The sequence below is a fragment of the Larsenimonas salina genome, assembly GCF_023736155.1.
GTDB lineage: Bacteria > Pseudomonadota > Gammaproteobacteria > Pseudomonadales > Halomonadaceae > Larsenimonas > Larsenimonas salina.
In genome coordinates this window covers 573628-798297 of sequence record NZ_JAMLJJ010000001.1, presented here as the reverse complement: position 1 = coordinate 798297, position 224670 = coordinate 573628, and the positions used below count along the sequence as shown (strand labels likewise).

The window sequence follows — 224670 nt, the reverse complement described above, 5'->3', positions numbered from 1 at the left end:
GCCAGCTCAAGTTTCGGCTCGACAGCCTGATCCAGCAGGATCCGGCGCTCAGGGCGCTCCAAGAGCAGCTCAAGATCGAAATGACCCCGGACGGGCTTCGCATACAAATCATCGACAGCAACAACCGGCCCATGTTCAAGATCGGAAGCGCCGATATCGTGCCCTATATGCGAAAGGTTCTGCGAACGATTGCCCCTGTGCTCAACGAGCTTCCAAATCACATTACGATTTCAGGCCACACCGACGACTTGCCTTATGCCGCCGGGGATGCCGCGTACAGCAACTGGGAGCTATCGAGTGACCGAGCGAATGCGGCGCGTCGCGAGCTTGTGGCGGGTGGTCTCGACAGTCAGAAGCTGTTCCGTGTGATCGGGCTTGCCGCAACGATGAGTCTTGATCCAGACACGCCGGATGCACCGATCAATCGGCGGATCAGTATCTTGATGCTCAATCAGGACAGCGAGCGGCGGATGCTGGATGAAATGAGTGACGCCGGTGGTATTCCGGTGTTTAAAAGCCCATTGATGCCATCTAAAGAATCGGGCGGCGTCGAACGATAATAGGGAATAAGCGGGGGGTGCTCTGTGTTGGCGTGCACCGTGTCCATGACGTTCAAAGAAAAGTAAAAACTATGTATTCAATACTTTTGGCAGATGATTCGGCGCTTATCAGAAAGATCATGGTCGCGGCCCTTGAAGCAGAAGGCTGGCATGTCGTAAGCGCCGTCGATGGAGAAGATGCACTCGAGAAGGCACGAAGTGGCGAGACCTTTGATCTGGTCATTACCGACTGGCATATGCCGAAAATGGATGGGGACAAGCTCATTGCCGAACTGAGAGCCATGTCTGAGTTCGATGCCACCCCCATCCTGGTGCTGACGTCCGAGTCCCAGGATCACTTCAAGCAGGTTGCACGCGATGCAGGGGCCAATGGTTGGCTGTCCAAGCCGTTCGACCCTGAAAGTCTGGTCGAGCTTGCTGCTCAGTTGATGAGCTAGGTCGCGACTGGCCCTTATCCCTATCACGGCATCGAGAGATCACTATGAGCATGGATATTACCGAGTTTTATCAAACGTTCTTTGAGGAAGCGGAAGAGCTTCTCAATGAAATGGAGCACCTGCTGCTCGATATCGATATCGATGAGCCAGACAGCGAACAGCTCAACGCCATTTTTCGTGCAGCCCATTCGATCAAGGGAGGTGCGGGGACGTTCGGTTTCACCGTGCTTCAGGAAACGACCCATATTTTCGAAAACCTTCTGGATCGTGCTCGTCATCACGAGCTTACGCTCGATCGTGAAATCATCGATATCTTCTTGGAAACAAAAGATATGCTTACAGATCAGTTGAATGCCTACCGCAATCAGGAAGAGCCCGATCCCGAAGCGTTCGAGCGTATTTGTAATACCCTAAAGCGCATCGCCGAAGAGCGTGTCGAAGGCGGTGCGCCCAAGGTGGCGGCGCCCAAGCCAACCGCGCAGCCCGAAGCCGGTGCAGCCAGCGCAAACGGTGCGGACCGGGTATTGACGCTTACGCTTACCAAGATCGAAGAAGACGAAAAGGACACTTTGACCGAGGAGCTGGCGCTGTTTGGAGCCATCAAGCACTCAGAGTTTTCCGAAGGCACGCTGACCGTGTCGATCGAAACCCAGGAGCCTATCGATGATATCGAGGCGGTTCTTTGTTTCGTGCTGGATGCCGGCCAGATTTCGATCAAGGAAACAAGTGGTACCGAGGTGGGCGAGCCGGCTCAACCGGCCCCGGCCCCGGCACCTGTAGCGGAGCAGCCGTCCTCAAGTGCTGCCCAGCCCGCTGCCAAGAAACCCGAAGACGACAAGAAGGCCACCGCCAAGCCGGCTGCGCCCAAGAAACCTGCCAAGGCCGGTAACGGCAGCGATGCCTCGCTTCGTGTATCCACCGAGAAAGTCGATCAGATCATCAACCTAGTGGGCGAGCTTGTCATTACCCAGTCGATGCTCGAGCAAACCACCCAAGGGCTTGATCCGGTGGCCTATGGTCAGCTTCTGAACGGGATGACCCAGCTTCAGCGAAACGCTCGCGACCTGCAGGAAGCGGTCATGTCAGTGCGTATGATGCCGATGGACTACGTATTCAATCGTTTCCCGCGGCTTGTTCGTGATCTGGCCGGCAAGCTCGGCAAGGAGATCGAGCTGGTCACGGTGGGCAAATCGACCGAGCTCGACAAGGGGCTTATAGAGCGCATCATCGACCCGCTGACGCACTTGGTTCGTAACTGCCTTGATCACGGTATCGAATTGCCCGACAAACGCGAAGCGGCTGGCAAACACCGTGTCGGTAAACTGACGCTCTCTGCCCAGCATCAGGGGGGCAATATCCTGATTGAGGTTTCAGACGACGGCGCCGGACTCAATCGTGAAAAGATTCTCTCCAAGGCACAGTCCTCTGGTATCCAGATTTCCGACACCATGAGTGATGAAGACGTCTGGCAGCTTATTTTTGCACCGGGCTTCTCAACGGCCGATGAAATCACGGACGTTTCCGGGCGGGGCGTCGGCATGGATGTAGTCAAGCGAAACATTCAACAAATGGGCGGTCACGTCGATATTCTTTCCCAGGCAGGCAAGGGGTCGACGACCCGCATTGTCCTGCCGCTGACGCTTGCCATTCTTGACGGCATGTCGGTCAAGGTGGGCGATGAGGTCTTCATCCTGCCGCTCGGGGCCATTATGGAGTCGATCCAGGTCAAGACAGATGAGATCAACAAGGTCGCGGGCCAGGATCAGGTGATTTATGTCCGAGGGGAATATCTGCCGCTGGTCGAACTGCACAAGGTATTCAACGTGCCCAGCGCCCAAACGGATGTGACGCAAGGCATTGTCATGATCGTTCAGAGTGAGGGGCGACACTGTGCACTGCTTGTCGATCAACTGATTGGCCAGCACCAGGTCGTGGTCAAGAACCTTGAAACCAATTATCGCAAGGTGCCGGGTATATCCGCGGCCACCATCATGGGAGATGGCAGTGTGGCGCTGATTCTCGATGTGCCAGCACTACAGCGCATCAGCCGAGATCGCCGAGGCGAGTCATCCCGCTCTTCGGCAACCGTTCACTAATTTTGGGGCAATACCATGGAAAATCACATGACGGATCAGCAGCACGACGTGGAAGGCAACGAGTTTCTTATCTTCCGGATCGGTGAGGAAGAATACGGCATCGATATCCTGAAAGTGCAGGAGATTCGAGGGTATGACGGCGTGACGCGCATTGCCAATGCCCCCGAGTTCATCAAGGGCGTCACCAACCTGCGTGGTGTCATCGTTCCGATCCTTGATCTGCGCATCAAGTTTGCGGTCGGCGAGGCTCAGTACAATCAGCAGACCGTTGTGATCGTACTCAATATCGGGCATCGCGTTGTGGGTGTGGTGGTCGATGGCGTCTCGGACGTGCTGACGCTTTCGCCCGAACAGATCAAGGATTCTCCTGACTTCGGCACGGCGCTTTCTTCGGAATTCATCATGGGCCTTGGCAGCATCGAAGACCGCATGCTGATCCTGATGGATATCGAAAAAATGATGAGCAGTACCGAAATGGCGCTGGTTGATGAAGTTGCAGCGTGACCAAGCACTGAACTTTTAATCCAAACTTTATTTAGAGCCACCGCCTGCGGTGGCTTTTTTTGTTGCTAATAAAGAAAAAAAACCGTGCGCCGTTAATTTTTTTGAACGAAGTAAATACTAATTTTGAAAGGCGCACATGACATGTCGACTCACGTTACCGGTAGAGAATACACGCTTGATACCGAAGACTACCTCATCTCCAAAACCGATCTAAAAGGCTACATCACCTTTGCCAACCCGGCGTTTATCAAGGTCAGTGGGTATAGTAGAGAAGAGTTGATTGGCTCACCGCACAATCTGGTGCGTCACCCGGATATGCCACCGGTGGCGTTCGGTAACTTGTGGAAAACCGTCAAGGCAGGAAGAACCTGGCGGGGTTATGTCAAAAACCGATGCAAGAATGGGGATCATTACTGGGTCGAAGCCACTGTCTCGCCCATCAGGGTCGAGGGCAAGGTTGTGGGGTATGCCTCGGTCCGCGTCAAAATCAGTGATACAGATAAGCAGCTTGCCGCCAAGACCTATGCGGCCTTGAACGCCGGGCAGGGCAAGCGTGTTTACCTGAAAGACGGACAGATCAAGACGCGAGGACCTGCCCGCTGGGTCGCTCTTTTCACGAAGCCCTCGATTGCCATGCGGCTTGGCGGCGTCTGCGCGGCGGCCGGTGCCGGCATGGTTGCCTCCGGTGCAATCGCCTACCAAAGCCTCGGTGCCCTTGATCAAGTGAAGGCCCTAGTTGGTCAGTCCGATGTTCTGCGCCAAAGCCCTGAACTGGCTGCCCAAATCAATGCGCTTGCCTCGCAGAGCATGTGGCCGGGGCTTCTATGTGCGTTGGGTGCTGCTGGTCTATCGGCCTGGCTTGCCTGGCGGCTGTATCAGAAAACCGTCCAGCCGCTTCATGAGGCTCTGGCGCTTTCCGAGCAGATCGGGCTGGGCAACCTGACCACCGACATCACCGCCAAGAGCAGTGACGAGGTCGGCCAGCTTCAGCAGTCGCTCAGCCGCATGCGTAAGGGGCTGGTCAGCATATTGAACGATGTTCAGGCCAACAGCGCTCTGATGGCGCCGGCGTCTCAGGAAATAACGACTGCAAGCCAGCATTTCTCCTCTCGCACGGAAGCGCAGGCCGCCTCACTCGAGCAGACGTCAGCAGGTATGGAAGAGCTGATGTCGACGGTACAACAAAACAGCGGCAACGCAGGCCATGCCAAGACGCTCTCGGAATCATCGAGCAAGCTGGTGGACCAGGGAGGCAAGGAAGTCGGCGATGTCGTTCGAACGATGCAGGCCATCAACGAAAGCTCCCAGAAGATCGCCGACATCATCGGGATTATCGATTCGATCGCATTTCAGACCAATCTTCTTGCCTTGAACGCATCCGTTGAAGCGGCGCGAGCCGGCGAACAGGGCCGCGGGTTTGCAGTAGTGGCCAATGAAGTGCGAAATCTTGCAAGTCGAAGTGCCAGTGCGTCAAAGGACATTCGCGCGCTGATCGACACCTCCTCTGATCGGGTCAAGGTGGGTACGGATATGGTCGAAAAAGCCGGCAAGACCATGGGTGAGATCACTGAGTCGATCAGACAGGTCAACCAGCTGATTACCGATATTTCTCAAGCCTCTCGGGAACAGAGTGATGGGCTCGAGCAGATGCGCCAGGCGGTGGTCTCGATCGATCAGGCCACTCAGCAAAATGCGGCCATGGCGGAAGAAACGGTAGCGGCATCTTCATCGATGTCCGAGCAGGTGGATGAACTCAATTACGCAATGTCCATTTTTCATATCAAAGGTTTGCAATCCTCGCCGATAACAAAACAAAGCAGCAAAAGTAATGCAGGTGCAGCGAAGGCGATGGCCAAGACCTCAGCGTCTTCACCCAAACAGTCGGGGCGCCCCGCCAAGGGCATGCATCCAAAAGAAGACCATAGCTGGGAAGCGTTCTAATCCCCGGGGCCGGTCGATGGTGGAGGAGATCCAACCGTGCAAGCCGTTAAAGAGACTCGTGACTTGATGCTGACCGATGGGGATTTCGATCGCATCAGAAAGCTCATTTATGAAAGGGCCGGTATCGCACTGGCCGATCACAAGCGTGAAATGGTCTATAGCCGTCTTGCAAAGCGGCTGAGAGGGCTTGGCCTGCAGCGCTTCAGTGATTATTTGTCGCATCTGGAAAGTGATGAAGACTCTGCGGAGTGGGAACAGTTCGTTAACTCGCTGACCACAAACCTGACTTCCTTCTTTCGCGAAATGCATCATTTTCCGCTGCTGTCCGAGCATGCGCTCAAGAAAAAGTCTCAAGGCCAGTTCAAGGTCTGGTGCAGTGCGGCCTCGACCGGCGAGGAGCCCTATTCGATCGCGATCACGCTTCGAGACGCCCTAGGCATGAATGCCTCGGCGAGCCTGGTTGCTACCGACATTGATACCAGTGCCCTTGCCAAGGCGCGCGCGGGCGTTTATTCGGACAATCAGGTCAGCAAGATCAGCCAGGAGCAGTTGAGAAAGTACTTTCAAAAAGGCAAGGGCGCTCGTGCAGGCATGGTACGTGCGCAGGACAATCTGCGCAGCCTGATCCAGTTCGAGCAGCTCAACCTGTTGGCGCCTCGCTGGGAGCTTGATGGCCCCTTCGATGTGATCTTTTGCCGTAACGTCATGATCTATTTCGACAAGCCCACCCAAGCCAAGATTCTCGAGCGCTTTGCGACGTACCTGAAGCCCGATGGCCTCTTGTTTGCCGGACACTCTGAAAACTTCAGCTACATCACCAAGGCGTTCAGGCTACGGGGGCATACCGTATACGAACTGGCTCAGAAAGGGCGGGGTTGATTTCGATGACACGAACCAGCCATCACAAAGACAAGGCGGCAGCTGATATCGAAAGCCTTGCCACGCATCACTACTTCGACCGTGAATTCAGCGTGAAGGCCGTCAAGCTGCTGCCTAACGAGTACTACGTAAGCGATGACGACATGCTTTTGACCACCGTACTTGGGTCGTGCATCGCAGCCTGTATACGTGACCCGGTATTAGGGGTGGGAGGCATGAACCACTTCATGCTGCCAGATGACAGCGGGCCGTCGGTTCAGACGGGGTCGGCCTCGATGCGCTATGGCGCCTACGCAATGGAAGTCTTGATCAATGCCTTGCTGAGTGCCGGGGCCAAACGCGAGCGCCTGGAGGCCAAGGTGTTTGGAGGTGCGACGGTTCTAAGCGACATGAGTGTCTCCCGAATCGGTGAGCGCAACTCGGAATTCATTTTGAGGTATCTCGAGCTTGAGCGCATTCGTGTTGTGGCGCAGGACCTCAAGGACAAGTTTCCCCGCCGGGTCAATTATCTGCCCCGAAGCGGGCAGGCCATGGTTCGGCGTCTCAAATCCAGGGACGCACAGATCGAGAGCCGCGAGAAATCGCTTGCGAAAACACTGGCCTCCTCTGGCAAGAAGAAAGCGCCTTCGATCGAGCTGTTTGACAATATAAACCAGATAAAAAGTAAAAAGCTGGGGGGAGTGCAATCTTGAACAAGATAAAGGTTTTGTGTGTCGATGACTCTGCACTCATTCGCAGTCTGATGTCTGAAATCATTAACAGTCAGCCAGACATGGAGATGGTCACCACCGCACCGGATCCATTGATTGCCCGTGAGCTCATCAAGAAACATAACCCCGATGTATTAACGCTCGATGTCGAGATGCCGCGCATGGACGGGCTCGATTTTCTCGAGAAGCTGATGCGGTTAAGGCCGATGCCTGTAGTGATGGTGTCGTCGCTGACAGCCCGAGGGTCGGAAGTCACCATGCGCGCGCTGGAGCTTGGAGCCGTTGATTTCGTGACCAAGCCAGAGCTTGGCATTCGAAACGGCATGCTCGAATACACAACGCTCATTTCCGATAAGATTCGCGCGGCGTCCAAGGCACGGCTAAAGCGCCTCACACCACAGCACAAGCAAAATACCGCGCCGCCGACCTCGGTCAAAACGCCGTTTTTGTCCAGTGAGAAGCTGTTCATCGTGGGCTCGTCGACCGGCGGTACCGAGGCCATTCGCGAATTTCTGATGCCGTTGCCTTCTGATAGCCCGGCTGTCGTGATTACACAGCATATGCCTGGGGGCTTCACTCGCTCGTTTGCTGAGCGCATGGACTCTCTGTGCGCCATGACCGTCAAGGAAGCCGAGCATGGTGAACGTGTCCTTCCAGGCCACGTCTACATTGCCCCGGGCGGTGACGCGCATCTCAAACTCGGCCGCAGCGGGGCGAACTATGTGATCGAGCTTGAATACAGCGAGCCGGTTAACCGTCATCGCCCCTCGGTTGATGTTTTATTTGATTCTGCGGCTAAAAATGCGGGCAAAAATGCCGTTGGTATCATCCTGACGGGGATGGGAAAAGACGGCGCTGCCGGCCTTTTGAACATGAAAAATGCCGGGGCGCGGACTCTGGCCCAGGACGAAGCGACCTGCGTGGTCTTTGGTATGCCACGTGAGGCGATCGCTCTTGGAGCCGCCGATGAAATTGTACCCATAACCTCGATGAGCGAGCGGGCGATGGCCTGTCTCAATGGGAGCAATCGGCAGGGGTTACGCGTTTAAAGCGCGATGAATCTGGAAACACTAGCTAATTAGGATGCCAAAATGAGCGATAAAAACATCAAAATCCTGGTTGTGGACGACTTCCCGACAATGCGTCGAATTGTCCGTAACCTTTTGAAGGAACTTGGCTATACCAACGTTGAAGAAGCGGAAGATGGCGCACAGGGGCTTGAAAAGCTGAAGTCCGGCGAATTCGAGTTCGTGGTATCTGACTGGAACATGCCTAACCTCGATGGTCTCGAGATGCTCAAGAGCATCCGAGCGGATGATTCACTGTCCCATCTGCCGGTATTGATGGTTACGGCCGAGGCGAAGAAGGAAAACATCATTGCGGCGGCTCAGGCGGGTGCTAATGGCTATGTCGTCAAACCTTTCACTGCTGCGACGCTCGAGGAGAAACTGAACAAGATCTTCGAGAAGCTCGGCAAGTAACCACCATAGCTGAAAGGGGGATGGGGTGATGACTGACACTCAGCGTAGCGCCTCAAGTGATGATGATGTGATTTCGCAGATCGGGCGACTGACGCGCGTCTTGCATGAAAGTATGCGCGATCTGGGCCTTGACCGCGAAGTCGAAAAAGCGGCTCAGGCGATTCCCGATGCACGCGATCGACTGAACTATATCGCGACCATGACCGAGCAGGCGGCTGAGCGGTCACTCAATGCCATCGATGTGGCTCAGCCGCTTCAGGACAAGGTCGAGGAAGTAGCACTTGAGCTCGATGAGCGTTGGGCCAAGTGGTTCGAATCGCCCCTTGAACTCGACGATGCCAAGGAGCTGGTACAGGATACCCGGGCGTATCTTAAATGGGTCCCGGATCAGACCAAGGCGACCAATGCCCAGCTCATGGATATCATGATGGCTCAGGATTTTCAGGACCTGACCGGGCAGGTGATCAAGCGGATGGTCGATGTGATCCGTGAGATTGAACAGCAGCTCGTTCAAGTGCTCCTGAACAACATCCCCGAAGAAACTCGGGTCAAGCTGAGCTCTGAAAACGAGGAAAAGACCAAGAACTCTTTGCTCAACGGTCCTCAGGTCAACCCACAGGAAAAATCCGATGTGGTGGCCGACCAGTCTCAGGTCGACGACCTGCTCGACAGCCTCGGCTTTTAACCTTCTGGCGCCTTGCGCCACACGTTGCCTTCCTTGCCGCGAATCGAGAAATAACCTCTCGATTCGCGCGCTATTTTATCTATCGTGCCGACAAAGACCCGCGACAATACATTCACGACCAAAGCGGTACGTGAATGAGGCGCGTAAATGTCAGACGACAGCGATCAGGAAAAGACAGAAGACCCCACACCGAGGCGCCTTGAAAAGGCGCGCGAGGACGGTCAGGTCGCGCGCTCGCGTGAGCTTTCGACCTTCATGATGCTTTTGGCCGGTGTGGCGAGCTTCTGGATCATGTCCGGCTATCTCGGGGATTATATGACCGATGTCATGAGCATCGGGTTCGATTTTGGCCGTGAAGAGGCCTTCGATACGTCTCGTCTATTCATTCATATCGCCATGGTACTGGAGGCTGCGGTGCTTGGCGTGGCGCCCTTGATGGTGGTGCTGACCATCATGGCGATGATCGCGCCGGCGCTTCTTGGTGGGTGGTTGTTTGCAACAAAATCACTGACCCCTGACCTTAAAAAACTCGACCCCATCAAGGGGATCAAGCGCATCTTCTCGACCCAGGCGCTGATCGAGCTCACCAAGGGCATTGCCAAGGCGCTTTTGATCGGCGTGACCGCTGCCGGCTTCATTTATCTGTTTCTGGGTGAACTGCTCGGGCTTGCCAATGAGTCGACCCGTCAGGGCATTTCTCATTCACTCACGCTGATACTTCTGTGTTGCACCGTGATCGTTGCCGGTTTCGTGGTGGTGGTAGGGATCGATGTGCCGTACCAGATCTGGTCGCACAATAAAAAGCTTCGCATGAGCCTTGATGAAATCAAGAAAGAGCACAAGGAATCCGAGGGCGATCCACAGATCAAGGCGCGCATTCGTCAACAGCAACAGGCGATGGCGCGAAACCGCATGATGAGCAAGGTGCCGGAGGCCGATGTGATCGTGACCAACCCGACGCATTTTGCAGTGGCGCTCAAATACACCGACGACATGGGCGCACCCAGAGTGATTGCAAAGGGCACCGATCACATCGCGCAGAAGATCAAGGCGCTCGGTAACGAACATCATGTGCCTCAGCTCGAGGCGCCGCCGCTTGCCCGTGCGCTTCACGCGCACGTGGATCTCGATCAGGAAATCCCGGGGCCGCTTTATTCAGCGGTCGCCGAGGTTCTGGCGTGGGTCTATCAGCTGAAACGGTATCACCAGGAGGGTGGCGATCACCCCGATACACCGACCGAACTTCCTGTTCCCGCCGAGATGGATATTTCTCCGGCCACTGTGAGTACTGACCGATGAACAACGTCTTCAATACGTTCTTGAGCCGCACGGGCCTGCAGAATTCCTCTCAGCTCAAGTTCCTGGCTGGGCCGGTTCTGATCATCATGATTCTGTCGATGATGATTCTGCCCCTGCCGCCATTCATCCTGGATCTGCTGTTCACGTTCAACATTGCGCTGGCGATCATGGTACTTCTGGTCAGCATGTTCACCACCAAACCGCTTGAGTTCGCGGCGTTTCCGGCGGTGCTGCTGTTTTCGACGCTCTTGCGACTGTCTCTGAACGTGGCCTCGACACGGGTGGTTCTGATGAACGGCCACGAGGGTGGCGACGCGGCTGGTGAAGTCATTCAGGCATTCGGTGAGTTCCTGATCGGAGGCAACTTCGCGGTCGGCTTGGTCGTCTTCGTGATTTTGGTCGTGATCAATTTCATGGTTATTACCAAGGGGGCGGGGCGAATTGCCGAGGTCGGCGCGCGCTTCACACTCGACGCCATGCCGGGCAAGCAGATGGCCATCGACGCTGATCTAAACGCTGGCCTGATCGATGAAGAAACGGCCAAGGCCCGACGCTCCGAGATTTCTCAGGAATCCGATTTCTTCGGGTCCATGGACGGTGCGAGCAAGTTTGTCCGAGGTGACGCCGTTGCCGGCATTCTGATCATGGTCATCAATATCATCGGCGGACTGGTTGTCGGGGTGGCCCAGCACGGGCTTGACATGAGTACGGCTGCACGGACCTATACGCTCTTGACCATCGGTGATGGTCTGGTCGCCCAAATCCCCGCACTGGTCATTTCAACCGCCGCCGGTGTTACGGTCTCACGGGTCAATACCGAACAGGATGTGGGCCAGCAGCTCATCAGCCAGCTGTTTGCAAATCCGCGCGTCATGTTTCTGGCCGCGGGCGTTATGGGGCTACTTGGACTCGTCCCCGGTATGCCGAATCTGGTATTTCTGCTGTTCACAGTGCTGCTCGGTGGGATTGGCTGGTGGCTTACGCAGCAGGAAAAAACCGCCAAGGCCAGCGAAGTGATCAAAGAGCGCAAGGCGCAAAGCGCGGCCTCGGCCGGAATCGATGCCAATGAAGCCAGTTGGGATGACGTTCAAATGGTTGATCCGCTCGGGCTTGAGGTTGGTCACCGATTGATCTCGCTGGTGGATTCCCAGCAGGACGGAGAGCTTCTCAAACGCATCAAGAGTGTGCGCAAGAAGTACGCCCAGGAAATCGGCTTTCTGCCGCCGGTGGTGCACATTCGTGACAACCTCAAGTTTCAGCCGCAGGCCTATCAGATCACCATGAAGGGGGTCGAGATCGGTCGCGGAGAATCCTATCCGGGGCAGTGGCTTGCCATCAATCCCGGTGAAGCAACCGGTCAGCTCGAGGGGCGCAAGACCACTGACCCTGCCTTTGGCCTGCCGGCCACCTGGATCAACGAGGGGCAACGCGATCAGGCGCAAATGCTTGGCTATACGGTGGTGGATGCCAGTACCGTCATCGCCACTCATCTGAATCATCTGATGAGCGAACACGCAAGCGAGATGCTGGGGCGTCAGGAAGTCCAGAAACTGGTCGACCGACTCAAGCAGGACGATGCATCGTTGGTCGAGGACGTGATTCCCAAGGCCATCACCGTCAGTACGTTCCAGCGTATTCTTCAAATGCTTCTGGATGAAAACGTCCCGATTCGCGATCTTCGAACCATCATGGATACGCTTGCAGAGCATACGGCGCATACCAAGGATCCGGGCGAGCTCGTAGCCGCGATCCGTGTCGCGCTTGGGCGTGCAATCACTCAGCACTACTTTGAAAGCGATAACCCGATTCGAGTCATCGGGCTTGATGGTCAGCTTGAACAAATGATGACCCAGGCCCTTGGCAATAACGGCGGGCTCGAGCCGGGCCTTGCCGACACGCTGATCACTCAGGTAACCGACGCCGTCAACCGCTTCGAGGCGCAAGGGCTGCCCCCGGTTCTGGTGGTTCAACACAACCTGAGATCACTCATGTCACGTTTCTTGCGCCGCCAGGTCAAGCAGCTCATCGTGCTGTCTCAGGCGGAGATTCCCGATGACCGTACCGTGCGTATCGAGATCATGATTGGAGGCCGCGCTCAATGAACACACGCCAGTTCTTTGCACCGACCCATCGAGAGGCCATGAAACGGCTGAGGGCGGAGCTTGGTAATGAAGCCATGATTCTTTCCAGTCGCAATATCGATGGCGGGGTCGAAGTGGTGGCGCTGCTCGATTATGACGACATCGATACGGCCTCCAAGCCAAAGACCGTGGCCGCAGACGTTTCGCCATCATCGCCCGCGCCGACACTGGAGACCGGCGCACCGGACAGTACCCAGGCGATGATGGCGTCGCTGCTCAGTGAGATGCAGTCGATGAAAGCCGTGCTCTCCAGCACAGAGCCTTCGGCCCGCGTAGGGCGCACTGCCAAGGCTGTCATTTCACCGGAGGATACGTTCGTTCGTGCCGGTATCCAGCACGGCTTGAGCGAAACGCTGTGTCGAACGCTTTGGCAGCAGACCGCCAATCAAGCCTTCGAAAGTGTCGATGCGCGCCTCGAGGATGGGCTTTCACAGCTTCTGTCGGTCAGTGAGCACGATGAATGGCTGACGCGGGGAGGCATCTTTGCCCTGGTTGGTCCGACCGGGGTCGGCAAGACCACGACGGTCGCCAAACTTGCCGCACGGTTTTCGATGCGAGGCAGCAAGGAAAGTATCGCGTTGATCACAACCGACACGCACCGTGTAGGGGGGCGTGAACAGCTTCTGACTTACGGCAAGCTGTTCGGGGTCGAGGCGTACGCCGCCCGCTCTCGTGAAGAGCTCGCCGAGATGGTAGGGCGTCTTTCGAACAAGCGGCTCATCCTGATCGATACCGTGGGCGTGGGTCAGCGCGATGAGCGTGTCAGCGAACAGCTTGCCATGCTGCCGTTGAACGACCAGCGGCTCCGGCCGGTGCTGGTCCTTGATAGTACCCGTCACGGCGACACGCTCGACGACGTGGCTCAAATCTATCACAAGGCCATTACCGAACTGCTGGGCGGGCGCGTGGCGGACTGTATACTTTCAAAGACTGATGAGGCCCTCCACATCAGCAGCGCCATCGATGTCGCTGCCCGTCACCATTTGAATGTGTTGTGCCTGACCAATGGCCAGAACATCACCGAGCATTTGACCTGGCAGCGCGCCCAGGGGCTTGCAAAGCTTGTGATGACGCCGCGGCCGGAAACCGCGTTCAGCATGCCAAGTGAACTCTTTCAGGCCCAGGTGGGTGCAACCGAGGTGTCGGTGCCTGACCAATGGGCGGGGCAGGTACTAAGAGAAGGGCGCCGACTCAATGCCTGCGTGCATTATCTGCGCGATGAGGTCGGCGGGTTTCGAACTCTTGAGCGCCTTTGGGGCTCGAGGGATGGGGCACAGGCATTGACCGACCCGGGACAGCAGATCGGTGCGCTCAAGCACTCGGAGGCGGGTTTTGGCCGGCTTGATGTGTTCTGGCAGAAAAAGGCCAATGGCAGTGCAAAACCTGCCCTGTTGTTCTCTGAATTCGATGCGCTGCCTGTGGCGACCTTTCTTCCCGTCAAGGGGCTCCCGGTGTCCATGATCGGCCGAGCGGTCTGGCTGTCGGAACAGGTGCCCGAGGCGGCACTTCGACATCACTTTACCCAGTTGCCGGATCACACCACCCGTGAGGCCCTGGCCCAGTTCGGAGTCAGCTGGCGTGCCATGGTGCGCGGCAACATGAAAATCGAACACGGCGGTGAGCGCATGACCATGGCAGCACTTGCCAATGAAATGCTGTTCGACGATGCCGGTATGGTGCTGCACAAGGATCGGGAGCTTCGCCTTCAGCTCGGGTGGCTTGACGCCGCGGTGGAGGAAGGCGGCGTGGATCAGTCGGTACGTTTTGTGGCCGCGCGGCTGGTCGACCCGGTAACCCAGGAGCGGGTCACCAGTCGCTACGGCCTTGATCAGGGGCTTCTTGATCAACGCAATTATCTGGAAGACATGGCGCTTTGGATCTCGCGTACATTGACCGTCGAAGCTCATGGGCCACTGTCACGCCGTGCCGAAAACGAACTGGCGAGCGAAGCCTTTGCAAGTGATGCATTAGTGCGCGCCTTTGCAGCAGCGCAAGCCTCCATGGTGGCCTGGCGATTGAAGCATGACCGCAGTGATAACGGGCGCATCATGCGTGATCAAGTACTGAAAATGACTCGAACCGGTCGCCAGCCCAGCGCCAACGCCATGCTCAAGGCAACCCTCAAGCTTTGTGCAATGGTTAATGCGCTGGGGCAGTGCGCTCTGGCCGAGGCGGGATAATACCGTGGCGCGTACTCAGTGCCTGTGGCGATTGGGCATGCTGGCAGGGGCCCTTTTCTGCGCCAGCAGTGTAAGTGCAGGCTCCGGCGCATGGGTGGCCCAAAGCCGTGGGCTTAACGTGACCCAGTCGCAGTGGCATTTTTTCAGCGAGGCGCTGGCATCTGGCCCGAGTTCTGTACCCGGGGATGCCACGGTGACTTCTGTCCACTGGCGCTATCATGCGCGCCCATCGACGACGGCGCTCAAGGTGGAGCTGTGTAGCGCCAGTCGGGTGCGTTGTGAGCGACTTAAACAAGAGGCGGGCAAGACCAAAGCATTCGAGGGGGAGCGTGCCGCGCAGGCATTTCAACTTCGCTTTTCGATGCCGGGCAATGGTCGTTTGAGGCGTGACGTACACATCGATGACATTCAGGTCATCGTGAATTATCGGCGGCGATGACCTGAGCGTCTGCAGGAATCAGGCTTTACTGTAAAGATTGGAGCCTCCTCGAGCATGTGATTGACCATTCGCGCCATAAAGTGACATGCCTGCAGCCTCATGCAGTACACGCAGTGCGCGCTGGTTGTGATCGGCACGTATCTGCAACTTGAGGCCATTGAGTCGATTGATCTGCTCTGCCTTTGCAACCTGCTTCAGAAAATCCTGCCACTGCCGGGTCAGTCCGCACGCGCTCATGAAGCGGGCAATGCTCTGACGTCCCGTGTTACCGACATGCTCTCCTACCAGTGTCAAACGAGCGGCACTGAAGCGCTCCAGGCGCTCGGAGAGGGCGGACTTGCGCTCCACGACCTGATTGAACGTGTCTACATCGACCGAGTCGGTGTTCTGGAGCAGGGCCTGCTCTCGTTCAAGCAGCTCAATGAAGGCATGAAGAGCCTTGTATTCGCCAACCAGGGCGTCCAATACCTTTTGGCGAAGCGTGGCATCAGGTGCAAATACAGTCGCGGTCATGGCTTATTTTTCCGATAAGAGCTCTTGGGCGCTAGAGATCAGGCCGTCAGCGATTTTCGAGGCATCGACCTCGAAGCGGCCGTCACGAATAGCTTCCTTGATGGCATCGACTCGAGCGGTATCGATGTCATGTGAGGTGTCTGCTGCACTTGAGGGCTGCCACCGTGCAGAAGACTCCGGTGCGCCGGTTTTTACAGTTTCCGGCTCGGCGGCCTTGCGAACGTTGGCTTTCGCGTCGGCGGCTTGAGTGTTTGCGGTGTAGTTCGTAGTAATTTTCACGTTGATTAGCCTCTATTCAGTAATGTTCAAAAGTCGTTGTGACCGTGCTGTAGGCATTATCGACGTGAATAGGGGGCACTTTATTGGTTTGAGGTGTATTTTCGTATCAAAGTGTTACCAATTTAAGGCGTTGCGTAGTTCAAGTATGAGGCTATCTCAGAAACGGACGACCGCGCGCTGCGGTGCCGTCGCCTGCCCACGGATAATTGTTCCACGCTCGGTTTTGATGCGTACCGAATCACCCTTGCCTGCCGAGTTCAAGGCAATCCCGGAACTGGTCAGATAGAACCCCTTACCTTGAGCGATAACGCTGATCTCATCACCGCGGGCGATGAGATCCGGTGATTTCACCATGTTCTCGAGAATCGGAAGCCTGGAACCGATACGACGCGTCGTGATCTGGCCGACAAGCGCTGAGCGTGTAGTTACCAGCTGTTTCGACAGCGCAGTTAAATCGCCTCGACGCACGATCAAATCGCTTGCCTGGATCACATGTCCGGTAGCGAACGGCGCCCTTGCCACGTAATAGTTTCCTTCCAGACGGATTCGCGCCTGAAAGTAGCGGGTGACCGGCCGGTTATCCGGACAGCGTAGTCCGACCGTAATCGTACTTCGAAGCCGCCCCCCCGCATTGGGCATGAATGGCTGCGGGTTGTGACACGCTCCGAGTGTGCCGTGGGGCATCAGAACGTCCACGTGCAGAGTTTGGTCGGGCGTCACTGGCGTGCGCTGCTCGATAAAGCGGGCAAGCGTTGTCTTCAGCGCGTCGATACTGGCGCCATCGGGCCGCTCTGTATTGGCGTGGCTACTTATGCTTGTGAGCAGGACCACAAGCATAAGACCCATGAGCAGGGCTGTGCGGCGCGTACCGAGCGATACGAACCTGGTTATCAGAGTTTTCTTCATGCCGGAATACCCATCTTGGCAGATGAAAGCATTCTAGAAAGGTTTCAAAGTGTAACATAGCGTGAAATGACGTACTAAATATTGCCTTTTTTAAGCATTGGTGTAACCGGAGTCCTGTAGCTTACGTCTGGAAAACCAAACTTTCGCATTGCTCGATGGGTAAATCGCGATGATCGATAAGCTGAATCAGTCGCTGAATTACTTCCAGCAAGCGCTCAATCTGCGCGCTGAACGTCAGGAAGTTTTATCGGCCAACATTGCCAACGCAGACACCCCCGGTTACAAGGCCCGCGATTTCGATTTCAAGGACGCGCTCAATCAGGCCGTGTCCCAAAAGGGGGTTGGCGGCTCGGGTGGGCTCGAGATGGCTCGCACCGCGCAGGGGCATATCGCCGGCCAGGGGGATGCCTTCTCTGCCACGTCTTCGCTCAAGTATCGGATACCCGCACAGCCAAGTCTGGATGGGAATACGGTGGATATGGATATGGAGCGCGTGAACTTTGCAGAAAACTCGGTTCATTACCAATCCGACCTCCAGATACTTTCAAGCAAGATCAAGGGGCTGAAATCAGCCATGCAACCGGAGCGATAACCGATGAGCATGTTTAACGTCTTTAACATCGCGGGGTCGGCGCTGACAGCGCAGTCGCAGCGAATGAACGTCACCGCCAGTAACCTTGCCAACGCCGACAGCGTCGCAGGCCCGGACGGCGAGCCGTACCGAGCCAAGCACGTGAAGTTTCAGCTCGACGCGGCGCCCGGGCAGGGCACCGGCGGCGTTCGTGTGTCGGAGGTCATCGAGGATGATTCCCCGTTTCGAATGATGTTCGACCCCAAGAATCCGATGGCCGACGACCAGGGCTATGTCCGCATGCCCAACGTCGACCCGGCAGCAGAGATGGTCAATATGATTTCGGCATCGAAGTCCTATCAGGCCAACGTGGAAGTTCTCAACACCAACAAATCCCTCATGTTGAAAACGCTCACCATGGGTGAGTAACGGAGCGTCGCCATGGCCATCAGCAATTCCGTAATGAGTTCGATCAATGGGGCGCCAAGCGTCAATCCGGCAGCAGGCGGGGCGATGTCCTCGGCCTCAAGTGCCCAGGAGATGACCGATCAGTTTTTAACGCTCTTGATCACGCAGATGCAGAACCAGGATCCGCTCAATCCGATGGAAAACTCGGAAATGACCTCACAGATCGCCCAGATCAATACGGTCAGCGGGATTCAGGATCTCAACAATACGCTGAGTTCGATTACCGGTCAGATCAGCAAGACCCAGCAGCTGCAAGCCTCAGCGCTTGCAGGCAAGGGGGTCATGGTCGAGGGCAATGACATTAAGGTGGGCAAGGAGGGCGTGATCACGCCGTTCGGTGTGGCACTTGATAAGTCCGCAAGCGATGTGACCGTCACCATCAAGGACAACGTGGGCAACGTGGTTCGAACCTACGATATGGGCGCAATCAGTGCCGGTACTCAGTCCTTCTATTGGGATGGGAAAAAGGATGATGGCACCCAAGCCGCTGCCGGTGAGAACTACCGCGTGTCCATCGCTGCAGAAAACAGCGAAGGCCAGCTTCCGGCCAAGACCTTGAATTACGCCTACGTGCAGGGCGTCAACACGATCGGGGACGACACCCGGTTGGATATCGGCACCAAGGCCATCGCGCTTGGTGATGTCTATCAGATTCTTTAAACCGCGTGACGTGACCCCGGTGCCTTCTGGCCCGGTCATCGAAACACCGTCAACGAAACACTGAGGAACGCATCATGTCATTTTCTCAAGGGGTAAGCGGGATCAATGCCGCCAGCAGCAACCTGGACGTCATTGGTAACAACATCGCCAACTCGGCGACCGTCGGCTACAAGTCAAGCCGGGCGGAATTTGCCGACATCTATGCCGGCGCCAAGGGGCTTGGTACGAAGGTTGCCGCCATTACCCAGAGCTTCAGCTCCGGTTCGATCGAAACTACTGACCGCGACCTCGACCTCGCGATCAATGGCGACGGCTTCTTCCGTTTCAACGACGGCGCTCAGACCACTTATTCGCGCAACGGCCAGCTTACCCTGACCAAGGACGGCTTTTTGGCCAACGCCTCGGGTGGGCGTCTGACCGGGTATCAAGCGCAGGCTGATGATGGTTCTACCGGGGTTGTACTGACTGCGGAAAATGCACAAACAGCTCGCCAAGCTCTGGCAGGGCAACCTGTTAATTTGGAAGTTCCAACTGGGAATATGGCTTCTAAGGCCACCGGTGGTGCGGGGATTGTAATGAACTTGGATGCGAATTCTGAGGCTCCGGCCAATGCGATCGATCCGGAAAGTGATAATACCTACAACTTTACTACCACAATGACAGCCTACGACTCATTGGGTAATGCAAGGCCGATCAACCTCTACTTTGCAAAAGCTGGAGCAGGCAATGACTGGAATGTGGAAGCATTTCGCAATATTCCTAATCCCAGCGATCCGACTCAAACAATCCCGCAATCACTAGGCTCAGAAACCGTTAGCTTTAATCCAAATGGCACCCTTATTGAGCAGACGCCTGAACAGAGTTTGAATATTAATTACCCTGCTACAGGTGGCGCTAATCAAATCAATTTTGATCTTGGATTCGAAGGCACCACCCAGTTCGGTGACGATTTCGCGGTCAACGACATCAACCAGGACGGCTACACCTCCGGCGCGCTGACCGGTATTTCCATCGATGATGACGGCTCGCTGATTGCAAGCTACTCCAACGACCAGACTAAGCTGCTTGGTCAGGTGGCGCTTGCCAACTTCCGTAACACCCAGGGGCTTCAGCCGGTCGGTGACAACGGCTGGGTCGAGACCTCCGACTCCGGTCAGCCGCTGCTTGGCAAGGCGGGCACCGGTCAGTTGGGTGGCCTGGTGGCCGGCGCGGTGGAAAACTCCAACGTCGACCTGTCTTCGCAGCTGGTCAACATGATCGTTGCCCAGCGTAACTATCAGGCCAATGCCCAGACCATCAAGACTCAGGATCAGGTGCTTCAGACCCTGGTCACTCTGCGCTAATCGTTGATTCGGGAGTAAGACAATGGATCGGATGATTTACACCGCGCTGTCTGGCGCACAGCAATCGCTCGAGCGTCAGAGTGTGGTCACCAACAATCTGGCCAATGTCTCGACGACCGGGTTCAAGGCGCAGCTTTCGGCCTTCCGCGCCGTCCCCATTCAGGGGGACGGCCTGGCGACCCGAGCGGTCGTGGCCGACACCACGCCGGGTTTCGATGCAAGCCCGGGCATGATCAATGAAACGGGTCGGTCACTTGATGTCGCGATCGACGGTGACGGCTGGCTGGCCGTTGATGATGGCGGCGGCAGTGAAGCCTATACCCGCGACGGCCGGCTTCGCATGGACTCGACCGGCCTTCTGATGGCCGATGGCAAGCCGGTGCTGGGTGAGGGTGGACCGATTGTCTTGCCGTTGAACGCCAAGGTGTCGGTGGCCTCGGATGGCACCATTTCGGCACTGGGTCTTGGGGATCAGCCCAACACATTGGCTGAAGTAGGGCGTTTGAAGCTGGTTAATCCGGGCAATGATTCCATGCAAAGAGGCGATGATGGTCTCTATCGCGCCAAGGCAGGCATTGCCGACAACAACGGTAATAACGTCAACGGTGGTGAAGACGACGCGCCGGCTCGGCTGCCGCGTAACGACGCGGTGCGGCTTGTGTCCGGGGCACTCGAAGGCAGCAACGTCAGCGCCACCGAGGCCATGGTATCGATGATCGACAACGCGCGCCGGTTCGAGATGAACATGAAGATGATTCAAACCGCCGATGACAACGAACAGCGCGCCAATCAGCTGCTCTCGCTGACTTGAACGAGGTAATGGCATGATTCGCTCTCTCTGGATTGCAAAGACCGGGCTCGACGCCCAGCAAACCAAACTCGATGTGGTCTCAAACAACCTGGCCAACGTCAGCACCACTGGCTTCAAGGCGTCTCGGGTGGCGTTCGAGGACCTGCTTTATCAAAACGCGCGTCAGCCTGGCGCCATGTCATCGGTTCAGACCAACCTGCCGAGCGGGCTTCAGGTCGGTACCGGTGTTCAGGAAGTGGCGACCGAGCGCCTGCACACTCAGGGCAACCTCGAGGAAACCGGCAACGCCAAGGACATGGCCATCAATGGCGATGGCTTCTTTTCTGTACAAATGCCCGATGGCACCACGGCCTATACGCGCGATGGCTCCTTCCAGCTTGACCAGAACGGACAGCTGGTAACGTCCAGTGGCTTCCCGGTCCAGCCGGCGATCGTCATTCCGCCGAACGCGCTGTCGATTTCTGTCAGTCAGGACGGGATTGTCTCCGTCACTCAACCAGGCGATGGCCAGAGCAACCAGGTCGGTCAGCTACAGCTGTCCACATTCGTCAATAACGCGGGCCTTCAGAGCATGGGGAACAACCTGTACGCTGAAACCACCGCCTCTGGTGCACCGAACGACAATATTCCCGGCAATAACGGCGCGGGTCTGATCAACCAGAAATATCTGGAGACCTCCAACGTCAATGTGGTCGAGGAAATGGTCAATATGATCGCGACCCAGCGTGCCTATGAGATCAACTCCAAGGCCGTCTCCACCTCCGATCAGATGCTTCAGCGTCTGACTCAGCTTTAATAAGACGGGGAGTCGAACATGACGGCCACACGGCGGTTTCGAGGCGCATCGGTCAAGACATTGAGCGCCGTCGCACTGATGATCGGGCTGTCTGCCTGTGCGTATGTGCCCAGACAGAACATCGTTCAGGGACCGACGACCTCACCGCCGCAGCCTGCGCCGGTGCCGGTGGCCAACGGCTCGATCTATCAGGCCAATTACGTGCGGCCGCTGTTTGAAGATCGGCGTCCGCGTGGGGTGGGCGACATCCTGACGATCGAGCTCAACGAAGACGTCAGCGCCACCAAGAGCTCGGCCGCCAACGCAAGCCGAAGTGGCTCAGCGACGCTTGGCATCACGGCAGTGCCCCGTATAACCGGTGGGCTTGTCACCGCCGATCAGAACACGGATATGAGTGGTGGCAGCGATTTCGAAGGCTCCGGTGGGGCGAGTGCAGCCAACTCGTTTGTGGGTGTGATCACCGTGACCGTCATGGATGTGTTGCCCAACGGCAATTTGAAGGTGGCCGGTGAAAAGCAGATCGGCATCAATCAGGGCGCCGAATACATTCGCTTTTCCGGAGTGGTCAACCCGGCCTTTATTTCGACCGCCAACACCGTGGAATCGACCCAGGTCGCCGATGCGCGTCTTGAGTACTACGGCGATGGCTACATCGACGAAGCGCAGCGCATGGGCTGGTTGCAGCGTTTCTTCCTGAACATATCGCCTTTCTAAACCAGGTACAGCGCCATGATATCAAAGATAAAATTCGCTTTCGTATCGCTAATGGTCGCGGCCATACCCTTGGTAGCACCCACGGTTCACGCTGCACCGCTCAAGGAGATCGCGACCATTGCAGGCGTTCGCGATAACCCGGTCGTGGGCTATGGGCTGGTGGTGGGGCTTGATAATTCAGGCGACCAGACTACTCAGGCCCCGTTTACCGGCCAATCGCTTCGTAACATGATGTCGCAGCTCGGTATTACCGTACCAAGCGGGACCAACATGCAGCTCAAGAACGTGGCCGCCGTCATGGTGACCGCGGAGCTTCCGCCGTTTGCAAGCCCGGGCCAGAAAATGGACATCGTGGTGTCCTCGGTCGGGAACGCCAAGAGCCTTCGTGGCGGAACACTGCTCATGACGCCGCTGAAAGGCGCCGATGGCCAGGTCTACGCACTGGCGCAAGGCAATGTGCTGATCGGTGGCGCCGGGGCGTCGGCTGCTGGCTCAAGTGTAACGGTCAACCAGCTGGCGGCAGGGCGTGTGGTCGATGGCGCGACCATCGAGCGCAGCGTGCCACTCGATCTTGGCAGCAACGGTCGCATCACCATGGAGCTCAAGCAGGCCGATTTCAGTACCGCCCTCGATGCGATGAACGCGATCAACCGCAACTTTGGGCGCCCCGTTGCTCGGGCGCTCAATTCACGCACCATCGAACTGAATTCGCCCGTCGAAAAATCCGCCCAGGTGGCGTTTATCGCTCAGGTCCAAAACATCAATGTTGCCCAAGGAGCGCCGTCGCCCAAGGTGGTCATCAACCAGCGGACCGGCTCGGTGGTCATGAACGGCACAGTCACGCTTAGCCAGGCGGCGGTTGCGCACGGCAATCTCTCGGTGGTGATCGACAACAACCCGATCGTTGCCCAGCCCAACGCGCTGGCCGGTGGCGATACGGCGGTCGTGCCCAACGCCGACGTCACACTTCAGGAAGAAGACGGCGCGCTTCAGGTCATCAATGCAAGCGCCCAACTGTCGGAAGTCGTGAACGCGCTCAATGCACTCGGGGCGACACCGACCGATCTCATGTCGATTCTTCAGGCGCTGAAGACCTCCGGGGCGCTTCACGCTGAACTGGATGTCATTTGAGGTGATGCATGGATCTTTCTTCTCAGTTCGCACTTGATGTTCAAGGGGTTTCAAAGCTCAAGTTCTCGGCGCGTCAGAATCAGCAGGAAGGGCTCACCCAGGCCGCCCAGCAGTTCGAAGCCATGCTCCTGAACATCATGGTCAAGGGCATGCGAGACACGGTGCCGGACAGCGGCCTGCTCAGCAGTCACCAAGGCGATCTGTATCAGTCGATGATGGATCAGCAGTGGGCCCAGACCATGTCCAACGAGGGCATCGGTATTGCGGACATGCTGGTCAAGCAGCTCGGGGGTAACCCGGGGCCAGTCGCGTCTTCCGAGCCCGATGCCAAGCGGTCGATGATGGCGGGGGTACCCACCGGGACACCGGTGGCGCTCAAGGACGAATGGCTTCGCCGCGGCAGTGTCGATGAGTCTACCAAGGCGGCAGGCGACAATGCCGACTGGTACAAGGCGCAGCTACTGGTCACTGAGCAGGCGGAAAAGCGTCTCGAGCAAACATCTTCGACATCAGCGGTTGCGGCATCTGATCTGCCGGCCCATGTGCAGCGATTTCTCGATAAGGTGGGCAGCGCCGCCGAACGGGCAAGCCAGGTGGTCGGTATCTCGAGTCGCCTGATTGTCGCTCAGGCGGCACTCGAAACCGGCTGGGGCAAGCACGAGATCAAGACCGCCGATGGCGGTCAGAGCCATAACCTTTTTAACATCAAGGCAACCCCTGGCTGGAAAGGGGATGCGTCAAATGTCATGACCACCGAGTACATCGATGGCCAGGCACAGAAGCTTCGCGATGGGTTCCGCGTGTATGGCTCTTATGAAGAATCATTCAACGACTATGCCCGTCTTCTAACGCAGAACAGCCGTTATGACGGCGTGGTTGAAGCGCAAAGCGACGAAGCCGCCGCCTGGCAACTTCAAAACAGTGGCTACGCGACCGATCCTCAGTATGCGACCAAACTGATTTCGATCATGCGCCAGCTTCCAGAGCGCTTTGATGCGGGTGAGCAACTTGCTCGGGCGCCTTTGGCCGAATCGGTCAAGTCGGCCTACGGGATCGATGACGTGCCAAGCCGCATTTTTTGAGTCAATAAAGCCCTGCGGGGCTTTATTTCTTTAGTAGCTGGCCGATATCAGACAGCAACAAAGACCTTTGCGGCAGCGCATTTCGGGGAATAGACATGGCGAATCTCATCAACATTGGTCTGTCGGGGCTTAAAGCGACACAAGCAGCGCTCAGCACGACCAGCAACAACATCAGTAATGCCGATACCGAAGGCTATAACCGGCGCGTTGCGCAGTTTGGCCAGTCGCCGGGCACCTCAACTGCGGCGGGTTATTTTGGTAACGGGGTAAACCTTGAAGGCATTTCAAGGCAGTACGAAGGCTTTTTGAGCAACCAGCTCAACAAGGCCAAGAGCGAGCAATCGGCGTTATCGACTGAGCTGACCGAGATGACCCAGATCGACAATGTGCTTGCCAATGAAGACTCCGGCCTTGATTCGCTGATGTCGTCGTTTTTTTCAAGCATTCAGAAGCTTGCCGATACGCCAGCTGATCCGGCCGTACGCGAAACAGTGCTCGGCGATGCGCGCAGCATGGTGGCTCAGTTCAAGTCCGTGTCCGGCTATCTTGGTGACATGGAACAGGGCGTCGAGAGCCAGCTCAATGATGCAGTCGGCCAGATCAACAGCTACACCAGCCAGATCGCAAATCTTAACAAGCAGATCACGATTACACAGTCCAAGACCGGCAATGAGCCGAGCGATCTCATGGATCAACGTGATCTGTTCGTGTCGAAGCTCAGTGAGCTGACCTCGATCAACGTGGTCGAGCAGGATGGCAAGTACAACATTTCTGCCTCAGGCGGGCAGTCGCTTGTGCAGGGCAATGACAATTACCGTATGTCGCTTGTTGATGATTCAAGCGATCCTACTCGCAAGACGGTCGCGATCGCCAATGGCTCCGGCGGTAACTTCGAAATCAGTGAAGACCGGCTGACCGGCGGTAAAGTGGGGGGGCTATTGGCGTTTCGTAACGGCGGGCTTGAATCCGCTCAGCAGCGACTGGGTCAACTGGCGGTCAGCCTTTCCGGCAGCATTAATCAGCAGCATGTGCAGGGCCAGGATCTTGGCGGTAATGCGGGTGAGCCCATGTTCGCGCTTGGTAGTCCGGATAGCTTTGCTCACGCCGACAATACCAGTACGGCAACGGTTTCAACCACGTTCAATGATAGCGTCGACCAACTGCGCCCAAGTAATTACACGGTTGAGTTCGAGGCTGGCACGTACACCGTGACCCGTGAAAGCGATGGAACAACGTCAAGCTTTGCCTCAGGCGGCCTGCCGACTGACAGCAACGGCGCATCCGTTATCTCGGTCGATGGGTTGGATATCGCGGTATCGGGTACGCCCGCCGACGGCGATGCGTTTCTGGTCAAACCGTTCGAGTCCGCCACGCGTGAAATAGATTTGATGATTTCTGATCCGGCCAAGCTTGCAGCCGCCGGGGCGGGTAACGGCATCGGTGACAACACCAATGCCCAGGCGATGGCCGATCTTCAAGGCGCCAAGCGCATTGGGGGGGACACCTCGTTCAGCGGTGCGTATGCCCAGTTGGTCAGTGATGTCGGAACGCGCACTGCGACTCTTAAGGTCAAAAGCGACGCACAAAACAGTGTGGTCGAGCAGGTGTCGACCGCTCAACAGTCGGTGTCCGGGGTCAATCTGGAAGAAGAGGCAGCCAATCTTCTGAAATTCCAGCAGATGTACACGGCCAACGCGAAAGTTATTTCCACTGCTCAGAACATGTTCAATGAGCTGATCGGGATCATGAGGTAATCGCCATGCGTTTAAGTTCCGCCTCCATATTCAATAACAGCCTGTCGGCACTTCTGGATCAACAGGCCAAGCGCAGCGACATCGGCATGCAGATGGCGACCGGCAGACGGGTCGTGACCGCTGCAGATGACCCGAGTGCGGCGTCGCAGGCGTTGACGACGCGTCAGGCGATGTCCACGACCGAGCAGCACGCGGCCTCGCGTACGACCGCCGAGCGTAACCTGTCGCTTGAAGAGACCGTGCTGGACAACGTCACGGTCTCGATCCAGTCCGCGCAGAATCTGATCGTGCAGGCCGGTAACGGGTCTCTGTCGGATGCCGATCGCAACTCGATCGCAACCCAGCTTGAGAGTGTCTATCAGCAGTTAGTGGGGCTTTCGAATTCTACCGACGGTAACGGCAACTATATCTTTGCAGGTGCGCAGTCCGGCACCAAGCCGTTCGAGGTCGATGGCACTGGCCGAGTAAGCTACCAGGGTGATAGCAACCAGCAGTCAATCAAGGTCGATGCATCACGGCAGATGAAATCCTTCGATACCGGCAATGCGATTTTTGAATCGGTTACCGCGGGCTCCAAATACATTACCCAGGAAACAGCGGGTAATACGGGTACGGCGACCTTTACCGGCCCGACTGTCAGCGATTCCAGTAACGCTGAATACGGCGATGATTTTCAGATCGCGTTCGCCGATGATGGGACAGGCAACTTGTCCTATACAGTGACTAACACAACTCAAGGCACTACAAGTGCACCTCAGCCTTACACCGAGAGTAACAACAACATAACCTTCGGTGGTTTGAAGCTTGAATTCGACGGTACACCGGCCGATGGTGACGGGTTTACTGTTGCCAAGGGACGTAGTGAAGACAACAGCTTCATCAATGCCATTAAAAACGCGGTCGATGCACTTAATACCGAGCAGTCCACTGGCCGGGCCAAGGCGTCGCTTGAGAATGCGCTGTCAGCGACAAGCCGCCAGCTGAGTAATGGTCTGGATAATGTGTTGACGGTGCGTTCGACGGTCGGTTCGCGACTCAATGAGATCGACGTTCTTAACGCGGTTGGTGATGACCGGGCGCTGGCTTATGAAAATAGGCTGTCATCGCTGGTCGATCTGGATTACGCCAAGGCCATTTCAGACTTTTCATTGAAACAGGTGTCTTTGGAAGCAGCCCAGAAAACATTCAGCCAGACCCAGCAGATGTCGCTGTTCGATCTTATTTGACTAGATGCTTTTGTGCTCAGGAAAACGCCTCGCGGTATCGACCGCGAGGCGTTTTTTTAGGTGCTGAATATCACCATGCGATGCATGTTTGGACGCGTGACAGAAGGTATAAGTCATCACCGGTGAGCGAGTGTCAGGGCGCGCCGAGCGTTCGGGCAAGCTCCGCCATCATGTCCAGCCCCTGCTTGAAGAGTTGCTCGAAGATACCGCCCATTTCAGGGAGTAGGAAGGTGATGAGCACCACACCGAACAGCAGGGTCATGGGAAAGCCAATCGAAAAGATGGTCAGCTGAGGGGCGGCGCGGTTCAGGATGCCCATGGCCAGGTTGGTAATCAAAAGCGCGGTAATCAGTGGCAGTGCCAGTAAAAGACCCGCGCTGAACAGAAGGCTTCCCCACATCGCAATAGTGTTCCAGGCGCTGGCATTCAGGGCGGTTGCCCCGATTGGCAGCAGGGTGAACGTATTGGCCAGGACTTCGAGCATGTAAAGATGGCCATTCAGGGCGAGAAACAGCATCAAGGCGATCAGGTCGAAAAACCGGGCCAACACCATGGTTGATCCGCCGGAGTCGGGGGAGAAAAAGGTCGCGAATGAAAGTCCCATCTGAAAGCTTATGAAGCTTGCCGCCATCTGTATGGCCGAGAACACCAGTCGAACCACGAACCCCAGTGACACGCCGATCAGGATCTGTTGCACGACCAGCCAAATGCCCTCGTAGGAAATGAAGGGCACGTTTGGTAGAGGCGGTAGGCTGGGGACGATCGCAATGGTAAAAAGCGCCGCAATGCCAATCTGGGGAATGCGGGGCATGCTGCTGTGGCGAAAGACCGGTGTTGCCGCAATAAACGCCAATACGCGAATGAACGGCCACATGAAGGCCGTCAGCCAGTAATTGAGCTGGGCCGTGGTGATCTCGAGCATGGCGTCAGGTGCCGAGCAACTGCGGCAGGCTATAAAAGAGTGTCCGAGTGAAGTCGACAAGTGTTGCGATCATCCAGGAGCCTGCAACGACAAGCGTTGTGAAAACGGCAAGGATCTTTGGAATGAAGGACAGGGTCATTTCGTTGATCTGGGTCGCGGCCTGAAAAAGGCTGACGAGAAGGCCTACGATCAAGGCTACGCTCAGAAGGGGCGCTGCGAGCATCAGCATCAGTTTCATGGCTTGATAGGCCAGGCTCATTACCGTTTCGGGAGTCATGGTGTATTCCTTATCCGCCGAGATAGAAACTTTGAGCCAGCGAGCCCATCAATAGCTGCCAGCCATCGACCAGAACGAACAGCATCAATTTGAACGGAAGCGAAATCGTGGCTGGAGGCACCATCATCATACCAAGCGCCATCAGCACGCTGGCCACGACCAGGTCGATGACCAGAAACGGGATGAAGACAGTAAAGCCGATCTGAAACGCGGTCTTGAGCTCGCTGGTCACGAAAGCGGGCATCAATAGACGCATGGGCACGTCTTCAGGGCCTTGCCAGGCCGGGGCATCGGCCAGGCGTGCAAACAGGGCAAGATCGGCCTCGCGCGTTTGATTCATCATGAAGGTCCTGATGGGCTGTGCGCCTTGCTCGATGGCCTGCTGAAAGGTCATTTCGTTGTTCGATAGTGGCACATAGGCTTCGTCGTAGATCTGACTGAACACCGGTGACATCACGAAAAAGGTCAGAAACAAGGCCAGACCGACCAGAATTTGATTCGACGGCGCCGACTGCGTACCGAGTGCGGTTCTAAGCAGACTCAAAACGATGATAATGCGAGTGAATCCAGTCATCATCAAAAGTACAGCGGGCAAAAACGCCAGCGACGTCAGCAGTACCAGCAGCTGAACATTCAGGCCCCACTCCTGGCCGCCATCGGCCATTGGCTGGCTTGTCAGTGCGGGTAGCGCTGCAAGGGCTGAGGGGGATATCAGCCCGAGCGCCGAGAGTTTAAATAAGAAACGCGTCATGAGTTATCCCGTTGAGAGGATGTGCGGGCCATCTTTTTTTTAAGATTGTGGGCCAGAGCTTCCCTGAAGGTAGGAAGCGTCTTTGTTTCATGGTCTTTAGTAGATACTTCGTCTTCAGGCAGGGGAGGCAGCGTGTGCAGGTGCGTGATGCTTTGGCTCGTCACGCCCAATACAAGTCGTGCATCCTCGGTTTGAATGACGACAACGCGTTCCCGTTGTCCGACAGCCTGCGAGCCGAGCACCCTGAGCTGTTTATTGGCTCCAGAGAGCTGGCGCATCGGTCCCATGCGTTTGACAAGCGCCGCGCAAGCAAAGATCAGAGCAACCACGACCAGAAGGCCCAGCACCATCTTGCCAAGGCTTTCCATGCCACCAAAGCCTGAACCGCTCTGAAATACCGGAGCGGCCTGGGCGGTAACATGACTTCCTAGTGTGATTGCGGTCTGAACCGAGCTTTCGCTGAGCGCTGTCATTAACGATTGAGCCTTTGTATACGTTCGGTGGGCGTGACGATGTCGGTAATACGAATACCATATTTATCATCGACGACCACTACCTCGCCCTGGGCGATCAGATAGCCATTGACCAGAATGTCCATCGGTTCGCCCGCAAGGCCATCAAGCTCAACCACTGAACCCTTGGCCAGATCGAGAAGCTGGCGAATGGTCAAACGCGTACGCCCCAGCTCGACAGACATGGTGACCGGAATTTCCATGATGACGTCGAGTTCACGCGGCAGTCCGCCGCTCGAATCGCCGGTATCCAGGGGCTTGAAGATATCCTCGCTGGCACTGGCATGTGTGCTTTCGGTCGCCTCTGGTGCGGTCGCCGCCTCTTCGGCAAAGGCGTCGCCCCAAATGTCTTCGGCGCTGGCCTCGCTCAGGCTGCCCTCGACCGCTTCCTGTTCGGCAAACGCATCGCCCCAGATGTCTTCGGCACTGGGCCCTTCATCCTTGGGGGTATCGCTTGAGGCATTGTCGGTCGACTCGGACTGCGTTTGAGTCTCTTTTGGATCTTCAGGAGTATTTGGATCAGACATTTTTCAAGTCCCGATAAGTTTCTTGAACGACATGGTCGATTACGCGTTTGACACGCAGCCCTTTTTGCCCGTTTGAGGAGCCGTAATCGCATTCGAGGACAGGAACCCCATCGATGCGGGCAATCACGTTTTGAGGAAGTTCAAAGGGAAATACATCCCCCACTTTCATTTTCGAAACCTGAGCCAGATGGGTTTGAATCTCGCCGAAGGTGGCCACCAGATTGACACTCGACTGCTTCACTTCGGCGGCGAGCTTAGAGCGTCTGAAGGCTTCTTCTTCCTTTTCCATGTTCTGCTGAGTGCCCGAAAGCTCTTCCTTGATCGGCTCGAGCATCGAGTAGGGCATGCAGATGTGGAAGTCACTGCCGAATGAGCCGACTTCCAGGTGAAACGTCGTGTTAATGACCAGTTCGTTTGGTGTGTTGACGATGTTGGTGAATTTCACCTGCATTTCAGAGCGTTGATATTCAAGGTCCACCGGGAAGATGCTCTGCCAGCCTTCGCCATAGCTTTCAAGTGCTAGGTTCAGAAGGCGCTGGATCAGGCGCTGTTCGGTATGAGTGAACTCGCGACCCTCGGACTTGGTTAGAAACCGGCCGTCCCCCCCGAACAGATTATCGACCACGAGAAAGACTACGTTCGGCGGAAAGACGATCAAGGCGTTCCCTCGCAGTGGCTTGATCGCGATCATGTTGATATTGGCCGGAACCGGAAGGTTACGGGTGAAATCGATATAGCGCTGATACTTGACCTGGCCGACTGTGATGTCGGCGGAGCGACGAATCAGGTTGAACAGGGCCATTCGAAACCGGCGGGCAAAACGCTCGTTGATGATGTCGAGCCCGTGCAGCCGGCGTCGGATCATGCGCTGTTGCGTGGCCGGATCGTATGGGCGAATTTTCTTGCCCGAACTTTCCTCTGCGCTGGACTGCTCTTCTTCATCGCCGCTTACCCCCTTCAAGAGGGCATCGATTTCATCCTGCGACAACATATCGTCTGCCATGGCCCTGATCCTTGTCGGTTACTGAACGATGAAGTCGGTGAACAGGACGTCAGACACGGTAATTGGCTGTCCTGCGCCTTCAAAGGGCTGATCGAATGCCTGGCTGATGGTGCTGGCCAGTTGGCGTTTACCCTCAAGCGTTGCCAGCTCCTTCGAGTCCTGGCTTGTCAGCACCAGCAGGATGCGATTGCGCACCTCTGGCATGTGCTCGAGCATGTGTGTCTGTGCCTCGGCACTTTCAACACGCAGGGAAATGCCGACATAAAGCATGCGCCCGCTGTTGTCGCCCAGATTGACCGTGAACGGTTTCAACTCGACAAAGACCGGTGTGGGCGGAGGGGGCGGTGGCGCCTGCTCGGTGACTTCCTCACTCGGCGCATCATCTGCCAGAAGGAAGTAATACACTCCCGCAGCGGCACCTGCTGTTACGAGCACGCTGAGTAACACGATCAACCAGAGCTTGGATTTTTTATTGGGCGCATCGTCTGATGACGCTGTTTTTACTTTTGCTTTTGCCATGAGATTTTCCATTACTCCGGACTTTTCGATAGCACCGATAGTACCGGTGGCGGAGGCGAATGAAGGTTCAAAAAGACGTGTTACATCAGGTTACCTTTTCGTTTTAGAGCCCTTGCCGAGCTTTCAATCACTTATCCTGAAAAATGGCCTTGCCCCAAATAAAAAAGCCCCCGATATACGGAGGCATTGAAAGCTTACGACTGCGAGCATGTGGTCAAGCGAACAGATCAATTCCTCCCGGGCGCGAATTGCCAGGAGTACGGGCGAGAATTTCATCGGCAGTGCCGGAGATCGAAAGTGCATCGTCCGCTCCCTGAGCGGAGCCGGTAGCATCACCACGGCCTTCCTTCCCAGTTTCTGCGCCTGACTGATCAAACGCGAAATGCTGAGGCTGTTGTTGGTCGCTCACGCTTGTCTGACCAAGTTGGATGCCGCTGTCGGCCATGGCTTCTTTAAGGTGAGGCAGTGCAGTCTCAAGTGCAGATCGCACGTGGGCGTTGGCCGAGAAAAAATGGGCCTGTGCACCTTGATCATCCATTTTCAGCGAAATGGACAGTGGGCCCATATCCCGTGGGTTCAGGTGAAGCTCGGCCTGGCCCTGACCCTGAGCGCTCATTCGGATCATGTGTTGACCGAGCGCGCCGTTCCAATTGTCACTGCCTACCTGTGCGTTCATCACACCGGTATAAAGCCCTGCCTGTGCTGGTTGGCCCAGCTGTGTCTGCCCAGGCACGGCTGCGGGTTGAGCGGTAGAAATCGAGGCGGCGGTCACAGTGGTAGTGCTGATGCTTGAACTCGCGTCACCACCATTAAGGGCAGTGACCTTAAGTGAGAACGGCGCGCTGTCACCCTTGTGGCCATCACGCTGTGTCACGCGGCTTGCAACGTCATCGAGCGCCTTATCGGAAAATGCATTTTGCTGCTGGGCCTGGAGCTGCGCTGTTTTGCTCATGCCCTTGCCACTGGTACCGAATTGAGCGGATTCGGAGCCCGGTTTAGAAGCCTGCGAGGATAGAGCCTGGGCTGGATTGAACGCGGCAATGAGACCACTGGATGCGGGCTCGTCCTCAAAAGAATCACCGGCCGATTCATCGCCAGGATGTTTTCCACCCAATGAAGGCAGTGTCTTGTCCGAGCCTGTCTTGGTCAGGGCAACGGTCGAGGAAGTTACGCCACTGAGGGATTCCTTGAGCGCTGCGTTTGCCTCGGAAGCCGACAAGGACTCGGAGGTCATTTGTGATGTCAGCGACCGCGCTGCAGTTAGGCGTGTCATCCAGTGTTCTTGAGTCGAGGTGGCAGACGCCAGCTCTTTCGGTGCTTTATCAAACGCCGACGCAAGAGTCTGTTCGGTGGCGGGCGCCTGTTCACCGAGCGGTGCTCGTAGGTTATCTGCCTTGTGTGAAAGCGCATTGAATTGTTTCGCACAAGGCGCATCATCCTGTGCCGGATTTTGAGACGCAGATGCCCTATCGCCGCGCGCCTGAGCACCGGAGGGCGAACCGGTTTTAGTCTGCTCGCTCGACCCGGTACGAGCTCCGGCGGCGGCCTTTAGCGTACCCTCAAACCCCTGTCCCGAGTCAGTCTCGGATCCGGCAGTGGTTCGGCCTGAGGGAGAGGGCGCTGCTGGAGAAAGGCCTGGCAGGGAAACGGATGTGCTCATTGAAGGGGTCCTTTTGCTTAGCCGAAGCTCGAAACAGCTCGACTGGCGAATTCATCCGACAGACGCTGTTCGTATTTTTTGGCAACGAGTTCGCGTTCTTCGTTTCGTCGTGTCGCCAGTGCATCGAAGGAGTTGAGGCGCTGCTGTTGCTGCTGCCAGTGCTTAACGCCCTGGTTGACGCGTTGGTCACAATTTTCGAGCGCGTTTTCCTGTTGGGCGATGGCTTGGTCGAGCGAGGCGATAAAGCGCTGATAGTTTTGAAGTTCGTTCATGCTCATTCCGCGTTTCATGGCATCATCAAGTTTCTGCCGATACTCATCGCGGTATTGAAGCAGCGTATCGAGCTGCTCCTGAGAGCTCTGTTTGGTTTGGCGAAGTTTGCCCAGATGCTGTGCCGCGCTGTCCCGATTATTGGTCGCAAGGTCAATCAGCGTATCCAGTGCAGAGGAATGGCTACCCATTACAATCTCCTTTGGCCTTCATCAAAACAGATGATTGAGCTTCATCACCGCTTCACCATACGTCGTGCTTTCCGTCATGCGCTGTTGCAAAAACTCTTCAAGTTTCGGGTAAAGCTGTATGGCTCTATCAAGCAACGGATCGCTGCCGTGTGCGTAAGCTCCGACACTGATCAAATCCCGATTGCGCTGATAGCGTGACATCATCTGTTTAAAGTACTTGATGCGTTCAAAGTGTGTTTCATCGATAAGGGCCGTCATTGCGCGACTTATCGATGCTTCGATGTCGATGGCTGGATAGTGGCCGGCCTCGGCAAGCTTGCGCGACAGCACGATATGGCCATCGAGAATGGCGCGCGCCGCATCGGCGATGGGATCCTGCTGATCGTCGCCTTCGGTCAGTACGGTATAGAAGGCGGTAATCGAGCCTTTATCCGGTGCATCGTTGCCAGCGCGTTCGACCAATGCTGGAAGTTTTGCAAAGACCGAGGGCGGATAGCCCTTGGTGGCCGGCGGCTCGCCAATAGCAAGCGCGATTTCGCGTTGCGCCATGGCGTAGCGTGTCAGCGAATCCATGATCAGCAGAACGTTCAGCCCTTTTTCACGGAAATCCTCGGCCAACCGTGTTGCGTAGGCCGCACCTTGTAGACGAAGCAGCGGCGAGTTGTCTGCAGGCGCTGCAACGACCACGGAGCGTTTGATGCCTTCATCGCCCAGGATATTTTCGATGAAATCTTTGACCTCTCGGCCGCGTTCTCCGATCAGTCCGACGACGATGACATCGGCGCGGGTGTAGCGCGCCATCATGCCAAGCAACACACTCTTGCCCACGCCTGAACCCGCAAAAAGGCCCAGGCGTTGACCGCGACCGATGGTCAGCAGCGAGTTGATGCTTCGAACACCCACATCCAGCACTTCCTTTATCGGCTCACGTTCGAGTGGGTTGAGCATCGGGGCCGAAAGCGCTGCATATTCGGCGTCCTTGGGTGCTGGCTTACCATCGAGCGGCCGCCCGCGGGCATCGACGATGCGGCCAAGTAGCGCCTTGCCCACTGGAAAGCGTTTGCCCTTGGCGTGGTTACTGACCTTGGGTGCCCAGACACGCGCACCGGGCACAAGCCCGGAGGTTTCGACGTAAGGCATCAGATAAAGCTTGTCACCAGTAAAACCCACGACCTCGGCTTCTGTCGTGCGTCCTTCATCCTCAAGCTCGATCAGGCAGCTGCTTTCGAGCGGCAATTTAAGGCCGGTGGCTTCAAGCACCAATCCGGTGGCGCGCGTTAGGCGGCCAAACTGCTGGGTCGGCGCGATGTTCGATGCGGCCTTGCGAGCGTCTTCGAGCGTTCGCTGCCAGTGACTTGTAAACAGGGCGGTTTCTACACTCATCAGTGTTCACCATGGCCGACGGCCTGAAGAAGTCGCTCCCAGCGTCCGGCCCGGGTGGCGTCGATTTCCCGGGTGTCGGTTTCAATTCGACAGTCGCCGCGTTGGATATCGTGATCGGAAAGCAGCTGCCAGCCGGCCTGTTTCAATACCTCGCCCAGCTGGGATTGCACCAGTTCCAGATCATCCGGATGGATGAACAGGCGAGGGCGCCCGGTAAGGGTGGGTTCACTGGCAAGCAAAGACTCGATGTCATCGAGGATATGCTCGGGGTTAAGCTCGAGTGACCGGTTGGCGAGCCGCCGGCCGGCTTCGAGCGCAAGCTCGGCAAGCTGCCGGCTGACGTCCTGATTGAGGCTTGCCATGCTTTCCGAGAACTGTTCGGCCAGTACCGCGATGGGCGAAATGGTATTTTCGAGTCGTACGCCGAGCATTTCTTCGTATTCGGCGTGGGCTTTCAGCTCACCTTCCTCGCGGCCCTTGTTGAAGCCGTCCTCAAACCCTTTTTTGAGACCCGCCTCATAGCCTTCTTTCTTCGCCTGCTCGAAGATGGCCTGCCGCTTGGCATCCTCCCGGCGACGCTGTTGCTGCTGGGCATCTGGCTTCGGTGGCTTGGCCGTCTGGGTGGGGTGTTGCCGGCGCCGTTCGAGCGACCCCATCTCCCAGCGCTGCCAGTCATTCGAAGAATCAGACATACGCTTCGTCTCCGCCGGAGATCTGGATCTCTCCGGAATCGGCCAGTTTGCGAATCAACTGCAGGATGTTTTTCTGCTCGGTCTCGACCACGGACACGCGAAGCGGCCCGCGCATCTGCATGTCTTCACGCAGCATTTCTGCCGCACGGTTGGACATGTTGGACAGCACCCGGTTGATAAGCTCTTCCGGCGAGCCCTTGAGCGCGACCACCAGCGAGTTGGTGTCGACGTCCTGCAGGATGCGCTGAATGGTGCGATCGTCGAGATCGGCAATGTTTTCGAACACGAACATTTCGTCGATGATCTGCTGCGCCAGCGAATCGCTGTAATTGCGCACGGTATCGATGACGCTCTCTTCCTGAGTCGAATTCATCAGGTTGAGAATCTCGGCCGCCGTTCTTACGCCACCCATCTTGCTGCGTTTGAGGTTCTGGCCATCAAGCAGTCCGCCGAGTACTTCGGTGAGCTCCTGAAGGGCCGCCGGCTGTACGCCGCTGAAGGTCGCGATACGAAGCACAATGTCGTTTCGAAGTGCGTCGTCAAAGAGCGCCAGAATATCGGCGGCCTGGTGGCGTTCGAGGTGAACGATAACGGTCGCGATGATCTGTGGGTGCTCGTCCCGAATCATCTCGGCCACGACCGTCGGCTCCATCAGGTTGAGTGCATCGATGCCCGAGCCATGATTGGCCTCGAAGATATCTTCGAGAATGCTTGCGGCGCGGTCTTCCCCGAGTGCCTTGATCAACACTGTCCGGATATGGTCGCCGGAGTTGATGTCGACTGCGCTCAGTTGATCCAGCTCACTGTCGAACTGTCTAAGCACTTCAGCAATGCGCTCTTTCGGCACCTGGCGAAGGCCGGCCATGGCGAGCCCTAGCTGCTGAATTTCCTTGGGCGACATGTATTTGAAAACGTCGGCCGCGGTATCTTCATCCAGCGTCATCATCAAAATGGCGCTGCGCTCAAGCCCTTCTTCGTTAAACGGGGAATTATTGGCCATCGTGATGCATCCACCCTTTGATTATGACTGCGACCAGTTTCGGATCCTGTTTGGCGACCGTGCGTGTGTTTTCGAGCTTGCGTTTGTACTCTTCGCGTTTCTGGTTGCGTTTCTGTTCTTCCTGCTTGAGGCGTTTGTTTTCCATTTCCTGGTCGATGTCGTCTTCGTCGTCATCGTCGCCGACCATGACAGAGATGCCATCTTCGTCGCGCTCCTGACGCGGCATGTAGCGTCCGGCGTACGGCTTGACCAGTTTCTTCCAGAGGAAGAGGGCGATAAGTGCGATCAGCAGGTACTTGCCAATGGTCATCGCCAGCGCGATTAGCTCGGAATTCTGCCACCAGGGCGGCGTCGGCATCCGTTCGGGCTCGGTGAACTGCGAGTTGACGACTTCGAGCGAATCGCCTCGAGCATCACTAAAGCCCATGGCTTCACGAACCAGGCGATTGATGCGCTGCATTTCCTCATCGCTCAGCGCCGCCTGGGTAACGTTACCTTCCTCATCGACCTGCGGACGGAAGTTGACAACGACCGCGACGGATAAACGTTCGACCTGGCCGGTGTCTTCTTTCACATGACGGATCGTGCGATCGACTTCGTAATTGACCGTAGTGTTTCGCTGGCTCGACTGGGGGGCCGTGACTTGTTGCTCGCCGTCTTCACCTTCTTGTTGAGCATTGATCGGAGACGCCGCGGTGCCCGGTGGCTGATTGCTCAGCGCGCCCGGCACACCGCCGACCGTACCTTCTCCAACCTGCTTGGCTTCACTGGTCTGCTGGCTACGAACCGCTGCCTCGTTCGGGGGCTGGTTGGGGCCGTATTTTTCCTGAGTGTGTTCACCCACCGAGAAGTCGACATCGGCCGTTACCATGGCCTTGACGTTATTCTTGCCAACCAGTGGCGCAATGATCGATTCGATTCGGCTTCGGATCTTGTCTTCGATTTTGGTGGTGTATTTAAGCTGGGTGTCATTCATTTCACCTAGGCCATCGCTTGCAGAGTTGGATAAAAGGTTGCCGCTTTCATCCACCACAGTGACCTGGCTTGCAGGCATGTCGGTCACACTGCTTGAGACCAGATGGGTAATCGCATTGACCTGGCCGGCATCAAGCACGCGGCCGGCATAAAGTGACACCACGATTGAGGCGCGTGGTGATTTCTTGTCTCGAACAAAGACGGTCGGTTTTGGAATGGCGAGGTGGACTCGGGCGGTGCGAACACTCCCAAGCGATTCGATGGAGCGGGCCAGTTCGCCTTCGAGTGAGCGCTGGTAGTTGACGTGTTCAGCAAACTGGCTGACGCCGAACGACTGGTTGTCCATCAGCTCAAAGCCTACATTGCCGCCGCGCGGCAGCCCTTGGCCCGCCAGATTCAGACGCGTTTGGGCGACCTGGTCTACCGGGACGGAGATCGTTTCGCCGTTGGGGGAGAGCTTGTAAGGGATTTGCATCTGCTCGAGCTGCGTCACGATCTCGCCACCATCCCGGCCGCTGAGGTTCGAGAACAGGACGCGGTAGTCGGGGCTTCGTGCCCAGAGCAGAAGCGTAACGACAATGGCAAGTGCCGCCGCGGCCACAATGATCGCCGGGATCTTCGGGTTTGCCTTGATCTGCTCAATCAACGACGGTTTTTTATCCCCACCCATCGTCGTTGAAGTCGCTTCATTGGTCATAGGTGCGCCTCGTTACGCCTGAATCATGCTGTGCGGTGTTATGCCCGAAATGGTTGTCATGCCCTAAATACATGCCGATGTTGTATCAACGATGCGCTTTTGCTCGTTGCGGCTTGGGTCGAGGGTATTATTGCGAAAGGCGGGCGAGGCTATGGACTGAAAAGGTGTGTTTTTGATCGTTAATTATTGTAATCGGGCCGGACGCTTGATTGGTAAGCTTGTTCCAGATCGATACATAACGACTTAATCTTTGGGAGGGCTCATGGCGATCGAGTCTGCAGGTAGCTTACAGTCTGTGGTTCAGCAGTTGCAATCGACTGCAACTCAGGCGCAGGGAACATCGTTTGGACTCAACAATGATCAAGGCAGTGATAGCAATGTAAGTTTTGCCGGGATGCTGAAATCATCCATTGATCGCATTGATGGCATGAAGCAAGCCGCCAACGCCAAGGCGGAAGCATTCGAGCGAGGCGACCCGGGCATTGGTATCAACGATGTCATGATTGATATGCAAAAATCGAGCGTGTCCTTTGAAATGGGCGTTCAGGTTCGAAACCGGTTGATGAGCGCCTATAAAGAGATCATGAGCATGCAGGTGTGATGGCTGTGCTGTTGCGCTATAAAGCCCACCTTATGGTGGGCTTTTTTATGAGCGTTACAGACTAGGCCCGAGTGTCAATCATTTGAAGCGACCCCTCCTGCAGGCGCGTGATGATGCCGACCATTTCTTCGGACGGGATCTGTCGGATCAGTTCGCCGTTTGCCTTATCGATCAGGTGCACCACCATGCGGTCGATGTCCTGATCGAGCTTGAAGCGCACGCCGTATTCCTGCATGTAGCTGTCCAGCTCGGTTTGATCGAGCGGGGGACGTTCCGGGGAAGCGGTTGTTTGGGGTAACTCTAAATCAGAGGGGGAAGCGCGAGCCAGGACGCCTTCGCTCGAGGCCTGCGGCACCGGAAGCTGGCTTTCTGTGGAAAGTGGGGTTGCGTGTGCGTGTGTAATCGGTAGAGACATGACATCACCATGCGTGGTTCGTTAAACCGCCTGAGTGGGTGACACTGTCGCGTTAGTTATTATGGTTTTTTTTGTACGCATGCGCTGAAGGGGCATGCAAAAAGGCCGGCAGAGCCGGCCTCGTTGGTACAATCTTTCTAGATTAACCCAGCAGAGACAGCACGCCCTGGGTGGTCTGGTTGGCCTGGGCAAGCACCGAGGTGCCGGCCTGCTGCAGGATCTGCGCCTTGGACATGTTGGACACTTCGGTCGCGTAGTCCGCGTCCTCGATGCGTGAGCGCGCTGAACTCAGGTTGGTAGACGTAGTGTTGATGTTTTCGATCGCGGAATCGAAGCGGTTCTGGACCGCACCGAGGTCGGAGCGAAGGTTATCAACGGTGCTGAGCGCATCGTCTAGAGCGCCAAGAGCATTCATGCCCGCTGCTTTTTGAGCGTTAGCATCGAGTGGACTAGCGCTGTCAAAAGCGACAACTACGTCTTCGAGCGTACCTGTCGTGGTATCAGCATCAGCATCATCGTTATCGGTGTCAGTAGGCGTGACAGTGGCAGAATAAACATTTCCATCGTCGGCCTGAAGATAGAAGCTGCCATCTTTAGCCTCAAATACAGTTCCACCAGTTACTGAGCTACTGGTGTCATCAAAGCTAAACTTGGCATCTTCGGATGCGCCCGCAACGTTAGTGGCTTCTACTGTTTTTGCGAAATTGGTAGCGTCGAAGCCCGTAAGCCCAAGTGTCTGAGAGTTGATTTCCTTCAGGTTGACACTGATGGTCTCGCCGTCGTTGGCACCCACCTGAATCGAAAGCCCTTGATCGGAATCCAGTACCTTGGTGCCGTTGAAATTGGTTTGACCTGAGACCCGGTCAATTTCAGACAGACGCTGGGTAATTTCATCCTGGATGGAATCAAGGTCTTCGGCTGAGTTGGTGCCGTTTGAGGCTTGAACAGACAGCTCACGAATGCGCTGAAGGTTGTCGTTGACCTGGTCAAGCGCGCCTTCGGCGGTCTGAGCCAGCGAGATGCCGTCGTTGGCGTTGCGTGACGCCTGGTTCAAGCCGGTAATCTGGGAGGACATGCGGTTGGCGATGGCCTGACCGGCGGCGTCGTCCTTGGCGCTGTTGATGCGTGAGCCAGAAGAGAGCTTCTCGATCGCGCTGTTCAACTGAGACTGTGACTTGTTCAGGTTTTGTTGAGTCTGAAGAGACAGAGTATTGGTGTTGATGACCATTGCCATGATGTCGATTCCTTAACGCTGTGTTATGGAGATGGCGGTGGTGGCGCCATTTTGTACGGCGTTTCTCGCCGCTGAAGTAACTATCGGCACAGAAGAGCATTGCTTAAGTATGAAAGGCGCTTAAAAGCAGAGTCAGGGAATAATTATCTGCGTATCTTGTGGTTTAACTGGGACGTGTGCATAAAAAAGGCCGGCAAAGCCGGCCTCGTCTCACCACGCGTTCAGGATTAACCCAGCAGAGACAGTACGCCCTGAGTGGTCTGGTTGGCCTGGGCAAGTACCGAGGTGCCGGCCTGCTGAAGGATCTGCGCCTTGGACATATTGGATACTTCGGTCGCGTAGTCCGCGTCCTCGATGCGTGAGCGGGCAGAGCTCAGGTTGGTGGACGTGGTATTGATATTTTCGATCGCGGAATCGAAGCGGTTCTGGACCGCACCAAGATCGGAGCGAAGGTTATCAACGGTGCTTAGGGCGTTGTCCAATGATGCCAGCGGGTTCATACCTGCAGCTGCTTGCGCTGCAAGATCCAAAGGGGCACTGCTGTCAAAAGTAACCTCAACATCTTCGTTTCCGTTAGCGGCATTTCCATCTGTATCGGCAGCTGCCGCTACGGTGGCAGCGTAAACGTTTCCATCACTATCTTGTAGATAGTTATTACCATCTTTTCCTTCAAAGACAGTTCCGGTAGTTACTGCGCCACTGTTTGAATCGGTAAAACTGTATGTCGCACTGGGATCCGCACCTGTAGCATCAGCAGCTTCTACTTTCTTTGCAAGATCTGTGACATCAAACCCTGTAAGGCCAAGTGTCTGAGAGTTGATTTCTTTCAGATTGACACTGATGGTTTCGCCGTCGTTGGCACCAACCTGAATTGAAAGCCCCTGGTCGGAATCCAGTACCTTGGTGCCGTTGAAATTGGTTTGGCCCGAGACACGGTCAACTTCGGACAAACGTTGGTTGATTTCATCCTGGATGGAGTCCAGATCTTCTGCTGAGTTGGTGCCGTTTGAGGCTTGAACAGACAGCTCACGAATGCGCTGAAGGTTGTCGTTAACCTGGTCAAGCGCGCCTTCGGCAGTCTGGGCCAGCGAGATGCCGTCGTTGGCGTTGCGCGAGGCCTGGTTCAAGCCAGTGATCTGGGACGACATGCGGTTGGCAATCGCCTGACCGGCGGCGTCGTCCTTGGCGCTGTTGATGCGTGAGCCAGAAGAGAGCTTCTCGATCGCGCTGTTCAGCTGAGACTGTGACTTGTTCAGGTTTTGCTGAGTCTGGAGAGACAGGGTATTGGTGTTGATGACCATTGCCATGATATCGATTCCTTAACGCTGTGTTATGGAGATGGCGGTGGTGGCGCCATTCTTGTGCGGCTGTTTTCGCCGCTGGTGAAGTTATCGACGCACGCCGTTTTTGCTTTAGACGGATTCTCAAAAAAGTTTGTGTGAAAAGGTATCCAGTGTTACCGGAGGTGTCCAAAAAGCGAATCAAGCCACGTACATTAGGGCTTATTGGCGGTTAGAGGAGGGGCGTGCGCGCGTAGTATGGCCTGCATGGTGAGCGTATTAGATGTTACTTCTGCGCTCGAATTTCGGCTGAGCAGGCTTTCAGAGACCCCGACTATGTATACCGCCGAAGGCAAGTTGAATCCGTCGAACCTGGTTGATCAATATATGCCCCTCGTTCGGCGTCAGGCCCTGCAGCTTCAGGTCAGGCTGCCTGCAAGCGTCGAGCTGGATGATCTTATCCAGGCTGGCATGGTCGGACTGCTCGATGCGTACAATCGTTTCGACTCCGGCCAGGGCGCTACTTTTTCTACCTACGCGTCCCAGCGCATTCGTGGGGCAATGATCGATGAGCTTCGAAGCCGTGACTGGCTGCCACGAAGTGTGCGCCGTACCAGCCGCGATATCGATCGCGCCATTCATAAACTCGAGCAGGAAAACGCGCGGCCTGCGACCGAGCGCGAAATTTCCGAGGAACTTGGTATCACACTTGAGGAGTACCGCAAGGTCCTCAATGACACCAACAACGGGTATTTGCTGCCGTTCGAGGATACGAGCTCCGATGAAAGTGAGGCATCGCATGTGTCGTCCGACGTGGCGTCGATGGCAACCCCTCAGGAATCCTTCTTTGCCTTTGCCGATCGTCAGCAGTTGGCATCGGCCATTGATAATCTGCCCGAGCGTGAAAAGCTGTTGCTTGGCCTCTATTACCAGGAAGAGCTCAATCTGAAGGAAATCGGTTCCATTCTGGGTGTCAGCGAGTCACGAGTATGTCAGCTTCACAGCCAGGCGGTATCGCGTCTTCGCGCCAGTATGGTAAATGAGCCGGCGTAATGTTTATGAAGCCCGTGTACAACGCGGGTTTTGATGACGCTTCTTTTATAAGAAGAAGTAAAAAAGCAATTCTTGTAAATGCGCTTTTTAATACCTTGATTGGTCATTTTGATATAAAAAGTGTGTTGAAGTGATTTTTGGTATTTTTATGTGACTATGTAGCGGTTTGCTTACCTTCCCCGCTTTTTTATCTAACCTTCTGTTTATAAAGGAATTTATTTTTTTGTTTTAAAGTCTGGTATTACTTTTCTAATCCTTTGTTTTTGAGGTATTAGTTATAAGAATAATATCGGCTTAATCTTCTGATTTTTTGTTCCCGCCCCCAAGCGCCATTTTTATAAGCATCTCCAGATTCATTCTTCCTTTACTTATGCCCCCCCTTTAGGCTTTGCCCAAGCTTGAGGCAGATAGCCACGAGCCATACAGCGTGCGGGATGCGGCGTATGGCTGGTGAAAAGAAGACGAAGAACTTCGTGCTGCTGCCCTGAAAGGCCACAGGCCTTCGACAAGCATTCTAAAAAAATATCGTTAAAGGGATGGAACACGATATGAATGGCAAAGAATTCGATGTAGCGGCAACAGAAGTAATCCTTCACGAGCACACCAATGAACTGCTGCCCATGACGGCAGTCGCGAAGCAGGTCGGTCTGTCCACCTCTCATCTGCGTCGCAAGTTCAAGCAGTCGTTCGGAATTACCCCGACCGATTATCATGCAGCGATCCGGCTTGACCGTGCGGCACTGCTGCTTGTGTATACTCGCAAAAGCATCATGGAAGTTGCTTTGGAGTGTGGATATCAGGATCACGCCGCGTTTAGCCGAGTATTTCGTCGTCACTTTGACATGTCACCACGCACCTACCGCGATACGCTTCGTGTGACCATGGGGGCTACCAAGGTTGCCGCCAAGGACGCCCGCCCGGTTCAGGTCGTCGAAAAAGAAGAAGCGTCTTACTTCCTGGTCATGCGCGCCTTCGGTGAAGAGCAGGGCAGTGAGGAGAGCATCCGTCGCCACCTGCTGGATCTGTGCCCGCGTGGCACCAAAGAGTGCATTCTTGAGCCGGTCTGCTTTGTCTATGACGATCCGCGCATTACGCCCGAGCACCGTATTCGCAAGGATATCGGCTACCGCATGGCCAAGCGTGAAACCTGGAATCCGCCGCTGCCACTTCGCTGGCTTTGCGTTGAACCGGGCCGCGAGATCCAGACGACATTGAACTGCTGGGACGAGTTCGAAAGTGTTTTTCAGCACATGGCGCTGGGCTGGGCATTGACCCACGGTGAGCAGATCAAGGTGGATCACTCGCGCATCCTTTATAATGATGGCAAGCGCGACGCCAACGGCGAGCCAGTCATGACCTTGTCGATTCCGCTCGAATAATGACGTTTTGAATATATGAAAAAGCAGCCAACCGGCTGCTTTTTTTATGTGTGCTCTTTTGGCTTGCGCGGTCAGGCTTTCAACATCGAAAGTAAAAGACGAATCATGTGACGGCCCTCGACCTTGATGTCGAATACGGACGTATCGCGTAACCAATCATTGACGAGCCCTTGAAGCGATACATGAATCAGCCTCGAGGCGCACGCAGGATCTATACTTTCCTTAATCAGATTGTCACGTTGCGCTTGAGTCAAAAGCTTTACCATGTGCTCATAGCTCTCGTGCACCATGGCATTGTGATTTTTCAGCGGATCGATGTCCTTGGTGTGCTCGCACCGAAACAGGAGAATGGTATAGGTGCGCATGTATCGTGGCTGAGTGATGCGCTCGAAGGCCAGATTGATTGCGCGTTCCAGGTCGATAAGCGGGTGACCGGAATGCTCGGATTCCTCGAGGTCTTCGATCAACTGCTTAAGAGGCATCTTGACTCGGTCAAGCAAGGCATTGAATAGCGCATTCTTGTTTTCGAAGTGCCAGTAGACGGCGCCCCGAGTCATTCCTGCGTGTTTGGCAATGTGTTCAAGCGATGTACGCGAAACGCCTTTTTCATAAAATAGCGTTTCTGCCGAGTCCAAAAGCACCTGACGCGTGGATTCCGCCTCGGATTTTGTTCGTCGCGCCATCGTTTGAGTCCTCCGCCAAGTATCGAATGCTGATTGTAAAGCAAATACGTCAGTTTACATACATACATGAATGCATCTAAACTGACCAGTATCCCCATCTTATTTACCGGAGTAAGCCCCATGAGCTTTCATGACGTCAGAAATCTGGCCAAAAGCCCACTATGGCTGATGCTTGCAGCCAGCTTACTGATCAGTGGTTGCAGTGACGGCAAGGACGACCAAGATCAGCAGGGCGCCCAGCAGAAAACGGCCAAGAAGGCGCAGGTTGAAACCGTTCAGCCAGGCGATCTGACGCTTGATCGAGAATATCCCGCCAAGATTCGAAGTGATCTGTCGGCGGATATCGTTGCTCGTGTCAACGGCGTACTCGAAAAGCAGCTCTATTCGCCGGGAGAGACTGTCGAAAAGGGGCAAACCCTGTTTGTGATCGAGCAGGCGCAGTATCAGGCGGCAGTCGATCAGGCCAAGGCCGATGTCGAAAGCGCCAAGGCGACGCTTGAAAATGAGCGCAGTGATTACCGCCGTTACGAACGCCTTTATAAGCAGAACTCTGTCAGTCAGCAGCAGCGCGATGCAGCGCTGAGCAGTTACCGTACGGCGCAGGCCTCGCTCGAACAGGCTAAGGCAGCGCTCGATGACGCTCAGATTGATTTGGGCTATACCACGGTAAAGGCCACGACCAACGGCAAGGTGGCACTCAATGACGTCAACGTCGGTAATTACGTCACCAGTGGTACAACGCTTACGGAAGTGACGCCACTGAATCCGCTCGAAGTCCGTTTTTCTATTCCGCAGGATGAGGCATTTTCGCTGCGGCGCCAGCAAGGGCGCGATAACAGCGAGCCAATCAAGGCCCAGCTCGCGTTTCCCTATGCCAATGAAAGCGACAGTACTGATGTCTCGTTGGTCGGAAACGTCGATTTTCTAGGCTCTCGCGTGGATGAGGGCACAAGTACTGTTCAGGCTCGCGCTGTGTTCGATAATCCCGATCAACTGTTTCTTCCTGGGCTGTTCGTGCGGGTCAAGCTTATGAACGTCAAGCACTTCAATGCGCTGGCCGTTCCCCAAAGCGCGGTAACTGAGGGGCTCAAGGGCCCACAGCTTTATATACTTGATGAGAAAAATGTCATTCAGAGTCGGTTCGTGACGCTTGGTGAGCAGGCTGGCAGCTGGATGATCATCAAGAAAGGGCTCAAGGCCGGTGATCGCGTAGTAGTTTCGTCTATCGGCAGCGTGTCTCCCGGTGACAAGATCGACCCGCAAGCGTTCGACGGTGACCCGTCGGATACGCCGACCGACCCGTCCGGCAAGAACGGCGCGGCCACGACCCAGCCTGAAAACAACACAAGCGTAAGTGGTAAAGATACTTCCAGTGGCGCTTCCGAACACAAAAACAGTCAGTAGACGGGTGCCTACGTGAACATTTCAAGCTTCTTTATAAATAGGCCGATCTTCGCAACGGTTCTGTCGATCATCATTACGCTGGTCGGCTTCATGGCCATGCGAAGTCTTCCTATCGAGCAGTACCCGCAAGTCGTGCCGGTCACGGTGTCGGTCACGGCGTCCTTCCCGGGTGCCGATGCTGAAACCGTATCGGAAACCGTGGCCGCACCGCTTGCCGAGGAGATCAATGGCGTCAAGAACATGATCTACTTAAGCTCATCGAGCGCGGACAGCGGCCAGATGCGCATGAAGGTCTATTTCAATATCGGGACTGATCCTGATATCGCGACCATCAACGTCAATAACCGCGTACAGAGGGCGCTGTCGCGTCTGCCGTCGGCCGTGCAGAATCAGGGTGTGACCGTCGAGCTGCAATCAAGCAGCATTTTGATGTTTGCCGCACTCTATTCGCCCAACGGTCAATACGACTCGCTCTATCTCAATAACTACGCCAACATCAATATTGTCGATGAGATCAAGCAGCTCAACGGGGTCGGGCAGGCCGAGGTTCTGGGCAATCAGCAGTTCGCCATGCGTATCTGGCTCAACCCGGACAAGCTTTCCCAGTATGATCTGACGCCTGCCGAAGTATCCCAGGCCATCCAGGCCCAGAACACGGTTGTCTCGGCCGGCAAGCTTGGCGCCGAGCCTCAGCGAAGCGCCACATCAAACACCTACACCATCACGACCCAGGGTCGCTTGAAGTCGGTCAAGCAGTTCGAGGATATTCTTCTCAAGACTAAGGCCGATGGCGGCGCGCTTCGCTTGAGCGATGTTGCGCGCGTCGAGCTTGGCTCGACCTCCTACGGCATTCAGGGCCGGGTCAACAATAACCCCATCGCGCCAATCGCAATTTATCAGCAGCCAGGGGCCAATGCCCTTCAGGTGGCTGGCGAGGTCAAACAGACACTGAGTGATCTGAAGAAGCGTTTCCCGGCAGGCCTTGATTACGTAGTGCCCTATGACACGACCTTGTTCATCAATGCGTCGATTGAATCGGTGCTGCATACCTTTGTTGAAGCTCTGATTCTGGTCGCGTTGATCGTCTTCATTTTCCTGCAAAACTGGCGATCGACACTCGTTGCCATGTCGGTGGTGCCGGTCTCGGTCATCGGGACGTTCGCCGGCATGTACATGCTCGACTTCTCGATCAACCTGCTGTCGCTGTTCGGGATGATTCTTGCCATCGGGATCGTGGTGGACGATGCGATCGTCGTGATCGAGAACGTCGAGCGTATTCTCGAGGACAATCCGGAGGTGTCGTCCAAGGAAGCTGCCTTCGAGGCGATGAGGGAGGTGACCGGGCCCGTGCTCGCGACGGCCCTGATCATGGCGTCCGTGTTCGTGCCTGTCGGTTTCTTGACGGGACTCACCGGCAAGATGTATCAGCAGTTCGCCATCACGATTGCCATTTCGGTCAGCATCTCGGCGCTGGTTGCCCTGTCGTTTACGCCGGCGATGTCCGCCATCTTCATCAAGCACAAGGAAAACCTGAAGCAGTCCAAGCTAAGTCGCGCGGTTAACAAGCCCTTCGAGTGGTTTAACAAGGGCTTCGATAAGCTGACCGACTGGTTCATGAGCGCCGTAAACTTCCTGATTCGCCACGTGCTGGTGTCGCTGGCGCTGGTGCTTGGCACCTGTGCGCTGTCGTTTTTCATCTACTCGAAACTGCCAGGCGGGCTGATTCCCGCGACCGACCAGGGCCTGATGATCGCCTCGGTGTCGCTGCCGGCCGGGTCGTCGGTCGCACGTACCGATGAGTACGTTCAGGAACTGATCGACAAGATCGAGGAAGTGCCCGCCGTTGAGTACGCCACCTCGATCACCGGCTTCGATATTCTGAGTAGCTCGGCAAATACCGCGAAAGCCACGGTGTTCGTGTCGATGAAGCCCTGGTCCGAGCGCGATATCACCGCCGACCAGATGATCCAGAAAACGATGCAGATCGGTGGGTCGCTGCCTGGTGGCAAGGTGATGGCGTTCAACCTGCCGCCGATCATCGGGCTTTCAACCACCGGTGGTTTCAACGGGTATCTCGAGTCGCTCGGCGGGGATTCGCCGGAGGAGCTTTATCAGGCGTCGCTCAAGATCATGCAGGCGGCCCAGAAACGGCCAGAGCTTGCACAGGTTTTCACCACGCTTGATGTCTCGGTGCCAACCTACAGCGCGACAGTGGATGAGAACAAGGCGCAGAGCCTCGGGGTCGATCTCACTGATCTCAATACGACGCTTTCAAGCACCTTTGGCCAGTCGTTCGTGAACTACTTCACGCGCAACAGCCGTAACTTCCAGGTGTATCTGCAGTCGGATGACAAATTCAGACGCTCGCCAAGCGATCTGAACAAGGTCTTTGTGCGTGGCGGAAACGGCGAGCGAATTCCGCTATCGACCCTTGTTACCCTCAAGCGGACCAACGCGCCGACGATTGTCGACCGGTTCAGTGTTTATCCAGCAGCGCAGTTCCAGGGCCAGCCCGCGCCGGGGTACAGTTCCGGCCAGGCGATTGCCGCGATGAACGACGTTGTGCGCGAAACGCTTGGTGATCAGTACAGCATGGGCTGGACCGGGGAAGCCTATCAGCAGGAAAACGCCGGTAACGCATCGACGCTTGCGATCGTGTTCGGCTTGATCATGGTCTTTTTGATCCTGGCGGCGCAGTATGAGCGTTGGACGCTGCCGATCGCAGTGGTGTCGGCGGTGCCGTTCGCGTTCATCGGTTCGGTGTTGGCGGTCTGGATGCGTGGGCTCGACACCAGTGTGTACTTGCAGATCGGCTTGCTGGTGGTCGTGGGGCTTGCTGCCAAGAACGCAATTCTGATCGTCGAGTTCGCCCAGCAGCAGCGCGATGAAGGCAAGAGCATCGTTGATGCAGCCCTGACTGCGGCCCGGCTTCGTTTCCGTCCGATCGTCATGACGTCGCTGGCCTTCATCGGCGGCACACTGCCGCTGGCACTGGCCTCAGGTGCAAGCGCCGCGAGCCGACATCACATCGGTACGCCCGTGGTCGGTGGCATGATTTCGATCACGATTCTTGCAAGCGTGTTCGTACCAGCGGCCTATGTCTTCATCATGCGCGGTCAGGAGCGTTTGATGCGCCGCTTCAACAAGCAGCCTGATTCAGACACTCATGAGGGTCGCACGAGCGAGAAGTGAGTCAGAAAAGGCGCCGGCGTATTCGTCGGCGCCCGTTTTGATCAATGTCTCAGTAGTCAAGAAGTTCAATCGTTCAACAAAAAAGCCGCCCGTGAGGGCGGCTTTTTTGTTGTGCGGAAAACGAACGGCTTAAAGGTCGTCGTCGGTCACGTCATCGGCGGCAAGTCGAAGGCCCGACGCCGGCAGGGCGTGACCATCCAGAGTCAGTCCTGAATCTCCCAATTGCAGCCGGCCGTCAAGAAACCAGCGTACTGCCATGGGGTAGATCAGATGCTCACGACTGAGTACCCGCTCGGCCAGCGTGTCCTTGGTATCGTCCGGCAACACATGAACCGCGGCCTGAACGATGATTGGGCCGCCGTCGAGTTCCTCGGTGACGAAGTGCACACTGGCGCCGTGCTCGGTACCTGAGTCGGCCAAAAGGCGCGCATGCGTATCGAGGCCTTTATACGCTGGCAATAATGACGGATGAATGTTCATCAGCCGGCCGTGGTAGCGAAGCACGAAGCTCTTGGTGAGGATGCGCATGAAGCCGGCCAGCACGACCAAGTCGGGCTGATGGTGGTCGATCACGCGAATCAGTTCAGCGTCATAAAGCTCGCGGTCGCGTTCGTCGTGAAAATGCCGGAACTTGCTCGGCTCCACAACCTCGGTCAGCACACCCGCCTCCTTGGCACGTTCAAGGCCATAGGCGTCGGGCTTGTTGCTGATGACGGCGACAACATTTCCCCCGAGCTCGTCATGCTCCATCGCATCAAGGAGTGCCTGAAGGTTGCTCCCGCTGCCGGAGATCAATACGACGATCCTGCGTGCGTCGGCGGTTTCGGCTTCAAACGTCATGCATCAAGCCCCGAGAGCTGTACCTGCTCTTCCCCGGCCGCTCGCGACTGGATGTGGCCGAGGGTGTAGACGGTCTCGCCCTGTGCCTTGAGGTGAGCGGCCGCGCGCTCGGCGTCGGCGTGATCCACGACCACGACCATGCCGATACCGCAGTTAAGCACGCGGTACATTTCATGGTCATCAACGTTGCCCTGGCGCTGGAGCCAATCGAACACGGCCGGACGCGACCAGCGTGTTGTATCGATATGGATGGTGGCGTCGTCCGGCAGAACGCGGGGCAGGTTCTCGAGCAGACCGCCGCCGGTAATGTGTGACAGCGCATGGACGCTTACGTCGCTTTCATTGATCAAGGACAGCAGCGGCTTGACGTAGATGCGTGTCGGCGCCATCAGTGCGTCGCTCAAGGGAACGCCATCGATGAGCTGATCCAGTGACTCGCCGCTGCGCTCGATGATCTTTCGAATCAGCGAGTAGCCGTTGGAGTGCGGGCCGCTCGAGGCAAGGCCCAGCACCACATCGCCTTCCTTGACCTTTTGACCATCAAGAATCTTGCGTTTTTCGACTACCCCGACGCAGAACCCCGCCAGATCATAGTCATTGCCTTCGTACATACCCGGCATTTCTGCCGTTTCACCGCCAACCAGGGCGCAGCCCGCCTGCAGGCAGCCTTCGCCGATGCCGGTCACGACCTGAGAGGCGATGTCGATATCGAGCTTGCCGGTCGCGTAGTAGTCGAGAAACTGAAGCGGTTCGGCGCCGGCAACGACCAGGTCGTTGACGCACATGGCCACCAGATCGATACCGATGGTGTCGTGCTTGCCAAGATCCATGGCCAGTCGCAGCTTGGTGCCGACGCCGTCGGTGCCGGTGACCAGAACCGGCTCGTCATATCCCTTGGGCAGTTCGCACAAGGCGCCAAAGCCGCCCAGACCACCCATGACTTCGGGGCGGTGGGTCCGCTTGGCAACGCCTTTGATGCGATCGACCAGTGCATTACCGGCGTCGATATCCACGCCAGCATCTTTGTAGCTTAAGGGAGCATCGGAGTGTGAAGTCATGTATGTTCCTGTGCTGTACGGTGACCTGGGCCCTGCGGCCAAAAATAAAGCGCGAGTATAACATCGCCTCGGCCCGCGGGCACGAAGCTCGGGCCGTGATGGCAGGAATCGATAAAGCCATTAAACTGCCTGCATCAGGTAGGCAAGACCAACAAGGATGACAGCATGTCGATGCGATTTTGGTGGGGGATTGGCGGGGCACTTGCCGGACTGTGGTTGTTTTCACATTTGACGCCGATCTTGATGCCGTTTTTTGTCGGCACGATCCTTGCGTATTTGGGCGACCCGCTGGCGGATCGGCTCGAGGCGCGTGGGCTATCCCGGCGTTTGGCGGTGACGGTGGTGTTTTCTCTCTTGTCGATCACGGTCATCGGGTTGACCATTATCGTATTGCCGGTGCTCTGGCGGCAGTTGATTCAGTTCGTTGAGGCGCTTCCGGCTATTTTGAACTGGGTGCAGCAGGTGGTCATGCCCACGATCCAGTCCTGGACGGGGTCGGATTTTTCCGCCGATTTCGATCAGCTCAGAAATATCGTGACCGGGCACTGGAAGGAAACCGGCTCCATTGCCACCCAGTTTTTGACTCAGCTGTCGCGTTCGGGGCTCGCGCTGGCGTTTTTGATCGGCAACCTTGCGATCATTCCGGTCGTGACCTTCTATCTGCTGCTGGACTGGGATCGCATGAAGGCCAAGATCAAGGATGCGATTCCCCGCGATTGGGTATCTACCGTCACCCGGCTTGCGCGTGAGTGCGATGAGGTGCTTGGGGCGTTCATGCGCGGCCAGCTTCTGGTGATGCTTGGGCTCGGCATTGTTTACGCCATCGGGCTGACGCTTTTGGGGGTCAAGTTCGGTTTTCTCATCGGGATCATTGCCGGTATGGCAAGTATTGTGCCGTATCTTGGCGTGATCGTTGGGGTGGCGATTGCCGAGCTGGTAGCGTTTTTCCAGTTTCAGGACTGGCTGCCGCTTCTCGGTGTCGGGGGGGTGTTCGTGGTTGGGCAGCTGCTTGAAGGCATGGTGTTCCAGCCGCTTTTGCTTGGTGATCGCATCGGGCTGCATCCGGTGGTGGTGATCTTTGCGGTCATGGCCGGTGGGCAGTTGTTCGGGTTTGTCGGCGTCCTGCTGGCGTTGCCGGTCGCGGCGGTGCTCATGGTAGTATTGCGCTACCTGTTTACTCAGTATAAAGAAAGCCCCATGTACTCCTCTTCCTCCAAGATCGATCAGGATGCGCGCTGACATGATGTCCGGGCCGGCTCAGCTCCCGCTGGGAGTTGGATTGCGAGACGATGCAACCTTCGCCAACTTCATGGCCGGGGGCAACCAGACACTGGTCGATCAGCTCGTGCGCCAACCTACGCCGACGGGCGAGCAGTTTCTGTATCTGTGGGGTGCGCCTGAATCCGGCAAAAGTCATCTGCTTCAAGCCGCCTGTCATGAGGCCAGTCAGCAGGGTATTTCCACGCTGTATCTCCCGCTCTCAGACATTGGTCATTTCCCCCCCTTGATGCTTGAGGACATCGAGCATCTCGAGCTGATCGCGATCGATGATCTGGACACGGTGATCGGCCGCAAGCGCTGGGAAGAAGGGCTTTTTCACTGCTTCAACCGATTGAGAGACGCGGGTCGGCGACTGATTATCGCGGCAGAAAAGCCGCCACGTCAGTTGCCGGTCAAGCTGGCTGATCTCGGCTCGCGGCTGAGTTGGGGGACCACGTTTCATCTCAAGCCGCTCAACGATGATGAGCGGCTTGAGGCGTTGAAGCTCAGAGCGCGGAGTCGAGGAATGATGCTTCCCGATGAAGTCGGGCGTTATCTCTGCCACCGAGGTCCGCGCCAACTGACAACGCTGTTCGATACATTGGCGCGTCTTGATGAGGCCTCGCTGTCGGCACAGCGCAAATTGACCATTCCCTTCGTCAAGCAAGCGCTTGGGTGGTAACGCGTTTTTATCTGATTGCTTGCATGTCCCCTGATAATTTTTTCCTTCCCGCCGCCCCTTTTAAGGGTGGCCTGTGCGTTGTGTGCCGCTGATGGCGGCGGACTTTCGCGAAAGTCGAAGACAACTTTAGTTCATGGCGTTTTACTCACGGGCGGGCGACAACGCCCGTACTGTATGGCTCTGCGCTTTATTGATACCAGATAAGGTATCGGTTTGGCGTCCAACCGTTATTACTCTGGAATCGGTTCGGCCTCTACTATCGGCTCAAAGCAGGAGACAGTGTCCAACAACAATTGAGCCTTTAGGCCGGAGAACGTCAATGATCCGCTTTGTGAAACCTTCCTTACTGACGCTTGGGCTGAGTCTTGGAGTGTGCATGGGCAGTGCGCAGGCCCAGGACGACGTCAAGATCGGATTTATCGTTAAAAAGCCCGAACAAGCCTGGTTCATCAACGAACAAAAGGCGGCGACCCAACTTGGCGAGGAGAAGGGGTTCTCGGTGGTGCGCCTTGCAGGCGAAGATGGCCAGCAGGTCTTGAGTGCGATCGATAACCTTCACTCCCAGGGTGCTCAGGGGTTCGTGATCTGCCCGCCGGATGTCCGGCTTGGGCCGGCCATCGTCAACCGCGCCGAACGTTACGGCATGAAGGTCATTACCGTTGACGACCGGTTTTTAGGGCCGGGCGGTGAGCCCATCGAGTCGGTGCCGCACCTTGGCATGTCGGGCTACAAGATCGGCCAGCAGGTCGGCAAGGCGATCGCGGCCGAGATGAAGGCCCGTGGCTGGGATCCAAAGTCCGTGGCCGCGCTTCGTATTACCAACTATGAGTTGCCGACCGCGAAGGAGCGCACTGACGGTGCGACCCAGGCACTGCTTGAGTCCGGGTTCGTCAAGGCCAACATTTTTGACGCGCCCCAACAGAACACCGACACCAGCAGCGCATTTGCTGCGGCCTCACCGGTCTTTTCAAAACACGGCAACTTCGATCACTGGGTTATCTACGCCCTGAATGAAGAAAGCGTACTGGGCGGCGTGCGCGCAAGTGAGCAGTACGGGCTGTCACCCGATCAGGTCATCGGCGTTGGCATCAACGGCTCCGGTGCCGCCTTTGCCGAATTCTCGCGCAAGAACCCCACAGGCTTTTACGGCACCATGGCGGTCAGCTCGACCATGCATGGCCGTCAAACCGCGGACAACCTCTACACCTGGATCACCACCGGGGATAAGCCCAAGGCCAATACTGAAACCACCGGCACGCTCATGACCCGTGAGAACTGGCAAGAGGTACGCGACGATCTCGGCCTGTAAGCCCGCTATCGGTCAGAACGTGTACTCATGTCGGACAGGAGCAGGGCCATGAACGAACCATATCTTCGCGTGGAAAACGTGACCGTTGAGTTCCCGGGGGTCAAGGCGCTCGACGGCGTCAGTTTCGCCGCACATCAGGGGCAGGTGCACGCCCTGATGGGGGAAAACGGCGCGGGGAAATCGACTCTTTTGAAGGTGCTGAGTGGTGTCAACACGCCAACCCAGGGGCATCTGGTGATCCAGGGCACGTCGCATGTGTTCGCCAACGCCCGCGAGGCGCTCAAAAGCGGCATCGCCATCATTTATCAGGAGCTGACACTGGCACCGAATCTGTCGGTGGCGGAAAACCTTCTGATGGGGCAGCTGCCGGCTCACCACGGCTTCGTGGACCGTCGGCGCCTGCGCGAGCGCGCCCTCGCTATATTGGATGATCTGGGCGAAGGGGCGCTCGACCCGGCAACCAAGGTGCGTGAGCTGTCGGTCGGCCAGCAGCAGATGATCGAGATCGGGCGGGCGCTGTTACGGGATGCGCGCATCATTGCCTTCGATGAGCCGACCAGCTCGCTCTCGGTTCAGGAAACCCGGCACCTGAAGCGGATCGTTGCACGCCTTCGTGATGAAGGGCGGGTCGTTTTGTACGTTACCCACCGCATGGAAGAGGTGTTTGAGATGTGCGATGCGATCACCGTCTTTCGAGATGGGCGTCACATCTGCACTCACGAGACGCTTGAGGGGGTCGACAACGACACGCTGGTCAGCGAAATGGTCGGCCGTGACATCGAGGACGTGTATGGCTACCGGCCGCGTGACATTGGCGAGGTGCTGCTGGCGCTGGACGGTCTGAAGGGGCGAGGTGTTCGCGCGCCGGTCTCGCTTGAGGTGCGTCGTGGCGAGGTGCTGGGGCTTTTTGGTCTGGTCGGCGCCGGGCGCAGTGAACTGATGCGTCTGGTCTGTGGCGCCGAGCGCGCAAGCGAAGGCGCCGTAATGTTCAAGGGGCAGCGCAGTCGCTACACCAGCGCTCAGGCCGCGATTCGAGCCGGCATCGCCATGTGCCCGGAAGACCGTAAATCCCAGGGCATCTTTCCGGTCGCGAGTGTGTCGGACAACCTCAACATCAGCTGCCGTCGTTTTTTCAAACGACTTGGTCTGTTTCGACACACGGCCCACGAAATGGAGACCACGCAGCACTACATTCGTGCGCTCAGCATCAAGACGCCGGGGCCGCGCACGCCGATCGCGAACTTGTCCGGTGGCAACCAGCAAAAGGTCATTCTGGCGCGCTGGCTGGCCGAGGAAATCGATCTGTTCATCATGGATGAGCCGACCCGAGGGATCGATGTCGGCGCCCGCCGTGACATCTATAGCCTGCTTTATGACCTGGCCGAACAGGGCAAGAGCGTGCTGGTGATCTCGAGCGATCTGGCGGAGGTCAGTTCGATCTGCGATCGCATCGGTGTCATGCGAGACGGCGAACTGCTGGACATCGTCTCGCGGGAGAAAGCCACGCCCGAACGTCTGCTCGGGCTGGCGCTGCCGGCCTGAGCGCGTCATCTCGTCTGCTCTCGATGCGCTTGTTGTGCTCTTAACAATGATAAGGAAAACGCCATGTCTCAACACGATACCGCCGCGCCCTCGATGAGCGAGCCGACGCGGCGTCGGTTGCCAAAGCCGCTTCGCACATTACTGGATACGTCCGGTCTGATTGCGGTGTTCATTCTGCTGTTCGCCGGGCTCTCGATTTTAGTGCCGGACTTTCTGACCGGGCGTAACATCGTGGGGCTGTTGCTGTCGGTCACTTTGATCGGTTCGATCGCGACCACCATGATGATGGTGCTGGCGCTTGGGGAGGTGGATCTCTCGGTTGCCTCGATCGTTGCCTTCGCCGGGGTGGTAGCTGCCGTGATCACATCGACCAGCGGCAGCGTTTTCATCGGCGTGGTGGCGGGCATTGCCGCCGGCGCGGCGGTTGGGGCGTTCAATGGGTTTGTGGTGGCGCGCTTTGGCATCAATTCGCTGATTGCGACCCTTGCCGCGATGGAGTTCGTGCGCGGGCTTGCCTACATCACCTCTGGCGGTGACGCCGTCATGATCACGGTGCCGGGCTTTTTCGATCTCGGCAGCGCGGCCTTTCTGGGGCTGACGCTTCCGGTGTGGACGATGATCGCGTGCTTTGTGGTGTTCGGGGTCATCCTCAACATGACAAGCTTCGGTCGAAATACGCTGGCCACCGGCGGCAACGCCGAAGCGGCGGCTCTGGCCGGGGTCAACGTACGAAAGCTCAAGATCACCGTGTTTGCGCTGCAGGGGCTGGTGGCCGGTATTGCTGGCGTGCTCTTGACCTCGCGCATGGGCCTCGGCGACCCGAACACCTCACAGGGGCTCGAGCTTGCCGTGATCTCTGCCTGTGTGCTGGGTGGGGTGTCACTGTCGGGCGGTGTGGCTTCGATCACCGGCGTACTGGTCGGGGTGCTGATCATGGGCTGCGTGCAAAACGCCATGGGGCTATTGAATGTGCCGACCTTTTATCAGTATCTCGTTCGAGGGGCGATCCTGCTGCTGGCGGTCATGTTCGACCGCTGGAAGCAGTCCCGACGGGCAGGGGAGCGTTAGCCACATAGACGTCACACGAAAAACGCCGGAGCAGATCTGCCCCGGCGTTTTTTATGGTCATGTGCGGGCAGGGGTTACTCGCCGAACGCGGTGATCACGACCCGCCGGCTGCCGCCGTGATTGCGATGCTCGCAGAGATAGATGCCCTGCCAGGTGCCTAGATTGAGCCGTCCGTCCGTGATCGGGATCTGAACGCTCGGCCCCAGCAGGCTGCTTTTCAAGTGGGCTGGCATGTCGTCGCTGCCTTCAAAGACATGTTCGAAATACGGCTCGTCTTCGGGTACGGCGCGGTCGAAGAAGCTTTCGAAGTCAGTGCGTACGGTCGGGTCGGCATTTTCGTTAATGGTCAGCGAAGCCGAGGTGTGTTTGATGAACACGCTCAAAAGCCCGGTTTTGAGCGTGCCGAGGTCCTTGAGGGCGCGTTCGATGTCGTCGGTGATGATGTGGAATCCGCGCGAGCGCGCATTCAGGGTGATCTCTTTTTGCATCCACATGGCGTTGACTCCATCGGTGATAAGGGCGCGTCGCGCATAGGTTTGTAGTCTAGAAGACGCGCCAGCGGGTGTAGAGCCTTCGGCCCACATTCTGGTCAGGTGCTCAATCATTTATGGTAATGAGTCGCATTGCTTTTTTCGACGAAGGCCTTGTGCGGGGTCTATCCTAAACGCACCAACGCAGTTTTAATCTCAAGTGGGAGAACACAGGCATGGCCAATACGCGCATTGAACGTGACAGCATGGGTGAGCTCGAGGTACCGGAATCGGCGCTTTATGGCGCGCAGACGCAGCGCGCGATCAATAACTTTCCGGTCAGCGGTCAGCCCCTGCCGTTCGAGTTCATCAAGGCAGTGGTGCACGTCAAACGGGCTGCCGCCCAGGTTAATCTCGATCTTGAACTGCTGGATAAGCCCCGCGCCGAGGCCATCATTGCGGCTGCGGATACGCTGCTTTCAGGCAAGCACCAGGATCAGTTCCCGGTCGATGTGTTCCAGACGGGCTCGGGCACCTCGACCAACATGAACGTCAACGAGGTTATCGCTCACCTGGCGTCAAGCGATGAGCTCGAGGTCAACCCCAATGACCACGTCAATATGGGGCAGAGCAGCAACGACACGATCCCCACGGCGCTTCATGTGTCTGCATCGATTGCCCTGCATGAAACGCTGTTGCCGACGCTCAGGCACCTGAACGACGTAATCGAGACCAAGGCCTCTGACGTCGAAGACGTCGTCAAAACAGGGCGCACCCATTTGATGGACGCCATGCCGATCAAGATGAGCCAGGAGCTTGGCGGGTGGTCGTCTCAGGTGGCGCAGTCGGTTGAGCGCCTTGAAGACGTACAGCGTCGCCTTCTTCGTATTGCACAAGGCGGCACGGCGGTAGGCACCGGCATCAATGCGCATCCGGAATTTGCCGAGCGGTTTGCCAGGGTGCTGGGTGAGCACACCGGGCTTTCGTACGCGCCCAGTGACAGCTTCTTTGCAAGCCTTGGTTCACAGGACGCTACCGTCGAGCTTTCCGGGCACCTCAAGGCGTTCGCGTGCGCGTTGATGAAGATCAGCAATGACCTTCGCTGGATGAATTCCGGGCCGCTTGCGGGGCTTGGCGAGATTGAGCTCGAGGCGCTTCAGCCCGGAAGTTCGATCATGCCCGGCAAGGTCAATCCGGTCATTCCCGAGTCGGCGGCGCAGGTGGCGGCGCAGGTTATCGGTAATGACGCAGCCGTCACCGTGGCCGGTCAGTCAGGTAATTTTCAGCTCAATGTGATGCTGCCGTTGATGGCGAGTAATGTTCTTTCCTCGATAACGCTGTTGACCAACGTGTCGCGCCTTCTGGCCGATAACGCGATCGCAACCTTTAGTGTCAGAAAGGACAGCATTGAAGCGCCGCTTTCGAAAAACCCAGTGCTGGTCACGGCCTTGAATCCGGTCATTGGCTACAATGCGGCGGCGAAAGTAGCTAAGAAGGCGTATCAGGAAGGGCGGCCGATTCTGGAGGTGGCCGAAGAAGAGACCGAGCTTTCGAAAGAGGAGCTCAAGCGCTATCTTGACCCGGCCAAGCTGACCGAGGGCGGCATTCAGTAATCGTCAGGCAAGGCCCCATCAAACCGACAACGCCCCGCTTATTCAAGCGGGGCGTTTTTCATGCAGAGCGCACTAGAGATGTTCAGGCCTGGGCGCTTTCCGTCGTGGGCGTGCCTGGGTAAATACCAGCAATCCGTTCTGCGATGTAGTCGCTCATGCGATTCTTTTGAGCGCCATCGAGGCGCAGGTCCATCTTGGTTCGGCGCCAAATGACGTCGTCAAGCTCCCGCGCCCATTCCTGCTCAATCAGATAGTTGATCTCGGCGGCGCTCATGCCGCTGCCGAATTGCTCGCCAAGATCATCAAGCGTGCTGCAGCCGTCAAGGAACTGCTCGCAGAGCGTGCCGTAACTCGAGGCAAAACGTTCGGCTGTCTTGGTCTCCAAAAAGGGATAGTTGGCTTTCAAGGTCTTGGCGTACTCGAGCCGGTCGGTGATGTCGCCGCCGGGCATGGTGGCTTCTGCCGTCCAGTCGCCACGCATGGTCGGGTAATAGGCTTTCAGTTCGTGCAATGCGGCTTCCGAGAGCTTGCGGAAGGTGGTGATCTTGCCGCCGAACACGGAAAGCATCGGCGCCTTCTCGGCATCGAGGTTCAAGGTGTAGTCCCGCGTCATGGCTGATGGGTCGTCGGACTCGTCATCGCAGAGCGGGCGCACGCCTGAGTAGCTGGTGACGATGTCATCTTCGGTGATGCGTGCGTCAAAATGGTCGTTGAGCACGTCCAATAGATACGTGGTTTCTTCCTGGCTGATGGCCAGCTTGGACGGGTCCCCGTCGTAGGCGACGTCGGTGGTACCGATGAGACTGAAGTCGTTCTGATAGGGCAGCACGAACACGATGCGCTTGTCCTTGTTTTGAAGGATATAAGCGCGATCGTCGGTATTGATGCGTTTGGTGACCAGGTGGCTGCCCTTGATCATCTTGATGCCGTAGCGCGGCTTTCGCTGGGTTTCGTTTCGGATGAAGGATTCCACCCACGGGCCGGCAGCGTTGATCAGAACTCGGGCTCGACGGACAAGCGTTTCACCGGTCAGCATATCCTTGAGCGTAAGTTCCCAGTGGCCATTTTCATCGGCGCGGGCCTGCTCGCAGCGGGTTCTGACCAGAACCTCGGCCCCATTTTGCTTGGCCTGCAAGGCGTTGAGTACCACCATGCGGGCATCATCAACCCAGCAGTCTGAGTACTCAAAACCTTTCTTGATGTCTGAGGACAGCGGTGAATCCGAACCGAACGTCAGCTTCTTGGCCTTGGGCAGGCTATCCCGATGGCTTAGATGGTCGTAAAGGAAAAGTCCCGTTCGAATCATCCAGCCCGGTCTCAAGTGCGGCTGATGGGGCAGGATAAAGCGCATCGGCCAGACAATGTGCGGCGCTTTCTTGAGCAGAACCTCCCGCTCGTGAAGCGCTTCTCTGACCAGACGAAATTCATAATGCTCGAGATAGCGCAAACCGCCATGAATCAGCTTGCTGGACGCCGAGGATGTGGCGCTTGCAAGGTCAGCCTGCTCGCAGAGCCCGACGCTCAGACCCCGGCCGGCAGCGTCGCAGGCAATACCAGTGCCGTTAATGCCTCCACCAATGACATACATGTCCAATAGGGGCGTTTGCTGATGTGCCATGCTGTTCTCCGCCGAAGTCGTCTTCGATGTGTCATTTATGTTCGAAAAAGAAAATAATACAAGTTCGAACGAACATCAATCCATTACCTCGTCGAGTCCGACTCCGGAAGGTAGAGCCGAACATCGGACTCATCGAGCAGTGCGCAAAACGCATCGGGCGGGCGAACGTCGGTAAAAAGAGCGTCGACCTGGTTGATGTGGGCTTGGCGAACCACTGCCCGACGCATGAATTTTGAATGATCCGCAGCCAGAAACACGTGCCTGGAATTGCCGATAATGGCCTGGGCGACGCGGACCTCCTGATAGTCGAACTCCAACAGCGAGCCGTCTTCGTCGATGCCGCTGATGCCGATGATGCCGAAATCAACCTTGAACTGGTTTATGAAATCGATCGCGGCCTCGCCGATAATGCCCCCGTCACGGGAGCGCACCACGCCGCCGGCCACAATGACGTTGAAATCATCCTTGGCGTGCATCATGGCGGCCACGTTCAAATTGTTGGTGATGACCTCAAGCCCCTTGTGGTCGAGCAGGGCTTCGGCCACCAGTTCGGTGCTGGTGCCAATATTGATGAAAATGGAGCTGTGGTCGGGAATATGCGACGCAAGGGTGGCCGCGATCGCTTTCTTTTCCTCGTAATTCAGCGTTTTACGCGTGTTGTAGGACGTGTTGACGGTGCTGGATTCGATGCTTCCCGCCCCGCCATGAACCCGCCGGATCATGCCCTTTTCCGCAAGTACGTTAAGGTCTCTGCGAACGGTCTGGGGCGTTACGTTAAAATGCGCGGTCAGCTGTTCGATATTTATGTACTTCTGCTGTTGTATCAGCGACACCATTTCGTCCTGGCGTTTATGTTGGGACATCAAGCCACGTTCCTTCATCAAGAATGGTCGGTTTGCGCGCCGTTGGTGAATGCTGCTCTACCAATGTCTAAGGACGTTCACGCAATTTTAGTTTGTTTGTATGTGCGACATGCCAGTACTGTACCCAATGTTCGAAAGTGAAAATAAATGAACATGACATCCGAGACACAAAGGACTTCGCCATGACCTCTCTCATGCTCGCCATTGATCAGGGTACAACCAGCTCCAGAGCCATCTTGTTCGACAAGACCGGCAATATTGTTTCATTGGCTCAGGAAGAATTTCCACAGCATTTCCCTGAGGGCGGCTGGGTTGAGCATCATCCGGATGATATTTGGGGGTCAACGCTTAGAACCATCAAGCAGGCCATCACCAATAGCGGCAAGACCGTGCATTCGATCGCAGGCATCGGCATTACCAATCAGCGCGAAACCACCCTGGTCTGGGACAAGAACACCGGCGAGCCGGTCTACAACGCCATCGTCTGGCAGGATCGTCGCACGGGTGATTATTGCCGCTCCCTGAAATCCCAGGGGCATGACGAAAAGATCCAAAGCAAGACCGGGCTTTTGATCGATCCGTACTTTTCAGCCACCAAGCTTCGCTGGATTCTTGAAAACGTAGATGGCGCTCGAGAGCGTGCCGAGCGAGGCGAGCTCTTGTTCGGAACGGTCGACAGCTATCTGATCTGGAAGCTTACGGGGGGGCGTGAGCATCGAACCGATGCGACCAATGCCTCTCGCACCTGCCTGTTCAACATTCATGAGCAGTGCTGGGACCGTGATCTTCTTGAGCTGTTTGGTATTCCGGAGTCCATGCTGCCGGAGGTTATGGATTCAAGCGATGAGTTCGGGCGAACCGATGCTCAGCTTCTGGGGGCGAGCCTGATGATTGCAGGCGTTGCCGGCGATCAACAGGCTGCCTTGATCGGTCAAACCTGCTTCGAGCCGGGCATGGTCAAAAGCACTTACGGCACCGGCTGTTTCATGATCATGAACACCGGCGAGCGAGCAGAGGTATCCAATAACAAGCTGTTGACCACTGTTGGTTATCGTCTGAATGGTAAGGTCACCTACGCGATGGAGGGCAGTATTTTCATTGCGGGCGCGACAGTTCAGTGGCTGCGCGATGGGTTGAAGCTCTTCTCCAACGCCTCGGAAACAGAACACCTTGCGCGCGAGACCAACGATGGCCATGGCGTGTATCTAGTGCCGGCCTTTACCGGACTGGGGGCGCCACACTGGGATCCGCAAGCGCGGGGCGCGATTTTCGGACTGACCCGAAATACCGGCATTGCCGAACTGGTGGCGGCCGGATTGCAGTCGGTCTGCTATCAGACGCGTGACCTTCAGGAGTGCATGAATCGTGATGTGACGGCGTCCACTGCGGCACTGCGAGTCGATGGTGGCATGGTCAGCAACAACTGGGTCATGCAGTTTTTGGCTGACATTCTCGATGTTCAGGTCGATCGTCCGACGGTGCTTGAAACCACCGCGCTCGGGGTCTCCTATCTGGCAGGTCTGAAGCTTGGCTGGTATGAGTCGCTTTCAGACATCACCTCGCTTTGGCATAAAGAGCGCTCATTTTATCCGCAGTTCTCCGATGACAAACGTCAATCACTCTATGCCGGCTGGCTCGACGCCGTGTCCCGGGTTAAATCCGACAATCAGGATTAAGCCCTTAAACACGACGAAAAGGAGTGTGTCATGCACGCGTATATCGGGGAATTCTTTGGGTCGCTGACTCTGATTTTGTTCGGGGATGGGGTGGTGGCTAACGTGCTGCTGCAGCGAACGAAAGGCAAGGACAGCGGGTGGATGGTCATTGCCACCGGATGGGGGCTTGCGGTCATGATGGGTGTGTTCGTTGCCAACGCAATGGGCTCGCCTGGGGCCGATATCAATCCGGCGGTGACCATCGCCAAGTGGGTCATGGGCATGTACGTCGAGGCGAATGTGGTTTTCGGGATGATCGCGGCCCAGATGCTTGGGTGTTTTGTCGGGGCGATTTGTGTCTGGCTTGCGTATCTGCCGCACTGGAAATTGACGGAATCGAAAGAAAGCAAACTAGGCATCTTTTGTACGGCGCCGGCGATCCGGCACCCATTTGGTAACGTTCTGAGTGAGGTAATTGGTACGGTCACATTGATCGTTGGAATCGGGGCGATCGTTCATTCAAGTTCTATCGCCGGCGGGTTACTGCCGTTTCTGGTGGGTGGGCTGGTTTGGGCCATTGGGTTGTCGCTTGGAGGCCCCACTGGTTATGCGATCAATCCGGCGCGGGACCTTGGGCCGAGATTGGCTCATGCACTGCTGCCGATCGCCGGCAAGGGCGGCTCGGATTGGTCCTACGCATGGATTCCGATTCTGGGGCCGATCATTGGTGCGTCCGTTGGTGCACTTATGTGGACTAGCCTGATCCCTGCGGCTTAAAAAAAGTCATTTAAATGCTTGCATTCAAAAGGCAAATCCGTAAAATTGCGCAGCGTTGATCAGGCAAGACCCCTAGCAGGACCGTAGCTCAGTTGGTTAGAGCGCCACGTTGACATCGTGGAGGTCAGCGGTTCAAATCCGCTCGGTCCTACCAATGAATGCCCATCAACGACATCGCTAGTACAGGACCGTAGCTCAGTTGGTTAGAGCGCCACGTTGACATCGTGGAGGTCAGCGGTTCAAATCCGCTCGGTCCTACCAGATCCCGAAAGCCCAACTTTTTGAAAGTTGGGCTTTTTTTGTGTTGGTCATGTGTAAGCTTTGCGCTTACTCGGAGTATCGTTAGATTCTTTTTTAGGCGTCTCTTACAAATAGGGCTGTGGAGTCGAGAAGCGGTGCACGCTTCGGACTGCGCTACACAGGGACCTAAGGAGAAGCCTAATGACTGAACTAACAACCGCCAATGCCGTGATCACTGTTGAAAACGTCGAAAAGCTGCGGGCCTATGAGCCTGAAGCGGAAAAGCAAGTCGTCCAGGTTCTTTATCACACCTACCCCTACTGTGGAGGTGGTCGGTTCGTTGCCTCGGGCGATACTAAAAGCGCTGATGACAACGGCATGATTATCGTCACGAAGGGTGGACGCCGCTGGAAGCGTGTCATAGAAGGCGAGGAGCGAGGCAATATCCTGCTGTGGGGCGCTGATCCCTCTGGTAAAAATGACAGCTCTACTGCGATCAAGGCCGCAATCGCCGATGGCAAGACGAGAACGGTGGTCATCCCACACGAGGGTAAATTTGTCATCAATGAAACGATCGAGCTGGGGCGCGTCAGTCTGATCGGTGGCAGTAAGGACCACTTTGGCCAAAAAGCGGCCTACTCAAGCTTGATTACGGGTTCTGACCTTGACGGCGCGATGTTTACCAAGGTCGGCAAGAATGTAATTGGGATTGCCTTTCATGATCGCAATCAAACACACACCGCACTTGAAATGACGTCTTACGTCAACCTGGTCCAGAACTGCTCGTTCCACAATTTCAAAAACGCGATTGAAACACCGGGCGGGGTGGATCTGTCGCTACTGGACAATACCTTCACCTCGATCGAAACGGCGATCCATTTTCAGGATGCTCCGCTGTGTACGACCAGCCGGTTTATCCGAAACCATTTCCATTACGTTCATGACTGCATTCTGGTTGACGGCGAGCTCTATGGCGCAAGCTTTGTCGATAACATTTTCGAGCGCGTTACGGGTCGAGCCATTCATGGCAAGGTGATCTATCACTCCCATTTTCAAGGCAATTGGTGGGAAAATCGCAACGGCGCTGAAGAGGCGCGCTGTGTGACCACCGAACTTTATCAGCAGCTTTTCTGCAATACGGCCAGTGCCAACTACGCAGTATTTGGCTGGATCAATGTGTTCAATAGTGACACGCACGATAATCGCGTTGGCGGTGTCATGACGGGTGAGGGCAACGTGGTTATTCGAACGCCCACCGGTCAGGCGCTTCGAATCGATCACGAATCAATCAAGTCCGAATGCGACCAATGGACGGGCAAGGGCGATCTAACGTTTGAAACCGGCTACGACAAGGTCTATTCGAACGTCGGTGACTTTTACATCATGGCCGGCAATAACACCGGCTATCGTAATCGCGACATGAAAAATGGCAGCCTGGTGTTCACCTCGCGCGGTAACGATGGCAGTTGGAAAGGCAAGCTCCACTTTCTTCAGGGCAAGGATGATGACGGGAATGACCTCAAGGAAAGTTACAGCTTCCCGTCTTGGAGCATTGGAGGTTTAGTGGGCGAGGCTGACTTCCAGTGTGACAGCAAGGTTCGAAAAACCACCGTCGCGATTCCGCAGCAGGTACTTTGGGATGGCGGCCCGTCAACAGGGACGGGATGCTTTACGGAAATCGATGACAGTCAACCTGGTCGAGTGCGTTTTCTATTGGAAGACGGGGCGCCTCAGCTGCGTAATTACTTGATTCATTGCACGGTGCATACACGCGGTGTCATTTGTGACGGCATCGGTCACATCAATGTCTATGGTGGCTCGTGGCGCGCCTACCGTCGTGCCAAGGGTTTTGATGTTTTCTTCATTGATCGTGAGACGGGAGAGGCCAAAACGCCCGATCGGTTCTGCTTGATGCTTGCGCACGTTGAAGGTAACAAGTTGGAAGGGTAAGCCCTATTCGACGTTTCTAAATGCGGGATACAAAAACGGGCGCCGATGGCGCCCGTTTTTTATACGAGATCAGTGCGCTCCATGAATAGAGCGCACAAACGTTCTATTAACCGGGCATCATCTTCGCTAAATCGATTCGGGCGCGGACTATCGATATCCAGCACTCCCCAGAGCGTATCGCCTACCACCAGTGGAACGACCAATTCGGCGCGCGATGCTTCATCGCAGGCAATGTGGCCGGGGAAGCTGTGAACATCATCAACGCGTTGAGTCTGGCGCGTGGTGGCGGCCTTGCCGCAAACGCCTTTTGAAAAGGGAATCGGATTGCAGGCGGGCTTGCCTTGAAAGGGGCCAAGACTCAGAACCGATGACGTGTGATGTAGATAAAAGCCGACCCAATTGACGTCTGAAAGTGTATTGAACAGGAAGGCGCTCATTTGAGCGGTATTGGTAACCCAGTCTCGGGTGTCCAAAAGCGCATCCAGCTGGCGTTCTAAAAGCGTATATGTCATCGAATCAAGACTCACAACGAGAGATGGCGTCGAGGCTCGCCGCGCATGGTGCCCGGCGAGCTTCCTTTATTATTTCCAGCCGGGAACGGCGGCGCCCTTAAACAGCTCTTCCGCTTTCTCAGCGACTTCATCTGTCTGATAGGCCTCGACCAGATGCTTGATCTTTTCCTTATCCTGGTCACCGGCGCGCACTACGATCAGGTTCACGTAGGGCGAATCCGGACCTTCCGTGATAAGCGCATCGTCCTGGAGGCTTAAGCCGGCGGGTTGGGCGTATGTGTTATTGATAAAGGCAAGGTCAACATCCTGAAGCGTGCGTGGCAGTTGCGCTGCATCGATTTCATTGAACTTGAAGTTGTGCGGGTTCTTTGAAATGTCCATCGGCGTGGCATTCAAATCAGTATTGTCCTTGAGCGTGATCAACCCATTCTTGTCCATCAGGATCAGCGAGCGGCCCTCATTGGAGGGGTCGTTGGGAATGGCGATCGTGGCGCCGTCTGGAAGATCCTCGAGGCTGTCGTAGCGCTCGGAATAGGCACCGATCGGATAGACAAACGTGGCGCCAGCTACCGCAAACTTGTAGCCGCGGTCGTTAACCATGCTTTCAAGGTAGGGTTTGTGCTGATAGGCGTTGGCGTCGAGACTGCCGTCAGCAAGCGCCGCATTCGGAGAGTTGTAGTCAGTGAATTCGACGATCTGAACGTCCAGCCCGTACTTCTCCTTGGCGATTTTCTTGGCCGTTTCCATAACCGTGGTTTCAGGGCCTGACATCGTGCCGACCTTGACCGTGGCGTCATCCGTTTCCGAGCTGCCACAGCCGGCCAGTGCGACTGAACCAAGGGTAAGGGCGGCCATAGCCAGTGAACGAAGAGGTAGTTGCATTGGGAAGCTCCCTGCTTTGAGTAATGTGGTGTCTTATTTGTGGTTGGCGCGTTTGACCATCGAGTCGCCAAGCATCTGCACGCCTTGAACCATGATCACCAAAATGGCGACCGTCACCAGCATGATCAACGGCTCGAACCTGTTATACCCGTAGCGAATGCCGACGTCACCCAGACCGCCACCGCCAACGGCACCGGCCATGGCCGAGTAGCTTATGAGTGTAACAATCGTGATGGTAATGCTCGTAATGATGCCGCCTCGCGCTTCCGGGATCAGTACTTTGGTAACGATCTGCTTCGGTGTCGCCCCCATGGCTTGAGCCGCCTCGATCAGTCCGGGCGAAATCTCGTTCAATGCTCCTTCGATCAGCCGGGCCACAAAGGGAATGGCTGCAATCGTTAGTGGCACCATGGCTGCATTGGTACCGATAGAGGTGCCTACCACAAGACGAGTGAAAGGAACGATGGCCACCATCAGGATGATAAAGGGGATCGAGCGTCCGACGTTCACGACCGCACTTGTGACCAGAAACGCCGGACGACACGCAAGAATCTGGCCTGGCCGTGTTACGTAAAGCGCCAGACCCAGTGCCAGGCCCAACACGCCTGAAATAACGCCACTGATCAAGACCATGTAAATGGTTTGCAATGTGGCGTGGCCGATAAGGGCCATCATGTCAGTCGACATACCCTAAAACCTCCGTGGACAGTTGCATATCAGACAGTTTGGCAAGTGCCTTCTCTACATGGGCGGAATCGCCACGGAATTCGGCGATCATCAGGCCAAGGGTGTATCCCTGAATGTCTTCGATCTTGGCCTGAAGAATGCTGATGTCTAGTTCGAACGAGCGGGCCAGCTGAGAGATCAGCGGTGAGGCGACGTTGTCATCATTGAAAATGATACGGATCACCGGATAGGGTTTATCGCGTCCATCGCTGGAGAGCCGGTCAAGCAGCGATTTTGGAGGGTCGATGCGAAGGAATTCCTCCAGAAACTCTCGCCCCAGCTTTGTGCTTGGGGCGGTAAAAAATGGCCCGACTTTTGATGTCTCGACCAGTTCTCCGCCGCTGATCAGTGCCACACTGTCACAGATCGATTTGACCACTTCCATTTCATGCGTGATCAACAGGATGGTTAACCCAAGCTCCTGATTGATCTCACGCAAAAGCTCCAAGATCGATGCGGTGGTCTGAGGGTCGAGGGCGGAGGTTGCCTCATCGCACAGAAGAACTTTCGGTCGGCTGGCCAAGGCTCGCGCAATAGCGACGCGCTGTTTCTGGCCGCCTGAAAGTGCAGAAGGGTAGCGGTCTTTTTTGTCGCTGAGGCCCGTCAATTCCAGAAGAGGCGTAATACGCTCTTTCATCGCGTTCTTGTCAAAGCCCATTAGTTCCAGGGGAAACGCGATATTCTGATAGACCGTGCGAGAATCGAGCAGGTTAAAATGCTGAAAAATCATGCCGATGTCGTGGCGCGCTTTGCGAAGCGCTGGCGCATCGAGCTGAGTCAGGTCCTGGCCATCGACCAGTACCCGCCCGCTGCTCGGGCGCTCGAGCATGTTGACGCAGCGAATGAGCGTGCTTTTTCCCGCCCCCGAGACACCGATAACGCCTGTGATGCTGCCCTTGGGGACCGTCAGGTCAACGTTGTTTAGTGCGCAGATCGCATCGTGATCCGAGCCGTAGAATTTACTGAGTTGCTCAAGTTGAATCATGGTACCTGGTAAGGTGTCGGCAATGTGAGAGATGCAAGTGTACTACAGACATAAAAAAAGCCACCCCGAAGGGTGGCTCAACGCTGGACACACCCGTTTAGCGGCATTTATAAGCGCCCCGCAAGCTGGGTTCAAATCGGCGCGAAAAAACGGAGCGCAATCTTAGATAGCTCGCCTCATCGTGTCAACGCGTGGCAAAATGGCCCCACCAATTTCATTTACTGTTGAAAGGCGGGCATTCAGGGCCGGGGGGACTCGGTGACGATGTGCTTCCGCCTTATCGGAGGTCGCGTGTTTACCGGAATCGTCCAGGCCAAAGCGCCGGTCATTGCCCATCTACGGCAGCAAGCGCTGTCCCAGATTGAAGTCGAGCTTCCTGAGCCCATGATCGATGGCCTGGCGCTTGGCGCCTCGGTCGCCCTCGATGGCTGCTGCTTGAGCGTAACCTCTATTGAAGGTACGCGTGTCACCTTCGATATGATGCGCGCAACGCTTCGCCTGACAACACTTGGGCAACGTGAAGCCGGCGATGTGGTCAATGTCGAGCGCGCCGCACGCGTCGGTGACGATATCGGCGGACATCTAATGTCTGGTCACATCGCCTGCATGGCGTCCATTGTCGAGTTGGATACGGCGCCCAATAACCTTCGAATCTGGTTCGATTTACCAATGGATTTCACGCGGTTTGTTCTGGACAAGGGCTACATTGGTATCGATGGCATCAGTTTGACGGTTGGGGCAGTCGATCACGGACGTTTCTGTGTCAACTTGATCCCTGAGACCATGGCGCGCACGACCCTTGCCGACAAGGGCATTGGCGATTCGGTCAATATAGAGATCGATCCTCAAACCCAGGCCATCGTTGAAACGGTCGAGCGTGTGCTGGCCGCACGGTGATAAATTGACTCGATTCACTGCCGCGCTTTCGCTAAGATGCGCGGTTTTGTGTTTTGCGTGATTCAACAAAGGACAGCGCCCAAGCCATGAGCATCTACGGCGATTACATCAAGTCGGTCATTCGTACGGTACCTGACTGGCCGCAGGCCGGCGTCAATTTCCGCGACATAACCCCGCTTTTGCAAAACAGTGCGGCGTTTCGAAAACTGATCGACAGTTTCGTTCATCGCTACCAAGAACTTGAGGTCGATGCCGTTGCCGCGATCGATGCTCGCGGGTTCATTATCGGTGCACCGCTGGCCTATGAGTTGGGCTGCAGTTTCGTGCCGGTGCGAAAGAAGGGCAAGCTCCCGTTCAAGACCATCAGCGAAACGTATTCCTTGGAATACGGCGAGTCATCGGTTGAACTCCACTCCGATGCATTCCAAAAAGGGGATCGGATCGTTGTGATGGATGACTTGATCGCGACGGGGGGCACTATGCTTGCGGCCGCCAAGCTCATTCAGCGAAGCGGTGGCCATGTCGTTGAAACCGCGACCATTGTGGACCTTCCTGAGCTGGGTGGCTCAGAAAAAATCCGTCAGTCGGGTCACAATGTCTTTGCGGTATGTAGCTTTCTGGAAAACGAGTAAGGGCGTTATCGCCAAGGTTGAATGTAATGAGTGAAGCACGTTATCAAGCTCACCTGACGATTTCATGGGATCGTTTGCACCGCGATGTTCGTACTCTGTGCCATCGGTTGCTCGAAACGCATGAAGAGCCGTTCAAAGGGATTGTTGCCATTACGCGCGGTGGGTTGATTCCAGCTGCGCTGGTGGCCCGGGAGCTGAACATTCGGTTGATCGATACCGTATGCATCAAAAGCTATGATCACATGGATCAGGGCGGTCTGGACGTGCTCAAGGGCGTCGATCACGACGGTCAGGGCTGGCTCCTGATCGACGATCTGGTTGATACTGGCAATACGGCACGCGCCGTTCGCGACATGCTCCCCAATGCCTTGTTTACCACTGTGTATGCCAAGCCCGAGGGCAAGGCGTTGGTGGATTTAAGTGTGGTCGATGTCGAGCAGGCGACCTGGATTCAGTTTCCCTGGGATATGGCGCTGTCCTACATTGAGCCGCTTGCCGCTCAGCGCGGCAGCTCCGAATCGTCATGACGACGCCGCTTCCCGAAAGCTGGGCCAATGAGATCGGTCAGGAATTCGAGACGCCTTACATGCAGGCGTTGCGCGCATTTCTGGCCAATGAAAAAGCCGCGCACAAGGTGATCTATCCGCACTCATCGAACTGGTTCAAGGCCTTTGAGCTTACGCCATTGGATCGAGTCAAGGTCGTTATCCTTGGTCAGGACCCCTATCATGGTCCCGGACAGGCGCATGGCCTGTGCTTTTCGGTGCGACCGGATGTCAAGACGCCCCCGTCTCTTGTGAATATCTACAAGGAGCTGGCCGCGGATACGGTCGACTTCGAGCCGGTCAACCACGGCTATCTCAAATCCTGGGCCGAACAGGGTGTGTTGTTGTTGAACAGCGTGTTGACGGTTGAGCAGAGCCAGGCCGCATCTCACCGTGGACAGGGGTGGGAGCAGTTCACCGACCGGGCCACCGAGGCGATCAATCGATCCTGTGATCATGTCGTGTTTTTGCTCTGGGGAAGTTATGCCCAGAAGAAGGCCGCGTTTGTTGATCGCAAGAAGCATCTGGTGCTTCACGCCCCGCACCCGTCGCCGCTGTCTGCGCACCGCGGTTTTCTGGGGTGCCGTCATTTTTCCCAAACGAATCAGTTTCTCCTCGAGCACGGTCTCGAGCCGATCGATTGGCGCTTGCCAGCACGCGTCAGCGAGTGATCGCACAGCCCATTTGTGGCGACGAGAACAGTTAAAACCGAACGATTTTAGAAAAGGATGATTGCATGAGTGTGCATGAAATTGACCACCCGCTGATCAAACACAAGATCGGCTTGATGCGCACCGCTCGTGTCAGCACGAAAAACTTCCGGGAGCTTGCTTCTGAGGTGGCTGAGCTGCTGACGTACGAGGCGACCAAGGGGTTTGAGGTCGAAAAGACGTATGTTGATGGCTGGAACGGCGAGAAGATCGAAGTCGAGCACATCAAGGGCAAGAAGGTAACGATTGTTCCGATTCTGCGTGCGGGTCTTGGCATGATGGACGGTGTCATGGCGCTTCTGCCGAGCGCGCGTATCAGCGTGGTTGGGCTATACCGCAACGAAGAAACCCTTGAACCGGTGCCGTATTTCGAGAAGTTCGTCAGCGACCTGGATGAGCGTCTGGCCATCGTGATTGACCCAATGCTTGCAACAGGCGGTTCGATGGTGGCCACTATCGATATGCTGAAGGCAAAAGGATGCTCTCAGGTCAAGGTGATCGTGCTGGTTGCCGCGCCAGAAGGCATTGAAAAGGTCGAGCAGGCGCATCCCGATGTCGAGATCTATACGGCCTCCGTTGATGAGTGCCTTGATGAGTCAGGCTACATCGTCCCCGGCCTGGGCGACGCCGGAGACAAGATTTTCGGTACGCGCTGAGTACCCGGTCAGGAGTGAGCCTTATCACTTCTGAACTGGCCCTCTGAGAACGTGGGAGGCGTATTGGCGCTTACGATGACACAGGGTGCGTCGCCCACGTTCCGAAATCGATGGGGCAGGCTGGAATCAAAGTAATACCCATCGCCTGCTTTCAGTACCTGTGTTTCACCGTCGACCGTCAATTCGATTTCTCCTTCGACGATGATGCCACCTTCTTCACCGTCGTGACTCAGCATATCTGCGCCCGTATCGGCCTCGCTTGGGTAGCGTTCATGCAATATGGTCATTGCGCGGTGCTTGCCGTGATTGCCTATCATTCGAAATGACAGGTGGCCGTCTCCAAGCTCAACCAGTTCATCTGCCCTGTAGAAAAACTTGGTCTGACTAGTGGCTTCTTCGGCGAAAAACTCGCTGAGCGATACTGGAATGGCGTTCAGAATCTTTCGAAGTGAGCTGACAGACGGGCTGACCGTATTGAGTTCGATCAGGGACACCGTGCTATTGGTGACGCCGGCGCGCTTTGCAAGCTCTCGCTGAGACAGTTGGTGCTGCTGTCGGAGGTCTTTGAGTCTTTGGCCCACGTTATGCGTTGTTTGGATATCGGTCATGACTTGGTCCTATCGACACCTGTCCGGCGTCTTTTCTTATGGCAACAGCTGGGATAACGTTTTGATTTTACGCAATGCGGTGCAATAGAGCGATACGATACTCATGAATGAATCGGTGGACGGGTTGATTCTTGCTGGCGGTCAAGGCACCCGAATGGGTGGCGTCGATAAGGGGTTGCAGTTGGTCAATGGCGCTCCGATGGTCATGCATGTCGCGAACGCGATGACGACTCAGGTCGAGACGCTTTATGTTAGCGCCAATCGATCGGTTGATGAGTACGCGGCATTCGGGTGGCATGTCATAGCAGATCGTGTTCCCGGATTTATCGGACCGTTAGGCGGTATTCACGCAGCCCTTTGCGCATCCAATGCCGCGTGGCTGATGATCGCGCCCTGCGATGTGCCTGCCATTGCGCCGAGTGTTTTTGAAGCGTTGGTTGATCGAGCCCGTAGGGGGGCAATGGATATAGTGTATGCCGCTGATGAGCAACGAGCGCATCCTGTGGTTGCGGTCGTGAAAACGTCTCTGGCGCAAGATCTTGAATCATACCTTCTCAAGGGTGAGCGCAAGATTCTACCCTGGTATGAGTGCCATGACGCGGAGCGTATGGTGTTTTCACGGGCCGAATGCTTTCAGAATGTGAATACGCCAGAAGATAAGGCGCTGGTGGAGCGGATCATGTCTACGGAGCTTAAAAAGACGCATTGAACGTTAGCAGGCTTGTCATGCGTGTGCTAAAAAATGGGTAGGATATGATTGCATCCGTCTTGATGAGAACGGCCTTGCCAGTGTTGGCGGTTTCAGGTTACAGCGGCCAAGGCAAGACGACTTTGCTTGAACATTTGGTGCAGAGGTTGTCCGCGCTTGGGGTCAGTGTGTGTGTGTTCAAACACAGTCATCACGCTCTTACGCTGGATAAGCCGGGATCAGACAGCGAGCGCTATCGGCGCGCCGGGGCCGTGGCCTCGATCATATCGGGGCAAAATGGCTTTTCGCTGGTTCAGGAAACATCGGGTGAGCCTGCGTTGGACGATGTGATCCGCTACGCTGAGACCTTGTCACCCGATCTATTGCTGCTTGAAGGTTTTAAATCACACCCAGTGCCCAAGCTTTGGGTAGCTCGTAAAGCGGTTGATGATTCGGATGCGATCAAGGTCATGAATGATCCGAATATCGAGGCGGTATTCAGCCCGGACCTTTCCAAACAAAATATACCCTTTTCGCCGAATATGGCAGTGCTCGACACTCACGAACAGACGTTCGAATGGGTCGTTCGCTGGTTGTACTCGAGACGGTCTGCAACTCACAATGGATTTGATGGGCACCAAATGTCTCTCACGCATCTTAATGAGCGCGGTGACGCGCACATGGTCGATATCGCCGATAAGGCCATTACCAAACGCACTGCAGAAGCCGAAAGCTTTTTATCCATGGCGCCGGAAACGCTGGAGTTACTGCTTGATGAGCGCCTGCCCAAAGGGGACGTTCTGGCAAGCGCGCGCATTGCGGGGATTCAAGCTGCCAAGCGCACATCGGAACTGATCCCGCTTTGTCATCCGCTGTCGCTGACGCAAGTGAGCATTGAATGTACGCCGGATAAGGACCGCGGTGGCGTACACGTGCTGGCGACCTGCAAAACCGATGGCAAGACAGGCGTTGAAATGGAGGCGTTGACGGCTGCAAGCGTAGCGAGTCTGACGCTTTACGACATGTGCAAGGCCGTCGATAAGCGCATGAGTATCGACTACACCCGAGTACGGGCAAAACAAGGTGGTAAAAGTGGCGACTGGTCGTTGATTCAAAACGATGTCGAGCAGGTGTCACAGGAGAATGAGGGTGATGCGACCTCATCACAATCCTCTGCGTTATTGGTGCGTTTTTTTGGCGAAATTGGCGAGCTTGCAGGTCATAAAGAAATGCGGCTTGATCTTGATGCGCTGGCGGATACGACACCGGCTGCCTTGTTAATGTATCTCGAGCGTCAACATGGTATCGACTTATCTTCCGTTGGGGCTTCGCGTTTGATGGTCGCCGTCAATCAAAGAATGGCGCGTATGGACGATGTGTTGGCTCAAAATGATGAAGTTGCATTTTTCCCGCCAGTCACGGGGGGGTGATATGACCGTTCGCATCCAGCCAGACGCCTTTGATGTCAACGCCGAGTACCTTGAATTTACCGAAAATAATCGAGAGATGGGCGGTGTAGTCATGTTTGTCGGTCGGGTCCGGGACATGATTGATGCCTCGGTCGAGGCCCTCACACTCGAGCATTACCCGGCCATGACCGAGCGAGTTCTGGATGATCTTTTAAAGGACGCGAAGGCACGCTGGGACATCGATCAGGCGCGCATTGTTCACCGAGTCGGACGCCTTTCTCTCGGAGAAGACATCGTATTGGTGATCGTGGGGGCCCGCCATCGTCAGTCTGCGTTTGAAGCATGTGCCTATCTCATGGACATACTCAAGACCGATGCTCCCTTCTGGAAGCAGGAACACACCAGCCACGGTTCCTATTGGGTGCGTGAACGCGAAAGCGATCAACACGCCAAGGATCGTTGGAGAAACGAATGACGGCTTTGGTCGATAACTTTCAACGTCGAATCAAATATGTACGTATCTCGATTACGGATCGATGCGATTTTCGATGCGTCTACTGCATGAGCGAGGACATGGAGTTCCTGCCTCGAAATCAGGTGCTTTCGATCGATGAACTGGCATTTGTTGCCGAGGCATTTGAGTCCCTTGGCGTCGAAAAGGTGCGCTTGACGGGCGGTGAACCCTTGGTGCGACGTGGGGTAGATGACCTCGTTGATAAAATTGGTGCGCTTTCAGGCATCAAGGATTTTGCCATGACAACCAATGGCGCACAGCTCGATAAATACGCCAAGCGCTTGTTCGATGGGGGGCTTCGTCGACTCAATATCAGCCTTGATTCTCTCGACCCGGAACGTTTCAAGGCGCTTACACGTACGGGGCGGCTGGACCGGGTTATACAAGGTATTCGAGCGGCCAAGTCCGCGGGTTTTGAGCGCATCAAGCTCAATGCCGTGATTCTTAAAAATCGTAACGACGACGAAATTCTCGATCTCGTCGAGTTTGCCTATCAGGAAGGCGTGGATATTTCATTCATCGAGGAGATGCCGCTTGGTGAGGTGTCCGACCACGGTCGGGAGGAGACCTTCATGTCCAATGATGATGTCTATGCACGTATACGTCAGAAATACGCCATGGTCCCGCTGGCAGAATCTACGCTTGGGCCATCACGCTATTACCAGTTGATCGACCGTAATCAGAAGGTCGGGTTTATCTCACCGCATTCCCATAATTTCTGTGCCGATTGCAATCGCGTGCGCGTAACCGTAGAAGGTCGACTTCTTTTGTGTTTAGGAAATGAGCATTCGGTCGATCTAAAGGAAACAATCAGAACGTATCCTGGCGATCTTGAGAAGCTTAAGCAGGTGATTATTGATGCCATGGGCTTGAAACCAGAAAAGCACCACTTCAGAACGGACGGGGATGTTCAGGTCGTGCGTTTTATGAATATGACCGGTGGCTAGGTCGGAAGGCGGTTTCGATGTGACGTGTCATAGTAGGGGCGTCGGTGTCTGGACCGTGATCGGCAAGGATTTATCACGGATAGAGTAGCGTGAACGACAAGCAACAGATTTTGAAGACGCTGGCGCATCAGGAGCCGATCGGTCAAGGCAATGACCGAGTCGTCTATCAGCTCGAATGTAGTACGCCCCGCTGCTTGAAATTGCCGAGGTACCCCAAGCGGGGAAGTGAGCAGAATTTACGCGAAAAGCGTTATTTCTCCTATTTGGAAGCGCGCAATGTGCCTTACTGGCACTTCATTCCCAAATATTATGGGTCGATTTATCTTGGAGGGCGGGGTGAAGGACTTATATTTGATCTGATTCTGGATAAAGGTGCGCCTGCTAAAACACTAAAATTCTATCGAGAGTCTAAACCAGAGCTATTGGAGTTATATCGGTTTCAGGATGCATTGCTCGAGCTATGTGTTTTTTTGTATTCCAACTGGATTATTCCATCAGATATAAATGATAGAAACATTGTTTGCGTCATTGAGGACCAAAATTGTATGCGTCTTTTTTTGATCGATGGTGTTTCCAATCCAGCTTTTTTACCGATTGCAAATTATTCGAAATGGTTTGCTCAAAGGCGCATAAAGAAAAGACTAAGAAAACTATTAGGCAAGTTTTCAAGAGCTGGCTTGATTACAGATAATCAATCTCATAATATTGTTGCCAAATTAAATTGAATTATTGAGGTTGAATCGATGTCGCTATTAAATCAATACATGGAAAAAGAGCAGCTGCTTAAGAAATTGCAAGATGAATTGCAGTCGCTCGAGCAGGATCAGCGCCTCAAGGAAGAGCTTGAGTTTAAATCTAAATTAGAAAATCTCATGGAAGAGTTCGGTAAGACATCAAGTGACGTCATCGAGCTGCTGGAGCCCTCCAAGGGACAATCAGCTGAAAAAACCGAATCCACGAATCAGCGCAAGAAGAGAAAGCTCAAGGTGTATAAAAACCCGCACAGCGGAGAAGTTGTAGAAACTCGAGGTGGAAACCAGAAAACGCTTAAAGCCTGGAAAGAGCAGTATGGAGCGGATACGGTCGAATCCTGGCTTGTTGAATAACCCCAAAAGCGTCCTCCGGGGCGCTTTTTTTTGACTGGCGTTTGCGCAAAACGGCATATGCCTAGAGAGCGCTTTCTGGTATCGTTTGCTCAAACTTATGTCTTATCTTCTGCTTGAGCGTATGTGCAAAACGCTGGCAAGTCGGACAAAAAACATGACAATTATCAGCTAATTGGCGGTTTTAAAAGGATAGAGAGCTGTATTATGAAAAAAATCTATGGTTGTGTGCTGCTGAGTTCAACGCTTCTTCTGGGGGGGTGTGTTCTGGCCCCAGGCGGAGACATCGATTATAGCGCTGAGAGTCCTTCGATGGACGATCACGTTGAAGTCAAGGCGATTACATTCGACTTGATCAACCAGCAAGAAATGCAGCGTAAGGCGGTAAGCGAGCAGGCGCAGGATAAGACTGTTTCTCTCGATTATGTAAATAGCCTAAATGAATATGAGTATGAACTCGGTCGTGGCGATATTCTTAATATTATCGTTTATGACCATCCTGAGCTGACCATTCCGGCTGGATCCGAGCGTAGCTCAAGCGACTCTGGTTATGTTGTTCAGCAAGATGGCTCTATCTACTATCCGTATGTAGGTCGTATTCGCGTCGAAGGAAAGACCGTCAATCAGGTCCGCGGTATTATCACCTCCGCACTCCAGGACTACGTGGCTGATCCTCAGGTCAACGTGAATGTGGCTTCCTACCGTGCCAAGAAAGCCTACATCACAGGGCGTGTTCAGAATCCTGGTCCTCAGCCGATCACTAACATTCCGCTGACCATTATGGATGCTATTACGCAAGCGGGCGGTGTAACTGATGCCGCAGATTGGCATCACATTGTGATCACGCACAACGGGCAGCGGCGCGAAATCTCTCTATATGATCTTCTTCAAAATGGCCGCGCAGGCGTTAACGGAATCCTTCACGATGGCGACGTGATTCACATTCCAGATATTGGTGGGCAGCAAGTTTACGTGATGGGCGAAGTAAACCGTCCTCAAGCCTTGCCGATGGGCGGGTATAGCCTTAGCTTGACTGACGCAATTGCACAGTCTGGTGGTATTGATGAGTTTCAGGCGCAACCCTCCGGTATCTTCGTGATTCGTCGCAATGCCGAAGCCTCCGAACAGGATAAAGACGTCACCGTCTACCAGTTGGATGTATCCAACTCAGCGGCGTTTGTACTTGGTACCGAGTTTGAACTGCAACCGAAAGACATTGTCTATGTGACTGCCGCACCGTTGGCTCGTTGGAACAAGGTCATCAGCCTGCTGCTGCCGACCACCAACATCACTCGCCAGGGTACTGGTATCAACAACGACTTCGATTAATTGTTCGTTTGGAAGCGTTCGTTATTTCGATAGCGAGCGCTTTTCTATTTTATCGCTAGGTGTATAGACAATGGCTTCGCACGAAAAGCTTGAAACTGCGCAAGAAAACGAGGATATGGACATTGGTCGTATCCTCGGCCTTTTATATGATAGGAAATGGCTAATTATTGGCGTTACTTTCGTATTCGCCATGATGGGAGTTATCTACTCGTTTGTAGCTACACCCATTTATCAAGCCAATTCTCTGATTGAAATCGAATCTCGTCCGAATGCCAGTAATGCGGCAGGGGAGATCGGTAACATTTTTGGTAATACCGGCCCCAAGTCGGTCGCAGAGATGCAAATCCTGCAGTCACGTAAAGTGCTTGGAAATGCAGCCGATCGAGTAAACTTGCAGACCATCGTCGAGCCCAAGAAGGTTCCGGTCATTGGTGATCTCATACTGCGCAAGAATGTCAAACGACCTGGATTCGCCAGCAACTGGTCATATGTATTTGGTGGCGAAGGTATCAATATCACGCGTTTGGTGCTTCCGTCCCGGCTGATCGGCTATCCGCTGACGGTCAAGGTGACAGGCGATCAAAGCTATGACGTCTACGCAGGCGGTGAGCGTGTGTTGTCCGGCTTGGTGGGGCAGCTTTCACAGTCCTCTGACGGTAATGTTGAAGTACGTGTCATGAATTTGAATGCGCCGAAAGGGGCTGAGTTCATCATGTACAAGCGTTCCGACCTTTCCGCGATTGGCAACCTCAAGAAACGCTTCAGTGTGGAAGAAACCGGTCGTTCAGGCACAGGTATCCTGCAGTTGACGCTTACCGGAGCAGACGCACTTCAAATCAAAGATAGTCTTCAGGCCATCAACGAAGTTTATCTCGAGCAAAATATTCGTCGCCAATCGGCGGAGGCCCAAAATAGTATCGACTTCCTCAAAAAGCAGATCCCGGAAGTTCGAGAAAATCTATCCAGCGCCGAGAATAAGCTCAATGATTATCGTGTGCGCCAGGATTCTGTTGACCTGACGCAGGAAACCCAGTCAACTCTGAACCAGTTGGTAAACGTAGAATCTCAGCTTAACCAGCTGAAATTTGATGAGGCAGATCTTTCACAGCGTTTTACCAAGAATCATCCGCAGTACCAATCACTTCTTGAAAAGAAACAGCAGCTTAATCAGGAAAAAGAGAACCTCCAGAAGCGGATTGATAACCTGCCAGAAACACAGCAGGAAATTCTGCGGCTGCAGCGCAATGTTTCTGTAACCCAAGATATTTACGTTCAACTGCTCAATAAACTGCAAGAGCTTAATATCGCCAAAGCAGGCGCTGTAGGTAATGTCCGCATTATCGACGATGCGGTTGTACATGGTCCAGTGGCTCCGCGCTCTACGCTAGTGGTGCTTCTGTTTACGATCATGGGGCTTGTCTTGAGCGTTCTTTATGTCTTTGTGCGCGCCGCCTTGAACAAGGGGATCGAAGACCCGGATGAACTGGAGAAAACAGGGCTACCCGTTTACGCAACGATCCCGTTGGCTGAAAAACAACAGTCGCTGACTCGCAGTATCAAAAAATCCAAGGTTGGCAAAAGCACATCCGTGGATACTGACGTGCTGGCTTTCCACGATTCGACAGACATGTCAGTTGAGGCGGTGCGTTCGCTGCGGACAAGTTTGCATTTTGCGATGATGGAAGCATCGAACTCGATTCTGATGATCACGGGTGCAAGCCCAAGTATCGGTAAAAGCTTCTTGACGTCGAACCTGGCAGCAGTATGCGCTGAGGCTGGCCAAAAAGTATTGCTGGTTGATGCCGATATGCGTAAAGGCCATGTCCACAACGCCTTCAATGTAAAATCGGAAAACGGATTGAGTGATATCCTGAGCGGTGCGAAGGATCCGCAAACTGTGGTGAAAAGCACTAAACATGAAAATCTGAGCTTTATCTCCAAGGGTAAAACGCCGCCCAATCCTTCAGAGCTTCTTGCCAATGTCCGATTCAGCGAGTTTGCGTCCTGGGCAAACAAGAATTTCGATCTGGTTATTATCGATACGCCGCCCGTATTGGCTGTCACGGATGCTGCGGTTATTGGTAAGCATGCTGGCACGACCATGATGGTAGTTAAGTACGAGACTAACTCGATTAAGGAAGTTAAGACTTCCCAGCGCCGCTTGTCACATAACGGAATTGAGGTTAAAGGCTGTATCTTCAACGCGGTTGAAAAGAACATGCGTAATCAGTACAGCTATTATAATTATTCTTATAAATAAGCATGAGTGGCCGGCGAAAGCCGGCCTGATTTTTACTAAAGGGATGTTGATATGGAATCGTTCAAGGACAGCCTGGACAAAAATCGTAGACATTCGCTGTGGTACGAAAAGCTGATCTTTAGCCGCAATATCCACTTATTCCTCGGTATTGCGTTTTGCGTCATTTTGCCATTTCTAATTGTCCCAGGTGAGAGCGAGTTCGGTCGAGTAAGTCTTCTCAGCACGTTCATTCTCAATGGTTTGGCTCTGCTTGCGACCGTCAGTGTCGTTCGACAGATTGCGTCCTATCCTGGGGCCATTTCCTATTTTTATATTGTACCGGTTGCGCTTGCAGCATTCGGTATTGCTTATCTAATTGCTTATCTTTTAGGTATTAAAATATTTGAGAACGCGATGGCAGTTTCTTGCCTCTTTTCGATTCTTTATAGCTTTGTAGGAAGCTATATCGGGAAGAAGTATCAAACCGCCAAGCTTGCTGTCGTGCCATTTGGCAGAATTGGTGAGTTTTGCACCAGTAAGGACATTGACTGGCGCTTTCTCGAGCAGGCGGATCTCGAAGATATGCGTGTTGACGGCATCGTTGCGGACTTAAGAGCCGAAATTCCGGATGAATGGCAAAAATTTCTGGCTGAATGCGCGATTAATCGAATTCCAGTGTACAACGCGCGCCAGATTCATGAGTCAGTTACTGGTCGGGTGCATCTCGATCACATGTATGAAAACAAGTTCGGAAGCCTTTTGCCACGTGAGGACTACGAGTTTTTCAAGCGCTTGATTGATGTTGTTGCCGTGGTTCTGGTCTTACCTCCGGTTTTGCCTGTCATGCTCGTAACAGCAATCTTGATCAAGCGTGATGACCCGGGTCCTGCTTTCTTCAACCAAACGCGCATGGGTTTTAAATGCAAGCCTTTCAAGGTTTATAAATTCCGAAGCATGTACGTAAATCATCCTGGCGAGGGGTTTACCTCCGAAGGCGAGGATCCGCGTATTACCAAGATCGGTAAGGTTATTCGTAAATACCGTATCGATGAGCTGCCGCAGCTTTTCAATGTCCTGAAAGGCGATATGAGTCTGATCGGACCGCGGCCTGAGTCATTGAGTCTTGCTGAATGGTATGAAAAAGATGTTCCGTTTTTCCACTATCGACATATTGTTCGCCCGGGTATTTCTGGCTGGGCGCAGGTCGAGCAAGGTTATGCTGCCGAGATCGAGGGCATGACCAAGAAGCTGGAGTATGACTTTTACTACATTAAGCACTTTTCGTTCTGGCTGGATGTTTTGATCGTTGTAAGAACAATCAAGACCATGCTAACTGGCTTTGGTGCGCGGTAAATCTTCGGTGATGGAATGAAAATTGCTTTTTTTGTGACAGGCTTTCCCAAGCTCTCTGAAACATTCATTTTGAATCAGATCATTGGGCTAATTGACAAAGGGCATGATGTAACGATTCTTTCTTTCGAGAAAGAGTACGGTATATCGCATGACCTTATTTCTAAATACGACCTTCTAAGTAGAACCGTGTATTTATTACCGGTCAGCGAAAATAAATGGGTCAAGGCCGCCAAACTGCTTGCTTTTGGGATGGTCGGTTTCCTTAAGAAACCGGCTATGCCTAGCAATCTGGATCGAGAGTCGATCAATCATTTTGCCGCGCTTGGTAAAAATGCTTTTCTTGGTAAGTTCGATGTAGTGATTGCGCATTTTGGACCAGTCGGCGTTCAAGCCAGTAATCTAAGAAATGATGGTTTGTTTACAGGCAAGCTTGCCACTGTTTTTCATGGGTACGACATCTCGCGTTACCAGGTAGTGGCCGACTATGAAGCGCGCTACAAGACACTTTTCTCTGAAGGCGAGCTTTTCCTGCCAATTAGTCACCTGTGGGCAGACAAGCTGAAGCAGTTGGGCTGTCCATCTGAAAAAGTTGTGCTTCATCGAATGGGGGTGGATTCGAATAGCTTTAGCTGGATCGAAGGGTATAAGCCGCCTGAACATGACGCGCCTGTTCGTTTTCTGAGTGTTGCGCGTCTTGCTCCTAAAAAGGGTATAGACACTGCAATAGAAGCTCTAGGCGAACTGCATAAGCAGGGCATTGATTTTTCATATCGTGTTATTGGTTCCGGTGATCAATTACCGGGATACAAAAAACGCTCCGAAGAACTCGATATCTCAGACAAAATCGTATTTCTGGGTAATCAGACTCAGTCAACGATCCGCGACGAAATGGAACACGCCCATTTCTTCCTGCTGCCAAGCAAAACCTCATTCGACGGTGATATGGAAGGTATCCCAGTGGCTTTGATGGAAGCCATGTGTTTAGGCCTGCCAGTGATTTCTTCGACCCACAGCGGAATCCCTGAGCTGATCGAACACCGGCGCAGTGGTTTTTTGGCACGCGAAGCGGATGCTGAGTCTTTGAGTCAGACCATAAGAGAGGCCCTGTCGTATTCTGCGGAGGATATGCTCGACATCCGCAACAATGCGCGAGAAAAAGTGAATCTCGAGTTTGATAAGTTCAAGTTGATTGATGAGCTGGAATCGATTCTCAGGAACGAGACCACGCTATGAAATCGAACGCCTTGGCCAGAAACATTTCTTGGACGTTTGCCGCCACCATTGTCAATTCCATTATTCAAATTGTTCAGCTCGGGATCGTCGGCCACTTTGTGGCCGTTTCCGACATGGGCCTTCTTTCTGTTGTTATCGCTGTTGTAAATATAGGCATCATTTTTCAGGATGTTGGTTTCTCTTCGTTCCTGATCTACAAACAAAATATTAGCGACAACCAGCGTCATATACTTTTCACACTAAACCTTGTCCTGGGGTCACTGCTATTTTTCGTGGCGCTTTGCTCTGCTGACTTTTTAGAAAGTTTGATTGGTAAGCCGGGTTTTGCGGGGCTTATGATGGTTGGTGGCTTGAATTTTCTTGCACTTGGCCTTGGCAGTCAGGCTCAGGCGATCCTCATCAAATCGAAGAAGCTGGATAAATTGGCCATCTTCGACATTCTGGCGAAAGGCACGGGGCTTGCACTGGTCGTTGGACTTCTTTACTCCGGGTTCGATATCTATTCTCAGCTGATTGGGATGATCAGTGCCAATTTGATCATGAGTCTTCTGTGCTTTTATGCTGCCAACAGGATAAGTCCAATCCGTTTTTATGTTGGTCGAGACATGTTTTCGCTTTTACGTGAGCCTTTATCGTTTGGCGGGTTCCATTTGGGCAGCGTGCTGATCGGTGAGTTCAGAAAGCAGTTCGACGTGTTTCTGGCGGCCCGTTTCATGCCGGCTCATCTGCTGGGACTTTATACGGTTGGCAAGGAGTTGGCCTTGCGCTCGATGATTATCATTCGACCGGTTATTCAGAAGGTCGTGATGCCGATCTATGCCGAGCGTCAGAAAGATGATAAGGCGCTCTCGAAGGCATATTTGGCAACGCTTCATGGCATCACGTTTGCTTATGGAGTACCTGCGATTGTTGGCATCGTGTTCGCCGAGTTTTTCCTCACGCTTATCTACGGCGAGCGCTATGCGGATGCACAGCAATTTTTCTCTATCTTCCTTTTAATTGCCTATTTGCGCTGTCTTGGCTTGCCGACCGGCATTCTCGCGCAATCCGTTGGTAAAACAAGCATCGAGTTCTCCTGGAATGTGATCTCGACCGTCATTTTGGGTGTGTCACTTGTCATTGCCGTGTTCTTCAGTGCGACGTATTTCGCATACACGATACTTGGCGTTCAGATCGCCCTGACCATTCTCCAGCAAAAACTGTTCCTGGGTCGGCTGATGAAACTAAGTGTACTCAAGTACACCTTGACCTGGCTTCCAGGGCTGATCGTATTGACCTTCGTTTATCTGTTCTGGGTGGGTGTATAGCATGGATGCCAGTGTCGTTATTCCGACGTATAAAAGCTCTTCATTTATCAAGAAGACGATCGATAGTGTTTTCAGCGCCGCTGATACGGTCAGTACTGAAATCATTCTAGTGGATGATTGTTCTGACGATGCCGAGCTGCTCGAGACGATTGTTGCCGATTATTCGAACGTAACGCTTATTCATAAGCCGGAAAAATCAAATGCGGCTGCTTCCAGAAACATGGGCATTGAAGCCTCAGTAGGTGACGTCGTCTTTCTGCTCGATTCCGATGATGCCTTTGAGCGCAATCACATTCAAAAACGGTTGAAGATGCATCACGAAGAGGGCGCTGAGTTCATTTTCGGTGGGTTCATCGAACGCGCCGGGCGTGATCATGTGTTTGTCGATAGCATCGGAAAAGTGCCAGCTCGAGATTACTTGTTCATTCATGACGGTGATTTTCGGACCTCAACGATTTCGATGTCACGTAAGGAATACATGAATGGAACGCTCAACAAGCACCAGGATTGGGGCTTCTTTCTCGATATAGACGATAAGGGCATTAATTGGCGCTACGATGCTGATGCCTCGGTTGTTATGTATGTCGATCGCGATACGAACATGAGCAGCTCACTCAATATCAAGGCCAGTGAGTTTTTTATTTCGCATTATCTTACCGATGAACGCCACATTACCGGCTTTTGCAAGCGCCAGTTTCTAACGTCGATCGTAGCCGCCCATGAATCGGGATTCACGTTCTTCAGCCGACATATGCGTCTTTCCCACCTTTCCTCGCAGCTGAAAGCGGTGAAGGTTGCTGGAGATGTGGCTCACCGGATCGGCATGTTCAAGACGTATTGCCGGGTCTTGTGCAACTTCAGAAAAAATCATTGAGGAGCGTTCCATGACGCTTGAATTAACAGGTTACCTTGGTATCTGTCTCCTTACTTTGTTGTCGACATTGATGCCTAAAAATATATTAACTATCGCACTGATGTTTGTTGCGATAGTTGTATACATGGGCATAGTCCGATTTTCAGGGTGGGATTATGACATGTATCTATATGCAACAATGTTGCATGCTAATCTAGATTTTAGTTTGGATAATATTTATTACGTTAGAGAGTTTGTTTATTGGTTGGGCATGCCTTTGCTGTTTGACCAGACAGGCGATGAGGTGTGGACGTTCATCATTACTGACATTGTTTGGGTGTCCTTTATATTTTATGCCGTTTTGAATAAAAAGAACGATAGAAATATTCCCTTTTTTTGCATACCTTTCATGGTTTGCTTTTTTCCTCTTCTAATGGGTTATGAGAATATATATAGGCAGTTTTTGTCTTCGATGATGGTCTTGTTTGCTTTTTATGGTTTTAGAAACAAGTATATTATTTATGTTCTTGGCATGCTGGCTTTGTTTATTCATAACTCTGCAATAATTTATTTGCCACTGCTTTATCTTTACTCGGCCAGAAGGAGCTCGTCTAGAGACAAGTTGAACCCCATTCAATTGGTTATATTTGTCTTTACATTCCTAGTTATGATTGGCGGGGTTTATTACTCGTCTCTTGGAGATTCGGAGCTTGCAAAATCTTCGAACAGTACGGGTATCTCTTTGGGCCCAGCGTATGCTGCACTATTTACGCTATTTTTCCTTCTTTCAGTTTTTATGTCGAAGTTTAATCTAAAAAATATGATCAGAGATTATGCATATATATTGTACGCATTTATTTCATTCTTGATCGTTTTCCCAGTATTAGGTGGCGCTCAAGGCGAACGCGTTGGCATGATGCTTTTGATTATTATCATTCCCATGTTTATCGCTGATTTTGATCGCTTGTTTAAAGATCCAGCTCTGAGGTGGGTAAGCAGATTAGCATTTGTTCTCTTGGGGCTGGCACCTACGTTTCTCTTTAGCTCGGCATTCAACTTTCTTAAGACGGCCTCATCATGAAAAAGATACTTTTTATAGTAACAACGTTGAAAAGATCTGGGCCAATCAATCAGCTTTATCAGTTGATTTCCAATCTTGATGGTAATAAATTAAAGATTGAAATTATTACATTGTCTCCTGAGGGAGAGCATTCAATAAAACCAGATTTCGACCCTTTTGTAGAGAATATAAAATGTTTAAATTTTAGTCGCTATGATTCAATGAGCCGAGTCGTTAGCTCGTTGAAAAAAAATGTTGCAGATATTGATCCGGATTTAATCCATACTCAGGATTTGAGAAGCGACTTTTATTCACTTTTCCTAAAGATGTATCCTTGCATAAGTACAGTTCATAATTACCCATATGGTGACTATGCATTTTCTTTCGGGAAAAAAGGTCGTTTAATGGCGTTTGCTCATCTGCGTATACTCGCGCGGAAAAATAAGTGTGTCACTGTATCGAAAAGTATTTTGCAGCAGCTTGGTTATCTTTCGAATAAGAAATTCACATTTATTCGTAACGGTGTAGATGACAATTTTTTCCTTCCAGTACAAGCTGAAGATAAAAAACGACTGCGACAAGAACTGCAGCTTCCAGAAGATGCTGTTGTTTATGTAACCAGTGCCCACCTCAATGAGCGCAAAGACCCAAGAACACTCGCGAAGGCAGTATCGCGTGCAAACGAGAATAACTATCTTATTTGCCTTGGTGATGGGCCTCTTCTCGGTGAACTTGAAGAAAAATTCGGCGGTGAAAGAATTTTATTCAAAGGCTATCAGTCGAACGTCATGAAGTGGCTGCACGCCGCAGATGCCTATATTTCTGCGTCGCATATGGAAGGGCTTCCCATGGGCGTGATCGAGGCGATGGCGTGCGGGCTTCCGGCAGTACTTTCGGATATTCCTTCGCATCGCGAGTTGTACGACATTAACGAGCAGGCAGTGGCACTTTTTGAAACCGGCAATGCCAGCTCACTTCAAAACGTGCTAGATAACGAATTAACGATGGATAGAAACGAGGTCGAGCGTCGCTCTCAGGCGGCCCTGTCCATCGTGCGTGACCATCTAAGCGCCCGTGTAATGGCAAAACACTATCAAGACGTCTATGAAGAGACGTTATCGCAGGGAGAGCGTACCTGATGGACTTTTCGGTACTCATGTCGATCTATTTCAAGGAGAAACCGGCTTTTCTAGAGACGTGCCTTGAAAGTCTGGTGGCACAAACGGTCAAAGCCAGTGAGGTCATCATCGTTGAAGATGGCCCGATCGGGGACGAACTGAAGACCATCATCGAGCGCTTTCGGGACACACTTAATATCGTGTCCGTGCCTCTTGAAAAAAACGTTGGACTTGGTGAAGCCTTGAACAAGGGGCTGGCACAGTGCCGGTTCGAGCTGGTTGCCCGAATGGACACCGACGACCTCTGTCGGCGTGATCGATTCGAGAAACAGCTGGCGTTTTTCGAACGCCATCCGGAAACGGACGTGCTCGGTGGGGCGATTGCGGAGTTTAACGATGACCCCGCGCAGCCTCACGCGATTCGCGAGCTGCCCACTGGCGTGAAAAGCGTCCGTGAGTTCGCTAAGGCCCGGTGCCCGGTCAATCACATGACGGTCATGTTCAGGAAGTCGGCCATCGAGGCGGCAGGGGGCTATAAGCCGTTTTTGGGTATGGAAGACTACTACCTGTGGGCGCGTCTTCTTGTGGCTGGACGGGTCATGGATAACATGGCAGATATCCTCGTCGATGCCCGAGTCGGTAACGGCATGTTGACACGCCGTCGAGGCTGGCACTACTTCAAGCAGGACGTCATCCTACAGAATAAATTTCGCAAGATGGGCTTCATCTCGATGCCTGAATGCGTGATTAATGCCGCGAAACGAGCGCCACTCAGGCTGGCTCCCGAGTGGCTTTTAGGTACGGTTTATCAGCGCTTTCTTCGAAAGAAAGCCGGCTAAGTCACGTTCGTGGAGTAATGTAGTGTTTTGCCTCGGGCCAGGCACGATCAAGTGCCTGGCTCAACCGCGTGATGTGTTCATCGCGTTCCGTTTGATAATCAAACTTCGCTGGCGCCTCCAGTCCTGCCCATCTAAGGAGCGAGGCCAGGGCCTCCGGATGATCGAACAGGCCGTGCAGATAACTTCCGGCCAGCTGACCATCGTCTGATATCACCCCATCTTCCTTGTGATCGGCAAGGCTCACCAGCGATGTGTGCGCTGCTGAATGCGTACTGCGACCGACATGAATCTCATAGCCCTCTACCGCGCCGCCCAGGCTAAGGGTGCCCTTGACGCGAGTCAGTGTCTTGTCACCGGTTAATACGGTGTCCATCGCGAACCAGCCGAGCCCCTCACTGCTGCCAGTGGAATCTTCCACCCCCTCGGGGTCGTGAATCCACTGACCCAGCATCTGATAGCCACCGCAGATGCCTAATACCTTGCCCCTATAACGAAGGTGACGCTCGATCAGCCGGTCGAAGCCGCGCTGTTTCAGCCATGCAAGGTCGGAGCGCACGTTCTTGCTGCCAGGCAGTATGATCAAATCGGCTTTGCCGATCTGATCGGGATGATCACAGTAGGTGACGGCCACATCGGGATGGCGCCTGAGCGGGTCCAGATCGGTGTAGTTGGAGATCTTTGGAAGCAGTGGCACGACCACCTGTAGGGCGCGCTTCTCATCGCCACTGTTGCCACCGCGGGATAAGCCGTCTTCGGCTTCAATGTGCAGGTTATCAAGGTACGGCAGGACGGCGAGCACCGGCCGGCCGGTTCGCTGCTCGAGCCACTCAAGACCTGGCTCCAACAGCCGAATATCGCCGCGAAAACGATTGATGATAAAGCCCACGACGCGCGCCTGCTCGGAAGCAGAGAGTACATCGAGCGTACCGAGCAGGTGGGCAAAGACCCCACCCCGATCAATGTCGGCAACGATGACCACCGGGCAGTCAATTGCCTCGGCAAGCCCCATATTGGCAATGTCATGTTCGCGCAGGTTGACTTCGCCAGCGCTGCCGGCCCCTTCGATGAACACGGCGTCAAATTCGGCGGCCAATCGGTTGTGCGCGTCGACGACATCCTCGAGCAGGGCCGGCTTGTGACCGTGATAGGTTCGCGCGTCCATGTTACCGATGGCTCTGCCGTGCACGATGACCTGGGCGCCAAGGTCGGAGTTGGGCTTCAAGAGCACCGGGTTCATGTCGGTAGTCGGCTCGATGCCTGCGGCAAATGCCTGTACGGCCTGGGCGCGACCGATTTCACCCTGATCAAGCGTCACCGCACTGTTCAGGGCCATGTTTTGAGACTTGAAGGGGGCAACGCTCATGCCCAGGTCCCGGTACAAACGGCACAGGGCCGTGACAATTGCGCTCTTGCCGGCGTCCGAGGTTGTCCCCTGAATCATCAGGCTCCTTGCAGCCTTGAATGTTTGACGGGGCGGCGGGTATGTCATCGGGAGTGCTCCTGCTTGGCATCAATCTCGAGCAGCAGCGCCTCGAGGGTATCTTGGTAATTGCCGGGCTGCGCCCACAGCCCGCGCTGACAGGCTTCAAGCAACCGCTCACTCATTTCTTTCAACGCGTCCAGATTGTTATGTTCCAAAAACGCGCGATTGTCTGGGTCAAGGATCAGGCTGTCGGTCACGTTTTCGTACTGATAGTCATCGATCAGTGCCGTAGTGGCATCGAAGGCGAACAGGTAGTCGACGGTCGCGGCCATCTCGAACGCGCCCTTGTACCCATGGCGTCGCATCGCCTGCTGCCATTTGGGATTGAGTGCCCGTGAGCGCAGAACTCGATTGAGTTCTTCCTTGAGGGTTCGAATCCGCGGGGCATGGGGGTGGCTGTGATCGCCGTGATACACCGAGGGCGCATAGCCGCTGAGCGTGGTGACAGCGTTGGTCATGCCGCCCTGGAACTGGTAGTAGTCATCCGAATCCAGCAGGTCGTGTTCGCGGTTGTCCTGATTCTGTACGACGGCCTCGAGGTTACCGAGTTGATGAGCAAACGCCTGGCGCGCCGGTGTGCCGTGATCATGCTCACCGTAGGCGTAGCCGCCCCAGTTGAGATAGGCCTCGGTCAGGTCGTCCCGACTGTCCCAAAGCCGCTCATCGATCAACCCTTGAAGGCCTGCACCATACGCCCCCGGCCGGGTGCCAAAAACGCGATAGCGCGCCTGTTCGTGTGCCTGCTCGGCAGTCAATGTGGCGCCAAGGGCGGTAGTTCGCTCAAGCACATTGGCCCGAATCGTATTGAGTTCGAGAGGCTCCTCAAAGTCTGCAAGCTTGCGTACCGCGGCGTCGATGAGCTGCATAAGATTGGGGAAGGCGTCACGGAATAGTCCGGAGACCCGAAGGGTCACATCGACCCGAGGGCGATTCAGGATAAAGCCCGGGATGATTTCAAAGCCCACCACGCGCTGTGAACCGGCCGCCCAGCGGGGTTTGACCCCCATCAGGGCGAGGGCCTGGGCGATGTCATCACCGCCGGTACGCATGGTGGCCGTCCCCCAGACCGAAAGCCCCAGTGTTCTGGGGTAGTCGCCATGTTCCTGTAGATGACGTTCGATCAGCCGGTCGGCCGAACGCTGACCGAGCGTCCATGCCATCTTGCTCGGGATAGCGCGGCTGTCGACCGAGAAGAAATTGCGGCCGGTCGGGAGGGTGTCGAGCCGTCCTCGAGTTGGGGCGCCACTGGGGCCTGGGCGTACGAAACGACCGTTCAACCCCTGAACGAGCGCGTTCAGCTCGTTATGGGCACTGGCGTCCAGTGCAGGGCCCAGATGGGTGTCGATGAAGTCGAGCAACGCAGTCGTTGCCGGCCAGTCCGATCGTTTCAAGCTTGAACGTTCTTCGGTACTGAGCGCGCCCACAACGCGCCGTGCCAGCTGCTCGAGCCGTTCGCGCGTGTCCTGATGGGTGCGCCATGGTGCGTCACTGAGTTCTGCCAGAATATCAGGGTACGGGCCCTGCCAGGGCGTCACTTCCTGACTGAGCGGGTCAAACGCTTCGGGAAGGCCAAGGTCGATGGCCAGGGCGTGAAGAAGGCCTCGGTCTTCTGCCCGTTCCCCACGGGGCAGTCTCAATAAGGCCACGAGTGTCTCTTCGAATTCGGCGCCTTCAGGAAGCCGGCCCAGACAGTGCAGCCCGTTTCGAATCTGGGCTTCCTTGAGCTCGCAGAGATAGCCATCCAGCGCTACGAGTGACTCATCGTCGTTGTCGCTTGGGCCGAGTTCTTCCATCAAATGCGATTCCCGCGCTTTATCGAGTAACGCGGCCTTGAGGTGCTCGGCTCGGGTGTCGTCCATGCCCAGCGCCTGATAGTACTCGTCGGCCAATTCCTCGAGTTCGATCATTGGTCCGTAGAGTTCAGCGCGGGCCATGGGCGGCATCAGGTGATCGATAATGACCGCCTGAGTGCGTCGCTTGGCCTGAGCCCCTTCGCCTGGGTCGTTGACGATAAAGGGATAGAAGTGCGGCAGCGGGGCGAAGGCGGCTTCCGGCCAGCAATGCTCGGAAAGCGCAAGTCCCTTGCCCGGTAGCCATTCGAGGTTGCCGTGCTTTCCGACATGCACGACGGCGTCGGCGTTCCAGATCTCTGTCAGCCAGGCATAAAACGCCAGATAGGCATGGGGCGGGACCAGGTCGGGGTCGTGGTAGTTTGCATCAAGGTCGATGTCGAAGCCGCGGGCAGGTTGTAGCCCTACGAATACGTGACCGAATCGGCGGCCTGCAATCATCAGACGGCCGCTGCGGTATTTGGGGTCGCGCTCAGGGAGCCCCCAGCGCGCTGATACGGCCTGCTGAAGCGGCTCGGGTAACGCATTGAAGTAGATCAAATAACGTTCGAGCGAGACACTTTGAAAGCATGGGCGGCCGGGTAGGGTATCAAGGTCGTTGGTTATGCCGTCCTTGAGCCGCTCGATCAGCGCATTGCCGTCGTCTGGCAGGTCATCGAGCGTATAGCCCGCACGCTCGAGCGCGTTAAGAAGGGCGTGGGCCGAGGCGGGGGTGTCCAGTCCAACACCGTTACCGATGCGGCCCTCGCGCGTGGGGTAGTTGGCCAGAACCAGCGCCACGCGCTTGTCGGCATTGGTGCGCCGGCCCAGGCGAATCCAGCGTTGGGCCAGACGCATGACAAACCGCGCCCGGCCGTCATCGAGTGCAAAGCGAATCACGTCTATTTGAGCGTGCTGGCTTCGGCGCTCTATATGTTTGAACGCAAGCGCTCGAGTGGTGATACGGCCATCGATTTCAGGCAGCGCTACCTGCATGGCGATATCGCGGCTTCTAAGCCCCTGAGTGTTGTCCTGCCAATCGTTTCGGCTACTGCTTGAAAGGATTGCCTGTAGGACCGGCACATCCGCCTCGAAGGCGGGCGCATCGTCTCGAGGCTGTGAGGCGAGTGAGGCGTTGCCGGTTCCGGACAGCGCAAAGCCGGTCGTGTTCAGGATCAGCCGGGCATTGATCGTGTGGCACAGCTGGTTGGCAAGGCTTAGACAGTGCGTGTCTTTGAGCGAGGTAACGGCGAGTGGTAACAGGTTGATGCCGTGCTCGAGCGCGAGCGCGATTAGCGTATCAAATAGAGCCGTGTTCACGGCCTGCAGGTGGCTTCGATAAAAGATCAGCAGTGCGTTGTCACACTGCGGATCAGCCTGTTCAAGCCAGTGATCGACGGTAATGCCTTCCAGGCGCTCGGGGGCGTAGATCAATGCCTTCGGCAAACACTGGGGCGCGGCAACGGCTTGCGTGTCATCGAAGAAACGATGAACCAGGAAGTCGAGCGCGCGCTGGGCGTTGGTTGCGCCGCCTTCTCGAAAGTAGCGCCACATGCGCTCGGTTTCATGATGCTCTGTACTGCTTAGCGTCATGAGGTCGGGGTCGGCCTGATCGTCGCCCGGCACAAGAATCAAATGACGTTCCGGCCTTGCCGATTGCCAGTCCCTAAGTTGATCGAGGCCGTAATGCCAATAGCTCTGACCACCTAGAAGCGAGACCACCACCACACGCGCATGATCGAGCACCTTGGTTCGATAAAGATCCAGGGATGCAGGCTTGGTCAGGTTCAGCCAGTTGGCGAGCCGAACGGAGGGGGTGGCTTGTGTTCGCTCGTCGACGGCATCGGCTAGCGCGGCCAGAAGGCTATCGGCGGCGGCGAGTATGACGATATCGGCAGGAGATTGGCCGAGATCGATGATGCCATCCTGGTCGCCGAAGCTACCAGGCTGCGCGGCAAAGAGATGCATAAAAGAACGCCCAACAGGTAAACGCGAAAGCCATGCGAGTTGGGCGTCATCATACCGACTCTCGTCGGCAAAGGGGAGGAATTCAGCTGCTTTGCGACAGGTAGGCCAGACGTGCCTTGTCGGTTCGCTGCTGGCCGGCGGTGTCTTTGTCGAGCGAGGTTCTGGCCTCTTTGATCAGCCGGGTCAGCTCACTATTCATGGCCAGTACGTCTCGGATCAGTTCATCCTTGCCCTCGAACTGCTTGTCGGCCTCGCCAAGCGCGGTATCGATCGCAGCGACCCGATCAAAGGCGCGTTGATAGGCCTGCTGGCGCTCGGTCAGTTCCTCAAAGCGCCCTTCACGAGCCGCACTCAGTAACGCCTCGGTTGTCTTATGAAGGGCCTGATAGCAGGCGCGAGGCGTGACGTTGGCATTCATGCGCTCACCGCGCTTTGTGGCTCGGTTGCGATGTCCTTCCAGGCACTGCTGATATCGGCGAGCAGCGCATCAACGTGGCGAATGGCTTCGAGGTCATTGCGCGCATTGGCCCGGGTGAGCGTGCGCGACATGTACTCGTAAAGGTTATCGAGGTTGTCGGCAATCTCACCGCCCTGATCCTTATCAAGGCTTGCGCGCAGGCCTTCCTCGATGATGCGAATTGCCTTGGAAAGCGCCGCGCACTTGGTCTGTACGTCGTTTTGCTCGACGGCCCACTGCGCTTTCTTGAGCGCGGCCTGTGCGCCGTCAAACAGCATAACGATCAACTGGTGGGGTGATGCGCTCATTACACCGGTTTCAAGACCAATGTTGGCGTAGGCGTTGGCTCTCTTGCGTGAATACATGATGCCTCCTTACTGACTGGACTGTGCGTTCATGGCCGCAAACTGCTGGCTTAGATAGTTGCTGGTCGAATTGATCGACGACATCATCACGTCCAGATCATTGAACTGCTTGCGGTAGCGGGCAACGGTTGCGTCAATGCTTGCTGAGACCTGGTCGTAGCGATCGGAAAGTGAGTCGAGGCGGTTATTGATGTTGTCCTTGACCGAAGCGATCAAACCGGTTTCACCCAGAATGCCGTCCATGGTAGTGGTCATGATGCCGGCCACACCGGACTCGCCATCAGAGCCTGTCATCAGCTCGGCAACGCCTGCGCTGTCATTTGCGATTGCCTTGTCGAGCTTGTCGCTGTCGATTTCGAGTTCGCCGTCGGAATTCAGTGATACGCCGATTTGAGTTAGGTAGTTGAACCCATCACCCTCGGTGCTGGTGTTGAACGCGCCCCGAATCTGCACCTGCATGTTACGTACCGATGACTCCCCGAAAAGCGCGCCGTTGCGACCACCCTCGGCGTCATAACTGGTTTGAGTATCGATGACTTTCTGCAGTGCATTGTACGATGACACCAGCTTGTCGAACGCGCCTTTAATTGTGTCCTTATCCTGTGAAATGGACAGGGTTTCGGCGGTCTCATTGGTTTCGGTCAAATTCAGCGTCACGCCCTGGATCGCTTCTTCGACCGTATTGGTGTCACTGGTAATGGTCAGGCCGTTGATAACGACTTCGGCGTTTTGAGCCGCAATCGTCTCGACCAGATTGCCACTGCCGGTGTCGCTATCGTAATTCAGCATGTCGGCGAGGGCAGTATCGTCATTCGAGTCGTCATAGGCGAATGACGTCGTAATCTTTGATGATTCACCCGTGGTTTCGGAGCTCAAGACGAGCCGGTGTGGCGTGCCGCTGCCATCGTTGATGATAGACGCCGTTACGCCAGCGTCAGAGCCGTTGATTGCATCCCGAATGCCTTCGAGTGAGCTATTGTCGCTGCCAAGGACCACCTCGGTGGTCTTGTCGCCGACGCTAATGGTGAGCTTACCCGCATCCCCGGTGCCGATTGTATCGGTACGGCTGTTCTGACCGGTGGTGGCCAGAGACTGAGCAGTGGCCAGACGGTTAACCTTGACGCTGTAGCTGCCTTCCTGAGCATTTTCACTCAGCGTTTGTGAAAACGCCGTGCTTTCACTGGCAGCGCTTTTGCTCTTATAAAGTGACGGATCACCGAGTGCCTTGGCGGCAGTCTGAAAACTTTCGAGCGCGCTTGAGAGCTTGCCGTAGCCTGTTAGCTTGGCGTTGTAGCTGTTTTGCTGGGTTTTAATGGGGGTCAGCCGAGAACTCTCAGCGCTCTGAAGCTGATTGAGCAGCGAGCCAAGATCCAGTCCCGAACCCACTCCAAGTGATGAAATGGAAGCCATAATGTCCCCATTAGTAAGTCGTTGAACCGCGAATTCAGGCGAAGGTCGCGTGATTGCATATCGGTAATAACGACGTAGGAGCGCTTGGCTTTAATGCTTTCAGACTTTTTTAGGTAACGAAGTGTAAGGGCCCCGGCATGTGCCGGGGCCCTTGTATTAGGCGGGGGTAGGCGCCTGCGCCTTGGTCAGGGCATTGGTGATCGCCTGTCGATCAAGGCCCTTGCCGATCAGTACCAGTTTGGTATCGCGGTGCTCATCTGACTGCCAGGGGCGGTCGAAATACATGTCGAGCCGGTGGCCCACGCCGTGAACCACTTGACGCATCGGTTTGCCGACGTCAGCAAACCCCTTGGCACGCACGATCGGGTACTGGCGAATCGCCTCGGCGAGCGCTTCCTTGAGTCGGGCCGGATCAACCTGACCAAGCCGCACGACGACGTTGTCAAAATCGTCATGGGCGTGATGATGGTCATGGCCGTGGGTGTGGTGGTGGTCGTGGTGGGTCTCAAGCGCCTCGATGCGCGCTTCGCTTTCAAGGTTGAGCCCCATCACGGCGCTTGCGTCGATTTCCCCGTCGCGCACACGGATCAGTTTGACGTGCGGCGCCAGGCGCCCCCGAAGCTCGTCCTCGATCCGCTCGAGATCACCTTCCTCCATCTGGTCGGTCTTGCTGATCGCGACCAGATCGGCCGACTCAAGCTGATCGTCGAGCAGCTCCTTGAGCGAGGGGTCGTGATCGAGGCTCTCATCGGCCAGGCGCTGGTGTGCGACGCGGTCTTCATCGTGGGCGACCCGGCCTTCGGCCAGCGCCGGGCCATCGACCACCGTGATGACAGCATCAACGGTACAGAACTGCTTCACGTCGGGCCAGTTGAAGGCTTGTACCAGAGGTTTGGGCAGGGCAAGACCGGAGGTCTCGATCACGATGTGATCGATCTGATCGCGACGCTCGACCAGTTTTTTCATCACCGGCAGAAACTCTTCTTCCACGGTGCAGCAGATACAGCCATTGGCCAGTTCATAGATGCCGTCGTCATCGGCTTCAATCGTATTGCATGAGTCATCGCCATGATCGAGCTGGCAGCTTCTTAAAAGCTCTGAATCGACGTCCATCTCGCCGAATTCGTTGACGATGACCGCGATGCGCTTGCCCTTGGCCTGGCGCAGCACATTACTCAACAGGGTGGTCTTGCCGCTGCCGAGAAAGCCGGTCACGACGGTAGCGGGAATCTTGTTTAGATGCATGAGGCGTCCTTTATTGAGGCTCACGCTTCACCGCGCGCGGGGAAGCGGTCTTGAATTTCGGGCGATAGATGTGTGCTTTCTGTGCGTCGTACAGGTACGAATCATTAAACTCCGGCGGGGCCAGAACATGACCGACCAAAATCAGCGCGGTACGGGTGATCTTGGCCGCGCGCACCTGCTCGACGATGGTCGAGAGCGTGCCGGTCAGATGCTGCTCGTCGGGCCAGCCGACGCGGTAGCACACAGCAACCGGTGCGTCTTCGCCGTAGTGCGGGATCAGCGTCTCAACGATCTTGTGAATGCGCGTAATGCCCAGGTGAATCGCAAGCGTGGCGCCGTGGCGGGCGAGGGCGTCGAGGTTTTCGCGCTCGGGCATCGGGGTCTTGCCGGCAAAGCGCGTCATGATCACGGTCTGGGTCACGCCCGAGAGCGTCAGCTCCCGTTTGAGCGCCGCACTGGAGGCGCTGGTGGACGTCACGCCGGGCACGATCTCAAAATCGATGCCAAGCGCGTCGAGCCGACGCATCTGCTCGCCGGTCGCGCCGTAGATCGACGGGTCGCCCGAGTGCACCCGCGCAACATCCTGGCCCTCATCGTGGGCACGCTGGATGCGCTCGATAATGGCGTCAAGTGCCATCGAGGCGGTGTCGATGATGTCGGCATCACTACGGGCTTCCTCAAGAATCTCGATGGGCACCAGTGAGCCCGCGTAGAGAATCACCGGGCAGCGCTGAATCAACTTGAGACCCTTGACCGTAATCAGCTCCGGGTCGCCCGGGCCTGCGCCAATGAAGTGAACCGTCATGACTCGACCCGTTTCTTGGCATAGCCTCTGGGCGTATAGACCCACTCATTGCGGCCGAAGCGAATATGGCGGGTAGTGGAGCTTCCGATCACGACCACGGTCAACATGTCGACGCGGCTCGCCTCAAGCTCGGCAAGGGTGATGACCTCGACCCGCTCATCGTCACGGCCCAGGTTGCGGGCAACGATCACCGGCGTCTCGGGCGGGCGATGCTCGAGATAGACCGTGCGGGCGTGGTTGAGCTGCCAGTCACGGCGCTTGGACACCGGGTTATAGAAGGCGGTCACGAAATCCCCTTTGGCCGCGGCGGTCAGGCGCTGGTCGATCACCTCCCAATCGGTCAAGAGATCCGAGAGCGAGATGGCGCAGAAATCGTGGCCCAAAATCGCCCCGAGACGGGCCGAGGCCAGCTGCATCGCGCTGATGCCGGGCATGACCTGAATATCGACGCGGTCCCAGCCGCGACCGTTCTCGAGGCCCTGATTGGCGTGATCAAGCAGTTCGAACACAAGCGTTGCCATCGCGAAGATGCCGATGTCGCCGCTTGAGATCAGCGCGGTGGGCTTGCCGGACGCCGCCAGATCCAGTGCCATTCGGGCGCGGTCGGTTTCCTCACCCAGTTCGCGCTGATGGCGGCGCTTGCCGGTCATGGCATCGCCTAGAAGATCCATATAAAGGCCGTAGCCGACCACATCGGTCACCGCCGCAATCGCGGTTTCCGCCTCCATGGTCAGGTGGGCATGATCGCCCGGCCCGATACCGATCACGTAGAGAGGAGTCATTCAGTCACCATAGCTTCGGGCGATCGCGCAGGTCGCGCGTCGCGTTTTCTGTTTGGGAAGGATCAGTTCGCACGCATCATCGGTTGCGCCGGTCAGGGCGTGCGCGCTGGCAAGCGCGGCGGCCTCGGCAACGCCATACACCCCGACTTCACGATAGACAATCTCGGAGCGCTGCGTCAGTGCGTCGTCAAACTCGAAAAGCTGTGCCGCCGTGAACGTACGGAAGGGCACCTGCCAGCGGCTTGCCAGTTCGATCAGGCCCACTTCATCGGCCTTGAGGTCAATACTTGCAATCGCGTGAATATCGCCCTGGGCAAGGCCGCGCGCATTCAGACAGCTGCGCACCAGGGCCTCCAGATGATCGACCTCGCAACCGCGCTCGCAGCCCATGCCGAGCGTATAGCGCGGGGTGACGTAGCGCCTGGCTGTGGTCGTTACGTTTTGGGCGCCGAGAATACCGGCCAGCCGTTCGGCCCAGTCGTTGGCACCGCCCTCGTGGCCTGAAAGCAGCGGAATCACGAATTGGCCGCGCTCATCGAGCACCAGCACCGGCGGGTCCCGGTATTTATCCCCGAGGATCGGGGAAAGCGTTCGTACGACGATGCCAGTGGCGCAGACGCAGATCAGCGGAGCGCGCGTTGTTTGTGCGTCAAGAAACGCGCCTCTGAGCCACTCGCCGAAGGGGGCCGGTTTGTGGACGTGACGGCCGCCCTGATCGAGCTGTTCGAGCAGGCGCTCGCCGAGGGCGCGGCCTGGCTCGGTCAGTGTGACGATCGTGATCATGGCGTACTCCGGTGATGGCGGCTGACCACGAACACCGAGAAGTAGGGGCCGGGCCCGTCCGGCAGTCTTGAGAGCGTGCGAAGGCGCGTTTCCTCAGGCGTTGAGATATGTTCGAGATACGCACACTCATGCGCGCGGCCGGCGCGCTCGATCACCGCCGCGATGTGATGGCGCCGTCGTCCGCCCTTCATGATAAATACGGTTTCAAAGCGCTCGAGCGCGTCCAGAAGATCACGCTCGTCCTCGAGCCCGCTGATCACCGCCAATCGATCGCCCTGGGTCGTCAATGGCTGGGTCAGTGCGCTGCCGGCGGCCTGAAGCGAGCTGATGCCCGGCACGCTCGTACACGGGTAGTCGGGGGCAAGGCGCGCCAGCAGATAGGCAAAGGAGCCATAGAACAGCGGGTCGCCCTCGCACAGAAAGGCCACATCATGACCGTGGTCAAGCGCCTCACCGATCTGAGCCGCTGCCTGATCGTAGGCCTGCTCGATCAGGGTACGATCTCGGCACATCGCGATCTCAATCGGAAGATGGCGCTGGCGACGCGTCGTTGGCAGGCTCTCACGGGCGATGTCGGCGGCAAGCGAGTAGCCGTCCTTGTTGGTAATGAAACACACCACATCCACCCGCTGCAGCAGTCGGTGGGCCTTGAGCGTTAAAAGCTCCGGGTCGCCCGGGCCGACGCCGAGTCCGAAAAAGGTACCGCTCATGCCGGGTGCTCCTGTGACGTTGCGTGTGTCCTGTCGGTGGCATTCGGTTTATGAAAGCAGACAAGCGTGACCGGCAGCGCCGGGCGCAGCAGGCGTTGACCGGCGAGCCATTCGCCGCGGCTGATGCCGAGCTGCCGCCACTGGCCATCAAGGCCGTGGCTGGTTTCAAACGACAGCACCTCGGCGCGGCTTCCTTCGAGCACGGTTGCGATCACAAGCCGCCCGCCGGGCCGCAGTGTCTGCCAGAGCCAGGGCAGCAAGGCATCAAGGTGGCCGTCGCTTCCACCAATAAAGACCGCGTCCGGAGGCGGCAGGGCGGCGAGCGTCTCGCTCGATGCCGTCTCACAGTGAAGTGCAAGCCGGCTCGAGACACCGAAGCGGTCGCGGTTGATCGAAAGCGCTTCCCACCGGCCCGGGTGATGCTCGAACGCGTGCACACACCCCGACTCGAGCTGACGCGCCCAGTCGATGCTGACCCCGCCGCAGCCGGCGCCGATGTCCCAGCCGATGTCGTTTGGGCGTGGGGCGAGCAGGGCGAGCACCTGCAGTCGCATATCGGCCTTGGTCAGAAGCCCCCGGCCCGGTGTCGGGCTGTCGGTTGCGAACTGATCATCGGGCAACACCCACGGCGGCGTGTCATCCAAGGGCGCGGCCTGAGGCTCGGTCCTTATCTTGGGCGCAAGTGTCACGCACACCACGTTCAGGCCGTCGAAGGGCGTCTCTTCGGAGGCAAGTGCACTGGCGGTGTCGAACCTGCGCACCGTTTCTTCCGGGTAACCCAGTCGTTCTCCAACCGTGCAGACGCTATGTTCGAACCCGTGCCTGACAAGATGGGTGGCGATGGCCTGCGGTGTGTTGGCGGCATCGGTCAGTAGCATCAGCGTGTTATTGGATACAAGATGCGGCGTCAACGCCTCGAGCGGTCGTCCATGGAGACTGATCGTTCTCGATGCGGCCAGGTCGACACCAAGGTGGTGTGCCAGATACTGAATGCTCGACACGTTCGGCGAACTTTCAAACGAAAGCGCAGGCCAGCGTCTCGAAAGCGTATTGGCAATACCAAAAAACCGGGCGTCGCCGGAGGCAAGCAGAACAAGCGTGCCTTCAAGATATGAAAGCATTGGCCCCAGCTCGTCGAGCGGACGGGGCAGCGCATGGCGCTGCGCGCGCGTTTCATAAGGGTGGATCATCGCCTGCTGGCGCGCGCTTCCGATAAGATGATCGGCCTCGGCGAGCCACCTGACAGCGCGTGTAGGCAGAACGGCCGGCGACTCGATGCCAAGGCTCACCACATAAAGCGTCATCAGTACCGCTCTCCCTGATGAATGCGCAATAACGCATTGAACGCGGCCGCCGTCAGTGCGCTGCCGCCCTGACGACCAAGCAGCGTCATGGCCTTCAGGTCAAGCGCGTCCTGGGCCGCCCACAGATGCGCCTTCGATTCGGCCGCGCCGACAAAGCCAACCGGCATGGCGATGATCAGTGCGGGCCGTGGCGCGCCATCGCGCAGCTTCTCGAGCAGGTGGAAAAGCGCCGTCGGGGCATTGCCGATCAGCACGATCGAGCCCTCAAGATGCTCGAGCCAGTCCGCGACGGCGGCCATGGTGCGGGTCATGCCATGGGCGCGCGCCCGCTCTCCGGTCGAGTCCCTGCGCAGAAAACAGTGCGCCTCAAGCCCGAGGGCGTCCATATAGCGCTGAGTCAGGCCAAAACGCACCATCTCGACGTCACAGAGGACCGGCGCCCGGCGAGAGAGCGCTTCCAGTCCGCGTGTCACGGCGTCCGCGCTCAGGCGCACGCTCGAGGCCATCGCCGGGTCACCGCAGGTATGCACCAGGCGCATTGCGACCTGCGCCTCATCGTCATTGAAGCGGCTCAGGTCGGTGAGGGCGCGAATCTGTCGAAAGCTCTCACGCTCGATGGCCCTGGGGTCACGCTCGAACTCGGGCCAGTCGATCATTCGCGGTCGGTCGCCAGCGTGTTCTTGTCATGGGCGTGACTGTGGCCGTGATCGTGATGTCCGTGTCCGTGTCCGTGTCCGTGTCCGTGGTGATGATGCCCATGGTCGTGGTGGTGATGGTCATGATGATGGTGATGCCCATCGGCGTCGGTGCCGGCGCCGCGCACATGGTGATGGTGGCCTTCCTGAGGCGCGCCGACCTTGTGCTCGTTGCCGACCACCTGAACTCGGTACTGGCAGAGCTGGCAGTTCATGTTGGGGCTGCCTTCCTCGATGTCATGCAGCCGGTCGGCGAAGGTGTCGATCACCAGCGGATGGTCGTTGAGGTAGCCGGCCTTGGCCACTTCCACCTCGGGGTGGGCACGCTGGTAGTCATCCGCCCAGTCATAGATCTTTTTGATCAGACGTCCGGTAAACAGGAAGTAGGGAAAGATGACCACGCGGGTGAAGCCAAGCCGGTGTGCGCGCTCGAGCGCCTCGGGCAAAAGCGGGGTAGTTACGCCGCTGTAGCCGGTCACCGCCCAGCCAAAGCCCATGCCTTCCTCGAGCATGCGGGTGATCTTGCTGATGTTGGAATTGGCGTCCGGGTCGGAGGCGCCGCGGCCGACCACCACCAACAGCGTTTCCTTGCGTTCGTAGTCCTCGCCGAAGCTCTGCTCGGCGGCCTCGATGCGATCCCGCGCGGCCTGAAGCATGTTGGCGTTAACGCCGAGCTCGGCACCGTAGTTGATGGTAATGCCGTCGAATTCGGCCTGAAGCGCGTTCAGTTCGCTCGGGATGTCGTTCTTGGCGTGGCCTGCGGCCATCAGCATGCCGGGCACGGCGGAAATGGTGGTTGCGCCCTGATCGACCAGTTTCTTGACGCCGTCATAGATGACGGGGCGGGCGAACTCGAGAAAACCGTACTCGCACAGGCGGTCCGGGTAGCGCTCGCGAAAGTGGGCGGTGAGCTGAGTGAATTCGTTGACGGCATCGACGTCGCGGGAGCCGTGGCCCACGAACAGGATGGCGGGTTTATCGGTCATGTTGAACCTCATCGGTCGGTCGGCCCGGGATCAGCGCGCGTGAAAGCGCCGCCGGGCTATAGAAAACGCGGTCCGCCTCAGGGAGTGGCGGACGAGCAAGTAAAAAAACGGGCAGTCCGAGTGCTCGGGCCGCGAGCAGTTTGGCCTCGGTGGTCTCGCCGCCACTGTGTTTGGTCACCAGCGCGTCACAGTGATGGCCGCGCATGACGTCGAGCTCTTTATGTATCGCAAACGGCCCCCGGTCGAGCACGTGGCGGTGCGGCGCGGGAAGCTCGAGTGCGGCGGCGCTTCGCACCAGCGCGTGTTGATGCGGCGCGAGCCGCTCGACCAGAGCAAGACTTGATTGGCCAAGGGTCACGAACGGCCGGGAATAAGGCTCAAGACTTGAGACCAGTGCTTCGAGATCTCGGGCCTCGTGCCAGCGGTCCTCCGAGGTTGGTATCCACCTCGGCCGACGCAGTTGCCAACACGGCAGGCCAAGCCGTTTAGTGGCCGCGAGGGCCGTGACCGAAATGCGTGCCGCGAAGGGGTGGGTCGCGTCGATCACGAGTGTGATGCTTTCCTGGATCAGCGTCTCAGCCAAGCCCTCGAGACTATCGTGGTCGCTGCTCGAGAAGCCGCCGACGCGAGTCGCGCAGGTTGGCAGTCGGGCGGAGGTGAGCCTGCCGGCGACACTATAGAGGACGTCGAGTCCGTGCCCGCTCAGCCTCTCAGCGAGGGTTCGGCCATCGCCCGTGCCACCGAGAATCAGTGCGCGCATGCGGTCTCCCGGGGCCAGGCGCCGAGGCAATGGCCCTGACGGTCGGTCGCGGTGACGTCCACTACAAGCGTCGCCGGTAGGCGAGACCGCGCGGTCTCCCATGCCCGCTTGCACAGGCGCTCGGCCAGCGGCAGGGCGCTGGCCGCCTCGATCGCCGCGCCGGTCGTGTTGGCGTCTCGAATGGCCTCGAGCATGGCGTTCGAGGCGCCAAGCTCGCGGGCGCATTCGGCAATGAACTCGAAATCGATGCTTGAGGCGCGGCTGTGCAGGTCAAGGTGGCCGTTGGCGAGCTTGCTGATCTTGCCAATGCCCCCGACCAGCGAAAGCCGGGCCATGGGCACCCGGCGCAGGTACTTGAGTACGGCGCCGGCGAAGTCGCCCATCTCGATGAGCGCCATGTCCTCAAGGCCAAACGTGTGCCTGGCGTAGCGCTCGCTGACGTTGCCGGTGGTCGCAGCCACGTGGGTGACGCCGTTGGTGTGTGCCACATCGATTGCCTGATGGATCGAGGCGATGTAGGCCGCACAGGAAAACGGCCGCACGATGCCGGTCGTCCCGAGAATCGACAGCCCCCCCTCGATCCCGAGGCGGGGATTCATGGTTTTCAGGGCAAGCGCTTCGCCGCGCTCAACGCCAATGGCAACGTCGAAGCCGAGCTCGCCGCCGTGCTCTCGAATCAGGGTGTCGAGGTGCTCGGTGATCATGCGCCGGGGCACCGGGTTGATCGCAGGTTCCCCCCGAGGCACGGGCAGGCCGTCTCGAGTGACAATTCCGACGCCGCGCTCGGCGTGAAAGCGAATGCCGGGGGCGCCTTGCGTCACCACAGCGAACACGGTGGCGCCGTGGGTGACGTCCGGGTCGTCGCCGGCGTCCTTGATCGTATCGGCGCGGGCGCAGTCGGGCGCCACACGCTCACAGCGGGTGATCGGCAGGCTGACCCGCTTGCCCGGCCGCCCCCGACGGGCGGGCAGGTCGATATCACACTGTGTGGTGGGCGTGCCTGACAGCAACAACCTGGCCGCGGCCAACGCACACGCCGTCGCGCAGCTGCCGGTCGTCAAACCGGTTCTGAGCGGGCGGGATGCGTCGTCGCTTTCAGGCCACATGGTTAGCGTGAGCCGTCTGCGCCGAACAACGAGGCCACGGCGGCTGGGTTCGAGGGAAAGAACAGATGCAGGTAGCTCGCCGTGAGGCGTTCGCTCCGATAGATTGCCTCACCCGGTGCCGGGTGATGGGCGCGCCGGGCATGGGTCAACGGCTCGAGCGTTGCGTGGCTTCTCGCGTGATGGTGTGCGTGGCCGCGAATGTCGCCTTCAGGCAGCGGCGCGTACTGCATGCCCTGACAGCCGCGTTTGGTGCGCATTTCGCCATGCCCCTGCAAGAGCCCGGCCATGGTGTGGCAGGTGCCGGCGTGGTCGGTCAGGGTTTCATGCAAAAAGAGCATGCCGCCACACTCGGCAAGTATCGGCGTGCCGGCGCGGTGGCGCTGACGAAGCGCTTCGTGCAAAGCGGTGTTGGCGCTCAGGGCCTCGCCGTGAAGCTCGGGGTAACCGCCCGGCAACCAGTAGGCGTCGGCGTCCGGCAGATGCGCGTTCTCAAGCGGTGAGAAAAAGCAAGGCTCGGCGCCCAGGGCACGAAGAAGGCGCAAATTCGCCGCGTAGATGAAACTGAACGCATCGTCTCGGGCGATCGCGACCGTCTTGCCGGCAAGGGCGGGCTCGGGTGCCGGAATGTGCTGGTCGAAAAAGCGACAGGCCGGTGGCAGCGCGGCCAGGGCCGTGTCTTCAAGCGCATCGGCGGCGGCGTCAATGCGTCTGGAAAGCCCGTCCTGTTCGCTCGGAGGCACCAGCCCGAGGTGACGCGAGGGCAGCTCGAACGCCTCATCTCGGGCAAGCGTTGCAAGCAGGGCAATGTCATCGGGCAGGCTCGTCTCGATCAGCTCACGGTGGCGGGCACTGCCCACGTGATTACCGATGATGCCGGCAAGCTCAAACGCCATGCTCGCCGGGCGCGGGGCGTATTTGAGCCCGAAGGCCAGTGCGGCGGTGGTCTGGGCCATGCCCTTGGCGTTAATGACGGCAGCGACGGGAATACCGAACGTCGCGGCGAGGTCGGCGCTCGAGGGCGTGCCGTCAAACAGCCCCATCGCCCCCTCGATCAGGATCAGATCACACTGGCGCGCAGCGTCGAACAGCTGCTGGCGGCAGAAGGCGTCGCCAGCCATCCAGAGATCGAGCGGCTCGACCGGGTGGTCGGCGGCCTGGGCCAGAATCAGCGGGTCGAGGTAGTCCGGCCCGGTCTTGAAGATCGCGACCTTGCGCCCCTTGCGGCGATGCAGACGCGCAAGCGCGGCCGTCACGGTGGTCTTGCCCTGACCGGAGGCGATGCCTGCAATGAACAGCGCCGGGCACAGGGCCTCGCGAGTGGGGGCGGCGACGTCGGTCATAATGGTCTCAGTACTCGATGCCGGGTTGAGCCTTGACACCTTGTCGAAAGGCGTGGCGCTCGTCGTTGACGATGCTGATGGTATCGGCGATGTCCTGAAGCTCTCGGGCCATGGTGCGCCCGGTCACGATGACGTTCTGGTGCTCGGGCCGTGCGGCAAGTGCTTTTGCCACGCGCTCGGGCTCGAGATGGCCGTACTTCAGCATATAGGAGAGCTCATCGAGCAACAGGAAGTGGTAGTTCGGGTCCTGAAGGTAGACCTCGGCCTGAGCCCAGGCTGCGAGCGCGGCGTCCCGGTCCTTGGTGGCGTCCTGGGTTTCCCAGGTGAAGCCATGGCCCATGACGTGGAAATCGACCCGAGGATGATCCTTGAAGAACAGGTACTCGCCGGTGGCCTTGCGGCCCTTGATGAACTGGATGACGGCGGCCCGGTGGCCGTGGCCGAGGGCGCGGGCGAGCGTGCCAAAGGCCGAGCTGCTTTTGCCCTTGCCGTTGCCTTTCATCAGGATCAAAACGCCCCGTTCGATCGTTGCGCGGGCGATGCGCTCATCGACGACCTGTTTTTTGGTAGCCATGCGTTCACGGTACTTGGTATCAGCTGCGTCGTTCATGCAAGGGCTCCTCGTGGGGGTGCGGTCGAATCGGCGTCTGTGTCATCAAGGGCCGGATACTCGTCAAGCGTTGTGTACTGCGCGTCGAGCGCTTTGGCGAGCGCCTCGGCGCGATTAAGACGTACGCGCCCCTGCTCGGTATCCACAATCGTCAGGACGCCGGGCCAGGGGGGAAGCGCCTTGGGAAACGGCGCACGGGCGTCGGTCAAAAGCCAGCTTTCAGCCTGAACATTGAAGCGTTTTTGCCAGCGCGCGAGTTCTGAGCGCGCGCGTTCGAGCGCGTCCAGAAGCGGTGTGCCGCCGCCGGCACCGAGCGGGGCAAGCAGTGTCTCGACGTGCTTCGGCGCTCGGCCGAGGGCGTGCGTCCAGACAACCCCGTCGCCGCCGAAGGACAGCACGGCCAGTTGCCGCCGGGTGCGGTAGGCGTGCTCGACGATGTTGGCAAGAAGCCCCTTGAGCTGACTGAAGCGTGCGCCGGCACGTGTCGAGCCGGAGCGGTCGAGCACGATCAGAAGGGGCGACTGGCGGCCGGTGCGACGGCGTCGATGGTGCGGCCGTGGCGCGGCGTCAAAAAGCCCGGCGGCAAGCGTTCGCGGCCAGTCGACCGGCCCCATGGCGCTGCGGTGCTGGCGGGCGCCCTTGTTGGCGCCCCCCATGTGCCGAGCGCGCTCGGCCTCAAGCGGGGCGGTGGCGTTGTCGCCGGAGGCGCTGCGCTCAAGCGGACGCCAGCGGCGGCGGGTGCCGGTCGGCTGAGGCTCGGGCGGCAAGGCGCCATGCGCGCCGTCGTCTTCCGAAGACGGTGAGGCCTCGCTCGTGTCACGGCTCTCATGATCGTTATCGGCGCCCGGAGCGTCGTTCGACGACGATTGTGGCGGCGTATCAGGGGCATTGTGATTGCCCTGATTCGGAGGCGGCGGTGTCGTCCGCCGATGATTCAGTACCAGAGGCTCGACCAGGTCGATGTCGGCGGCTGTGACAGCCGTTCGGCCGTCAAGCGCGGCGTGAGCGCAGGCGGCGCGCTGCCAGGCGATGTCGGCGCGCACGCCCTCAACGCCTGCGTTCATGGCGCGGGTGGCGATGTCGAGCTCGAGCGCCGGAGCGAGGGTGACGCGTGCGCGCTGCGCCCGGGCGGTAGCAATGGTTTCGGTCAGGGCGCGCTGGTCGTTCGCGTACTGCGCGCAGAAGCCCTCGGGGTCGTCATCGAACGCGCGGCGGGCGCGCACAATCGCCATGCGCTGCTCGGGGCTTAGCGCATCGGCAAGCTCGACCTGAAGACCGAATCGGTCGGCAAGCTGGGGGCGAAGCGCGCCTTCATCAGGGTTCATGGTGCCGATCAGCGTGAACCGGGCCGGGTGTGAGTGGCTGACGCCGTCGCGCTCGACCACGTTGACGCCGGAGGCCGCCACATCGAGGAGCTGGTCGACCAGGCTGTCGGGCAGCAGGTTGACTTCATCGATGTAGAGAATGCCCTGATCGGCCTGCGCCAGAAGTCCCGGATTGAAGCGCACACGCTGCTCAGAGAGCGCGTGGTCCAGGTCGAGGCTGCCGGTGAGGCGGTCTTCGCTGGCACCGAGTGGCAGGGTCACGAAGCGGGCATCCGGTGAAGGCAAAAGCGCGGCGAGCGCACGGGCAAGCGTCGATTTCGCACTGCCTCGCGGGCCTGAGATCAACACGCCCCCGAGGCGAGGCTCGATGGCTGCAAGCATCAAGGCGCGCTTGAGCGTGCCTTGACCGATCACGGCCGTGAACGGAAACAGGGGAGGCGTGCTCATCGGGCAACTCCGTTAAGCGCGGTCGCCGCGATCATCAAAACGTGTGGTGTCATGGTCCGTTCCCGCGCATCGCCCGTACGCGTCAAGAGAGGTGAACAAAAGCGCATCAGGCCGGTCTCCGGGCTTGCAGCCGTCTCGAACCGAGGCGGGCGGCTTACCGTTGCGGGGACAGCAGTGAACTCACATCACTTTCCCGATTATCCCGGCGTGCGGCCGGGCACCTGTGCGTGGCGACCATCCTATTGAGGCGCTGCGAGCCCGTCAATGCAGGTGCTTGGTTGTGGCCTTTGCCGGTGGTATGTTCTGAGCGCCCTCGAACCCGCATGCGAGCTTTCATGACCTTTAGCATTCCTCCGGTGTCGACCGTGATGGACGATCTGATTCGCCGCCGAATCGACAGCCGAACCAAGCCCCCGGGCGCTTTGGGCGAGCTTGAAGCCCTGGCCTTTACGCTTGCCCGCGTGCTTGGCACGCCGCCGTTTCAGGCAACGCCCCCAGAGATTCGCCTGCCAAGGCTTCTGATCATGGCCGGTGATCACGGCGTGGCCGAATTTGGTGTCTCGATCGCGCCTCAGGCGGTGACGCGCCAGATGGTGTCGAACTTTCTGGCCGGTGGCGCCAGTGTCAACGCCTTCGCACGCCAGGCGGGACTTCCCGTGACCGTGGTTGATTGGGGCATGCGCACGGCTCTCGACGATGAGCGCATCATCGATGCCCGTCTTGGTGCGGGCACGGCGGCGTTTCATCAGGGCCCGGCGATGGATCGGGACTGCGTGGAAGCCGGGTTCGAGCATGCCCGATCGCTCATTGGCAGGCTGCACCGTGAGGGCACCAACCTGATTGCCCTCGGTGAAATGGGCATTGGCAACACCAGTTCGGCAAGCGCCCTGATGGCTGCGCTCACCGGCCACCCGGTGGCGGCGTGCGTCGGGCGAGGTACGGGCGTCAACGACATTCAGCTCGCGCGCAAGAAGGCCCTTATTACCCAGGCGCTCCGGCGTCATCGTGAGGCGCTGTTCGATCCGATCGATACACTGGCCGCATTGGGCGGGTTCGAGCTCGTGGGGCTGGTCGGGGCGATTCTTGCCGGTGCCGAGGCCGGCATGGCGGTGGTGATCGATGGCTTCATGGTAAGCGTGGCGGCGATGTACGCCTGTGCGATTGCGCCGGAGGCGCGGGAGTATCTGATCTTTTCACATCAGTCCGAGGAGCGCGGTCACGCGCTGGCCCTCGATTGGCTCGCCGCAAGGCCGCTGCTCTCACTGGGCCTTCGCATCGGCGAGGGCAGCGGGGCGGCACTTGCGTTGCCGATGTTGCGCTCGGCACTGGCGTTCTACAATGAAATGGCCTCGTTTGACGACGCCGGCATCACGGTATGACGCTGCGTGATCGATGCCGCCGTGAAGCGCGTCTCATGGGGTGGGCGGTCAGTTTTCTGACCCGGCTGCCGGCGATGCGGACCGAGCGGCCGGAAGGTAATGAGCTGTCCGATGCGCTCAGGTATTACCCATTGATCGGGGCGCTGATCGGGGGGCTGATCGCCCTCGTGCTGTGGCTTTCGTTGCTGCTTTGGCCGCCCACGGTCGCGGTAGGGCTTTCATTGGTCACGGGTTGGCTTGTGACCGGCGGGCTGCACGAAGACGGGCTGGCGGATACGGTCGATGCCCTTGGCGGCGGCCACACCCGCGAGCAGCGCCTTGTGATCATGAAGGACAGCCGGGTCGGCAGCTACGGGGTGCTCGCGCTGGTGGGTACGACCCTTTTGAAGTACGCCCTGTTGGTTGCGCTGGTCGAGGTATCCGCCGGCGTTGCCACCGTGGTGCTGATCACGGCGCATTGTCTTGGCCGGGCCGTGGCGGTTGCGGTCATGGGGCGGCTTTCCTATGTGCGTCTGAGCGACAGCAAGGTGCGCGCCCAGGCCAGTCCGGTCGCGGGCAGGGTTCAGGGGGGCTCGGCGCTAACGGCGTGTGTGATCGCGCTGTGGGCCTGCGGCACTACCGGCGCATTGATGATTGGCGTCGCCGCGGTTGCCGGTGTCGGGCTTGCGCGGTGGCTTCGGGCAATGCTTGGCGGGTATACCGGCGATGCGCTGGGATTTTCTCAGCAGATCACTGAACTTTCAGTGTTATTGGCAGGAGTGGCGGTGTGGTTGAACTGATTCTTGGGGGCGCGCGTTCCGGTAAGAGCCGGTTTGCCGAAACGCTTGCCCAGTATTCGATGCATCAAGGTGACGAAATCATCTATATCGCGACCGCCGAGGCCGGCGACGATACGTCGATGCAGGAGCGCATCGAGCTACACCGCGCCCGCCGCCCGGAGGGGTGGGGGCTGATCGAGTCGCCGCTGGACCTGCCTGAGACGCTTTCTCGGGCGATGGCGCCCGGGCGCTGCGTGCTGGTCGACTGCCTGACACTTTGGCTTACCAACGAGCTTTTGCGCGAGCGGGACATGACGGCTGCGCTCGAGGCGCTCGACGACGTTCTGGCCCACGCCGAAGGCCGGATTCTGATCGTGAGCAATGAAGTCGGCCAGGGCGTGGTGCCGATGAACGCACTCAGTCGGCGTTTTGTCGATCTCTCCGGTACGGCGCATCAGCGCATCGCACAGCGGGCCAGCCACGCCTGGTGGGTCGTGGCCGGACTGCCACAGTGCTTGAAGGGCGCGCCGATGCCGGCACTTGGCCATCCGGAGGGCACATGAGCGCAACCATTATCGATTTCGTTCGCCATGGCGCCTGCGAAGGGGGTCCGATGCTGCGCGGGCGCACAGACGTTGAGCTCAGTGCAGAAGGGACACGCCAGATCGAGGCGGTGCTTGGGTGGCTGCCTACGCCAACGCACGTTATAAGTTCCCCATTAAAGCGTTGCCGACGCATGGGAGAGCGCCTGGCCGAGACAGCAGGCGTCAAGCTGAATGTGGACGGGCGTTGGGCGGAAATGGATTTCGGCGACTGGGACGGGCGCCCGGTGGCCGAGCTTCATGAGCAAGACCCTGACCATTTGGCGCGGTTCTGGGCGGCGCCGGCGCTTGCAGGCCCCCCTGGCGGCGAAACGCTTTCGGCGTTCGAGCAACGTGTGGGCGAGGCGTTAAAAGACAGGCTGATGTGCCATGAGCGTCATACGGTTGTGATGACCCACGGCGGCGTGATTCGAGCGGTTCTGCAACAGGTGCTGGGCATGAACCATGACGCCGGTGCGTACGTGCATCGCCTCGATGTGCCCTACGCAAGCGTAACGCGTGTTCGGGTCGATCACGATGAGGCCGGACCCACGTTGAGACTGCTGCACCACGGCGTTGTTCAGGCACCGCTTGCGCTGCCGGATGCACTGGATTATTAATTATACCGTTATATTGTGAGCCTCTGACATGCTGTTTATCGTTTTATCGCTGGCCTTGTTGCTGGATCACACCTTTGGTGAACCAAGGCATTATCACCCTCTTGTGGGGCTTGGGCGCATTATCGATTGGGTGGAGGCGCGCTACTACCGACCAAGTCGAATAGCGGGGCTTATTGCGCTATCGGTTGTGGTGTTGCCGCTTCTGATTGTGTCGCTCTGGCTCGAGCTTGTGCTGTCGGATCGAACCTCGACCTACGCCGTGGTCTCGATCATCACACTTTATGTAGCGATTGGCTGGCGCAGTCTCAAAGAGCATGCGCGCCGGGTGGCGGCGCCACTGCGTCGGGGGGAGCTTGATCTTGCCCGTACGCGGCTCGGGCTGATGGTTAGCCGCGATACCGAGGCAATGACGCCAAGCCAGGTGGCGTCCGCGACGACCGAATCGGTGCTCGAAAACGGCAGCGACGCCATTTTCGCGGTGATCTTCTGGTTCATGGTGGCGGGGCTTCCGGGAGTCGTGATCTATCGCGTGGTCAATACGCTGGACGCCATGTGGGGCTACAAATCAAAGCGCTATCTCCATTTCGGCTGGGCCGCAGCGCGGCTTGACGATGTGCTGAACTGGGTGCCAGCACGGCTTGTGGTTATAAGCTACGGACTCGCGACCCGCTCCTGGTGGCGCTTCAGGCAGGCACTTTCGTGTGCAAGAACGCAGGGCCGGCACTGGAAAAGCCCGAATGCAGGGCCGGTCATGGCCGCCGGCGCCGGTGCACTCAACGTGGTGCTCGGCGGCGACGCCATTTATCACGGCAAGCGTCAGGCCCGGCCAGAGCTGGGGGCGGGGGATGCGCCGGCCGCTGGCACCATCGTTGCTGCATGCCGGCTGATCAATCGCACCGTGATCGTCTGGCTGGCCGTCGCTGCGCTTTGCGGTGTGGTCGGGTATCTGCCGTGAGTGCACCGGTGGTTCACGGCGGCAACCTCGATCAGGCCATCGCTCGCTTTGGCGGGGCGCGCACTCAGTGGCTCGATCTATCGACCGGCATCAACCCAAGCTCGTATCCGATCACACCGCTGACGGCGGCGTGCCTTGCGGCACTGCCTGAATCGCCCGAACGGCTCGAGCGGTGCGCGAGTGTCCATTACGGCGTTGACTCGATGGCGTGCCTTGCGGTGCCCGGAAGCCAGTGGGCGATCGAGGCGCTGGCGTCTAGGTTTCGGGGCGTTCCTGTGCTGGCACCGTTTCCGGGGTATCAGGAGCACGAGGCGGCGTTTTTAAAGCAGGGCACTACGGTCGAGCGCTACGACGGCTGGCTGTCCGATCAGGCGCTGCTCGAGGCGTTTGACCGCTCATCCGCGTCACTGATCATTGTTATCTCACCCAATAACCCGACCGGGCGCACCTACGCACGCGCAACGCTCATCCGTCTTGGCGATCTGGCCCGTAGCCGCGGTGGCGCCGTGATCGTCGACCAGGCGTTTATCGACCCTTACGAAGACGAGGCGTATTTGGCCCCACATCACTCAGGCCTCATTACGCTGCGCTCGTTCGGCAAGTTCTTTGGTCTGGCCGGGGTTCGGCTCGGGTTCGTGCTCGGTACAGATGAGTCGCTGTCATCGCTTCGCGCGAGGCGCGGCCCGTGGGCGGTGTCCACCGCCGCTATCAAGGCGGGCACACAAGCACTCGGGGACACTCGGTGGGTGAGCGTGATGCGTCAAACGCTTGCCCGGTGGCAGCGTGAACAGGACCAACTCTGGCAAGACTTGCTCGGCCAGGACACACAGGCGATGTATTCCACGCCGCTTTTTACCGCGTATGACATGACCGCCACGCAGGCGAACACGTGGCAGGCTCGGCTTGCCGACCAGCACCTCTGGACGCGGCTCTGGCCGATTGACGAGTCACGGGCGCTGCTTCGCATCGGGCGCGCGCATGAAGATGCGCTTGGCCTTCTTGGTTCACGACTTGCAAAGGCATGACTTCTCATGACGGCTTCCAAAAACGCCTTTTCCGCCACTGACCGCGACGCGGTCTATCGCGCCATTTTTGAGCGCCGCGACATGCGTCATTTTCTATCGGACCCGGTGGATGAGGCTACCATGAAGCGCCTTTTGGAGGCCGCCCACCACGCGCCGAGTGTGGGCTACATGCAGCCCTGGCGGTTTGTCCGAATCGGCGCGCCCGAGCGGCGTGCCCGCTTGGCCGAGCTTGTCGAGGAGGAGCGCCTGGCAACAGCGGATGCCCTTGGTGCGCGCGGGCGCGAATTCATGGCGCTCAAGGTCGAGGGCATTCGCGAATGCCCCGAGCTTTGGGTCATGGCGTTGACGGATCACCGCGAAGCCTATGTGTTTGGTCGGCGGACCATGCCGGACATGGATCTGGCGTCTGCCAGCTGCGCGATTCAGAACATGTGGCTCGCCGCACGTGCCGAAGGGCTCGGGCTTGGGTGGGTGTCGCTGTTTGATCCGGACAAGGTCGGGGCGCTGATCGAGGCGCCTTCGGGCAGCCGGGTGATTGCGGTGCTGTGCATCGGCCACGTCGAGGCGTTCTACTCCGCGCCGATGCTCGAGCAGTGCGATTGGGATCGGCGTCGGGCCCTCGAGTCATTGATCGGCGAGGATCGATGGCCCGAGGCCGATGCCTGAGACGTTAGCTGCCTTTTTTCTTGGATGACGAGGCGTTGCTTGCGCCCTTGTCGATCAGATCCGCGACGGACTCCAGGATCTGCTTGGGCTGGAACGGGTAGCGCGCAATCTCGTTTTTATCGGCGATGCCGGTCATGACCAGAATCGTGTGGAGACCCGCCTCGATGCCTGCGACTACGTCGGTGTCCATTCGGTCACCGATCATGGCGGTGCGCTTGGAGTGGGCGCCGAGTTTGTTCATGGCCGAGCGAAACATCATCGGGTTGGGTTTGCCGATGACGTAGGGCTGGCGATTGGTAGCGGCGGTGATCATGGCCGCGACCGCGCCGGTGGCCGGCAGGGGGCCTTCGGTACTGGGGCTTGTGACATCGGGGTTGGTGGCGATGAACCGGGCGCCTGCATTAATCAAGCGAATGGCGCGAGTAATCGCTTCGAACGAATAGGTGCGGGTTTCACCCAGTACGACGAAATCCGGTTCCACGTCGGTCATCACGAAACCTGCCTCGTGCATGGCGGTGGTGATGCCGGCCTCGCCAATCACGAACGCCGACCCGCCCGGCGCCTGATCCCTAAGGAACGTGGCAGTGGCCAGTGCCGAGGTCCAGATCTGATCCTCAGGCACCTCGATGCCGCTTCGTGACAGGCGGGCGCTCAGGTCTCTCGGGGTGTAGATCGAGTTGTTGGTCAGCACCAGAAACGGCTTTTGCTGATCGCGCCATTGGGCGATGAGGTCCGCCGCGCCGGGGATGGCCTTGTTTTCATGGACGAGTACACCGTCCATGTCCGTCAGCCAGTAATCGATGGTTGTAGACTCCACGTACTTACTCCTTGTGATTCGAGGCCGAAACAGGGGAAACGCGCTGCTCTTGTCGTGATGACGCGTCGGTACGCATCGCCTGAACAGGAACCGTCATTGTGTGAGGCACTTACCGGCAGCGCAAGTCGATGCCTGCGAGTACCTCAGTGGTCCACAAGCCCGAGCGCAAAGCCATCGACGGCGCTGACCCGGCCGCGCCACAGTCCGCGTTCACCGCCGAGCTTGATCTGCTGGTTCGGCCCGGTAGTCATCATCGCATTTTTCAAGTGAAGGCAGAGGTAGGCGAACTCGCCGTCCTCGATCACGTCGTTGGTGATGTCCTGGCCTTCGTGAACGGCCTGGGACAGCTCGCTGATGTCACTGACCGGCTCGTGCTTCTGGGGAAGGTTCAAGGTTTCAGGCAGCGTTTCAAGGCCGAGCTCGAAATAGTGCTGCTGTGAAACGAGCTGGCCGCTGATCAGGGCGCCATTGACGTGCAGCGTTATATCGACGTCCGACCCGCCTTCGGCAAAATCGATGAGGGTTTCAAGAAAAGCATCGTTGTCCAACGGTCTCACTGCCGAAGATCCTTCTGTGATTTTTCGTCTCAACTCAAACAAAACGTGCCTTATTCATCGTTGAGTAGGGGGAGGGGAACCGTTCGTTTAGACCTCGGGCAGCTCAAGCCGTATCCGGTGGGCCAGGGCTTGGCGGTGCCCGTGTCTGCGCTTCCTGCGAAGCGGGCAAGTATAGGAAAGTTTGGTTTAAAAAGCATGGGTGCAGCGAGTTTTTGCGCTCAACGTACTGATCGTTAATCTTTTTTTCGTCGGGTAAGGGTTCAGCAAAAAAGCGACAGCGCGTAATAAACGGTGCTTGCGCAAAGCACGCCAGCCATCAAGCCGCCGCGGCTTGAGCACGTCATGACAGCGGTACTAGGTAACCCGGCCACTTGGGTCTTGCACGATGTGGGTAGTGTCATGAGCATCGGTTGCTGACGCAGGGCGCTTGGGAAAACTAGAGCGTCTCCTCCCACCTGTCCCAGGGCGGTGTCGGCGCGAGTGCGTCGAAGAGGTACTCCATGAAACTACGGACCTTGGGCATGGTGAGACGCCGCTGCGAGGTGAGCACATACAGCTGACGCCGGCCCGGCATGACCTCGCAGCGCCACTGCCGGAGTACCGGAATCAGGCGCTTTTGCTTGAGTGCGTCACTGATCACCCAGGTCGGGAAGATGACGAGCCCTTGACCCAGAAGTGCTGCGTTCAAGAGGCTGCTTGCGTCGTTACTGATCAGTGGCCCCGAGACATCAAGGGCCACCTCCTTGGCCTCGCCTTGCTGAAAATGCCAGCGCTGGCGGCCGAGTTCCCCCTGATAAACGAGGCAGTCGTGGTGCTTGAGCATCTCAAGCGTGGTCGGTACGCCGCGGCGTTCCAGGTAGTCGGGGGCGCCCGCGACCACGTAATTCATTGGCGCAATCGGTCGGGCGATCAGGGAGGAATCGGTCAGATGGCCGACGCGAAAGGTCAGATCATGGCCTTCCTTGATCGGGTCGACCACGGTGTCACTCAAGTGAAGATCGGCAGTCACCCCGGGGAATCGGCGTTGAAACTGATTCAGTAAGGGGATGACCTGATGCTGGCCAAAGGCGACCGGTGCATTGATGCGCAGTGTGCCACTTGGGTGCTCGGCGGGATGCTGCAGCGCGTCGGTAGCCAGATCCAGCTGTTCGAGCACTTTTCGAACGTCTTCGTAGTAGCGTCTGCCGGCTTCGGTCAGTGTGACGGCGCGGGTATGGCGATAGAAAAGCGGCTGGCCCAGGGCCTCTTCCAACCCTTGAATCTGGCGCGAGATCGACGAGACCGACCGTCGAAAATGGCGCGCGGCGGCGGTAAAGCTGCCGGTGGCGGCCACGCGCTCAAACGTCCGAAGGGCGTTCATGTCCATGATACTGATTTCCTTGAAGTTGCGTTTATCGCAATAAAGTTTTGAAAAGTTATCGATTGTAGCAACAATCATCTGCCCCTAGGCTTTGTCCATGCGCTCGGCACCGGCCGGGCAGGATGAACATGAAAGGAGAGGGCATCGTGACGAAAACGGCACTCATTGCAGGCGCGACCGGTATTACCGGCAACAATCTGGCAGCGTATCTTATCGCCAGCGGCTGGACGGTCTATGGCCTGTCTCGACGGGCCACCGAGCAAAGCGGCGTCATTCCGGTCGAAGCTGACCTATTGTCGCCGGACTCGCTCGACGAGGCGCTTTCAGGGCTTCAAATCAGCCGCCTGTTCTACTGCACCTGGATTCGGCGCGACACCGAGGACGAAAACGTCAAGGCCAACGGCGCCATGATGCGCAATCTCTTCAACGCACTTGAGTGCTCAAACCTCGAGCATGCCTCGTTGGTCACCGGGACCAAACAGTATCTCGGCTCGTTCGAAGCTTATGGCAGCGGTCGCACTGAAACACCGTTTCGTGAGTCCGAACCTCGGGTTCCGGGCGCCAATTTCTATTACGAACTCGAAGACGTTCTGTTCGAGGCGGCAGAGAAGCATGGGTTTGCCTGGAATGTGCATCGTCCCCATACGGTCATTGGCCACGCGCTCGGCAACGCCATGAACATGGGCACCACGCTTGCCGTGTACGCCTCGATCTGTAAAGAAACCGGGCAGCCGTTCGTGTTCCCTGGGTCAGAGATCCAGTGGAATGCGCTGACGGACATGACCGATGCCTTGGTATTGGCGCGTCAGATGGAGTGGGCTTCCACGACGCCGGGCGCGTGGAATCAGGCGTTCAACGTGGTCAATGGCGATGTCTTCCGCTGGCGTCGTCTGTGGTGTGAGCTCGGCGAGTACTTTGGGCTTGAGGTAATCGATGACCCCGAGGCGTTCAAGACGCTGGATGCCCAGATGGAGGGTATGGATTCCGTATGGCGTGACCTGGCGAAGACGCACGGTCTGGTCGAGCCGGACATCGACAAGCTGGTGTCCTGGTGGCACACCGATGCCGATCTGGGGCGCGATCAGGAGTGTGTCAACGACATGACCAAGTCTCGTGAATTCGGGTTTCACTACTTTTGCAATACCCGCAGCGCCTTTTGCGATCTGTTCGACCGCCTTCGGGCCGAGCGCATCATTCCCTGAGGCGTTATTGTTTAAAAAAGCCCGGCACCCAGGTGTCGGGCTTTTTTCCGCCCAAGAAAGCGTCATCGAAGAACGCGCCAGGCTGGCGAAGGGGCAAACGTCATGCAGGGCGGTACCGACCGAGGCCGGTTCGCTTGTCGGAGCCGTGACGATCGTAACCCAGGATTTGCCCAAGAACGCCTTGTGCATTGGGTGCACGCACGGGCGGCCAAGACCAATGTCAGTTGGCTGGATAACCTGGTTTATGACGATACAGCCCGGTAAAGGTGAGTTTCGTTGTTGGTTATGTGGAGTCGTTTGAGGTCAGGGAAACGACAGCGGCTTTTGCGCTCCCATCAGTTCATCAGGTCCCTAATTCACGGAGTTGATGCTTGATACTTATAATAAGTCAGGCTCAGAGTTGATCCGTACGTCATTTAATAATTGCCTGATTGCACGTTAACTTCTTCTTGCACCCTATTTTGAGCAACTCCGTATAAATCGTGAGCGTTAACCACGAAAAGCTTCGATAATTGCCGCTACTTTCACGGACGAGGGTAGGTCGATGTCGGTCATCATGAACGCCACTGATTTTGAGTATACGAATAAGCAGGGAGACAATGCATGAAGATCAGGCTAGACGCCTTCAGGAACAAGCTGGTTATCCTAAAAAAGTGGCTAATGAACGAGCTGTGCTTGAGTCTTGGGATCAGGGATGTGGACTTACCCTGACCATGTTCCAAACGGTTTAAAATAAGTGCGCTGCATGGCAGTTTATGTCATTTCGGATACTCATTTCGGGCACGGTAATATCCTTCGTCATCGACCCGAGTTCGAAAGTATCGAAGCGCATGACCGCGTGATTACTGATCGAATTCTTTCCCTGTGCGGTAAGTTCGATTCGCTGTATGTCCTGGGCGATGTGGTGGTCTATCAGCCGGGCATGCGTTATCTGGAGGAGATCGCCTCACGGATTGGGTTTCTGCACATTATCCTTGGCAATCACGACAACGAGCGAAAAGGGGCGCCGGCGCTTGCCGACTATCTGCCCTTGTGCAAAAGCATCGGCGCGATTAAGCATTATAAAAATGCCTGGTTAACGCACGCACCGATCCACCCCGATGAGCTTCGCGGCAACATCAATATTCACGGCCATGTGCACGGCCGAAGTATCAATGATACGAGATACATCAACGTAAGCTGCGAGGCGCTTGAATATACCCCGGTAGACATGGCGCGGCTTCTTGGTTGAACGCCCGGCGGTGGTGCAGTTCAAGGGGTCGTCTATCTCAAAGCCTCTTGCGCCTTTTTGATCAATGATGACCAAAAGTGATCCATGAATTCAAAGCATTGGCCGATGTAGTTAATGAGACGCTGCCCGGTCGTTTAACGGCCTCGGCAGACCATTAATGCGCCCTATGGACAGAGGCGCTCTCAGGAGCCGAATGTGAAACGGATTTTCTTGCTGGCCCTGGTGGCGCTGATCAGCCCCGGAGCCAAGGGCGATATCACGCACGAGGTGTGTTCGGACAGGTACGACATGGCGTTTCAAGCCATGGAAAAACGGCAGTCCGATTTTTCGATGTCAACGGTGGTTGCCTCCGCTAAGAGCGAGCTTGAAAAGACCATCGTTCGGTTGGCCTACAGGGTTCCGCGTCAGACAGCACGTGCGTCGCGCTACACCGCGTCGGTTCAATACGCCAACCAGTGGGCGAACGAGTGTTATGAGCGGCTTGAACTTAAGGCGTTTGAGTGAATTGAATGAAACAAGAGAGGTGAAGGAGGGGATAGCGGAACTGGAGCGGGCGATGGGAATCGAACCCACGTACCTTGGTTGGGAACCAAGTGCTCTACCATTGAGCTACGCCCGCCGACGACGTGATCCTATTCGGTTTAAGAGGTGCGCGCAAGCAAGCCATGGCAGTGGATTCCAGCCGATTTCAATTTTTTTTATTTTCTGCGGATCAAAATGAAAAGGCCGTGGTCAGAGTAGGTAAGACGATGCAGATTTCAGTCAGTCGCTGATAGCACGTCTTGCTTACTGTTCCTTGTATGTTGTTTTGACCGCCACAGTCCAGTGGCGGTTTTTTTATGGGTATGGGATTGATACTGGTGTACGTTACCCTCATGTAGTCCCTGAACGCATTGGGAGGGTCCAATGAACGCGAAAGAGTATCTCGCTCGTAAAGGCATTGCGCTTGATAAGGAAGAAGACAAGCCGCAGACGCTCGAGGAAAAAGCCTGGTCGCGCGCCCGTCAGTCAGGCGACCATCGCCCACGAAGTGGCACGCCGTTTGACTGGGAAGACTGGGAGCGCTATCACGACACACTGGCTAGCGATTCGAAAGAACTTGCCCGGAAGCAGCGCCGCTCCGACGACAGCGGCGATGACCCCCAATAGATTCGATTTCATTAACGACAAGGAGTTGTCATGGATATCATCCGCATCATTTTCGCGATCATCTTTCCCCCGCTGGGCGTGCTGCTGCAGGTAGGTATTGCCAACAAGCATTTCTGGATCAACATCGTGCTGACCCTGCTTGGCTTCATTCCGGGGATCGTGCACGCCGTATGGGTTATCGCGAAATTCTGACGCGCTGAACATCGACCCAGAGCGCCCGCTTTAACGCGGGCGCTTTTTTTTGTGGGCTGATTTTAAAGTTCGTGAGCGACTCGCCTTTAAAGGCTCGTCCGACAAAGGACATCACCTGCGCTGGTAGTGGTTATACTGGTAGTGATAGACAAGGCGCTCGGCTTTATGTGGGCCGTTGATTGACCAGATCAGTTCAAGGTGTGTGTCGTGAAGGGTGAGCGCTGCGTCGTAGACATCCTGACCGCAGAGGTGCGGTGATCGAGTCTGTAGCGAATGATCTGATACTGCCATGAGGTCAAACAGAAACACGGCGTTTTCCGGCCCTCGACGCTCGTGGTAAAGCGCCAGATGATGGTCGTTGAGCTCCCAGCGAAAGACATTTCGACTCTCGATACTCTGCACCTGGGTGGGCTTGAACGTGCCCTGCTCGAAAAAGTGCAGTACCACACCCGCTTCATCCAGCTGCGTTCTTACCTGACCTTCACCTTCGCCGCGCCAGCCACTGTTTGATTGTGCGGCCGGCTCGGAGCGCATCCGGTAGGCGGTGACGCTTGTGAGCGCATTCCAAGCCCGTATAATCGCTGTCAACCACTCATCCTTTTCAGGTTTACCACTCATATGGGTTATCTCGTTTTCGTCACGTGCCTGTGGGCATTTTCCTTCAGCCTGATCGGCGTGTACATCGCCGGCCACGTCGACAGCTACTTCGCGGTGCTGACCCGCATTGTGTTGGCCTCGATCCTGTTTGTGCCATTTCTGAAACCGCGTGCGGTGCCGATGCGCCTCCGGCTCGGCCTGATGGCGGTAGGTGCCATTCAGCTCGGGGTGATGTATGTGTCCTACTATCAGTCCTTTCTGCTGCTCAGCGTGCCGGAAATTTTGCTATTTACGATCTTCACGCCGATCTACATCACCTTGCTCGATGACGCGCTTGCCAAGCGATTTACCCCGTTTCATCTGTTCACGGCCTTAATCGCTGTTATCGGCGCGGCGGTGATTCGGTTTCAGGCGCCCGAGGGCGGCAATGGGTTCTGGATTGGTTTTTTGATGGTTCAGGCGGCCAATCTCTGCTTTGCCATCGGCCAGGTCGGCTATAGGCGCCTGATGGCGCGCGAACAGATTGATGTGCCGGCACGTACCATCTTCGGTTGGTTCTATCTGGGCGCGCTCAGTGTCGCGATCGTTGCCTATCTGATCCTCGGCGACAAGAGCGCGCCCTGGCCAGAGCCGCTTCAGTGGGGGGTGCTTGCCTGGCTTGGGCTGGTGGCTTCCGGGCTTGGGTACTTCCTCTGGAATGAAGGTGCGCGGCGGGTCGATGCCGGCGCCCTTGCCATCATGAACAACGTGCTGATTCCGGCAGGGCTGGTCGTCAACCTGGTGATCTGGAACCGAGACGCCGATCTGCTGCGGCTAACGCTCGGTGGCGCCATTATCGTGGCCTCACTGGTGGCCAATGAGCTCTGGGAGAAAAAACGCCGGCGTAGTGCAGCCGGCGTGTGATCGATCTTATGCAGTCTTGGCGGCTCGCTCGATGCCAAGCCGCCTGGATATGCCGCGAGCAAGGTCTCGAAACACCAGTACGGCAAGCAGAGTCGAGGCGGCCCAGCTCAGTGCCTCGGGAAGCGCGGTGTGGCTTCCAAGCTCGCTTTGAATATTGATCCCGAATGTGGCGATCAGGGCGTTGGTCAGATAGCCGAACGCGATCGCCACCCCGACGACACCCGTGAGGTAGCCTGCCAGGGCCCGTGCTCCGAGCTCACGGCGGACAAGGACAAGCGTTGCGAGGTTGGTGGCCGGGCCCGCCAATAGAAAGACCAGCACCGCCCCCGGCGATACGCCGGCCAGCAGCAGCCCCGCGGCAAGCGGGGTTGAGGCGGAGGCGCAGATGTACATCGGCACGCCGACCAGCGCCATCAGAAGCATCGCCCCCGGCCCCTGGGAGAGCTCGGCCAGCGCGTCGCTCGGTACCAGCGCAACCACCATCGCCGAGGCCAGCAGTCCGACCACCAGCCACAGCGAGAGATCCCCGAGCAGCGACGTAAACGCGTAGCGTTGACCCTGCCACAGTCGGGTGCCAAGCCCGGGTGATGGTGAAGTGGCATCGGTGCGTGTATTTCCGCCGCCGCAGCAACCGCCACAGGCGGGCTTGCTCGGTTGCGGTGGTGTTGAGGTTTCTTCGCGTCGTTCTCCAAGAAGGACCAGCATGGCCGCCGTTAGAGCTGAACACAGCGCGGCAATGGGGCGGATTACGGTCATGAACGGGCCGAGCAGGGCGTAGGAAATCGCGATCGAGTCGACCCCGGTTTCAGGCGTCGAGATCAGAAAGGCGGTCGTGGCGCTTTTTGATGCCCCGCCGCGACGAAGGCCGATCGCGGCCGGAATGACACCACAGGAGCACAGCGGCAGGGGCGTACCCATGAGTGCGGCCTTGACCGCTGGCCACGGCCCGGGGCCGCTTAAGTGGCGGCCGAGCCGATCGCCTTTGACAAATGTGTGCAAGAGTCCGGCGACCACCAGCCCTAGTAAAAGCCAGACGGCGGCCTCCTGCCACAGTTTTAGAAACGCTGCACCGATGTCAGTCAGGGTGCCCATGGCAAGTCTCCTCGTTCGATTCGTTATCGGCCAGCGCGGTCAGGATGGTGCAGTGTGTGGCCGAGTGCGGCCCACCGCAGCACCGCGCGTTGATGACGCTCAAGGCATCGTGCATGCGCTCGAGTTCGCCGATGCGCCGCTCGATGTCGCGTTGCTTGGCTTCGGCAATACGCTTGACCTCTTCACAGGTATGGGCGTCGCGATCGACCTCCAGCGCCAGAAGCTCACCGATGTCCTTAAGGCTAAAGCCCATGGCCTTGGCGCGCTGAATGAAATCCAACCGCTCGAGGGTGTCGGACGTGTAGCGGCGGTAGCCGTTGGCGTCCCGCGCCGGTTCTGGCAGCAGGCCCTGCGTCTCGTAGTAGCGAATCGTTTCACCCGAGACGCCAGCGGCGCGGGCGAGGTCAACGCGTTTCAAATCTTTCATAGGGCTCCTGGTCGACCAATGCTCATCAAACTCAGTTTACCCCCTGTTGTTAACTACAGGGTCAAGCCGTTTTTTTCACCGTGAAGCGGGGAGCCTCAAAGACTTGTGCAGTGATCGGTTGTGTCGGAGGAAGTCCGATGCGATCGGGCCAGTGGGGCGGAGCGATCACAAGGCGTATCAAACGTTGATCCGCGGTAAGCCCCCAAAGCGCCTGATGGGTGTGGTAGGCGGCTTCGCGCACTGACGAAAATACAGGGTCGATCGGAGCCAGCGTTTCGAGCGGCGGCGGTGACAGCCAATGCGGTTTATAAAGCCGCACAAGGTGGGTGATGCCGAGCTCGGAAAGGGCGAGTTGGGCATCATCGGAATATACCCAGATCCCGCGCTCATGTTCGAGTGCGGCGCCGTCGGGTGCGGGAAGGCAGACGCCATCGCCCTTGATCCAGGGGTAGAACAGCGCGCCGGTCACGTGCATGCGCGAGCGAAGTTCGCCGTCAAGCGCTGCCAGCGCCTTGGGCGGATGCTCGAACAGCTTTCGAGCCATGGGCAGTTGATGGCGAAGCAGGTGTGCGGTCTTTCTGGCGAGCGAGTCGGTACCACTCATGCCGATCCAGCGGGCCATGCTCGTCTCGGTGCCCGGGCCTTCCGGCAGGCCAAGAAAGAACTTGGCGGCAAATTCTAGATGTTCAATGCGTGCGCCGGTTCGATAAAGAAGATCGAGCTCCCCAAGCGTTCGTGTGGGCGCCTCAACGTCTCGAACGCCGAGGTTGCACGCAAGCACCTCAGTATCGCTCTGGGCGTCGAGCAGAGCCTTCCACAGCCGTTCGACGTAGTGGCCAAGGCGAACGCGCTGATTTTTTTCGAGGTAGTCACGGGCAATGGCGCCCGCCATCGATGACGTCGACTCAGGCGGTGTCGGCAGCAGCTCAGAAGTGGGCGGGGTGATATCGCCCAGGTCAATCAGTCGTGGGGCCTGTCTTAGCCAGGCCAGATCGGCCCGGATGCGGTCCTGATTCATGTTGGCGTTTGCCCCGACTTGTTCACCGTCGCATAATGCAGCGCTTGGCCCGTGAATGGATATTTAGCATGCCGTCGTTCAAAGCGATTGGCCTGATCGGACGATTGGGCAGCACCAATACCCTGGTCACCTTAAAACGTTTGATCCGGTTTTTACAGACACGCGGTTGCCGGGTGATTGTCGAGGATCATATTGCGGAATCGCTTTTGGGACAGGCGCCGGAAGTCATGTCAAGCGAGGCCATGGGCCAGTCATGCGATCTGGTGATCGTGGTCGGCGGCGACGGCAGCCTTTTGGGCGCGGCGCGGGTGCTGTGCACGAGCGGGACACCGGTGCTCGGCGTCAACCGGGGGCGCCTCGGATTTCTGACCGACATCGCCCCCGATGAGGTCGAAGAGGGCGTGGGCCGCGTGCTCGATGGCGAGTTCGAGCACGAAGCGCGCTTTCTGCTCGACATGCGCGTTGAGCGTAACGGCGAGTGCATTGCACGCGGCAACTGCCTCAATGATGTTGTGCTTCACCCCGGCAAGGCGATTCAAATGCTCGAGTTTGAGCTTTTTATCAACGAGCAGTTCGTCTACACCCTCCGCGCCGATGGGCTCATCATTGCAACCCCGACGGGCTCCACCGCCTACGCGCTCTCCGGCGGCGGGCCGATCCTGCATCCCGGGCTCGACGCGATCGAGCTCGTGCCGCTGTCGCCGCATACCCTGTCGAGCCGGCCGATCGTGGTCGATGCCGACAGCCGCATCACGCTTCATGTCGGCGAAACCAACGAAGCCTTTCCGCATCTGAGCTGTGACGGGCAGTCTCAAGTCGTGGCCCAGCCCGGCGATATCATCGAGGTCAAACGGCTGCCCGAACGGCTGAATCTCATTCACCCCGTCGGGCACGATTTTTACGCCATTTGCCGCAATAAGCTCGGTTGGAGCAGTCGGCTCGGAGAATGAAGGGCATGAGCGAGGATGCGTTCGATCTGATCGGCGATGTTCATGGCTGTGGCGCAACACTTGCGGTACTGCTGGAGCGCCTAGGCTATACGCGATGCGACGATGGGGTCTACCGCCACCCGAGTCGACGGGTCATCTTTCTTGGGGATCTGATCGACCGGGGCCCTCGCGTGCCACTGGCGCTCGACATTGCCAAGCGAATGGTGGATGCCGGCAGCGCCTTGATCGTGATGGGCAATCACGAATATCACGCGCTCAGTTACTGCTCGCCAAGCCCCACGGGCGGCGGCTGGCTGCGGCCCCATACCCCCAGAAGCACCCGGGTCATTCAAGAGACGCTTGCGCAGTTCGAAGGCCGTGACGCGCAGTGGCAGAGCTACCTCGACTGGTTCATGACACTGCCGCTGTGTCTTGAGCTTCCAACGCTTCGTGTGGTGCACGCCTGCTGGGACGAGCCGTTGATTCGACGGTTTCTTGAAACGCACCCCGACGGGCGCATTGATCGCGCCTTCTTGAACCGTACTGCCGAAAGCGACAGCGTCGAGTACCGGGTTCTGGACCGGCTGACTCGAGGCGCTAATGTTGTGCTGCCCGACGGGCTTCAGATTCGCTCGAGCGATGGATTCGCCCGTCGATCTTTTCGCGCCAATTTCTGGACGCCCGACCCTGAAACCTATGGCGATGTGGTCTTTCAGCCCGATCATCTGCCTCCGGAACTTGACGCGCGGCCGCTTTCAGATCGGGAGCGGTGCTCGCTTGCCTACTACGCTCCGACACGCCGACCGCTCTTTATCGGGCACTATTGGTGTGAGGGCATTCCGGCCCTGCCGGCCCCGAACGTCGCCTGTCTTGACTACAGTGCAGTGAAGTACGGGCGGTTGGTAGCCTATCGATTCGATGGCGAACAGCGCCTCGATGCGAACCGATTCGTCTGGCTCAAGGTGCTCTCGGAGCGAGACGCTGAAAAAAAATCGCGAGAATTTCACTAGAGCGAGGAACTTCCGGAACATGCCGGCATCAGAGTAGGTGTTCCCTTGAATGATCCCTTGCTCTTGTCCGGTGGCCTACCCACCGGACTTCTTTTTTTATGGACGCAATAACCGCCTGGGCCATCGCACGACCGGCTCATTCAAGGCTTGAACGAATGGATAGGGTTTATGGCCAAGGTACTTCAGTTTCCTGAGCACATCGATATTTCACCGCTCAGACAGGCGCTCTGGGCGCACCGCATCAATCACCACTACCGCGAAGAGCAGGATCAGCAACTGATCTTTCTGATGGACGAGGCGCGTCTTGATGACGCCGTTGCGCTCACTGAGCGCTTTCGAAGCGGCCAGGCGCTGACACTCGACGAGCATGACGCCGAAACGCGCTCTGATCTACCCGCCAGTAACAGTGCCCGTCAGGCGCTCCGGCGCGCGGCGTTCACCGCACTGACCATCGCCCTCTGTGCGATGATCTATGTGATGATGAGCGTGGCAAGCGTTGAGTTCATCACGGCCTTCACCATCGTTCCAATGACGTTGACCTCACAGGGCCTCGAGGCCGGTACGCTGTCGCAGGCGTTTGCGACCGGGCAGTTCTGGCGGCTGCTTTCGCCGGTGTTTTTACATTTTGGCTGGATGCACCTGGTATTCAATATGGTCTGGCTTTGGTACTTCGGCCGTCAGGTCGAGGAGTATCAGGGCCGGCTGCGCTTTCTCGCACTCGTCGTCGCCTCGGGCGTATTTGCAAACCTTGCGCAGTACATGACCGGCACGCTGCTGTTCGGCGGCATGTCCGGCGTGATCTATGCACTGATGGGGTATGTCTGGCTTTGGTCGCGCGTGCCCGATTCCCGGTTCGAGGTTCCAACGGCTCTGGTGCTCTTCATGGTGGGGTGGATGGTGCTGTGCATGACCCCCCTTGCCGGTGCGATCGGCTTTCCAAACGTTGCCAACGAAGCGCATCTGGGTGGGCTGTTTGCCGGCCTCATTATCGGTAAACTAACGCTTCTTGCCCGTAAGCCCACTGATAAACGCGGAGAAGACGATGAGTGACATGACGTTTGACAAGATAGCCGCGCAGCTGACGCCTGAGCTTTATCAGCGTTTCAAGAGCGCGATCGAGCTGGGCAAATGGCCGGACGGTACGCGACTCAGCAAGGATCAGGTTGCCCTTTGCATGGAGGCAGTCATCCACTACGAGCACACTCACGACATACCCGAGGCCTCGCGCATCGGCTTTATTGATCGCTCGAACAAGAAAAAGAGCGACGATGACAACATCACGTGGGTGAATTGAGCATGGAAAATCCCGTCGCCGCGTGTGGTGTGCTGTCCAAGATGCCGACTGCGGCGGCGACCGAGCCTGCGCACTACGCGCTTCGCGTGGGCGAGCAGCACCTCGAGCTTGATAACGCGCTTGGCGCCCGTGTTCGCATCGAGCCGACCGGGCGTATCTTCTGTCTGCACTGCGGGCGCGCCACCAAAAAAAGCTTTGCCCAGGGCTTTTGTTACCCCTGCTTCAAGGGTCTTGCCCGGTGTGATCTCTGTATCGTTAAACCTGAAACCTGCCATTACCACTTAGGCACCTGCCGCGAGCCGGAGTGGGGCGAGACGCACTGTTTTGCACCGCACGTGGTGTATCTGGCCAACGCCTCCGGTGCCAAGGTCGGCATCACCAAACCCTCTCAGATTCCGACACGCTGGATCGATCAGGGCGCGAGCCAGGCACTGATCATTGCCCGGGTCGCCACGCGTCAGCAGGCAGGCTTTGTCGAAGCGCTTCTGCGCGAGCGCATCAGTGATCGGACGAACTGGCAGAAAATGCTCAAGGGCGCACCGGCGCCGGTCGATCTGCCGGCGCTTCGAGATGAGCTATTCGAACAGCTCGCCGAGAAGCTCGAAGCGCTCAAGGCCTTCGTCGGGCCGGAGGCAATTACGCTGGTCGACGAGCCGGTGGTGACGCTTTCCTTTCCGATCGAACGCTATCCGGCCAAGGTCACCACCTGGAACCTTGATAAACACGCGGTCGTGGACGGCCGGCTCGAGGGCATCAAGGGGCAGTATCTGCTGCTCGATAGCGGCGTACTGAACGTTCGAAAGTTCGGCGGCTACGAGGTAAACGTTCGTATCGAGCCAGAGGGCACTGCGGTCGCCGAGACCGGCGACCTGTTCATGTAACTGGCCAGGCGTTAGCGCCGGGCCAGCATCCGATTCAAAAAGACCTGCATCACCCGTTCGTAGAGCGCCGGGCCCAGAACCACGTCCTCGATGCCGGCATCGAGGTTGGGGTTATCGTTGACCTCGATCACCACCACGCGCTCGCCCTGTTGTTTCAGGTCCACGCCATACAGGCCGCGTCCGATCAGGCGCGCGGCCTTTAGCGCGGCAGAGAGCACCGCCGTTGGCGCATCGACCGGGTCGATGGTCTCGAACCCGCCGCTTCGCGTGCGCCCGCTTGAGTGGTCATAGATTTGCCAGTGGCCACGGGCCATGTAGTAACGGCTCACGAACAGCACTTCGCCGTCGAGAATGCCGACCCGCCAGTCGTAGTCGGTCGGCATCCATTCCTGCAAAAGCAACAGCGCCGAATCCTTGAACAGCCGCTCGGCCTGTTCGAGAAGCTCGTCGGGCGAACGGACCTTGCTGACGCCTTTTGAAAACGCGCCGTCCGGCACTTTCAGAACCTGCGGGTAGCTCAGCGTCTCTGCAAGCGCCTTGATGCTTTTGTCGTTGCGCGACAGGATGTGCCCGCCCGGCGCCGGTACGTGGCGTTCGTTGAGCAGCGCGTGCAGATAGATCTTGTTGGTGCAGCGAAGAATGGAGTCCGAGTCGTCGATCGCGACCAACCCTTCATGCTCGGCGCGCTTGGCCATCCGATAGGTGTGATGATCGATGCGGGTCGTTTCCCGAATAAACAAACCGTCGAACTCGGCAAGGCGCCCTTCGTCGCGGTGGGTAATCAGGCTGACATCGATGCCGAGCTTGCGCCCGGCGCGAATGAACGCCTTCAGCGCGCTCTTGTTGCTGGGCGGCAGCGCTTCCTGAGGGTCGATCAAAATGGCGAGATCGAACCGGTAGCGCTTGCGCGCGGCGGGCGTTCGCCATACCTGCTTCGAGTGACGGTTGAGCGCCGAGGCGAAGCGCTCTTCATCCTCTTGCGACAGTGAGTCAAGCGACAGCGGCGTGAGTGTCTCGAGCTGCCAACGGCCGTGATGGTAGGCGAGTTCCACATGCATGAGCGGGCACGGCAGGTGCTCGAACAAACGCCGCCCGAGCGGGGCCAGCGCCTCCAGATCGCTCTGGCCGAAAAAGAGCTTTAGGGACAGAGTTTCGCCGAGTTCTGTCTGGCGGGCGAGCTTGTCCATCCAACGTTGCAGGCCATCGAGGCGCAGCGCCATCAGCTCCGTGCGCTCGAGCTGGCTCAGAGTGTCGACGCTTGGCTGTACGCGCTGGTTCCGCGCCTGGGCCAAAAGCGACACGTAGTAGCCGGTCCCCAGGTAGCTCAGGTCGTTGCACAGATTGATGATGTGGGTTGCCCGCGCCGCGCTCTGAGCGTCGGCGGTTTCTGCCAGAAATTCATCGGCGCTAATCACGTCGTCGCTTGGGTAGAACGGGCGCCAATCACTGAGTCGATCCACCACGATGCGAAGACGGGACATGTGAACTCCTTGGCGTTCAATAAGAGAAAACAGGGCAAGAGTGCGAGAGCGGTGCCTGAAACACAACAGAGCGTGCGTGAAATAATTTCATGAATCCGCAGCTTTTCAGGCGCTTCGGCGCAGGCGAGACTTGGCCTTTTCGAACGCGAGGAACGCTCTATCATGACCGGTCAACTACGAGCGGCGACGCCTCATGACGTCGATGCGCTCTGGGCGCTCGAGCAGGCCTGTTTCAGTCCGGGCGCCGATCGTTTCAACCGCCGCCAGATCAGCTATCTGATCCGCCATGCAAAGGCTGTGACCGGCGTCGTCGAGCAAAATAGCCACCTCACGGGCTATGCAACGCTTCTTGTGCGCGCCCGTGAGCGGCTCGGGCGCATCTATTCCCTGTGTGTGCATCCCTCGGCTCGAGGTGCCGGTCTTGGCGAGGACTTAGTCGACTTTCTCGAAGACAAGGCCCTTGAACTTGGTCTTGAGCGGCTGGTGCTCGAGGTGCGCGTCGACAACGACGCCGCACTCACGCTCTACGCACGGCTTGGTTTTGAGCGAACGGCCTGGCTCGATGACTATTACAGCGATGGCTGCGCGGCATGGAAAATGAGCAAGCCGCTGACGCCCCTGACCCCCCTAGGCCCAGAGCACCAGCACCGCGGCGAGCGAGATCAATGAGAGTCCGGCAATATCACGCCGCGTGAACGGCTCTTTCAAATAGTGACGCGCCAGCAGCAGCGTGAAAAAGACCTCGACCTGGCCCAGTGTCTTGACCAGCGCCACCGTTTGAAGGCTGACGGCCGTGAACCAGCCAAGCGAGCCGATGCAGCTGGCGATACTGATCGGCAGGCTCACTTTGGGCGAGCGTATCAGCGCCATGAACGTGTCCGGTCGTTTTACCCCAAGCCAGAGACTCAAAAGCGTTGCCTGAATCACGATTGAGGCCAAAAGCACCCAGGCTGCTGCGTGGGTGAACGGCAGCGCATCCAGTGTGAGCGTGGCCTGACGCACCGCAAGCGTTGTAAAGGCGAAGAACAGCCCACTTGAAAGGCCAAGTGCGACCGTTCGAGCGCTCGGGACTCCGACCTGAGAGGGGCCTTTCATGACCCAGACCGCGACGGCCCCGATCACTACGCCGGCCCAGCCGAGCATGGAAAGCGTCGCCCCGAAGACCAGCACACCCAAAATTGCCGCCAGCAGGGCCTCACTGCGTGCAAGACCGACGCCAATGGCGAAACTTCGCTCCTTGAACAGCGTAATCATCAAGACCGTGGCCACGATCTGACTGAGTGCGCCACCAAGGACGTAGGCGCCAAGTGCCATCGATAACGTCGGCAGCGGTGCCGGCGCGATCAGATACAGCACGCCCAGATACGCCGCCGCCAGCGGCCAGGCCCAAAGAAAACGGGCCAGGGTGACGCCATAGGCATCGACATGCGCACTCAGGCGCTTTTGAAACGCGTTGCGCAGGGCCTGAGAGGACGCGGCCAGTAACGTAAAAACAACCCAATAAGCCATTGTGGCGATCCATTCAGTCAACCAGGTAGAACGGCTAGGGTACTTATTGTTTCAGGTGCGCCGCCAATGAAACCTGGTGATGCCATGCATTCCATTTGGTTGGGGATTATTCAATAATAATTCTTGTTCTTGATATGGGAGAGGGCATGTCCGGAGGGAATACGCCACAAACGCACCCGCCCGGGGCACGACGCTGGGGGTTGCCACGGGTCTGCTGGATTGTTCTTGCGGCACTGTGTTTTGCCATTGGCGTGGTCGGCATCGTGATGCCGCTGTTGCCGGCAACCGATTTTTTCCTGCTGGCGGTGATCTGTGCCTCTCGCGGTTCGAAACGCTTCGAGCGCTGGATTCGACGCAACCGGCTGGCGGGGCCGTTGATTCGTGCCTGGGAAGAGGAACGAGCGGTGCCGACGACGGCCAAGGTGGTGGCCGTCATCAGTATGGTGCTATCGCTGTCGCTACTTTATTGGCACATCGGCCTGCACTGGTCGTTCTGGCTGTGCGTGGGCATTCTTGCAGCTGTTGCGCTCTTTCTATTGAGTCGACCCGTACCAAGCGCCGCCTGCCGCCACCGCCCGCTTAAGGACGACTGAGCCCCATCGCGTAGGCCATGACCTTACGCTTGCCGGGGCCTGCCCGTTCGGCCAGAGCAAGCCCTGCATTGCGCAGCAGTTTGAGCGGCAGCGCCTGATGCTTGAAGCCGTGGTAGAACACATCCATGGCCGACATCATCACCCGGTTGGCGAACTGACGTTTCAAGGCGTACTCATTCAAGACGTGCTGCGCCCAATAGGGCTTGCCGGCGCTGTGCGCGGAGTGAATCAGCGCGCTCAACGCCTCGACGTCCTGAAAGCCCAGATTGACCCCCTGGCCTGCCAGCGGGTTGATGACGTGTGCGGCGTCGCCGATCAGGGCTACCCGGTCCTGCACGTAGCGGGTGGCGTGCTGGCGCACCAGCGGAAAGCTGCCGCAGCCCAGCACCTGGTTTACCGCGGGCAATTCGCCCGGGAAGGTCGTTTCCAATTCCGCCTTGAGTGCATCCATCGACAGCGCTGACAGCGTATCGATTCGCTCGGGCGCGTCGTACCACACCAGTGAGGCGTAGCTCTGATGGCCGTGCTCATCGGCCTTGAACAGCGGCAGCAGGGCGTGGGGCCCGCTCGGCGTAAAGGCCTGCCAGGTAATGTCGAGCGGCGGCGCATCGAGCAGGACGTTCACGATCATGGCCTTGTGACCGTAAGGCCGGGTGTCGACCTCGATATTGGCCGCCGTACGTACGCTCGAGCGTGCGCCTTCGGCGCCAACGACCAGCGAGGCCTCGAAATGGGTGCCGTCATTCAGTGTAATGCGAACGCCGTCGGGGTCGAGCGTGAGCGTCTCGAGGCGAGCCGGAGCGTGAATGCCGACATTCGAGCGATGTTCGAGCGCGTCCCAGAGCGTCCGCTGAATCACGCGGTTTTCCACCATATAGCCAAGCTGATCGTGCTGAATGTCGCGCGCATCAAAGGTGGCCTGATTCCACCGACGCCGCGCGAGACGCTCTCCCTCGAGCTCTTCCCACACCGATAGCCGAACGAACGGGTGGGCGCGCTTGGCCTTGATGGCCTCGAGCACCCCAAGGCGCTCAAGAAATGTGCAGCTCGATTGGTTGAGGCTTGAAATTCGAAGATCGGGTGCGGCGGCCGGGTCGAAGGCGGCCGGGGGCGCCGGCTCGATCAGGGCGATCGTAAGGTCGGTGTCGGCGAGTGCCTGAGCGAGCGCAGCGCCGGTCATGCCGCCGCCGATGATGGCAACGTCGTAGCGTGTGTGCGTCATTGAGTGTCCTCTTGTCTCGAGCCTATCTTAGCGGTCTATGGGCGTTGACGCATGAGGTGGATTGCCCTGTGTCATTGCTCTGTGTCACGTGGGAATCTGCACTATGCTTGATCGGTTCAAACATAACTCTAGGAGTGTTTCCCATGGATCTGGGACTGACAGGCAAGGTGGCCTTGATTACCGGCGCCGCCAACGGCATCGGTTTTGAAACCGCGCGCATTCTGGCCGAAGAAGGGGTGACGTTGGTGCTTTCGGACCTCGAAATCGACGCGCTCGAGCGCGACGCACGCGCGCTCAAGGGTGATCCTTTGTGCGTGGCAACCGATGTGACCGACCCTGCCGCGCTCGATGCGCTGGTCAAGACCGCCACTGACCGCTTCGGTCAGCTCGACATCGTGGTGCATACCGCCGGTGTAACCGGGGCGAAAGGGCACCCGCTTGAGCTCAAGGATGAGGATTACGAGACCTGCTGGACCATCAATTTCATGTCGTCTGTGCGTCTCGCGCGCGCCGCCATGCCGGAGCTTCGACGCAATAACTGGGGCCGATTCATCTGCATCTCGTCAGAAAACGCCGTACAGCCGTATTGGGAAGAGGCGGTGTATAACGCCTCCAAGGCGGCGCTGTCGGCGTTCATCAAGAACCTCTCCTACGATGAAGCCGCGCACGGCGTCCTGTGCAATACCGTGTCGCCGGCCTTTGTTGAATCGCCAATGACCGATGGCATGATGGAAAAGCGCGCCGAGGAACTTGATGTGAGCGTCGAGGAGGCGATCGAAAGCTTTCTGGAAGAAGAGCGCCCCGGCATCGTGCAAAAACGCCGCGGCAAGGCGCAGGAAGTGGCGAGTACCATTGCCTTTCTGGTCTCCGAGCGCGCCTCCTACATCAATGGCAGCAACGTCCGCGTCGATGGCGGCGCCGTCCTGTCGGTTCAGAACTAGGTCGTATCGGCTTAAGTCGATACGACCTGGCGTGCTCACCGCGGTGCGGTGGGCACGATATTGCGATCGAAAACCTTTCTCAGCACGAAACTGGTGTGCGAGGCGGTCACGCCCTCGATGCGATTGATCGTCTTGAGCAGCAGCGCTTCATACTCCTCCATATCCTGCACCAAGAGCTTGAGTTGAAAATCCGCCGATTGGCCGGTAATGATCAAGCATTCCAGCACGTTCGGAATGGCTCGAATCGCACGCTCGAAATTGGCAAAGCGCTCATCGGTGTGCTTGTCCATCGCAATGTGCAGGATCACGGTCATGCCATAGCCCAGCCGTTTGGCATCGACCATCGCCCGATACCCTTCGATAAAGCCGGCCGCCTCGAGCGCGCGTACGCGCCTGAGACACGGCGAGGGCGAGAGCCCGATGCGGTCGGCAAGCTCCTGGTTGCTGATGCGGCCGTTGGTTTGCAACTCGCTCAGAATCTGTCGATCAAAGCGGTCAAGGGCGACGGGAAGCTCTGGAGTCATAGTGCGCAATTTCCTGTTATCTAATGACAATTAAGTGGCTTTATATGCCAGCATGCTCGCCTGTGGCCATTAAATTCGCAATCAAATAAGCGCATCGATGGCCTAGACTTGTATCCATCGTCACAAGCGAGTCGCGGCCTTCGCCGCAGACGCACCGTCTACCCGACGCTGCGTTCCAGCCGACAAGGACGTATCCTGTCCGAGGTGCTGCCAATTCACGGCAGCGACGCGATCCGAGCCTTCGGGCTCGGAGCCGGTTTTTACCCAGACCCTTCAAAAGGCATTGACCATGAATGCACCATCCGCTCCCTCGTTCGATCATCGCAAATATCAGCCCGTCGCTCCGGTCGGTCTCAAGAACCGTCAATGGCCGGACCGGCAGATCACCAAGGCGCCGCTCTGGACAAGCGTCGACCTACGCGATGGCAACCAGGCACTGCTCGAGCCGATGAGTGTCGAACAGAAAAAAGCGCTGTGGGCGCTTCTGGTCAAGGTCGGGTTCAAGGAAATCGAGGTCGGTTTTCCCGCCGCCAGCCAGCCAGATTACGATTTCGTGCGCTGGTTGATCGAGGAAAACCAGATTCCCGATGACGTCTACATTCAGGTGCTGACCCAGGCCCGGGAGCATCTGATCGAAAAGACCTACAAGGCGCTGGAAGGCGTCAAGCGCGCCATCGTGCACGTCTATAATTCAACGTCTGTCGCCCAGCGCGAACGCGTGTTCGAAAAGGATCAGGCCGGCATCACCGAGATTGCGGTTCAGGGCGCAACCTGGGTGAAGGCCTACGCCGAACGCTATCCCGACGTCGATTGGCGTTTTCAATACTCACCGGAAAGCTTTACCAGCACCGAGGTCGACTTCTCGGTCGCCATCTGTGAAGCGGTAATGGACGTATGGCAGCCCACTCCCGAGCGCCCGTGCATTCTGAACCTGCCGGCGACCGTCGAGATCGGCCCGGTCAATCACTTTGCTGATCAGATCGAATACTTCATTACCCACATGAAAAACCGTGACTGTGCGCTGATTTCGCTGCACACGCACAATGACCGCGGTGGTGCAGCGGCGGCCGCCGAGCTTGGTTTGATGGCGGGCGCCGACCGCGTCGAGGGCACGCTTTTGGGCAACGGTGAGCGTACCGGCAACATGGACATCGTCACGCTTGGCCTTAACCTCTACAGCCAGGGCGTCGATCCGGAGCTGGATCTGTCCAACCCCGATGAGATCATCCAGGTCTATACCGAGTGCACCCAGCTGCCGGTGCATCCGCGCCACCCCTGGGTGGGCGAGCTGGTCTATACCGCGTTCTCGGGCAGTCACCAGGACGCGATCAGCAAGTGCCTCAAGAAACAGCGCCCGGATGAGCCGTGGCAGGTGGCCTACCTGCCGCTCGACCCGCACGATCTGGGCCGCGATTATCAGGCCGTGATCCGCGTCAACTCGCAGTCCGGCAAGGGCGGCATGGCGTTTCTGCTCGAGCGTGACCATGGCATCAGCATGCCGCGCTGGATGACGCTTGAACTGGCGCCTCATGTGCAGCAGGAAAGCGAAAAGGTGGTTGGCGAGCTCTCGAGTGACTCGATCCGCAAGGTGCTGGAATCGACCTTTATCCAGTGCTCGCCGTTCGAGCTTACCGGCTACCGGGTCGACCGTGAAGACGCCGAAAGCCTCAGCGCACGACTGAACGTGCATGGCGACGGTCAATCGAGCGTCATCTCGATTCAGGGTGAGGGTAATGGTGCGATGTCGGCGTTCATGGACGCGTTCCAGCGAAGCTCCGGTGTCAGCGTCAATGTGGTCGATTACAGCGAACACGCCCTCGGCGAAGGCAGCGACGCCGTCGCAGTGGCCTTTGTTCAGTTGAACGTCAACGGTCAGCGCTTTGCCGGCATGGCCGAAGACGGCGACACGGTGACCGCCTCGCTCAAAGCCGCGCTCTCGGCGGTCAACCGCGCGGTGGAGGCTGGTGTGGCCATCCAGCTTGAGGCCACTGAAATGGTCTGAGCGGAACGACACGCTCGACCCGTGGTCTTAACGCCTGCCCCCGCCAAGGGGGGCGGGCGTTTTTCATGCTGAGAACGAGGACAGAACCATGTGGATGCGGCGACTGTGGGTTGCGCTTGCAGGCGTGAGCTTCGCCCTCGGCGTGATCGGCGTGGTGCTTCCGATCATGCCGACCGCGCCGTTCATGCTGCTGGCGGTCTTTTGTGCGTCCAAGGGCTCGACCCGCTTTGCCGACTGGATCCGAAACCACCGGTTCGCCGGGCCACACATCCGACAATGGGAAGACGAGCGCGCCATCTCAAGGCGAGCCAAGATCATGGCGGTGGCCGCCATGGCCGTGGGCGCGGTGTGGGTCGGCGTATTGATTTCGATGTTGTGGCTCAAGCTTTTGATCTGGGCGGTGCTCGCGGCGGTGGCGGTGTTTTTGGTGACCCGGCCTCGACCAATGAGCGAGCGCTTAAAATGAATCGCGGGCGCGCTTTGGCCTTGTTTGAGGTGGCGTCGTACACTTGGGGCACGATTTATCAAGGAGTGCCCCATGGCCGAGCCACATGCGATTTATTTGAAGGATTATCAGCCGCCCCGTTATCAGGTCGAGCACACCGAGCTTCGCTTCGATCTCGCCCCTGAAGCGACCCGCGTTCAAGCAACGCTTCAGATTACGCGCGCCCCGGGCACGGCGTCTGACGCGGCGCTGGTGCTCGCTGGCGATCATTTGACGCTTGAGCACGTGGCAATCGACGGCCAGCCACTTGAGCCCGGTGAGTTCGAGGTGACTGATCGCGCGCTCACGATTCACACCGTGCCCGAGCGCTTTCGGCTCGACACCGAGGTAGTGCTTGCGCCGGCCAGCAACACCGCCCTCGAAGGGCTTTACCAGTCCAACGGCATGTTCTGCACTCAGTGCGAGCCGGAAGGCTTTCGCCGCATCACCTTCTACCCGGATCGCCCCGACGTCATGGCCACGTTCACGACCACCGTCATCGGGGATCAGGCGGCGACCCCGATTCTTCTGGCCAACGGCAACCCGGTCGAGCGCGGTGAGCTGCCGGACGGTCGCCATTTCGTGACCTGGAACGACCCGCACCCTAAGCCTGCGTATCTGTTTGCGCTGGTGGCCGGCAATCTCGAGAAGATCGAGGATCAGTTCACGACGCAAGGCGGGCGCGAGGTCACGCTTCAGATCTGGGTCGAGCAACAGAACCTCGACAAGACCGCGTTCGCGATGACCGCGCTCAAGCACTCGATGCGCTGGGACGAAGAGCGTTTCGGCCGCGAATACGACCTTGATCTGTTCATGATTGTTGCGGTAGATGACTTCAACATGGGCGCCATGGAGAACAAGGGGCTCAACATCTTCAATAGCTCCGCCGTGCTTGCCAACCCAGACACCACCGTCGATGCGATGTTCCAGCGCATCGAGGGCATTGTCGCCCACGAGTATTTTCATAACTGGTCAGGCAACCGGGTAACCTGCCGCGACTGGTTCCAGCTGGCGCTCAAGGAAGGCTTTACCGTCTTCCGGGACCAGCTTTTTTCCTCCGACATGAATTCGGCGCCGGTCAAGCGCATCGAGGATGTGGCGCTGCTTCGAACGGCTCAGTTCGCCGAGGACAGCGGCCCGACCGCGCACCCGGTTCGCCCGGATCATTTCATCGAAATTTCCAACTTCTACACCCTGACGGTGTATGAAAAAGGCGCCGAAGTGGTGCGGATGCTGTGCAATCTGCTCGGGTGGGAGACCTTCCGCCAGGGCTCCGATCTCTATTTCGAGCGGTTTGACGGTCAGGCGGTGCGGGTCGAGGACTTCGTCGACTGTATGGCGGAGGTGTTAAACCTTGATCTGACCCAGTTCATGCGCTGGTATTCCCAGGCCGGCACGCCCGAGATCAGTGTCGACAGCGCCTATGACGCCGAGCGGCGCACCTTTATGCTGACGCTCAGTCAGCACACGCCGGCAACGCCTGGTCAGGAGGAAAAGGCGCCGCTTCAGATCCCGGTCGAAATGGGGCTTCTGGACGAGCAGGGCGTCGATATGGCACTGGTGATCGACGGGCAGTCGCTTGGCTCCTCGACGGTCTTGAATCTGGACGAATCGACCAAGCAGTTCGTGTTCGAGGACGTGCCCCACGCGCCGGTGCCCTCGCTTCTGCGCGGCTTCTCGGCGCCGGTGAAGCTTAAGCAGACGCTCTCGCGAGAACAGCTTTCGTTTCTGATGCGCCATGACAGCGACGGCTTCAACCGCTGGGACGCCGGTCAGCAGCTTGCGCTCAAGGAGCTCGAAACATTGATGGCGGCCTATCGCCGCGGTGACGAGATGGTGCTCGACGAGTTCTTCGTCGAGACCGTGCGCTCGCTTGTTGAAACGCCGGCCAGTGACAAGGCGGTGCTTGCCGAGATGCTGACATTGCCTACCGAGGCATTCATCGCCGAACAGCAAACGACGGTCGATATCGACGCCATCCACCAGGCACGCCGTTTTGCCATCGCATGCCTTGGGGACACGCTGTTCGAGGCCTTCGAGACGCTCTATACCCAGGAGCAAAGCGACGCTGCCTACGCGCCGGATTTTGACCAGATCGCTCAACGAAGCCTCAAGAATGTGGCGCTTGCCTACCTGTGTGCGTCCGGCCGGGATGACGCGTTTGCGTACGCGCGCCAGCAGTTTGAGGCCAACGCCAACATGACCGATGTACGTGCGGCGCTGACCCAGCTCGCCCACGCCGGCGATACGTCGATCGGCGACCCGGCGATACGCGCCTTCGGCGAGCGCTGGGCGCACGACCCGCTGGTCATGGATCAGTGGTTCGCGACCCAGGTGTCTCGTCCGCATGAGGACGCGCTGGAGCGGGTGCGGTTTCTGATGGCGCATCCGGCGTTTTCGATCAAGAACCCCAATCGCGTTCGCGCCCTGATCGGTACGTTCGTCAATCAGAACCGGGTCAATTTCCATCGCCGTGACGGACAGGGATATCGGCTGCTCGCCGATGTCGTCATCGAGCTTAACCGGCTCAACCCGGAAATTGCGGCACGCATGGTACTGCCGCTGACGCGCTTCAAGCGACTGGACGGAACCCGGCGCGCCCTGATGCTCGAGCAGCTCGAGCGGATCAAGGCCGAGCCGCTGTCGCGCAACGTCTATGAAGTAGTGGACAAGGCGCTGACCAGCGCATGATGTTTGGCCGGTAGGTCATGCTGTAAAACGAGCGAGGCGGGCCATGGCCCGCCTCGCTGTCGTTTGGGTTACTGAGTCAGGGGTACTGAATCAGTGTCACTCGATAAGTATTACTGGGTCAGCCAGCTCAGCAGAATCACGCCGATGCCGAGCCTGAACGCGCCGCCGAGGATGCTGCCGCGCATGAAGGCGCGCACCGCGCCATAGAGAAACATCAACCCGATGACCAGAAGTGCGATGCTGAACACCGACGGGCTGATGCCGAGTGAGCGGGTGACGCCATCGATGAAATCGTCGATGGCGCCGAAAAAGTTCTGCCAGATACTGGACAGAAAGTCGATCAGGCTCTTGAGGACGGCGCCAATGGCTTCGCCCACATCGCCGAAAAACGAAGAATCTTCGTGCATGGCAGACGCTCAGTCTTGCTGGTGAGGGCCGCTCAGCATACCGGGCGTATCGGCCACTGACTAGGCACGAGCGACTCTGCTCAGTGTGCGCCGTAACGCTGGGCCTTGAGCCAGGCGATTTCATCCTGCCAGATGCTTGGATCGACAGTCTCGAGCACCATGGGTACGCCCTTGAACCGCGCATCCTGCATGATCATCCGAAACGCATCGGCGCCGATTTCCCCCTGGCCCAGGCTGTGGTGGCGGTCCTTGCGGCTGCCAAGCGTGACCTTGGCGTCATTTAGATGCATGCCGCGAAGGTAATTGAAGCCAACGGTCGCCTCGAAGTCATCGAAGGTCGCCTTGAACGCCTCTGGCGTTCGCAGATCGTAGCCGGCGGCAAAGGCGTGGCAGGTGTCGATGCAGACCCCGACCCGGCGCTTGTCATCGACCCGCTCGATGATTCGGGCCAGGTGCTCGAAGCGGTGCCCAAGATTACTGCCCTGGCCGGCGGTGTTTTCAATCACGGCGGTAACGCCTCGGGTGCGCGACAACGCGTCATTGACCGACTCGGCAATGCGTTTCAAGCAGTCATCCTCACTGATCTGGCGCAGATGACTGCCCGGATGAAAGTTCAAAAGCGTAAGTCCGAGCTGTTCGCAGCGCTGTAACTCATCGAGAAAGGCGGCGCGGGATTTCTCGAGCTTGTCTGCCTCCGGATGGCCCAGATTGATCAGATAGCTGTCGTGGGGCAGGATCTGGTCGGGGGTGTAGCCGAGTCGTGCGCAGTTGGCCTTAAAGCGCTCGATGTTGTCGTCGGTCAATGGTTTGCCGACCCATTGGCGCTGGTTCTTGGTGAACAGGGCAAACGCCGTGGCGTTGAGCTCATGGGCACGCTCGACGGCGTGTTCGACGCCACCGGCGGCACTGACGTGGGCGCCTACGAAAAATTCGGTCATGCGGGTCTCCTTGTACGCGGCCTACAGTGTAGCGATCATGCCCGCGTGACTCAGCATGATCCGTGATAGGCTTTCTCGATTCCGATCACAGCAAGGCACTATTTGTGAGGTACCTTTCATGTTTAAACGACTTCTGAGCGCCCTTTCAGGTGGCCGCGAAAAGGCGGCACCTGCAGGGACCGAGGCTGAGGCCACGGAATACAACGGCTACTGGGTCGTGCCGGTGCCGCAGCCGGTCGGAGGGCAGTTTCGCGTCAGTGGGTTGATCAAGCGAACGGAAACGGACGAGGCGCCGTACCGCTTCGAGCGCTCCGACATGCTGCCGGACCGTGAGGGCTGCATCGAACTGACCCGCCAGAAGGCGCACCGCTTGATCGATGAGCAGGGGCCGCGCCTGTTCGAGTCGTAAGCATCGGTCAGTCGAGCTCGACCTTGTCCTTGTACTCGCACAGGTCCTCGATCACACAGCTGCCACAGCGTGGTTTTCGGGCAAGGCAGGTGTAACGGCCGTGCAGAATCAGCCAGTGATGGGCGTTCTGGCGAAACGGCTTGGCAACGACCTTGTTGAGCTTGGCCTCGACCTCATTGACGTTCTTGCCCGGGGCAAGCTTGGTGCGATTCGAGACCCGAAAAATGTGGGTGTCGACCGCGATGGTGGGTTCGCCGAACGCGGTGTTCAGGATCACGTTGGCGGTCTTGCGCCCGACACCCGGGAGCGCTTCGAGCGCGGCGCGCTCGCCGGGCACGTTCCCGTTATGCTTGCTTAAAAGCTGCTCGCTCATCGCGATCAGGTTCTTGGCCTTGTTGTTGTAGAGCCCAAGAGTCTTGATGTGGGCCTTGACGCCATCAAGCCCGAGTTCAAGGATCGCGTTTGGTGTATTGGCGACCGGAAAAAGTCGGGCGGTGGCCTTGTTGACGCCGACGTCGGTTGACTGCGCCGACAGCGCCACGGCGACCAGAAGCTCGAACGGCGTCGACCACATGAGCTCGGTCGTTGGGTGTGGGTTTTCGGCGTGAAGGCGCTCGAAGATCAAGCGGCGTTTTTCCGCATTCATGTCAGGGCCTCCGCCTGCTCAAGTGCTTTTTGAGCGGCCGCCTTGTTGGCGTGTGCGCGTTCAAGCTGAGCGCGCGCGGCTTCGGCCTGCTCGGCCGTGCCCTTTATCTCGAGCCGTTTCAATTGTTTCTGAGCCTGTTTCTCGGTGGTTTCGGCGGCCTTGAGCGCGATGCGAAGCTGCTTGAGATTTGGACCTTGCTGCTCGGTCGATGCCATCTGTGTCGGCGCCTGCAGAGCGTCGAGACGTTGCTCGATGGCGCCCAGATACGCCTTGGCTGCGCGGTGCCGGTGTTCAAGCTCTTGACGCTCTGGCTCGTTGACGTGTTTGAACTGACGCTCAAACCGTCGTAGCCGGGCCTGGGTTGCCGCCTTGGCCGCTTTCAGATCGGTCATGTCCAAATGGTCAAGTGCAGGTGTTGCCGCCTCGGTCGCTACCGCCGAGTCACCTTGTCGTGCGTTTTGGCTGCGCTTTCTTTGAGTGCGTCGAGTGTCTTCTCGGGCGGTGTGGGCTTCAAAGCGTCGACGCGCCAGCTCGGCGCGGTTGTCGAGGAAGGTGCGCTGTTCGTGTTCGGTATCGCAGGCTTGCCACGCCGGGTCGATGATAAGGTCGATGCAGTCGACCGGGCAGGGCGCGATGCACAGCTCGCAGCCGGTGCATTCAGACTCGATGACGGTATGCATCTGCTTCGAGGCGCCGACGATGGCATCGACCGGACAGGCCTTGATGCACTTGGTGCACCCGATGCACTCATCCTCGCGAATGACCGCGACCTGTGGTGTTTCGGCGTCGACTGCCAGCGGCGGCTCTTCAAGCTCGAGTAAATCTGCCAGACGAGCGACGGTTGCCTGCCCGCCCGGCGGGCACTTGTTGATGGCCTCGCCTTCGGCAATGGCGCGTGCGTAAGGGCGACAGCCCGGGTGGCCGCACTTGCCGCATTGGGTTTGCGGCAGGGCCGCATCGATGTCATCAAGCAAAACAATAGCTGCGTTCATGGCGCGGGGTAATCTGTCTGTGTTTCAAAGGCGGCCAGTATACGCGTTTACCCGTCATTGATCATTCAGGCTTGGCCTGAATCCGTGCTCAGTCACCACACGATTGCGGCCGTTGGTCTTGGCGGCGTAGAGCGCGATGTCGGCTGCCTTAATCAGGTCTTTCGGGCTGCGCTCGGCGCCGGGTTTCAGGATGCTTAATCCGATACTCAGGGTCAGGTACGTGCTGACCTGCGACCCGGGGTGGGGAATGCGCCGCTCACTGAGCTCGCGCATGAGCCCTTCGGCGCGTTGTCGTGCGGATTCGAGGGCGGTATTTGGCAGGAGCACCATGAACTCTTCGCCGCCGGTGCGCGCAGCCAGCTCATCGCCATCGGCGAAACAGGATTGCATCAGATCGCCCACCATGCGCAGGCATTGGTCGCCTTCGGGGTGGCCGAAATGATCGTTGTAGCCTTTGAAAAAATCGATATCGATCATCAAAACACACAGCGGCGTCTCTTCCGTGCGCGCCTGTTCAAGTGCGTGCTGAAGGCATTCCTCGAACTGACGGCGATTGGCAAGACCCGTGAGCTCATCGGTGCGGGTCTGATGCAAAAGCGTGACGTTGCGGGTGCGCTCTTCGTTGATCAGGCGCTGTACATCTCGGGCGAGAAGCCCTATTTCGTCGTCTCGGCTCAAAAGAGACTCTGGCAGCGGGTTAAAACGGTCTTCCTGGTGGCGAAGGGTCTGAGTGTAGGTGCCGAGCGTGTGCATCGGCTTGATGATCAGCCGCTCAAGCAGCACTGCGACCGATATGAGCGTCAGGGTAAAAATGAGGGCAAGCGTTGCCGTGACGCCAAACAGGGCGCGGATGCTGCCTTGATAGTCGGTGCGTGGCAGTATAGCCGTGATGGCGAGGTAGGCGTTTTCGGGCGAGGCCTTGATCAGCCGTGTCACGGTTATTTTGTCGCTTGCGTTGCGGTTGATGGTGGTCGAGTGGGCGGTCACGGCCATTCGACCCGGATAGGCTTTAGGCACGGCCTTGATCGATAGCTGGAGACCGGTCTGTGTTCTCGCCTGTTCCTGCCAGTTTTCATCGAGTAATTGAACGATGGCGAGCCAGCCTCGGGTTGGCCCGCGGGCGTCGGTGGTCAGAATCGGGCTGGTGGCGACCATGGCCGGCATGGGGCTACTGAGCAGCCAGCTTTCGGCGCGCGGCGGCTGGCTTGAAATGTGATCATCGATCAGCCTGACCAGCTCAAGACTCCAGGCGCATGCGCCTTTTCCTCCTTCACAGGAGGTGTATTGGCCGGTACTCGGGTCAATGCCCACGACCCAGCGAACCTGTTGGCGCTTGTCGAAAAAAATCATCAGCGTCTGCTGGGTGTCCCTAAGCATGGCCTCGCTGAAGTTGACAGTGGGATAGGTCGGCATGCGCCCTTCAACAAACTCGATCGACATGTCCCAGTGCGCCCAATCGCGTGTGGTACCGTTCAAATTCGTCATACGGGAGTCGAGCAGATGGGTGATGCGATCGAGGTTAGCGTGTGCATAACGCGTCTCGCCCGCGAGCATTCGTGGCTGAATCAGGGCAAAGGACGCCACGTAGATCAGGACGATGGACGTCACACCCACAAGGCTTAAACGCAGCAGAAACCGTTTACGCAGAGAAAGGGTCATTTTGCCGATAACTCCATGATTCACCGGTTGAAGTTATCGGCAGGTGGGGCATTAAGTGTAGCGGTGCCGGTGGTTAACTGACGCGCTGACCGGGCTTGGCACCGTTATCCGGGGACAATAGGTAGATGCCGCCCTCGTCGCCGGAGGCCAGCACCATGCCTTCGGATACCCCGAAGCGCATCTTGCGCGGGGCAAGGTTAGCAACCATGACGGTCAAGCGGCCTTCCAATGCTTCCGGGCTGTAATGCGCCTTAATGCCCGAGAACACGGTCTTTTCGGTGCCACCGAGATCGAGCGTGAGCTTCAAAAGCTTCTTGGCGCCGTCAACGCTTTCGGCGCGCTTGATCAAGGCAATGCGTAGGTCGACGGCGGAAAACGTGTCGAAGTCGATCGCCTCGCTGATGGGGTCGTCATCGAGCGGCGTCGGCGCCTTGTTCGCACCGTCCTTGATCTTCTGCTCCTCGACCAGCACGTCCTTGGACGCCTCGATCATGGCGTCGATACGCTCACGCTCGACGCGGGTCATCAACGGCTTGAACTTGTTGATCGTGTGACCGACAAGCGAGTGCTGGCGGCTTGCCCAGTCGATGCTTTCCAGGTTGAGAAACGCACGGGCGTCGTCGGTAAGCGTCGGAACGATCGGTGCCAGGTAGACGATCAGCTGGCGGAAGAGGTGAATGCCCATGGAGCAAACATCAAGGACGTCCTGTTCGCGGCCGTCTTCCTTGGCTAGAGCCCACGGTGCTTTTTCGGCGATGTAGGTGTTGGCGTCATCGGCCAGAGCCATGATTCGGCGAACGGCGCGGGCGAACTCGCGCGCTTCGAAATCGTCTGCGATGACGTCGCCTTCTTTGATGAAGCGCTCAAGCAGCTCGGGTTCCGATACCGTCTCAGAGAGGGTTCCGCCGGCTTTTTTGATGAAGCCCGCGCAGCGGCTGGCGATATTGACTACCTTGCCGACCAGATCCGAATTTACCCGGGCGGCGAAATCCTCGAGGTTGAGGTCCAGGTCGTCAACGCCTGAGGTCAGCTTGGCCGCGAAATAGTAGCGCAGGTATTCCGGGTTCAAGTGCTCGGCGTAGGTTTCGGCCTTGATGAAGGTGCCGCGGGATTTCGACATCTTGGCGCCGTTGACGGTCACGAAGCCGTGGCAGTTGACCGCCGTGGGCGTTCTGAGCCCGGCGCCTTCGAGCATGGCCGGCCAGAACAGGGCGTGGAAGTAGACGATGTCCTTGCCGATGAAGTGATAGACCTCGGCGTCGGAATCCTTGTTCCAGTAGCGGTCGAACTCGAGACCTTCGCGCTCACACAGATTCTGGAAGCTGGCCAGATAACCGATCGGTGCATCGACCCAAACGTAGAAGTACTTGCCCGGCGCGCCTGGAATTTCGAAGCCGAAGTAGGGCGCGTCACGGGAGATGTCCCACTGATTGAGCCCGGCGTCGAACCACTCTTGAAGCTTGTTGGCGATCTGAGGCTGGAGTCGGCCATCGCTTCGAGTCCATTGCTCCAGAAACTTACCGAAGGCCGGCAGGTCGAAAAAGTAGTGAGTCGAGCTTTTGACGACTGGCGTGGCACCGGAAATGGCTGAGACCGGGTCGATCAACTCGGCTGGCGTGTAGGCTGCACCGCAGGCCTCGCAGTTGTCGCCGTATTGGTCGTCGGCCTTGCACTTCGGGCAGGTGCCCTTGATGAAACGGTCGGCCAGAAACATCTCGCGCTCGGGGTCAAACATCTGTTCGATGTCGCGGGTCTTGATGTGGCCGGCGGCGTCTAGGGCGTTGAAGATGCGCTCGCTGTGAAGGCGGTTCTCTTCACAATGGGTCGAGTAGTAGTTGTCGAAGTTGACGTGAAAGCGGGCAAAGTCGGCCTGATGTTCCTGATTGACACGGTCGATCAGCGCCTGGGGCGTAATGCCTTCCTGCTCGGCGCGCAACATGATGGCAGTGCCGTGCGCGTCGTCGGCGCAGACATAGTGACACTCATGGCCGCGGCTTTTTTGAAAGCGAACCCAGATGTCGGTCTGGATGTATTCGAGCAGGTGGCCCAGGTGAATCGAGCCATTGGCATAGGGTAGGGCGCTGGTTACCAGAATCTTTCGCGCAGTCATGGGGCCTCAGGGGACAACAAAGATAGGAAGACAGGGGCATGACCCCCATATGGAATAGCGGTGATTCTAGCGTGTTGAGGCCGCAAGCGTAAGGTTGGTCCGCGCCGGGAAAACGACGCCAAACGAAAACAAACGCAAGGTAGGGGTATGTTTCAAAAGATTCAGCGGTTTTTCGACCAGATGATCGTCATGCGCGACGCACACGGTGGCACTGAGATTTCGCTCGAGCTTGCGACGGCGGCACTTCTTTGCGAAGTGGTGCGCGCCGATCACGCCATCGAAGAAAGCGAAATCGTTGCCATGGAGGCGATGTTGAAACGGCGCTTCTCGCTTGACGAACAGGCGCTTGATGAGCTGATGGCGCTTGCGCGTGAGGAGTCCGAGGCGGCGGTCGATCATTATCAGTTCGTGCGCCTGATCAACGAACACTGCTCGTTTGAGCAGAAATTTGAGCTTGTTCGCGCCATGTGGACACTTGCCTACGCCGATGGCGAGATCGACCCGCTCGAGGAGGCGCGTATTCGAACGCTGAGTACGCTGCTTTTTCTGAGTCACAGTGATTTCATTCGCGCCAAGTTTGCCGCCAAGCCTGAGTAACATGACGGCGTCGCTCACGTATGGGCGTTGGTGGGGCGGGCGCGTTATACTCCCGGCCGATAAACACTATTGGCCAGGAGAAAGCCATGACGGAATCGATCAAGCGCATCGTGGCCGTCGCCTCGGGCAAGGGCGGCGTCGGGAAATCCACGGTCACGGCCAATCTGGCACTGGCCATGGCAGCCAAGGGCAAGCGGGTCGGCGTACTGGACGCTGATATCTACGGGCCGAGCCAGGCGCAGATGATGGGTGTTGATGCCAATACGCGCCCCAAGATCATCGATGAGAAAACCATGTTGCCGATCGAGGCGCACGGCATCAAATTGATGTCGATGGCGTTTCTGACCGACATCGAAACCGCGATGGTGTGGCGTGGGCCGATGGTCTCCGGTGCCTTTCAGCAGCTTCTGAACCAGACCCAGTGGGGCGAGCTCGATTATCTGTTCATCGACATGCCGCCAGGCACGGGCGACATTCAGCTGACGCTTGCACAAAAGGTCTCTGTATCCGGAGCGGTCATCGTGACCACGCCTCAGGATATCGCGCTTCTGGACGCTCGCCGAGGCATCGAGATGTTCAGAAAGGTCAAGGTGCCGGTCCTTGGGGTGGTCGAGAACATGAGCACGCATGTGTGCTCTCAGTGCGGTCACAGCGAGCCGATCTTTGGTGATGGTGGCGGCCAGCGGATTGCCGAGCGGTATCAGACGCCGCTTCTTGGGCAACTGCCGCTGTCGCTTGCCATTCGTGAACAGTCCGACGGTGGGCGGCCGACCGTCATCGCCGACCCCGAAGGCACCACGTTCGAGACGTTCTCATCCATCGTCGATCAGATCGATGACAGTCTGAATGCGGCAGGGGATCAGACCTCCGGTCCGTCGATCAGCTTTGAATAAGTGGCTTTGAACACGCGGTTTTGAATGAGCGGTTTTGAACAAGCGGTTTTGAATAAGTACAGGCGCGCTGCACGGTGCGCGCGCCCAGAGGTTAAGGAACGCAATGAGCATTAAATCGGACAACTGGATTCGTCGCATGGCGGCCCAGGAGCAGATGATCGAGCCGTTTGAATACGATCAGGTGCGCCAGGTCAACGGTCAGCGTGTCATCTCCTATGGCACCTCGAGCTACGGCTATGATGTTCGCTGCTCCGACGAGTTCAAGGTCTTTACCAACATTCACTCGGCAACCGTCGACCCCAAGAACTTTGACGACAAAAGCTTCGTCGACGTCAAGGGCGATGCGTGCGTCATCCCGCCCAATTCGTTCGCGCTGGCGCGCACGGTCGAGTATTTTCGTATTCCGCGCAATGTGCTGACGATCTGTCTGGGAAAATCGACCTATGCGCGCTGTGGCATTATCGTCAACGTCACGCCGCTCGAGCCCGAGTGGGAAGGCCATGTGACGCTCGAGTTTTCCAACACCACCAATCTGCCGGCCAAAATTCACGCCAATGAAGGCGTGGCGCAGATGCTGTTTCTCGAGTCCGATGAGGTGTGCGCGGTGTCCTACAAGGACCGCGGCGGCAAGTACCAGGGGCAGCGTGGGGTGACTCTTCCGCGAACCTGAGCGTTTTGTATTTGAGGCTTGGCCAATCGGCTGCCTAGGCTTGCATGAAAACGCCCCGCAAAATTGCGGGGCGTTTTCATGTATGCACGGCGCTTGACGGGCCTCAAGGGAGCTTGGTCAGCACCAGCTTGCCGATCGTGTGCCCTTCCTCCAGGCGCTTGTGCGTTCGGGCCAGATTTTCCGGGGTGAGCGGGCCCATGATTTCACCCAGGGTGGTCCGTACCGTGCCCGCATCCAAAAGGGCAGCCAGGCGCGTCAGAAGCTGGCCCTGACGCTCGGGCTTGGCGTTGTACATGCTGCGCGTGAACATGAACTCCCAGTGAAGCGTGGCCGATTTGGTCTGAAGCGCGGTGATGTTGGGCGGGTCATGGGCCTCGACAATGGCAAGGACCTGGCCGAAGGGGGCAATGCGCTCGACGATGGTGTCCCAGTGGACGTTCAAATCGTGGCAACAGAACACATAATCGACCGTCTCGATACCTGCGCGGTCGAGCTCTGAATCAAGCATGTGATGATCGAGCACGCGGTCGGCGCCGAGGCTTTCACACCACTGTCGAGACATGGTGCGCGAGGCGGTGGCTATCACCTCGAGACCGGTCAGCGCCTTGGCAAGCTGGATCACCATGGAGCCGACGCCGCCTGCCCCATTGATCACCAAGATCCGCTTTCCAGCGTGAGTGTTGGCGCCTTCCTCGAGGGCGAGCTTATCGAACAGGCCTTCCCAGGCGGTCAGCGAGGTCAGCGGCAGTGCCGCGATTTCGACCGGGTCGAGTCGGGTTGGGGCCTTGGCCACAAGGCGTGCATCGACGCATTGAAGCTCGCTGTTACAGCCTGGCTTGGTAACATCGCCTGCGTAATAGACGCGCTCGCCGACAGAAAAGTGGTCAATGCCATCACCCACGGCTTCAATCACACCGCAAGCGTCCCAGCCGAGCACGATCGGTGAATCGATGGGCATGAGATGGCCGGCCCGCACCTTGGTGTCGACCGGGTTGACCGAGACCGCCTCGATACGCACCAATACTTCGCCGTGTGCACACGATGGCGTATCGAGCGTTGATCGCGTGAAGGCGCCAGCGTCGACGTGTTCGGCACCAGAAGTCGTAAGCGCTTTCATGGGCATTCCTCGAGTTGTTGTTAGGGTGGGTCTAGCCTAGAGAGCGCACGGAGCCCCTGCAATCAGGGGGTGCACAAAAAGCTTGGCCCGAGCTTGGCCACCTGCGGTGAGCGAAAGTGCGCGTTGAGCTCTGGTAGGATCTCATGCAGAAAGCGCAAAAACAGTTCGGTCACAGGCGTGGGGTAACGGTCCTTGGGATAGACCGTGCACCAGGAGCGTCTGAGCGGAAACCCCGGAAGCTCTGGCGAGGCCAGAAGGCCCGAGCTCAGTTCAAGCGCGACCGCAAGGCGCGGCAGTACAGCAACCCCCAGGTGCGCCATGACGCCTTGTTTGATGGCCTCGTTGGCACCGAGTTCAAGCGTATGCGACAGCGACACCCGTTCACGCGTTGCAAACTCCTCGAACGCGATGCGTGTGCCGGAGCCGGGCTCACGCATCAGAATGAAGTAGCGTGCGAAGTCCTCAAGTGTGGGTCTGGCGCTGGTCATCAGGGGATGACCGGGCCAGACCACCGGAATCAATTCGTTATCGAGAATCGGCATGAAGGTCAGGTTTCGGTCGTCCGGCACCATGCCCATGATGACCAGGTCGTCTCGCCGCTCCGCCAGGCGTTCAAGCGCCTGGCCGCGATTGACGACGCGCAGGCGCACCTGAACTTCCGGATAGCGTGCACGAAAGCGGGCCAAGAGGTGGGGAACGACGTACTGCGCGGTACTGACGGCCGCGATATTGAGCTCGCCTCGAATCTTTCCGACCAGCTCGGAAAGCTCCATCTGAAGATTGGACACTTCGCCGAAGATGGCGCTGACGGAGTTGGCAAGGGCATCGGCGGGGGGGAGTACATGGAGTGTCTTGCCCGCGTATTTGAACAAAGACTGCTCGAGTGCCTGCTCGAGCTGGCGAATCTGGGCGCTTACGGCCGGCTGAGTCAGGCCAAGTTGCTCGGCCGCGCGGGAATAGGACTGCTGGCGATAAACGGCCTGGAAGACCTGAAGCTGCCTGAAGGTCAGTCTATTCAATAAGTTGACACGCGACATGACGCTTACCCGCCTACTTGGTTATAAGGAATACATTATAGGTTGGCAAAAAAATATCAACTTTTCTTTGGCATGATGGCTCGTTAGGGTGAGCCCACTGTGCTGCCTGCTTTCTCAAGTTTCAAAAAGCGGTACAAACACCACCAAAACCGGCACAACACGCAGCGCCCTGAAGGCCAAAAACAACATTTGGGAGAGCCCGCATGTTCAATAAGATTCTCATCGCCAACCGCGGTGAAATCGCAGTCCGTATTGTACGCGCCTGTGCGGAAATCGGCATCCGTAGTGTGGCCATCTATACCGAGCCAGATCGTTTTTCCCTGCATGTAAAAAGCGCCGACGAAGCGCACTTCATGGGCGAAGACCCGCTGGCGGGCTATCTGGATCCGAGGCGCATCGTCGATATGGCGCGCGAAACAGGGTGTGATGCGATCCACCCGGGCTACGGTTTCCTGTCGGAAAACGCTGAGTTCGCCCACATCTGTGAACAGGCCGGCATTCGATTCATCGGCCCAAGCGGCGATGTCATCTCAAAAATGGGCGACAAGACCGCCGCGCGCGCCTCGATGGTCAAGGCCGGCGTGCCGGTAACGCCAGGCTCCGAGGGTAACCTTGCAAGCCGTGACGAGGCGCTGGAACTGGCCGAAAAAATCGGCTACCCGGTAATGCTTAAGGCGACCTCTGGCGGCGGCGGTCGAGGTATTCGCCGCTGTGACAGCGCCGAGGATCTCCACTACGCCTGGGAGCGCGTTATTTCCGAGGCGACCAAGGCCTTCGGCAGTGCCGACGTGTTCATGGAAAAGTGTGTGGTCGACCCGCTGCACATCGAGGTTCAGATTCTCGCCGACAGCCACGGCAACGTGATTCATCTCTACGAGCGCGATTGCTCGATTCAGCGCCGTAATCAAAAACTCATCGAAATTGCGCCAAGCCCCCAGTTAACGCCCGAGCAGCGCACCTACGTCGGTGAGCAGGCGATCAAGGCCGCGCATGCGGTAGGCTATGAAAACGCAGGGACGGTTGAGTTTCTGGTGCGCGACAACGAAGTGTATTTCATGGAGATGAATACACGCGTTCAGGTTGAACACACGATCACCGAAGAAATTACCGGGGTCGACATCGTCCGCGAGCAGATCCGTATTGCTGCCGGCGAGACGCTGGCCTATCGCCAGGAAGACATCCAGTATCACGGCTTCGCGATGCAGTTTCGCATCAACGCAGAAGACCCCAAGAACGACTTCCTGCCGTCCTTTGGTCGCATCACGCGCTATTACGCACCGGGCGGGCCCGGCGTACGGACCGACACCGCGATTTATACCGGCTACGAAATCCCGCCTTACTTCGACTCGATGTGCCTCAAGCTGGTGGTGTGGGCGATGACCTGGGATGAGGTGTGCAATCGCGGCATTCGGGCGCTCAATGACATGCGCGTTCAGGGCGTCAAGACCACGGCACCGTATTATCAGGAAATCCTAAAGCACCCTCAGTTCAGAGGCTGCCATTTCAATACCAGCTTTGTGCCGAATCACGCCGAGCTTTTGAACTATTCCGTCAAGCGCCACCCTGAAGGCGTGGCACTTGCAATCGCTGCGGCCATTACAGCCCATGCCGGGCTTTGAACCGTACCTGTGACCCGATAAAAGAAACAATGAGTTAGGAGCACCCATGAGTTCAGTTCATCTGACCGACGTCGTGTTACGTGATGGCCACCAGTCCCTGATTGCCACCCGCATGCGCACCGACGATATGCTGCCGATCTGCGAAAGCCTCGACAAGATCGGTTACCACGCCCTCGAAGTCTGGGGAGGCGCGACCTTTGACGCGTGTGTTCGCTTCCTGAAAGAAGACCCCTGGGTGCGGCTCAAGAGCCTTAAGGAAGCGCTGCCGAACACGCCGCTTCAGATGCTGCTGCGTGGCCAGAACCTGCTGGGCTACCGCCATTACGCCGACGATGTCGTTACGGCGTTCGTCCACCGGGCGGCGGAAAATGGCATCGACATCTTCCGCGTGTTCGATGCCTTGAATGACTTGCGTAACCTTGAAACGGCCATGAAGGCGGTCAAGTCGGCCGGCAAGCACGCGCAAGGGACGATCTGCTATACGGTTAGCCCGGTGCATACGCTCGACCTCTATGTCGAGCAGGCGCATCGGCTGGTCGATATGGGCGCCGATTCCATCGCGATCAAGGACATGGCCGGGCTTTTGACGCCCTACGCCACCAAGGATCTGGTCGAGGCGCTGGTCAATGCTGTCGACGTGCCCATTCATTTGCACTCCCACGCGACCGCCGGGCTTGCGGCCCAGTGTCAGCTCAAGGCCATCGAGGCAGGCTGTCGTCACGTCGATACCTGTATCTCGGCCTTTGCCGGAGGGACCAGCCACCCGGCAACGGAGTCTTTGGTTGCCGCGCTTAAAGGAACCGAATTCGATACCGGCCTTGATCTTGAAGCGCTCAAGGACGTGGGCGATTACTTCCGTGAAGTGCGCAAGAAATACGCAGGCTTTGAAAGCGAATTCACCCGCGAGGACATCTCGGTTCAGATCAATCAGGTGCCCGGCGGCATGATGTCGAACCTGGCAAGCCAGATGAAAGAGCAGAATGCCCTGTCGCGCATTCGTGAGGTGTTCGATGAAATTCCCAAGGTCCGTCAGGATCTGGGGTATCCGCCGCTGGTCACGCCGACCTCTCAGATCGTCGGCACTCAGGCTGTGATGAACGTGCTGAGCGGTGAGCGCTACAAGACCATCACCAACGAAGTGAAGCGCTACCTGCAGGGCGGCTATGGCAAGTCACCGGCGGGCGTCGATCAGGCGCTCTTGAAGCAGGCGATCGGCAATGCCGATGTCGAAGAAGGCCGGCCGGCCGATCAACTGTCTCCGGAGATGGAGCGGCTGAAATCCACCATCGGCGATCTTGCGAAAAGCGAAGAGGACGTGCTGACCTATGCCATGTTCCCCGACATGGCCGAAACCTTCCTGCGTGAGCGCGAAGACGGTACGTTGACGCCCGAAGCCATTCCAGAGGCCGAAAGCGGTAACCGCCCGGTCAGCGAAGGGGTGCCGACCGAGTTCGTCATCGACGTGCACGGCGAATCCTACGAAGTTCAGATTACAGGTGTTGGCAGCGCACAAGGCAGCAAGCGCCGCGTATATCTGACGCTTGATGGCATGCCTGAAGAAGTAGTATTCGATGCCAAGGACACGTTTGTCGGCGGCACGACGGATTCCGGCCGTGCCAGGGCAAGTGCGGCGGGGCATGTGACGACGTCCATGCCGGGCAATATTGTTGACGTGCTGGTCAGTGAAGGCGATGAGGTCAAGGAAGGCCAGGCGGTTCTGATCACCGAGGCGATGAAAATGGAAACCGAAATCCAGGCCCGCGTCAGCGGTACGGTTCGGGCGATCCATGTGGCGAAGGGCGATCGCGTAACACCGGGTGAGGTTCTGATCGAAATCGAGTGAGCTGCATTGGGTGATGCACATGATGGGCCTGAAGGCCGGCCCATCGATGCACAAGCGGCAGAAGATAGCAGCAAATAAAAGCGGCGCCCTCGGGGCGCCGCTTTCGTTCAGGTTAAACGTTCATTTCGAGCGTTTAGTTCAAAAGACATGGGCGCCCTTGAGGCGCCTGAACCATCAGCCGATGTGGCTTCCAACCTGTACGATTTTCATCGAGTTTGTGCCGCCCTGCGCGTTGACGTGGTCGCCCCGCGTCAGGATGACGTAATCGCCATCGGAGGCGATGCCGCGATGCTTGAGTTCGGAAACGGCGCGCTGGTTGACCTCGCCGTTCGGCATGTCGTCGGTGTCGAACAGAATGGAGGTCACGCCACGGAACAGCGCCATACGACGCAGGGTGCGTGGGTGTCCCGAGAGGGCCACGATCGGCAGGCCCGAGCGAATACGCGAGGCAAGCAGCGGGGTGTAGCCGGTCTCGGTCATGCAGGCGATGGCTGCCACGCCCTTGAGATGGTTGGCGGCGTACATTGCAGACAGCGCCACGGTCTCATCGATACGGGTGAACCCTTCATTCATGCGGTGTTTGGATTCCTGCGCGGCGCGTTCGCGCTCGGCGCCCAGGCACAGCCGGTTCATGGCTTCGATCGTTTCGACCGGGTAGTTGCCGGCAGCGGTTTCGGCCGAGAGCATGACTGCGTCGGTGCCATCGAGGACGGCGTTAGCCACGTCGAAGACTTCGGCACGCGTCGGCAACGGCGACTCGATCATCGATTCCATCATCTGAGTGGCGGTGATGACGGCGCGATTAAGTTGGCGGGCGCGGGCGATCATGCGTTTTTGAACGCCGATCAGCTGTGCGTCACCGATTTCAACGCCCAGATCACCACGCGCGACCATGACCGCGTCGGAGGCCAGGATGATGCCATCAAGGGTTGCTTCGTCTTCGACCGCTTCGGCGCGCTCGACCTTGGCGACCAGCGCGATATCCCGACCTTCTTCACCGAGAAGCTGGCGGGCAAGCTTCATGTCTTCGCCCGAGCGGGGGAAAGAGACGGCCAGATAATCGACTTCAAGTTCGATGGCCGTTTTCATGTCGGCCTTGTCTTTATCGGTCAACGCCGCAGCGGACAGGCCGCCACCCTGCTTGTTGATGCCCTTGTTGTTGGACAGCTTGCCGCCGACCTTTACTCGGCATTCGATACGCGGTGCATTCACCGAGACGACTTCGAGTTCGACCCGGCCATCGTCGAGCATCAGGATGTCGCCGGCCTGGACGTCGTCGGCCAGTTCCTTGTAATCGCAACCGACTTCATTCTGGTCGCCCGCGTCGCGCTCGAGCGAGACGTCGATGACGAAATGCGCATCTTCCTCGAGGGTGATCGGGCCATCCTTGAAACGGGCAATACGGATTTTTGGCCCCTGAAGGTCACCCAGAATTGCAACGTTGCGCTGAAAACGGCTGGCGGCCTCGCGAACGGCTTCGACGCGACGGCGGTGATCGTCGGGGCTGCCATGGGAAAAGTTGAGACGAACGACGTCGACCCCGGCCTTGACCATGTCATCAAGCACACCGGGCTTGTCACTTGCAGGCCCTAGAGTGGACACGATCTTGGTACGACGAATAGGGTCGTGCAACGCATACGGCATGAGGTTTGTCTCCTTGGGCGGTAAATGCATGCAGAAAAAACTGCATTTGGCCACGCGCAAAGCAAGTGCTTCGCGATATCACGGTTCATTTCACCTTTGGCATTCTCTGCGGATTGGCAAAGGCGATTGGTTTTGCGTTATTACTTTAACACTAGATGCATCAAACTCGCCGCTGAATATTCCAATGCAGCGACGCCTCTGTCAAAGACTGTCCTTATATAGACCCGCCTTGCTTCGACTGGCGCTTGCCATGGCGCTCAGGTAGTGTAGGCGCATTTTTGAACATGCAGCAGCAGGCCATGCCTTGCTTGCTCCTGAGCTGCTGACGCGGGAGATGGAAAGCTATGGGTAAGTCACTGGTGATTGTCGAGTCGCCCGCAAAGGCCAAGACAATCAACAAATACCTCGGCAACGACTATGTGGTGAAGTCGAGCGTCGGTCATATTCGTGACCTGCCGACCAGCGGCTCCGCCAAATCGGCGACCGACCCGAGCGACCGCGCCAAACAGGCGGCAGCGACACGCAAGATGTCGCCGGAGGAAAAGGCCGTCTACAAACAGCAGAAAGCGCGTCAGCAGCTGATTCGTCGCATGGGCATCGATCCCTACAACAACTGGGATGCACGCTATGAGGTGCTGCCCGGCAAGGAAAAGGTGGTCGATGAGCTGAAGCGCCTGGCCGAAACCGCTGATGCTGTCTATCTCGCGACCGACCTTGACCGCGAAGGGGAAGCGATTGCCTGGCATCTTAAAGAGGTGATCGGTGGCGATGAATCCCGCTATCGCCGGGTGGTGTTCAACGAGATCACCAAAAACGCGATTCAAAACGCGTTCAAGACCCCGAGCGAGCTCAATACGGACCGCGTCAGTGCCCAGCAGGCGCGACGTTTTCTGGATCGCGTGGTCGGCTTCATGGTGTCGCCGCTTTTGTGGGGCAAGGTGGCCCGAGGGCTGTCGGCAGGGCGAGTGCAGTCGGTCGCGGTACGTCTGATCGTTGATCGTGAGCGAGAAATTCGTGCGTTCGTGCCGGAAGAGTTCTGGGACCTGCACGCGGATCTTGAAAGCAGCGGCAACCATCAGCTTCGTTTCGAGGTCGCTCGGCATCAGGGCAAGGCGTTCCGGCCCACTTCTGAGGCAGAAACCGACGCGCACTTGAAGGCGTTGCGCGGCGCAAGCTACGTGATTCGTGCCCGCGAGGACAAGCCGACCAGCAGCAAGCCGGGTGCGCCCTACATTACGTCGACGCTTCAGCAGGCGGCCAGTGGCCGGCTCGGGTTTTCGGTCAAGAAAACCATGACGCTCGCGCAGCGCTTGTATGAGGCCGGCTACATCACCTATATGCGTACCGACTCGACCAATTTGTCGAAAGACGCCGTCGAGATGGCGAGAGCGCACATCACCGAGCAGTACGGTGAGGCATACCTGCCCGAGTCACCGATTCTCTATTCCAGCAAGGAAGGGGCTCAGGAAGCGCACGAGGCGATTCGACCGAGTGATGTGAGCCGTACCGCAAGCGATTTGGCAGGAATGGAGCGTGACGCGGAGCGGCTTTACGAGCTGATCTGGCGCCAGTTCGTTGCATGTCAGATGGTGCCGGCCAGCTACAAGTCCACCACGCTCACGATCGAGACCGACGGCTATGAGCTGCGGGCGAAAGGCCGGGTTCTGGTGTTCGATGGTTATACCCGTGTTCAGCGCCCCGGCGGCAAACAGGACGACCAGGAACTGCCGGATCTCAAGGAGGGCGAACCCCTCACGCTCAAAAAGCTCGACCCCCAGCAGCACTTCACCAAGCCGGTAGCGCGCTATACCGAGGCAAGCCTGGTCAAGGAGCTTGAAAAGCGCGGCATCGGTCGCCCGTCCACCTATGCGGCCATCATCTCGACCATTCAGGAGCGTGGCTACGTCCGCCTTGAAAACCGTCGGTTCTACGCCGAAAAGCTCGGCGAGATCGTGACCGACCGGCTGACCGAGTCGTTCAAGAACTTGCTCGACTACGGGTTTACCGCCGAAATGGAAGGCGAGCTTGACGATGTCGCCGATGGCAAGCGTGACTGGAAGGCGCTGTTGGACGCATTCTACGGTGATTTCAGCCAAAAGCTTGCGCATGCCGAAAGCGAAGAGGGCATGCGGCCCAATACGCCGGTGGAGACCGACATCGACTGTCCCAACTGCGGCCGTCACATGCAGATTCGCACGGCCTCGACCGGCGTGTTTCTGGGCTGTTCAGGCTACAGTCTGCCGCCCAAGGAGCGCTGCAAGCAGACCATCGACCTGCTGCCGGGCGAAGAGGCGGTGGCGGCCGATGCCGATGAAGACGCTGAAACCGATGCGCTGCGCGCCAAGCGCCGTTGCCCGACCTGTGGCACCGCCATGGACAGCTACTTGATCGATGAGCATCGAAGGCTTCACGTCTGTGGCAACAGCCCGGACTGCAGCGGCTATGAAATCGAACACGGAAAGTTCCGCATCAAGGGCTACGAAGGCCCGACCATTGAGTGCGACAAGTGCGGGGCTGACATGCAGTTGAAGTCGGGCCGGTTCGGCAAGTACTTCGGCTGCACCAACGAGGCGTGCAAGAACACCCGCAAGCTTTTGAAAAGCGGCGAGCCGGCGCCGCCCAAGATGGACCCCATCGACATGCCGGAGCTTGCCTGTCAAAAGGTCGATGACCACTATGTGCTTCGTGACGGCGCCAGTGGCCTGTTCCTGGCCGCCAGTCAATTTCCGAAAAATCGCGAAACGCGTCCGCCTTTGGTCAGTGAGCTGAAGGCGCACAAGGACGAGCTGCCGGAAAAGTACCATTTCCTTTTGGGGGCACCGAGTCAGGACCCGGACGGTCGCGACGCGCAGATCCGATTCTCGCGCAAGACCAAGTCGCAGTACGTCATGACCGATAATGAAAGCGGCAAGGCGTCCGGCTGGAAGGCCACCTATGATGATGGCCGCTGGCAGGTGGAGGACAAGCGCAAGAAGCCGGCCAAGGGAGAGGGTGAATGAGTCAGCGCGGCGAAACCAATCAATGGCTTTATCACGCCGGGCTGCTTCTGGCACAGACGCCTCAAGGCCAGGATGACATCGAACACCGCGCGCAGCAGGCTGCATTCGAACGGGCGGCCGCGTTGATGCTCGAGCGCGGGCTTGTCTCGCTCTTGAGAGAACTCGACGATATGCGCGCCTGGGGCGTCGCTCACTGGCGTGAACAGCTTGCCGGCGAAGACATCGCCCAGGCTGAGCTCTCACAGATCAAGTCGCTGCTCACTGACGGTGACAGCTGGCTCTCACGGTTCATGAGTTGCCTCGATGCGATCGATGGTCGCCCGAGCGGGCCCGTCGCGGTGACCTCGAGCGCATCGATGATCGCGACATCGCGACGTACTCAGCGCGATACGGTGGATGACGCTGCGGGCGCACTAAAGGCGCTGGCTGGCGCCCTGCGCTCGACCAACGAGGAGTGGTGACGCTTCGCGCGCTTCGGTGGTAAACTGACGCTATTTGGCGACCATGGTCTTAACCATGGTCGTTTTTTATTCATGGCTGGCGGTTCCTAGCTGACCTGTTGGCCTGACAGATGAGGTGACCCGTGTCTGACACAGCCATACTTGAAATCGTCGAGCTCTCGAATGGTGAAGTGGTGCTTCGCCCATCCGACAGCGAGGATGAAGCACTGGTGAGCATCCGGTTTTCAGACGATGCCATCGATATGCTGCGCGACAGCCGGTTCGAAATCGCCCGCGAAATGATTGATCATGCGCTGACGCGCTCGAAGCTCTGGGAAAACGGTGAACCTTCTGACGACGAAGAACTTCCGTCCTCGACCGTGCACTGACGTTTTCGGTCGAAGACGATCACGAAAAAGGGCCGGCATACGCCGGCCCTTTTGTATGGCAAGACACCTTGATTACTTGCTGCGCTTGCCGTTGACGCGCTGCTTGTAGAGCCAGGCGCCGCGTTTGCCTTGGCGCTGTACATCCATGTCGTTTCGAATCTGGGCATGGCTTATTAACGCAAAGATGAATGTGCCGCCCATGATGTTGCCGAAAAGCGTCGGCAATCCGAAATGAAACAGGAAATCGCCCCAGGTGGCCTTGCCGTCGAACACAAGATAGAGCACTTCGCTTGAGCCTACGATGATGTGGGTAAACTCGCCGATCGCCACGAAATAGGTCACGATTAAAATGATCCAGACCTTGGCCTGCTCAACAGACGGCATGACCCACACAAGGGTCGCGATCAGCCAGCCGGCCACGATGCCCTTGGCGAACATCTCGAACGCCGAATTTTCCATGACATGCTCCCCGATGGTGACAAAGGATTCCGACACCTCGGTTGTAAACATGGGCAAATGCAAGAAGGTGAATGCGGCAAGCCCCGCGCCGACAATGTTGCCAAGAAGGACAACGCCCCATAACCGCAACAGACAGATCAGATTTTTAAGGTTCGGGTGGCTCATGGCCGGTAGAACCGCCGTGACGGTGTTTTCGGTAAATAGCTGTTGGCGAGCCAGAATCACGATGATGAAACCGAGGGTGTAGCCCAGGTTTTCGATCAGAAAGCTGACGCCTGAATCCGGCGGCAGGTGCGTGTGCAAAACGCCCTTGGCCATCATCGATGCGCTCATGGAAATGCCGGCGGCAATGGCCGACCACATCAGGGCAAAGGTGTCTCGCTCGAGCTCCTTCTCGCCGTCGATGCGAAGCCGTTCATGTACGGCGGCCGCCTGCGAGGGCAGATTTTTGGTGTCGAGCGCCTCACTGCCTTCATTTTGGCTTTCAAGGGCCTTTTCCTGCTCGTCGCGTGCCTGCGCCTTTGCACTGGCTTCGTGCTGTTCATCACTTGCTTGATTCGAGGGTGCGTTATTGTCACTGCCCATACAGTATCGGTGTCCATGCTGAGGAAAAGGCAATCGGGAGTTTGCGGGACGTGTACCGGTCAAGTCTTCAATATTAACAGAGGTCTGAAATACGCGATGTCGGATCGCTGCAGTTCAAACATGACCACCACACAATCAAGCAAACGGCCCTTTCTCTTTAACGTTTCTCTTTAATTTAGAACATTGCTCAAAAAAGGATAAGTCGTATGTCATCGGCGAGCGGCGGGCGTTTCTGGCCCGTACTTCTGGTACTTCTGGTCATGCTCACGCCGCTTGGCGTGGATATCTATCTGCCCTCGATGCCATTGATGCGCAGTGATTTCGAGGGCGATAACGCTGAGCTGCAGCTTACCATCACGCTTTTTTTGTTCACGGTCGGCATCGGGCAACTGTTGGTCGGGCCCTTGACCGATCGTCACGGGCGAAAGCGCTGGGCTTTGGCCGGCTGCTTTTTATACGCCCTCGGTGCGGTGCTGGGGGCGTTCTCCCCGACGCTTTCGTTGATGTATACCGCGCGCTTTCTACAGGGTATGGGGGCCTGTGTCGCAACCGTCGTTGCCTTCTCGGCGGTGCGAGATGCGTTCACACCTCAGCGCGGCGCACAGATCTACAGCTACTTGAATGGTTCGCTGTGCATCATTCCAGCGCTTGCACCGGCGCTTGGTGGCATGCTTGCAAGCCTTGCCGGCTGGCGAAGCACCTTTTTGTTCATGGCGGTTTTTGCGCTGTTGACCTGTGTGATGTGCGCTCGCTTTCTGCCTGAGACCCTACCTGCTTCAAAGCGCTCGCTCGGTACGCTTTATCATCTGCATCGATTTCTACCGATGCTCGCCTATGCACGGTTCATGTTCTTTGCAACGTTTGCCGCGATAGGTATGGGAGCAGTGCTTATTTACGTGACGGCCTCGCCGGTGCTGCTGGTTGATACGCTGGGATTGAGTCAGTGGCAGTTCGGGCTTGTGTTCGGGGCCAATGCCCTGATCAATGTCGTAAGCTTCTTCGGGGCGACGCGGTTGATCGAGCGACTGGGCCGTGTACCTACTTTTGTTGGCGGAACATGTCTGATTGTGGTTTCGGGCCTCATGTTCTTTCTCTCGTTCGCACTCTGGGGGACATCCGTGGTTGGCTTCATGGCACCGGTTGCGCTGTTCACGGCCGGGTTTTCCCTTGCACTCGGCTCGGCCGTCAGTTTGGCGCTCGAGGCGTTTCCTGACCGTGCAGGCAGTGCCTCGGCCCTGTTTGGGTGCTTTCAGATGAGCGGTGGGGCGGGGCTTGCCACGCTTTTTGCCCATGTGCCGGTCTCAGCGTATTTGGTGCTTGGTGGCGTGTGTGCACCGGTGGTCGGCGGTTTGCTCTGGTTGGGGTACATCAAACGCGTTTTTTCCTGTAAGTCCGAGTAAAAAACGGTCGAACATGTTTGAGGGATCGGTCTGGCTGGGTTGACCCTTTGTGTATTTGAGGGGGTAGCGGAAGTCTGTTGGCGAGGGCGCTGAGTAAGGCGATACGACTTTCGTTTTATGTTCCCGGAGTGTCTTCAGCGCGTTGACACCGTGATAGATACCGTTACCCCGGCACTGTGCCAGAGCGGGCGTTACGTGTTACGAGGACACATCGTGTTACGAATGGCAGATTGTCTTTGCTGCAAATCTGGTAGTCTGTTGTTTAGAACGGCGTTCTGCAGTCGTTAATAGCCTGACCAGACAATGCTAAGCACGTGTTATTACAGTAAAAGAAGATATTGCCTAAGCGTTGCCGGATATTGATTCGCTCAATGCTTTATAGCTTAATGCATGTGATTTAAGTCAAGATGCGCGTTGCCCTGTGCGTTTAGGCGCATCGATAATACCGAATCCAGACAGCGCATGAGGAGTCATCCGTGACGCACCATCGATCTTTTGAACGTTCAGAGTCCCCCCGAGCCTCCCATCGTCTCCCCCTTATCGCCTTCAGCCTCGCTTCTCTCCTTTGTGCTCAGCAGGCCTTCGCCTTTGGCTTTCAGGACGTAGCGGACCAGGCCAAGTCGCTTGCCAAGCAGAACTATTCCCAGCCGGAAAGCAACCTGTCCGATGAGCTTGCCAAGCTCAAGTACAAGGATTATGCAAAAATTCAGTTTAAAGCGGACAAGTCGCTTTGGCGCGATGAGAATCTGCCGTTTGATCTGAGCTTTTTCCATCAGGGCATGCACTACGATACGCCGGTGACCATCAACGAAATCGATGGACCGCAGGCCGATGATGTTCATGAGGTCAAATACTCCCCGGACGATTTCGACTTTGGCGATCTAAAGCTCGATAAGTCCAAGCTGTCCGATCTTGGTTTTGCAGGATTCAAGGTCAACTACCCGATCAACAGCGCCACGAAACAGGAAGTGATGGTCTTTCTGGGGGCGAGCTATTTCCGCGTGATCGGCGAGAACATGCGTTACGGTCTCTCCGGGCGCGGCCTTGCCATCGATACGGCGCTGTCCTCTGGTGAGGAGTTCCCGCGGTTCAAGGAGTTCTGGATTGCAAAGCCTGAAAAAGGCGACAAATACCTGACCATCTTTGCCCTGATGGACTCGCCGAGCATGACCGGCGCGTATCGTTTTATCCTGCGTCCGGGTGAAGACAGCGTCGTTGATGTCAAATCGCGCATCTTCCGTCGCCACGAAGTGACCAAGCTTGGTGTTGCACCGCTGACCAGCATGTTCCTGTTCGGGCCGAGTCAGCCTAATGGGCAACTTAACTATCGCCCGGCGATTCATGATTCAAACGGTCTCGCCGTGAATTCCGGTGACAATGACTGGCTCTGGCGCCCGCTGCAAAACCCCAAAAAGCTCCAGGTCAACTCCTTTGATGCCAATAGTCCGCGCGGCTTTGGTCTTCTGCAGCGAAGCCATGACTTCCACGATTATGAAGACCTGCACGACCGTTACGACCTGCGCCCGAGCGCCTGGATTCAGCCGACCAACGATTGGGGCCAAGGCCAGGTCGAGCTGGTGCAGATCCCGACGCCGAATGAAACCAACGACAACATCGTTGCCTACTGGCGTCCAACCAACCTTCCAGGCGTCGATCAGCCGCTCAATTACGACTACCGCATTAGCTGGACGTTGAACGAGCCGAAATACCATAGCCCGGACAACGCCTGGGTGTCCCAAACCCGCCGCAGCCAGGGCGAGGTGCTGCAGGATAATCTCATTCGCAAGAGCGACGGCACGACCGAATTCGTACTCGACTTCAAGGGTCCGAACCTCAAGTCGCTCGATGGCAGTAATACGCCAAAGGCCAACGTGAGTGCCGGAGACAACGGTGATATCAGCCGCACTGAGGTTCAAAAGAACCCCGCGACGGGTGGGTATCGTCTGACGCTTAACGTCAAGCCGAAAGACAACGCCAAGCCGATCGAGCTGCGTGCGTACCTGACGGATGGACAGGGCGGTGCACTGTCTGAAACCTGGAGCTACATGCTGCAAGCTGCCAATGAGTGATAACGTATCCGACATCAGTTTGGCTCAGGACTATCTCGAGCGCCTGGCGCTCGAGACCAGTGAGCCCAAGGAACGTCGAAAGCTGCTCTCGGGCAGCTCTTCGGACCTGACCCTTAGTCAACTCCACCGCTATCTAGGGACCACTGGGGATACCGCCGAGCCGGGGCAGGATCCAGCCAGTCTGAGCGTGCTCAGGCGGCTGGAACTGGCCTATGGTAGTTCCCCTTTGGCGCCGCCTGCCGTGCTGGGCCATGACCCCAAGGGGCGCGTACGCATCGCAACGGCGCCCCCGGTGAGCCGTGCATCGATGGCGCCCAAGCCTTGGACGACCAGTCCGTTCAAGCGCATGTCGAAGTCGATCAAGCTGAAGCGGGGTGAGATCAAACCGTGGCAGCGCAAGCAGCAGGCACCGGACGCGCCCAAGCGCTATCACTGGCAGAAGGTCGGTACGGCCAGGCGTTGGACGCTTGCGGTGCTGACCGTTGCGCAAAGCGCAATGGCGGTCATGTACATGACGTCGATTCTGCCGTACAAGGGCACCACGCCGCTCGAGATCGCGATTCTTGTGTTGTTCGCGTTGCTGTTTGCGTGGGTGTCGTCCGGGTTCTGGACCGCGCTCATGGGCTTTTTCCAGCTGCTCAAGGGACGTGATCGCTACAGCATCACGGCCTCGGCCACGCCCGATGCCGACATCGTAGACAGCGCACGTACCGCCCTGGTCATGCCGATCTGCAACGAGGATGTGGACCGCGTCTTTGCAGGCCTCAAGGCCACCTATGAGTCCGTGCAGAAAACCGGTCAGGGCCACCTGTTCGATTTCTACGTGTTGAGTGACACCTATGACCCCGAGCTGTGTCTGGCCGAGCAGCACGCGTGGATGCGGCTTTGCCGCGAGGTCGACGGGTTCGGGCGCATCTTCTATCGCCGTCGCCGACGTCGTGTAAAACGCAAGAGCGGCAACATCGACGACTTCTGTCGCCGGTGGGGCAGCCTCTATCGCTACATGCTGGTGCTTGACGCAGACAGTGTCATGACCGGTCACTGCCTCAAGCGCCTGGTGCAGCTGATGGAAGCCAATCCCGATGCTGGCATCATCCAGTCAGCGCCGGTGGCGGCGGGCAGTAATAACCTTTACTCGCGCCTTCAACAGTTTGCGACCAGTGTCTACGGGCCGCTCTTCACCGCGGGCCTTCACTTCTGGCAGCTGGGTGAGTCCCATTACTGGGGGCACAATGCGATCATTCGTGTTGAGCCGTTCATGTATTACTGCTCGCTTGCACCGCTTCCGGGCAAGGGCGCCCTGGCCGGCGAAATTCTCTCACACGATTTCGTTGAAGCCGCGCTGATGCGCCGTGCAGGCTGGGGTGTCTGGATTGCCTATGACCTGCCGGGAAGCTACGAGGAAATGCCGCCGAGCCTCCTGGAAGAACTTCAGCGCGATCGCCGCTGGTGTCACGGCAATTTGATGAATTTCCGATTGTTCATGGTGCGAGGCATGCACCCGGTACACCGCGCGGTCTTTCTGACCGGTGTCATGTCGTACCTGTCGGCACCGCTCTGGTTCTTATTCCTGGTGCTCTCGACCGTGATGCTTGGCATTCACACCATGTCGGAGCCGGTGTACTTCCCGGAACCTGGCATGCTGCACCCTCAATGGCCGGAATGGCATCCGGGCAAGGCGGTGGCGCTTTTCTCCACCACGCTGACCCTGCTGTTTCTGCCCAAGATCCTCAGTATCATCCTTTTGTGGGTCAAGGGCGCCAAGCTCTACGGCGGCCGTGCTCGGCTCGGGCTCAGTATGGTGCTTGAGTCACTTTTCTCGATGATGCTGGCCCCGGTGCGAATGCTCTTTCACACCCGATTCGTCTTGGCTGCGCTGCTCGGGATTCAGATCAAGTGGAAATCACCGTCGCGTGACAGCAGTGAAACGCCCTGGCGTGAAGCGGTTGTTCGTCACGGGCCACAAACGGTATTGGGTCTGGTCTGGACCGCGGGCGTTTGGTATCTCGACCCCCGGTTTCTCTGGTGGCTGGCTCCGATCGTTGGTGCGCTGATCCTGTCGATTCCGGTCTCGGTAATTTCAAGCAAGGTTGGCCTTGGCATCAAGAGTCGGCGCAAGCGGCTGTTTTTGATTCCGGAAGAGGCCAAGCCCGCGCGCGAGCTTCGGGCGACCAAGCGTTATGTTCGCCACGCTGAAGCGCTTCGGGAAACGCCGCGTTTCATCGATGCGGTGGTGGATCCGGTCGAAAACGCCTTCGCCTGTGCAATGGGCGTGGCTCGTCATGGTGAGTCGGACGCATTGGAGCGAAGCCGAAAGCGCTATCTCGAGGAAGTGCTCGAGCATGGCCCGCACGGAGTGCCCAACGCGCTCAAGCTTCAGCTGATCGACGACCCGATTCTCTTGTCTCGGCTGCACTATACGGTCTGGCAGGAGCGGGAGCGCTATCCGGAGTGGATCGATAACACCTATGTGCATCGACCCCCGCCCCGGTTCGTGTGATTACCGCGTCCTGTGACGTAAAAATAAAAACCCGGCCTTGGCCGGGTTTTTTTATGAGATGCACATTCATGAGATGCGCACAGTCTTGGGAGTTGTCTTCAAACGCCGGTCGCGGCTTTTAGACCTTCTCGAGTGACATCGGCGATCAGATCGATTTCTTCCAGTGTGACCACGTAGGGCGGCATCCAGTAGATCACGTTACCCAGCGGTCGAAGCAGGACACCGCGGCTCAGCCCGTGTTGAAACACGGCCAGGCCACGACGTTCCTCGAAGGGGTAGGGTTCAAGCGTTGCCTTGTCCTTGACCATTTCGATCGCAACGATCATGCCGTGCTGGCGGACATCACCAACGTGGGGGTGGTCCCTGAACGCCTCGCTGCGCTCACGCATGTGCTCGGCAAGTTGTCGATTGTTTGCGATGACGTCATCCTGTGCGAACAGGTCGAGGGTCGCCAGTGCCGCACTGCAGGCCAATGGATTGCCGGTATAGCTGTGAGAGTGCAGAAAGGCCTTGAGCGCGGCGTAGTCGTCGTAGAACGCGTCGTAGACCTCATCGGTTGTCAGCACCACCGAAAGCGGTAGGTAGCCTGCGGTCAGTGCCTTCGACAGACATAAGAAATCCGGGCTGACGCCGGCCTGCTCGGCGGCAAACAGAGTGCCGGTGCGGCCGAAACCCACCGCGATTTCATCGAAGATGAGGTGCACACTATGGCGGGTGCAGGCCTCTCTCAAAAGCTCTAGATACACCGGATGGTACATACGCATGCCGCCGGCGCACTGAACCAGCGGCTCGACGATCACGGCGCAGAGTTCGTCGCGTCCGTGCTCAAGCGCCGCTTCCATATGAGCGAACATCGATCGGCAGTGGGCTTCCCACTCATCGCGAGGCAGACCGAAGCAGTCCGGGGAGGGCACGGATTCGACGTCGAGCAGTAACGGCTGATAGGTGTCCCGGTACAAGCCGACGTGGCTGACCGCCAGCGCCCCGAGCGTTTCGCCGTGGTAGCCGTTTTGCAGTGACAAAAACCGCGTCTTTCGATGCTGGCCGTGGTTTTGCCAGTAATGAAAACTCATCTTCATGGCCACTTCCGTGGCCGATGAGCCGTTGTCGGCGTAGAAACAGTGGCCGAGGCCCTCGGGGGTAATGGCCGTCAAGCGTTCTGACAGCTCGATCACCGGTTGGTGGGTGAACCCCGACAGAATCACATGCTCGAGGGTATCGAGCTGATCCTTGATGCGTTGATTGATGGCGGGATTGGCGTGGCCGAAAATATTGACCCACCAGGAGCTGACGGTATCCAGATAGCGATTGCCGTCGAAGTCTTCAAGCCAGACGCCCTGGCCGCGCTTGATCGGAATCATTGGCAGCCATTCGTGGTCTTTCATTTGCGTACAGGGGTGCCAGACGCTTTTAAGATCGCGGTTCATCCAGTGGGCGTTATTCGTCATCGGGCCGTGTCCTGTGCCAGAGAGAGTGAGGCTGCCGACCCGATTCCGGGGGCGGGCGAGGTCATGTTCTGTGGCGAAACGTCCGGCAGCGAGAGGTAACGAGCGACCCGTTCGGCGGCCGGGTCGCTTAAATAGGGCACATCACCCAGGAGCGGTGCGCCGAGGGTCTGGGTCAGTCGCTCGACGGTATCATCGGCGTAGGCCATGTTCGGGTCGATTCGATTGGCGACCCAGCCGGCAAGGTGAAGCCCTTCCGCGCGGATGGCCTCGGAGCTGAGACGCGCGTGATTGATCGCACCGAGACGAATGCCGACCACGAGAATTACCGGTAGTTCCAGCGCCTTGGCGAGGTCACTCAAGTCCTCGTGATCGTTCAATGGCACTCGAAACCCACCGGCGCCTTCCACAAGCGTTACATCAGTGCCCTGTGCCAGCACCGTGCGAACCGAGCGAATGACGTCCTCGAGCGAAAGAGGCTGGCCTGCAAGCCGAGCCGCCAGATGCGGTGCAATGGCCGGTTCGAAGGTATAGGGCGTGATCGTTCGCTCATCGAGTGCGGGGCGGCACTCGGCGGCAAGACATCGAGTATCGCTGTTGGACAGTCCATGAGGTGTTTGTTCGCAGCCGGAGGCTACCGGCTTGCTGGCGGCCGTCGAATGTCCGAGGCTGTGCCAGCCCGACAGCAAACCGGCGCTGATGGTGGTTTTGCCGGCGTCGGTGTCGGTGCCGGTCACGAAGTAGGCGTGGTGCATATCTATGACCTGTCGAGTCGGTGAAGAGTGAGGTAGGCCACCCTGTAGCTGATGCTGAAGCCGGGCCCCCGGCTGGCCGCCTTGAAGGCGTGGGCGAAACGGCGCGCCGGCAACCGTGTCGGCGCGTCGTTCAAGGGCGTATTGGCACCGATGCCACGAAGGTGTGCGAGTGCGCCGCTGAGTTCAGGGTGATCTTCGCGCTCCCAGCGGATCGCACAGGAGGCCTCCACGGCCGACATTCTGTCCAGAAGTGCACCCAGGGCGTCGGCGCTTGGAAAGGCGTTTACCGGCGAAGGCCTGTCAAGCGTTTGATAGGCCCGAGTGAGTTCCGGCAGAGTGCCCTCGACCAGAGTGGCAATCAGTGCCTGGCCGCCGGGGTTGAGCACGCGGATGATCTCATCGAGGGCGCGCGATATCTCGCACCATTGAAGCGCCAGACTCGACACAACGGTATCGACCGAGGCCGACTTCAAGGGCAGGGCCTCGGCGTCCCCCTGGAGCCAGAGGGGGGAAGGCGCGTCACAAGGCCACCCGTGCCGGGCGGTTGCGAGCATCTCTTTTGAAAGATCAAGGCCGATAAGCCGCGCATCCGGCACGCGCCCAGCCAGATGTTTCAGGAGCCAGCCGGTACCACAGCCGATGTCAAGAAGCGCGCCAGACTCAGTCAGCCCGGCCCGGGCAACCAGCGTCTGTGCGATGCGCTGCTGAAGCCGGGCGTGATGGTCATACTGCGCCGCCGCCTGACCGAAGCGGGCCTGTATGCGGTGTTTTTGCGTCATGGGCGCACCTGCCGTGCCACCCACTTGAGCGCCTCGGGCTGTGTAATCAGGTCGTGGTGGCTGCCCTCGATAAGGTCGGTAGCGATTCCGCTTCGCGCAAGCGCTGCGGCCGCGGTCTTGGGAACAAGTCTGTCGCCCCGGGCCAGCAGCGCCGCGGTTGGCCTTGCGGGCGGCGTATTCAGGGTCAGGCCCGCGAGCACATCAAGCCCGGCCCTCATGTGGTCGTAGGGCACGTTCGCCCGGTAGGTCATGACATCAATAGGCGGATTCGGTGCAATGCAGAGCTGCTCGAACTGGGCGATCGCGGTTTCTGGGCGGCGCTTGAACAACTGATAAAAGCGCTCGAACGTGGCGGGCACCATGGCGGTAGGCCAGCTGCTGTCCTGAATGAAACGGACGTTGCTGCCAAGCATTACGACGCGCTCGACACGCTCAGGGCTGCGCTCGGCAAGTTTTGATGCGAGCATGCCGCCGAGCGACCAGCCGACAAGGATGCTGTTTTCGTCGATGTCTGCCATGAGGCGGTCGACCCAAGCATCAGGTGAAGCGCCTGCGTGCCAGGGAAGCTCCAGAAGGCGCGCGGGGAGGCGCTGATTGGCCAGATGATCGGCGAGGCCGTGCATCGCTTGCGCCGAGAAGGGCCAGCCCGGCAGCAAAAATATTGAAGGGCTCATACGCTCGCCTCCGTGCACGTTTTTTGCACGCCGCACTGGCTGAGCACCTCGATCAAGCGGCTCACATCCTCATGCCTATGCGCGCTTGAAAGCGTGATGCGAAGTCGCGCGGAGCCCTTCGGGACCGTGGGTGGGCGGATGACGCCGACCAGTAGGCCCTGTTCCCAGAGGGCGTCCCCCACTGCCAGTGCGTCGGCTTCATCGCCGATCACAAGCGATTGAATCGGCGTCTCTGAGGGCAGAAGGCGCGCTTGAAGCGTTGCCGGGAGTTCGCGCTTGAAGTGAGCGATCAAATCACTCAGGTGCGTTCGGCGCTCGCGTTCGGTGCGGGCGATGGTGATCGCCTCACAGCTTGCCCAGGCAAGCGCCGGCGAGAGCCCGGTGGTAAAGATGTAGGGCCGTGCGAACTGCGTCAGCGCCTCGATGACAGTCTCACTTCCAGCGACAAACGCCCCCTGTGTTCCGAAGGCCTTACCCAGAGTGCCGGTGACGATTGCAACGTCTGACTCCGTAAGACCGGCCTCGGCGACAGCGCCTTGCCCATAATCGCCGATCACGCCGAAGGCGTGCGCTTCATCGACCATCAACGCTGAGTCGTGCGCGCTACAGTGCCTGGCAAGCGCGCTGAGAGGAGCGCAATCGCCTTCCATGCTGAACACGCTGTCGGTCACGGTCAGTAAAGGGCGGTCACGGGCCAGGCAATGCGTCAGATGGTCGATGTCACCATGGCGATAGCGCGTGACTCGGGCACCTGATAACCGGGCGCCGTCCAGAAGCGAGGCGTGATTGAGCCGGTCATGCAATACGGTATCGCCGCGCTCGCTGAAGGCGGCAATGGTTGCGAGGTTGGCCTGATAACCGCTTGAAAAAAGACGTACCGCAGAGCGTCCGGTGAGTTCGCACAAGGTGTTCTCAAGCCGTCGGTGGGCGTCGGTGTGGCCGCTGATCAGGTGTGATCCACCGCTTCCCACCCCGAAACGCCGCCCGCCTTCTTCCAGTGCTGTCACCAGGCGCGGATCGTCGGCAAGGCCAAGATAGTCATTGCTGCAAAAGGCCACCACGTCACGGCCATCGATACGGGTGCGCGTCTGGCGTGCAAGGCTACGCAGACGATGGTGGCGATCGCGCCTGGCCGCCTTGTGGTCGGCAAGGCGGGTAGTCAGTCGTGCGGTGAGCATGTCAGGCGCTTGCGTCAACGGTCAGGTCATCAAGGGCCTTGTGACGCAGGGCATCATCGATCGCCGCCTGATGAGCCTGGTCCGTCACGCCGCAGTGATGCTCTGGATGAAGTCCAAGCTTTCCAAACAGCGCCTTGTCCTTGTCCGCTTCCGGGTTGCCCGCCGTCAATAGACGCTCACCGTAGAAGATCGAGTTGGCGCCGGCGAAAAAGGCCAGGGCCTGGGTGTCGTCACTCATGTACTCGCGCCCGGCCGCAAGGCGCACGTAGGAGCGCGGCATCAGAATACGCGCCACCGCAATGGTTCGAACGTACTCGATGGGGTCGAGGTCCTCGACGTGTTCAAGCGGGGTGCCCGGGATGCGAATCAGCATGTTGATCGGCACGCTTTCCGGATGGGTCGGCAGCGTCGCGAGCTGTTCGAGCAGGCCAACGCGGTCCTGTTCGGTTTCGCCCATGCCGAGGATGCCGCCACAGCAGACTTTCATGCCGGCGTCGCGCACGTTGGCCAGCGTATCGAGCCGCTCGCCGAAGGTGCGGGTGGTGATGATGTCGCCGTAGTATTCAGGCGAGGTATCAAGATTGTGGTTGTAGTAATCGAGCCCGGCGTCGCTGAGTGCCTGTGCCTGTTCAGGCGTCAATCGACCGAGCGTCATGCAGGTTTCGAGCCCGAGCGCCTTGACTCCCTTGACCATCTCGAGCACGGCAGGCAGGTCACGTTCGGTGGGGGACTTCCAGGCGGCACCCATGCAGAACCGGCTGGCGCCGGCGTCGCGTGCACGTGCGGCGTCTTCCAGCACCTTGTTCACTGCCATCAGCTTTTCCTTTTCAAGACCGGTATTGTAGTGGCCGGACTGAGGGCAGTATTTGCAATCTTCAGGACAGGCGCCGGTCTTTATAGAGAGAAGCATCGAGACCTGAACGGCGTTGGGGTCGAAGTGCTGGCGGTGAACGCTGTGTGCGCGGTAAAGCAGGTCGAAAAAGGGCAGTTCGAACAGCTCAGTGATTTCGGCGCGGGTCCAGTCGTGACGCTCTGCGGCCATGGGGGCTCCTCATCTTGGCTCGTTGTTCAGCGAGAGAGTAAGCGTCTGGTGTTTTATGTCAACCCTGATCTTTTTTTCTGGTTTACAAGGTGGCGATAAGGGGTTGCGATGAGACCAATGCTGATTGATGCGCTCGTACGCGCTACAGTGGAACCATGACATGCAAAAGGATATGCACGGTGAGTAATACCGGTAAGCAAGGAGAACGAAAATGACGCTTCGTTTGCTGTTGAACGGCAAAACAGCAGGAGAGGAACCACTGCGTCAAGCGGTGACCACCATGCGCGAGCAGGGGTATTCGCTTGACGTTCGAGTCAGCTGGGAAGGCGGTGACGTGGCCCGCTTCATTCAGGAGGCCGCCGAGGAAGGCGTGACTCGAATCATCGTTGGTGGCGGGGATGGCACCCTGAACGAGGCGGTCAACGGGCTGATGCAGGTGTCCTCGGACAAGCGCCCCGAACTTGGCATTATCCCGATGGGGACCGCCAATGATTTCGCAACCGCGGCAACGCTTCCTACCGAGCCGCTTGAGGCGCTGACACTGGCGCTAAAAGGGCATCCCCGGTCAGTGGATGTGGGCAAGCTCGATGAGCTTTTCTTTCTGAACATGCTCTCGGGGGGCTTTGGCGCCAAGATCACCACCTCGACGCCCCCGCTTTTGAAGAAGATGCTGGGCGGTGGCGCATATTCGCTGGTCGGTGCCATGCGGTTTTGGAGTTTCGAACCCTACCGCGGTGAACTGCGTTGGGACGGTGGTTCCTGCACGGTCGATGCGATGGTGCTTGCCATCGGCAATGGTCGTCAGGCGGGGGGGAGCCAGGAATTGACCCCGCATGCCCAGATCGATGACGGTTTGTTGGATGTGCTGATCGTTGATACGTTCGGCTATCGCAATATCCCTGCAGTGGTCAAGGAAATGGAGGCGCTCGGCCCGGACGGACGTTTCGTGCGGTATTTCAAGACGGCCTGGGTGACGTTTGAAAGCGAGCAGAAATTTCCGCTCAACCTCGATGGCGAGGCGCATGAGGTCACTACGCTCGAGTGCTCGGTCAAGGCCGGTGCTGTCAACATCGTACTGCCCGATGACTGCCGCTTGTGCAGTCAGTGACCCGACAGCAGGGAGAAAGTATGGATGAATTCATGAAAGCCGCCCTTGACGAGGCCCGCCAGGGGTTTGAGGAAGGCGGTGTGCCCATCGGCTCGGTGCTTGTGCATCAGGGTCGGATTCTTGGCCGCGGCCGCAATCAGCGCGTACAGAAGGGCAGCGCGGTCTTGCACGGCGAAATGAGTGCGCTCGAACATGCCGGTCGACTCCCGGCCGAGGTCTATCGGGCGTGTACGCTCTATACCACGCTATCACCGTGCCCGATGTGCTCCGGTGCAATCGAACTCTACGGTATAAAACACGTCGTGATCGGTGAAAATACAACCTTCATGGGCGCGGAGTCGGCGCTTGAGGCCAAGGGGGTTCGACTTGAGGTACTTGATGACCCCGAGTGCAAGCATCTGATGGCTCGCTTCATCGACACTCGCCCGGATATCTGGTTTGAAGACATCGGAGAGGATGTCGGCGCGCCGCGGCGTTAAGCGTCATGGACTCGACATCGTCAGAGGCGAATGTTAGAACGATGTCCCATGTCACTCATACATTAAAGCCATAAATACGAGTGAACGGCTTCGGTCGCGCGGGACGAAGGACACATTGCATTTCGCAATTTTTATCAAGGAGTGAACGGTATCATGACAATCAAGACACTTTCTGCAGCAAGCCTTGCGTTCGTTATGGCCCTGGGTCTTAGCGCCTGCGGTGACAATGGCGACGATGCGCCTGGTTCTGACCAGCAGCAAAGCCAGGAAAATGCCGAGATGCAGCAGGACGGCACCACGACCGGTACCGAGTCGGGCATGTCACAGGGTTCTGATGACAGCATGCAGCACGATCAGGGCATGGACACCGACTCCGACAGCATGACAGATGGCGACATGGATTCTGAAGACACCATGGGCTCGGATGAGTCTGATGCGACCAACAGCAGCAACACCATGGAAAGCATGCAGGAAGACGACAACAGCATGGGCGAGCAGGACGACGCCGTGAAAAGCTCTGAGGCCAAAGCCGGCGCAGGCGCCGATTCCTCGGCAACCATGAGCGGTGCCGAAAACGCCGAGCAGTTCAACAACAGCAGCGAAAACACCCAGTAAGACCTACATCGCTCTGTTTGAAAAAGCCCTGCCTGACGGTGGGGCTTTTTTATGGCGCCTTTCTGGCCCGTGGCCATAAAAAAACCCGCTCGATGAGCGGGTTTTCTGGAACAGTCACACTAAATTGCTTAGTTGACGATCTTGATGTTCGCGGCTTGCAGGCCTTTCTTGCCTTGGGTCACTTCAAAAGACACTTTCTGTCCATCCTGCAGGGACTTGAAGCCGTCTGCCTGGATTTCGGAGAAATGTGCAAAGAGGTCATCGCCACCATCGTCTGGCGAAATGAAGCCGTAGCCTTTGGTGTCGTTGAACCATTTGACAGTGCCAGTTGCCATGTCGTTTTCCTTTCTTACTTGCTGAAGACTTCGAGCCGAGGCCCGTGTAGCGTTGGGCTTATCAGGGGAAAATAGATCGCTTGATCTATCGACACTCAGATCACGCCGAGACATCACCTGCAAACCTACAAAATCAGAATGCGTCACTCTAAAAATATCGTCAAGCTTATTTTTGGGGGTGTATGCGTTAGTATTAATGCGAATTTCAGCGACATATAAGAGAGGGTTTATGCCGGTACAAAACGTCGATTACACTAGTGTAAATGCCGCCGAACACTTCACGACTTCCCTCAGGGAAACCGGGTTCGGAGTGCTCCGTAATCATCCGCTGGACATGGATCTGGTTGAACGAATCTACGAGCAGTGGGCGCACTTTTTCAGCTCGGACGACAAGGCTCAGTGGCGTTTCGATCCGAGCACTCAGGACGGCTATTTCCCGCCTGACGTTTCCGAAACCGCCAAGGGCAGCTCACAGAAGGACTTGAAAGAGTATTACCACGTCTATCCGTGGGGGAAAGTGCCGGATGCGCTCGAGCAGGATATTCGTGAGTACTACCGCCAGGCTGATGCGCTCGCCGGCGAGTTGCTCTCCTGGATAGAAGCGCACACCCCAGAAGCCGTTGCCACGCAGTACAGCCAATCGCTTTCATCCATGATTGACGGCAGTCAGCAGACGCTTCTTCGAGTGCTCTACTATCCGCCGATCCCAAACGACGCTCCGGTGGATGCGGTGCGCGCTGCGGCCCATGAAGACATCAATCTGATTACGCTGTTGCCGGCCTCCAATGAACCTGGCCTTGAGGTCAAGGGGCGCGATGGGGAGTGGCTGCCGGTGCCAAGTGACCCGGGCCAATTGATCATCAATGTCGGCGATATGCTTCAGGAAGCGTCTCAGGGCCATTTCCCGTCGACCACCCATCGTGTTGTCAATCCCGATGGCGCGTCCGCACGTCGCGCACGACTGTCGCTGCCTTTGTTTCTTCATCCCAAACCGGATGTCGTATTGTCAGAGCGCTATACTGCCGACAGTTATCTCAAGGAACGGCTCAAGGAACTAGGCGTTATATGACTGCCCATTGGCCTGCCTACTGGCGGGCCGCGACCCATCCGGCGGACGCGGAGTTCGCCTGCGCGCTCGTCAATCAGACAATGTCACCCTATTGGCGCATGCGGCACATGGCGTTCAGCCGCCGCAAGTTCATGGATCTCTGGCCCAAGATGGAGGCCGCGATCATTCAATACTCAGGCCCTCGAGACGGCTTCATCGGTTGGGACATTCAGGGGCGAGTCGGTTATCTCCGTGAGTTTCACCTGATCGAGGCGTGCCGCGGTCAGGGCCTTGGGGGGCGCGTGCTCGATGACTGGATTGCGCTTCAGCGGGGCGGGCCTGCGACAAGCGTTGAGCTCAAGGTATTTGAGAACAACCCGGCAAGGCGCCTTTATGAGCGCGCCGGGTTTCATTTCAGGCGTTATTTCGACGATCGCACCGGTTTGATCGAAATGCGCTGTACCTTATAAGCGCCCGGCTGTCACAATTGCGCCTCATTTGTCCACTTTCTATTTGAACTGCCATGACCCACGCATCCACTTCTGATCAACGCGCACCTACCCACAATCTCTGGCTCGGCTATGTGCTCTGGATTTTCGGCTTCATGGGCGCACACCGGTTCTACTACGGCAAGCCGCTGACAGGCACGCTCTGGTTTTTTACCCTGGGGCTTTTCTTCGTCGGCTGGATCATCGATCTATTGCTGATCCCTTCCATGGCCCGAGAGGCGACCACGCGCTTTCGAAACGGTCCGATCGACTACTCCCTGAGCTGGCTCTTGTTGACCTTTACCGGTGTGTTTGGTCTGCATCGGTTCTACATGCGAAAGATCGTGACCGGCATTATCTATCTTCTGACCGGTGGGCTGTTCTTGCTCGGAATTCTCTATGATTTCTGGACACTCAATCAGCAGTTGAGCGAGTGCAATGCCCGCGATGACGGCAAGCGACTCGGGAAGGATCTGTAAATGTCGGCGGAATCCAAACCTGTTATCTACGCGGCCATGGCCGGGAACCTTCTGATTGCGATCACCAAATTCATCGCCGGGGGCATCACGGGGAGTTCCGCCATGCTGTCGGAGGGAATTCACTCGGTGGTCGATACCGGCAACCAGGTATTGCTGTTGCTTGGGATGAAGCGCGCCCAGCGGCCGCCGGATGCACAGTTCCCATTCGGCTACGGCAAGGAAGTCTACTTCTGGAGCTTTGTGGTCGCGATGCTGATCTTCTCGATTGGCGCTGGGGTGTCGCTGTTCGAAGGTATTTCACATGTGTTGAATCCCGAACCGATGACCAGCCCGATGATCAACTATATCGTGCTCGGGCTTGGCATTTTGTTCGAGGGCGCCTCGTGGGCGTTTGCGCTGCATCAGTTTCGAAAGGCCAAGGGCAAGTGGAGTTACGTTCAGGCCGTACGGCGGGGCAAGGACCCCTCGCTGTTCATGGTCGTGTTCGAGGATTCGGCCGCGCTTCTGGGGTTGGTTGTTGCCATGGCTGGTGTTGCGCTGAGTCAGTGGACCGGAAACCCGGTATTTGACGGCGCAGCCTCGATTGTCATCGGCTTGATTCTGGCCGGCACGGCCGTCTGGCTTGCGACGGAAACCAAGGGGCTTCTGATCGGTGAAAGCGCGAACTCGAATGTGGTCAGCCGCATTCGCGAGCTTGCTGAAAAGGCGCCTCTGGTCGAGCGCGTGCATGAAGTGCTCACGATGCACATGGGCCCGGATTTCGTACTGGTCAACATCAGTGTTCGTTTCAGACGAGAGGCGAGCGCCTCGGAGATCGAAGGCTGTATCGCTGACCTGGACCGCCAGATGAAGGCTGAGCACGAAAGCATCAAACGCATGTTCATCGAAGCGGAGTCCTACCGGGGCGTGGATAGCCGGGGCGAGCGTTAAACGCATTATTGGAAAGAAAATAACCTATCCACCGCGCGTTCATGGATAGAACGCGAGACCAACCTTTAAAGGACTTAACATGGCACAACGCATTGAACTGACCGGGCTTTTGGAAACGCTTGACGATAACGTCGAGGGGGATGAAACAAGCCTTGGCGACATTTTGGAGATTTTCGAGGGGCGAGGGTTCGGGCCGCTGATTACGATTCCAGCCCTGATTGCCTGGCTCCCGACCGGGGCAGTGCCCGGTATTCCATCGTGTTGCGGTATCTTCATCGCGTTGATGGCCATTCAGCTGGCCATGGGCAAAAAGTCTCCCTGGTTGCCGACGAGATTGAAAGAGCGGTCAATCTCGCGTGAAACGCTTCAAAAAACCATCAAGAAGATCAAACCCTTTACCCGCAAGGTGGACAAGCTTTTAAAGCCACGATGCCAATGGGCGGCAAGTACCGGCGTATTGCGGGTGCTTGCTGTCTTTATTGCGCTGTTGGGCGCTGCGATGATTCCGCTTGAACTGCTGCCGTTTGCCGCCGCCGTGCCGGGGTTTACTCTGACACTGATCGGGCTTGGCATTGTTGCCCAGGATGGAGTGGCCATCCTGGGCGGCCTTGCTGTGGCCCTCGGCGGAAGCGTCTGGATCGCGACGCTTATCTGACTCAGTCGTTGCGGTGGGCCAGAAGTGCGCTGTCGTAACGTATCTGACGTTCCTGGGCGCTCATCATGGCAACATCCTTTGTGGTGCCCTTGGCAAGACTTTCGAAAATGACCTGATAGGCCAGAACCGCCTGGACGTAATCGCGGGTTTCGCGAAAGGGAATCGACTCGACGAATAGATCAAAGGGCTGATTGCCTTGCGTAAGCCAGCGGTCGACACGGCCCGGGCCTGCATTATAGGCCGCGATAGCGGCGACCCGGTTGCCACGATACCGGTCGAGCATCGATTTGATGTAAGCGCTGCCCAGTTGCACATTGGGTACGACCTGAGTCAGGCTGGCTGGCCCCTCATAAGGCAAATTCTTGCGCTTACTGACATGGCGTGCGGTGCCCGGCATCAGCTGCATCAAGCCTACCGCTCCGGCCGATGAGCGCGCTTCGGGGTTGAAGGCGCTTTCGCGACGGGCAATGCCCATCAGTAGATACGGGCTTACGTTATTTTCCCGCGCCTGTTGCTTGAAAAGCTCGGCGTAGGCCGGTGGGAAACGCCAGCTGAGTGCGTCCCACTGCTTGCTTCGAATGGAGGTAAATACGGCCAGGTCGAACCATTCATGTTGAAGCGCGTAGTGGGCAAGCTCATACACGCGCTCATCCGTTGATCGGTCGATCAAATAGAACCATTCGGTTCTGGCAAGCCCGCTTTCCCCGATACGCTCGAGCGCGTTGATACGCTGGATGGCCGGCAGTTTATCGAGCTCGGCGAGTGCGTAAAGGGCCTTGTCGCGCTGGTCCTGATTCAAGTCATAGGGCCGACCGACCTTGTCAGCGGCTGCGAACCCGAAAAAGCTTCGCTGTGTGGCTGCGGCCTGATAGTGCTCGAGCGCCTGGCTCTCTTGACCAAGTGCTTGTTCGGCGCGAGCCAGCCAGTACTGCCAGCGGGCGTCGGTGCGTTGCTCGTCCGGCATCCGCTCGACCCAGCGTTTTACAATCGCCCATTGGCCACGCGCCAGTGCCGTGCGCACTCTGAGCTCAAAAAGGTCTTCCTGATCGAGTGAGGTCAGAGTGGCGTCGACCCAGTCGAAATTCTCGTCGTGATCACGAACCAGAGTATAAAAGGCGAGATCGTGCTCGATGGCCTTTCGGGTCTCTGCGGTGACGGGGGCGTTCGGGCCAAGTCGTTGCCAGAGCGTCAGTGCTGTCTGCGTGTTCTGACGGGTCAGGCTGTGAAAGGCGGCTTCGAACAGGGAGTTCAGTACCGGGCGCGAGAAGGCCTTTTGGTCAACTGTCGCAATACGCTCGGGCGTCTTTGAAAGCTGTTCATAGGTCGAGGCGGCGGGCTGCCAGCTTGGGCTCAGAAGGTCGCTCAGATAATTGGCAAGTCCGTCGTTGCCGGCTTCCCAGGCCTTGATCAGTCGAGACCAGATCTGCGCGTCACCAATGGCCCCCTGGGCTCTGAGCGCATCGAACAAGGGATCGCAGGCGTTGTCCTGAGAGCGGCCGACGTTCCAAAGGGCGCGGCCGCCGTCGATGGCTTTCTGGTTATCGATGCCAAGGTAGGCGCGGTAGAAGTAGCATTGGCGTGCGACGCCGTTGGGTGCGTTGCCGCCGCTGACCTCGCGCAGCTCATTGAATCGACCGGCTCGGCCGTAGGCGCCGATGGCGACGTCGCGCATCCAGACGCTCAAGGGGGAATCATCGTGGGTGTCGATGAAGTGCTGGACCTGTTCGGGAGAAAGCCCGGGCAGCCTGGCTTTCAGGCGATGATAATCGATGTAGCCTGAAAGAACATGCTGATCGATACTGGCTTCGTCGATCGCCTGCCACTGATGAGCGCGCGCGGCATCGAGTGCGGTTCTAAGCGCGCGGTCATCGGCGTAGGTGCTGTTTGGCAACCAAAGCGAAAGCACGCCGGTCAAACAGGCGGCGGAAAGTCGAGTTAGAAATGTCACCTGAGTTCTCCTGGCGATATAAAGAAGCGGTGGACCGCTTGGTCTGCGATAGACCGCTTTTGGGGCGCGCGGTTTCAGACTAACCTTGAAGAAAGAACCGTCAAATTTTCAACAGTGTGACTCAACCCGAATTCAGGAGATGCCATGAAAAAGGCCAAAGGCGGTATGCTTTCTCGTCTATTGGGGGGGCGATCCCGCCTTCTCTTTAGAATCGTTCGAGCGGTCAAGACTTACGGGTTACTCCTGCGCGACTGGTGGTCAGGCAGCTATCGCCCCTTGCCCAAGCGGGCAACGGCGCTGATGGTGTTGACGCTTGTGTACATCGTGTCGCCCTTCGATCTGATCCCCGACTTTATCCTCGGCTGGGGGTGGCTCGATGATCTCTTCATCGGCGGTTGGCTGCTGACGCGACTCGATGAGTCGCTTGAGGACTATCGACAATGGCGCGCAGCGCGCCCAAGTGATGCATGAGGATTCAATGACACAGGATACGGACTGGCGCTACGCAATGACGCGCTACGTCAAGGGCATGCCTCATACCCGGGCAACGGGGCTTGAGGTGATCAAGGCTTCAAAAGGGGATGTGACAATGCGGCTGCCCTGGCAGCCGTGGTTTGCAGGCGATCTTTCCCGCGGGCTCGTGCACGGCGGTGTCATTACCATGGTGCTCGATACGCTGTGTACCGGAACGGTGCTGTGCGGGCTGGGGCGCCCCGAAATCTGCCCGACGCTTGATCTGCGTATCGATCACTACCGCCCGGCCCGTGTCGGGCATGCAATGGTCGCCAATGCCATTATCGTCAACGTGACCGGCTCGATCGCAACCGTTGAGGGTACGCTCTGGCAGGTCAACGCGCCCGAGAAGACGATTGCCCGTGCGGTCGGAAGCTTTGCCCGTCTGCCGCCGGAGATGACCCCTCACAATTTCGAGCGCCTTTTATGTGGCCGGCCCACCCATTCTCCCAACACCGAGTCCCATGTCTGATACCTCCTCTCTTGACTGGCTCGAGCAGAGCCGGGCAATCAACGCCCCTGATGCCATTCTCGACAACATGCCCTACGCGCGCTGGCTCGGCATCGAGGTGACACGCGACAATTCCGGGCTGGTCTTTACGCTCCCGGCGCGGCGCGACATGATCGGCAACCCCTTGCTCCCGGCAATTCATGGCGGCGCCATGGGCGCGTTCATGGAAACCGCGGCCATCATCGACACCATGCTGGCCTTGAGAACGGCCAAGATGCCGAAGATCGCCAACTTCTCGATCGATTATCTGCGCGCCGGGAAGTGTCAGCCGACCTACGCCCGGTGCGAACTGGTTCGAGAAGGCAAACGGTTGGCCAATCTCCGGGTGCATGCCTGGCAGGCCTCGGAAGACCGGCTGGTTGCCACCGCCCGACTTCACTGTGTGTTGGCCGAGCTCGATCAGACGTCGATACGCTAGTGTCGATGTCAAAGGCTTGAAAAAGTGTTGGGTATCCCCCATCTAGCTCGCAGCAGGTGCCCGAACGCCGGGCACGGTCCTTGTTGATTGAGCTGAGGAAGGGATAAATGACGACAGCGACCGACGAACAGACACTTGGGTTCCAAACCGAGGTCAAACAGCTTCTGAATCTGATGATTCATTCGCTGTACTCCAACCGCGAGATTTTTCTGCGCGAGCTGGTCTCCAACGCAGCCGATGCCTGCGACAAGCTTCGCTACGCCGCGCTCAATAACGACGCGCTGTATGAAAACGACGCCGAGCTTCGCGTCGAGATCGAGCACGACGCCGAGGCCGGCACGGTCACCATCCGCGACAACGGCATCGGTATGAATCGTGACGATGTGATCTCGAATCTCGGAACGATCGCGCGTTCGGGCACCGCTGAATTCATGCAGCAGCTCTCCGGCGAGCAGCAAAAGGACGCCAAGCTGATCGGTCAGTTCGGGGTCGGTTTCTATTCGGCGTTTATCGTCGCCGATGAGGTGACCGTGCGTACTCGCAAGGCAGGCGATGAGCTGGGCGAGGGCGTTGAGTGGCAGTCCCGCGGCGAGGGTGAGTTCACCATCTCAACCATCGAGCGCGACCGTCACGGCACTGAAATCGTGCTGAGCCTCAAAAGCGATGCCATCGAGTTCGCCGACGACCAACGCCTCAAGTCGCTGGTGCGCAAGTACTCCGACCACATCGATATTCCGGTCCGCATGCCGACGACCCAGGAAGACGAGAGCGGTGAAACCACCGTCAGCTGGGAAACCGTCAACGAAGCGCAGGCCCTGTGGGTCAAGCCCAAGAGCGATATCAGTGATGATGAGTACAAGGGCTTCTACAAGCACGTCGCCCACGATTTCACTGATCCGCTGACCTGGAGCCACAACAAGGTCGAAGGCAAGCTCGAATACACCAGTCTTCTGTACGTGCCGAGCCGAGCGCCGTTCGATCTGTATCAGCGTGACGGTGCGCGCGGCTTGAAACTTTATGTTCAGCGCGTATTCATCATGGACGACGCCGAGCAGTTCCTGCCGCTGTACCTGCGTTTCGTCAAGGGCGTGGTCGATTCCAATGACCTGTCGCTCAACGTCTCGCGTGAGATTTTGCAGCAGGATCCGAAGGTCGAGTCGATCAAGAGCGCGCTCACCAAGCGTGGCCTCGACATGCTCAAGAAGCTTGCCAAGGACCCCGAGAGCTATCAGAGCTTCTGGACCCAGTTTGGTGAGGTTCTGAAGGAAGGCCCGGGCGAAGACTACGCCAACCGCGAGAAGATCGCCTCGCTTCTGCGCTTTTCATCGACCCATACCGACGCCGCGACTCAGGATCAATCGCTTGACGATTACATCGCGCGCATGAAGGAAGGGCAGCAGAAGATCTACTACGTGATTGCCGACGGTTTCAACGCGGCGAAAAATTCGCCCCACCTCGAAATCTTCCGCAAGAAAGGCCTCGAAGTTCTGCTGCTATCCGACCGTATCGATGAGTGGCTGATGAACCACTTGACCGAATACGACGGCAAGCAGATGGCCGATGTGGCCAAGGGCGACCTGGATCTCGGTGACGTCGAAGACGAAACCGAGAAGCAGGCTCAGCAGGAAAGCGCCAAGGAAAAAGAAGGGTTGGTCGGGCGTTTGAAGACCACGCTCGAGTCACGCGTTCAGGACGTTCGTGTCACCCATCGCCTGACTGATTCGCCGGCCTGTGTCGTACTGCCTGAGCATGAGATGGGGTATCAGATGCGGCGTCTGATGGAAGCGGCCGGTCAGCCGGTCCCGGATGTCAAACCGATTCTCGAGATCAACCCGGATCACCCGTTGATCAATCGACTCGATCGCGAGCAGGATGGTTTCGACGGGTTCGCCGAGGTCATCCTCGATCAGGCGATCATCGCCGAAGGCGGGCATCTGGATGATCCCGCGGCCTACGTCAAGCGCTTGAATGCCTTGCTTGCCACCTGATGGTCGCGTCGTAACGCGTTATGAAGAGCCCGCTTTCGAGCGGGCTTTTTTGTGCCGATTGCGCCTTTTCTGCATGCCGGCCGTTCGGCGCAAGCCTTATGCCCTGATAAGCCAAGTCGCGAATGGGGCGCCGTGCTAGTGTCGCTCGCCCACATCATTGCACCTTGCGACTTTCATGATTTTACTGTTTCGAACTGCGTTACTGGCGGCGCTGTGCCTGGCGCACGCGCTGTTTCTGTCCCTCGCGCATGGCGCCGATACCCGTCATGGTGCGTCCATGCCGGATCTTCGAGAGGTTGCCCCCGGCCCTGAGCGCAAGGCCGCGTTTTTCGAGCTGATCATGCCACTGGTCAACGGCGCCAATGCGCGTATCGAGCGCGAGCGGGCCTGGCTTACCTCACTTCGGGAGCAGAAGACCCTGTCCAAACTCGAGCGTCAGCGTTTGACTCAGCTGTGCGCGCGCTATCGGCTTGAGTGCAAGGAGTCGATCCCTTGGGCGGCACTTGAGCAGCGCGTCGATACACTGCCGGTGGAGCTGGTGGTGAGTCAGGCGATTCTGGAGTCGGGCTGGGGCACCTCACGGCTTGCCCGGCGCGGCAACAATCTTTTCGGCATGCGCTGTTTTGGCAAGGAGTGCGGCATCCAGCAGTTGGGCAGTGCCCGACGGTTTCAAACCTTTCAAAGTGTTGGGGCCGCGGTCGAGGCCTACATTCTCAACCTCAATACGCACCCGGCCTACGCAACGCTTAGGCGCCTTCGCGCCCAGGCCGGCGCCGATGAGCGCGTGCCCACAGGGGCCGGCCTGATTCCAGGGCTTACCCGGTACTCAACGCGCGGCATCGGCTATCTGCACGCGCTGCGACAGATTCTGGTGGATAACCAGCGCGCAATCACTCAGTACCGGCAGGTGCAGAGTCCGCAAATGGCGGCCAACTGACGCGAGCGATCAACCCGCCCTCGGAGCGGTTGATGAACGAAAGCCGGGCGTTTTGACGCAGTACCAGTGTGTTGACGATGGAAAGCCCGAGGCCGGTGCCGGCCATGTGCTGGTGGTTTTGCCGGTAGAAGCGTTCCGTCAGCCGGTCGAGGTTTTCCTCGGGCACGCCCGGGCCTTCATCGATTACCTCAAGCGTCGGCCCGTCGTCGACCGTCTTGAGCCTCAGCGTAATCACGGCACCTTCCGGGCTGTAACGCAGGGCGTTATCCAGCAGATTTCTGATCAAGACCCCCAGTTCCGTCGCCTCGCCGCAGACCTTGAGCGTGGTGTCACCTTCAATGGCAAGCTGTTGCCCCCGCGCTTCGGCGACCGGCCAGAGCTCGCCCGAAAGCTGCGCGGCCAGTGGATAGAGCGCGACGTACTCACGTGTGGGGGCGCTGCTGCGCTCGAGCCTTGCAAGCGTTAGAAGCTGTTCGACCACGCGCTGCAGCCGCTCTATGCCCTGATAGGCCTTGCCGAGTGAGGCCTTTTCGCCCATCGGATCGGTGCGGGCGTTTTGAAGGTGAATCTTGAGACTGGCAAGCGGCGTGCGAAGCTCATGGGCAGCGTCTGAGGTGAATCGGCGTTCGCGCTCAAGCGTCGTCTTGAGGTGCGCGATAAACGCGTTGATGGCGTCTCGTAACGGGACAAGCTCCAGGGGGACGTCCTCATTGATGGGGTCGAGCGCCTTGTGGTGGCGCCGGCCGACCTGACTGGACAGACGGTCGAGTGGGCGCAGCCCTCGAAGCACCAGAGCGCCGATGATCAGCGCCAGAAGCGGAATCGCGATCAGGTACGGAATGGTGTTGCTGAGTGCGATCTTGCCGGCAAGTTCCTGTTCGAACGCCTTGCGAAGGCCCACCGAGATCCAGCCGCGCCCCTCACCGAGTCTCATGCTGAATACCCGCCAGTCCTGCTCATCGTACGTTTGCCAGCGAAACCCGGTTTCGGTAGGCGCTGGAAAGGCGCCGTTGTCGTGCCATTCGCCGTCAAGCACTCGAGGCGTGCCGTCGGGGGCCCAAAAGCCAATAGAGATCATGCGCTCTTCGTGAAAGTAACGAACGGCCTGGTCGGCGCGGGCATCGATCGGCGCCGCGACGCCATCTTCTGAGAAGTACCGCCCCGGATGGTCGGGCTGATCGAGCCGGCGAGCCAGAGTCTGGTAATGTTGCTCGTTAAGGGTGGTGTCGTTCAGCCCGGCAATGATGCGCGCGAACTTGGCAAGCTCGGCATCGAACATTTCATCCATTTCATGCTGACTGGTGAAATAGGCGGCGGTAATCGCAAGCCCCGCTCCGAGCAGCAGGGCAAGCGTGATGGTCCAGAGCAGGTAGCGTTTGATGGAGCGCATGAGGATCTCTAGGTAAGCGCGTCGTTCAGGCGGTAGCCGATACCGCGCAGGGTCTTGATCAGCGCGCTGTCGAGCTTCTTGCGAAGATGATGCACGTGCACTTCCAGCGCGTTGGATTCCACATCGTCCTGCCAGCCGTAGAGCACGCTTTCAAGCTGAGGGCGAGTCAGGACTTGCCCCGGGTGATTGGCAAGCTCTCTTAAAAGGGCATATTCCCGACGATTCAGTGCCACCGGTTCACCGCGCCAGCACACTTCATGACGCGCCTCATCGATTACCAGCGGCCCCAGCTCGATGCGCTGGGTCGCGCGTCCGTGGGCGCGTCGGATGACCACTCGAAGGCGGGCCAGCAGTTCATCGAGCTCGAACGGCTTCAGTACGTAATCGTCGGCGCCGGCGTCAAGACCTGCCACGCGCTCATCGACGTGATCCCGCGCTGTCAGAATCAGCACCGGCAGCGTGCTGTGTCGCCGAAGACGCCTCAGTACCTCCATCCCGTCCATGCCCGGAAGCCCCAGATCCAGAACCAGCGCGGCGTAGTCATGATTGACGTTGAGCGCCTCATCGGCGAGCCGGCCATCGGTCAACCAATCGACCATATAGCCTTCCCGCGACAGCGCGGTCTCGACACCATCGCCAAGCAACGGGTCATCTTCGACAAGCAGTATCCGCATATACGTGCCTCTAAAAGCGTTTGGCACCAGTGTGATGCCAAAGTCTTAACGCTTACTTAAATGACTGACGGGGGTATTTGCAGGTGATGTGTTCGGGGTCCGGGCGTCAATGATGCCATACTGCACCCACAGTTGCCGTTTCGAGAAACAAGATGCTTGACCGACTTCAGTTCGATAATCGTTACGCCCGGTTGCCCGAGGCGTTCTACACCCGGGTTCAGCCCACGCCTCGCGCCGGTACACGGGTGCTGGATGTGAGTCCTGGCTGTGCGACGCGGCTCGGCCTTGAAGGGCTTGAACCCGCTGACGATCAGCTTCGGGCGCTTATGGCCGGGCAGTGGGTGCCCGAAGGCGCGGAGCCGTTGGCCCAGAAATACACCGGGCATCAGTTCGGCGCCTACAACCCGGCGCTTGGCGACGGGCGAGGGCTGCTGCTTGGCGAGGTCGATACGCCGTCAGGGCCGATGGACCTTCATCTCAAGGGAGCGGGGCGTACCCCGTATTCCCGCTTTGGCGACGGCCAGGCGGTGCTGCGCTCGAGCGTGCGCGAGTATCTGGCAAGTGAAGCGATGGCGGGCCTTGGTATCCCGACCACCCATGCGCTGGCGGTTGCCATTAATGACGAGCGGGTGCCCAGAGAGCGGGTCGAGCCGGGGGCGACGCTCTTGCGCGTCGCTGAAAGCCATGTGCGGTTCGGGCATTTCGAATGGCTGGGGCTGTCCGGGCAGACCGAGGCGCTCAGGCAGCTGGCCGATCACGTTATCGACCGTCACCGGCCCTGGCTTAAAAACGTGGACGCCCCCTACGCTGGGCTCTTTGCCGATGTGGTCGAGCGCACCGCTCACCTGGTGGCGGACTGGCAGGCTTACGGCTTCGTTCATGCCGTGATGAACACCGACAACATGTCGATTCTCGGGCTGACCATCGATTATGGGCCCTACGCGTTTCTGGACGCCTATGTGGCCGACCGTGTGCCCAACCGAACCGATGCCCAGGGGCGCTACGCCTTCGATCAGCAGCCGGGTGTCGCGCTCTGGAATCTGGTCAGGCTCGCCCAGTCACTGGTCTCGCTGGTGGACAAGTCCACGCTCGAGGCCGAGCTCGGGCGCTTCGAGGGGCATCTTCAGGCCCGTTTTGGCGACACCATGCGCGCTCGGTTCGGACTCGAGACGTTTGAAGACGAGGATTCGGAGCTTTGCCGGCAATGGCTTGACCTTCTGGGAAGCCAGCAGCTCGATTATCACCGCTCGTTTCGGGCCCTGTGTGCGTACGACGACACCTTGGCAGGCCGTGAAGCACTGCTCGATGTGCTGGGCGACACCGAGGCCGCACGGGCCTTTCTTGCGCGCTACGATCAGCGCCTGGCGCGCGAGCACCGCGCCGTCGAGGCCCGCCAAGCGGCGATGCGTCAATGCAACCCGTACTACGTTTTAAGGCTTCACCACGCTCGGTCAGTGATCGAGGCCGCAGAGCAGGGCGATGTCGGCCCGCTCAAGGAATACCGAGCCTGTTTGTCGGCGCCATTCGAGCCTCGAGAGACGCACGGGGCATGGCATCTGCCGCCGGAAGCCGGTGCGCAGGAAATAACATTGTCGTGCTCGTCGTGAGCAGGTAGGCTCGCCACACGTCGCGATAAACAAGGTTTTTCGATTGATGACAGACACATACGACAGTGTGACCCGCACACCCGAACGCATCGCCGTCCTCGGCGGTGGCAGTTTCGGCACCTCGCTTGCAAGCATCGCGGCGACCAAGGGCGCGCGCGTGCGCCAATGGATGCGAGACGACGCACTCGCACGCGAAATTACCGAGCAGCATCATAACTCGCGCTATCTGCCGGGCATCGAGTTGAACCCGACCATCAAGGCCAATACCGACATGGCGTGGGTGCTCGAGGATGCGGAGCTTGTCTTGATCGCGATTCCGTCATCGTCGTTTCGGGCCGTTGTTCGCATGGCTCGTCCCTGGCTCAATGAGCACCAGGTGCTCTTGAGCACCACCAAGGGCATCGAGGAAAGCACGTTTTCACTGATGAGCGACATCGTGCGCGAGGAAACCGACAGCACCCACGTGGGTGTTTTATCCGGCCCCAACCTTGCCTCGGAGCTTGCCGCCGGCCATCTGACCGCGACGGTGGTCGCAAGCGATGACCCGTTCACGCGGGCTTCGGCCCAGGCCTGTCTGAGCTGCGATTACTTTCGGGTGTATGCGAGCAATGACCGCTACGGAGTTGAACTCGGAGGCGCCCTCAAGAACATCTACGCCATCGGCGTTGGCATGGCGGCCGCGCTCGGCATGGGCGCCAACACCAAAAGCATGATCATGACCCGGGCGCTGGCTGAAATGAGCCGCTTTGCCGTGAGCCTCGGCGCAAGCCCGCTGACCTTCTTGGGCCTTGCAGGCGTCGGTGATCTGATCGTGACCTGCTCAAGTGAGCTTTCGCGCAATTACCGCATTGGCTACGCCGTAGGCGAGGGCCGAACGCTTGACGACGCCATCGAGACGCTCGGACAGGTCGCCGAGGGGGTCAATACCGTGCGTCTCGTGCATCAGCGCGCGAGCCAGGAAGGCATCTACATGCCGCTGGCCGGCGGGTTGTACCGGGTGCTGTTCGAGGGCGTTTCCCCCCAGGACATGGGGCTTACGCTCATGCGAAGCGATCACAGCAGCGACGTTGAATTCACGCTCTCCCGTCAGGACGCACAGCGGGATCATCACTCACTCTACGAGACCAACCAGGACCCACGCACATGAAACTATTTATCATGCGACACGGCGAAGCTGCCTCCGGAACCCCCGATGCCTCACGCCCCCTTGAACCTCTCGGCGAGCAGGAAGTGCGTCAAAGCGCGCAGTGGCTTAAAGAAACGTTGACCGACAGCGAACGTGAGTCACTGACCATCGTGGGAAGCCCCTATAAGCGGGCCCGCCAAACCGCGGACCTGGTCGCGCAGGCGTTGGGTGCAGCAAGCTCGCTGTCATTGCCGTTGATTACCCCGGACGCACCGCCGGAATCCGTGATCGAGTGGTTGCATGAAAATGCCTCCGACGGTAGCCCCTGGCTGCTGGTTAGCCATATGCCGCTGGTGGCGGATCTGGTCGGTCGACTGGTCGATGGCGGCACGCACGCACGCATGCCGATGGGCACCGCCGACATCGCGGTTCTTGACGCCGATGTATGGGCGGCCGGCTGTGCAACGCTTATCACTCATCAGACGCCCGGTCAGGCGGTTGCGAGGTAGTCGCATGGCCTACATCGTCAATAATCGGGTCTTCGTCAAACCGGATTACGCCGAAGAGTTCGAGCGCCGGTTTCAACATCGGGTCGGGCAGATCGAGCAGCAGCCCGGCTTCGTTCGCATGCGCATCCTGAAGCCCCAGGGCAATCAGGCACCGTATGTGGTCGAGACCGAATGGGAAAGCCAGACGGCGTTTCGCGACTGGGTTGGCAGCGAGGATTTCAAGGCCGCGCACGCCAATCCCATGCCGAAAGAGGCCTTCAATGACGGCGGAGGCCTCGAGCAGTTCGAGGTCGTGATTCAGGCCGGCGGTTAAACCAGCCCCAGCCACATCATGATGAACACGCCGGCGGTAATGACGACGCCGGTGGCAAGTGTGGTCAGGGCGATGATGTTGGCGGCAAGCGTATGGTTGCCGCCCATCGCCTTGGCCATCACGAAGCTGCTGGAGGCCGAGGGGCTTGCCAGATAAAGAAAGAGGATGCCGAGCAGCTGGCCGCGAAAGCCAAGTGCGATGGCGCCGAGGATGGCAAGCGCTGGAATCGCGATCATCTTAAAAAAGCTTGCCTGAAGCGCCACGGTGCTTGCTCGGGTCAATGACCCGACCGAGAGCGTCCCACCAATACAGATCAGCGCCAGCGGCAGCGTCATCCTCGCGAAATAATCACCCGAGGTGTGCAGCCACACCGGCAGTGTGACTCCGGCTTTCGAGAAGATCAGTGCCGAGATCACCGCGATGATCAGCGGGTTCTTGATGATCTTTATCGCAAGCGAGCGCGCGCTGATATCGATGCCCGGCTGATAGGCCGCCAGTACGATCACCGACAGGACGTTGTAGATGATGATGGCTGCGCCGGCCATGATGCCACCGGCAGAGAGGCCCTCCTGACCGTACATGCTGCCGGCCAGGGCCAGGCCCACGATGCCGCAGTTGCCTCGAAACGCGCCCTGAACGAACACGCCCCGATCTTCTCGAACCACCAGACGCGCCGCAACCGCCCAGACCCCGAAGAAGCTTGTAACGGTTGCAAGGCTGAAATAGATCACCAGACTTGGGTCGAAGGCCCTTGAGAAATCGGCATCGACGATGCTCAGGAAAATGAGCGTGGGCATGGCGCCCTTGAACACCAGGTTAGAGCCAGTGTCGATGAACGCATGATCGATCAGGCGAATTTTTTTGAGGGCCATGCCGAGCAGCACCATGGCAAAGACCGGCAGGGTCACGTTCAGCGTATCGATGAACAGGTCAAGTGGGTTCATGAATTACAAACTCAAAAAGGCTACGATCAGCGCCACGACGACGGTAATCAGAAAAAGGCCATTTGGCGTGGAACGGCGGGAACGCTTGGGCATGACGGACTCGATCGAAGAGAGCGGGACTACGACCATGGTAGCGTTAATGGCGATACGCTTAAAGACAGACAGGTAAGTACGTATGACTACCGATGAAGGCTTTGCCGCGTCCGACGCGCGGTCACTGGCGGGCGGACGGCTGGCAGCGCTCACATGGGGCGATCCGAGCGCACCGTTGGTGCTTGCGCTTCATGGCTGGCTTGATAATGCCATGAGCTTCACGCACCTTGCCCCGGAGCTTGTACGCCGCGGATACCGTGTGGTGGCACTTGATTTCTCCGGGCACGGGCATTCCCAGTGGCTGCCCGGCACGCTCGATTACGCGCTATGGGATTATGTCCATGATGTACTGGATGCACTTGATGAGCTTACCGACGCACCGGTTCGTCTGCTGGGCCACTCCATGGGGGCAAGTGTTGCGTTGTTGACGGCTTCGATCGCGCCCGAGCGCGTCGAGCGGCTCTGGTTGCTCGACGGCCTTGGCATGCTGGTGACACCGGAGACCGACGTCGTGCAGCAGATGCGCCGAGCGGTAACGAAAATGCGTCGAGGCCCACGTGCGCGCAAGGTGCATTCAAGCGTCGCCTCCGCAGTTCGGGCGCGCGTGAGCGGCGGTGTCACTGCCTTGAGCGAGGCTCAGGCTGAGTGTCTGGTGCCGAGAAATCTGAGCGAGGTCGACGACGGCGTTGTCTGGCGCACCGACCCGCGGCTTCTTTATCCTTCCCTGATGCGGTTCACGCCCGCCCAGCGGGATCAGGTATTAAGTGAGGTGGCATGTCCGGTCACGCTGATTGAGGCTTCGAGCGGCGTGCTGGGCGCGCACCCTCAGGCGGTTCGGGCTCGACGTCACCTGGCAAACCTCGACCGTCGTGTGATTGATGGCGGGCATCACGTTCATCTCGACCCGGATAAGGTCACATCGATTGTCGATGGTTTTTTCAATGAACATGTCGGTACCGCCGATAACCGAACAAAGGGCCGGGAGGACGGTTAATGGCGCGTGTGGCATTGGTGCTTGGAAGCGGTGGAGCAAGAGGGTATGCCCACATCGGTGTCATCGACGAGCTCGAGGCGCGTGGCCATGACATTGTGGCCATCAGTGGGTGTTCGATGGGGGCCGTCATCGGCGGCATCTATCTGGCCGGCCAGCTCGAGTCCTATCGCCGCTGGGTCAGCAAGCTCAAGACGCTCGACATCCTTCGGCTGCTCGACTTCAGCTGGGAAAGCTCCGGCGCCATTCGGGGCGTCAAGATCATGCGCCGGCTGGGCCGGCTGACCGATGAATTCAACATCGAGGATCTGCCGGCGCCGTTGACGATCGTTGCCACCGACATGACCCGTCAGCGCGAGCTGTGGTTTCAAAGCGGTTCGCTGTCGGATGCCATTCGGGCCTCGATCGCCATTCCCGGCATCATGACGCCGGTGGAGCAGCAGGGGCGATTTCTCGTCGATGGCGGGCTCTTGAACCCCTTGCCGATTCTTCCAGCGGTTGCCTCTCATGACGCCGACATCATCATTGCCGTCAACGCGACAGCCACCTCGCCCAAGAACGTGACGCTCGAAGAGCTGTTGCCGTCACCGACCGAGATCAAGGTCGAGACCGAAGAGAGCTGGTTTTCCTCGTTACGAAAACGCTTTTCAAGCGATGACGCCACGCAGGCCCCGAGCGCGCAGGCGCTCGGCAAGCTCGACCTAATGCTCAAGGCCTTCGACATCACCCAGGCCGCACTGGCCCAGTACAAGATCGCCGGCTATCCGCCGGATGTGTTGATCAATGTGCCTAAATCGGTCTGCGGGACCCACGAATTTCAACGCGCCACTCCGATGATCGAGCTTGGGCGCCATTTGGCCCGCGATGCATTGGACCGTTTCGAGGCCGGCTACAGCGAAGGCTAGACCGCATTTCGTCACGTAGGCCCGAGATCAGTCAGGCTGGCCGCTTTTTTTCAACAGGACATACACCGCGCCGGTGCCGCCGTCTCGTTCAAGGCTTGAGCAAAACGCCAGCACAAAGGGCATTTCTCTCAGCCAGGCGTTGACGTGACTCTTGATGACCGGGTAGCCCGCTGTATTGGCGCGGGATTTGCCGTGAACCACGATCACGCAGCGCTGACGCTGGCGCCGAGCCTCGTTCAAAAAGGTCTCAAGCTCCGAGCGGGCTTCATCGAGCGTGTAGCCGTGCAGGTCGAGCCCGGCCTGCCATTCAATGGCGCCGCGCTTGAGCTGCTGTTGGGTGCGCCAGGGGAGGTCCGGTAAAGCGAAAAACAAGGCTTCGGAAGGGCGAACGGGCGTGACTCGACCATCTGACATGCGGCTTGGGGCGTCAGCGCTTTCCGGCGCGGCAACGGCGGCCGCCCGGCGGGCGTGGGCGTTGGTCGCGGCCGTTCTTGTCGGTTGCACATTGGCGCGGTTGACGTGCAGGCGGCGCACTCCTTCCTCATTCATGTTCTGGCGGAAAAAATCGAGGTCGTCGTCATCCGTCGGCATGGCAAGATACACCGCTAGCAAATGGGGGAGAAGGGGAATGGCGTTGCGTTGGCTCAAGTATAAGAGCCATGCCTCGAATGTAAATGTCACGCCTTTCAAGGCCATGGTGGGCAAGGTAGACTTACCGGCTACGCCAATAGGCGATCACTGTCATTTATCTGATTTTTCTTGGAGTTCGTCTGTCGTGTGCCCGTCTGCCACCTTCGTGTCCGCCCCTGTCAACCCGCTCACGAGCACCGATGACGCACTCATCGATGAGCTGAGTACGCTGCGTGACTACATTCGCTTTGCCGTCAGCCGTTTTCAGGCCGAGCGCCTGTATTTCGGGCACGGCACCGAATCTGCATGGGATGAGGCCGTGGCGCTGGTGCTTGGCGCACTCCATTTGCCGCACGACATCGACCCTAACGTGATCGATGCCAGGCTGACCCGCCCAGAAGCGCTTCGAGTGATGGCGCTCATTCGGGCGCGAGTCGAGACGCGAACGCCGCTGCCGTATCTTTTGGGCGAGGCCTATTTTGCCGGCATCCCCTTTGAGGTCAGCCCCGCTGTCCTGATTCCGCGCTCACCGATTGCCGAGCTGATTCAGCAGGGGTTCGCACCGTGGTTCACGGTCGAGCCGCCGGCGCGGGTGCTGGATCTTTGCACGGGCTCTGGCTGCATCGGGCTTGCGACCGCACTGATGCTGTCGACCACCGAGGTGGTGCTCTCAGACATCAGCCCGGATGCGCTTGACGTCGCGCGTCGAAATACCGAGCGCCATGAGCTTCTTGATCGAGTCGAGGTCATTGAAAGCGATCTCTTCGACGGTCTGGGCGATGAGCGCTTCGATCTGATCGTTTCCAACCCGCCGTATGTCGATGCACGCGATCTGGCCGCCATGCCGAGCGAGTTTGGTCATGAGCCGACGCTTGCGCTGGCCGCAGGTGATGATGGCCTGTCGATCGTGCACCGCATCCTGAAGGAGGCGGGCGCGCATCTGACCAACCACGGCGTCTTGATCGTCGAGGTTGGCAATTCCGCCGTGCATCTTGACGCGGCCTATCCGGACCTCCCTGTCATGTGGCTCGAGTTTGAGCACGGCGGTGAGGGCATATTTGCCATTACGGCGGAGACGCTCAAGGCGTATTGGGCCGAGACCGCGCCCTCGGTGTAAGCCCGAATTGACCCAGAACGTAGTTACCAGGAACTGAACTCATGGCTGGAAATACCTTCGGACGGCTCTTTACCGTCACCACCTTCGGGGAAAGTCACGGCGCAGCGCTTGGCGCCATCATCGATGGGTGCCCGCCGGGCATCGAGCTCGATGAATCGGATCTTCAACGTGATCTCGACCGCCGTCGTCCGGGCTCCTCGCGCCACACCACTCAGCGCAGGGAAGCCGACGAGGTGCGCATTCTCTCCGGTGTGTTCGAAGGCAAGACCACCGGTACGCCGATCGGGCTTTTGATCGAAAATACCGATCAGCGGTCCAAGGATTATTCCAAGATCAAGGATGTGTTTCGTCCGGCGCACGCCGACTACACCTATCATCACAAGTACGGCGTCCGCGATTATCGGGGCGGCGGCCGTTCCAGCGCCCGCGAGACCGCGATGCGTGTCGCCGCCGGCGCCGTCGCGAAAAAGGTGCTTTCCACCTACGGCGTCACGATCCGGGGCTACATGAGCCAGCTCGGTCCGATCGAGATTCCATTCAAGCGCTGGGAAGACGTCGATGACAATCCGTTCTTCGCCCCAAACAATGAGCTTGTCGGCGAACTCGAAGCCTATATGGACGAGCTTCGTCGCGCCCAGGACAGCGTCGGCGCCCGCATCACGGTAGTCGCGGACAACGTGCCGGTGGGGCTTGGCGAACCGGTGTTCGACCGCCTCGACGCAGATCTTGCCCACGCCATGATGGGCATCAATGCGGTGAAAGGCGTCGAGATCGGTGACGGATTCGGCGTGATCGATCAAAAGGGCAGCGTTCATCGCGATGAAATGACGCCCGAGGGCTTTTTGTCCAATCACGCGGGCGGGGTGCTTGGCGGCATTTCCTCGGGGCAGCCGATCGTTGTGAGCATGGCGTTGAAACCAACCTCGAGCATCACGATTCCTGGTCAGACCATCGACGTTGAGGGAGAGGGACATGAGATGGTGACCAAGGGCCGTCACGACCCATGTGTCGGCATTCGGGCGACGCCCATCGCCGAGGCGATGATGGCGCTGACACTTTTGGATCATCTGCTGCGTCATCGTGGTCAGAACGCGGATGTTCAAGTCGGCACACCAAAACTTGGCATGAAAGAGTAGTCTGCTATCTTTCGCGTACTAAACCGCTTCGTGTCGGGGAATTAAGATGATGACGTGTGAACAGCGCATGTTCGATACGCTTTGCAAGGAAGCCAACGACGTTGTAGTCCAGGAACCGCTCCTGGCCTCTGCCATGCATGCCCAGGTGCTTGCCTGTCAGGATCTCGGAGATGTGCTCACCAACATCATGGCGCGCAAGCTTGCCAATGAGATGTTGCCGCTCACGTCGCTGCTGGCGCTGTTCCGGCAATCGCTTTCCTCGACGCCCTCCCTGATCGGTGAAGCGGTGCGCGACATCGACGCCGTGCTCGAGCGCGACGCCGCCTCGACCCTTGCACTGAACGTCGTGCTTTATCAGAAGGGCTTCATTGCGCTGCAGGTACACCGAGTCGCGCACATGCTTTGGCACGATGGCCGTCACATGATGGCCGGCATGCTTCAAAACCGCAGTTCCGAAGTATTCGGGGTCGATATTCATCCGGCATGCCCGATTGGTCATGGCGTCATGCTTGACCACGCCACCGGCATCGTGATCGGTGAAACGGCGTCGATCGGCAACAATGTGTCGATCCTTCAGGGGGTTACCCTCGGGGGTACCGGTAAGGAAGCGGGCGACCGCCACCCGAAGGTCCATCATGGGGTACTGATCGGGGCAAGCGCGACCGTTCTCGGCAATATTTCTATCGGAAGCGGCGCACAGATCGGTGCGGGCAGTGTCGTGCTCGACGACGTCGCCCCGCACACCACCGTCGTTGGCGTCCCGGCTCGTCGCGTTGGCCGCCCTCGGTGTCCGAGCCCGTCGGTCACGCTCGAGCACAACGCGTTCGACCGCGACTTCGATGCGCTTTCAGACACCGGCTCGAAAACGGCAAGCAGTCAATCCTGACCGAGCGCGGTGCTCGGGTTCCTATCGAGCGCTTACAAAACCAAAAAGGCCGCCCTAGAGGGCGGCCTTTTTTATTGAACGTACTTTTTATTGAGCGTACTTTTTATTGAGCGTACTCACGCCTTGAGTGCATGGACAGTCGATCAGAACTGCCAGCCCACGCCAAAGTAATACCCCCATCCGGTCGAGCGCACGTGGAAGGGGCCGTCGCCGAAATCAAGTGTGGCATCGTCATTCCACTGGCCGCCGTTGTGGAAATAGCGGGCCACGGCCATGAAGCGAAGGTGGGTGAACGAGTAAAGCAGCACGTTGGTGGCAACCGTTGCCTCGTTGGTGCGGGTTGCGCCAGCCTTGTCGCCCAGATCAGAGCCGAAATCGAAGTTGGTGAAACCCACGTAATCAAGCTTTGCGCCGTTGCCGAAGGTGGCGAGCGCCAAGAAATACTTCACTTGTGCCCGGTAACCATCCCACTGGTTTTCGTTGGCCGCGCCGTAGTTTTCCCACTGATAGCGCTTGTAGAGGTTGACCGACAGCCCAAGCGGGGTGCCGGTCTCGATGTCGGTGCCGACACCGGCGTAGAGGGTGTTCTGGCGGTTGTCCGAGTTGTGACCCCAGTCAAAGATGTAGTCCGCGGCCAGGTACCACTCCTTGAACGGGCCAACGCTCAAGTCCTTATCCAGCACTTCGTTGATCGAGAGCCGGGGTTCGAGTTCGGCAAAGACCGGCGAGCCGTTATCGAAAATGCCGTTGTCGGCGTCGTTGCCGATGCCGAAGAACTTCGGAAAGTCGATATAGCCGTAGAGGTCCCACGGCCCCTTGCGCCCGGCAAATTCGTACTCGAGGTAGATGTCATCGATCTGTTGCGGGCCGAACCGGATGTTCTTGCTGCCGATTACGGTCACGTTCTGATTGAGCCAGCTCGAGAGGTACTCGCTGCGGGGCGCATTTTCAGTGGTTTCGTAGCTTGCCGTCTCGTTGGCGGCGTCCTGACCGGTTGCCGTGTCGTCAGCCAGCGCTGCGGAGGCATTGATGGTCGAGCATGCCAGAAGCGCTGCTGCCGGCCAGTAACGTGTCAGGTCACTGAGCGTGACGCCAGTCCGGAAAAAGGAAGTCGAGGTCATTTGGGCAACCCTGTTTGTTGTCGTTTTAAGCGGTGTTTTTAAGTGCGTCTTGTCGTTTTGAATGCTGCGGTTTCATCGGGCGTCTAATAAGCGTCTCGCCCTGATGCAGTTACGCCTGAAGGCTCGTTTTAAGGCGAGGGCGTGTTCCCTGAACGTCCCGTTCGGCGCCCTGACATCGAGCGGACTAGACTGCCCCGCGCCTTTGCGAAATTCAAGCGGGTAACGTGCGCTGCTGCGCTTTTGCCTGCTCGAGCAGCTCGATCATGGCGCGCGCGGCGTTGGAAAGCGTTCGGTGACGATGAAACAGATAACCGAGCGGCCGCTCGATCGGCGGATGATCAAGTGTCATTACGTGAAGCTCATCGGTGATCATCGATTCCGGCATCACGCTCCAGCCAAGGCCGATGGACACCATCATCTTGAGCGTTTCCAGGTAGTTGGTTGACATTGCCACGTTGACTGCGAGCCCCTCGCGGGCAAAGCCCTGCATTACGATCCCTCGAGTAAAGGTCAGCTCCCCCGGCAGTACTGCGTCAAACGGCGCAAGCTCCGAAAGATGGGTGACTGGCCGGTGCGCCAGCGGATGATCGGGCGCGCACACGAACCGGAGCTGATCGACCCAGACCGGCTCGATGACCAGCGATGGGTCGGGGTGGGGCGCAAGCGTCACGATGCCCAGTTCCAGATCCCCCGACAGCACGCCCGAGTACGCCTTTTCGGAATCGAGAAAGCGCATGTCGAGTTTTACCCCTGGGTGATGCCGCGTGAACGTTTTTAAAAGCGGCGGCAGACGGTGCAGGCCGATGTGGTGGCTGGTGGCCAGCACCAGATTGCCCTGAACACCGCCGTTCAGGTTTGAAAGCGCCCTTTGGGTATCGTCGAACATCACCAGAATCTGGCGCGCGCGGGGCAGCAGCGTTCGGCCGGCCTCGGTCAGGCTGATGGTGCGCCCGATGCGGTCGAACAGGCGGCTGCCTACCTGCGCCTCGAGGGTAGCAATGCGTTTGCTGACCGCCGGCTGGGTCAGATGGAGCTGTTCGGCGGCCTGGGAAAACGACCCCGACTGCGCAACGCTTACAAACGCCTTCAGACTTTGAGTGTCCACGGTCTATTCCTTCATGGAATGCATAGAATAAAAAACATGAATTGCTTTTATGCTAGCACGTCCATAGCCTAGAGGCTGTAACGGACCGACGTGACTGGCAGGCCTGACTTGCCAAGCGATAAACATCGGCACAGCCGAGGGAGAACGACATGGCAGGACGAACCCTGTACGACAAATTGTGGGATGCCCACCTGGTACAGCAGCGTGACGACGGCACGGCGCTGATCTACATCGACCGCCAGCTTCTGCACGAGGTGACCTCGCCGCAGGCGTTCGAAGGGCTTCGCCTGGCCAATCGCAAACCCTGGCGGCTCGATTCCAACATCGCAACGCCTGACCACAACGTGCCGACCACGCTGAAAGAGCGCAGCATTGGCATCGAAGGCATCGAAGACGACACCTCACGCATTCAGGTCATGACCCTTGACAGCAACTGCACCGATTTCAATATCGAGCAGTTCGGCATCAACGATGAGCGTCAGGGCATCGTGCACGTGGTCGGCCCCGAGCAGGGCGCGACGCTTCCCGGCATGACCGTGGTCTGTGGCGATTCACATACCGCAACGCACGGCGCCTTCGGTGCGCTGGCCCATGGCATCGGTACCTCTGAAGTCGAGCACGTACTGGCAACCCAGTGCCTGATTCAGCGCAAGATGAAAAACCTGAAAATTCAGGTCGACGGTGAGTTGGGTGAGGGCGTGACCGCCAAGGACATCATTTTGGCGATCATCGGTGACATCGGCACCGCCGGTGGCACGGGCTATGCGATGGAGTTCGCCGGCAGCGCCATCGAGGCGCTTTCGATGGAAGGCCGGATGACGATCTGCAACATGGCGATCGAGGCAGGCGCCCGCGTCGGTCTGGTCGGGGTCGATCAGACCACCATCGACTATGTGGCCAAGCGCCCGTTCGCCCCGCTTGAAGACGTCTGGGAGCAGGCGGTGATGCGCTGGCAGGAGCTGGTCTCCGACACCGACGCCGAGTTCGATAAGGTCGTCCATCTCGATGCGGCCAAGATCGAGCCGCAGGTCAGCTGGGGCACCAGCCCGGAAATGGTCGTTGGTATTACGGGGGCGGTGCCCGCGCCTTCCGACATTACCGACGCCACCAAGCGTCGTGGCGTCGAGCGCGCGCTTGAGTACATGGGGCTCTCCGGCGGTCAGAAGATCACCGACATCCAGCTTGATCGCGTGTTCATCGGGTCCTGCACCAACTCCCGCATCGAAGACCTGCGCGCCGCCGCCGAGGTGGTCAAGGGCTGCCGGGTGTCACCGAGTCTCAAGCAGGCCATGGTGGTGCCGGGTTCCGGACTTGTGAAGCGAATGGCCGAGCGTGAGGGGCTGGACGTAGTGTTCAAGCAGGCCGGTTTTGAATGGCGCGAGCCTGGCTGTTCAATGTGTCTTGCGATGAACGCCGACAAGCTGGGCGCGGGCGAGCACTGCGCCTCGACCTCGAACCGCAACTTCGAAGGGCGGCAGGGCTATGGCGGTCGCACGCATCTGGTCAGCCCGGCCATGGCGGCAGCGGCGGCCATCGAGGGTCACTTTGTCGATATTCGCACCTGGTCTCCATCTCGCACGCAGGAGAGCGCCTAATGGATAAGTTCGTACGCAAGCAAGGGCTGGTGGCGCCGCTGGACCGTTCCAACGTCGACACCGACCTGATCATTCCGAAGCAGTTTCTGAAATCGATCAAGCGCACCGGGTTCGGGCCGAACCTGTTCGATGAGCTTCGCTATCTGGATGAAGGTTTTCCCGGGCAGGACTGCACCAACCGGCCGCTGAACCCGGAGTTCGTGTTGAATCAGGCGCGCTATCAGGGCGCCAGCATCCTTTTGACGCGGGAAAACTTCGGCTGCGGCAGCTCCCGCGAGCACGCGCCCTGGGCGTTGGAAGACTTCGGGTTTCGCGTGATCATCGCGCCGAGCTTCGCCGACATCTTCTTCAACAACGCCTTCAAGAACGGGCTTTTGTTGATCACGCTGGATGACGCAACGGTCGAGCGCCTGATGACAGACGTCGAACAGACGCCGGGCTACCGGCTCGACGTCGACCTGGTCGGTCAATGCATCCACACGCCCGACGGCGAGACCATTGAGTTTGACGTCGATGCGTTTCGAAAGTACTGCCTCGAAAACGGACTGGATGACATCGGGCTTACACTTCAGCAGGCCGACGCCATTCGGACGTTCGAGGCACGCTACAAGGCCGATAATCCCTGGCTGTTTCGAAGCTGAGCCGGAGTGGGCGCGGCTTCCCCGCGCTCGATCACATGACACCGATTCCGGGCGTGTGCGCCCGAACGCATTAGGATAGAGCATGAGCCACAACATTCTGGTACTGCCCGGCGATGGCATCGGGCCTGAAATCACCCGCGAAGCCGTCAAGGTCTTGAAGGCATGCCAAGCCCGCGGGCTCGACATCACTCTCGAGGAAGACGTGGTGGGCGGTGCGGCCATCGACGCGCACGGCGTGCCGCTTGCCGAGAAAACGCTCGAGCGGGCCAAAGCGGCCAGCGCCATTCTGCTCGGGGCCGTCGGTGGGCCGAAATGGGATACGATGGAAGACATCAGCAAGCGCCCCGAAAAAGGGCTGCTGGCGCTTCGAAAGGAGCTGAACCTCTTCGGCAACCTGCGCCCGGCGCTTCTTTACCCGCAGCTTGCCGAGGCCTCGAGTCTGAAGCCCGAGGTTGTGTCGGGGCTCGACATCATGATCGTTCGTGAATTGACCGGTGGCATCTACTTCGGTCAGCCGCGCGGGTTTGAAACACGCGAGGACGGCACGCGCTACGCCTACAACACCTACGTCTACGATGAGCACGAGATCGAGCGCATCGGTCGCATTGCCTTTGAAATGGCGCAAAAACGGGACAAGCGCCTGTGCAGCGTCGACAAGGCCAACGTGCTGGAGGCGACCATTCTCTGGCGCGAAGTCATGAATCGCCTGGCGCCGGAGTACCCGGATGTCGAGCTTAGCCACATGTACGTCGATAACGCCGCCATGCAGCTGGTGCGCGCGCCCAAGCAGTTCGACGTCATCGTGACCGGCAACATGTTCGGCGATATTCTCTCAGACGCTGCCGCGATGCTGACCGGCTCGATCGGAATGCTGCCTTCAGCGTCACTTAATGACAAGGGCCAGGGGATGTTCGAACCTTGTCACGGCAGCGCACCGGACATCGCAGGCCAGGGGCTTGCCAATCCGCTGGCAACGATTCTGTCCGTGGCGATGATGCTTCGCTACACCCTGAACGAGCAGGCGATGGCCGATGCCATCGAACAGGCGGTTGGGGAGGTACTCGACCAGGGGCTTCGAACCGCTGACATCGCCTACCCGGGGACCACTCAGGTCACCACCGAGGCCATGGGCGACGCTGTTCTCAAGGCGCTTGAGAGCTGACAACGAACACACTAAAGACCGGTCTGTGCAGTGCCTAAAGTGCAGTGCCTGAAGCACAGGCCCTTTGAATCGAGGGGAGCGCGACATGTTACGTGTAGGATTTATCGGTTGGCGAGGCATGGTGGGCTCGGTGCTCGTCGAGCGCATGATGGCCGATCAGGACTTCAAACAGATCGAGCCGGTGTTTTTCTCGACCTCTCAGGTCGGCCAGAGCGGCCCGGACGTTGGCGTCGATACGCCGGCGCTCAAGGACGCCTATGACCTCGAGGCGCTCAAGGCGCTCGACGTCGTGTTGACCTGCCAGGGTGGAGATTATACCGCCAAGGTCTATCAGCCGCTTCGAGACAGCGGGTGGGATGGCTACTGGATCGATGCGGCAAGTACGCTTCGCATGGCCGAGGACGCGGTTATCGTACTCGACCCGGTCAACCGTCACATCATCGACGAGAAGCTTGCGGCAGGCTACAAGACCTTCACCGGCGGCAACTGCACCGTGAGCCTGATGCTGATGGGCCTGGGTGGGCTGTTCGAGGCTGGGCTGATCGAGTGGATGACCTCCATGACCTATCAGGCGGCGTCCGGCTCCGGTGCCCAGAACATGCGCGAGCTTCTGAGCCAGATGAATCAGCTGGGCGAGCTGACCCGCAGTGATCTCGATAACCCGAGCTCGGCCATTCTCGACATCGACCGAAAGGTCACCGCGGCCATGCGCGATTCAAGCTTTCCCACCGAGCATTTCGGCGCGCCGCTCGGAGGCAGCCTGTTGCCCTGGATCGACAAGAAAATGGACAACGGCCAGAGCAAGGAAGAGTGGAAGGGGGGCGTTGAGACCAACAAGATTCTCGATACCGCCGGCAACCCGATTCCGATCGATGGGCTGTGTGTCCGCATTGGCGCCATGCGCTCGCACTCCCAGGCCTTCACCATCAAGTTGAAGCACGATGTGCCGATGGATGAAATCGAGGATCGCATTGCACGGCACAATGACTGGGTAAGCGTCGTTCCCAACGACAAGGACGCCACGCTCTCGTCTCTGACGCCGACCGCCGTGACCGGCACGCTCAATGTTCCGGTCGGGCGTCTGCGCAAGATGGCCATGGGCGGCGAGTACCTGACCGCGTTCAGCGTCGGCGACCAGCTTCTTTGGGGGGCGGCTGAACCACTCAAGCGCATGTTGACGGTGCTTAGAGAGTTCAAGGGCGCCTGAACGGACCTGCTGCCGGATGAAACGCCTCCTTCTGGAGGCGTTTTTGCATGCGATCCATGCGTTGAATCGGGGACTTCCCCGGGCCACCAAGGACCGCTATGACACACCGATACCGGCGCATGTTGCCGCTCATGCTCGCTTTGACCGTAATGGCGCCCAACGCGCTGGCGCTTGGCATGGGTGAGCCTACGCTTTATTCACCGCTCAATGCGCCGGTCGAGGCTCGGATTCCACTGCTGGACACCAGTGATCTAACCGCATCCGAGCTTACGGTGGCGCTTGCAAGTGACGCCCGCTTCGAGCGCGCAGGGCTTGAGCGCTCGGCGCAAACGGATACGCTGTCTCTGTCGGTTGAGGGCGCGCCCGGCGCGCTTTATGCACGCCTTGAGGGCAAGTTGCCGCTTCGTGCGCCAAGTCTTCCCCTGTTGTTGACGCTTAGCTGGCCAGAGGGGCAGCTTGCCCGCCAGATCAATCTTCTGCCCACCCGACACCCCGAGTCCGCCCTCGGCACTGATACGGACTCTACCTCGGAAGCGACTGGCGCCAGCTGGCCATTGACCGTGCACGCCGGCAAGGATGAGACGTGGGCCGCCTTTGTCGAGCGCATGGCGTCCGAGCGACAGAGTACGGCCAAGCGTATGACGGCTGCGCTGGCCAGGGCCAATCCGGGGCTTGCCCAGATTCAGGAGAGCCTCACGCCTTACGCGTATGGCCCGGTCATCATGCCGAGTCCGGCCCAGCTTGCAGGCAATGAGCGTACGCAATTACCTCCTCGTGCAGACGTACCTGCCCCTGAGCCGTCCGAGCGTTTGACGCCGCCTGAAAAGGTGTTTGCGTCGAACGACTCAAACGCTGCAAACAGCGCACCAGCGCCTGCGCTTGCCTCACGCGTTGAGCAATTGGAAGCCGGTCAGGCGGCGCTTGGTTCGGTTCAGACCCTACGTGCGCAGCTTATTCAGAATCAACAGCAATTGCAGGCCAGTGACGCCCGAATTGCCGAGCTGACCGCAGCGCTGAGCGCTCAGCAAAAAACACTCGATGAGACCCGGCGCACGCTGACTGCCCGTCTTGAGCGACTGAGTTACGCCCAGCAGCCAACCTCGACAGGTACGAACACACCTCGCATTTCATCAATGCTTGGCGGCGACTGGCTGATCGGACTTGGAAGCGTCGTGATTTTAGGTGCCTTGGGGCTTTTGATGTATCGCTACCGCGCGCGCCGGGCTCGAGACGTTGAGCACACGCCGCTTTTTGAAGCGGTCGACGCTGAAAAAATGGTGATCGACGCTCGACCAACGATCGAACCCCGTGGTCCTTCTGCGCCTACGATGACGTCAGCAATCACGACGTCTGAACGCGACGCGCCTCAGGAGGCTGCGCCAACGGCGCATGATGACCAGCATGAGCAGTGGCGTAAGACACGGCATGAGACAGCGCGTGAGTCGGAGTCTATTGCCACGCCTGAGCCTACGTCGATCGAATTCGAACCCCTGGATGAGGCCTCAAGTGGTAACACAGGTTCTTCAGTCAGCGCGACGAAGGACCTTGCGGCTCATGGCTCTCCCCCGGAGGCCATGCCCGCGCTCGATTTCACTCTGGCGGACAAGGCCGCTGACCCTGAGCCCGTCGAGGCGCCCTCGAGTGGCGAGGGACAGGATGTGGTCGATATCTTTATCGCGCACGGCCGAGTCGATGCCGCGCGTGAAATGCTCGAAGGCGAGCTCGAGAGCAACCCGCGTAATGCCCGGGCGCGCCTGAAGCTCATGGAGGTGCTGGCAACGCTTGGCGAGGCCACGGCGCTTGAGCGTCACTTCGAGCACCTGGCCGATCATGACGATAGCTACATCCGCACGCGTGCGCATTCTCTGACCGGGCGCGAAGACGCCGGTACGCCCTTGAAAGGGCAGGACCGGGTCGATGCGCTGTTCGACCTCGATGGGCCATCGACCGAGGCAAACGCAACGCACTCGGCGCCCAATGAGTCAAGCTGGGCGCTGGAGGAGGTGGCATTTGCAAGCTTTGATCAGGATAATGACGGTTCACACCTTGCGCCCGAACATGATGAGCGGCTGACGAAGGCGCATCTGCTGCTGGAGGAAGACCGGGCCGATGAAGCCATGGCGCTGCTGTTCGAGATCATCGACGATGGTGACGATCATGCACAAGCGGCGGCGCGAGGCTTGCTCGAACGTTACGAGACGAACTGATCCGAATGTCGCTGTTTGAATTTCTGGATGAAACCACCTCGATGGCCGGCCGTCTGGCGCTTGGCATCGAGTATGCGGGGCACCGTTATATGGGCTGGCAGCGGTTGAACCACGGCCCTTCCGTGCAGGAGGCGGTTGAAACTGCACTTTCCAAGATCGCGGCGGCGCCTGTCACCGTCATGTGCAGTGGCCGAACCGATTCCGGCGTGCACGCCACCCGCCAGATCGCGCATTTCGATGCCCCGAGCCCTCGAAGCGAAAAGGCGTGGATGATGGGCGCCAACGCGCTGTTGCCGCGGGATATCACGATTCACTGGGTCCGGCCCATGCCGGAGGACTTCCACGCTCGCTTTTGCGCCCTCGGCCGACGGTATCGCTATGTGATCTACAATCGGGCCTCGCCGCCGGCGCTCGAACATGAACGTGTGACCTGGCACCGGACGCCGCTTGATCACGCGCGCATGCATGAGGCCGCCCAGGCGCTGCTCGGCGAGCACGATTTTTCAGCCTTTCGCGCCTCGAGCTGCCAATCGATCACGCCCTGGCGCTTTCTTCATCATGTAAACGTTGAGCGCCATGGTCCGCTGGTGGTGATGGACATTCAGGGCAACGCGTTCTTGCATCATATGGTCAGAAATATTGCCGGTGTGTTGATCGCCATCGGTGAGGGCAGTCAGCCGGTTGGCTGGGCGAAACGCCTGCTCGATGGCCGGGATCGCACACTCGGCGGTGTGACCGCCCCCGCAGACGGTCTTTATTTCGTCGACAGCTGTTACGACCCCCGCTATGACCTTCCAAGCGAGCCGTTGGGGCCGAGTTTCCTCTGGCATACCGGGGAGTGGAGCGGTGAGCGCGCGGTGCCGGTCAATGCAATTACCCAACAACGTCTGGAGCGCTCATGAACCGATGCCGGGTCAAGATATGCGGACTTACACGCCTAGAAGATGTGCGTTTGGCCGTCGAGTACGGCGCTGATGCACTGGGGTTTGTGCTGTGGCCGGGCAGTGCTCGGGCGATTACCCCTGAGCAGTTGGTGCGCCTGAGCGCCGAGGTGCCACCGTTCGTGACGCGAGTAGGGCTTTTCGTGGATCAACCGGCCGAGGTGATCGCGCAGTGCATGCCGTATCTGGATCTTCTGCAGTTTCACGGGAGCGAACCTCCTAAGGCGTGCGAGGTCTATGGCAAGGCCTGGATCAAGGCGATTCGCATGAAACCAGAGCTTGATCTCGACGGTGAAATTGCACGCTATCACAACGCGCAGGGCATTTTGCTGGACGCCTACCTCCCGGGCGTGCCTGGCGGTACCGGCGAGACGTTTGAGTGGTCGCGCGTACCGAGCGCGCCGTCACGCCCGATTATTCTTGCCGGAGGGCTCACGCCTGACAACGTTGGCGAGGCGATTTCACGTACGGGCGTGTATGCGGTGGATGTCTCCGGCGGCGTCGAAGAAGGCAAGGGCATCAAGTCGCCCGAGGCCATGCGCGCCTTTATTGAACAGGCGGGCCTGGCGGCGCAATATAAGGACGATTGAAATGCATGTCACGTCGCCTTGCGATACACTCTCGGCCTTGATCGCCCGGCAACGCTTTCGTCGTTTCGGGCCGATACCCGACTCACAGTGCCCGGCGCGAGCCGGGCGTTAACGGTTTGACTCTGAATACGGAATTCTTTGCATTATGAGCTGGCTGGATAAGATTGTTCCATCCATGGGGCGTACTCAGCGCGCTGATCGCCGAAACAATATTCCCGATGGGCTGTGGCACAAGTGCCCCAAATGCGAAGCCGTGCTCTATCGCCCGGAACTCGAACGTAACAGTAATGTGTGTCCCAAATGTGACCACCATCTGCGTCTCAACGCGCGCAAGCGCCTGTCCTGGTTTCTGGACGACGACAGTCGTGAGGAAGTGTCGGCGGATCTTGAACCGACAGATCGCCTCAAGTTCCGCGATTCCAAGAAGTACAAGGACCGCTTGGTCGCGGCCCAGAAGAGCACGGACGAAAATGACGCTCTGATTGTCATGAAGGGTACCCTCAAGTCGCTTCCTGTGATCGCGGTGGCGTTCGAGTTCAACTTCATGGGCGGCTCAATGGGAAGCGTTGTGGGTGAGAAGTTTGCCCGCGCGGCAACCATCGCGCTGGAGGAAAATCGCCCCTTGATCTGCTTTGCGGCGAGCGGCGGCGCGCGTATGCAGGAGGCTCTGTTTTCACTGATGCAGATGGCCAAGACCTCCGCGGCGCTCGAACGGCTTCGTGAAGCCGGGGTACCCTACATTTCGGTATTGACCGATCCCGTATTTGGTGGCGTATCCGCCTCGCTTGCCATGCTCGGGGATGTGAACGTGGCTGAGCCCAACGCCCTGATCGGCTTTGCAGGCCCCCGTGTCATCGAGCAGACCGTTCGTGAAAAGCTGCCTGAAGGATTCCAGCGCAGTGAGTTCCTGCTTGAGCACGGCACGGTGGACATGATCGTTCATCGCCGCGAATTGCAGCGCCGCCTTCACAGTACGCTTGCCATTCTGACCAACTCTCCCGTGGCGGCTGCCGACGAGGAGAGTGATGAGGACGCGCCGCTGGCCAATGCCCAGTTTTCACCCCAAAGCGGTGATGCGAGCTAAATCGCGATGAGCCAAACCAAGACGCTTGATCAGTGGCTCGTTGAACTTGAGCGCAATCATCCGGTGGCGATCGATCTGGGGCTTGAGCGCATCGAGCCCGTGGCCCGCCGCATGGGGCTCTTTGACGGCAAAATTGCCTCGAAGGTCATCACCGTTGCCGGCACCAACGGCAAGGGGTCGACCGTTGCCATGATTGAGGCGCTGGCGTTGTCGCACGGCCTTAGCTGCGCAAGCTATACCTCGCCCCATCTCTTTGAATACAACGAGCGTGTTCGACTCGATGGCACACCGGTCGACGATGCAACGCTCGTTACAGCGTTCGAACGCGTTGATGCCGCACGTGATGGCATTAGCCTTACGTACTTCGAGGCCGGAACCCTTGCAGCGCTTCATGTATTCAAGACGCGCGCGCCCGACATCGCTGTATTGGAAGTGGGGCTTGGAGGCCGGCTCGATGCGGTCAATATCATCGACCCGGATGTTGCCGTGGTGACGACCGTGGACCGCGATCACGCGGCGTTTCTCGGAACCGACCTCGAGCAGATCGGTCTGGAAAAGGCCGGTATCTTGCGCAAGGGCGCCCCGGCGGTGCTTGGAAGCAAGACGCTTCCGGCCTCGGTCCCCCGTTACGCTCAGACGCTGGGTGCCGCCCCCATTTATCACCTTGAGTCCCAGTTCAGACGTACCGACGCCGATGAGCGGGGGCGCTGGCACTGGCAGGGCCTTGATCGTCACGGCGAGCGTCTTGGGCTCAGTGAGCTGATCGACCCCGGCCTGCCGCTTGATAACGCCGCCACGGCGCTACAGGCCTTCTCACTTGCCCACGAGCCCTTGAATGCTGACGCCATCGCTCACGCCCTTGGCCGCATCACGCTGCCCGGGCGCATGCAGTGGCTCGAGCGTGACGGTCGGCGGTGGTGCCTGGATGTGGCGCACAACCCTCATGCCGCTCGTTATGTGGCCGGCCAGCTTGTGAGGCAGCCCGGCCCACGTCTTGGGGTATTGGCCATGCTCTCGGATAAGGACGCCGCCGCGGTGGTGGCCGAATTCGAGGGCGTGATCGATGGCTGGATACTTGCAGGCCTTGATGGCGATCGGGCACGCACCGGCGATGAGCTTACCGAGGTGGTTCGCGTGAGTGGAGCTCGGGTTATCGGCACCCATAGAGACGTCTCGAGCGCAATCGCGTCACTCTCGGCATCAAGGGGGGCCGACGAATTCGAAGCCGCGTCGGTTCTGGTCTGTGGCTCGTTTTTCACGGTGGCCGAGGCATTGACGGCATTGGGCCATGAACGCATCGGACAGTAACGAGGTGAGCGCGAAGGCGCTCACCTCGTTTTTTGACAGGTGAAGGAGAACCAATGAAGTACGGTAAACGAGAACGTATTATCGGCATTGTGGTCGTGGTGGCGCTCGGCGTCATTTTCCTGCCGATGCTGTTTGATAAGCCCGAGCCCGAGGGCAGCAGCTCAGAGCCGGCGCTCACCATCGAGCAGCCGATTTCGACCGATCAGGACACCTCGACGGTGGACGAGCCGCGCTCGCCCATCGAATCCGACACTGCGCCTGAAAGCGACCCTGAGTCGACGGGTCGATTCGATAACGGCAGTGCCATGCTCGGTGGTTCATCGGGTGGTGGTGATACCCTTGACGGCCAGCAGTTGCCATCACCGTCGGAGCAGCCCTCTGAACCTGCGTCCGAGTCTCGTGAGCCTGACCCTGAGCCTGCGCCCCAGCAGGCACCTGCGCCGTCCAAACCGACCCGCAGTGACGTGCAAACCTCCGGTCAATCCTCAGCGCCTGCGCCAAGCGATGCACAAAAGAACGCGCGGGACGAAGATCCGATTCTTCAAGCCGCCCGTCAGGGGTCAGATGGCAGCGGCACGCCGGCGCGTGCGAGCGAAAACGGCGGATGGGCCGTACAGTCGGGCAGTTTCGGCAAGAGCGATAACGCAACCCGGCTGGCCGATCAGCTCAAGAAAAAGGGATTCCCGGTCTATACGCTCTCGCGCAACGAGCTGACCGTGGTGCTGGTCGGGCCGTTTGAGACCAACGAGCAGGCCGAGCGCGCCAGTACCCAGCTTCAGCAACAGGCCAACATCAAGGGGCTGGTTGTTCGTCGAAAGGGCAATGAATGACGTGGACGTGGGTTGATTGGGCCTTCGCCGGTGTGCTCGTTCTGTCGGTATTGAACGGGCTAGCCCGTGGGTTCATTCGTGAAGGTCTTGGGTTTCTTGCCTGGGGCGGTGCGCTGTTTGCGGCGCGCTTCTTTGCAGGCCCTGCCGGCGAGGTCTTTCAGAGCTACATCGCAAGCCCGGAGGTGCGGCTTGCCGTCGGCTTCGTGCTGGTGGTGTTTGTGGTGATCGTTGCCTCCGGCATGATCATTCGCGTGCTTGACTCGGTGGTCGAGTGGGTTGGCATGGGCCGATTCAATCGGTTGCTTGGGGGCTGTGTCGGATTTTTAAAGGGCGGCGCCATCGTCATTCTGGTGGCTTCTGTTGTCGGATTGACGCCCTGGCGTCATGCGCCGGCCTGGCAGGATTCCCAGCTTCGCCCAAGCGTTGCCAAGGCGCGCGATACGGTCATGCAGCACTGGGAAGACTGGGCGGCCGACCGCCGCGCCGATGAGCTCGACAAGCAGGCGCCTCTCGACGCAGGGGCGTGATTTTTTGTGTTTCTGCACGCCACTTCGGCGTGGCCGATGACTTTATAGTGAGGATATTCTGATGTGCGGTATCGTCGGCCTTATGGCCAACTCCATGGTCAATCAAGCGCTCTATGATGCGCTGACGGTGCAGCAGCATCGCGGCCAGGATGCCGCCGGGATGATGACCTGGCATGAGGGCCGTTTCTTCTTGAGAAAGAGCAACGGCCTGGTTCGCGATGTGTTCCATACCCGCCACATGAAGCGATTGCAGGGCAATCTCGGCATCGGCCATGTGCGCTACCCAACCGCAGGGTCGTCGTCCGAGGCGGAGTCCCAGCCGTTCTACGTCAATTCCCCCTACGGGATTGCGCTTGTCCATAACGGCAACCTCACCAACTCCGACCAATTGGTCAAGGAGTTGTTCACGACCGACCTTCGCCACATCAACACCCGTTCCGATTCCGAAGTGCTGTTGAACGTTTTCGCCCACGAGCTCGGAAAGCAGGGGCATCGGCTACAGGCAGCGGACATTTTCGACGCCGTGCGTCGGGTCCACCGTCGGTGCCGGGGCGGTTACGCCGCCACCGCCATCATCAATGACCTGGGGCTTGTCGCGTTTCGTGACGTCAATGGCATTCGCCCGGTCGTGGTCGGTCGCCGCAGCTGCAACAACGGCCCGGATGAATACATGATCGCCTCCGAGTCGGTGGCGCTTGATGTGGCTGGCTTCGAGCTGATTCGTGATCTGGCGCCGGGCGAGGCGGTATTTATCGATAATGACCGCAACTTCCACAGTCAGGTCTGTTCCGACCACGCCCGTCTTCGCCCGTGTATTTTCGAATACGTCTATCTTGCCCGGCCGGATTCCATCATGGACGGTGCCAACGTGTACTGGACGCGCATGCGCATGGGCGAAAAGCTCGGCCGCAAGATCGAGCGTGAGTGGGGCGAGCATGGCATTGATGTTGTTATCCCGATTCCGGACACCAGCCGGACCGCGGCGCTCGAGCTTGCGCAGTACTTGGGGGTCAAGTACCGCGAAGGCTTCACTAAGAACCGCTATATCGGCCGCACCTTCATCATGCCCGGACAGACCCAGCGCAAGAAATCCGTTCGCCAGAAACTCAATGCGATGGACATCGAGTTCGACGGCAAGAACGTGCTTTTGGTCGATGATTCCATCGTGCGCGGCACGACGTGTGAGGAAATCATTCAGATGGCGCGGGAAGCCGGGGCGAAGAACGTCTACTTTGCTTCCGCCGCGCCTGCGGTGCGCTATCCCAACGTCTATGGCATCGACATGCCGGTGGCGATGGAGCTTATCGGCCATGGCCGAAGCGATCAGGACGTCTGTGAATTGATTGGCGCCGACCGCCTGATCTATCAGGACCTCGAGGATCTGAAAGACGCCTGCCGCGAGATCAATCCCGAGCTCGAGGCCTTCGACTGCTCGGTGTTCGACGGCAACTACGTGACCGGCGATATCGATGGGGACTATCTGGCCCGGCTCGAGGCCAGCCGCAACGACGCCGCCAAGCAGGCCGGTGCCGGAAGCTCGGCGGTGGTCGAGCTTCATAACGACATTGAAGAGATCGAGTGATCGATTCCGGCCGGCGCCTTCTGCGCCGGCCTTTGTTTATCAAGGGCTGTTTTACGGGGCCTTCGCATCACTATCTTTTATAAAGCGTACTTGCCAAGAAGTGCGCGTAACCGACGTGCCTGATTCGGGGAGGCAGCATCTATGAATGACGAAACGCATCAGTGGCGGCTCGAGACCATGGCGGTGCGCGGCGGCCATGAGCGTACGCAGGAACAGGAGCACAGCGAGGCGATTTTCACGACCTCGAGCTTCGTCTACGAAAGCGCCGCTGAAGCCGCGCGCAAGTTCTCGGGAGAGGAACCGGGCAATGTCTATTCCCGGTTTTCAAACCCGACCGTTCAGACCTTCGAACGGCGCCTGGCGGCTCTTGAAGGCGGAGACCGTGCGGTTGCCACCAGTTCCGGCATGGCGGCGATCCTGTCGTTGTCACTGGGGCTTTTGGAAGCTGGCGATGAAATCGTTGCCTCCCGGTCGCTGTTTGGCACCTCGATTCGTCAGTTCAACAACTTTCTGGCGAAGTTCGGTATCACCACCCACTATGTGCCGCTTTCAGACCTTGAGGCCTGGAGGGCGGCCGTGTCGCCGCGCACCAAGCTGTTCTTTGCCGAAACGCCGTCGAACCCGCTGCAGGAACTGGTAGACATCCCGGCGCTTGCCGACATCGCACATGAGCATGACATCAAGCTTGTGATCGATAACTGCTTTTGCACGCCGGCACTTCAAAAGCCGCTGGCGCTTGGCGCGGATCTCGTCGTGCACTCGGCAACCAAGTTCCTGGATGGCCAGGGTCGGGCTGTGGGGGGCGCGGTGGTCGGTGATCATGCAACTCTTGAAGAAATCTATCGCGTGAACCGCACCTGCGGCCCGTGCATGAGCCCGTTCAACGCCTGGATCTTCCTGAAGGGGCTCGAAACGCTCTCGCTTCGCATGAAGGCGCACTGTGAAAACGCGATGGGGCTTGCAACCTGGCTCGAGGCGCATCCGGCGGTGGAGCGCGTGCATTATTCAGGGCTTTCACACCATCCGCAGCACGACCTTGCAGCGCAGCAGCAGTCCGGGTTCGGAGCGGTGCTTGGCGTTGAGGTCAAAAACGGTCAGGAAGGGGCGTGGGCGGTCATCGATGCCACAAAGATGCTGTCGATCACTGGCAATCTGGGTGACACCAAGACCACGATCACTCATCCTGCCACCACCACGCACGGGCGGCTGTCTCAGGACGAGCTTGCCAGTGCGGGCATTACGCCGGGCCTTATCCGAATTTCGGTCGGTATCGAGGCGCTTGAAGACATTCAGGCTGACCTCGCATGTGGGCTCGACCGGCTCTAACCCTGGCTTTAGTTTGACTTTATGTCGGACTCAGGCGCGCTTATTCAGGCGCGCCTGTCCTCCAGGTTTCCCAAAACGGCGGATCACCGACCGTTTCCTGCATGCATTCAATGAAACGCCGCGTTTTCTGCGGCAGATAGCGCCTGTGTGGATAGACCATCTGAATGGCGGGCGCATCAGCGAGCGCGAGCGACGGCAGGAGCACCACCAGTCGGCCGTCCGCCAACTCTTCACTGACGTGAAACAGCGAGGCCATCGAGTAGCCTACGCCTGCAAGCACCGCCTGCTTCAAGACTTCGGGATCATTGGCCTTGATTCTGGGACGAAGACGTACCCGACGTTCCAGTCCATCGGTTTGGTCGATGTAATGAAGCCGGTCGAGCTCAAAACCGTCGCGTGAATAGATCGCTGCAGGCAGGGCAATCAATTCATCAAGCGTAGCCGGTGCGCCATGACGGGCGATAAAGGCAGGGCTTGCGCAGAGAATGCGCCTATGGCGCGCCAGGGGGCGGGCAACCAGGTTCGAGTCATCGAGCTGAGCAATGCGAATGCCAATATCGAATCTGCCGCCAATCAGGTTGACCGGCGTGTCATCGAGTTGAAGGTCTACGTGCATGTCCGGGTAGCGTTTTAGATATAGGCGCAGACCCCGAGTGACATGGAGTCGCCCGAAATGTACCGGGCATGTAATGCGAAGGGTGCCTCTGGGTTCTTCCTGATGGGCTCTGACTACATCACCGGTTTCATCAAGCGCTTCTCGAAGCTTGAGCGCGCTCTGATAGATCTCGCGCCCGATGCCGGTCAACGCGACGCTTCGTGTCGAGCGGTTGAAAAGCTGCACCTCGAGCTCTCGTTCGAGCGCGCGAATCTGCTTGGAGATGACCGAGCGATTGACGTGGCGTCGTTCGGCCGCAGCGGTAAAGCTGCCGGCATCGACCACATCCAGAAACAGCAGTAATCGTGTGCTGCGATCCATGGTAAGCACGCCTGATTGTTGCCCTGAAGGCACATCAATAGTGCCGGCGGGTCTGTGGTTTGAAAATTGTTAGTGCCCTAACATAATTCGTACAGCACGGGTCATGTGGCCAACAACGGCCCGCGTCGCTTCGTGTCATTCGAATTATTAGGGGAATACTATATGAAAACCGTACATGCATTGATCGTTTCAAGCCTTTTCCTCGCGGCCACAGCGGGCCAGGCGATGGCCTCCACCGTGATCGATAAGCAACAAACACAGTCGAGCACACTTCATCAGCGCGATAAGGTTGAGGTACTTGATGCCGGATGGAGTGATACGCATCTGATCTCCCAGGGCCACCCTGACCGGTTTCTTCTGCACGTCAGTCATCCGCAGGCCATCGCGATCAAAAGCGTGCCCTACGCCGGCGATACACAGTCAAGCTACCGCATCTCCGCCAAGGTCTACGATCAACAGCACCATCTGGTCGCAACAGCCACTCCAAATGGCCAGGGTAACTTTGCGTTGACTCAGTCACTTGATGCCGGGGATTACCTGATCAAGGTGCACGGGCTCAGCTTCGATAACGACAACGCAACCGATGCCAACTATCAGCTCCAGGTCGATTATCTTTAAGTCGAACGGTTATGTCGTAATAATTAACGCGCTACCATTACGGGTCTGATGAAATGCCGCTATGAGTCGATAGCGGCATTTTTGGTGAATTCAGGAGTCGATTTTGTCTAGCGCATCAACAACCAACCCCTCCATGGGCAAAACCCTCTGGGCCCAGACCTGGCCAATGGCCATCGGCGTGATGTCGCTTCTGGGGTTTAATCTGGTCGACAGTCTGTTTGTTGCCCGGCTCGGCACCCAGCCCCTTGCCGCTCAATCTTTTACCTTCCCCGTCTCGTTCATCGTCATTGGCCTTCAGGTGGGCATCGGTATTGCGGCGGCGGCCTTGATTTCTCGTGCCCTTGGACGTGGTGACGAGCCGCGCGCTTGCCGCTTGGGCGGCGTCGTGATCGTCGGGGGAGGCGTTTTACTGGCGCTGGTGTTGATGCTGCTCTGGCTTACAAGCGATATCATCTTTTCGCTGATGGGCGCGCAAGCGTCACTTTTGGGTGAGATCAAGGCGTATTGGGGGCCGTGGCTTGTGACCAGCTGGGTCGGGGCCATGCTCTATCTGGGCTACAGCCTGTTTCGGGCGCATGGGCGCACCCGGTTTCCGGGGCTGATGATGGTGGTTACCAGTCTGATCAACCTGGTGGTCGACCCGATCCTGATCTTTGGCTGGGGCCCGATACCAAAGCTTGGTCTGGTGGGGGCCGCCTGGGCGACGTTGATCGCCTTTGGAGTCGGTGCGCTGTTCGTGTTCATGCGCCTTTTCAAGCACGCCTGGCTCAAGTGGGAAGGACTGCTGGACGAACTGGCCCACTCCTGGCGCGAGTTTACCGGCATTGCCGGGCCCGCGATGATCAGTCAGTTGATGCCCCCGCTTGCGGCGCTTGTGGCCACCTCGATCGTTGCCACCGAGGGCAACGCCGTGGTCGCGGCCTGGGGGCTTGCCAATCGGCTCGAAAGCTTTTCGATTCTTGTGGTGCTTGCACTCACCATGTCGCTGCCGCCCTGGCTCGGTCGCTGCTATGGGGCTGGCCGCTGGAGCGAGATTCGCGCGTTGATGATTTTGAGCTTCAAGGTGATTGTCGCGTGGCAACTTGTACTCGGCGCGGTGCTCGCGGTGATGTCGCCATGGCTCTCACACTGGATGGCCAGTGACGAGGCGGTCAGTGAGGCGCTGAACGTCCTGATGGTGTTCATGCTGCCAAGCTACGCATTACTTGGTATTTGCATGATCGTGGTCTCGGCAAGCAACGCGCTTGGATGGCCCAGGCGTGCAATGATGATTGCTTTTGCGCGCCTGTTTGTCTGTTATCTGCCGTGTGTCGCCCTTGGGGCCTGGCTTTATGGCACGCTGGGCATCGCGATTGGCGCAGCGCTTGGTAACGTGCTGGCAGGGATAATGGCGGGGTGGGTGTTCTACCGTGGGCTCGAGCAGCGCGTTCAACGCGCAGAAGCCGTATGAAAACCGCGCCGCACACGATGTGCGGCGCGGTTTTGAGCGCGTGACTTATTTTACGACGGTGGCGATTGCCTTTGCTACGTAATCAAGTACATCATGGCTCAAGCCTGCAACGTTTGCGCGTCCTGAGCGCACCATGTAGATGCTGAACTCGTCTCGCAGCCGGTCGACCTGTTCAGGCGTTAGGCCGGTGAAGGAGAACATGCCGCGCTGCTGCTCGATGAACCGAAAGCGTTCCTCGAGTCCGTAGGGCGCCATTGCCTTGACGAAGTTGCGACGCAGGCTGTTGATGCGCTGGCGCATTTCGTCGACTTCCCCCAGCCACTGAATGCGAAGGGCGTTGTCGTTCAGGATGGTGCTTACGATTGCGCCGCCGTGTGCCGGTGGGTTCGAGTAGTTCTCGCGTGCGGTGATGGCCGCCTGAGAGCGTACGTTTTCCATCTGCTCCTGATCCTTTGCGATCAGAATCAGTGCGCCGGTACGTTCACGGTAGATGCCGAAATTCTTCGAGCATGAGCTTGTGATGATCACTTCATCAAGCGATTCAGCCAGAAGGCGCACGCCGTAGGCGTCGTCATCGAGGCCATCGCCAAAGCCCTGGTAAGCGAAATCGATCAGCGGAAGGAGCTTGCGCCGGGTAATGATCTCGAGCACCTGCTGCCACTGGGCCTTGCTCAGATCGAACCCGGAGGGGTTATGACAGCAGGCGTGCAGCAAAACGACATCACCTTCCGGAATGGTTTCGAACGTCTCGACCATGCCGTCGAAATCAAGCGCGTTGTCGGCACTGACGTAGGGATAGCTCTTACGCTCGACGCCAGCGGCGTCGAAAATGCCGAGGTGGTTTGGCCAGGTCGGGGAACTTAGCCAGATGGCCTTGCCCGGGAGGTTGGCCTTGATGAAATCCGCCGCAAGGCGCAGGGCACCGGTGCCGCCCGGTGACTGAGTGAGGCTTGCGCGGTTGGTCTCAAGCACCGGCGAGGCCTCGCCAAGCACCAGCGAGAGTACGGCGCTGCCGTAGGCTGGGTCGCCGTGGGAGCCGATGTAGCTTTTGGTGGTTTCGCTGCTCAAAAGGCGCTCTTCGGCGATCTTGACCGATTCGAGCACCGGCGTATTGCCGCTGGCATCACGATAGACGCCGACGCCGAGATCCACCTTGTTGGGGTTGGTGTCTTTCTTGAACGCATCGATCAACCCAAGAATTGCATCGCCCGGAACGCGTTCTATCTGCTCAAACATGCGAATGCCAAAGCCTCATCAGTGTATTCAGAAATAGGGCGTCACTGCCCCCGGAAAATTAATCATAACGTGTCGGTTTACCCCTCGCACTATCGATCGCTAAATTCACGGCGATCGGGCGGGACGGTGTATTTACTGGCATAAAGTGAGCGTGCAAAGCATCATGGGGCTCTAGTAATGATTCTGGATAGGAGCGCTCTGCCGTGATCGATATGGAAGGATTCGACCAGATGAGTCTGGGAATGCAGCTGGCCTTGATGAATCGAGGGTGGCGCTCGGCGGTCGATAAGGCGATGGAGCCGCTTGGGCTGACTCAGGCGCGCTGGATCGCCTTGTTGCATCTGTCTCGGTTGGGCGAAGGCACGACCCAGTCAAGTCTTGCTCAGCACATCGGCATCGAGCTGCCTTCATTGATGCGAACGCTCGATTGTCTGGAAAAGCAGGAGCTGATCCGACGCGAGCGGTGCGACAATGACCGGCGAGCCCGTACCATCTGCTTTACCGAGGCGGGCAAGAGCGCCATGGCAGCGGTACAGGGCCGGGCACAAGATGTCCATCGCCACCTGCTGGCCGGGTTCAACGACCAGGAGATCGAACAGTTGACGTCAATGGTGTCTCGCATCGCCGCCAACGCCGTATCGATCATCGACGAGCCTGGAGACACTTCGACGACCGATAGTCTCGCCTGATGCCGGCCAGTAGGCAGGTTTAGCGGGGCGCGTCGTAACGGCCCTTGCGACATCGTGAAAACACGACCTGCCACAGTTGGATATCCCGTGCTCGAAAGGCGCCAGCGCAGCAGCAGAGATAATACGTGAACATTCGCCGGATTCTTTCATCGTAGGTGTCCGAAAGACTCTCCCAAGCCGCATCGAGGTTAGCATGCCAAGCCATCAGGGTGCGGTCGTAATCCGGTCCGAAATTCTGCCAGTCTTCCATGACCAGCCGGTTTTCCGAGGTCGTCACAAGCTGTGCGGCGGAGGGCAGGATGCCATTGGGTAAAATGTACTTGTTGATCCAGGGGTCTGCGGCGATATGGGAGTCGTTGGAGCCGATGGTGTGCAATACGAACAGCCCCTGGTCGCTTAGAAGGTGCGTGGCGGCGTCAAAGTAGTCTTGATAGTTTTTCTGGCCGACGTGCTCGAACATGCCGATCGACACAATGCGGTCAAACCTGCCTTCGAGCTCGCGATAATCCTTCAAAAGGATCTCGACCGGGAGATCCCGACAGTGCTTTCGCGCCAGTTCCGCCTGCTCTTTCGAGATCGTGATGCCGGTGACCTTGACGCCATAATGACGTGCAGCGTGCTCGGCGAAACTGCCCCAGCCGCAGCCAATATCCAGCACCTTCATGCCCGGCTCGAGTTCGAGTTTTCGTGCCGCAAGATCGAGCTTGGCCCGCTGGGCCTGCTCGAGGGTTATGGCGTCTTTCCAGTATCCGCATGAATAACTCATGGTCGGATCAAGCATGCGCTCGAACAGATCGTTGCCGAAATCATAATGCGCCTCGCCGACGATGAAGGCGCGCGTCTTGCTTTGCAGGTTGGTCAGGGTGTGCTGAAGCTTGTAGAGAAACCGCTCGGGCACAGTGTGCGCACGATGACCAAGGCCATGTTCCAGCACGCGACGGATCATGTCGTCAATGCGTTTACAGTCCCACCAGCCGTCCATGTAGGCCTCGCCGAGACCGATGGAGCCGTGGCGCAGTACCCGCCAGAAAAGCCGGGCATCATGAACCTGAATATCCCATGGGGCATCGCCGTTGAGCCGGACACCGCTGCCGGCAAGCATGTCTTCGATGGCCTTTCTGGCGCGCGTATCGGGAAGGGATGAAGTGGGTCGAGATGAGGAATAAACGCTTTGACTGGTCATGGCTACGCTCACGTTCTAGTGTTCAGCACCTACTCTGGGTTTCATGTCCGTCTGGGTTTCATGTCCGTCTGGGCTTCGTGTCTATCGCGTCAGGCATGTTTCTGAACCCACACTTAATGATCAATAAACGTTAGCAAAGAAATGAATCGGCTGCCTGATTTCGGGCAGAACCGATCTTTTTCCAGTAAGGAGCGCATCATGAACGTGATTATCGATCTCTGCGTTGTGCCGATGGGTGTCGGCGTATCCGTCTCTGAGTATGTGGCGCTGTGTCAGCGTGAAATCGAGCGGGCCGGGCTTGTGCATGAGATGCACGCGTACGGCACCAACATCGAGGGGGAGTGGGATGAGGTAATGGCGGTAGTCAAGCGCTGCCATGAGGCGGTCCATGAGGCGGGCGCGCCCCGG

At 58.0% G+C, this 224670-nt stretch carries 220 protein-coding genes, 3 tRNA genes and 1 riboswitch (2 of these 224 cut by a window edge); of the genes, 136 read left to right on the top strand and 87 right to left on the bottom strand.

Going from position 1 to position 224670, the window contains the following annotated elements:
- The 14 genes from motB to NAT23_RS03785 form a co-directional block, all read left to right on the top strand.
- Nucleotides 1-560, top strand: the 3' portion of a protein-coding gene (gene motB / locus NAT23_RS03850; RefSeq protein ID WP_251925792.1) for a flagellar motor protein MotB. 340 nt of this gene lie to the left of the window's left edge; the window shows 560 of its 900 coding nt (coding positions 341-900); its start codon lies beyond the left edge, outside the window; it ends in the stop codon at nt 558-560.
- Nucleotides 561-631: 71 nt separating this feature from the next.
- The gene (locus tag NAT23_RS03845; protein WP_251590476.1) at nt 632-997 is read left to right on the top strand and encodes a response regulator; all 366 of its coding nucleotides are present in this window, start codon (nt 632-634) and stop codon (nt 995-997) included.
- Between the two features lie 50 nt (nt 998-1047).
- Nucleotides 1048-3093: a chemotaxis protein CheA gene (gene cheA, locus NAT23_RS03840; RefSeq protein WP_251926210.1), complete on the top strand. Its 2046-nt coding sequence runs from the start codon at nt 1048-1050 to the stop codon at nt 3091-3093.
- Nucleotides 3094-3120: 27 nt separating this feature from the next.
- Nucleotides 3121-3597 (top strand): chemotaxis protein CheW, encoded by a 477-nt coding sequence (locus NAT23_RS03835; RefSeq protein ID WP_251590474.1) that lies wholly within the window; start codon nt 3121-3123, stop codon nt 3595-3597.
- A 141-nt stretch (nt 3598-3738) separates the two neighbouring features.
- Nucleotides 3739-5538 carry a methyl-accepting chemotaxis protein gene (locus NAT23_RS03830; RefSeq protein ID WP_251925791.1) on the top strand — a complete coding sequence of 600 codons (1800 nt, stop codon included), beginning with the start codon at nt 3739-3741 and terminating at the stop codon, nt 5536-5538.
- Nucleotides 5539-5604: 66 nt separating this feature from the next.
- Nucleotides 5605-6417, top strand: a complete 813-nt coding sequence (locus NAT23_RS03825) for a CheR family methyltransferase (RefSeq protein ID WP_251926209.1) — start codon at nt 5605-5607, stop codon at nt 6415-6417.
- 5 nt (nt 6418-6422) lie between these two features.
- Nucleotides 6423-7109, top strand: coding sequence for a chemoreceptor glutamine deamidase CheD (gene cheD / locus NAT23_RS03820; protein ID WP_251925789.1), 687 nt, complete (start codon nt 6423-6425; stop codon nt 7107-7109).
- On the top strand, nt 7106-8176 hold the full coding sequence (locus NAT23_RS03815; RefSeq protein ID WP_251925787.1) for a protein-glutamate methylesterase/protein-glutamine glutaminase: 1071 nt from the start codon (nt 7106-7108) through the stop codon (nt 8174-8176). The genes cheD and NAT23_RS03815 overlap by 4 nt, the downstream gene beginning before the upstream one ends.
- A gap of 42 nt (nt 8177-8218) precedes the next feature.
- Nucleotides 8219-8608, top strand: coding sequence for a chemotaxis response regulator CheY (gene cheY / locus NAT23_RS03810; protein ID WP_251590467.1), 390 nt, complete (start codon nt 8219-8221; stop codon nt 8606-8608).
- Nucleotides 8609-8636: 28 nt separating this feature from the next.
- The gene (cheZ, locus tag NAT23_RS03805; RefSeq protein ID WP_251590465.1) at nt 8637-9293 is read left to right on the top strand and encodes a protein phosphatase CheZ; all 657 of its coding nucleotides are present in this window, start codon (nt 8637-8639) and stop codon (nt 9291-9293) included.
- 147 nt (nt 9294-9440) lie between these two features.
- Nucleotides 9441-10592 carry a flagellar biosynthesis protein FlhB gene (gene flhB / locus NAT23_RS03800; RefSeq protein WP_251925785.1) on the top strand — a complete coding sequence of 384 codons (1152 nt, stop codon included), beginning with the start codon at nt 9441-9443 and terminating at the stop codon, nt 10590-10592.
- On the top strand, nt 10589-12694 hold the full coding sequence (flhA, locus tag NAT23_RS03795) for a flagellar biosynthesis protein FlhA (RefSeq protein WP_251925783.1): 2106 nt from the start codon (nt 10589-10591) through the stop codon (nt 12692-12694). The genes flhB and flhA overlap by 4 nt, the downstream gene beginning before the upstream one ends.
- Nucleotides 12691-14913, top strand: coding sequence for a flagellar biosynthesis GTPase FlhF (gene flhF, locus NAT23_RS03790; protein WP_251925782.1), 2223 nt, complete (start codon nt 12691-12693; stop codon nt 14911-14913). The genes flhA and flhF overlap by 4 nt, the downstream gene beginning before the upstream one ends.
- A 4-nt stretch (nt 14914-14917) precedes the next feature.
- A complete protein-coding gene (locus tag NAT23_RS03785) occupies nt 14918-15352 on the top strand; it encodes a flagellar protein FlhE (protein WP_251925779.1) in 435 nt (144 codons plus the stop codon).
- An 18-nt stretch (nt 15353-15370) separates the two neighbouring features.
- On the opposite strand, the gene NAT23_RS03780 is transcribed toward NAT23_RS03785, so the two are convergent.
- The 3 genes from NAT23_RS03780 to flgA all read right to left on the bottom strand — a co-directional run bounded on the left by NAT23_RS03780 (nt 15371) and on the right by flgA (nt 16990).
- The gene (locus NAT23_RS03780) at nt 15371-15865 is read right to left on the bottom strand and encodes a flagella synthesis protein FlgN (protein WP_251925777.1); all 495 of its coding nucleotides are present in this window, start codon (nt 15863-15865) and stop codon (nt 15371-15373) included.
- A gap of 3 nt (nt 15866-15868) precedes the next feature.
- Nucleotides 15869-16144, bottom strand: a complete 276-nt coding sequence (flgM, locus tag NAT23_RS03775) for a flagellar biosynthesis anti-sigma factor FlgM (protein WP_251925775.1) — start codon at nt 16142-16144, stop codon at nt 15869-15871.
- Nucleotides 16145-16300: 156 nt separating this feature from the next.
- Complete coding sequence (flgA, locus tag NAT23_RS03770) at nt 16301-16990, bottom strand: flagellar basal body P-ring formation chaperone FlgA (RefSeq protein ID WP_251925773.1); 690 nt, start codon at nt 16988-16990, stop codon at nt 16301-16303.
- 229 nt (nt 16991-17219) lie between these two features.
- On the opposite strand from flgA, the gene flgB reads away from it, so the two are divergent.
- The 11 genes from flgB (at nt 17220) to flgL (ending at nt 27606) form a co-directional block, all read left to right on the top strand.
- Nucleotides 17220-17642, top strand: a complete 423-nt coding sequence (gene flgB, locus NAT23_RS03765) for a flagellar basal body rod protein FlgB (protein ID WP_251925770.1) — start codon at nt 17220-17222, stop codon at nt 17640-17642.
- Nucleotides 17643-17645: 3 nt separating this feature from the next.
- The gene (gene flgC / locus NAT23_RS03760) at nt 17646-18050 is read left to right on the top strand and encodes a flagellar basal body rod protein FlgC (RefSeq protein ID WP_251925768.1); all 405 of its coding nucleotides are present in this window, start codon (nt 17646-17648) and stop codon (nt 18048-18050) included.
- 12 nt (nt 18051-18062) lie between these two features.
- On the top strand, nt 18063-18749 hold the full coding sequence (locus NAT23_RS03755) for a flagellar hook assembly protein FlgD (RefSeq protein ID WP_251925766.1): 687 nt from the start codon (nt 18063-18065) through the stop codon (nt 18747-18749).
- 74 nt (nt 18750-18823) lie between these two features.
- Nucleotides 18824-20092: a flagellar hook protein FlgE gene (gene flgE / locus NAT23_RS03750; protein WP_251925764.1), complete on the top strand. Its 1269-nt coding sequence runs from the start codon at nt 18824-18826 to the stop codon at nt 20090-20092.
- A 22-nt stretch (nt 20093-20114) separates the two neighbouring features.
- Complete coding sequence (locus NAT23_RS03745; RefSeq protein ID WP_251925762.1) at nt 20115-20903, top strand: flagellar basal body rod protein FlgF; 789 nt, start codon at nt 20115-20117, stop codon at nt 20901-20903.
- 13 nt (nt 20904-20916) lie between these two features.
- Entirely contained in the window at nt 20917-21699 is a 783-nt protein-coding gene (gene flgG / locus NAT23_RS03740) for a flagellar basal-body rod protein FlgG (RefSeq protein ID WP_251590409.1), read from the top strand.
- Nucleotides 21700-21717: 18 nt separating this feature from the next.
- Entirely contained in the window at nt 21718-22413 is a 696-nt protein-coding gene (locus tag NAT23_RS03735; RefSeq protein WP_251590407.1) for a flagellar basal body L-ring protein FlgH, read from the top strand.
- A 15-nt stretch (nt 22414-22428) separates the two neighbouring features.
- Complete coding sequence (locus NAT23_RS03730) at nt 22429-23544, top strand: flagellar basal body P-ring protein FlgI (RefSeq protein WP_433962189.1); 1116 nt, start codon at nt 22429-22431, stop codon at nt 23542-23544.
- 8 nt (nt 23545-23552) lie between these two features.
- Nucleotides 23553-24626: a flagellar assembly peptidoglycan hydrolase FlgJ gene (flgJ, locus tag NAT23_RS03725; protein ID WP_251925752.1), complete on the top strand. Its 1074-nt coding sequence runs from the start codon at nt 23553-23555 to the stop codon at nt 24624-24626.
- Between the two features lie 95 nt (nt 24627-24721).
- Complete coding sequence (gene flgK, locus NAT23_RS03720) at nt 24722-26380, top strand: flagellar hook-associated protein FlgK (protein ID WP_251925750.1); 1659 nt, start codon at nt 24722-24724, stop codon at nt 26378-26380.
- Nucleotides 26381-26385: 5 nt separating this feature from the next.
- Nucleotides 26386-27606, top strand: a complete 1221-nt coding sequence (flgL, locus tag NAT23_RS03715; RefSeq protein WP_251925748.1) for a flagellar hook-associated protein FlgL — start codon at nt 26386-26388, stop codon at nt 27604-27606.
- 133 nt (nt 27607-27739) lie between these two features.
- Here the strand turns inward: flgL and fliR are convergent, their stop codons facing one another.
- The 13 genes from fliR to fliF all read right to left on the bottom strand — a co-directional run bounded on the left by fliR (nt 27740) and on the right by fliF (nt 38985).
- Nucleotides 27740-28528 (bottom strand): flagellar biosynthetic protein FliR, encoded by a 789-nt coding sequence (gene fliR / locus NAT23_RS03710; RefSeq protein WP_251925746.1) that lies wholly within the window; start codon nt 28526-28528, stop codon nt 27740-27742.
- Between the two features lie 4 nt (nt 28529-28532).
- Nucleotides 28533-28805 (bottom strand): flagellar biosynthesis protein FliQ, encoded by a 273-nt coding sequence (gene fliQ, locus NAT23_RS03705; protein ID WP_251590395.1) that lies wholly within the window; start codon nt 28803-28805, stop codon nt 28533-28535.
- A gap of 10 nt (nt 28806-28815) precedes the next feature.
- Nucleotides 28816-29556 (bottom strand): flagellar type III secretion system pore protein FliP, encoded by a 741-nt coding sequence (fliP, locus tag NAT23_RS03700; protein ID WP_251925743.1) that lies wholly within the window; start codon nt 29554-29556, stop codon nt 28816-28818.
- The gene (gene fliO, locus NAT23_RS03695; protein WP_251925741.1) at nt 29553-30029 is read right to left on the bottom strand and encodes a flagellar biosynthetic protein FliO; all 477 of its coding nucleotides are present in this window, start codon (nt 30027-30029) and stop codon (nt 29553-29555) included. The genes fliP and fliO overlap by 4 nt, the downstream gene beginning before the upstream one ends.
- Nucleotides 30029-30595: a flagellar motor switch protein FliN gene (fliN, locus tag NAT23_RS03690; RefSeq protein WP_251925739.1), complete on the bottom strand. Its 567-nt coding sequence runs from the start codon at nt 30593-30595 to the stop codon at nt 30029-30031. Before fliN ends, fliO begins: the two co-directional genes overlap by 1 nt.
- Nucleotides 30588-31598: a flagellar motor switch protein FliM gene (gene fliM / locus NAT23_RS03685; protein ID WP_251925737.1), complete on the bottom strand. Its 1011-nt coding sequence runs from the start codon at nt 31596-31598 to the stop codon at nt 30588-30590. Before fliM ends, fliN begins: the two co-directional genes overlap by 8 nt.
- Before the next feature lie 18 nt (nt 31599-31616).
- Nucleotides 31617-32117 (bottom strand): flagellar basal body-associated protein FliL, encoded by a 501-nt coding sequence (gene fliL, locus NAT23_RS03680; RefSeq protein ID WP_251925735.1) that lies wholly within the window; start codon nt 32115-32117, stop codon nt 31617-31619.
- A gap of 214 nt (nt 32118-32331) precedes the next feature.
- Nucleotides 32332-33777, bottom strand: a complete 1446-nt coding sequence (locus NAT23_RS03675; protein WP_251925733.1) for a flagellar hook-length control protein FliK — start codon at nt 33775-33777, stop codon at nt 32332-32334.
- Nucleotides 33778-33794: 17 nt separating this feature from the next.
- Entirely contained in the window at nt 33795-34238 is a 444-nt protein-coding gene (gene fliJ, locus NAT23_RS03670; protein ID WP_251925731.1) for a flagellar export protein FliJ, read from the bottom strand.
- Nucleotides 34239-34259: 21 nt separating this feature from the next.
- Nucleotides 34260-35621, bottom strand: a complete 1362-nt coding sequence (gene fliI / locus NAT23_RS03665) for a flagellar protein export ATPase FliI (RefSeq protein WP_251590379.1) — start codon at nt 35619-35621, stop codon at nt 34260-34262.
- Nucleotides 35621-36313: a flagellar assembly protein FliH gene (locus tag NAT23_RS03660; RefSeq protein WP_251925729.1), complete on the bottom strand. Its 693-nt coding sequence runs from the start codon at nt 36311-36313 to the stop codon at nt 35621-35623. The genes fliI and NAT23_RS03660 overlap by 1 nt, the downstream gene beginning before the upstream one ends.
- Nucleotides 36306-37313, bottom strand: a complete 1008-nt coding sequence (gene fliG / locus NAT23_RS03655; RefSeq protein ID WP_251590374.1) for a flagellar motor switch protein FliG — start codon at nt 37311-37313, stop codon at nt 36306-36308. The genes NAT23_RS03660 and fliG overlap by 8 nt, the downstream gene beginning before the upstream one ends.
- Nucleotides 37303-38985: a flagellar basal-body MS-ring/collar protein FliF gene (gene fliF, locus NAT23_RS03650; protein ID WP_251925727.1), complete on the bottom strand. Its 1683-nt coding sequence runs from the start codon at nt 38983-38985 to the stop codon at nt 37303-37305. Before fliF ends, fliG begins: the two co-directional genes overlap by 11 nt.
- A gap of 262 nt (nt 38986-39247) precedes the next feature.
- On the opposite strand from fliF, the gene fliE reads away from it, so the two are divergent.
- Nucleotides 39248-39586 (top strand): flagellar hook-basal body complex protein FliE, encoded by a 339-nt coding sequence (fliE, locus tag NAT23_RS03645; protein ID WP_251925725.1) that lies wholly within the window; start codon nt 39248-39250, stop codon nt 39584-39586.
- A 61-nt stretch (nt 39587-39647) separates the two neighbouring features.
- Here the strand turns inward: fliE and NAT23_RS03640 are convergent, their stop codons facing one another.
- The 3 genes from NAT23_RS03640 to NAT23_RS03630 form a co-directional block, all read right to left on the bottom strand.
- Nucleotides 39648-40001 (bottom strand): flagellar protein FlaG, encoded by a 354-nt coding sequence (locus NAT23_RS03640; protein WP_251925723.1) that lies wholly within the window; start codon nt 39999-40001, stop codon nt 39648-39650.
- A gap of 142 nt (nt 40002-40143) precedes the next feature.
- Nucleotides 40144-41235, bottom strand: coding sequence for a FliC/FljB family flagellin (locus NAT23_RS03635; RefSeq protein WP_251925721.1), 1092 nt, complete (start codon nt 41233-41235; stop codon nt 40144-40146).
- Between the two features lie 227 nt (nt 41236-41462).
- Nucleotides 41463-42542, bottom strand: coding sequence for a FliC/FljB family flagellin (locus NAT23_RS03630; RefSeq protein WP_251925719.1), 1080 nt, complete (start codon nt 42540-42542; stop codon nt 41463-41465).
- Nucleotides 42543-42851: 309 nt separating this feature from the next.
- On the opposite strand from NAT23_RS03630, the gene NAT23_RS03625 reads away from it, so the two are divergent.
- Complete coding sequence (locus NAT23_RS03625; protein WP_251590363.1) at nt 42852-43568, top strand: RNA polymerase sigma factor FliA; 717 nt, start codon at nt 42852-42854, stop codon at nt 43566-43568.
- Between the two features lie 548 nt (nt 43569-44116).
- On the top strand, nt 44117-44947 hold the full coding sequence (locus NAT23_RS03620) for a helix-turn-helix domain-containing protein (RefSeq protein ID WP_251590362.1): 831 nt from the start codon (nt 44117-44119) through the stop codon (nt 44945-44947).
- 71 nt (nt 44948-45018) lie between these two features.
- Here the strand turns inward: NAT23_RS03620 and NAT23_RS03615 are convergent, their stop codons facing one another.
- Nucleotides 45019-45630: a TetR family transcriptional regulator gene (locus NAT23_RS03615; protein WP_251925717.1), complete on the bottom strand. Its 612-nt coding sequence runs from the start codon at nt 45628-45630 to the stop codon at nt 45019-45021.
- 120 nt (nt 45631-45750) lie between these two features.
- Between NAT23_RS03615 and NAT23_RS03610 the strand changes: the two genes are divergently transcribed.
- The gene (locus NAT23_RS03610; protein WP_251925714.1) at nt 45751-47034 is read left to right on the top strand and encodes an efflux RND transporter periplasmic adaptor subunit; all 1284 of its coding nucleotides are present in this window, start codon (nt 45751-45753) and stop codon (nt 47032-47034) included.
- A gap of 12 nt (nt 47035-47046) precedes the next feature.
- The gene (locus tag NAT23_RS03605; RefSeq protein ID WP_251925713.1) at nt 47047-50226 is read left to right on the top strand and encodes an efflux RND transporter permease subunit; all 3180 of its coding nucleotides are present in this window, start codon (nt 47047-47049) and stop codon (nt 50224-50226) included.
- A 129-nt stretch (nt 50227-50355) separates the two neighbouring features.
- Here the strand turns inward: NAT23_RS03605 and purN are convergent, their stop codons facing one another.
- Both purN and purM read right to left on the bottom strand, forming a co-directional pair.
- Nucleotides 50356-51066, bottom strand: a complete 711-nt coding sequence (gene purN, locus NAT23_RS03600; protein WP_251925711.1) for a phosphoribosylglycinamide formyltransferase — start codon at nt 51064-51066, stop codon at nt 50356-50358.
- The gene (gene purM / locus NAT23_RS03595; RefSeq protein ID WP_251925709.1) at nt 51063-52124 is read right to left on the bottom strand and encodes a phosphoribosylformylglycinamidine cyclo-ligase; all 1062 of its coding nucleotides are present in this window, start codon (nt 52122-52124) and stop codon (nt 51063-51065) included. Before purM ends, purN begins: the two co-directional genes overlap by 4 nt.
- A gap of 165 nt (nt 52125-52289) precedes the next feature.
- On the opposite strand from purM, the gene NAT23_RS03590 reads away from it, so the two are divergent.
- The 5 genes from NAT23_RS03590 (at nt 52290) to araH (ending at nt 57985) form a co-directional block, all read left to right on the top strand.
- Nucleotides 52290-53363 carry an AI-2E family transporter gene (locus NAT23_RS03590; protein WP_251925698.1) on the top strand — a complete coding sequence of 358 codons (1074 nt, stop codon included), beginning with the start codon at nt 52290-52292 and terminating at the stop codon, nt 53361-53363.
- A 1-nt stretch (nt 53364) separates the two neighbouring features.
- Nucleotides 53365-54066 carry a DnaA regulatory inactivator Hda gene (gene hda / locus NAT23_RS03585; RefSeq protein ID WP_251591933.1) on the top strand — a complete coding sequence of 234 codons (702 nt, stop codon included), beginning with the start codon at nt 53365-53367 and terminating at the stop codon, nt 54064-54066.
- 319 nt (nt 54067-54385) lie between these two features.
- Nucleotides 54386-55375 (top strand): arabinose ABC transporter substrate-binding protein, encoded by a 990-nt coding sequence (locus tag NAT23_RS03580; protein WP_433962188.1) that lies wholly within the window; start codon nt 54386-54388, stop codon nt 55373-55375.
- Nucleotides 55376-55423: 48 nt separating this feature from the next.
- On the top strand, nt 55424-56917 hold the full coding sequence (gene araG, locus NAT23_RS03575) for an L-arabinose ABC transporter ATP-binding protein AraG (protein ID WP_251925696.1): 1494 nt from the start codon (nt 55424-55426) through the stop codon (nt 56915-56917).
- A gap of 63 nt (nt 56918-56980) precedes the next feature.
- Nucleotides 56981-57985 carry an L-arabinose ABC transporter permease AraH gene (araH, locus tag NAT23_RS03570; protein WP_251925694.1) on the top strand — a complete coding sequence of 335 codons (1005 nt, stop codon included), beginning with the start codon at nt 56981-56983 and terminating at the stop codon, nt 57983-57985.
- 74 nt (nt 57986-58059) lie between these two features.
- Here araH and NAT23_RS03565 read toward each other — a convergent pair whose 3' ends face one another.
- Nucleotides 58060-58479 (bottom strand): secondary thiamine-phosphate synthase enzyme YjbQ, encoded by a 420-nt coding sequence (locus tag NAT23_RS03565; protein ID WP_251925692.1) that lies wholly within the window; start codon nt 58477-58479, stop codon nt 58060-58062.
- Between the two features lie 212 nt (nt 58480-58691).
- Here NAT23_RS03565 and NAT23_RS03560 point away from each other — a divergent pair, with 212 nt between their 5' ends.
- Nucleotides 58692-60068, top strand: coding sequence for a class II fumarate hydratase (locus tag NAT23_RS03560; RefSeq protein WP_251925681.1), 1377 nt, complete (start codon nt 58692-58694; stop codon nt 60066-60068).
- Between the two features lie 82 nt (nt 60069-60150).
- Here NAT23_RS03560 and glpD read toward each other — a convergent pair whose 3' ends face one another.
- Together glpD and NAT23_RS03550 are read right to left on the bottom strand one after the other, a co-directional pair.
- A complete protein-coding gene (glpD, locus tag NAT23_RS03555) occupies nt 60151-61686 on the bottom strand; it encodes a glycerol-3-phosphate dehydrogenase (RefSeq protein ID WP_251925679.1) in 1536 nt (511 codons plus the stop codon).
- Nucleotides 61687-61769: 83 nt separating this feature from the next.
- Entirely contained in the window at nt 61770-62549 is a 780-nt protein-coding gene (locus NAT23_RS03550; RefSeq protein WP_251925677.1) for a DeoR/GlpR family transcriptional regulator, read from the bottom strand.
- Nucleotides 62550-62731: 182 nt separating this feature from the next.
- On the opposite strand from NAT23_RS03550, the gene glpK reads away from it, so the two are divergent.
- The 5 genes from glpK (at nt 62732) to NAT23_RS03525 (ending at nt 67171) form a co-directional block, all read left to right on the top strand.
- Nucleotides 62732-64225 (top strand): glycerol kinase GlpK, encoded by a 1494-nt coding sequence (gene glpK, locus NAT23_RS03545; RefSeq protein ID WP_251925675.1) that lies wholly within the window; start codon nt 62732-62734, stop codon nt 64223-64225.
- A gap of 30 nt (nt 64226-64255) precedes the next feature.
- On the top strand, nt 64256-64981 hold the full coding sequence (locus tag NAT23_RS03540) for an MIP/aquaporin family protein (RefSeq protein ID WP_251925673.1): 726 nt from the start codon (nt 64256-64258) through the stop codon (nt 64979-64981).
- A gap of 77 nt (nt 64982-65058) precedes the next feature.
- Nucleotides 65059-65135 (top strand) — tRNA-Val (locus NAT23_RS03535).
- Nucleotides 65136-65165: 30 nt separating this feature from the next.
- Nucleotides 65166-65242 (top strand) — tRNA-Val (locus NAT23_RS03530).
- 180 nt (nt 65243-65422) lie between these two features.
- Nucleotides 65423-67171, top strand: coding sequence for a putative phage tail protein (locus tag NAT23_RS03525; protein ID WP_251925670.1), 1749 nt, complete (start codon nt 65423-65425; stop codon nt 67169-67171).
- A 59-nt stretch (nt 67172-67230) separates the two neighbouring features.
- Here NAT23_RS03525 and NAT23_RS03520 read toward each other — a convergent pair whose 3' ends face one another.
- From NAT23_RS03520 to NAT23_RS03505, 4 genes are all read right to left on the bottom strand, one after another.
- Complete coding sequence (locus NAT23_RS03520; RefSeq protein WP_251925668.1) at nt 67231-67683, bottom strand: GAF domain-containing protein; 453 nt, start codon at nt 67681-67683, stop codon at nt 67231-67233.
- A gap of 69 nt (nt 67684-67752) precedes the next feature.
- Nucleotides 67753-68538 (bottom strand): MetQ/NlpA family ABC transporter substrate-binding protein, encoded by a 786-nt coding sequence (locus tag NAT23_RS03515; protein ID WP_286009939.1) that lies wholly within the window; start codon nt 68536-68538, stop codon nt 67753-67755.
- A gap of 60 nt (nt 68539-68598) precedes the next feature.
- Complete coding sequence (locus NAT23_RS03510; RefSeq protein ID WP_251925663.1) at nt 68599-69252, bottom strand: methionine ABC transporter permease; 654 nt, start codon at nt 69250-69252, stop codon at nt 68599-68601.
- Nucleotides 69242-70276 carry a methionine ABC transporter ATP-binding protein gene (locus tag NAT23_RS03505; protein ID WP_251925662.1) on the bottom strand — a complete coding sequence of 345 codons (1035 nt, stop codon included), beginning with the start codon at nt 70274-70276 and terminating at the stop codon, nt 69242-69244. The genes NAT23_RS03510 and NAT23_RS03505 overlap by 11 nt, the downstream gene beginning before the upstream one ends.
- Nucleotides 70277-70567: 291 nt before the next feature.
- Between NAT23_RS03505 and NAT23_RS03500 the strand changes: the two genes are divergently transcribed.
- The 5 genes from NAT23_RS03500 (at nt 70568) to upp (ending at nt 73716) form a co-directional block, all read left to right on the top strand.
- Nucleotides 70568-71173 (top strand): riboflavin synthase subunit alpha, encoded by a 606-nt coding sequence (locus tag NAT23_RS03500; protein WP_251925660.1) that lies wholly within the window; start codon nt 70568-70570, stop codon nt 71171-71173.
- An 86-nt stretch (nt 71174-71259) separates the two neighbouring features.
- Complete coding sequence (locus tag NAT23_RS03495; RefSeq protein WP_251590331.1) at nt 71260-71805, top strand: adenine phosphoribosyltransferase; 546 nt, start codon at nt 71260-71262, stop codon at nt 71803-71805.
- Nucleotides 71806-71831: 26 nt separating this feature from the next.
- Complete coding sequence (gene gpt / locus NAT23_RS03490) at nt 71832-72332, top strand: xanthine phosphoribosyltransferase (RefSeq protein WP_251925658.1); 501 nt, start codon at nt 71832-71834, stop codon at nt 72330-72332.
- Nucleotides 72329-73021, top strand: coding sequence for a uracil-DNA glycosylase (gene ung, locus NAT23_RS03485; protein ID WP_251925656.1), 693 nt, complete (start codon nt 72329-72331; stop codon nt 73019-73021). Before gpt ends, ung begins: the two co-directional genes overlap by 4 nt.
- A gap of 65 nt (nt 73022-73086) precedes the next feature.
- Nucleotides 73087-73716: a uracil phosphoribosyltransferase gene (upp, locus tag NAT23_RS03480; RefSeq protein WP_251925654.1), complete on the top strand. Its 630-nt coding sequence runs from the start codon at nt 73087-73089 to the stop codon at nt 73714-73716.
- A gap of 8 nt (nt 73717-73724) precedes the next feature.
- Here the strand turns inward: upp and NAT23_RS03475 are convergent, their stop codons facing one another.
- On the bottom strand, nt 73725-74324 hold the full coding sequence (locus NAT23_RS03475) for a cupin domain-containing protein (RefSeq protein WP_251925652.1): 600 nt from the start codon (nt 74322-74324) through the stop codon (nt 73725-73727).
- Between the two features lie 103 nt (nt 74325-74427).
- On the opposite strand from NAT23_RS03475, the gene mobA reads away from it, so the two are divergent.
- From mobA to NAT23_RS03400, 15 genes are all read left to right on the top strand, one after another.
- Nucleotides 74428-75033 carry a molybdenum cofactor guanylyltransferase MobA gene (gene mobA / locus NAT23_RS03470; protein ID WP_251925650.1) on the top strand — a complete coding sequence of 202 codons (606 nt, stop codon included), beginning with the start codon at nt 74428-74430 and terminating at the stop codon, nt 75031-75033.
- A gap of 44 nt (nt 75034-75077) precedes the next feature.
- The gene (gene moaC, locus NAT23_RS03465) at nt 75078-76442 is read left to right on the top strand and encodes a cyclic pyranopterin monophosphate synthase MoaC (protein WP_251925648.1); all 1365 of its coding nucleotides are present in this window, start codon (nt 75078-75080) and stop codon (nt 76440-76442) included.
- A 1-nt stretch (nt 76443) separates the two neighbouring features.
- The gene (locus NAT23_RS03460) at nt 76444-76896 is read left to right on the top strand and encodes a molybdenum cofactor biosynthesis protein MoaE (protein WP_251925646.1); all 453 of its coding nucleotides are present in this window, start codon (nt 76444-76446) and stop codon (nt 76894-76896) included.
- Nucleotides 76893-77882, top strand: coding sequence for a GTP 3',8-cyclase MoaA (gene moaA / locus NAT23_RS03455; RefSeq protein ID WP_251925643.1), 990 nt, complete (start codon nt 76893-76895; stop codon nt 77880-77882). The genes NAT23_RS03460 and moaA overlap by 4 nt, the downstream gene beginning before the upstream one ends.
- Before the next feature lie 89 nt (nt 77883-77971).
- Complete coding sequence (locus NAT23_RS03450) at nt 77972-78607, top strand: YrbL family protein (RefSeq protein ID WP_251925640.1); 636 nt, start codon at nt 77972-77974, stop codon at nt 78605-78607.
- 18 nt (nt 78608-78625) lie between these two features.
- The gene (locus tag NAT23_RS03445; protein ID WP_251925637.1) at nt 78626-78988 is read left to right on the top strand and encodes a histone-like nucleoid-structuring protein, MvaT/MvaU family; all 363 of its coding nucleotides are present in this window, start codon (nt 78626-78628) and stop codon (nt 78986-78988) included.
- 204 nt (nt 78989-79192) lie between these two features.
- Nucleotides 79193-80314 (top strand): polysaccharide export protein, encoded by a 1122-nt coding sequence (locus NAT23_RS03440; RefSeq protein WP_251590316.1) that lies wholly within the window; start codon nt 79193-79195, stop codon nt 80312-80314.
- Between the two features lie 70 nt (nt 80315-80384).
- Nucleotides 80385-82574, top strand: a complete 2190-nt coding sequence (locus tag NAT23_RS03435; protein ID WP_251925634.1) for a polysaccharide biosynthesis tyrosine autokinase — start codon at nt 80385-80387, stop codon at nt 82572-82574.
- Between the two features lie 51 nt (nt 82575-82625).
- Nucleotides 82626-83906: an exopolysaccharide biosynthesis polyprenyl glycosylphosphotransferase gene (locus NAT23_RS03430; protein WP_251925631.1), complete on the top strand. Its 1281-nt coding sequence runs from the start codon at nt 82626-82628 to the stop codon at nt 83904-83906.
- A gap of 15 nt (nt 83907-83921) precedes the next feature.
- Entirely contained in the window at nt 83922-85139 is a 1218-nt protein-coding gene (locus NAT23_RS03425) for a glycosyltransferase (protein ID WP_251925610.1), read from the top strand.
- Entirely contained in the window at nt 85136-86446 is a 1311-nt protein-coding gene (locus NAT23_RS03420; RefSeq protein WP_251925607.1) for an oligosaccharide flippase family protein, read from the top strand. The genes NAT23_RS03425 and NAT23_RS03420 overlap by 4 nt, the downstream gene beginning before the upstream one ends.
- A gap of 1 nt (nt 86447) precedes the next feature.
- A complete protein-coding gene (locus NAT23_RS03415; protein ID WP_251925603.1) occupies nt 86448-87320 on the top strand; it encodes a glycosyltransferase family 2 protein in 873 nt (290 codons plus the stop codon).
- Between the two features lie 10 nt (nt 87321-87330).
- Nucleotides 87331-88380: an EpsG family protein gene (locus NAT23_RS03410; RefSeq protein WP_251925599.1), complete on the top strand. Its 1050-nt coding sequence runs from the start codon at nt 87331-87333 to the stop codon at nt 88378-88380.
- On the top strand, nt 88377-89498 hold the full coding sequence (locus NAT23_RS03405; protein WP_251925596.1) for a glycosyltransferase family 4 protein: 1122 nt from the start codon (nt 88377-88379) through the stop codon (nt 89496-89498). Before NAT23_RS03410 ends, NAT23_RS03405 begins: the two co-directional genes overlap by 4 nt.
- The gene (locus NAT23_RS03400; protein WP_251925590.1) at nt 89498-90316 is read left to right on the top strand and encodes a glycosyltransferase; all 819 of its coding nucleotides are present in this window, start codon (nt 89498-89500) and stop codon (nt 90314-90316) included. Before NAT23_RS03405 ends, NAT23_RS03400 begins: the two co-directional genes overlap by 1 nt.
- A gap of 1 nt (nt 90317) precedes the next feature.
- Here NAT23_RS03400 and NAT23_RS03395 read toward each other — a convergent pair whose 3' ends face one another.
- From NAT23_RS03395 to NAT23_RS03310, 18 genes are all read right to left on the bottom strand, one after another.
- Nucleotides 90318-91757, bottom strand: a complete 1440-nt coding sequence (locus tag NAT23_RS03395) for a cobyric acid synthase (protein WP_251925587.1) — start codon at nt 91755-91757, stop codon at nt 90318-90320.
- Between the two features lie 44 nt (nt 91758-91801).
- Nucleotides 91802-95596, bottom strand: coding sequence for a cobaltochelatase subunit CobN (cobN, locus tag NAT23_RS03390; protein ID WP_251925584.1), 3795 nt, complete (start codon nt 95594-95596; stop codon nt 91802-91804).
- Nucleotides 95597-95678: 82 nt separating this feature from the next.
- Nucleotides 95679-96014, bottom strand: a complete 336-nt coding sequence (locus tag NAT23_RS03385) for a flagellar protein FliT (RefSeq protein WP_251925581.1) — start codon at nt 96012-96014, stop codon at nt 95679-95681.
- Nucleotides 96011-96418 carry a flagellar export chaperone FliS gene (gene fliS, locus NAT23_RS03380; RefSeq protein WP_251925578.1) on the bottom strand — a complete coding sequence of 136 codons (408 nt, stop codon included), beginning with the start codon at nt 96416-96418 and terminating at the stop codon, nt 96011-96013. Before fliS ends, NAT23_RS03385 begins: the two co-directional genes overlap by 4 nt.
- Nucleotides 96419-96427: 9 nt before the next feature.
- A complete protein-coding gene (gene fliD / locus NAT23_RS03375) occupies nt 96428-97828 on the bottom strand; it encodes a flagellar filament capping protein FliD (RefSeq protein WP_251925575.1) in 1401 nt (466 codons plus the stop codon).
- A gap of 156 nt (nt 97829-97984) precedes the next feature.
- A complete protein-coding gene (cobW, locus tag NAT23_RS03370) occupies nt 97985-99073 on the bottom strand; it encodes a cobalamin biosynthesis protein CobW (RefSeq protein ID WP_251925571.1) in 1089 nt (362 codons plus the stop codon).
- 10 nt (nt 99074-99083) lie between these two features.
- A complete protein-coding gene (gene cobM, locus NAT23_RS03365; RefSeq protein WP_251925567.1) occupies nt 99084-99878 on the bottom strand; it encodes a precorrin-4 C(11)-methyltransferase in 795 nt (264 codons plus the stop codon).
- The gene (cobJ, locus tag NAT23_RS03360; RefSeq protein WP_251925565.1) at nt 99875-100660 is read right to left on the bottom strand and encodes a precorrin-3B C(17)-methyltransferase; all 786 of its coding nucleotides are present in this window, start codon (nt 100658-100660) and stop codon (nt 99875-99877) included. Before cobJ ends, cobM begins: the two co-directional genes overlap by 4 nt.
- Complete coding sequence (locus NAT23_RS03355) at nt 100661-101443, bottom strand: cobalamin biosynthesis protein (protein ID WP_251925562.1); 783 nt, start codon at nt 101441-101443, stop codon at nt 100661-100663. It lies immediately after the preceding gene.
- Entirely contained in the window at nt 101440-102153 is a 714-nt protein-coding gene (gene cobI, locus NAT23_RS03350; protein WP_251925559.1) for a precorrin-2 C(20)-methyltransferase, read from the bottom strand. The genes NAT23_RS03355 and cobI overlap by 4 nt, the downstream gene beginning before the upstream one ends.
- Entirely contained in the window at nt 102150-103457 is a 1308-nt protein-coding gene (gene cbiE, locus NAT23_RS03345) for a precorrin-6y C5,15-methyltransferase (decarboxylating) subunit CbiE (protein WP_251925555.1), read from the bottom strand. Before cbiE ends, cobI begins: the two co-directional genes overlap by 4 nt.
- Complete coding sequence (locus NAT23_RS03340; protein ID WP_251925552.1) at nt 103457-104113, bottom strand: precorrin-8X methylmutase; 657 nt, start codon at nt 104111-104113, stop codon at nt 103457-103459. The genes cbiE and NAT23_RS03340 overlap by 1 nt, the downstream gene beginning before the upstream one ends.
- Complete coding sequence (locus NAT23_RS03335; RefSeq protein ID WP_251925549.1) at nt 104110-105138, bottom strand: sirohydrochlorin chelatase; 1029 nt, start codon at nt 105136-105138, stop codon at nt 104110-104112. The genes NAT23_RS03340 and NAT23_RS03335 overlap by 4 nt, the downstream gene beginning before the upstream one ends.
- On the bottom strand, nt 105128-105898 hold the full coding sequence (locus NAT23_RS03330; protein ID WP_251925545.1) for a precorrin-6A/cobalt-precorrin-6A reductase: 771 nt from the start codon (nt 105896-105898) through the stop codon (nt 105128-105130). The genes NAT23_RS03335 and NAT23_RS03330 overlap by 11 nt, the downstream gene beginning before the upstream one ends.
- On the bottom strand, nt 105886-107004 hold the full coding sequence (locus NAT23_RS03325) for a cobalt-precorrin-5B (C(1))-methyltransferase (protein ID WP_251925541.1): 1119 nt from the start codon (nt 107002-107004) through the stop codon (nt 105886-105888). Before NAT23_RS03325 ends, NAT23_RS03330 begins: the two co-directional genes overlap by 13 nt.
- Nucleotides 107005-107006: 2 nt before the next feature.
- The gene (locus NAT23_RS03320) at nt 107007-108344 is read right to left on the bottom strand and encodes a cobyrinic acid a,c-diamide synthase CobB (RefSeq protein WP_251925538.1); all 1338 of its coding nucleotides are present in this window, start codon (nt 108342-108344) and stop codon (nt 107007-107009) included.
- 7 nt (nt 108345-108351) lie between these two features.
- Nucleotides 108352-108954 carry a cob(I)yrinic acid a,c-diamide adenosyltransferase gene (cobO, locus tag NAT23_RS03315; RefSeq protein ID WP_251925536.1) on the bottom strand — a complete coding sequence of 201 codons (603 nt, stop codon included), beginning with the start codon at nt 108952-108954 and terminating at the stop codon, nt 108352-108354.
- Nucleotides 108951-110726: an ATP-binding protein gene (locus NAT23_RS03310; RefSeq protein ID WP_251925533.1), complete on the bottom strand. Its 1776-nt coding sequence runs from the start codon at nt 110724-110726 to the stop codon at nt 108951-108953. Before NAT23_RS03310 ends, cobO begins: the two co-directional genes overlap by 4 nt.
- A gap of 92 nt (nt 110727-110818) precedes the next feature.
- Nucleotides 110819-110963, bottom strand: a riboswitch (cobalamin riboswitch).
- Between the two features lie 98 nt (nt 110964-111061).
- Between NAT23_RS03310 and cobT the strand changes: the two genes are divergently transcribed.
- From cobT to bluB, 7 genes are read left to right on the top strand one after another with little or no spacing between them, the layout of a single operon-like run.
- Nucleotides 111062-112105 (top strand): nicotinate-nucleotide--dimethylbenzimidazole phosphoribosyltransferase, encoded by a 1044-nt coding sequence (gene cobT / locus NAT23_RS03305; protein WP_251925530.1) that lies wholly within the window; start codon nt 111062-111064, stop codon nt 112103-112105.
- Nucleotides 112102-112884, top strand: coding sequence for an adenosylcobinamide-GDP ribazoletransferase (locus tag NAT23_RS03300; RefSeq protein ID WP_251925528.1), 783 nt, complete (start codon nt 112102-112104; stop codon nt 112882-112884). Before cobT ends, NAT23_RS03300 begins: the two co-directional genes overlap by 4 nt.
- The gene (cobU, locus tag NAT23_RS03295; RefSeq protein WP_251925525.1) at nt 112872-113426 is read left to right on the top strand and encodes a bifunctional adenosylcobinamide kinase/adenosylcobinamide-phosphate guanylyltransferase; all 555 of its coding nucleotides are present in this window, start codon (nt 112872-112874) and stop codon (nt 113424-113426) included. The genes NAT23_RS03300 and cobU overlap by 13 nt, the downstream gene beginning before the upstream one ends.
- The gene (locus tag NAT23_RS03290; protein ID WP_251925523.1) at nt 113423-114064 is read left to right on the top strand and encodes a histidine phosphatase family protein; all 642 of its coding nucleotides are present in this window, start codon (nt 113423-113425) and stop codon (nt 114062-114064) included. The genes cobU and NAT23_RS03290 overlap by 4 nt, the downstream gene beginning before the upstream one ends.
- 28 nt (nt 114065-114092) lie before the next feature.
- Complete coding sequence (gene cbiB / locus NAT23_RS03285) at nt 114093-115019, top strand: adenosylcobinamide-phosphate synthase CbiB (RefSeq protein ID WP_251925521.1); 927 nt, start codon at nt 114093-114095, stop codon at nt 115017-115019.
- Complete coding sequence (locus NAT23_RS03280; protein ID WP_251925519.1) at nt 115016-116044, top strand: aminotransferase class I/II-fold pyridoxal phosphate-dependent enzyme; 1029 nt, start codon at nt 115016-115018, stop codon at nt 116042-116044. Before cbiB ends, NAT23_RS03280 begins: the two co-directional genes overlap by 4 nt.
- Nucleotides 116045-116050: 6 nt before the next feature.
- On the top strand, nt 116051-116710 hold the full coding sequence (gene bluB, locus NAT23_RS03275) for a 5,6-dimethylbenzimidazole synthase (RefSeq protein ID WP_251925517.1): 660 nt from the start codon (nt 116051-116053) through the stop codon (nt 116708-116710).
- 4 nt (nt 116711-116714) lie between these two features.
- Here bluB and NAT23_RS03270 read toward each other — a convergent pair whose 3' ends face one another.
- The 3 genes from NAT23_RS03270 to NAT23_RS03260 form a co-directional block, all read right to left on the bottom strand.
- Nucleotides 116715-117527 (bottom strand): HAD-IIA family hydrolase, encoded by an 813-nt coding sequence (locus NAT23_RS03270; protein ID WP_251590274.1) that lies wholly within the window; start codon nt 117525-117527, stop codon nt 116715-116717.
- A 143-nt stretch (nt 117528-117670) separates the two neighbouring features.
- Entirely contained in the window at nt 117671-118084 is a 414-nt protein-coding gene (locus NAT23_RS03265) for a GvpU-like protein (RefSeq protein WP_251925515.1), read from the bottom strand.
- 436 nt (nt 118085-118520) lie between these two features.
- Nucleotides 118521-119450, bottom strand: a complete 930-nt coding sequence (locus NAT23_RS03260) for a LysR family transcriptional regulator (protein WP_251925512.1) — start codon at nt 119448-119450, stop codon at nt 118521-118523.
- Between the two features lie 140 nt (nt 119451-119590).
- Between NAT23_RS03260 and NAT23_RS03255 the strand changes: the two genes are divergently transcribed.
- The 3 genes from NAT23_RS03255 (at nt 119591) to NAT23_RS03245 (ending at nt 122381) form a co-directional block, all read left to right on the top strand.
- On the top strand, nt 119591-120646 hold the full coding sequence (locus NAT23_RS03255) for an SDR family oxidoreductase (protein ID WP_251925510.1): 1056 nt from the start codon (nt 119591-119593) through the stop codon (nt 120644-120646).
- A 745-nt stretch (nt 120647-121391) separates the two neighbouring features.
- Nucleotides 121392-121877: a metallophosphoesterase family protein gene (locus NAT23_RS03250; RefSeq protein ID WP_251925507.1), complete on the top strand. Its 486-nt coding sequence runs from the start codon at nt 121392-121394 to the stop codon at nt 121875-121877.
- Between the two features lie 195 nt (nt 121878-122072).
- The gene (locus NAT23_RS03245) at nt 122073-122381 is read left to right on the top strand and encodes a hypothetical protein (protein ID WP_251925505.1); all 309 of its coding nucleotides are present in this window, start codon (nt 122073-122075) and stop codon (nt 122379-122381) included.
- 41 nt (nt 122382-122422) lie between these two features.
- Here the strand turns inward: NAT23_RS03245 and NAT23_RS03240 are convergent.
- Nucleotides 122423-122496: transfer RNA gene (locus NAT23_RS03240), tRNA-Gly, on the bottom strand.
- Between the two features lie 287 nt (nt 122497-122783).
- Here NAT23_RS03240 and NAT23_RS03235 point away from each other — a divergent pair.
- A complete protein-coding gene (locus tag NAT23_RS03235; RefSeq protein WP_251925502.1) occupies nt 122784-123026 on the top strand; it encodes a hypothetical protein in 243 nt (80 codons plus the stop codon).
- A gap of 30 nt (nt 123027-123056) precedes the next feature.
- The gene (locus NAT23_RS03230; RefSeq protein ID WP_251590263.1) at nt 123057-123218 is read left to right on the top strand and encodes a YqaE/Pmp3 family membrane protein; all 162 of its coding nucleotides are present in this window, start codon (nt 123057-123059) and stop codon (nt 123216-123218) included.
- 111 nt (nt 123219-123329) lie between these two features.
- Here NAT23_RS03230 and NAT23_RS03225 read toward each other — a convergent pair whose 3' ends face one another.
- Nucleotides 123330-123836 (bottom strand): DUF6314 family protein, encoded by a 507-nt coding sequence (locus NAT23_RS03225; RefSeq protein ID WP_251925481.1) that lies wholly within the window; start codon nt 123834-123836, stop codon nt 123330-123332.
- On the opposite strand from NAT23_RS03225, the gene NAT23_RS03220 reads away from it, so the two are divergent.
- Nucleotides 123837-124718: a DMT family transporter gene (locus tag NAT23_RS03220; protein ID WP_251925478.1), complete on the top strand. Its 882-nt coding sequence runs from the start codon at nt 123837-123839 to the stop codon at nt 124716-124718.
- A 6-nt stretch (nt 124719-124724) separates the two neighbouring features.
- Here NAT23_RS03220 and NAT23_RS03215 read toward each other — a convergent pair whose 3' ends face one another.
- The 3 genes from NAT23_RS03215 to NAT23_RS03205 form a co-directional block, all read right to left on the bottom strand.
- Entirely contained in the window at nt 124725-125810 is a 1086-nt protein-coding gene (locus NAT23_RS03215) for an SO_0444 family Cu/Zn efflux transporter (protein ID WP_251925474.1), read from the bottom strand.
- Nucleotides 125794-126237, bottom strand: a complete 444-nt coding sequence (gene zntR / locus NAT23_RS03210; protein WP_251925471.1) for a Zn(2+)-responsive transcriptional regulator — start codon at nt 126235-126237, stop codon at nt 125794-125796. Before zntR ends, NAT23_RS03215 begins: the two co-directional genes overlap by 17 nt.
- 61 nt (nt 126238-126298) lie before the next feature.
- Nucleotides 126299-127255 carry a DUF1853 family protein gene (locus NAT23_RS03205; RefSeq protein ID WP_251925469.1) on the bottom strand — a complete coding sequence of 319 codons (957 nt, stop codon included), beginning with the start codon at nt 127253-127255 and terminating at the stop codon, nt 126299-126301.
- A 68-nt stretch (nt 127256-127323) separates the two neighbouring features.
- On the opposite strand from NAT23_RS03205, the gene NAT23_RS03200 reads away from it, so the two are divergent.
- The 5 genes from NAT23_RS03200 to NAT23_RS03180 all read left to right on the top strand — a co-directional run bounded on the left by NAT23_RS03200 (nt 127324) and on the right by NAT23_RS03180 (nt 131369).
- Complete coding sequence (locus NAT23_RS03200; RefSeq protein WP_251925467.1) at nt 127324-128205, top strand: NAD(+) kinase; 882 nt, start codon at nt 127324-127326, stop codon at nt 128203-128205.
- Nucleotides 128206-128210: 5 nt separating this feature from the next.
- Entirely contained in the window at nt 128211-129194 is a 984-nt protein-coding gene (locus tag NAT23_RS03195) for a metallophosphoesterase (RefSeq protein ID WP_251925465.1), read from the top strand.
- Between the two features lie 168 nt (nt 129195-129362).
- Nucleotides 129363-130244, top strand: a complete 882-nt coding sequence (locus NAT23_RS03190; RefSeq protein ID WP_251925462.1) for a rhomboid family intramembrane serine protease — start codon at nt 129363-129365, stop codon at nt 130242-130244.
- On the top strand, nt 130237-130488 hold the full coding sequence (locus tag NAT23_RS03185) for a YeaC family protein (RefSeq protein WP_251925460.1): 252 nt from the start codon (nt 130237-130239) through the stop codon (nt 130486-130488). The genes NAT23_RS03190 and NAT23_RS03185 overlap by 8 nt, the downstream gene beginning before the upstream one ends.
- A gap of 2 nt (nt 130489-130490) precedes the next feature.
- On the top strand, nt 130491-131369 hold the full coding sequence (locus NAT23_RS03180; protein WP_251925458.1) for a DUF2797 domain-containing protein: 879 nt from the start codon (nt 130491-130493) through the stop codon (nt 131367-131369).
- An 11-nt stretch (nt 131370-131380) separates the two neighbouring features.
- Here the strand turns inward: NAT23_RS03180 and NAT23_RS03175 are convergent, their stop codons facing one another.
- Complete coding sequence (locus tag NAT23_RS03175) at nt 131381-132850, bottom strand: RimK family ATP-grasp domain-containing protein (RefSeq protein WP_251925456.1); 1470 nt, start codon at nt 132848-132850, stop codon at nt 131381-131383.
- 162 nt (nt 132851-133012) lie between these two features.
- Between NAT23_RS03175 and NAT23_RS03170 the strand changes: the two genes are divergently transcribed.
- On the top strand, nt 133013-133519 hold the full coding sequence (locus NAT23_RS03170; protein ID WP_251925453.1) for a GNAT family N-acetyltransferase: 507 nt from the start codon (nt 133013-133015) through the stop codon (nt 133517-133519).
- Here NAT23_RS03170 and NAT23_RS03165 read toward each other — a convergent pair.
- Nucleotides 133478-134359, bottom strand: a complete 882-nt coding sequence (locus NAT23_RS03165; protein WP_251925451.1) for a DMT family transporter — start codon at nt 134357-134359, stop codon at nt 133478-133480. The two genes, NAT23_RS03170 and NAT23_RS03165, sit on opposite strands and share 42 nt — an antisense overlap.
- Before the next feature lie 146 nt (nt 134360-134505).
- On the opposite strand from NAT23_RS03165, the gene NAT23_RS03160 reads away from it, so the two are divergent.
- Nucleotides 134506-134952 (top strand): YbaN family protein, encoded by a 447-nt coding sequence (locus NAT23_RS03160; protein ID WP_251925448.1) that lies wholly within the window; start codon nt 134506-134508, stop codon nt 134950-134952.
- Here NAT23_RS03160 and NAT23_RS03155 read toward each other — a convergent pair.
- Nucleotides 134939-136174, bottom strand: coding sequence for an FAD-dependent monooxygenase (locus NAT23_RS03155; RefSeq protein WP_251925446.1), 1236 nt, complete (start codon nt 136172-136174; stop codon nt 134939-134941). The two genes, NAT23_RS03160 and NAT23_RS03155, sit on opposite strands and share 14 nt — an antisense overlap.
- A 143-nt stretch (nt 136175-136317) precedes the next feature.
- Between NAT23_RS03155 and NAT23_RS03150 the strand changes: the two genes are divergently transcribed.
- Nucleotides 136318-137115, top strand: coding sequence for an SDR family NAD(P)-dependent oxidoreductase (locus NAT23_RS03150; protein WP_251925445.1), 798 nt, complete (start codon nt 136318-136320; stop codon nt 137113-137115).
- A gap of 35 nt (nt 137116-137150) precedes the next feature.
- Here NAT23_RS03150 and NAT23_RS03145 read toward each other — a convergent pair whose 3' ends face one another.
- The gene (locus tag NAT23_RS03145; RefSeq protein ID WP_251925443.1) at nt 137151-137639 is read right to left on the bottom strand and encodes an Lrp/AsnC family transcriptional regulator; all 489 of its coding nucleotides are present in this window, start codon (nt 137637-137639) and stop codon (nt 137151-137153) included.
- Between the two features lie 289 nt (nt 137640-137928).
- Here NAT23_RS03145 and leuA point away from each other — a divergent pair, with 289 nt between their 5' ends.
- The 3 genes from leuA (at nt 137929) to pepN (ending at nt 142816) form a co-directional block, all read left to right on the top strand.
- Nucleotides 137929-139641, top strand: coding sequence for a 2-isopropylmalate synthase (leuA, locus tag NAT23_RS03140; protein WP_251925441.1), 1713 nt, complete (start codon nt 137929-137931; stop codon nt 139639-139641).
- 88 nt (nt 139642-139729) lie between these two features.
- The gene (locus NAT23_RS03135) at nt 139730-140107 is read left to right on the top strand and encodes a YbaN family protein (RefSeq protein ID WP_251925439.1); all 378 of its coding nucleotides are present in this window, start codon (nt 139730-139732) and stop codon (nt 140105-140107) included.
- Between the two features lie 72 nt (nt 140108-140179).
- Complete coding sequence (gene pepN / locus NAT23_RS03130; RefSeq protein ID WP_251925438.1) at nt 140180-142816, top strand: aminopeptidase N; 2637 nt, start codon at nt 140180-140182, stop codon at nt 142814-142816.
- A gap of 110 nt (nt 142817-142926) precedes the next feature.
- On the opposite strand, the gene NAT23_RS03125 is transcribed toward pepN, so the two are convergent.
- Nucleotides 142927-143223 (bottom strand): hypothetical protein, encoded by a 297-nt coding sequence (locus tag NAT23_RS03125; protein WP_251925428.1) that lies wholly within the window; start codon nt 143221-143223, stop codon nt 142927-142929.
- Between the two features lie 80 nt (nt 143224-143303).
- The gene (gene nfo / locus NAT23_RS03120; RefSeq protein ID WP_251925426.1) at nt 143304-144161 is read right to left on the bottom strand and encodes a deoxyribonuclease IV; all 858 of its coding nucleotides are present in this window, start codon (nt 144159-144161) and stop codon (nt 143304-143306) included.
- A gap of 118 nt (nt 144162-144279) precedes the next feature.
- On the opposite strand from nfo, the gene NAT23_RS03115 reads away from it, so the two are divergent.
- Nucleotides 144280-144570 (top strand): HlyU family transcriptional regulator, encoded by a 291-nt coding sequence (locus tag NAT23_RS03115; protein WP_251925425.1) that lies wholly within the window; start codon nt 144280-144282, stop codon nt 144568-144570.
- Nucleotides 144571-144577: 7 nt separating this feature from the next.
- On the opposite strand, the gene nth is transcribed toward NAT23_RS03115, so the two are convergent.
- The 4 genes from nth to metG all read right to left on the bottom strand — a co-directional run bounded on the left by nth (nt 144578) and on the right by metG (nt 149977).
- Nucleotides 144578-145216 (bottom strand): endonuclease III, encoded by a 639-nt coding sequence (nth, locus tag NAT23_RS03110; protein ID WP_251925423.1) that lies wholly within the window; start codon nt 145214-145216, stop codon nt 144578-144580.
- Complete coding sequence (gene rsxB, locus NAT23_RS03105) at nt 145213-146208, bottom strand: electron transport complex subunit RsxB (RefSeq protein WP_251925421.1); 996 nt, start codon at nt 146206-146208, stop codon at nt 145213-145215. Before rsxB ends, nth begins: the two co-directional genes overlap by 4 nt.
- Before the next feature lie 54 nt (nt 146209-146262).
- Nucleotides 146263-147867, bottom strand: coding sequence for a sensor domain-containing diguanylate cyclase (locus NAT23_RS03100; protein ID WP_251925419.1), 1605 nt, complete (start codon nt 147865-147867; stop codon nt 146263-146265).
- Between the two features lie 73 nt (nt 147868-147940).
- Nucleotides 147941-149977 (bottom strand): methionine--tRNA ligase, encoded by a 2037-nt coding sequence (metG, locus tag NAT23_RS03095; protein WP_251925408.1) that lies wholly within the window; start codon nt 149975-149977, stop codon nt 147941-147943.
- 147 nt (nt 149978-150124) lie between these two features.
- On the opposite strand from metG, the gene NAT23_RS03090 reads away from it, so the two are divergent.
- The 3 genes from NAT23_RS03090 (at nt 150125) to dcd (ending at nt 152137) form a co-directional block, all read left to right on the top strand.
- Nucleotides 150125-150574 carry a tellurite resistance TerB family protein gene (locus tag NAT23_RS03090; protein WP_251925406.1) on the top strand — a complete coding sequence of 150 codons (450 nt, stop codon included), beginning with the start codon at nt 150125-150127 and terminating at the stop codon, nt 150572-150574.
- Between the two features lie 86 nt (nt 150575-150660).
- The gene (apbC, locus tag NAT23_RS03085; protein ID WP_251925404.1) at nt 150661-151467 is read left to right on the top strand and encodes an iron-sulfur cluster carrier protein ApbC; all 807 of its coding nucleotides are present in this window, start codon (nt 150661-150663) and stop codon (nt 151465-151467) included.
- Between the two features lie 103 nt (nt 151468-151570).
- On the top strand, nt 151571-152137 hold the full coding sequence (gene dcd, locus NAT23_RS03080; RefSeq protein ID WP_251590220.1) for a dCTP deaminase: 567 nt from the start codon (nt 151571-151573) through the stop codon (nt 152135-152137).
- A 103-nt stretch (nt 152138-152240) separates the two neighbouring features.
- Here dcd and NAT23_RS03075 read toward each other — a convergent pair whose 3' ends face one another.
- Together NAT23_RS03075 and NAT23_RS03070 are read right to left on the bottom strand one after the other, a co-directional pair.
- The gene (locus tag NAT23_RS03075) at nt 152241-153254 is read right to left on the bottom strand and encodes a zinc-binding alcohol dehydrogenase family protein (RefSeq protein ID WP_251925402.1); all 1014 of its coding nucleotides are present in this window, start codon (nt 153252-153254) and stop codon (nt 152241-152243) included.
- Nucleotides 153255-153316: 62 nt separating this feature from the next.
- Nucleotides 153317-154291: a LysR family transcriptional regulator gene (locus tag NAT23_RS03070; protein ID WP_251925400.1), complete on the bottom strand. Its 975-nt coding sequence runs from the start codon at nt 154289-154291 to the stop codon at nt 153317-153319.
- Between the two features lie 203 nt (nt 154292-154494).
- Between NAT23_RS03070 and NAT23_RS03065 the strand changes: the two genes are divergently transcribed.
- Both NAT23_RS03065 and oadA read left to right on the top strand, forming a co-directional pair.
- Nucleotides 154495-155910 carry an acetyl-CoA carboxylase biotin carboxylase subunit gene (locus tag NAT23_RS03065; RefSeq protein WP_251925398.1) on the top strand — a complete coding sequence of 472 codons (1416 nt, stop codon included), beginning with the start codon at nt 154495-154497 and terminating at the stop codon, nt 155908-155910.
- A 46-nt stretch (nt 155911-155956) separates the two neighbouring features.
- Nucleotides 155957-157753, top strand: coding sequence for a sodium-extruding oxaloacetate decarboxylase subunit alpha (gene oadA, locus NAT23_RS03060; protein ID WP_251925396.1), 1797 nt, complete (start codon nt 155957-155959; stop codon nt 157751-157753).
- A 174-nt stretch (nt 157754-157927) separates the two neighbouring features.
- On the opposite strand, the gene pyk is transcribed toward oadA, so the two are convergent.
- Nucleotides 157928-159397: a pyruvate kinase gene (pyk, locus tag NAT23_RS03055; RefSeq protein ID WP_251925393.1), complete on the bottom strand. Its 1470-nt coding sequence runs from the start codon at nt 159395-159397 to the stop codon at nt 157928-157930.
- Between the two features lie 344 nt (nt 159398-159741).
- Here pyk and topA point away from each other — a divergent pair, with 344 nt between their 5' ends.
- The 3 genes from topA (at nt 159742) to NAT23_RS03040 (ending at nt 163225) form a co-directional block, all read left to right on the top strand.
- Complete coding sequence (topA, locus tag NAT23_RS03050) at nt 159742-162396, top strand: type I DNA topoisomerase (protein ID WP_251925391.1); 2655 nt, start codon at nt 159742-159744, stop codon at nt 162394-162396.
- Nucleotides 162393-162857 carry a DUF6586 family protein gene (locus NAT23_RS03045; RefSeq protein ID WP_251925389.1) on the top strand — a complete coding sequence of 155 codons (465 nt, stop codon included), beginning with the start codon at nt 162393-162395 and terminating at the stop codon, nt 162855-162857. Before topA ends, NAT23_RS03045 begins: the two co-directional genes overlap by 4 nt.
- A gap of 122 nt (nt 162858-162979) precedes the next feature.
- The gene (locus NAT23_RS03040) at nt 162980-163225 is read left to right on the top strand and encodes a hypothetical protein (RefSeq protein WP_251590211.1); all 246 of its coding nucleotides are present in this window, start codon (nt 162980-162982) and stop codon (nt 163223-163225) included.
- Nucleotides 163226-163297: 72 nt separating this feature from the next.
- Here the strand turns inward: NAT23_RS03040 and NAT23_RS03035 are convergent, their stop codons facing one another.
- The gene (locus NAT23_RS03035; protein ID WP_251925387.1) at nt 163298-164269 is read right to left on the bottom strand and encodes a formate/nitrite transporter family protein; all 972 of its coding nucleotides are present in this window, start codon (nt 164267-164269) and stop codon (nt 163298-163300) included.
- A 206-nt stretch (nt 164270-164475) separates the two neighbouring features.
- Between NAT23_RS03035 and NAT23_RS03030 the strand changes: the two genes are divergently transcribed.
- The 3 genes from NAT23_RS03030 to mdoH all read left to right on the top strand — a co-directional run bounded on the left by NAT23_RS03030 (nt 164476) and on the right by mdoH (nt 170238).
- Nucleotides 164476-165669 carry a multidrug effflux MFS transporter gene (locus NAT23_RS03030; protein WP_251925385.1) on the top strand — a complete coding sequence of 398 codons (1194 nt, stop codon included), beginning with the start codon at nt 164476-164478 and terminating at the stop codon, nt 165667-165669.
- A 476-nt stretch (nt 165670-166145) separates the two neighbouring features.
- Nucleotides 166146-167738: a glucan biosynthesis protein G gene (locus NAT23_RS03025; RefSeq protein ID WP_350028300.1), complete on the top strand. Its 1593-nt coding sequence runs from the start codon at nt 166146-166148 to the stop codon at nt 167736-167738.
- Nucleotides 167731-170238 (top strand): glucans biosynthesis glucosyltransferase MdoH, encoded by a 2508-nt coding sequence (gene mdoH / locus NAT23_RS03020; RefSeq protein ID WP_251925382.1) that lies wholly within the window; start codon nt 167731-167733, stop codon nt 170236-170238. Before NAT23_RS03025 ends, mdoH begins: the two co-directional genes overlap by 8 nt.
- Before the next feature lie 98 nt (nt 170239-170336).
- Here the strand turns inward: mdoH and NAT23_RS03015 are convergent, their stop codons facing one another.
- Genes NAT23_RS03015 through bioB form a run of 6 tightly spaced genes read right to left on the bottom strand, consistent with a single transcriptional unit; the run spans nt 170337 to nt 176111 of the window.
- Nucleotides 170337-171686, bottom strand: coding sequence for an adenosylmethionine--8-amino-7-oxononanoate transaminase (locus tag NAT23_RS03015; protein WP_251925380.1), 1350 nt, complete (start codon nt 171684-171686; stop codon nt 170337-170339).
- Nucleotides 171683-172438, bottom strand: coding sequence for a dethiobiotin synthase (gene bioD, locus NAT23_RS03010; protein WP_251925378.1), 756 nt, complete (start codon nt 172436-172438; stop codon nt 171683-171685). Before bioD ends, NAT23_RS03015 begins: the two co-directional genes overlap by 4 nt.
- Nucleotides 172439-172440: 2 nt before the next feature.
- Entirely contained in the window at nt 172441-173217 is a 777-nt protein-coding gene (locus tag NAT23_RS03005) for a methyltransferase domain-containing protein (RefSeq protein ID WP_251925376.1), read from the bottom strand.
- The gene (locus NAT23_RS03000) at nt 173214-173891 is read right to left on the bottom strand and encodes an alpha/beta fold hydrolase (RefSeq protein WP_251925374.1); all 678 of its coding nucleotides are present in this window, start codon (nt 173889-173891) and stop codon (nt 173214-173216) included. The genes NAT23_RS03005 and NAT23_RS03000 overlap by 4 nt, the downstream gene beginning before the upstream one ends.
- Complete coding sequence (gene bioF, locus NAT23_RS02995) at nt 173888-175069, bottom strand: 8-amino-7-oxononanoate synthase (RefSeq protein ID WP_251925372.1); 1182 nt, start codon at nt 175067-175069, stop codon at nt 173888-173890. Before bioF ends, NAT23_RS03000 begins: the two co-directional genes overlap by 4 nt.
- 1 nt (nt 175070) lies before the next feature.
- Nucleotides 175071-176111, bottom strand: a complete 1041-nt coding sequence (gene bioB, locus NAT23_RS02990; RefSeq protein ID WP_251925370.1) for a biotin synthase BioB — start codon at nt 176109-176111, stop codon at nt 175071-175073.
- Between the two features lie 211 nt (nt 176112-176322).
- Between bioB and yegS the strand changes: the two genes are divergently transcribed.
- From yegS to NAT23_RS02975, 3 genes are all read left to right on the top strand, one after another.
- Nucleotides 176323-177219, top strand: coding sequence for a lipid kinase YegS (yegS, locus tag NAT23_RS02985; RefSeq protein WP_251925368.1), 897 nt, complete (start codon nt 176323-176325; stop codon nt 177217-177219).
- 20 nt (nt 177220-177239) lie between these two features.
- On the top strand, nt 177240-177698 hold the full coding sequence (locus NAT23_RS02980; RefSeq protein ID WP_251925366.1) for a nucleoside deaminase: 459 nt from the start codon (nt 177240-177242) through the stop codon (nt 177696-177698).
- 153 nt (nt 177699-177851) lie between these two features.
- On the top strand, nt 177852-178313 hold the full coding sequence (locus NAT23_RS02975; RefSeq protein WP_251925364.1) for a hypothetical protein: 462 nt from the start codon (nt 177852-177854) through the stop codon (nt 178311-178313).
- Between the two features lie 128 nt (nt 178314-178441).
- Here NAT23_RS02975 and NAT23_RS02970 read toward each other — a convergent pair whose 3' ends face one another.
- Entirely contained in the window at nt 178442-178648 is a 207-nt protein-coding gene (locus NAT23_RS02970) for a cold-shock protein (RefSeq protein ID WP_251925362.1), read from the bottom strand.
- A 229-nt stretch (nt 178649-178877) separates the two neighbouring features.
- Here NAT23_RS02970 and NAT23_RS02965 point away from each other — a divergent pair, with 229 nt between their 5' ends.
- The 5 genes from NAT23_RS02965 (at nt 178878) to NAT23_RS02945 (ending at nt 182248) form a co-directional block, all read left to right on the top strand.
- Nucleotides 178878-179717 (top strand): isopenicillin N synthase family dioxygenase, encoded by an 840-nt coding sequence (locus NAT23_RS02965; RefSeq protein ID WP_251925360.1) that lies wholly within the window; start codon nt 178878-178880, stop codon nt 179715-179717.
- On the top strand, nt 179714-180166 hold the full coding sequence (locus NAT23_RS02960) for a GNAT family N-acetyltransferase (RefSeq protein WP_251925358.1): 453 nt from the start codon (nt 179714-179716) through the stop codon (nt 180164-180166). The genes NAT23_RS02965 and NAT23_RS02960 overlap by 4 nt, the downstream gene beginning before the upstream one ends.
- A gap of 53 nt (nt 180167-180219) precedes the next feature.
- Nucleotides 180220-180663 carry a TM2 domain-containing protein gene (locus tag NAT23_RS02955; protein WP_251925356.1) on the top strand — a complete coding sequence of 148 codons (444 nt, stop codon included), beginning with the start codon at nt 180220-180222 and terminating at the stop codon, nt 180661-180663.
- Nucleotides 180664-181593, top strand: a complete 930-nt coding sequence (locus NAT23_RS02950; protein ID WP_251925354.1) for a cation diffusion facilitator family transporter — start codon at nt 180664-180666, stop codon at nt 181591-181593.
- Between the two features lie 79 nt (nt 181594-181672).
- A complete protein-coding gene (locus tag NAT23_RS02945; protein ID WP_251590185.1) occupies nt 181673-182248 on the top strand; it encodes an exopolysaccharide biosynthesis protein in 576 nt (191 codons plus the stop codon).
- A 1-nt stretch (nt 182249) separates the two neighbouring features.
- Here the strand turns inward: NAT23_RS02945 and NAT23_RS02940 are convergent, their stop codons facing one another.
- On the bottom strand, nt 182250-184196 hold the full coding sequence (locus NAT23_RS02940) for a transglycosylase SLT domain-containing protein (RefSeq protein ID WP_251925352.1): 1947 nt from the start codon (nt 184194-184196) through the stop codon (nt 182250-182252).
- A 144-nt stretch (nt 184197-184340) separates the two neighbouring features.
- Between NAT23_RS02940 and NAT23_RS02935 the strand changes: the two genes are divergently transcribed.
- The 5 genes from NAT23_RS02935 to NAT23_RS02915 all read left to right on the top strand — a co-directional run bounded on the left by NAT23_RS02935 (nt 184341) and on the right by NAT23_RS02915 (nt 188563).
- The gene (locus NAT23_RS02935) at nt 184341-184667 is read left to right on the top strand and encodes a YkvA family protein (protein WP_251925350.1); all 327 of its coding nucleotides are present in this window, start codon (nt 184341-184343) and stop codon (nt 184665-184667) included.
- A gap of 7 nt (nt 184668-184674) precedes the next feature.
- Nucleotides 184675-185181, top strand: a complete 507-nt coding sequence (locus NAT23_RS02930; protein WP_251925347.1) for a PaaI family thioesterase — start codon at nt 184675-184677, stop codon at nt 185179-185181.
- A complete protein-coding gene (locus tag NAT23_RS02925) occupies nt 185174-185638 on the top strand; it encodes a PaaI family thioesterase (RefSeq protein ID WP_251925345.1) in 465 nt (154 codons plus the stop codon). The genes NAT23_RS02930 and NAT23_RS02925 overlap by 8 nt, the downstream gene beginning before the upstream one ends.
- A gap of 107 nt (nt 185639-185745) precedes the next feature.
- Nucleotides 185746-187626, top strand: a complete 1881-nt coding sequence (gene htpG, locus NAT23_RS02920) for a molecular chaperone HtpG (RefSeq protein ID WP_251925343.1) — start codon at nt 185746-185748, stop codon at nt 187624-187626.
- A 175-nt stretch (nt 187627-187801) separates the two neighbouring features.
- Nucleotides 187802-188563, top strand: coding sequence for a protein bax (locus NAT23_RS02915; RefSeq protein ID WP_251925341.1), 762 nt, complete (start codon nt 187802-187804; stop codon nt 188561-188563).
- On the opposite strand, the gene NAT23_RS02910 is transcribed toward NAT23_RS02915, so the two are convergent.
- Together NAT23_RS02910 and NAT23_RS02905 are read right to left on the bottom strand one after the other, a co-directional pair.
- A complete protein-coding gene (locus NAT23_RS02910; protein WP_251925339.1) occupies nt 188517-189953 on the bottom strand; it encodes an ATP-binding protein in 1437 nt (478 codons plus the stop codon). The genes NAT23_RS02915 and NAT23_RS02910 overlap by 47 nt on opposite strands.
- A gap of 8 nt (nt 189954-189961) precedes the next feature.
- Nucleotides 189962-190627 (bottom strand): response regulator, encoded by a 666-nt coding sequence (locus NAT23_RS02905; RefSeq protein ID WP_251925337.1) that lies wholly within the window; start codon nt 190625-190627, stop codon nt 189962-189964.
- A gap of 152 nt (nt 190628-190779) precedes the next feature.
- Here NAT23_RS02905 and NAT23_RS02900 point away from each other — a divergent pair, with 152 nt between their 5' ends.
- The 4 genes from NAT23_RS02900 to NAT23_RS02885 are packed head-to-tail and all read left to right on the top strand — an operon-like array spanning nt 190780 to nt 194182.
- The gene (locus NAT23_RS02900) at nt 190780-192234 is read left to right on the top strand and encodes a protein adenylyltransferase SelO (RefSeq protein ID WP_251925335.1); all 1455 of its coding nucleotides are present in this window, start codon (nt 190780-190782) and stop codon (nt 192232-192234) included.
- A 46-nt stretch (nt 192235-192280) separates the two neighbouring features.
- Nucleotides 192281-193381 (top strand): NAD(P)H-dependent glycerol-3-phosphate dehydrogenase, encoded by a 1101-nt coding sequence (locus tag NAT23_RS02895; protein WP_251925333.1) that lies wholly within the window; start codon nt 192281-192283, stop codon nt 193379-193381.
- The gene (gene sixA, locus NAT23_RS02890; RefSeq protein WP_251925331.1) at nt 193378-193869 is read left to right on the top strand and encodes a phosphohistidine phosphatase SixA; all 492 of its coding nucleotides are present in this window, start codon (nt 193378-193380) and stop codon (nt 193867-193869) included. Before NAT23_RS02895 ends, sixA begins: the two co-directional genes overlap by 4 nt.
- Before the next feature lie 4 nt (nt 193870-193873).
- Nucleotides 193874-194182 carry an antibiotic biosynthesis monooxygenase family protein gene (locus NAT23_RS02885; RefSeq protein ID WP_251590167.1) on the top strand — a complete coding sequence of 103 codons (309 nt, stop codon included), beginning with the start codon at nt 193874-193876 and terminating at the stop codon, nt 194180-194182.
- Here the strand turns inward: NAT23_RS02885 and NAT23_RS02880 are convergent.
- Nucleotides 194179-195126, bottom strand: a complete 948-nt coding sequence (locus tag NAT23_RS02880; protein WP_251925329.1) for an AEC family transporter — start codon at nt 195124-195126, stop codon at nt 194179-194181. The two genes, NAT23_RS02885 and NAT23_RS02880, sit on opposite strands and share 4 nt — an antisense overlap.
- A gap of 175 nt (nt 195127-195301) precedes the next feature.
- On the opposite strand from NAT23_RS02880, the gene NAT23_RS02875 reads away from it, so the two are divergent.
- Nucleotides 195302-196213: an alpha/beta fold hydrolase gene (locus tag NAT23_RS02875; protein ID WP_251925327.1), complete on the top strand. Its 912-nt coding sequence runs from the start codon at nt 195302-195304 to the stop codon at nt 196211-196213.
- A complete protein-coding gene (locus NAT23_RS02870; protein ID WP_251590163.1) occupies nt 196213-197115 on the top strand; it encodes a patatin-like phospholipase family protein in 903 nt (300 codons plus the stop codon). The genes NAT23_RS02875 and NAT23_RS02870 overlap by 1 nt, the downstream gene beginning before the upstream one ends.
- A gap of 27 nt (nt 197116-197142) precedes the next feature.
- On the opposite strand, the gene NAT23_RS02865 is transcribed toward NAT23_RS02870, so the two are convergent.
- Nucleotides 197143-197706, bottom strand: a complete 564-nt coding sequence (locus NAT23_RS02865) for a Smr/MutS family protein (RefSeq protein ID WP_251926205.1) — start codon at nt 197704-197706, stop codon at nt 197143-197145.
- A gap of 184 nt (nt 197707-197890) precedes the next feature.
- Here NAT23_RS02865 and prmB point away from each other — a divergent pair, with 184 nt between their 5' ends.
- From prmB to cysE, 3 genes are read left to right on the top strand one after another with little or no spacing between them, the layout of a single operon-like run.
- On the top strand, nt 197891-198862 hold the full coding sequence (gene prmB, locus NAT23_RS02860; protein ID WP_251925325.1) for a 50S ribosomal protein L3 N(5)-glutamine methyltransferase: 972 nt from the start codon (nt 197891-197893) through the stop codon (nt 198860-198862).
- A 41-nt stretch (nt 198863-198903) separates the two neighbouring features.
- Complete coding sequence (aroC, locus tag NAT23_RS02855; RefSeq protein WP_251925316.1) at nt 198904-199998, top strand: chorismate synthase; 1095 nt, start codon at nt 198904-198906, stop codon at nt 199996-199998.
- A 46-nt stretch (nt 199999-200044) separates the two neighbouring features.
- Nucleotides 200045-200884, top strand: coding sequence for a serine O-acetyltransferase (gene cysE / locus NAT23_RS02850; protein ID WP_251925314.1), 840 nt, complete (start codon nt 200045-200047; stop codon nt 200882-200884).
- A 143-nt stretch (nt 200885-201027) separates the two neighbouring features.
- On the opposite strand, the gene NAT23_RS02845 is transcribed toward cysE, so the two are convergent.
- The gene (locus NAT23_RS02845; protein WP_251925312.1) at nt 201028-202005 is read right to left on the bottom strand and encodes a nucleoside-specific channel-forming protein Tsx; all 978 of its coding nucleotides are present in this window, start codon (nt 202003-202005) and stop codon (nt 201028-201030) included.
- Between the two features lie 211 nt (nt 202006-202216).
- On the bottom strand, nt 202217-203110 hold the full coding sequence (locus tag NAT23_RS02840; protein ID WP_251925310.1) for a LysR family transcriptional regulator: 894 nt from the start codon (nt 203108-203110) through the stop codon (nt 202217-202219).
- Nucleotides 203111-203259: 149 nt separating this feature from the next.
- On the opposite strand from NAT23_RS02840, the gene leuC reads away from it, so the two are divergent.
- From leuC to NAT23_RS02775, 13 genes are all read left to right on the top strand, one after another.
- The gene (leuC, locus tag NAT23_RS02835; protein WP_251925308.1) at nt 203260-204705 is read left to right on the top strand and encodes a 3-isopropylmalate dehydratase large subunit; all 1446 of its coding nucleotides are present in this window, start codon (nt 203260-203262) and stop codon (nt 204703-204705) included.
- Nucleotides 204705-205346, top strand: a complete 642-nt coding sequence (gene leuD / locus NAT23_RS02830; protein ID WP_251925306.1) for a 3-isopropylmalate dehydratase small subunit — start codon at nt 204705-204707, stop codon at nt 205344-205346. Before leuC ends, leuD begins: the two co-directional genes overlap by 1 nt.
- 82 nt (nt 205347-205428) lie before the next feature.
- Nucleotides 205429-206508, top strand: coding sequence for a 3-isopropylmalate dehydrogenase (gene leuB / locus NAT23_RS02825; RefSeq protein ID WP_251925304.1), 1080 nt, complete (start codon nt 205429-205431; stop codon nt 206506-206508).
- Nucleotides 206509-206593: 85 nt separating this feature from the next.
- Nucleotides 206594-207715 carry an aspartate-semialdehyde dehydrogenase gene (gene asd / locus NAT23_RS02820; protein ID WP_251590149.1) on the top strand — a complete coding sequence of 374 codons (1122 nt, stop codon included), beginning with the start codon at nt 206594-206596 and terminating at the stop codon, nt 207713-207715.
- A gap of 98 nt (nt 207716-207813) precedes the next feature.
- Nucleotides 207814-209922, top strand: a complete 2109-nt coding sequence (locus NAT23_RS02815) for a type IV pilus assembly protein FimV (protein WP_251925302.1) — start codon at nt 207814-207816, stop codon at nt 209920-209922.
- A gap of 5 nt (nt 209923-209927) precedes the next feature.
- A complete protein-coding gene (gene truA / locus NAT23_RS02810; protein ID WP_251925299.1) occupies nt 209928-210824 on the top strand; it encodes a tRNA pseudouridine(38-40) synthase TruA in 897 nt (298 codons plus the stop codon).
- Nucleotides 210821-211453, top strand: coding sequence for a phosphoribosylanthranilate isomerase (locus tag NAT23_RS02805; protein WP_251925297.1), 633 nt, complete (start codon nt 210821-210823; stop codon nt 211451-211453). Before truA ends, NAT23_RS02805 begins: the two co-directional genes overlap by 4 nt.
- A 145-nt stretch (nt 211454-211598) precedes the next feature.
- Nucleotides 211599-212537 (top strand): acetyl-CoA carboxylase, carboxyltransferase subunit beta, encoded by a 939-nt coding sequence (gene accD / locus NAT23_RS02800; protein WP_251925295.1) that lies wholly within the window; start codon nt 211599-211601, stop codon nt 212535-212537.
- A 6-nt stretch (nt 212538-212543) separates the two neighbouring features.
- Nucleotides 212544-213845 carry a bifunctional folylpolyglutamate synthase/dihydrofolate synthase gene (locus NAT23_RS02795; protein WP_251925293.1) on the top strand — a complete coding sequence of 434 codons (1302 nt, stop codon included), beginning with the start codon at nt 212544-212546 and terminating at the stop codon, nt 213843-213845.
- Between the two features lie 53 nt (nt 213846-213898).
- The gene (locus NAT23_RS02790; protein WP_251925292.1) at nt 213899-214675 is read left to right on the top strand and encodes an SPOR domain-containing protein; all 777 of its coding nucleotides are present in this window, start codon (nt 213899-213901) and stop codon (nt 214673-214675) included.
- Nucleotides 214672-215202 (top strand): CvpA family protein, encoded by a 531-nt coding sequence (locus NAT23_RS02785; RefSeq protein WP_251925290.1) that lies wholly within the window; start codon nt 214672-214674, stop codon nt 215200-215202. Before NAT23_RS02790 ends, NAT23_RS02785 begins: the two co-directional genes overlap by 4 nt.
- A 61-nt stretch (nt 215203-215263) precedes the next feature.
- Nucleotides 215264-216784: an amidophosphoribosyltransferase gene (purF, locus tag NAT23_RS02780; protein WP_251925288.1), complete on the top strand. Its 1521-nt coding sequence runs from the start codon at nt 215264-215266 to the stop codon at nt 216782-216784.
- A 141-nt stretch (nt 216785-216925) separates the two neighbouring features.
- A complete protein-coding gene (locus NAT23_RS02775; RefSeq protein WP_251925286.1) occupies nt 216926-218110 on the top strand; it encodes an O-succinylhomoserine sulfhydrylase in 1185 nt (394 codons plus the stop codon).
- A 40-nt stretch (nt 218111-218150) separates the two neighbouring features.
- On the opposite strand, the gene NAT23_RS02770 is transcribed toward NAT23_RS02775, so the two are convergent.
- The gene (locus NAT23_RS02770) at nt 218151-219086 is read right to left on the bottom strand and encodes a LysR family transcriptional regulator (RefSeq protein WP_251925284.1); all 936 of its coding nucleotides are present in this window, start codon (nt 219084-219086) and stop codon (nt 218151-218153) included.
- Between the two features lie 162 nt (nt 219087-219248).
- Here NAT23_RS02770 and NAT23_RS02765 point away from each other — a divergent pair, with 162 nt between their 5' ends.
- Both NAT23_RS02765 and NAT23_RS02760 read left to right on the top strand, forming a co-directional pair.
- Nucleotides 219249-219704, top strand: coding sequence for a hypothetical protein (locus NAT23_RS02765; protein ID WP_251925281.1), 456 nt, complete (start codon nt 219249-219251; stop codon nt 219702-219704).
- 103 nt (nt 219705-219807) lie between these two features.
- Entirely contained in the window at nt 219808-221154 is a 1347-nt protein-coding gene (locus NAT23_RS02760) for an MATE family efflux transporter (RefSeq protein WP_433962187.1), read from the top strand.
- A 45-nt stretch (nt 221155-221199) separates the two neighbouring features.
- Here NAT23_RS02760 and NAT23_RS02755 read toward each other — a convergent pair whose 3' ends face one another.
- Nucleotides 221200-222390, bottom strand: a complete 1191-nt coding sequence (locus NAT23_RS02755) for an amino acid aminotransferase (RefSeq protein WP_251925279.1) — start codon at nt 222388-222390, stop codon at nt 221200-221202.
- A 212-nt stretch (nt 222391-222602) separates the two neighbouring features.
- Here NAT23_RS02755 and slyA point away from each other — a divergent pair, with 212 nt between their 5' ends.
- Entirely contained in the window at nt 222603-223079 is a 477-nt protein-coding gene (gene slyA / locus NAT23_RS02750; protein ID WP_251926203.1) for a transcriptional regulator SlyA, read from the top strand.
- Between the two features lie 19 nt (nt 223080-223098).
- Here slyA and cfa read toward each other — a convergent pair whose 3' ends face one another.
- Nucleotides 223099-224262: a cyclopropane fatty acyl phospholipid synthase gene (gene cfa, locus NAT23_RS02745; protein ID WP_251925276.1), complete on the bottom strand. Its 1164-nt coding sequence runs from the start codon at nt 224260-224262 to the stop codon at nt 223099-223101.
- Nucleotides 224263-224460: 198 nt separating this feature from the next.
- Between cfa and NAT23_RS02740 the strand changes: the two genes are divergently transcribed.
- Nucleotides 224461-224670 carry the 5' portion of an MTH1187 family thiamine-binding protein gene (locus tag NAT23_RS02740; RefSeq protein ID WP_251925274.1) on the top strand. Its footprint extends 93 nt past the window's final position, so 210 of the gene's 303 nt are visible here — the first part of the coding sequence; it begins with the start codon at nt 224461-224463; its stop codon lies off the right edge, out of view.

What these genes read in the sequence shown, in the direction of transcription:
- NAT23_RS03620 (WP_251590362.1), top strand. Translation starts at nt 44,117, where the DNA reads ATGAATGGCAAAGAATTCGATGTAGCGGCAACAGAAGTAATCCTTCAC.
- NAT23_RS02965 (WP_251925360.1), top strand. Translation starts at nt 178,878, where the DNA reads ATGCCGGTACAAAACGTCGATTACACTAGTGTAAATGCCGCCGAACAC.
- NAT23_RS03385 (WP_251925581.1), bottom strand. Translation starts at nt 96,014, where the DNA reads ATGAATGCCAACGTCACGCCTCGCGCCTGCTATCAGGCCCTTCATAAG.
- NAT23_RS03290 (WP_251925523.1), top strand. Translation starts at nt 113,423, where the DNA reads ATGAGCGCAACCATTATCGATTTCGTTCGCCATGGCGCCTGCGAAGGG.
- NAT23_RS03160 (WP_251925448.1), top strand. Translation starts at nt 134,506, where the DNA reads ATGTCCGGAGGGAATACGCCACAAACGCACCCGCCCGGGGCACGACGC.
- NAT23_RS03260 (WP_251925512.1), bottom strand. Translation starts at nt 119,450, where the DNA reads ATGGACATGAACGCCCTTCGGACGTTTGAGCGCGTGGCCGCCACCGGC.
- purM (WP_251925709.1), bottom strand. Translation starts at nt 52,124, where the DNA reads ATGACTTCACACTCCGATGCTCCCTTAAGCTACAAAGATGCTGGCGTG.
- NAT23_RS02960 (WP_251925358.1), top strand. Translation starts at nt 179,714, where the DNA reads ATGACTGCCCATTGGCCTGCCTACTGGCGGGCCGCGACCCATCCGGCG.
- NAT23_RS03230 (WP_251590263.1), top strand. Translation starts at nt 123,057, where the DNA reads ATGGATATCATCCGCATCATTTTCGCGATCATCTTTCCCCCGCTGGGC.
- NAT23_RS03340 (WP_251925552.1), bottom strand. Translation starts at nt 104,113, where the DNA reads ATGATCGACTGGCCCGAGTTCGAGCGTGACCCCAGGGCCATCGAGCGT.
- NAT23_RS02945 (WP_251590185.1), top strand. Translation starts at nt 181,673, where the DNA reads ATGGCACAACGCATTGAACTGACCGGGCTTTTGGAAACGCTTGACGAT.
- glpD (WP_251925679.1), bottom strand. Translation starts at nt 61,686, where the DNA reads ATGGCACATCAGCAAACGCCCCTATTGGACATGTATGTCATTGGTGGA.
- NAT23_RS03155 (WP_251925446.1), bottom strand. Translation starts at nt 136,174, where the DNA reads ATGACGCACACACGCTACGACGTTGCCATCATCGGCGGCGGCATGACC.
- fliJ (WP_251925731.1), bottom strand. Translation starts at nt 34,238, where the DNA reads ATGGGTAGCCATTCCTCTGCACTGGATACGCTGATTGACCTTGCGACC.
- NAT23_RS03475 (WP_251925652.1), bottom strand. Translation starts at nt 74,324, where the DNA reads ATGACCGATATCCAAACAACGCATAACGTGGGCCAAAGACTCAAAGAC.
- NAT23_RS03635 (WP_251925721.1), bottom strand. Translation starts at nt 41,235, where the DNA reads ATGGCAATGGTCATCAACACCAATACTCTGTCTCTTCAGACTCAACAA.
- ung (WP_251925656.1), top strand. Translation starts at nt 72,329, where the DNA reads ATGACGACGCCGCTTCCCGAAAGCTGGGCCAATGAGATCGGTCAGGAA.
- mdoH (WP_251925382.1), top strand. Translation starts at nt 167,731, where the DNA reads ATGAGTGATAACGTATCCGACATCAGTTTGGCTCAGGACTATCTCGAG.
- NAT23_RS03125 (WP_251925428.1), bottom strand. Translation starts at nt 143,223, where the DNA reads ATGCACGAAGATTCTTCGTTTTTCGGCGATGTGGGCGAAGCCATTGGC.
- NAT23_RS03845 (WP_251590476.1), top strand. Translation starts at nt 632, where the DNA reads ATGTATTCAATACTTTTGGCAGATGATTCGGCGCTTATCAGAAAGATC.
- NAT23_RS03310 (WP_251925533.1), bottom strand. Translation starts at nt 110,726, where the DNA reads ATGAGCACGCCTCCCCTGTTTCCGTTCACGGCCGTGATCGGTCAAGGC.
- nfo (WP_251925426.1), bottom strand. Translation starts at nt 144,161, where the DNA reads ATGACCGAATTTTTCGTAGGCGCCCACGTCAGTGCCGCCGGTGGCGTC.
- NAT23_RS02865 (WP_251926205.1), bottom strand. Translation starts at nt 197,706, where the DNA reads ATGCCGACGGATGACGACGACCTCGATTTTTTCCGCCAGAACATGAAT.
- NAT23_RS03590 (WP_251925698.1), top strand. Translation starts at nt 52,290, where the DNA reads ATGTCGATGCGATTTTGGTGGGGGATTGGCGGGGCACTTGCCGGACTG.
- NAT23_RS03135 (WP_251925439.1), top strand. Translation starts at nt 139,730, where the DNA reads ATGTGGATGCGGCGACTGTGGGTTGCGCTTGCAGGCGTGAGCTTCGCC.
- cysE (WP_251925314.1), top strand. Translation starts at nt 200,045, where the DNA reads ATGATGACGTGTGAACAGCGCATGTTCGATACGCTTTGCAAGGAAGCC.
- NAT23_RS02765 (WP_251925281.1), top strand. Translation starts at nt 219,249, where the DNA reads ATGAAAACCGTACATGCATTGATCGTTTCAAGCCTTTTCCTCGCGGCC.
- NAT23_RS03090 (WP_251925406.1), top strand. Translation starts at nt 150,125, where the DNA reads ATGTTTCAAAAGATTCAGCGGTTTTTCGACCAGATGATCGTCATGCGC.
- flhF (WP_251925782.1), top strand. Translation starts at nt 12,691, where the DNA reads ATGAACACACGCCAGTTCTTTGCACCGACCCATCGAGAGGCCATGAAA.
- NAT23_RS03675 (WP_251925733.1), bottom strand. Translation starts at nt 33,777, where the DNA reads ATGAGCACATCCGTTTCCCTGCCAGGCCTTTCTCCAGCAGCGCCCTCT.
- NAT23_RS03540 (WP_251925673.1), top strand. Translation starts at nt 64,256, where the DNA reads ATGCACGCGTATATCGGGGAATTCTTTGGGTCGCTGACTCTGATTTTG.
- NAT23_RS02770 (WP_251925284.1), bottom strand. Translation starts at nt 219,086, where the DNA reads ATGGATCGCAGCACACGATTACTGCTGTTTCTGGATGTGGTCGATGCC.
- NAT23_RS03410 (WP_251925599.1), top strand. Translation starts at nt 87,331, where the DNA reads ATGACGCTTGAATTAACAGGTTACCTTGGTATCTGTCTCCTTACTTTG.
- NAT23_RS03400 (WP_251925590.1), top strand. Translation starts at nt 89,498, where the DNA reads ATGGACTTTTCGGTACTCATGTCGATCTATTTCAAGGAGAAACCGGCT.
- NAT23_RS03615 (WP_251925717.1), bottom strand. Translation starts at nt 45,630, where the DNA reads ATGGCGCGACGAACAAAATCCGAGGCGGAATCCACGCGTCAGGTGCTT.
- moaC (WP_251925648.1), top strand. Translation starts at nt 75,078, where the DNA reads ATGATTGCATCCGTCTTGATGAGAACGGCCTTGCCAGTGTTGGCGGTT.
- NAT23_RS02755 (WP_251925279.1), bottom strand. Translation starts at nt 222,390, where the DNA reads ATGTTTGAGCAGATAGAACGCGTTCCGGGCGATGCAATTCTTGGGTTG.
- NAT23_RS03520 (WP_251925668.1), bottom strand. Translation starts at nt 67,683, where the DNA reads ATGACATATACGCTTTTAGAACGCCAGCTGGATGCGCTTTTGGACACC.
- fliF (WP_251925727.1), bottom strand. Translation starts at nt 38,985, where the DNA reads ATGACCAATGAAGCGACTTCAACGACGATGGGTGGGGATAAAAAACCG.
- cfa (WP_251925276.1), bottom strand. Translation starts at nt 224,262, where the DNA reads ATGACCAGTCAAAGCGTTTATTCCTCATCTCGACCCACTTCATCCCTT.
- cbiE (WP_251925555.1), bottom strand. Translation starts at nt 103,457, where the DNA reads ATGACGCTTTATGTGGTGAGCCTTGGCATCGAGTCGCCGGCCGTTCTG.
- dcd (WP_251590220.1), top strand. Translation starts at nt 151,571, where the DNA reads ATGAGCATTAAATCGGACAACTGGATTCGTCGCATGGCGGCCCAGGAG.
- NAT23_RS02935 (WP_251925350.1), top strand. Translation starts at nt 184,341, where the DNA reads ATGAAAAAGGCCAAAGGCGGTATGCTTTCTCGTCTATTGGGGGGGCGA.
- NAT23_RS03440 (WP_251590316.1), top strand. Translation starts at nt 79,193, where the DNA reads ATGAAAAAAATCTATGGTTGTGTGCTGCTGAGTTCAACGCTTCTTCTG.
- cobM (WP_251925567.1), bottom strand. Translation starts at nt 99,878, where the DNA reads ATGACGGTTCACTTCATTGGCGCAGGCCCGGGCGACCCGGAGCTGATT.
- cobJ (WP_251925565.1), bottom strand. Translation starts at nt 100,660, where the DNA reads ATGACTCCTCTCTACGTGATCGGTATCGGGCCGGGCGATCATGCCCAC.
- NAT23_RS02885 (WP_251590167.1), top strand. Translation starts at nt 193,874, where the DNA reads ATGGCCTACATCGTCAATAATCGGGTCTTCGTCAAACCGGATTACGCC.
- cobN (WP_251925584.1), bottom strand. Translation starts at nt 95,596, where the DNA reads ATGCATCTCTTTGCCGCGCAGCCTGGTAGCTTCGGCGACCAGGATGGC.
- NAT23_RS03395 (WP_251925587.1), bottom strand. Translation starts at nt 91,757, where the DNA reads ATGATTCAGGGGACAACCTCGGACGCCGGCAAGAGCGCAATTGTCACG.
- NAT23_RS03000 (WP_251925374.1), bottom strand. Translation starts at nt 173,891, where the DNA reads ATGAGCCCTTCAATATTTTTGCTGCCGGGCTGGCCCTTCTCGGCGCAA.
- NAT23_RS02785 (WP_251925290.1), top strand. Translation starts at nt 214,672, where the DNA reads ATGACGTGGACGTGGGTTGATTGGGCCTTCGCCGGTGTGCTCGTTCTG.
- flgE (WP_251925764.1), top strand. Translation starts at nt 18,824, where the DNA reads ATGTCATTTTCTCAAGGGGTAAGCGGGATCAATGCCGCCAGCAGCAAC.
- topA (WP_251925391.1), top strand. Translation starts at nt 159,742, where the DNA reads ATGGGTAAGTCACTGGTGATTGTCGAGTCGCCCGCAAAGGCCAAGACA.
- NAT23_RS03035 (WP_251925387.1), bottom strand. Translation starts at nt 164,269, where the DNA reads ATGGGCAGTGACAATAACGCACCCTCGAATCAAGCAAGTGATGAACAG.
- fliL (WP_251925735.1), bottom strand. Translation starts at nt 32,117, where the DNA reads ATGGCAAAAGCAAAAGTAAAAACAGCGTCATCAGACGATGCGCCCAAT.
- NAT23_RS03755 (WP_251925766.1), top strand. Translation starts at nt 18,063, where the DNA reads ATGGCCATCAGCAATTCCGTAATGAGTTCGATCAATGGGGCGCCAAGC.
- leuA (WP_251925441.1), top strand. Translation starts at nt 137,929, where the DNA reads ATGAATGCACCATCCGCTCCCTCGTTCGATCATCGCAAATATCAGCCC.
- NAT23_RS03045 (WP_251925389.1), top strand. Translation starts at nt 162,393, where the DNA reads ATGAGTCAGCGCGGCGAAACCAATCAATGGCTTTATCACGCCGGGCTG.
- NAT23_RS03115 (WP_251925425.1), top strand. Translation starts at nt 144,280, where the DNA reads ATGTTTAAACGACTTCTGAGCGCCCTTTCAGGTGGCCGCGAAAAGGCG.
- NAT23_RS03660 (WP_251925729.1), bottom strand. Translation starts at nt 36,313, where the DNA reads ATGTCTGATTCTTCGAATGACTGGCAGCGCTGGGAGATGGGGTCGCTC.
- NAT23_RS03235 (WP_251925502.1), top strand. Translation starts at nt 122,784, where the DNA reads ATGAACGCGAAAGAGTATCTCGCTCGTAAAGGCATTGCGCTTGATAAG.
- NAT23_RS03780 (WP_251925777.1), bottom strand. Translation starts at nt 15,865, where the DNA reads ATGACCGCGACTGTATTTGCACCTGATGCCACGCTTCGCCAAAAGGTA.
- aroC (WP_251925316.1), top strand. Translation starts at nt 198,904, where the DNA reads ATGGCTGGAAATACCTTCGGACGGCTCTTTACCGTCACCACCTTCGGG.
- NAT23_RS03510 (WP_251925663.1), bottom strand. Translation starts at nt 69,252, where the DNA reads ATGTCGACTGACATGATGGCCCTTATCGGCCACGCCACATTGCAAACC.
- araG (WP_251925696.1), top strand. Translation starts at nt 55,424, where the DNA reads ATGAACGAACCATATCTTCGCGTGGAAAACGTGACCGTTGAGTTCCCG.
- NAT23_RS03065 (WP_251925398.1), top strand. Translation starts at nt 154,495, where the DNA reads ATGTTCAATAAGATTCTCATCGCCAACCGCGGTGAAATCGCAGTCCGT.
- NAT23_RS03560 (WP_251925681.1), top strand. Translation starts at nt 58,692, where the DNA reads ATGGCCAATACGCGCATTGAACGTGACAGCATGGGTGAGCTCGAGGTA.
- NAT23_RS02910 (WP_251925339.1), bottom strand. Translation starts at nt 189,953, where the DNA reads ATGCGCTCCATCAAACGCTACCTGCTCTGGACCATCACGCTTGCCCTG.
- leuD (WP_251925306.1), top strand. Translation starts at nt 204,705, where the DNA reads ATGGATAAGTTCGTACGCAAGCAAGGGCTGGTGGCGCCGCTGGACCGT.
- fliS (WP_251925578.1), bottom strand. Translation starts at nt 96,418, where the DNA reads ATGTATTCACGCAAGAGAGCCAACGCCTACGCCAACATTGGTCTTGAA.
- fliN (WP_251925739.1), bottom strand. Translation starts at nt 30,595, where the DNA reads ATGTCTGATCCAAATACTCCTGAAGATCCAAAAGAGACTCAAACGCAG.
- NAT23_RS03460 (WP_251925646.1), top strand. Translation starts at nt 76,444, where the DNA reads ATGACCGTTCGCATCCAGCCAGACGCCTTTGATGTCAACGCCGAGTAC.
- rsxB (WP_251925421.1), bottom strand. Translation starts at nt 146,208, where the DNA reads ATGAACGCAGCTATTGTTTTGCTTGATGACATCGATGCGGCCCTGCCG.
- fliE (WP_251925725.1), top strand. Translation starts at nt 39,248, where the DNA reads ATGGCGATCGAGTCTGCAGGTAGCTTACAGTCTGTGGTTCAGCAGTTG.
- NAT23_RS03325 (WP_251925541.1), bottom strand. Translation starts at nt 107,004, where the DNA reads ATGTGGCCTGAAAGCGACGACGCATCCCGCCCGCTCAGAACCGGTTTG.
- NAT23_RS03250 (WP_251925507.1), top strand. Translation starts at nt 121,392, where the DNA reads ATGGCAGTTTATGTCATTTCGGATACTCATTTCGGGCACGGTAATATC.
- leuB (WP_251925304.1), top strand. Translation starts at nt 205,429, where the DNA reads ATGAGCCACAACATTCTGGTACTGCCCGGCGATGGCATCGGGCCTGAA.
- NAT23_RS02930 (WP_251925347.1), top strand. Translation starts at nt 184,675, where the DNA reads ATGACACAGGATACGGACTGGCGCTACGCAATGACGCGCTACGTCAAG.
- NAT23_RS03430 (WP_251925631.1), top strand. Translation starts at nt 82,626, where the DNA reads ATGGAATCGTTCAAGGACAGCCTGGACAAAAATCGTAGACATTCGCTG.
- NAT23_RS02970 (WP_251925362.1), bottom strand. Translation starts at nt 178,648, where the DNA reads ATGGCAACTGGCACTGTCAAATGGTTCAACGACACCAAAGGCTACGGC.
- NAT23_RS03190 (WP_251925462.1), top strand. Translation starts at nt 129,363, where the DNA reads ATGGCCAAGGTACTTCAGTTTCCTGAGCACATCGATATTTCACCGCTC.
- nth (WP_251925423.1), bottom strand. Translation starts at nt 145,216, where the DNA reads ATGAATGCGGAAAAACGCCGCTTGATCTTCGAGCGCCTTCACGCCGAA.
- NAT23_RS03215 (WP_251925474.1), bottom strand. Translation starts at nt 125,810, where the DNA reads ATGGGCACCCTGACTGACATCGGTGCAGCGTTTCTAAAACTGTGGCAG.
- mobA (WP_251925650.1), top strand. Translation starts at nt 74,428, where the DNA reads ATGAATGAATCGGTGGACGGGTTGATTCTTGCTGGCGGTCAAGGCACC.
- NAT23_RS03165 (WP_251925451.1), bottom strand. Translation starts at nt 134,359, where the DNA reads ATGGCTTATTGGGTTGTTTTTACGTTACTGGCCGCGTCCTCTCAGGCC.
- NAT23_RS03150 (WP_251925445.1), top strand. Translation starts at nt 136,318, where the DNA reads ATGGATCTGGGACTGACAGGCAAGGTGGCCTTGATTACCGGCGCCGCC.
- pepN (WP_251925438.1), top strand. Translation starts at nt 140,180, where the DNA reads ATGGCCGAGCCACATGCGATTTATTTGAAGGATTATCAGCCGCCCCGT.
- NAT23_RS03355 (WP_251925562.1), bottom strand. Translation starts at nt 101,443, where the DNA reads ATGATCACGATCGTCACACTGACCGAGCCAGGCCGCGCCCTCGGCGAG.
- flgJ (WP_251925752.1), top strand. Translation starts at nt 23,553, where the DNA reads ATGGATCTTTCTTCTCAGTTCGCACTTGATGTTCAAGGGGTTTCAAAG.
- asd (WP_251590149.1), top strand. Translation starts at nt 206,594, where the DNA reads ATGTTACGTGTAGGATTTATCGGTTGGCGAGGCATGGTGGGCTCGGTG.
- NAT23_RS03185 (WP_251925460.1), top strand. Translation starts at nt 130,237, where the DNA reads ATGAGTGACATGACGTTTGACAAGATAGCCGCGCAGCTGACGCCTGAG.
- cobI (WP_251925559.1), bottom strand. Translation starts at nt 102,153, where the DNA reads ATGAGCGGTACCTTTTTCGGACTCGGCGTCGGCCCGGGCGACCCGGAG.
- NAT23_RS02925 (WP_251925345.1), top strand. Translation starts at nt 185,174, where the DNA reads ATGTCTGATACCTCCTCTCTTGACTGGCTCGAGCAGAGCCGGGCAATC.
- NAT23_RS03100 (WP_251925419.1), bottom strand. Translation starts at nt 147,867, where the DNA reads ATGACCCTTTCTCTGCGTAAACGGTTTCTGCTGCGTTTAAGCCTTGTG.
- NAT23_RS02955 (WP_251925356.1), top strand. Translation starts at nt 180,220, where the DNA reads ATGACCCACGCATCCACTTCTGATCAACGCGCACCTACCCACAATCTC.
- NAT23_RS03565 (WP_251925692.1), bottom strand. Translation starts at nt 58,479, where the DNA reads ATGTGGATGCAAAAAGAGATCACCCTGAATGCGCGCTCGCGCGGATTC.
- NAT23_RS02900 (WP_251925335.1), top strand. Translation starts at nt 190,780, where the DNA reads ATGCTTGACCGACTTCAGTTCGATAATCGTTACGCCCGGTTGCCCGAG.
- NAT23_RS03175 (WP_251925456.1), bottom strand. Translation starts at nt 132,850, where the DNA reads ATGTCCCGTCTTCGCATCGTGGTGGATCGACTCAGTGATTGGCGCCCG.
- bioF (WP_251925372.1), bottom strand. Translation starts at nt 175,069, where the DNA reads ATGCTCACCGCACGACTGACTACCCGCCTTGCCGACCACAAGGCGGCC.
- NAT23_RS02795 (WP_251925293.1), top strand. Translation starts at nt 212,544, where the DNA reads ATGAGCCAAACCAAGACGCTTGATCAGTGGCTCGTTGAACTTGAGCGC.
- NAT23_RS03320 (WP_251925538.1), bottom strand. Translation starts at nt 108,344, where the DNA reads ATGACCGACGTCGCCGCCCCCACTCGCGAGGCCCTGTGCCCGGCGCTG.
- NAT23_RS03580 (WP_433962188.1), top strand. Translation starts at nt 54,386, where the DNA reads ATGATCCGCTTTGTGAAACCTTCCTTACTGACGCTTGGGCTGAGTCTT.
- NAT23_RS03630 (WP_251925719.1), bottom strand. Translation starts at nt 42,542, where the DNA reads ATGGCAATGGTCATCAACACCAATACCCTGTCTCTCCAGACTCAGCAA.
- NAT23_RS03220 (WP_251925478.1), top strand. Translation starts at nt 123,837, where the DNA reads ATGGGTTATCTCGTTTTCGTCACGTGCCTGTGGGCATTTTCCTTCAGC.
- oadA (WP_251925396.1), top strand. Translation starts at nt 155,957, where the DNA reads ATGAGTTCAGTTCATCTGACCGACGTCGTGTTACGTGATGGCCACCAG.
- NAT23_RS03505 (WP_251925662.1), bottom strand. Translation starts at nt 70,276, where the DNA reads ATGATTCAACTTGAGCAACTCAGTAAATTCTACGGCTCGGATCACGAT.
- fliD (WP_251925575.1), bottom strand. Translation starts at nt 97,828, where the DNA reads ATGGCTTCCATTTCATCACTTGGAGTGGGTTCGGGACTGGATCTTGGC.
- hda (WP_251591933.1), top strand. Translation starts at nt 53,365, where the DNA reads ATGATGTCCGGGCCGGCTCAGCTCCCGCTGGGAGTTGGATTGCGAGAC.
- NAT23_RS03170 (WP_251925453.1), top strand. Translation starts at nt 133,013, where the DNA reads ATGACCGGTCAACTACGAGCGGCGACGCCTCATGACGTCGATGCGCTC.
- cobO (WP_251925536.1), bottom strand. Translation starts at nt 108,954, where the DNA reads ATGAACGACGCAGCTGATACCAAGTACCGTGAACGCATGGCTACCAAA.
- zntR (WP_251925471.1), bottom strand. Translation starts at nt 126,237, where the DNA reads ATGAAAGATTTGAAACGCGTTGACCTCGCCCGCGCCGCTGGCGTCTCG.
- flgG (WP_251590409.1), top strand. Translation starts at nt 20,917, where the DNA reads ATGATTCGCTCTCTCTGGATTGCAAAGACCGGGCTCGACGCCCAGCAA.
- fliQ (WP_251590395.1), bottom strand. Translation starts at nt 28,805, where the DNA reads ATGACTCCCGAAACGGTAATGAGCCTGGCCTATCAAGCCATGAAACTG.
- NAT23_RS02880 (WP_251925329.1), bottom strand. Translation starts at nt 195,126, where the DNA reads ATGAACCCACTTGACCTGTTCATCGATACGCTGAACGTGACCCTGCCG.
- NAT23_RS03335 (WP_251925549.1), bottom strand. Translation starts at nt 105,138, where the DNA reads ATGACCGATAAACCCGCCATCCTGTTCGTGGGCCACGGCTCCCGCGAC.
- NAT23_RS03075 (WP_251925402.1), bottom strand. Translation starts at nt 153,254, where the DNA reads ATGAAAGCGCTTACGACTTCTGGTGCCGAACACGTCGACGCTGGCGCC.
- NAT23_RS02895 (WP_251925333.1), top strand. Translation starts at nt 192,281, where the DNA reads ATGACAGACACATACGACAGTGTGACCCGCACACCCGAACGCATCGCC.
- NAT23_RS03525 (WP_251925670.1), top strand. Translation starts at nt 65,423, where the DNA reads ATGACTGAACTAACAACCGCCAATGCCGTGATCACTGTTGAAAACGTC.
- NAT23_RS03445 (WP_251925637.1), top strand. Translation starts at nt 78,626, where the DNA reads ATGTCGCTATTAAATCAATACATGGAAAAAGAGCAGCTGCTTAAGAAA.
- cheY (WP_251590467.1), top strand. Translation starts at nt 8,219, where the DNA reads ATGAGCGATAAAAACATCAAAATCCTGGTTGTGGACGACTTCCCGACA.
- NAT23_RS03420 (WP_251925607.1), top strand. Translation starts at nt 85,136, where the DNA reads ATGAAATCGAACGCCTTGGCCAGAAACATTTCTTGGACGTTTGCCGCC.
- glpK (WP_251925675.1), top strand. Translation starts at nt 62,732, where the DNA reads ATGACCTCTCTCATGCTCGCCATTGATCAGGGTACAACCAGCTCCAGA.
- flhB (WP_251925785.1), top strand. Translation starts at nt 9,441, where the DNA reads ATGTCAGACGACAGCGATCAGGAAAAGACAGAAGACCCCACACCGAGG.
- fliO (WP_251925741.1), bottom strand. Translation starts at nt 30,029, where the DNA reads ATGACAGCGCTCAGCGAAAGCTCGGTTCAGACCGCAATCACACTAGGA.
- cheA (WP_251926210.1), top strand. Translation starts at nt 1,048, where the DNA reads ATGGATATTACCGAGTTTTATCAAACGTTCTTTGAGGAAGCGGAAGAG.
- flgA (WP_251925773.1), bottom strand. Translation starts at nt 16,990, where the DNA reads ATGGGTCTTATGCTTGTGGTCCTGCTCACAAGCATAAGTAGCCACGCC.
- slyA (WP_251926203.1), top strand. Translation starts at nt 222,603, where the DNA reads ATGGAAGGATTCGACCAGATGAGTCTGGGAATGCAGCTGGCCTTGATG.
- NAT23_RS03145 (WP_251925443.1), bottom strand. Translation starts at nt 137,639, where the DNA reads ATGACTCCAGAGCTTCCCGTCGCCCTTGACCGCTTTGATCGACAGATT.
- gpt (WP_251925658.1), top strand. Translation starts at nt 71,832, where the DNA reads ATGAGTGAAGCACGTTATCAAGCTCACCTGACGATTTCATGGGATCGT.
- NAT23_RS03205 (WP_251925469.1), bottom strand. Translation starts at nt 127,255, where the DNA reads ATGAATCAGGACCGCATCCGGGCCGATCTGGCCTGGCTAAGACAGGCC.
- NAT23_RS02790 (WP_251925292.1), top strand. Translation starts at nt 213,899, where the DNA reads ATGAAGTACGGTAAACGAGAACGTATTATCGGCATTGTGGTCGTGGTG.
- flgL (WP_251925748.1), top strand. Translation starts at nt 26,386, where the DNA reads ATGCGTTTAAGTTCCGCCTCCATATTCAATAACAGCCTGTCGGCACTT.
- NAT23_RS02805 (WP_251925297.1), top strand. Translation starts at nt 210,821, where the DNA reads ATGAACCGATGCCGGGTCAAGATATGCGGACTTACACGCCTAGAAGAT.
- NAT23_RS02980 (WP_251925366.1), top strand. Translation starts at nt 177,240, where the DNA reads ATGGATGAATTCATGAAAGCCGCCCTTGACGAGGCCCGCCAGGGGTTT.
- NAT23_RS03195 (WP_251925465.1), top strand. Translation starts at nt 128,211, where the DNA reads ATGAGCGAGGATGCGTTCGATCTGATCGGCGATGTTCATGGCTGTGGC.
- NAT23_RS03625 (WP_251590363.1), top strand. Translation starts at nt 42,852, where the DNA reads ATGTATACCGCCGAAGGCAAGTTGAATCCGTCGAACCTGGTTGATCAA.
- NAT23_RS03435 (WP_251925634.1), top strand. Translation starts at nt 80,385, where the DNA reads ATGGCTTCGCACGAAAAGCTTGAAACTGCGCAAGAAAACGAGGATATG.
- htpG (WP_251925343.1), top strand. Translation starts at nt 185,746, where the DNA reads ATGACGACAGCGACCGACGAACAGACACTTGGGTTCCAAACCGAGGTC.
- fliP (WP_251925743.1), bottom strand. Translation starts at nt 29,556, where the DNA reads ATGACGCGTTTCTTATTTAAACTCTCGGCGCTCGGGCTGATATCCCCC.
- NAT23_RS02975 (WP_251925364.1), top strand. Translation starts at nt 177,852, where the DNA reads ATGACAATCAAGACACTTTCTGCAGCAAGCCTTGCGTTCGTTATGGCC.
- NAT23_RS03300 (WP_251925528.1), top strand. Translation starts at nt 112,102, where the DNA reads ATGACGCTGCGTGATCGATGCCGCCGTGAAGCGCGTCTCATGGGGTGG.
- NAT23_RS03835 (WP_251590474.1), top strand. Translation starts at nt 3,121, where the DNA reads ATGACGGATCAGCAGCACGACGTGGAAGGCAACGAGTTTCTTATCTTC.
- yegS (WP_251925368.1), top strand. Translation starts at nt 176,323, where the DNA reads ATGACGCTTCGTTTGCTGTTGAACGGCAAAACAGCAGGAGAGGAACCA.
- NAT23_RS03425 (WP_251925610.1), top strand. Translation starts at nt 83,922, where the DNA reads ATGAAAATTGCTTTTTTTGTGACAGGCTTTCCCAAGCTCTCTGAAACA.
- cobT (WP_251925530.1), top strand. Translation starts at nt 111,062, where the DNA reads ATGACCTTTAGCATTCCTCCGGTGTCGACCGTGATGGACGATCTGATT.
- NAT23_RS03550 (WP_251925677.1), bottom strand. Translation starts at nt 62,549, where the DNA reads ATGTCCCAACATAAACGCCAGGACGAAATGGTGTCGCTGATACAACAG.
- flhA (WP_251925783.1), top strand. Translation starts at nt 10,589, where the DNA reads ATGAACAACGTCTTCAATACGTTCTTGAGCCGCACGGGCCTGCAGAAT.
- araH (WP_251925694.1), top strand. Translation starts at nt 56,981, where the DNA reads ATGTCTCAACACGATACCGCCGCGCCCTCGATGAGCGAGCCGACGCGG.
- leuC (WP_251925308.1), top strand. Translation starts at nt 203,260, where the DNA reads ATGGCAGGACGAACCCTGTACGACAAATTGTGGGATGCCCACCTGGTA.
- apbC (WP_251925404.1), top strand. Translation starts at nt 150,661, where the DNA reads ATGACGGAATCGATCAAGCGCATCGTGGCCGTCGCCTCGGGCAAGGGC.
- purN (WP_251925711.1), bottom strand. Translation starts at nt 51,066, where the DNA reads ATGACGTTTGAAGCCGAAACCGCCGACGCACGCAGGATCGTCGTATTG.
- NAT23_RS03825 (WP_251926209.1), top strand. Translation starts at nt 5,605, where the DNA reads ATGCTGACCGATGGGGATTTCGATCGCATCAGAAAGCTCATTTATGAA.
- NAT23_RS03735 (WP_251590407.1), top strand. Translation starts at nt 21,718, where the DNA reads ATGACGGCCACACGGCGGTTTCGAGGCGCATCGGTCAAGACATTGAGC.
- bioB (WP_251925370.1), bottom strand. Translation starts at nt 176,111, where the DNA reads ATGGCCGCAGAGCGTCACGACTGGACCCGCGCCGAAATCACTGAGCTG.
- NAT23_RS02950 (WP_251925354.1), top strand. Translation starts at nt 180,664, where the DNA reads ATGTCGGCGGAATCCAAACCTGTTATCTACGCGGCCATGGCCGGGAAC.
- NAT23_RS03015 (WP_251925380.1), bottom strand. Translation starts at nt 171,686, where the DNA reads ATGACGAATAACGCCCACTGGATGAACCGCGATCTTAAAAGCGTCTGG.
- NAT23_RS03730 (WP_433962189.1), top strand. Translation starts at nt 22,429, where the DNA reads ATGATATCAAAGATAAAATTCGCTTTCGTATCGCTAATGGTCGCGGCC.
- flgC (WP_251925768.1), top strand. Translation starts at nt 17,646, where the DNA reads ATGAGCATGTTTAACGTCTTTAACATCGCGGGGTCGGCGCTGACAGCG.
- flgK (WP_251925750.1), top strand. Translation starts at nt 24,722, where the DNA reads ATGGCGAATCTCATCAACATTGGTCTGTCGGGGCTTAAAGCGACACAA.
- NAT23_RS03515 (WP_286009939.1), bottom strand. Translation starts at nt 68,538, where the DNA reads ATGGCCGCCCTTACCCTTGGTTCAGTCGCACTGGCCGGCTGTGGCAGC.
- fliI (WP_251590379.1), bottom strand. Translation starts at nt 35,621, where the DNA reads ATGAGTGTAGAAACCGCCCTGTTTACAAGTCACTGGCAGCGAACGCTC.
- fliM (WP_251925737.1), bottom strand. Translation starts at nt 31,598, where the DNA reads ATGGCAGACGATATGTTGTCGCAGGATGAAATCGATGCCCTCTTGAAG.
- NAT23_RS03200 (WP_251925467.1), top strand. Translation starts at nt 127,324, where the DNA reads ATGCCGTCGTTCAAAGCGATTGGCCTGATCGGACGATTGGGCAGCACC.
- NAT23_RS02875 (WP_251925327.1), top strand. Translation starts at nt 195,302, where the DNA reads ATGACTACCGATGAAGGCTTTGCCGCGTCCGACGCGCGGTCACTGGCG.
- NAT23_RS03495 (WP_251590331.1), top strand. Translation starts at nt 71,260, where the DNA reads ATGAGCATCTACGGCGATTACATCAAGTCGGTCATTCGTACGGTACCT.
- NAT23_RS03330 (WP_251925545.1), bottom strand. Translation starts at nt 105,898, where the DNA reads ATGCGCGCACTGATTCTCGGTGGCACGGGCGATGGCCGAACCCTCGCT.
- accD (WP_251925295.1), top strand. Translation starts at nt 211,599, where the DNA reads ATGAGCTGGCTGGATAAGATTGTTCCATCCATGGGGCGTACTCAGCGC.
- flgB (WP_251925770.1), top strand. Translation starts at nt 17,220, where the DNA reads ATGATCGATAAGCTGAATCAGTCGCTGAATTACTTCCAGCAAGCGCTC.
- pyk (WP_251925393.1), bottom strand. Translation starts at nt 159,397, where the DNA reads ATGCCGTATGCGTTGCACGACCCTATTCGTCGTACCAAGATCGTGTCC.
- NAT23_RS03405 (WP_251925596.1), top strand. Translation starts at nt 88,377, where the DNA reads ATGAAAAAGATACTTTTTATAGTAACAACGTTGAAAAGATCTGGGCCA.
- NAT23_RS03640 (WP_251925723.1), bottom strand. Translation starts at nt 40,001, where the DNA reads ATGTCTCTACCGATTACACACGCACACGCAACCCCACTTTCCACAGAA.
- cbiB (WP_251925521.1), top strand. Translation starts at nt 114,093, where the DNA reads ATGCTGTTTATCGTTTTATCGCTGGCCTTGTTGCTGGATCACACCTTT.
- NAT23_RS02915 (WP_251925341.1), top strand. Translation starts at nt 187,802, where the DNA reads ATGATTTTACTGTTTCGAACTGCGTTACTGGCGGCGCTGTGCCTGGCG.
- NAT23_RS03070 (WP_251925400.1), bottom strand. Translation starts at nt 154,291, where the DNA reads ATGTCGCGTGTCAACTTATTGAATAGACTGACCTTCAGGCAGCTTCAG.
- NAT23_RS02775 (WP_251925286.1), top strand. Translation starts at nt 216,926, where the DNA reads ATGAATGACGAAACGCATCAGTGGCGGCTCGAGACCATGGCGGTGCGC.
- metG (WP_251925408.1), bottom strand. Translation starts at nt 149,977, where the DNA reads ATGACTGCGCGAAAGATTCTGGTAACCAGCGCCCTACCCTATGCCAAT.
- NAT23_RS02845 (WP_251925312.1), bottom strand. Translation starts at nt 202,005, where the DNA reads ATGACCTCGACTTCCTTTTTCCGGACTGGCGTCACGCTCAGTGACCTG.
- NAT23_RS02870 (WP_251590163.1), top strand. Translation starts at nt 196,213, where the DNA reads ATGGCGCGTGTGGCATTGGTGCTTGGAAGCGGTGGAGCAAGAGGGTAT.
- cheZ (WP_251590465.1), top strand. Translation starts at nt 8,637, where the DNA reads ATGACTGACACTCAGCGTAGCGCCTCAAGTGATGATGATGTGATTTCG.
- NAT23_RS03745 (WP_251925762.1), top strand. Translation starts at nt 20,115, where the DNA reads ATGGATCGGATGATTTACACCGCGCTGTCTGGCGCACAGCAATCGCTC.
- moaA (WP_251925643.1), top strand. Translation starts at nt 76,893, where the DNA reads ATGACGGCTTTGGTCGATAACTTTCAACGTCGAATCAAATATGTACGT.
- NAT23_RS02815 (WP_251925302.1), top strand. Translation starts at nt 207,814, where the DNA reads ATGACACACCGATACCGGCGCATGTTGCCGCTCATGCTCGCTTTGACC.
- bluB (WP_251925517.1), top strand. Translation starts at nt 116,051, where the DNA reads ATGACGGCTTCCAAAAACGCCTTTTCCGCCACTGACCGCGACGCGGTC.
- NAT23_RS03180 (WP_251925458.1), top strand. Translation starts at nt 130,491, where the DNA reads ATGGAAAATCCCGTCGCCGCGTGTGGTGTGCTGTCCAAGATGCCGACT.
- NAT23_RS03225 (WP_251925481.1), bottom strand. Translation starts at nt 123,836, where the DNA reads ATGAGTGGTAAACCTGAAAAGGATGAGTGGTTGACAGCGATTATACGG.
- NAT23_RS03830 (WP_251925791.1), top strand. Translation starts at nt 3,739, where the DNA reads ATGTCGACTCACGTTACCGGTAGAGAATACACGCTTGATACCGAAGAC.
- fliR (WP_251925746.1), bottom strand. Translation starts at nt 28,528, where the DNA reads ATGCTCGAGATCACCACGGCCCAGCTCAATTACTGGCTGACGGCCTTC.
- NAT23_RS02905 (WP_251925337.1), bottom strand. Translation starts at nt 190,627, where the DNA reads ATGCGGATACTGCTTGTCGAAGATGACCCGTTGCTTGGCGATGGTGTC.
- fliG (WP_251590374.1), bottom strand. Translation starts at nt 37,313, where the DNA reads ATGGCCAATAATTCCCCGTTTAACGAAGAAGGGCTTGAGCGCAGCGCC.
- cheD (WP_251925789.1), top strand. Translation starts at nt 6,423, where the DNA reads ATGACACGAACCAGCCATCACAAAGACAAGGCGGCAGCTGATATCGAA.
- truA (WP_251925299.1), top strand. Translation starts at nt 209,928, where the DNA reads ATGTCGCTGTTTGAATTTCTGGATGAAACCACCTCGATGGCCGGCCGT.
- NAT23_RS03005 (WP_251925376.1), bottom strand. Translation starts at nt 173,217, where the DNA reads ATGACGCAAAAACACCGCATACAGGCCCGCTTCGGTCAGGCGGCGGCG.
- sixA (WP_251925331.1), top strand. Translation starts at nt 193,378, where the DNA reads ATGAAACTATTTATCATGCGACACGGCGAAGCTGCCTCCGGAACCCCC.
- cobW (WP_251925571.1), bottom strand. Translation starts at nt 99,073, where the DNA reads ATGCATCTAAACAAGATTCCCGCTACCGTCGTGACCGGCTTTCTCGGC.
- bioD (WP_251925378.1), bottom strand. Translation starts at nt 172,438, where the DNA reads ATGCACCACGCCTACTTCGTGACCGGCACCGACACCGACGCCGGCAAA.
- NAT23_RS03030 (WP_251925385.1), top strand. Translation starts at nt 164,476, where the DNA reads ATGTCATCGGCGAGCGGCGGGCGTTTCTGGCCCGTACTTCTGGTACTT.
- upp (WP_251925654.1), top strand. Translation starts at nt 73,087, where the DNA reads ATGAGTGTGCATGAAATTGACCACCCGCTGATCAAACACAAGATCGGC.
- purF (WP_251925288.1), top strand. Translation starts at nt 215,264, where the DNA reads ATGTGCGGTATCGTCGGCCTTATGGCCAACTCCATGGTCAATCAAGCG.
- NAT23_RS03415 (WP_251925603.1), top strand. Translation starts at nt 86,448, where the DNA reads ATGGATGCCAGTGTCGTTATTCCGACGTATAAAAGCTCTTCATTTATC.
- NAT23_RS03610 (WP_251925714.1), top strand. Translation starts at nt 45,751, where the DNA reads ATGAGCTTTCATGACGTCAGAAATCTGGCCAAAAGCCCACTATGGCTG.